At 67.0% G+C, this 225,200-nt stretch carries 228 protein-coding genes, 2 tRNA genes and 4 pseudogenes (2 of these 234 running past the window's edge); 112 read left to right on the forward strand and 122 right to left on the reverse strand.

What is annotated here, in order from left to right:
• From BLW38_RS01145 to BLW38_RS01180, 8 genes are all read right to left on the reverse strand, one after another.
• Positions 1-619, reverse strand: partial view of a DUF7286 family protein gene (locus BLW38_RS01145; protein WP_092813141.1) — the 5' end (the start) only. Its footprint begins 2,612 nt before the window's first position; only the first 619 of its 3,231 coding nucleotides appear in the window; its start codon is at positions 617-619; the stop codon falls past the left edge of the window.
• Entirely contained in the window at positions 606-1,133 is a 528-nt protein-coding gene (locus BLW38_RS01150; RefSeq protein ID WP_092813144.1) for a DUF7284 family protein, read from the reverse strand. The genes BLW38_RS01145 and BLW38_RS01150 overlap by 14 nt, the downstream gene beginning before the upstream one ends.
• Positions 1,130-1,582 carry a DUF7285 family protein gene (locus tag BLW38_RS01155; protein ID WP_092813147.1) on the reverse strand — a complete coding sequence of 151 codons (453 nt, stop codon included), beginning with the start codon at positions 1,580-1,582 and terminating at the stop codon, positions 1,130-1,132. The genes BLW38_RS01150 and BLW38_RS01155 overlap by 4 nt, the downstream gene beginning before the upstream one ends.
• Positions 1,563-2,048, reverse strand: coding sequence for a DUF7283 family protein (locus BLW38_RS01160; RefSeq protein ID WP_092813150.1), 486 nt, complete (start codon positions 2,046-2,048; stop codon positions 1,563-1,565). The genes BLW38_RS01155 and BLW38_RS01160 overlap by 20 nt, the downstream gene beginning before the upstream one ends.
• Before the next feature lie 33 nt (positions 2,049-2,081).
• The gene (locus BLW38_RS01165; RefSeq protein WP_092813153.1) at positions 2,082-3,899 is read right to left on the reverse strand and encodes a type II secretion system protein; all 1,818 of its coding nucleotides are present in this window, start codon (positions 3,897-3,899) and stop codon (positions 2,082-2,084) included.
• Positions 3,896-5,941 (reverse strand): ATPase, T2SS/T4P/T4SS family, encoded by a 2,046-nt coding sequence (locus tag BLW38_RS01170; RefSeq protein ID WP_092813156.1) that lies wholly within the window; start codon positions 5,939-5,941, stop codon positions 3,896-3,898. Before BLW38_RS01170 ends, BLW38_RS01165 begins: the two co-directional genes overlap by 4 nt.
• A 93-nt stretch (positions 5,942-6,034) precedes the next feature.
• Positions 6,035-6,523 carry a DUF7311 family protein gene (locus tag BLW38_RS01175; protein ID WP_143040779.1) on the reverse strand — a complete coding sequence of 163 codons (489 nt, stop codon included), beginning with the start codon at positions 6,521-6,523 and terminating at the stop codon, positions 6,035-6,037.
• Positions 6,520-7,392, reverse strand: coding sequence for a DUF7310 family coiled-coil domain-containing protein (locus BLW38_RS01180; protein ID WP_092813162.1), 873 nt, complete (start codon positions 7,390-7,392; stop codon positions 6,520-6,522). The genes BLW38_RS01175 and BLW38_RS01180 overlap by 4 nt, the downstream gene beginning before the upstream one ends.
• Before the next feature lie 126 nt (positions 7,393-7,518).
• Between BLW38_RS01180 and BLW38_RS01185 the strand changes: the two genes are divergently transcribed.
• Positions 7,519-8,607, forward strand: a complete 1,089-nt coding sequence (locus BLW38_RS01185) for a tubulin/FtsZ family protein (RefSeq protein ID WP_092815427.1) — start codon at positions 7,519-7,521, stop codon at positions 8,605-8,607.
• 1 nt (position 8,608) lies between these two features.
• On the opposite strand, the gene BLW38_RS01190 is transcribed toward BLW38_RS01185, so the two are convergent.
• On the reverse strand, positions 8,609-8,875 hold the full coding sequence (locus BLW38_RS01190; protein ID WP_092813165.1) for an HAH_0734 family protein: 267 nt from the start codon (positions 8,873-8,875) through the stop codon (positions 8,609-8,611).
• A gap of 189 nt (positions 8,876-9,064) precedes the next feature.
• On the opposite strand from BLW38_RS01190, the gene BLW38_RS01195 reads away from it, so the two are divergent.
• The 3 genes from BLW38_RS01195 (at position 9,065) to BLW38_RS01205 (ending at position 12,016) form a co-directional block, all read left to right on the forward strand.
• Positions 9,065-10,012 (forward strand): rhomboid family intramembrane serine protease, encoded by a 948-nt coding sequence (locus tag BLW38_RS01195; protein WP_092813168.1) that lies wholly within the window; start codon positions 9,065-9,067, stop codon positions 10,010-10,012.
• Positions 10,013-10,128: 116 nt separating this feature from the next.
• Positions 10,129-10,995 (forward strand): endonuclease V, encoded by an 867-nt coding sequence (locus BLW38_RS01200; protein ID WP_092815430.1) that lies wholly within the window; start codon positions 10,129-10,131, stop codon positions 10,993-10,995.
• Between the two features lie 109 nt (positions 10,996-11,104).
• Positions 11,105-12,016 carry an SDR family oxidoreductase gene (locus BLW38_RS01205; RefSeq protein WP_092815433.1) on the forward strand — a complete coding sequence of 304 codons (912 nt, stop codon included), beginning with the start codon at positions 11,105-11,107 and terminating at the stop codon, positions 12,014-12,016.
• Between the two features lie 42 nt (positions 12,017-12,058).
• Here the strand turns inward: BLW38_RS01205 and BLW38_RS01210 are convergent, their stop codons facing one another.
• Positions 12,059-13,159, reverse strand: a complete 1,101-nt coding sequence (locus BLW38_RS01210; RefSeq protein WP_092813171.1) for an ArsA family ATPase — start codon at positions 13,157-13,159, stop codon at positions 12,059-12,061.
• Between the two features lie 128 nt (positions 13,160-13,287).
• Between BLW38_RS01210 and BLW38_RS01215 the strand changes: the two genes are divergently transcribed.
• From BLW38_RS01215 to BLW38_RS01240, 6 genes are all read left to right on the forward strand, one after another.
• Positions 13,288-13,554, forward strand: coding sequence for an eL43 family ribosomal protein (locus BLW38_RS01215; protein WP_092813173.1), 267 nt, complete (start codon positions 13,288-13,290; stop codon positions 13,552-13,554).
• Positions 13,554-13,688 (forward strand): DNA-directed RNA polymerase subunit P, encoded by a 135-nt coding sequence (locus tag BLW38_RS01220; protein WP_092813175.1) that lies wholly within the window; start codon positions 13,554-13,556, stop codon positions 13,686-13,688. Before BLW38_RS01215 ends, BLW38_RS01220 begins: the two co-directional genes overlap by 1 nt.
• A 66-nt stretch (positions 13,689-13,754) precedes the next feature.
• The gene (locus tag BLW38_RS16450; RefSeq protein WP_092813178.1) at positions 13,755-14,141 is read left to right on the forward strand and encodes a KEOPS complex subunit Pcc1; all 387 of its coding nucleotides are present in this window, start codon (positions 13,755-13,757) and stop codon (positions 14,139-14,141) included.
• A gap of 78 nt (positions 14,142-14,219) precedes the next feature.
• A complete protein-coding gene (locus BLW38_RS01230; protein WP_092813181.1) occupies positions 14,220-14,603 on the forward strand; it encodes a prefoldin subunit beta in 384 nt (127 codons plus the stop codon).
• Entirely contained in the window at positions 14,604-14,873 is a 270-nt protein-coding gene (locus BLW38_RS01235) for a DUF3194 domain-containing protein (RefSeq protein WP_092813184.1), read from the forward strand.
• 97 nt (positions 14,874-14,970) lie between these two features.
• On the forward strand, positions 14,971-15,168 hold the full coding sequence (locus BLW38_RS01240; protein ID WP_092813187.1) for an HVO_0649 family zinc finger protein: 198 nt from the start codon (positions 14,971-14,973) through the stop codon (positions 15,166-15,168).
• A 46-nt stretch (positions 15,169-15,214) separates the two neighbouring features.
• On the opposite strand, the gene BLW38_RS01245 is transcribed toward BLW38_RS01240, so the two are convergent.
• From BLW38_RS01245 to BLW38_RS01265, 5 genes are all read right to left on the reverse strand, one after another.
• On the reverse strand, positions 15,215-15,769 hold the full coding sequence (locus tag BLW38_RS01245) for a GMP synthase subunit A (RefSeq protein ID WP_092813195.1): 555 nt from the start codon (positions 15,767-15,769) through the stop codon (positions 15,215-15,217).
• A gap of 115 nt (positions 15,770-15,884) precedes the next feature.
• On the reverse strand, positions 15,885-16,715 hold the full coding sequence (locus BLW38_RS01250) for an amidohydrolase family protein (protein ID WP_092813198.1): 831 nt from the start codon (positions 16,713-16,715) through the stop codon (positions 15,885-15,887).
• 164 nt (positions 16,716-16,879) lie between these two features.
• Positions 16,880-18,079, reverse strand: coding sequence for a cell division protein FtsZ (gene ftsZ, locus BLW38_RS01255; protein WP_092813202.1), 1,200 nt, complete (start codon positions 18,077-18,079; stop codon positions 16,880-16,882).
• A 2-nt stretch (positions 18,080-18,081) separates the two neighbouring features.
• Positions 18,082-18,264 (reverse strand): ribbon-helix-helix domain-containing protein, encoded by a 183-nt coding sequence (locus BLW38_RS01260; protein ID WP_092813205.1) that lies wholly within the window; start codon positions 18,262-18,264, stop codon positions 18,082-18,084.
• 217 nt (positions 18,265-18,481) lie between these two features.
• Entirely contained in the window at positions 18,482-19,129 is a 648-nt protein-coding gene (locus BLW38_RS01265) for a double zinc ribbon domain-containing protein (RefSeq protein WP_092813208.1), read from the reverse strand.
• A gap of 222 nt (positions 19,130-19,351) precedes the next feature.
• Here BLW38_RS01265 and BLW38_RS01270 point away from each other — a divergent pair, with 222 nt between their 5' ends.
• The 8 genes from BLW38_RS01270 to BLW38_RS01305 all read left to right on the forward strand — a co-directional run bounded on the left by BLW38_RS01270 (position 19,352) and on the right by BLW38_RS01305 (position 25,880).
• Positions 19,352-19,957, forward strand: a complete 606-nt coding sequence (locus BLW38_RS01270; RefSeq protein ID WP_092815437.1) for a translation initiation factor IF-2 subunit beta — start codon at positions 19,352-19,354, stop codon at positions 19,955-19,957.
• 124 nt (positions 19,958-20,081) lie between these two features.
• Positions 20,082-20,702: an HAD family hydrolase gene (locus tag BLW38_RS01275; RefSeq protein WP_092813211.1), complete on the forward strand. Its 621-nt coding sequence runs from the start codon at positions 20,082-20,084 to the stop codon at positions 20,700-20,702.
• Positions 20,699-21,718, forward strand: coding sequence for an adenosylcobinamide-phosphate synthase CbiB (cbiB, locus tag BLW38_RS01280; RefSeq protein WP_092813214.1), 1,020 nt, complete (start codon positions 20,699-20,701; stop codon positions 21,716-21,718). Before BLW38_RS01275 ends, cbiB begins: the two co-directional genes overlap by 4 nt.
• Positions 21,715-22,536 carry an adenosylcobinamide-GDP ribazoletransferase gene (cobS, locus tag BLW38_RS01285; RefSeq protein ID WP_092813217.1) on the forward strand — a complete coding sequence of 274 codons (822 nt, stop codon included), beginning with the start codon at positions 21,715-21,717 and terminating at the stop codon, positions 22,534-22,536. The genes cbiB and cobS overlap by 4 nt, the downstream gene beginning before the upstream one ends.
• The gene (locus tag BLW38_RS01290) at positions 22,521-23,261 is read left to right on the forward strand and encodes an NTP transferase domain-containing protein (protein WP_321166941.1); all 741 of its coding nucleotides are present in this window, start codon (positions 22,521-22,523) and stop codon (positions 23,259-23,261) included. The genes cobS and BLW38_RS01290 overlap by 16 nt, the downstream gene beginning before the upstream one ends.
• 94 nt (positions 23,262-23,355) lie before the next feature.
• Positions 23,356-24,372, forward strand: a complete 1,017-nt coding sequence (locus BLW38_RS01295; protein WP_092813220.1) for a threonine-phosphate decarboxylase — start codon at positions 23,356-23,358, stop codon at positions 24,370-24,372.
• Positions 24,365-25,330: an adenosylcobinamide amidohydrolase gene (locus BLW38_RS01300; protein ID WP_092813223.1), complete on the forward strand. Its 966-nt coding sequence runs from the start codon at positions 24,365-24,367 to the stop codon at positions 25,328-25,330. The genes BLW38_RS01295 and BLW38_RS01300 overlap by 8 nt, the downstream gene beginning before the upstream one ends.
• Before the next feature lie 25 nt (positions 25,331-25,355).
• A complete protein-coding gene (locus BLW38_RS01305; protein WP_092813226.1) occupies positions 25,356-25,880 on the forward strand; it encodes a hypothetical protein in 525 nt (174 codons plus the stop codon).
• 22 nt (positions 25,881-25,902) lie between these two features.
• Here BLW38_RS01305 and BLW38_RS01310 read toward each other — a convergent pair whose 3' ends face one another.
• The 3 genes from BLW38_RS01310 to BLW38_RS01320 all read right to left on the reverse strand — a co-directional run bounded on the left by BLW38_RS01310 (position 25,903) and on the right by BLW38_RS01320 (position 29,295).
• Entirely contained in the window at positions 25,903-26,769 is an 867-nt protein-coding gene (locus tag BLW38_RS01310; RefSeq protein ID WP_092813229.1) for an MBL fold metallo-hydrolase, read from the reverse strand.
• A 2-nt stretch (positions 26,770-26,771) separates the two neighbouring features.
• Complete coding sequence (locus BLW38_RS01315; protein ID WP_092813232.1) at positions 26,772-28,601, reverse strand: radical SAM protein; 1,830 nt, start codon at positions 28,599-28,601, stop codon at positions 26,772-26,774.
• An 82-nt stretch (positions 28,602-28,683) separates the two neighbouring features.
• On the reverse strand, positions 28,684-29,295 hold the full coding sequence (locus BLW38_RS01320) for a mechanosensitive ion channel family protein (RefSeq protein WP_092813235.1): 612 nt from the start codon (positions 29,293-29,295) through the stop codon (positions 28,684-28,686).
• A gap of 244 nt (positions 29,296-29,539) precedes the next feature.
• Between BLW38_RS01320 and BLW38_RS01325 the strand changes: the two genes are divergently transcribed.
• Positions 29,540-31,015 (forward strand): hemolysin family protein, encoded by a 1,476-nt coding sequence (locus tag BLW38_RS01325; protein WP_092815444.1) that lies wholly within the window; start codon positions 29,540-29,542, stop codon positions 31,013-31,015.
• Positions 31,016-31,021: 6 nt separating this feature from the next.
• Here BLW38_RS01325 and BLW38_RS01330 read toward each other — a convergent pair whose 3' ends face one another.
• The 3 genes and pseudogenes from BLW38_RS01330 to BLW38_RS01335 form a co-directional block, all read right to left on the reverse strand.
• Positions 31,022-31,486, reverse strand: coding sequence for an Hsp20/alpha crystallin family protein (locus tag BLW38_RS01330; protein ID WP_092813238.1), 465 nt, complete (start codon positions 31,484-31,486; stop codon positions 31,022-31,024).
• A gap of 1 nt (position 31,487) precedes the next feature.
• A complete protein-coding gene (locus tag BLW38_RS16090) occupies positions 31,488-31,643 on the reverse strand; it encodes a DUF7559 family protein (RefSeq protein WP_177167390.1) in 156 nt (51 codons plus the stop codon).
• Positions 31,644-31,734: 91 nt separating this feature from the next.
• Positions 31,735-32,046, reverse strand: a pseudogene (locus BLW38_RS01335) (DUF7388 family protein); the annotation flags it as partial.
• A gap of 76 nt (positions 32,047-32,122) precedes the next feature.
• Here BLW38_RS01335 and BLW38_RS01340 point away from each other — a divergent pair.
• From BLW38_RS01340 to BLW38_RS01350, 3 genes and pseudogenes are all read left to right on the forward strand, one after another.
• On the forward strand, positions 32,123-33,154 hold the full coding sequence (locus tag BLW38_RS01340) for a glutathione S-transferase family protein (protein WP_092813245.1): 1,032 nt from the start codon (positions 32,123-32,125) through the stop codon (positions 33,152-33,154).
• A 109-nt stretch (positions 33,155-33,263) separates the two neighbouring features.
• Positions 33,264-33,533: an AbrB/MazE/SpoVT family DNA-binding domain-containing protein gene (locus BLW38_RS01345; RefSeq protein ID WP_092813248.1), complete on the forward strand. Its 270-nt coding sequence runs from the start codon at positions 33,264-33,266 to the stop codon at positions 33,531-33,533.
• Positions 33,534-33,548: 15 nt separating this feature from the next.
• Positions 33,549-33,904 (forward strand): annotated as a pseudogene (locus BLW38_RS01350) (type II toxin-antitoxin system PemK/MazF family toxin).
• Positions 33,905-33,979: 75 nt separating this feature from the next.
• Here BLW38_RS01350 and BLW38_RS01355 read toward each other — a convergent pair.
• Complete coding sequence (locus BLW38_RS01355) at positions 33,980-34,879, reverse strand: 4-phosphopantoate--beta-alanine ligase (RefSeq protein ID WP_092813251.1); 900 nt, start codon at positions 34,877-34,879, stop codon at positions 33,980-33,982.
• A gap of 107 nt (positions 34,880-34,986) precedes the next feature.
• Positions 34,987-35,454, reverse strand: coding sequence for an MGMT family protein (locus BLW38_RS01360; protein WP_092815447.1), 468 nt, complete (start codon positions 35,452-35,454; stop codon positions 34,987-34,989).
• 228 nt (positions 35,455-35,682) lie between these two features.
• Here BLW38_RS01360 and trpC point away from each other — a divergent pair, with 228 nt between their 5' ends.
• The 5 genes from trpC (at position 35,683) to BLW38_RS01385 (ending at position 41,177) form a co-directional block, all read left to right on the forward strand.
• Complete coding sequence (gene trpC, locus BLW38_RS01365) at positions 35,683-36,537, forward strand: indole-3-glycerol phosphate synthase (RefSeq protein ID WP_092813254.1); 855 nt, start codon at positions 35,683-35,685, stop codon at positions 36,535-36,537.
• A gap of 179 nt (positions 36,538-36,716) precedes the next feature.
• Positions 36,717-37,967, forward strand: a complete 1,251-nt coding sequence (gene trpB / locus BLW38_RS01370; protein WP_245710057.1) for a tryptophan synthase subunit beta — start codon at positions 36,717-36,719, stop codon at positions 37,965-37,967.
• On the forward strand, positions 37,968-38,837 hold the full coding sequence (trpA, locus tag BLW38_RS01375; protein WP_092813259.1) for a tryptophan synthase subunit alpha: 870 nt from the start codon (positions 37,968-37,970) through the stop codon (positions 38,835-38,837).
• A 264-nt stretch (positions 38,838-39,101) separates the two neighbouring features.
• Entirely contained in the window at positions 39,102-39,893 is a 792-nt protein-coding gene (locus tag BLW38_RS01380; RefSeq protein ID WP_092815450.1) for a 2-amino-3,7-dideoxy-D-threo-hept-6-ulosonate synthase, read from the forward strand.
• Between the two features lie 96 nt (positions 39,894-39,989).
• A complete protein-coding gene (locus tag BLW38_RS01385) occupies positions 39,990-41,177 on the forward strand; it encodes a 3-dehydroquinate synthase II (RefSeq protein WP_092813262.1) in 1,188 nt (395 codons plus the stop codon).
• A gap of 31 nt (positions 41,178-41,208) precedes the next feature.
• Here BLW38_RS01385 and BLW38_RS01390 read toward each other — a convergent pair whose 3' ends face one another.
• Entirely contained in the window at positions 41,209-42,405 is a 1,197-nt protein-coding gene (locus BLW38_RS01390) for an arginase family protein (protein WP_092813265.1), read from the reverse strand.
• Positions 42,406-42,629: 224 nt separating this feature from the next.
• Here BLW38_RS01390 and BLW38_RS01395 point away from each other — a divergent pair, with 224 nt between their 5' ends.
• From BLW38_RS01395 to BLW38_RS01410, 4 genes are all read left to right on the forward strand, one after another.
• On the forward strand, positions 42,630-43,991 hold the full coding sequence (locus BLW38_RS01395; protein WP_092813268.1) for an aspartate aminotransferase family protein: 1,362 nt from the start codon (positions 42,630-42,632) through the stop codon (positions 43,989-43,991).
• Positions 43,992-44,284: 293 nt separating this feature from the next.
• Entirely contained in the window at positions 44,285-44,875 is a 591-nt protein-coding gene (locus BLW38_RS01400) for a 50S ribosomal protein L15e (RefSeq protein ID WP_092813271.1), read from the forward strand.
• A gap of 121 nt (positions 44,876-44,996) precedes the next feature.
• Complete coding sequence (gene ubaA / locus BLW38_RS01405; RefSeq protein WP_092813274.1) at positions 44,997-45,809, forward strand: SAMP-activating enzyme E1; 813 nt, start codon at positions 44,997-44,999, stop codon at positions 45,807-45,809.
• Positions 45,810-45,971: 162 nt separating this feature from the next.
• Positions 45,972-46,928 (forward strand): succinylglutamate desuccinylase/aspartoacylase family protein, encoded by a 957-nt coding sequence (locus BLW38_RS01410; RefSeq protein WP_092813277.1) that lies wholly within the window; start codon positions 45,972-45,974, stop codon positions 46,926-46,928.
• A 43-nt stretch (positions 46,929-46,971) separates the two neighbouring features.
• Here BLW38_RS01410 and BLW38_RS01415 read toward each other — a convergent pair whose 3' ends face one another.
• Complete coding sequence (locus BLW38_RS01415) at positions 46,972-48,393, reverse strand: tRNA(Ile)(2)-agmatinylcytidine synthase (protein ID WP_092813281.1); 1,422 nt, start codon at positions 48,391-48,393, stop codon at positions 46,972-46,974.
• A 154-nt stretch (positions 48,394-48,547) separates the two neighbouring features.
• On the opposite strand from BLW38_RS01415, the gene BLW38_RS01420 reads away from it, so the two are divergent.
• Positions 48,548-49,522, forward strand: a complete 975-nt coding sequence (locus BLW38_RS01420) for a transcriptional regulator (protein WP_092813284.1) — start codon at positions 48,548-48,550, stop codon at positions 49,520-49,522.
• Between the two features lie 67 nt (positions 49,523-49,589).
• Here the strand turns inward: BLW38_RS01420 and BLW38_RS01425 are convergent, their stop codons facing one another.
• From BLW38_RS01425 to BLW38_RS01440, 4 genes are all read right to left on the reverse strand, one after another.
• Positions 49,590-49,844, reverse strand: a complete 255-nt coding sequence (locus tag BLW38_RS01425; RefSeq protein ID WP_092813287.1) for a glutaredoxin family protein — start codon at positions 49,842-49,844, stop codon at positions 49,590-49,592.
• A 183-nt stretch (positions 49,845-50,027) separates the two neighbouring features.
• Positions 50,028-51,419 carry an NCS2 family permease gene (locus BLW38_RS01430; RefSeq protein ID WP_092813290.1) on the reverse strand — a complete coding sequence of 464 codons (1,392 nt, stop codon included), beginning with the start codon at positions 51,417-51,419 and terminating at the stop codon, positions 50,028-50,030.
• Between the two features lie 24 nt (positions 51,420-51,443).
• The gene (locus tag BLW38_RS01435; RefSeq protein WP_092813293.1) at positions 51,444-52,157 is read right to left on the reverse strand and encodes a phosphoribosyltransferase family protein; all 714 of its coding nucleotides are present in this window, start codon (positions 52,155-52,157) and stop codon (positions 51,444-51,446) included.
• Positions 52,158-52,251: 94 nt separating this feature from the next.
• Positions 52,252-53,094 (reverse strand): polyprenyl synthetase family protein, encoded by an 843-nt coding sequence (locus tag BLW38_RS01440; protein WP_092813296.1) that lies wholly within the window; start codon positions 53,092-53,094, stop codon positions 52,252-52,254.
• 139 nt (positions 53,095-53,233) lie between these two features.
• On the opposite strand from BLW38_RS01440, the gene BLW38_RS01445 reads away from it, so the two are divergent.
• Positions 53,234-54,475 (forward strand): MFS transporter, encoded by a 1,242-nt coding sequence (locus tag BLW38_RS01445; protein WP_092813299.1) that lies wholly within the window; start codon positions 53,234-53,236, stop codon positions 54,473-54,475.
• 15 nt (positions 54,476-54,490) lie between these two features.
• Here BLW38_RS01445 and BLW38_RS01450 read toward each other — a convergent pair whose 3' ends face one another.
• Entirely contained in the window at positions 54,491-54,970 is a 480-nt protein-coding gene (locus BLW38_RS01450; protein ID WP_092815454.1) for an RNA-binding protein, read from the reverse strand.
• A 110-nt stretch (positions 54,971-55,080) separates the two neighbouring features.
• Between BLW38_RS01450 and BLW38_RS01455 the strand changes: the two genes are divergently transcribed.
• From BLW38_RS01455 to BLW38_RS01475, 5 genes are all read left to right on the forward strand, one after another.
• Positions 55,081-56,376, forward strand: coding sequence for a ribonuclease catalytic domain-containing protein (locus tag BLW38_RS01455; protein ID WP_092813302.1), 1,296 nt, complete (start codon positions 55,081-55,083; stop codon positions 56,374-56,376).
• Between the two features lie 9 nt (positions 56,377-56,385).
• A complete protein-coding gene (locus BLW38_RS01460) occupies positions 56,386-56,727 on the forward strand; it encodes a hypothetical protein (protein WP_143040780.1) in 342 nt (113 codons plus the stop codon).
• Positions 56,728-56,846: 119 nt separating this feature from the next.
• Positions 56,847-59,198: a nitric-oxide reductase large subunit gene (locus BLW38_RS01465; protein ID WP_092813308.1), complete on the forward strand. Its 2,352-nt coding sequence runs from the start codon at positions 56,847-56,849 to the stop codon at positions 59,196-59,198.
• 81 nt (positions 59,199-59,279) lie between these two features.
• Positions 59,280-59,765, forward strand: coding sequence for a DUF2062 domain-containing protein (locus BLW38_RS01470; protein WP_092815457.1), 486 nt, complete (start codon positions 59,280-59,282; stop codon positions 59,763-59,765).
• Between the two features lie 110 nt (positions 59,766-59,875).
• Entirely contained in the window at positions 59,876-60,187 is a 312-nt protein-coding gene (locus BLW38_RS01475; protein ID WP_092813311.1) for a hypothetical protein, read from the forward strand.
• 6 nt (positions 60,188-60,193) lie between these two features.
• Here BLW38_RS01475 and BLW38_RS16095 read toward each other — a convergent pair whose 3' ends face one another.
• The 6 genes from BLW38_RS16095 to BLW38_RS01510 all read right to left on the reverse strand — a co-directional run bounded on the left by BLW38_RS16095 (position 60,194) and on the right by BLW38_RS01510 (position 66,519).
• Positions 60,194-60,361 (reverse strand): hypothetical protein, encoded by a 168-nt coding sequence (locus BLW38_RS16095; RefSeq protein WP_177167391.1) that lies wholly within the window; start codon positions 60,359-60,361, stop codon positions 60,194-60,196.
• A gap of 297 nt (positions 60,362-60,658) precedes the next feature.
• Positions 60,659-60,730, reverse strand: a tRNA-Ala gene (locus BLW38_RS01485).
• A gap of 449 nt (positions 60,731-61,179) precedes the next feature.
• Entirely contained in the window at positions 61,180-61,488 is a 309-nt protein-coding gene (gene rpsJ, locus BLW38_RS01490) for a 30S ribosomal protein S10 (protein ID WP_021073576.1), read from the reverse strand.
• Positions 61,489-61,491: 3 nt separating this feature from the next.
• Positions 61,492-62,757, reverse strand: a complete 1,266-nt coding sequence (tuf, locus tag BLW38_RS01495; protein ID WP_092813314.1) for a translation elongation factor EF-1 subunit alpha — start codon at positions 62,755-62,757, stop codon at positions 61,492-61,494.
• 178 nt (positions 62,758-62,935) lie between these two features.
• Positions 62,936-63,850, reverse strand: a complete 915-nt coding sequence (locus BLW38_RS01500) for an acyl-CoA thioesterase (RefSeq protein ID WP_092815460.1) — start codon at positions 63,848-63,850, stop codon at positions 62,936-62,938.
• 479 nt (positions 63,851-64,329) lie between these two features.
• Positions 64,330-66,519, reverse strand: coding sequence for an elongation factor EF-2 (locus tag BLW38_RS01510; RefSeq protein WP_092813320.1), 2,190 nt, complete (start codon positions 66,517-66,519; stop codon positions 64,330-64,332).
• Positions 66,520-66,751: 232 nt separating this feature from the next.
• Here BLW38_RS01510 and BLW38_RS01515 point away from each other — a divergent pair, with 232 nt between their 5' ends.
• A complete protein-coding gene (locus BLW38_RS01515; RefSeq protein ID WP_092813324.1) occupies positions 66,752-67,483 on the forward strand; it encodes a DUF5781 family protein in 732 nt (243 codons plus the stop codon).
• A 124-nt stretch (positions 67,484-67,607) separates the two neighbouring features.
• Here BLW38_RS01515 and BLW38_RS01520 read toward each other — a convergent pair whose 3' ends face one another.
• The 4 genes from BLW38_RS01520 to BLW38_RS01535 form a co-directional block, all read right to left on the reverse strand.
• The gene (locus BLW38_RS01520; protein ID WP_092813328.1) at positions 67,608-68,246 is read right to left on the reverse strand and encodes a 30S ribosomal protein S7; all 639 of its coding nucleotides are present in this window, start codon (positions 68,244-68,246) and stop codon (positions 67,608-67,610) included.
• Positions 68,243-68,671, reverse strand: coding sequence for a 30S ribosomal protein S12 (locus BLW38_RS01525; RefSeq protein ID WP_021073582.1), 429 nt, complete (start codon positions 68,669-68,671; stop codon positions 68,243-68,245). Before BLW38_RS01525 ends, BLW38_RS01520 begins: the two co-directional genes overlap by 4 nt.
• Before the next feature lie 318 nt (positions 68,672-68,989).
• A complete protein-coding gene (locus BLW38_RS01530) occupies positions 68,990-69,373 on the reverse strand; it encodes a DUF5611 family protein (RefSeq protein ID WP_092813332.1) in 384 nt (127 codons plus the stop codon).
• 90 nt (positions 69,374-69,463) lie between these two features.
• Positions 69,464-70,807, reverse strand: coding sequence for a DUF7093 family protein (locus BLW38_RS01535; RefSeq protein WP_092813336.1), 1,344 nt, complete (start codon positions 70,805-70,807; stop codon positions 69,464-69,466).
• Positions 70,808-70,930: 123 nt separating this feature from the next.
• On the opposite strand from BLW38_RS01535, the gene ncsA reads away from it, so the two are divergent.
• Positions 70,931-71,962 carry a tRNA 2-thiolation protein NcsA gene (ncsA, locus tag BLW38_RS01540; protein WP_092813339.1) on the forward strand — a complete coding sequence of 344 codons (1,032 nt, stop codon included), beginning with the start codon at positions 70,931-70,933 and terminating at the stop codon, positions 71,960-71,962.
• A gap of 60 nt (positions 71,963-72,022) precedes the next feature.
• Here the strand turns inward: ncsA and BLW38_RS01545 are convergent, their stop codons facing one another.
• Positions 72,023-72,349 carry a YbjQ family protein gene (locus BLW38_RS01545; RefSeq protein ID WP_092813342.1) on the reverse strand — a complete coding sequence of 109 codons (327 nt, stop codon included), beginning with the start codon at positions 72,347-72,349 and terminating at the stop codon, positions 72,023-72,025.
• Positions 72,350-72,452: 103 nt separating this feature from the next.
• On the reverse strand, positions 72,453-72,974 hold the full coding sequence (locus BLW38_RS01550) for a nicotinamide-nucleotide adenylyltransferase (protein WP_092813345.1): 522 nt from the start codon (positions 72,972-72,974) through the stop codon (positions 72,453-72,455).
• Positions 72,975-73,360: 386 nt separating this feature from the next.
• On the opposite strand from BLW38_RS01550, the gene lonB reads away from it, so the two are divergent.
• Both lonB and BLW38_RS01560 read left to right on the forward strand, forming a co-directional pair.
• Complete coding sequence (gene lonB, locus BLW38_RS01555) at positions 73,361-75,436, forward strand: ATP-dependent protease LonB (protein ID WP_449404963.1); 2,076 nt, start codon at positions 73,361-73,363, stop codon at positions 75,434-75,436.
• A 34-nt stretch (positions 75,437-75,470) separates the two neighbouring features.
• Positions 75,471-76,265, forward strand: coding sequence for a CPBP family intramembrane glutamic endopeptidase (locus tag BLW38_RS01560; RefSeq protein WP_092813350.1), 795 nt, complete (start codon positions 75,471-75,473; stop codon positions 76,263-76,265).
• Here the strand turns inward: BLW38_RS01560 and BLW38_RS01565 are convergent.
• Positions 76,262-77,155 (reverse strand): pantoate kinase, encoded by an 894-nt coding sequence (locus BLW38_RS01565; protein ID WP_092813352.1) that lies wholly within the window; start codon positions 77,153-77,155, stop codon positions 76,262-76,264. The two genes, BLW38_RS01560 and BLW38_RS01565, sit on opposite strands and share 4 nt — an antisense overlap.
• Positions 77,156-77,163: 8 nt before the next feature.
• Positions 77,164-78,477: an aspartate--tRNA(Asn) ligase gene (gene aspS / locus BLW38_RS01570; RefSeq protein ID WP_092813354.1), complete on the reverse strand. Its 1,314-nt coding sequence runs from the start codon at positions 78,475-78,477 to the stop codon at positions 77,164-77,166.
• A gap of 90 nt (positions 78,478-78,567) precedes the next feature.
• Here aspS and BLW38_RS01575 point away from each other — a divergent pair, with 90 nt between their 5' ends.
• Positions 78,568-79,116: a zinc ribbon domain-containing protein gene (locus BLW38_RS01575; protein ID WP_092813357.1), complete on the forward strand. Its 549-nt coding sequence runs from the start codon at positions 78,568-78,570 to the stop codon at positions 79,114-79,116.
• A 62-nt stretch (positions 79,117-79,178) separates the two neighbouring features.
• On the opposite strand, the gene BLW38_RS01580 is transcribed toward BLW38_RS01575, so the two are convergent.
• Positions 79,179-79,754: a MaoC family dehydratase gene (locus BLW38_RS01580; RefSeq protein ID WP_092813359.1), complete on the reverse strand. Its 576-nt coding sequence runs from the start codon at positions 79,752-79,754 to the stop codon at positions 79,179-79,181.
• Positions 79,755-80,160: 406 nt separating this feature from the next.
• Between BLW38_RS01580 and BLW38_RS01585 the strand changes: the two genes are divergently transcribed.
• From BLW38_RS01585 to BLW38_RS01600, 4 genes are all read left to right on the forward strand, one after another.
• Positions 80,161-80,742: a biotin transporter BioY gene (locus tag BLW38_RS01585; protein WP_092813362.1), complete on the forward strand. Its 582-nt coding sequence runs from the start codon at positions 80,161-80,163 to the stop codon at positions 80,740-80,742.
• A gap of 25 nt (positions 80,743-80,767) precedes the next feature.
• Entirely contained in the window at positions 80,768-81,493 is a 726-nt protein-coding gene (locus BLW38_RS01590) for an energy-coupling factor ABC transporter ATP-binding protein (RefSeq protein ID WP_092813364.1), read from the forward strand.
• On the forward strand, positions 81,490-82,206 hold the full coding sequence (locus tag BLW38_RS01595) for an energy-coupling factor transporter transmembrane component T family protein (RefSeq protein ID WP_092813366.1): 717 nt from the start codon (positions 81,490-81,492) through the stop codon (positions 82,204-82,206). The genes BLW38_RS01590 and BLW38_RS01595 overlap by 4 nt, the downstream gene beginning before the upstream one ends.
• 134 nt (positions 82,207-82,340) lie before the next feature.
• Positions 82,341-84,617, forward strand: a complete 2,277-nt coding sequence (locus BLW38_RS01600; RefSeq protein WP_092813368.1) for a (Fe-S)-binding protein — start codon at positions 82,341-82,343, stop codon at positions 84,615-84,617.
• 84 nt (positions 84,618-84,701) lie between these two features.
• Here BLW38_RS01600 and BLW38_RS01605 read toward each other — a convergent pair whose 3' ends face one another.
• From BLW38_RS01605 to BLW38_RS01620, 4 genes and pseudogenes are all read right to left on the reverse strand, one after another.
• Complete coding sequence (locus BLW38_RS01605) at positions 84,702-85,736, reverse strand: threonine aldolase family protein (RefSeq protein WP_092813370.1); 1,035 nt, start codon at positions 85,734-85,736, stop codon at positions 84,702-84,704.
• Between the two features lie 64 nt (positions 85,737-85,800).
• On the reverse strand, positions 85,801-86,160 hold the full coding sequence (locus tag BLW38_RS01610) for a thiol-disulfide oxidoreductase DCC family protein (protein ID WP_092813373.1): 360 nt from the start codon (positions 86,158-86,160) through the stop codon (positions 85,801-85,803).
• Between the two features lie 97 nt (positions 86,161-86,257).
• The gene (locus BLW38_RS01615; RefSeq protein ID WP_092813375.1) at positions 86,258-86,974 is read right to left on the reverse strand and encodes a queuosine precursor transporter; all 717 of its coding nucleotides are present in this window, start codon (positions 86,972-86,974) and stop codon (positions 86,258-86,260) included.
• A gap of 55 nt (positions 86,975-87,029) precedes the next feature.
• Positions 87,030-87,203 (reverse strand): annotated as a pseudogene (locus BLW38_RS01620) (ribbon-helix-helix domain-containing protein); the annotation flags it as partial.
• A 150-nt stretch (positions 87,204-87,353) separates the two neighbouring features.
• Here BLW38_RS01620 and BLW38_RS01625 point away from each other — a divergent pair.
• Both BLW38_RS01625 and BLW38_RS01630 read left to right on the forward strand, forming a co-directional pair.
• Positions 87,354-87,998 carry a hypothetical protein gene (locus BLW38_RS01625; RefSeq protein ID WP_092813379.1) on the forward strand — a complete coding sequence of 215 codons (645 nt, stop codon included), beginning with the start codon at positions 87,354-87,356 and terminating at the stop codon, positions 87,996-87,998.
• Between the two features lie 187 nt (positions 87,999-88,185).
• Positions 88,186-88,884: a CRISPR-associated protein Cas4 gene (locus BLW38_RS01630; protein WP_092815464.1), complete on the forward strand. Its 699-nt coding sequence runs from the start codon at positions 88,186-88,188 to the stop codon at positions 88,882-88,884.
• A 92-nt stretch (positions 88,885-88,976) separates the two neighbouring features.
• On the opposite strand, the gene BLW38_RS01635 is transcribed toward BLW38_RS01630, so the two are convergent.
• From BLW38_RS01635 to BLW38_RS01645, 3 genes are read right to left on the reverse strand one after another with little or no spacing between them, the layout of a single operon-like run.
• Entirely contained in the window at positions 88,977-89,657 is a 681-nt protein-coding gene (locus BLW38_RS01635; RefSeq protein WP_092813381.1) for an L-threonylcarbamoyladenylate synthase, read from the reverse strand.
• Positions 89,658-89,664: 7 nt separating this feature from the next.
• Entirely contained in the window at positions 89,665-90,177 is a 513-nt protein-coding gene (locus BLW38_RS01640) for a redoxin domain-containing protein (RefSeq protein WP_092813382.1), read from the reverse strand.
• 1 nt (position 90,178) lies between these two features.
• Complete coding sequence (locus BLW38_RS01645) at positions 90,179-90,445, reverse strand: glutathione S-transferase N-terminal domain-containing protein (RefSeq protein ID WP_092813384.1); 267 nt, start codon at positions 90,443-90,445, stop codon at positions 90,179-90,181.
• A 147-nt stretch (positions 90,446-90,592) separates the two neighbouring features.
• Here BLW38_RS01645 and BLW38_RS01650 point away from each other — a divergent pair, with 147 nt between their 5' ends.
• Entirely contained in the window at positions 90,593-91,984 is a 1,392-nt protein-coding gene (locus tag BLW38_RS01650) for a hemolysin family protein (RefSeq protein WP_177167393.1), read from the forward strand.
• Positions 91,985-92,044: 60 nt separating this feature from the next.
• Here the strand turns inward: BLW38_RS01650 and BLW38_RS01655 are convergent, their stop codons facing one another.
• The 5 genes from BLW38_RS01655 to BLW38_RS01670 all read right to left on the reverse strand — a co-directional run bounded on the left by BLW38_RS01655 (position 92,045) and on the right by BLW38_RS01670 (position 98,679).
• Entirely contained in the window at positions 92,045-93,241 is a 1,197-nt protein-coding gene (locus BLW38_RS01655; protein ID WP_092813389.1) for an inorganic phosphate transporter, read from the reverse strand.
• A gap of 2 nt (positions 93,242-93,243) precedes the next feature.
• Positions 93,244-93,372 (reverse strand): DUF7859 family protein, encoded by a 129-nt coding sequence (locus tag BLW38_RS16630; RefSeq protein ID WP_280537438.1) that lies wholly within the window; start codon positions 93,370-93,372, stop codon positions 93,244-93,246.
• Positions 93,373-93,896: 524 nt separating this feature from the next.
• Positions 93,897-94,427 carry a metallophosphoesterase gene (locus tag BLW38_RS01660; RefSeq protein ID WP_092813392.1) on the reverse strand — a complete coding sequence of 177 codons (531 nt, stop codon included), beginning with the start codon at positions 94,425-94,427 and terminating at the stop codon, positions 93,897-93,899.
• A gap of 9 nt (positions 94,428-94,436) precedes the next feature.
• Positions 94,437-97,649: a replication factor C small subunit gene (locus tag BLW38_RS01665; protein ID WP_177167394.1), complete on the reverse strand. Its 3,213-nt coding sequence runs from the start codon at positions 97,647-97,649 to the stop codon at positions 94,437-94,439.
• A gap of 196 nt (positions 97,650-97,845) precedes the next feature.
• A complete protein-coding gene (locus BLW38_RS01670) occupies positions 97,846-98,679 on the reverse strand; it encodes a VOC family protein (protein WP_092815470.1) in 834 nt (277 codons plus the stop codon).
• A gap of 175 nt (positions 98,680-98,854) precedes the next feature.
• Here BLW38_RS01670 and BLW38_RS01675 point away from each other — a divergent pair, with 175 nt between their 5' ends.
• The 7 genes and pseudogenes from BLW38_RS01675 (at position 98,855) to alaS (ending at position 106,048) form a co-directional block, all read left to right on the forward strand.
• Positions 98,855-99,211: a winged helix-turn-helix transcriptional regulator gene (locus BLW38_RS01675; protein WP_092813394.1), complete on the forward strand. Its 357-nt coding sequence runs from the start codon at positions 98,855-98,857 to the stop codon at positions 99,209-99,211.
• 193 nt (positions 99,212-99,404) lie between these two features.
• Complete coding sequence (locus BLW38_RS01680; protein WP_092813396.1) at positions 99,405-100,844, forward strand: aldehyde dehydrogenase family protein; 1,440 nt, start codon at positions 99,405-99,407, stop codon at positions 100,842-100,844.
• Between the two features lie 118 nt (positions 100,845-100,962).
• Positions 100,963-101,172: pseudogene (gene samp2 / locus BLW38_RS01685) on the forward strand (ubiquitin-like small modifier protein SAMP2); the annotation flags it as partial.
• A 3-nt stretch (positions 101,173-101,175) separates the two neighbouring features.
• A complete protein-coding gene (locus BLW38_RS01690; RefSeq protein ID WP_092815473.1) occupies positions 101,176-101,652 on the forward strand; it encodes a peroxiredoxin family protein in 477 nt (158 codons plus the stop codon).
• Positions 101,649-102,143, forward strand: a complete 495-nt coding sequence (locus BLW38_RS01695) for a GNAT family N-acetyltransferase (RefSeq protein WP_092813398.1) — start codon at positions 101,649-101,651, stop codon at positions 102,141-102,143. Before BLW38_RS01690 ends, BLW38_RS01695 begins: the two co-directional genes overlap by 4 nt.
• 152 nt (positions 102,144-102,295) lie before the next feature.
• Entirely contained in the window at positions 102,296-103,108 is an 813-nt protein-coding gene (locus BLW38_RS01700) for a 23S rRNA (uridine(2552)-2'-O)-methyltransferase (RefSeq protein WP_092813400.1), read from the forward strand.
• Between the two features lie 138 nt (positions 103,109-103,246).
• Complete coding sequence (gene alaS, locus BLW38_RS01705; RefSeq protein ID WP_092813402.1) at positions 103,247-106,048, forward strand: alanine--tRNA ligase; 2,802 nt, start codon at positions 103,247-103,249, stop codon at positions 106,046-106,048.
• A 39-nt stretch (positions 106,049-106,087) separates the two neighbouring features.
• On the opposite strand, the gene BLW38_RS01710 is transcribed toward alaS, so the two are convergent.
• Complete coding sequence (locus BLW38_RS01710; protein ID WP_092813404.1) at positions 106,088-106,294, reverse strand: hypothetical protein; 207 nt, start codon at positions 106,292-106,294, stop codon at positions 106,088-106,090.
• A gap of 152 nt (positions 106,295-106,446) precedes the next feature.
• Here BLW38_RS01710 and BLW38_RS01715 point away from each other — a divergent pair, with 152 nt between their 5' ends.
• From BLW38_RS01715 to BLW38_RS01765, 11 genes are all read left to right on the forward strand, one after another.
• Complete coding sequence (locus tag BLW38_RS01715) at positions 106,447-107,238, forward strand: alpha/beta fold hydrolase (RefSeq protein WP_092813406.1); 792 nt, start codon at positions 106,447-106,449, stop codon at positions 107,236-107,238.
• A gap of 116 nt (positions 107,239-107,354) precedes the next feature.
• The gene (locus BLW38_RS01720; protein WP_092813408.1) at positions 107,355-108,095 is read left to right on the forward strand and encodes a type 1 glutamine amidotransferase; all 741 of its coding nucleotides are present in this window, start codon (positions 107,355-107,357) and stop codon (positions 108,093-108,095) included.
• Between the two features lie 170 nt (positions 108,096-108,265).
• Positions 108,266-109,444 (forward strand): acyl-CoA dehydrogenase family protein, encoded by a 1,179-nt coding sequence (locus BLW38_RS01725; protein ID WP_092813410.1) that lies wholly within the window; start codon positions 108,266-108,268, stop codon positions 109,442-109,444.
• A 176-nt stretch (positions 109,445-109,620) separates the two neighbouring features.
• A complete protein-coding gene (locus tag BLW38_RS01730) occupies positions 109,621-109,941 on the forward strand; it encodes a DUF7853 family protein (RefSeq protein WP_092813412.1) in 321 nt (106 codons plus the stop codon).
• A 162-nt stretch (positions 109,942-110,103) separates the two neighbouring features.
• The gene (locus tag BLW38_RS01735) at positions 110,104-110,256 is read left to right on the forward strand and encodes a 50S ribosomal protein L39e (RefSeq protein ID WP_092813415.1); all 153 of its coding nucleotides are present in this window, start codon (positions 110,104-110,106) and stop codon (positions 110,254-110,256) included.
• Positions 110,257-110,268: 12 nt separating this feature from the next.
• A complete protein-coding gene (locus BLW38_RS01740) occupies positions 110,269-110,547 on the forward strand; it encodes a 50S ribosomal protein L31e (protein WP_092813418.1) in 279 nt (92 codons plus the stop codon).
• Positions 110,548-110,554: 7 nt separating this feature from the next.
• The gene (locus BLW38_RS01745) at positions 110,555-111,220 is read left to right on the forward strand and encodes a translation initiation factor IF-6 (protein WP_092813421.1); all 666 of its coding nucleotides are present in this window, start codon (positions 110,555-110,557) and stop codon (positions 111,218-111,220) included.
• A 63-nt stretch (positions 111,221-111,283) separates the two neighbouring features.
• Positions 111,284-111,475, forward strand: a complete 192-nt coding sequence (rpl18a, locus tag BLW38_RS01750; protein WP_092813424.1) for a 50S ribosomal protein L18Ae — start codon at positions 111,284-111,286, stop codon at positions 111,473-111,475.
• Positions 111,475-111,930 carry a prefoldin subunit alpha gene (gene pfdA / locus BLW38_RS01755; RefSeq protein WP_092813427.1) on the forward strand — a complete coding sequence of 152 codons (456 nt, stop codon included), beginning with the start codon at positions 111,475-111,477 and terminating at the stop codon, positions 111,928-111,930. Before rpl18a ends, pfdA begins: the two co-directional genes overlap by 1 nt.
• A 79-nt stretch (positions 111,931-112,009) precedes the next feature.
• Positions 112,010-113,158 (forward strand): signal recognition particle-docking protein FtsY, encoded by a 1,149-nt coding sequence (gene ftsY / locus BLW38_RS01760; RefSeq protein ID WP_092813430.1) that lies wholly within the window; start codon positions 112,010-112,012, stop codon positions 113,156-113,158.
• A gap of 81 nt (positions 113,159-113,239) precedes the next feature.
• Positions 113,240-114,640 (forward strand): signal recognition particle protein Srp54, encoded by a 1,401-nt coding sequence (locus BLW38_RS01765; protein WP_092813433.1) that lies wholly within the window; start codon positions 113,240-113,242, stop codon positions 114,638-114,640.
• 48 nt (positions 114,641-114,688) lie between these two features.
• Here BLW38_RS01765 and BLW38_RS01770 read toward each other — a convergent pair whose 3' ends face one another.
• Both BLW38_RS01770 and BLW38_RS01775 read right to left on the reverse strand, forming a co-directional pair.
• On the reverse strand, positions 114,689-116,503 hold the full coding sequence (locus tag BLW38_RS01770) for a ribosome biogenesis/translation initiation ATPase RLI (RefSeq protein ID WP_092813436.1): 1,815 nt from the start codon (positions 116,501-116,503) through the stop codon (positions 114,689-114,691).
• Positions 116,504-116,506: 3 nt separating this feature from the next.
• Positions 116,507-116,815: an EMC6-like membrane protein gene (locus BLW38_RS01775; RefSeq protein ID WP_092813439.1), complete on the reverse strand. Its 309-nt coding sequence runs from the start codon at positions 116,813-116,815 to the stop codon at positions 116,507-116,509.
• Positions 116,816-117,127: 312 nt separating this feature from the next.
• Between BLW38_RS01775 and BLW38_RS01780 the strand changes: the two genes are divergently transcribed.
• A complete protein-coding gene (locus BLW38_RS01780; protein WP_092813442.1) occupies positions 117,128-117,427 on the forward strand; it encodes a MarR family transcriptional regulator in 300 nt (99 codons plus the stop codon).
• Between the two features lie 89 nt (positions 117,428-117,516).
• Here the strand turns inward: BLW38_RS01780 and BLW38_RS01785 are convergent, their stop codons facing one another.
• Positions 117,517-117,831 carry a DUF7536 family protein gene (locus BLW38_RS01785; protein ID WP_092815476.1) on the reverse strand — a complete coding sequence of 105 codons (315 nt, stop codon included), beginning with the start codon at positions 117,829-117,831 and terminating at the stop codon, positions 117,517-117,519.
• A 176-nt stretch (positions 117,832-118,007) separates the two neighbouring features.
• Between BLW38_RS01785 and BLW38_RS01790 the strand changes: the two genes are divergently transcribed.
• On the forward strand, positions 118,008-119,159 hold the full coding sequence (locus BLW38_RS01790) for a PfkB family carbohydrate kinase (protein WP_177167395.1): 1,152 nt from the start codon (positions 118,008-118,010) through the stop codon (positions 119,157-119,159).
• Between the two features lie 32 nt (positions 119,160-119,191).
• Here the strand turns inward: BLW38_RS01790 and BLW38_RS01795 are convergent, their stop codons facing one another.
• On the reverse strand, positions 119,192-120,016 hold the full coding sequence (locus BLW38_RS01795) for a DUF6663 family protein (RefSeq protein ID WP_092813448.1): 825 nt from the start codon (positions 120,014-120,016) through the stop codon (positions 119,192-119,194).
• Between the two features lie 117 nt (positions 120,017-120,133).
• Between BLW38_RS01795 and BLW38_RS01800 the strand changes: the two genes are divergently transcribed.
• A complete protein-coding gene (locus tag BLW38_RS01800) occupies positions 120,134-120,757 on the forward strand; it encodes a methyltransferase domain-containing protein (RefSeq protein WP_092813451.1) in 624 nt (207 codons plus the stop codon).
• A gap of 103 nt (positions 120,758-120,860) precedes the next feature.
• Here BLW38_RS01800 and BLW38_RS01805 read toward each other — a convergent pair whose 3' ends face one another.
• Both BLW38_RS01805 and BLW38_RS01810 read right to left on the reverse strand, forming a co-directional pair.
• Positions 120,861-121,364: a type IV pilin gene (locus tag BLW38_RS01805; protein WP_092813454.1), complete on the reverse strand. Its 504-nt coding sequence runs from the start codon at positions 121,362-121,364 to the stop codon at positions 120,861-120,863.
• Between the two features lie 40 nt (positions 121,365-121,404).
• Positions 121,405-122,787 carry a DUF7094 domain-containing protein gene (locus tag BLW38_RS01810; protein WP_143040782.1) on the reverse strand — a complete coding sequence of 461 codons (1,383 nt, stop codon included), beginning with the start codon at positions 122,785-122,787 and terminating at the stop codon, positions 121,405-121,407.
• Positions 122,788-122,979: 192 nt separating this feature from the next.
• Here BLW38_RS01810 and BLW38_RS16455 point away from each other — a divergent pair, with 192 nt between their 5' ends.
• The 3 genes from BLW38_RS16455 (at position 122,980) to BLW38_RS01825 (ending at position 126,344) form a co-directional block, all read left to right on the forward strand.
• A complete protein-coding gene (locus BLW38_RS16455; RefSeq protein ID WP_245710020.1) occupies positions 122,980-124,485 on the forward strand; it encodes a helix-turn-helix transcriptional regulator in 1,506 nt (501 codons plus the stop codon).
• 111 nt (positions 124,486-124,596) lie between these two features.
• Positions 124,597-125,385, forward strand: a complete 789-nt coding sequence (locus BLW38_RS01820; protein ID WP_092813460.1) for an electron transfer flavoprotein subunit beta/FixA family protein — start codon at positions 124,597-124,599, stop codon at positions 125,383-125,385.
• Positions 125,385-126,344 (forward strand): electron transfer flavoprotein subunit alpha/FixB family protein, encoded by a 960-nt coding sequence (locus BLW38_RS01825; protein WP_092813463.1) that lies wholly within the window; start codon positions 125,385-125,387, stop codon positions 126,342-126,344. Before BLW38_RS01820 ends, BLW38_RS01825 begins: the two co-directional genes overlap by 1 nt.
• Before the next feature lie 60 nt (positions 126,345-126,404).
• On the opposite strand, the gene BLW38_RS01830 is transcribed toward BLW38_RS01825, so the two are convergent.
• Positions 126,405-126,686: a DUF7521 family protein gene (locus BLW38_RS01830; RefSeq protein WP_092813466.1), complete on the reverse strand. Its 282-nt coding sequence runs from the start codon at positions 126,684-126,686 to the stop codon at positions 126,405-126,407.
• A gap of 160 nt (positions 126,687-126,846) precedes the next feature.
• Here BLW38_RS01830 and BLW38_RS01835 point away from each other — a divergent pair, with 160 nt between their 5' ends.
• The gene (locus tag BLW38_RS01835) at positions 126,847-127,182 is read left to right on the forward strand and encodes an ArsR/SmtB family transcription factor (RefSeq protein WP_092813469.1); all 336 of its coding nucleotides are present in this window, start codon (positions 126,847-126,849) and stop codon (positions 127,180-127,182) included.
• A gap of 24 nt (positions 127,183-127,206) precedes the next feature.
• Here BLW38_RS01835 and BLW38_RS01840 read toward each other — a convergent pair whose 3' ends face one another.
• Positions 127,207-127,932: an RAD55 family ATPase gene (locus BLW38_RS01840; protein ID WP_092813472.1), complete on the reverse strand. Its 726-nt coding sequence runs from the start codon at positions 127,930-127,932 to the stop codon at positions 127,207-127,209.
• A gap of 157 nt (positions 127,933-128,089) precedes the next feature.
• On the opposite strand from BLW38_RS01840, the gene rio1 reads away from it, so the two are divergent.
• Together rio1 and BLW38_RS01850 are read left to right on the forward strand one after the other, a co-directional pair.
• Positions 128,090-128,995 (forward strand): serine/threonine-protein kinase Rio1, encoded by a 906-nt coding sequence (gene rio1, locus BLW38_RS01845; protein WP_092813475.1) that lies wholly within the window; start codon positions 128,090-128,092, stop codon positions 128,993-128,995.
• A gap of 60 nt (positions 128,996-129,055) precedes the next feature.
• The gene (locus BLW38_RS01850; RefSeq protein WP_092813478.1) at positions 129,056-129,364 is read left to right on the forward strand and encodes a hypothetical protein; all 309 of its coding nucleotides are present in this window, start codon (positions 129,056-129,058) and stop codon (positions 129,362-129,364) included.
• Between the two features lie 26 nt (positions 129,365-129,390).
• Here the strand turns inward: BLW38_RS01850 and larE are convergent, their stop codons facing one another.
• Positions 129,391-130,344 (reverse strand): ATP-dependent sacrificial sulfur transferase LarE, encoded by a 954-nt coding sequence (larE, locus tag BLW38_RS01855; protein ID WP_092815479.1) that lies wholly within the window; start codon positions 130,342-130,344, stop codon positions 129,391-129,393.
• A gap of 139 nt (positions 130,345-130,483) precedes the next feature.
• Between larE and BLW38_RS01860 the strand changes: the two genes are divergently transcribed.
• The 3 genes from BLW38_RS01860 to metG all read left to right on the forward strand — a co-directional run bounded on the left by BLW38_RS01860 (position 130,484) and on the right by metG (position 135,555).
• Positions 130,484-132,457, forward strand: coding sequence for a MutS-related protein (locus tag BLW38_RS01860; RefSeq protein ID WP_092813481.1), 1,974 nt, complete (start codon positions 130,484-130,486; stop codon positions 132,455-132,457).
• The gene (locus tag BLW38_RS01865) at positions 132,457-133,233 is read left to right on the forward strand and encodes a M48 family metalloprotease (protein WP_245710022.1); all 777 of its coding nucleotides are present in this window, start codon (positions 132,457-132,459) and stop codon (positions 133,231-133,233) included. Before BLW38_RS01860 ends, BLW38_RS01865 begins: the two co-directional genes overlap by 1 nt.
• A 192-nt stretch (positions 133,234-133,425) precedes the next feature.
• Complete coding sequence (metG, locus tag BLW38_RS01870) at positions 133,426-135,555, forward strand: methionine--tRNA ligase (RefSeq protein ID WP_092813485.1); 2,130 nt, start codon at positions 133,426-133,428, stop codon at positions 135,553-135,555.
• A 31-nt stretch (positions 135,556-135,586) separates the two neighbouring features.
• Here metG and BLW38_RS01875 read toward each other — a convergent pair whose 3' ends face one another.
• Entirely contained in the window at positions 135,587-136,918 is a 1,332-nt protein-coding gene (locus BLW38_RS01875) for a threonine synthase (RefSeq protein WP_245710023.1), read from the reverse strand.
• A gap of 35 nt (positions 136,919-136,953) precedes the next feature.
• Between BLW38_RS01875 and pyk the strand changes: the two genes are divergently transcribed.
• The 5 genes from pyk (at position 136,954) to BLW38_RS01900 (ending at position 141,708) form a co-directional block, all read left to right on the forward strand.
• Positions 136,954-138,714, forward strand: a complete 1,761-nt coding sequence (gene pyk / locus BLW38_RS01880) for a pyruvate kinase (protein ID WP_092813489.1) — start codon at positions 136,954-136,956, stop codon at positions 138,712-138,714.
• A gap of 90 nt (positions 138,715-138,804) precedes the next feature.
• Positions 138,805-139,041 carry a DUF7312 domain-containing protein gene (locus BLW38_RS01885; RefSeq protein WP_092813492.1) on the forward strand — a complete coding sequence of 79 codons (237 nt, stop codon included), beginning with the start codon at positions 138,805-138,807 and terminating at the stop codon, positions 139,039-139,041.
• A gap of 98 nt (positions 139,042-139,139) precedes the next feature.
• Positions 139,140-139,760: an NfeD family protein gene (locus BLW38_RS01890; protein ID WP_092813495.1), complete on the forward strand. Its 621-nt coding sequence runs from the start codon at positions 139,140-139,142 to the stop codon at positions 139,758-139,760.
• 54 nt (positions 139,761-139,814) lie between these two features.
• On the forward strand, positions 139,815-140,948 hold the full coding sequence (locus BLW38_RS01895; RefSeq protein WP_092813498.1) for an SPFH domain-containing protein: 1,134 nt from the start codon (positions 139,815-139,817) through the stop codon (positions 140,946-140,948).
• A gap of 94 nt (positions 140,949-141,042) precedes the next feature.
• Positions 141,043-141,708 (forward strand): winged helix-turn-helix transcriptional regulator, encoded by a 666-nt coding sequence (locus tag BLW38_RS01900; protein ID WP_092813501.1) that lies wholly within the window; start codon positions 141,043-141,045, stop codon positions 141,706-141,708.
• A 2-nt stretch (positions 141,709-141,710) separates the two neighbouring features.
• Here BLW38_RS01900 and BLW38_RS01905 read toward each other — a convergent pair whose 3' ends face one another.
• Positions 141,711-142,181, reverse strand: coding sequence for an HAD family hydrolase (locus BLW38_RS01905; protein ID WP_177167396.1), 471 nt, complete (start codon positions 142,179-142,181; stop codon positions 141,711-141,713).
• A 316-nt stretch (positions 142,182-142,497) separates the two neighbouring features.
• The gene (locus tag BLW38_RS01910) at positions 142,498-142,743 is read right to left on the reverse strand and encodes a DUF7123 family protein (protein WP_092813507.1); all 246 of its coding nucleotides are present in this window, start codon (positions 142,741-142,743) and stop codon (positions 142,498-142,500) included.
• Positions 142,744-143,027: 284 nt separating this feature from the next.
• Here BLW38_RS01910 and BLW38_RS01915 point away from each other — a divergent pair, with 284 nt between their 5' ends.
• Entirely contained in the window at positions 143,028-144,845 is a 1,818-nt protein-coding gene (locus BLW38_RS01915; RefSeq protein ID WP_092815488.1) for a flippase-like domain-containing protein, read from the forward strand.
• Between the two features lie 297 nt (positions 144,846-145,142).
• Here the strand turns inward: BLW38_RS01915 and BLW38_RS01920 are convergent, their stop codons facing one another.
• Positions 145,143-145,655 carry a DUF84 family protein gene (locus BLW38_RS01920; RefSeq protein WP_092815491.1) on the reverse strand — a complete coding sequence of 171 codons (513 nt, stop codon included), beginning with the start codon at positions 145,653-145,655 and terminating at the stop codon, positions 145,143-145,145.
• 118 nt (positions 145,656-145,773) lie between these two features.
• Positions 145,774-146,565 (reverse strand): cobalamin-binding protein, encoded by a 792-nt coding sequence (locus tag BLW38_RS01925; RefSeq protein ID WP_092813510.1) that lies wholly within the window; start codon positions 146,563-146,565, stop codon positions 145,774-145,776.
• A gap of 195 nt (positions 146,566-146,760) precedes the next feature.
• On the opposite strand from BLW38_RS01925, the gene BLW38_RS01930 reads away from it, so the two are divergent.
• The 4 genes from BLW38_RS01930 to BLW38_RS01945 all read left to right on the forward strand — a co-directional run bounded on the left by BLW38_RS01930 (position 146,761) and on the right by BLW38_RS01945 (position 150,354).
• Positions 146,761-147,717, forward strand: coding sequence for a transcription initiation factor IIB (locus BLW38_RS01930; protein ID WP_092813513.1), 957 nt, complete (start codon positions 146,761-146,763; stop codon positions 147,715-147,717).
• A gap of 30 nt (positions 147,718-147,747) precedes the next feature.
• Entirely contained in the window at positions 147,748-148,155 is a 408-nt protein-coding gene (locus tag BLW38_RS01935; protein WP_092813516.1) for a DUF192 domain-containing protein, read from the forward strand.
• Between the two features lie 132 nt (positions 148,156-148,287).
• The gene (locus tag BLW38_RS01940) at positions 148,288-149,925 is read left to right on the forward strand and encodes a (R)-citramalate synthase (RefSeq protein WP_092813519.1); all 1,638 of its coding nucleotides are present in this window, start codon (positions 148,288-148,290) and stop codon (positions 149,923-149,925) included.
• A gap of 120 nt (positions 149,926-150,045) precedes the next feature.
• Positions 150,046-150,354, forward strand: coding sequence for a hypothetical protein (locus BLW38_RS01945; RefSeq protein ID WP_092813522.1), 309 nt, complete (start codon positions 150,046-150,048; stop codon positions 150,352-150,354).
• A gap of 30 nt (positions 150,355-150,384) precedes the next feature.
• On the opposite strand, the gene BLW38_RS01950 is transcribed toward BLW38_RS01945, so the two are convergent.
• A tRNA-Ser gene (locus BLW38_RS01950) sits at positions 150,385-150,469 on the reverse strand.
• A gap of 114 nt (positions 150,470-150,583) precedes the next feature.
• On the opposite strand from BLW38_RS01950, the gene BLW38_RS01955 reads away from it, so the two are divergent.
• Genes BLW38_RS01955 through BLW38_RS01965 form a run of 3 tightly spaced genes read left to right on the forward strand, consistent with a single transcriptional unit; the run spans position 150,584 to position 152,925 of the window.
• A complete protein-coding gene (locus tag BLW38_RS01955; protein WP_092813525.1) occupies positions 150,584-151,351 on the forward strand; it encodes a nucleotide-binding protein in 768 nt (255 codons plus the stop codon).
• Complete coding sequence (locus tag BLW38_RS01960; protein ID WP_177167397.1) at positions 151,348-152,139, forward strand: hypothetical protein; 792 nt, start codon at positions 151,348-151,350, stop codon at positions 152,137-152,139. Before BLW38_RS01955 ends, BLW38_RS01960 begins: the two co-directional genes overlap by 4 nt.
• A gap of 30 nt (positions 152,140-152,169) precedes the next feature.
• Positions 152,170-152,925 (forward strand): hypothetical protein, encoded by a 756-nt coding sequence (locus BLW38_RS01965; RefSeq protein WP_245710024.1) that lies wholly within the window; start codon positions 152,170-152,172, stop codon positions 152,923-152,925.
• A gap of 99 nt (positions 152,926-153,024) precedes the next feature.
• Here BLW38_RS01965 and BLW38_RS01970 read toward each other — a convergent pair whose 3' ends face one another.
• The 14 genes from BLW38_RS01970 to BLW38_RS02035 all read right to left on the reverse strand — a co-directional run bounded on the left by BLW38_RS01970 (position 153,025) and on the right by BLW38_RS02035 (position 168,116).
• A complete protein-coding gene (locus BLW38_RS01970) occupies positions 153,025-153,684 on the reverse strand; it encodes a cyclodeaminase/cyclohydrolase family protein (RefSeq protein WP_092813528.1) in 660 nt (219 codons plus the stop codon).
• Positions 153,685-153,780: 96 nt separating this feature from the next.
• Positions 153,781-154,953 carry a hypothetical protein gene (locus tag BLW38_RS01975; protein ID WP_092813531.1) on the reverse strand — a complete coding sequence of 391 codons (1,173 nt, stop codon included), beginning with the start codon at positions 154,951-154,953 and terminating at the stop codon, positions 153,781-153,783.
• 83 nt (positions 154,954-155,036) lie between these two features.
• The gene (locus BLW38_RS01980; RefSeq protein WP_092813535.1) at positions 155,037-155,618 is read right to left on the reverse strand and encodes a 2Fe-2S iron-sulfur cluster-binding protein; all 582 of its coding nucleotides are present in this window, start codon (positions 155,616-155,618) and stop codon (positions 155,037-155,039) included.
• 262 nt (positions 155,619-155,880) lie between these two features.
• Positions 155,881-157,530, reverse strand: coding sequence for a thermosome subunit alpha (gene thsA, locus BLW38_RS01985; protein WP_092815497.1), 1,650 nt, complete (start codon positions 157,528-157,530; stop codon positions 155,881-155,883).
• A 348-nt stretch (positions 157,531-157,878) separates the two neighbouring features.
• Positions 157,879-158,421 (reverse strand): KH domain-containing protein, encoded by a 543-nt coding sequence (locus BLW38_RS01990; RefSeq protein ID WP_092813539.1) that lies wholly within the window; start codon positions 158,419-158,421, stop codon positions 157,879-157,881.
• Positions 158,422-158,549: 128 nt separating this feature from the next.
• Positions 158,550-160,286 (reverse strand): archaellar assembly protein FlaJ, encoded by a 1,737-nt coding sequence (gene flaJ, locus BLW38_RS01995; RefSeq protein ID WP_092813542.1) that lies wholly within the window; start codon positions 160,284-160,286, stop codon positions 158,550-158,552.
• 16 nt (positions 160,287-160,302) lie between these two features.
• Complete coding sequence (locus tag BLW38_RS02000) at positions 160,303-161,970, reverse strand: type II/IV secretion system ATPase subunit (protein ID WP_092813545.1); 1,668 nt, start codon at positions 161,968-161,970, stop codon at positions 160,303-160,305.
• 12 nt (positions 161,971-161,982) lie between these two features.
• Complete coding sequence (locus BLW38_RS02005) at positions 161,983-162,732, reverse strand: ATPase domain-containing protein (protein ID WP_092813548.1); 750 nt, start codon at positions 162,730-162,732, stop codon at positions 161,983-161,985.
• Between the two features lie 68 nt (positions 162,733-162,800).
• Positions 162,801-163,265: a flagellar protein G gene (locus tag BLW38_RS02010; protein ID WP_092813551.1), complete on the reverse strand. Its 465-nt coding sequence runs from the start codon at positions 163,263-163,265 to the stop codon at positions 162,801-162,803.
• Positions 163,266-163,724: a hypothetical protein gene (locus tag BLW38_RS02015; protein ID WP_092813554.1), complete on the reverse strand. Its 459-nt coding sequence runs from the start codon at positions 163,722-163,724 to the stop codon at positions 163,266-163,268.
• On the reverse strand, positions 163,714-165,600 hold the full coding sequence (locus BLW38_RS02020; RefSeq protein ID WP_092813557.1) for a FlaD/FlaE family flagellar protein: 1,887 nt from the start codon (positions 165,598-165,600) through the stop codon (positions 163,714-163,716). The genes BLW38_RS02015 and BLW38_RS02020 overlap by 11 nt, the downstream gene beginning before the upstream one ends.
• 121 nt (positions 165,601-165,721) lie before the next feature.
• Entirely contained in the window at positions 165,722-166,921 is a 1,200-nt protein-coding gene (locus BLW38_RS16105; protein WP_177167398.1) for a DUF7500 family protein, read from the reverse strand.
• Positions 166,922-166,968: 47 nt separating this feature from the next.
• Positions 166,969-167,562 (reverse strand): archaellin/type IV pilin N-terminal domain-containing protein, encoded by a 594-nt coding sequence (locus tag BLW38_RS02030; protein ID WP_092813560.1) that lies wholly within the window; start codon positions 167,560-167,562, stop codon positions 166,969-166,971.
• Complete coding sequence (locus BLW38_RS02035) at positions 167,562-168,116, reverse strand: archaellin/type IV pilin N-terminal domain-containing protein (protein WP_092813563.1); 555 nt, start codon at positions 168,114-168,116, stop codon at positions 167,562-167,564. Before BLW38_RS02035 ends, BLW38_RS02030 begins: the two co-directional genes overlap by 1 nt.
• Before the next feature lie 339 nt (positions 168,117-168,455).
• Between BLW38_RS02035 and BLW38_RS02040 the strand changes: the two genes are divergently transcribed.
• On the forward strand, positions 168,456-169,742 hold the full coding sequence (locus tag BLW38_RS02040; RefSeq protein ID WP_177167399.1) for a hemolysin family protein: 1,287 nt from the start codon (positions 168,456-168,458) through the stop codon (positions 169,740-169,742).
• 74 nt (positions 169,743-169,816) lie between these two features.
• Here BLW38_RS02040 and BLW38_RS02045 read toward each other — a convergent pair whose 3' ends face one another.
• The 12 genes from BLW38_RS02045 to BLW38_RS02100 all read right to left on the reverse strand — a co-directional run bounded on the left by BLW38_RS02045 (position 169,817) and on the right by BLW38_RS02100 (position 185,089).
• Complete coding sequence (locus BLW38_RS02045; RefSeq protein WP_092813569.1) at positions 169,817-171,238, reverse strand: dihydrolipoyl dehydrogenase family protein; 1,422 nt, start codon at positions 171,236-171,238, stop codon at positions 169,817-169,819.
• Between the two features lie 129 nt (positions 171,239-171,367).
• Positions 171,368-172,378 carry a sugar kinase gene (locus BLW38_RS02050; RefSeq protein WP_177167434.1) on the reverse strand — a complete coding sequence of 337 codons (1,011 nt, stop codon included), beginning with the start codon at positions 172,376-172,378 and terminating at the stop codon, positions 171,368-171,370.
• A gap of 100 nt (positions 172,379-172,478) precedes the next feature.
• Positions 172,479-174,986 (reverse strand): DNA mismatch repair endonuclease MutL, encoded by a 2,508-nt coding sequence (gene mutL, locus BLW38_RS02055; RefSeq protein ID WP_092813572.1) that lies wholly within the window; start codon positions 174,984-174,986, stop codon positions 172,479-172,481.
• 228 nt (positions 174,987-175,214) lie between these two features.
• Positions 175,215-176,084 (reverse strand): helix-turn-helix transcriptional regulator, encoded by an 870-nt coding sequence (locus BLW38_RS02060; protein ID WP_092813576.1) that lies wholly within the window; start codon positions 176,082-176,084, stop codon positions 175,215-175,217.
• 169 nt (positions 176,085-176,253) lie between these two features.
• Positions 176,254-176,853 carry a DUF7261 family protein gene (locus BLW38_RS02065; protein WP_092813579.1) on the reverse strand — a complete coding sequence of 200 codons (600 nt, stop codon included), beginning with the start codon at positions 176,851-176,853 and terminating at the stop codon, positions 176,254-176,256.
• Between the two features lie 154 nt (positions 176,854-177,007).
• Positions 177,008-177,484, reverse strand: a complete 477-nt coding sequence (locus tag BLW38_RS02070) for a DUF7262 family protein (protein WP_092813584.1) — start codon at positions 177,482-177,484, stop codon at positions 177,008-177,010.
• Positions 177,477-178,136 carry a DUF7263 family protein gene (locus BLW38_RS02075; protein ID WP_092813587.1) on the reverse strand — a complete coding sequence of 220 codons (660 nt, stop codon included), beginning with the start codon at positions 178,134-178,136 and terminating at the stop codon, positions 177,477-177,479. Before BLW38_RS02075 ends, BLW38_RS02070 begins: the two co-directional genes overlap by 8 nt.
• Positions 178,137-178,228: 92 nt before the next feature.
• Positions 178,229-178,738, reverse strand: a complete 510-nt coding sequence (locus tag BLW38_RS02080) for a DUF7266 family protein (protein ID WP_143040783.1) — start codon at positions 178,736-178,738, stop codon at positions 178,229-178,231.
• Positions 178,728-179,504: a DUF7289 family protein gene (locus BLW38_RS02085; protein ID WP_143040784.1), complete on the reverse strand. Its 777-nt coding sequence runs from the start codon at positions 179,502-179,504 to the stop codon at positions 178,728-178,730. The genes BLW38_RS02080 and BLW38_RS02085 overlap by 11 nt, the downstream gene beginning before the upstream one ends.
• On the reverse strand, positions 179,501-181,570 hold the full coding sequence (locus BLW38_RS02090) for a type II secretion system F family protein (RefSeq protein WP_092813596.1): 2,070 nt from the start codon (positions 181,568-181,570) through the stop codon (positions 179,501-179,503). Before BLW38_RS02090 ends, BLW38_RS02085 begins: the two co-directional genes overlap by 4 nt.
• Complete coding sequence (locus BLW38_RS02095) at positions 181,567-183,915, reverse strand: type II/IV secretion system ATPase subunit (RefSeq protein ID WP_092815503.1); 2,349 nt, start codon at positions 183,913-183,915, stop codon at positions 181,567-181,569. The genes BLW38_RS02090 and BLW38_RS02095 overlap by 4 nt, the downstream gene beginning before the upstream one ends.
• 223 nt (positions 183,916-184,138) lie before the next feature.
• Entirely contained in the window at positions 184,139-185,089 is a 951-nt protein-coding gene (locus BLW38_RS02100; protein WP_092813600.1) for a DUF7260 family protein, read from the reverse strand.
• A 126-nt stretch (positions 185,090-185,215) separates the two neighbouring features.
• Between BLW38_RS02100 and BLW38_RS02105 the strand changes: the two genes are divergently transcribed.
• Complete coding sequence (locus BLW38_RS02105) at positions 185,216-186,145, forward strand: alpha/beta fold hydrolase (RefSeq protein WP_092813603.1); 930 nt, start codon at positions 185,216-185,218, stop codon at positions 186,143-186,145.
• 11 nt (positions 186,146-186,156) lie between these two features.
• Here BLW38_RS02105 and BLW38_RS02110 read toward each other — a convergent pair whose 3' ends face one another.
• The 8 genes from BLW38_RS02110 to BLW38_RS02145 form a co-directional block, all read right to left on the reverse strand.
• The gene (locus tag BLW38_RS02110) at positions 186,157-186,909 is read right to left on the reverse strand and encodes a proteasome assembly chaperone family protein (RefSeq protein ID WP_092813606.1); all 753 of its coding nucleotides are present in this window, start codon (positions 186,907-186,909) and stop codon (positions 186,157-186,159) included.
• A 36-nt stretch (positions 186,910-186,945) separates the two neighbouring features.
• Entirely contained in the window at positions 186,946-187,161 is a 216-nt protein-coding gene (locus BLW38_RS02115) for an RNA-protein complex protein Nop10 (RefSeq protein WP_092813609.1), read from the reverse strand.
• A 73-nt stretch (positions 187,162-187,234) separates the two neighbouring features.
• Positions 187,235-188,035, reverse strand: coding sequence for a translation initiation factor IF-2 subunit alpha (locus BLW38_RS02120; RefSeq protein WP_092813613.1), 801 nt, complete (start codon positions 188,033-188,035; stop codon positions 187,235-187,237).
• 17 nt (positions 188,036-188,052) lie between these two features.
• Positions 188,053-188,226 (reverse strand): 30S ribosomal protein S27e, encoded by a 174-nt coding sequence (locus BLW38_RS02125; RefSeq protein ID WP_092813616.1) that lies wholly within the window; start codon positions 188,224-188,226, stop codon positions 188,053-188,055.
• A 2-nt stretch (positions 188,227-188,228) separates the two neighbouring features.
• Positions 188,229-188,510: a 50S ribosomal protein L44e gene (locus tag BLW38_RS02130; RefSeq protein WP_092813620.1), complete on the reverse strand. Its 282-nt coding sequence runs from the start codon at positions 188,508-188,510 to the stop codon at positions 188,229-188,231.
• 75 nt (positions 188,511-188,585) lie between these two features.
• Positions 188,586-189,686, reverse strand: a complete 1,101-nt coding sequence (gene mfnA / locus BLW38_RS02135; protein WP_092813623.1) for a tyrosine decarboxylase MfnA — start codon at positions 189,684-189,686, stop codon at positions 188,586-188,588.
• Between the two features lie 93 nt (positions 189,687-189,779).
• Complete coding sequence (gene ppsA / locus BLW38_RS02140) at positions 189,780-192,107, reverse strand: phosphoenolpyruvate synthase (RefSeq protein WP_092813626.1); 2,328 nt, start codon at positions 192,105-192,107, stop codon at positions 189,780-189,782.
• 429 nt (positions 192,108-192,536) lie between these two features.
• Positions 192,537-193,070: an inorganic diphosphatase gene (locus BLW38_RS02145; protein WP_092813631.1), complete on the reverse strand. Its 534-nt coding sequence runs from the start codon at positions 193,068-193,070 to the stop codon at positions 192,537-192,539.
• Positions 193,071-193,420: 350 nt separating this feature from the next.
• On the opposite strand from BLW38_RS02145, the gene BLW38_RS02150 reads away from it, so the two are divergent.
• Positions 193,421-193,780, forward strand: coding sequence for a PadR family transcriptional regulator (locus BLW38_RS02150; RefSeq protein WP_092813634.1), 360 nt, complete (start codon positions 193,421-193,423; stop codon positions 193,778-193,780).
• A 127-nt stretch (positions 193,781-193,907) separates the two neighbouring features.
• On the opposite strand, the gene BLW38_RS02155 is transcribed toward BLW38_RS02150, so the two are convergent.
• Both BLW38_RS02155 and rnhA read right to left on the reverse strand, forming a co-directional pair.
• A complete protein-coding gene (locus tag BLW38_RS02155; RefSeq protein WP_245710026.1) occupies positions 193,908-194,522 on the reverse strand; it encodes a DUF7108 domain-containing protein in 615 nt (204 codons plus the stop codon).
• A gap of 141 nt (positions 194,523-194,663) precedes the next feature.
• Positions 194,664-195,254, reverse strand: coding sequence for a ribonuclease HI (rnhA, locus tag BLW38_RS02160; protein WP_092813637.1), 591 nt, complete (start codon positions 195,252-195,254; stop codon positions 194,664-194,666).
• 125 nt (positions 195,255-195,379) lie between these two features.
• On the opposite strand from rnhA, the gene BLW38_RS02165 reads away from it, so the two are divergent.
• Both BLW38_RS02165 and nreA read left to right on the forward strand, forming a co-directional pair.
• Positions 195,380-196,408 carry a transcription initiation factor IIB gene (locus BLW38_RS02165; protein WP_092813640.1) on the forward strand — a complete coding sequence of 343 codons (1,029 nt, stop codon included), beginning with the start codon at positions 195,380-195,382 and terminating at the stop codon, positions 196,406-196,408.
• 147 nt (positions 196,409-196,555) lie between these two features.
• Positions 196,556-197,839, forward strand: a complete 1,284-nt coding sequence (nreA, locus tag BLW38_RS02170) for a DNA repair protein NreA (RefSeq protein ID WP_092813643.1) — start codon at positions 196,556-196,558, stop codon at positions 197,837-197,839.
• A gap of 125 nt (positions 197,840-197,964) precedes the next feature.
• Here the strand turns inward: nreA and BLW38_RS02175 are convergent, their stop codons facing one another.
• Entirely contained in the window at positions 197,965-198,438 is a 474-nt protein-coding gene (locus BLW38_RS02175) for a DUF302 domain-containing protein (protein ID WP_092813646.1), read from the reverse strand.
• A 125-nt stretch (positions 198,439-198,563) separates the two neighbouring features.
• On the reverse strand, positions 198,564-198,857 hold the full coding sequence (locus tag BLW38_RS02180) for a DUF5789 family protein (protein ID WP_092813650.1): 294 nt from the start codon (positions 198,855-198,857) through the stop codon (positions 198,564-198,566).
• 162 nt (positions 198,858-199,019) lie between these two features.
• Between BLW38_RS02180 and BLW38_RS02185 the strand changes: the two genes are divergently transcribed.
• The gene (locus BLW38_RS02185; protein ID WP_092813653.1) at positions 199,020-200,165 is read left to right on the forward strand and encodes a DUF7139 domain-containing protein; all 1,146 of its coding nucleotides are present in this window, start codon (positions 199,020-199,022) and stop codon (positions 200,163-200,165) included.
• A gap of 43 nt (positions 200,166-200,208) precedes the next feature.
• Here the strand turns inward: BLW38_RS02185 and BLW38_RS02190 are convergent, their stop codons facing one another.
• Both BLW38_RS02190 and polX read right to left on the reverse strand, forming a co-directional pair.
• A complete protein-coding gene (locus BLW38_RS02190) occupies positions 200,209-200,763 on the reverse strand; it encodes a Mut7-C RNAse domain-containing protein (protein ID WP_092813656.1) in 555 nt (184 codons plus the stop codon).
• Entirely contained in the window at positions 200,760-202,508 is a 1,749-nt protein-coding gene (polX, locus tag BLW38_RS02195; RefSeq protein ID WP_092813659.1) for a DNA polymerase/3'-5' exonuclease PolX, read from the reverse strand. The genes BLW38_RS02190 and polX overlap by 4 nt, the downstream gene beginning before the upstream one ends.
• Positions 202,509-202,647: 139 nt before the next feature.
• Here polX and BLW38_RS02200 point away from each other — a divergent pair, with 139 nt between their 5' ends.
• The gene (locus BLW38_RS02200; protein WP_092813662.1) at positions 202,648-203,751 is read left to right on the forward strand and encodes an aldo/keto reductase; all 1,104 of its coding nucleotides are present in this window, start codon (positions 202,648-202,650) and stop codon (positions 203,749-203,751) included.
• Positions 203,752-203,780: 29 nt separating this feature from the next.
• Here BLW38_RS02200 and BLW38_RS16110 read toward each other — a convergent pair whose 3' ends face one another.
• Positions 203,781-203,951 (reverse strand): HVO_0758 family zinc finger protein, encoded by a 171-nt coding sequence (locus tag BLW38_RS16110; protein WP_021074843.1) that lies wholly within the window; start codon positions 203,949-203,951, stop codon positions 203,781-203,783.
• 186 nt (positions 203,952-204,137) lie between these two features.
• Here BLW38_RS16110 and BLW38_RS02205 point away from each other — a divergent pair, with 186 nt between their 5' ends.
• Both BLW38_RS02205 and BLW38_RS02210 read left to right on the forward strand, forming a co-directional pair.
• Positions 204,138-205,235: a glycosyltransferase family protein gene (locus BLW38_RS02205; protein WP_092813665.1), complete on the forward strand. Its 1,098-nt coding sequence runs from the start codon at positions 204,138-204,140 to the stop codon at positions 205,233-205,235.
• The gene (locus BLW38_RS02210) at positions 205,232-205,819 is read left to right on the forward strand and encodes a DUF7109 family protein (protein ID WP_245710027.1); all 588 of its coding nucleotides are present in this window, start codon (positions 205,232-205,234) and stop codon (positions 205,817-205,819) included. Before BLW38_RS02205 ends, BLW38_RS02210 begins: the two co-directional genes overlap by 4 nt.
• 51 nt (positions 205,820-205,870) lie before the next feature.
• Here BLW38_RS02210 and BLW38_RS02215 read toward each other — a convergent pair whose 3' ends face one another.
• The 3 genes from BLW38_RS02215 to BLW38_RS02225 all read right to left on the reverse strand — a co-directional run bounded on the left by BLW38_RS02215 (position 205,871) and on the right by BLW38_RS02225 (position 207,871).
• Positions 205,871-206,467, reverse strand: coding sequence for an NUDIX hydrolase (locus BLW38_RS02215; protein WP_092813669.1), 597 nt, complete (start codon positions 206,465-206,467; stop codon positions 205,871-205,873).
• Positions 206,468-206,559: 92 nt separating this feature from the next.
• A complete protein-coding gene (locus BLW38_RS02220) occupies positions 206,560-207,366 on the reverse strand; it encodes an endonuclease III domain-containing protein (RefSeq protein WP_092813672.1) in 807 nt (268 codons plus the stop codon).
• Positions 207,367-207,433: 67 nt separating this feature from the next.
• Positions 207,434-207,871 (reverse strand): DUF371 domain-containing protein, encoded by a 438-nt coding sequence (locus BLW38_RS02225; RefSeq protein WP_092815509.1) that lies wholly within the window; start codon positions 207,869-207,871, stop codon positions 207,434-207,436.
• Between the two features lie 487 nt (positions 207,872-208,358).
• On the opposite strand from BLW38_RS02225, the gene BLW38_RS02230 reads away from it, so the two are divergent.
• From BLW38_RS02230 to BLW38_RS02240, 3 genes are all read left to right on the forward strand, one after another.
• The gene (locus BLW38_RS02230) at positions 208,359-209,282 is read left to right on the forward strand and encodes a coiled-coil protein (protein WP_092813675.1); all 924 of its coding nucleotides are present in this window, start codon (positions 208,359-208,361) and stop codon (positions 209,280-209,282) included.
• A gap of 126 nt (positions 209,283-209,408) precedes the next feature.
• Positions 209,409-210,431, forward strand: coding sequence for a signal peptide peptidase SppA (gene sppA / locus BLW38_RS02235; RefSeq protein WP_092813678.1), 1,023 nt, complete (start codon positions 209,409-209,411; stop codon positions 210,429-210,431).
• 60 nt (positions 210,432-210,491) lie between these two features.
• Entirely contained in the window at positions 210,492-211,631 is a 1,140-nt protein-coding gene (locus tag BLW38_RS02240) for a DUF373 family protein (RefSeq protein WP_092813681.1), read from the forward strand.
• An 87-nt stretch (positions 211,632-211,718) separates the two neighbouring features.
• Here BLW38_RS02240 and BLW38_RS02245 read toward each other — a convergent pair whose 3' ends face one another.
• Complete coding sequence (locus BLW38_RS02245; protein WP_092813684.1) at positions 211,719-212,648, reverse strand: PhzF family phenazine biosynthesis protein; 930 nt, start codon at positions 212,646-212,648, stop codon at positions 211,719-211,721.
• 66 nt (positions 212,649-212,714) lie between these two features.
• Between BLW38_RS02245 and BLW38_RS02250 the strand changes: the two genes are divergently transcribed.
• The gene (locus tag BLW38_RS02250) at positions 212,715-214,064 is read left to right on the forward strand and encodes an alkaline phosphatase family protein (RefSeq protein WP_092813687.1); all 1,350 of its coding nucleotides are present in this window, start codon (positions 212,715-212,717) and stop codon (positions 214,062-214,064) included.
• 90 nt (positions 214,065-214,154) lie between these two features.
• Complete coding sequence (locus BLW38_RS16635) at positions 214,155-214,286, forward strand: hypothetical protein (protein WP_281241157.1); 132 nt, start codon at positions 214,155-214,157, stop codon at positions 214,284-214,286.
• A gap of 49 nt (positions 214,287-214,335) precedes the next feature.
• On the opposite strand, the gene pan1 is transcribed toward BLW38_RS16635, so the two are convergent.
• Positions 214,336-215,553 (reverse strand): proteasome-activating nucleotidase Pan1, encoded by a 1,218-nt coding sequence (gene pan1 / locus BLW38_RS02255; protein ID WP_092813690.1) that lies wholly within the window; start codon positions 215,551-215,553, stop codon positions 214,336-214,338.
• Positions 215,554-215,756: 203 nt separating this feature from the next.
• Between pan1 and BLW38_RS02260 the strand changes: the two genes are divergently transcribed.
• From BLW38_RS02260 to rad50, 4 genes are read left to right on the forward strand one after another with little or no spacing between them, the layout of a single operon-like run.
• Positions 215,757-216,032, forward strand: coding sequence for a MarR family transcriptional regulator (locus BLW38_RS02260; RefSeq protein ID WP_092813693.1), 276 nt, complete (start codon positions 215,757-215,759; stop codon positions 216,030-216,032).
• A 59-nt stretch (positions 216,033-216,091) separates the two neighbouring features.
• Positions 216,092-216,487 (forward strand): hypothetical protein, encoded by a 396-nt coding sequence (locus BLW38_RS02265; RefSeq protein ID WP_177167400.1) that lies wholly within the window; start codon positions 216,092-216,094, stop codon positions 216,485-216,487.
• A 28-nt stretch (positions 216,488-216,515) separates the two neighbouring features.
• Positions 216,516-217,757 (forward strand): DNA double-strand break repair protein Mre11, encoded by a 1,242-nt coding sequence (gene mre11 / locus BLW38_RS02270; RefSeq protein ID WP_092813695.1) that lies wholly within the window; start codon positions 216,516-216,518, stop codon positions 217,755-217,757.
• Positions 217,754-220,447 carry a DNA double-strand break repair ATPase Rad50 gene (gene rad50, locus BLW38_RS02275; protein WP_092813698.1) on the forward strand — a complete coding sequence of 898 codons (2,694 nt, stop codon included), beginning with the start codon at positions 217,754-217,756 and terminating at the stop codon, positions 220,445-220,447. Before mre11 ends, rad50 begins: the two co-directional genes overlap by 4 nt.
• Positions 220,448-220,467: 20 nt before the next feature.
• On the opposite strand, the gene BLW38_RS02280 is transcribed toward rad50, so the two are convergent.
• The 3 genes from BLW38_RS02280 to BLW38_RS16120 all read right to left on the reverse strand — a co-directional run bounded on the left by BLW38_RS02280 (position 220,468) and on the right by BLW38_RS16120 (position 221,720).
• Positions 220,468-220,905, reverse strand: coding sequence for a DUF7346 family protein (locus BLW38_RS02280; protein WP_092813701.1), 438 nt, complete (start codon positions 220,903-220,905; stop codon positions 220,468-220,470).
• Between the two features lie 32 nt (positions 220,906-220,937).
• Positions 220,938-221,414, reverse strand: coding sequence for a DUF7322 domain-containing protein (locus BLW38_RS16115; protein WP_092813704.1), 477 nt, complete (start codon positions 221,412-221,414; stop codon positions 220,938-220,940).
• Between the two features lie 138 nt (positions 221,415-221,552).
• Positions 221,553-221,720, reverse strand: a complete 168-nt coding sequence (locus BLW38_RS16120; protein WP_177167401.1) for a DUF7331 family protein — start codon at positions 221,718-221,720, stop codon at positions 221,553-221,555.
• Between the two features lie 162 nt (positions 221,721-221,882).
• On the opposite strand from BLW38_RS16120, the gene BLW38_RS02290 reads away from it, so the two are divergent.
• Positions 221,883-225,200, forward strand: the 5' portion of a protein-coding gene (locus BLW38_RS02290) for a DNA polymerase domain-containing protein (RefSeq protein WP_092813709.1). Its footprint extends 690 nt past the window's final position; 3,318 of the gene's 4,008 nt are visible here — the first part of the coding sequence; it begins with the start codon at positions 221,883-221,885; its stop codon lies off the right edge, out of view.

Genomic DNA, 225,200 nt, shown 5'->3' on the forward strand with positions numbered 1-225,200 from the left:
CCAGCACCGGAACCGGGACCACGACCGTGACGTCACGAGTTCGCTCTCCGACGATCCGTCCGTTCCGCCGTGCGGTGGTCGTCACGTTGTGGACGGTTGCCGCCAGCGCGGTTCCGTTCGCCGCCGGCGCGATCGTCACGCCGTCGCGAACCTCCGCGAGGGTCGCCACATCGTCTTTCGGGGGGTCGATGGTGTCGTGAGCCGGAGGAACCGGATCGTCGAACGACACCGTGGTCGTGGCGTGTACGTCTCCCGCCCGAGCAGTCGCCGTATCGATGGATTCGACGACCGCGAGTCCGATCCGGACCCGGAGCGCGTCCTCGAAGGCGGACTCGTTCCGGATCACGGTTCCGGCGAGCGCCGGATCGGGACGCGTCACCGGTTGTGCGGCCGCCGTTCGCGCTGCCTCGGCGGTCGCGCTCCGGAGCGTCGGCGTCAGGTCGGCGCTCGCGCGATCCATCGCCCACTCGACTGACCGGTCGACCGTGACGCCGGTCGTCGCGAGCCCGCTCGCGTACGCCGTGCTCGAGACGAGCAGCAACACTCCGACGAGCGCGAACGGAACCCGCCCGCGTCGATCCTCGGCGATCGAGATGGCGGGCCGATCAGACGCTCGCACGACCCCACCTCCGTACCACGAGACGTGTCGTCGCGTTGCCCTCCCCGATCGGGACGTCGACGACCGCGGTCCACACACGAGCCGTCGACGGTGGCTCCCCGCCGACGGCCATTGCGGTCCGGCGATCGATCCCGCCGTCCTCGGAACCAGAGTCTTCGGCCGCGGATGGCACACGAACCGTGACCGCGGTTCGCGGGTCGAGTCGTCGCTCGACGGCCGCCGAAACCTCGTCTCGGTACGTTCGTTCCGAGCGACGTTCGATCTCGTCCTCGCTTTCGCTCTCGGGAACGATCGCTGCGAGGGCCAGGTGTTCGGCGAGCGTTGCGTGGTGACGGCGCTCGTGGCCGGCATCCGTGTCGTAGCTGATCGTCGCCGTCTCCGTCGCGATCCGATCCGCGAGGTCGTCGACGTGTGGGTCCGGATCGGTCCCGATCGGTACGACACCCGTGACGGTCCCCACGCTCGCGGAGACGCACAGGAGAAACAGCCCGACGTCGAGGACGGTGCTCGTCATCGGCCGACCACCACCCGGAGTTCGCCTCGTCGCTGCTGGCCCGGTGCGGACCGAACGCTTACCGACCGTCGTGCGACGTCGGTGTCGGGTGGGTACGGTCGTGTCGCGGGGCGCTCGCCCACGTGCCAGCGCCGCTCCGCGGTCTCGATCACGATCCCGACCCGCCTCCGGTCGATCCCGGACTCGGCCGGCACCGCCAGCCGGTCCGGATGTGCGACGCCGGCCACGACGACCCGATCGTGGACGCGGTCGAGGACGATATCCGCGGTGGCACGACGATCGGTTCCCGGATCGGCGTCCGCGATCACGCCGGCATACAGCGCCAACCCGACGCCGACCGCAAGCAACGCGACGAGCGCGGCGATCGGTTCCGTCTGTCCGCGCTCGCGTCCGGGTTTCGGAGGCCATCCCGGCCCACGGCTGCGGCAGTCAGCCGACGAGCGTGACACGCAGTCCCTCCCAGTGGATCGATCGAACGCGGAGCCGATTCGGTGCCCGTTCCCATCGCGGGTTTCGGTCGTACCGTCCCCGTGAGACGGTCGCCGCGCGATCCAACGCGTCGGGTGAGTCGAAGACGCGCTGTGGGGGCTCGCCGTGGAGCACTCGACGAAGGCGATCGTCGCTTTCGGCGTTCGTGGCCGGAGTTACCGGCCCGAACCGGATCGGCGCCGTCGTTGACCCGCCCGGGCCGCGCAGGGAGACACGAGTCGGGGATAGCCGGATCCGATCGGCCGCGATCCCGTGTTCGGCCGTCGCCGGGAACTCGTCGGCAGCGACCCGGTCGATGGTGTCCGCGACGCCGTTTGCGTCGGGTGTTGGTCCGGACGGGATCCCCACGGCCGTTCCCAGGGCCAGGACGCTGACGGCCGCGATCCCCAGCCACGTATACCACGTTTCGATCGGTGCATCGATCATACCCCGGGTGGTCCCGGGATGCGATATAAACCTTCACAGCACGAGCCCCGCGCCGACGAACGCGGCGATGTAGGTCCCCGTCGCCGTCGGCACCGCAATGCCGATCCGGTACGCGATGAGGGTCGTATCGAGCCCGCTCGAAATGGTGGTCGACAGGCCGGTCAGGATGGCCGACAGCAAGAGCACGTACGTTCCGACGATCCGGCCCAACACCGGGACCGGTATCGGCTCGACGATCGGTGCTGCACCCGTGCTCGTCGCTGTCCCCGACCCGGCTGTGGCGGCTGCCGCCGATGCGCCGGCACCGGCCCCCGTAGCCGACGTCCCCGACAACATCGATCCCATCGCGGGGTCCAGCCCGCCACTGCCGGCGATCGCCCCGCCGTCCATCCCGGCCGCGAGTGCGACCGTCGCACCCCCGACCAGCGGTCCGAACACGGTTGCGGTGTTCGACAGCGTTCGAGTGACGGTTTGTAGCTGCCTGGTCGCGTCCCGCTCGAGCGATCGCAGCTCCTCGAGCTGGTCGGCGTGTTCGATGACCACGTCGCCCGTCGGCTGCCCCTCGCGTGCAGCGATCGACAGCAGCGCGACCGCTCCCTGAACGCGGGGGCTCGGCACGTCGGCGAACGGTCCCTCCTCGCCGACCAGCGCCGACTCGACGTCGACCCGCAACGTTCGACTCCGCCGGCCGGCCGCGGCGAACGCCGCACCGGCCGGCCCGTCCATCGTCTCCCCGACGTGTCGGACCGCCCGTTCAACCGCGACCCCGTCGGCGACGGCACCGCCAATGCTCGAGAGCGCGTCCGGGAGCGCCGTCTCGATCGATCGAATCCGACTGAGGACGCGGCGTCGCGGCAGCGCGAACAGGCCGATACCGACCCCGCTGCCGAGTCCGATGGCAACGATCGGTGCACTCCACGGAACCACCGCTCCGCCGATGATCCATCCCCCGATCCCTGCAAGTACCCCGGCACCGATCGGACGCCCGTATCCGGCCGGTACGTCGGGATGATTCGGTCCGATACGTGGCGGCGGGAACGCGACCGGACGACGCAACAGGAGCCACCCGCTTGCCGCCAGCAGCACCGACGGGAGCACGAGAACGTACACCACGCCCATCGTCCAAGCACCGACCGGAAGCCCGGTCGCCCGCGCGGCCGGCAGCAGGGCGATCAGCGCCAGCGGAAGCAGGACGCCGAAGGCGTAGATCCCCGACACCGGTGCCTGGACGTCCCCGATGAACGCGGCCATCCGATCCGTCGTTCCCGCGGTGACCGCCTCGAGGGCGCGATCGAGCCCCCGTTCACGTCGCTCCCTGGGTGCTGATGCGGCGGCCCGGATCCGCGTCCCGGCGCGTTCGAGCGCGGGGAACCACGGCGTCCACTCCTCGGCGAACGTTCGAAGCCCGGATCCCGGGTTCGATCTGGAGCGGGCGGCCGCCGCTGTGAGGCTCTCCGCGAGGGGCCCGGATCCGGTCGCGGCGGCGAACTCGACCGCGCGCTCGGTCGACGGTTCCAACCGCATCCGGAGCACGATCCGCCCGACGATACCTGGGGCAGCTCCCAGGGCACGCGTTCGCCGGAGGGCGGCGAGCCAGCGGGGACTTCGACGGCGACCCTCGTAGGCCGCCCAGCCGATCGCCGCCGCGATCGGAATCCCACCGATGCCGCCGGTCGTCGCAATGCCGATCAGGGATCCGAGACACCCGATGAGCAGCCCCATCCGTCGTGCGCTCCGCTCGATGTCCGCGGCCGTCCGTTCGTCATCCAGGAACCTGAGCGCCCGCGCAAGCTCCGTGTCAGTTGGTTTCGAATCGTCGATCCGGCACGTCTCCAGCCGATCGCCGTTCATCGTCGACGACCCCCATCACCGTTCGTGTCGGACGACCGCCTACTCCCGCCACTGATCGCGTCCGGTGTCGTTCGCCCGGCGTCGACGTGTGCAGCGATGGTCGCGGAGCGCTCCCTGATCGCCGCTCGTACGTCTGCGTACGATTCTGAACCGCAGGCCAGGCCGTTCACGAGTCGGCTCGTTCCCCGATCGATCCGGCCCGTTGCGACCAGCTCGTCGCCGTCCCGCTCGAACAGCGGATCGAAGACGACCCCATCCCGTCCGGATCGAACCTCAACGATGGTGACCACGCGGTGTGAATCGAGGAGTACGATGAGGTCGGTGCTCGCGAAGGCGGTCGGCGGGACTCCGAGATCGGTGACGACCCGTTCCCGAACCGCTTCCGGATCGGTTCCGTGGATGGTCCCCAAAACCGTTTCACCGCTGGCACCGACGCGCATCGCTTCGTAGAGGGCGGCTGCCTCCTCGCCACGAACCTCACCGACCACGATCGCCCCGTCCCCGAGGCGAAGCGCGGTGTGTACTGCATCCGCCGGGGAGAGTTCGCGTCCGTCCCCGACCGAGAGCCGTTGTACGTCACGGCCGCCATCCTGCAGCCGATCGACCGGCAACTCCGGCGTGTCTTCGATCAGTATCCCCCGGGTCGACGCCGGAAGCTCCCACAGCAACGCACCGAGCGTCGACGTTTTCCCCGCTCCGCGACCGCCGGCGACGAGCCCGGCGACGCCGCGTTCGATCGCGACCGACAGGAGTCCGGCGGCCGCGGGGGGCAGCGTCCCGGCATCCACGAGCCGGGGCAGCGTCCACGCAGTCGTCCCACCGCGGCGAAACGTGAACCCGTAGCCGTCGCTTGCGGGCCGCGTCGTCGCCGCGACACGAACCGGTCCGTGCTCGGTCTCGAGGGTCGCATCGAGCGTCGGCGACGCCCGTGAGAACCCCTCACCCGACACGCGACGAAGCCGGGAGGCCAGCGTTCCGGCGCCCCGTGGCGGCAGCCGTACGTTCGTCGGGAATCGCTCGCCATCCACGACGACCCGGAGCGGCGTCTCCGCCACGGGCGGGGTCAGAAACGCGTCCGAGACGCGATCGTCCGCGAAGACGTCCTCCAATACGCCGTAGCCCCGTGTGTGTCGCCGTAGAACGTTTGCAAGCTCCCGCTCGTTGTCCATCCGGACGTCGTACTCTCGGCCGATCGCCCTGATCGCCCGGACCGGTTCACGCGCGTCATCACCGCCCCGCTCGAGAAGCCGACGTCTGGCTGCGGTCACGATCTCCAGCTCCCGTCCCGTGAGCGACGTTTCCGACGGCGTGAGGTGATACGTTCTGAACGCGCCCTCGTGGTCGTATATCCGGACCGTCGCTCCGGTGTCCGTCGTCCACCGGTCAGCGAGCTGAGCTCCGGGCGGTGGCTGGAGCGTGAGTTCGGCGGTCGCAATCGCGGGCGAGACGGACGGTCGAAGGGCCTCCTCGTATCCCGAAACCGATCGCGCCGTCTCGATGAGTCCCGTTTCGGCCGCCGCTTCGACGACCGGGCCGGCGCGGCCGATCGCATCGTGTGCGGCTCGAAGCGGGTCCCGTGCGGCCACGTCGGCCGTTCCCGGTTCGATCCCGGAGATCCGATCGTAAAACCGCCCCGCCGCCAGCAACAGCGCAAGCGATCGGTCGCGGTAGCTGCAGCGCCGACCCCGGGACCGAACACGAACGACGTCGACGTCGCGTTTTGCGAGCGCACGAACCACGGTCGATCGACACGCCGGTTCGGCGGACAGCGCCCCATCGCCCGGACAGGATCGGGCGTCGACCGCCAGAATCGTCCGATCGGATCGGGTGCCCGGTTCCGACTCGGGAACCGTCACCCGGCAGGTACACCCCTCGCTTGCGGGAACGATCGACCCTGCGTCGTCCGTCTGATCGGTCAGTCTCCGCTGAACAGCTGTGAGACCGTCGATGACGCGATCGGGAAGGTGTGACTCGAAACCGTCCGCGAGTGCGGAATCGAGGCGATCCGAACGGCGGTCGTCGACCCGCTCACCCGGTGACATACGCCGAGTGCCGCGGTATTGTATTTAAACCGTTGGCCGAGATGGTCGCACGCGTCCATCGGTCTCCGTGGCCGGTTCGGCCGGCGTCCGGTCTCACGCGAGCGGGGCCAGTTCGACCGTCGCCGTGTTACCACGACGAACGTACCGAAGCTGGATGGCCGTTCCCGCCGTGGTCACCTCGATCGCCGAGACCTCGGGTGCAAGCGTCGCGTCCGGAATGGCGTGTGTGTCGATCGTGGATCCACGGAGTCGATACGCGAACGTCAATCGGCAGTCCGCTCCGGGGCGACTGTCCGACTCGAGGGCGGGGACGATGTCCCGTCGACAACCGATCCGTGCCCACTCGATCGGTGCCGACCCGAACCCGGACGGGAGCCCGATCGTCACGGTCGTCCGTGCCGCAAGCGACGGCTCGGTGCTGGCCGTCGAGTCGGTCGCCAGTCCGGTCGCGATCCGATCCAGCTGCTCCGCAACGGTCTCGAGTTCGGTCCGTGTCGTCTGGTGTTGTGCGTCCGCAAACGCCGGCGACGCGGTCGCGAGGAGCCCGACGGCGACGACGACCGCGAGCACCGTTCGGATCACAGGACGTCTCGAAGCCGCGCGAGAACACCTGACTCGGGGGTCTCACGCGTGTCGTCCGCCAGATCCGGAACCCGTCCGACCTCGTCGGCGTCCGGAACCGCTGCCGCGGCTGCCGGCGGATAGCTCGGATCGGACTGGCCGCCGTCCGTTCGTTTGACGCCGGTTCGTTTGACGTCGGGTCGATCCGGGCGGCTGTCGGTCGCTTCGCGGGCCGTCTCGGTCGACTCGGTGACAGCGGTTTCGCCGTCGTCGGGCTCGCTCCAGCGGCTCGTGGGTTCACTTCCGTCGGTGTCCGTCGATCCGGTGGTGGCCGTCTTTCGGTTGGTCGCGGTGTGGCGAGTCGATGTGTGTGGTTCCCCGGTTGGGGCCGTCTCCCGGGGTCGTTTCGGTCCGGTCTGGCCCTCCTCCAGGCGGGTCGCCTTCGCCAGTGCGAGATCGGCCCGGCTCTCGATCTCGCGATCGACGGCGCGAACGCCGCCGACGTATCCACGGACCGCCTGGGTCGCCGCATCGAGCTCCTCGAGACGCTGCTCGATCGTGTCGATCGTCCCTTCGAGCGCCACAACCCGTGACTCCAGTGCACCCCGTGACTCCAACGCGGCTCGGTCGCCGCGGTCGACATCGGCGTCGTCCCCCGTGATGGCGCGCTCGATCGCGTCGACGCGCTCGGCGAGGCGATCAGTGCTCTCGTCGCCAGCATCGCCATCACCGCCACCGCCGCCACCATTACCGACATCGCCGCCGCCGGCGAATCCCCCGGTCCCAGTTATCACGCCCCCGTTTCCGCCACCGTCGCCATCGACCGTCGATCCCGTCCCGACACTGGTGGTTTCGCTCCGTCCGGGTCTCGCCGGGTCACGTTCGGACATAGGGTCGCTGTGTCGGATCCATATATAAACCTCCGGCGGCGACACGCCGTCGACGACGTGGCCGCGTTCGATCGCTCGCGGTGTCGTCGGGGAAACGTTGATACGCTGGTGTGTGGATCATTCCGTATGAAGGCCGTCCTCGTCGGCGTCGGACAGGCGGGCGGAAAGGTCACGACCGCCCTGGCCGAGTTCGACGCCGAGATGGGATTCAGTGCGGTACGGGGCGCCCTCGCGGTCAACACCGCGTCGACGGATCTCGATCCCCTGCCGATCGACACCTGCCTGATCGGCCAGTCCCGTGTCAACGGACACGGCGTCGGCGGCGACAACGAGCTCGGCGCGACGGTGATGGACGAGGACGTGGTCGAAGTTCTCGACGCGTTGTCGGGGCGGATCACCGCCGAGGCGGAGGCGATCATCGTCGTCGCGGGGCTGGGCGGCGGCACCGGATCGGGTGGTTCGCCGGTGCTCGTGCGTGAACTCAGCCGTGTCTACGACGTTCCCGTCTACGCCCTCGGCGTGCTTCCCGCACGGAACGAGGGGGCACTGTACCAGGTGAACGCGGGGCGATCACTGAAAACGCTCATCCGGGAAGCCGACGCCACTCTCCTCCTCGATAACGACGCGTGGCGGGCGGCCGACGACAGCGTCGAGGGAGGATACGAGAGTCTCAACCGGAAGCTGGCCAAGCGTATTGGATTGCTGTTGGCCGCCGGCGAGGCGACCGAGGGCGTGGGGGAGTCCGTCGTCGACACGAGCGAGGTGATCAACACCCTCGGAGCCGGCGGGATCGCGGCGGTCGGGTACGCGAGTGCCCTCGCGTCCGAGGACCCGGCGGAGAACATCACCGCGCTACTGAGTACGACGCGAAAGGCGGTGACCACCGGACTCAGCGTTCCCGAAGCGACGAACGCCGATCGCGCGCTGTTGATCGCGACCGGCGATATCGACCGAATCCCACGCAAGGGCGTCGAGAAGTCACGACGGTGGCTCGAGGACGAGACCGGATCGATGGAGGTTCGCGGCGGCGACTTCCCGCTTCAGTCCGATCGGCTCGCGGCGATCGTCCTTCTCGGCGGTATTCAACGGTCCGGTCGCGTGGAAACCTTCCTCGAACGCGCCAGACAGGCGGCCGCCGAGACGGAGACCGAGGATCGCGATCGGAGCGATCCGGCCGCCGCGTTCGATAACGAGGACCTGGACGGGTTGTTGTGACCTAGACCGCGAGGTCGCCTTTCGCTTTGATGACGTCGAGATCCTCGGCCTCGATCGACTCGGTCTCCAGCCAGTGTGGGACGTACTCTCGTTTCGCGTACGTCTCGTACTCATCCTCAGTGCCGATCGTACACCACAGTTGGGGTTCGTCGGGGCCGTGCCAGTCGCCCTGTCGGTTCACCGAAAAGCAGATCATCTCCTGGCCGTCGTAGTTGATCACCGCGTCTCGGCGGATCCCGGGATCGCCACGGATGATGAGGTGCTGCATAGGCCTCGGTTCGCGTGTCCGCCGCTTAATCGCTTCGATAGGCCGGTTGCTTCGACCGTGCCTTCGGTCCAACCGTGTCTTCGGTTCGACCGCGCCTTCCGTTCGACCGCGCCTTCCGTTCGATCCCGATCTCTCATCGTCGTCGTCGAGGCCAAACCGCTTTACCCGCGCCGCCACAACGTCACGGTAATGGCGACGTGCGACGTGTGTGGTGCCTACGAGAACCTCCCGTACCAGTGTCACCGGTGCGGACGAACGTTCTGTGCGGACCACCGGCTGCCGGAGAACCACGACTGTCCCGGACTCAGCGAGTGGGACGATCCCTCCGGGGTGTTCGAAAGCGGGTTCGGCGACTCCCCGTCGGGCGAGACACGGTCGTCGCGATCCGGTTCAACGGCCGACCGAGTCCGGGCACGCGTTGCCCGTCTGACGTCGACGGGCGGATTCCTCGGGTACTTCCGCGGGAACCTGACGTTCCTGTTCCTCGGGTTGATGTGGACGACGTTCCTGCTTCAGGTCCTCGTCAGCGGGTTCATCAGCCAGGAGTTGTCTCGGTCGCTTTTCGTGCTCCGTCCCGATCGGCTGGAGTACGTCTGGACCTGGATCACCGCGGTCTTTGCACACGGGAACTTCCCGCACATCGCGCTCAACTCGATCGTCCTCTACTTCTTCGGGCCGGCCGTCGAGGACCGTATCGGCTCGAAGCGGTTCGCGCTGCTGTTTCTCGGTGCCGGCGCTCTCGCCGGACTCGCCCAGATCGGCATGGGCTTTCTGATCGGTCCGGTCGGCCCCGGCGTCGTCGGCGCTTCCGGTGCGATTATGGCGATTATGGGGGTACTTACCGTCTTGAACCCGAAACTCCGTGTGTATCTCTACTTCTTCATCCCGATGCCGCTGTGGCTGTTGACGATCGGCTTCGCCGTCGTCAGCGTCTTCTTCGGCCTCGGCGGCGCCGCCGGTGGGGTCGCTCACTGGGCCCATCTCGCGGGGCTTCTGGTCGGACTCGCGTACGGGAAACACGTCAAGGACGAGATGCGTGCGCCGACCCAGCTCCAGTTCGGTGGTCCTGGCGGTCCCGGCGGGCGAGGCGGTCCCGGAGGTCCTGGCGGACCAGGCGGTCCCGGCCGTCGGCGGTGATCGTCGTGGCGCCATCGGACTCACACGACGACCCATTCGGGGACGGTCGTCCCCGAACCACGCTCGATCTCGATCGTTCCGAATTCGTTCCGGATCCCGAGCTGTCCCGCGAGGAGATGGAGGATCTCCAGCGCGAGATCGCTGCCGCCGCCGTCTTCACGGACGACCTTCCCGACGGATTCGGCGGCTCCGCCGTTCCGGACTCGATCGCGATCGACGAGGCCACCGATCTCACCGACGGCGTTCCGGAACCGGGTCACGACACCGTTCAGGAACGGTTCGGTTCCGCCACCGGATCGTGCACCTCTTCCCCCTCTTTCACCTCTACCTCTTCTTCCACCTCTTCCTCCGATCCCCCGATCGTCGTCGGCATCGATCAGGCGTTCCTCGAGGACGCCGTCGTCTCGGCGGTCGTCGCGTTTCGCGGTGGCCGGCTCGTTGAGCGGACCCACGCCGTCTCGCCGCTTTCGATCCCGTACATCCCGGGGCTGCTCGCGTTTCGCGAGGGCGGGCCGATCCTGGATGCGCTCGCGACGCTGTCCGTCGATCCGGACCTCGCGGTTCTCGACGGATCGGGCCGGATCCACTTCCGGCAGGCGGGGATCGCGACCCACATCGGCGTCGTGCTCGACCTGCCGAGCGTCGGCGTCGCCAAGAGTCTCCTCTGTGGCACGCCCGATACGGACGTCGACGGGCGCCCCGAGGGATGGTCGACCCCGATCCGCGCCGATGGGCGTGTGGAAGCCCCAGCGGGACGCACCGATGCGGTCGATGGGACCGTGATCGGTCACGCGTTCCAGTCGCGCCAGTATCCGAACAGCCGGCGGGTGAATCCCCTGTACGTCAGCCCGGGCCACCGTGTCTCCGCCGCGACCACGGTGGACATCGTCGACGCGCTGTGCGCCGGATACAAGCTGCCGGAACCGACCCGGGTTGCCGACGCGTACGCGGACGCGGTCAAGCGGACGATCGTCGATTCCTGAGGCCGATCGGCGTGGGGTCCTGTCCTGTTCCTTCCTTCCCCGTCCAACGATCGTGGCTACGGGGCGGAACGGTGGGCGGATGGAGTCCGCGGACGGAACGGTGGAAGTTATGCCGCTCCCGTACGAGGACACGGGTGTGCAACGGACGGTACTCATCACGGGGTGCTCGTCGGGAATCGGGCGTGCGACGGCGCGCGCGTTCCTCGAGGAGGACTGGACCGTGTATGCGACGGCGCGGAACCCGGCCGATATCCAGACGCTCGGCGAGGAGGGATGTGAGCTTGCGACCCTGGACGTGACCGACGGCGACGACATCGACCGCGTCGTCGACCGGATCCTTGACGAGGAGGGCGCGATCGACTGCCTCGTGAACAATGCCGGGTACGGGCAGTTCGGTCCCCTCGAGGACGTTCCCACGGACCGGGTCCACGACCAGTTCGACGTGAACGTCTACGGCCCCCACCGGCTCATCAGGGCCGTACTCCCCTCGATGCGTCGGGAGCGTGACGGCACGATCATCAACGTCTCTTCGGTTCTCGGCCGGATCGCGCTCCCCGGCACCGGCGTCTACGCCGGCTCGAAACACGCGATCGAGGCGATGTCGGACGCGCTCCGGAACGAGGTTGCCGAGTACGACGTCGACGTCGTGGTCGTCGAACCCGGTCCCGTCCGAACGAACTTTTCGGACCGCGCCACCCGGGAGGTCGCTGATGGGGACGGGGTGGAACCGGACGGAGGCGAGCAGAGCGCGAACGAGGAGAACGAAGACAGCATCGACCGATCGGGCGCCTACGAGGAGTTCTACCGGGTTTTCGAGGACACCCAGCTCGTCGCCGGCGACGGCCCCGGCTCGGTCGAACCCGAGGTGGTCGCCGACGCCATCTGTAACGCCGCAAGCGCAACGCAGCCGCCCGCCCGCGTCCAGCCGGGGACGCTGCCCCGGGTCGCGGTTCTCGGGCGGTTCCTGCCGGACCCGCTGCTGGATGCCGCCTACGACTTCCTCACCAAGGTAACAAAGTAGGCGGCTCCTCTCCCTGCTGCGACCGTCTCGGCCGGCGATGGATCACTCGAGGCAGGCGGCCACGACCCGAAGCGCCGCGTCCCCGCGGACCGCATCCCCCAGCAGCGGGACGCGTTTCACCTCGCGGCCGCGGAACAGGTCGCTCGCCCGTTCCAGGGCGTTCTGCTGGACCTGCCAGCGTCGCTGACAGAACGCACAGTCCTCGAGGTTCGGGGCAACGACCCACTCCGGATCGACGTCGGCGACGTTCGCGAGGTTCTCCATCACCCGGTTGACGACGATCGTCTCGACCGGAATCCCGAACGCTCCGAGTTGGTCTCGGAGCCGCTCGGACTCCACCACGCTCATCTCCTCGGGGATCATCACGATGCGGAAATCGGTTCGATCGGGATCACGGAGGACGTCCCGCAGACGTTCGATCCGCTCGCGGAGTGCGTCGAGATCCTCGCTCGGGTCGGGGTCGTCGCCGTCCCCGCCGAACAGCCCCGTGAGGCCGTCCATCATTCCGGAAAACTGCTGTCGGAGTTTCATCACTCGGCCGATCATCGAGTCCATCAGCTCGGGAAGTTCCAGCAGCCGGAGCGTGTGTCCCGTCGGCGCGGTGTCGACGATCACGCGGTCGAACCGCGGGTCGTCGAGATACTCGAGCAGTTGGCGCATCGCCGCCGCCTCGTCGGCGCCGGGCATCGTTCCATCGAGCAGCCCGCCGGCTGATCCGTCGGCAGGATCGCCGAGGCCATCGTGATCGCCACCGGCCCCGCCGGCCATCTCGCCGAGGTCGCCAAGCCCGCCGAGCGGGTCGCCATCGGTTCCGAACAGTCCCTCCTCCATGGCGTCGTCGGGATCGATCTCGGCGGCGTACAACGGGACGTCCTCGCGGATCCGGGCGGGCTTCGCGGGCACGTCGACGCCGTAGGTATCCGACAGCGAGTGGGCAGGGTCCGTCGAGACGACGAGCGTGTCGACCCCGCCAGCGGCCGAGGAGAGGCCCGTTGCCGCCGCCATCGTCGTCTTTCCGACACCGCCTTTGCCCCCGTAGAGAACGTATTCGGGGGCGTCGATCCCGGCCGGGAGGTCGGCGTCGACGTCGGTTCGTGATCCCGCATCGACGCTGTCGACCGGCTCGACGTCGATTTCGTCCATACGGGCGCCTGTGCGCGCCGGCTTTGTCAGCCCGTCGGTGTGGATACGTGCCGTCGTCACCCCGCAAGCCGGATCCGCGAGGGCAACTCGTAGCCTTTTTACTCGTGCTGGCTGTATCAAGCGGTACTATGGCTGAGCAGAAGGCACGATCGACCGGGAGTTCGGGTCGTTTCGGCGCACGATACGGCCGCGTCGCACGGAAGCGCGTTCAGGAGATCGAGGCGGATATGCGCAATGCGACCGTCGACGGCGACGACGTCACCCGGATCGGAACCGGCATCTGGGTCAACGAGGAGACGGGCGAGACGTTCGCCGGTGGCGCCTACCGGCCCGAAACGCCCGGCGGACGCACCGTTCGGCGGTCGATCCGCGCGGCACTCGCGGACGAGGAATAATGAGTTACCGGTGTTCCCGCTGTAAGCGCGACGTCACGCTCGATGAGTACGGCGGCGTCCGCTGCCCCTACTGCGGTCACCGCGTGCTCTTGAAGGAACGCGGCGGCGACGTCAAGGAAGTCACCGTCGAATAGTCGCTGCCCGTTTCTCCCCGCTTGTCGAGCCGGTGACTCGCGGTCGCTTTCGATCCTGACTCCATAATGCCAACTGATGCCGAGATCGACGCTGATGCCGAGATCGACGCTGATGCCGAGATCGACGCTGATGCCGAGATCGACGCTGATGCCGAGATCGACGATCACCAACCCGGTGCGGAATCGCCATACGCTCACGCGGTCACGCTCCGGTTCCGGTATTCATCCGTGGATCGAGCACGGACGATCGCGAACGCCCTCACGCCCGAGATCGACGGCGTCGACGATCCCCGATCACGGGTCCGACTCGCTCGGAAGGATGCGACCGTGATCGTTCGGGTGCTCGCCCGGGATCTGACCGCGTTGCGCGCCGGGACCAACAGTTGGATCCGGCTCGTCGACGTCGCGGAAGCGGCAGCCGAAACGGCCGTCACGCGGCGTTCGACGGCGTGATCCGGGGGATCGTCCCTGCGGGACGAAGAACGTGGGTTTTTCAGTCCGGGACGTGTCCTCCCGTTTATGCAGGGCAATATGCCGCCGGAGGCACAGGAGAAGATCGAGGAGCTGCAGGACCTACAGGAGACGGCCCAACAGGTCGCCCAGCAGAAGGAGCAGTCCCAGTCGGCGCTCAACGACTCGAAGACCGCCCTCGAGGCGCTCGAGGACGTCGACGAGGGCGCCACGATGTACCGCGAGGTCGGCGAGATTCTCGTCGAGACGGACTACGAGAGCGCTCACGAGGACCTTGACGAAAAGGTCGACTCCCTCGAGGTCCGCGTCGAGCAGCTCAAAAAGCAGGAGGAGCGCGTCCAACAGCAGTTCGAGAGCCTCCAGGAGGAGCTCCAGCAGCTCCTACAGGGTGGCGCCGGCGGCGGCCCGATGGGTCCCGGCGGTCCGGGCGCGGGCGGCGCGTAAATGACCGACCGAGACGACGCGGACGGGTCGTCGGATCCGACCGATGACGAAGTGGTTCGGACCGCCGCCCGGGCGGCAGAAGGCGTCGTCTTCGCCCAGTATCGCCAGTCGGACGTCGAGGACCTCGACGTTACGGTGACCTTCGAGGACGACGTCCTCGACGTCGACGTCTACCTCAACGCGCCCGACGACGAGGCCGATCCCGAGGCGGTCGCCGAGGAGGCCGTCGCGGCAGCTGCCGACGCCGTCGACGACCTCTTCGAAGCCTGATCGCGTTTTCGGCCGTTTTTCGACGTCTTATCCCCCCTCATCGATGCGACCGATCCCACCGGTACGTATTTCCCCTTCGAGTGTTAATTGGTAACATATGTCTGGGAAAGCGATCGGAACGACGGCGCTCGACCGGCTGCGGGACCGGCTCGACAGGACGAGCCACGTCTGTAGTTCCTGTGGATACGTGCATTCGGATCCGTCCTGGAAGGCAGTCACGACCGGAAGCCAGGTGCAGTACCGGCGCACGTGTGACAGCTGTGGGGCCGTCGCTCAGCGGACCTATCAGCTGTAGGGCGCGAGCGGATCGACCGTGAGAAACGCCTTGTCGTGACCGTCGATCAGCGCGACTCGCAGACCTCGATGAAGTTCTCGAAGACCTCCTCGCCCCGTTCGGTGTGTGCGACCTCGGGATGCCACTGGACCCCGTAGCGGTCGGTCTCGGCGTTCGCGATCGCCTCGATCGAACAGACGTCCGAGCGGGCGGTTCGAGTGAAGCCCTCGGGGACCGTCTTCACCTCGTCGGCGTGTGAGGCCCACACCCGTGTTTCTGGAGCCAGCGTCCCGACGAGCGGGTCCGTCGTGTCGGTGATCTCCACATCGACGTCGGCGTAGCCGCCGTATTCACCCCCGCCCACGGTGCCCCCCAGCTCGTCGGCGATGATCTGCATTCCGAGACAGATCCCGAAGATCGGCACGTCCAGATCGAGGTAGTCGGGGCAGCGACCGATGCGGTCGATGTCGGGGCCGCCCGAGAGCACGATGCCGTCGGCGTCGATGTCGGCAGGCCGGGTGTCGTTATCTATCAACTCGGTATCCACGCCGAGATCCCGGAGGGCACGCCGTTCTAGGTGTGTGAACTGTCCGTGGTTGTCAACCACGACGATACGGGTCATACCTCGGATAGGGACGAGCGACTCAAAAGCGGATCGGAACCCGACACAGGAACGTGTCCTATTCGTTCGATCATACGGCTACTTGATCCACATATCTGGATCGATACCGGGGATCTCACAGATCCGCTCCGGCCGCCAGCCCCGGAATCACCCGTGACGGGTTCTTCGTGAACACGCGTCGCATGAAGTCCTCGGAGACGTCGAGGGTGAGGATCTCCATCACCGCCACGTTCGGGTGGACGTCCGGCACGCCGCTCCCGAAGAGGATCCGGTCGGGGTGTTCGAGCAGTCCCGTCTCCAGGACGTCCCGGAACCGGACCGCGCTGGTGTCGAGATAGAGCTGGTCGTACTTCTGGAGGTGCTCGAAGGACGACCGCATCATCGACTCCCGGAGCGGATACCCGCCAAAGCTCCCGAGCACCACCGGGAACCCGTACGGGAGCAGCGTCTCCGCGAGCCGATCCGGGGAAAACGACGTCCCGCCGTCGACGAGCACCGGCTGGTCCGCCTTTGCGAGCCGTTCGAGGACGTCATCCTCCGGGATCCCGTCCACGGCGGGTGCCAGCATAAAGCCGTGAAACCGATCGTCGTAGGCGTATTGCTCGACGTCGTCGGGACGGGTGTGGTGATCGTCGCGTTCGGTCCGCAGGTTTCGCAGTTTTCCGATCGGCGTCGATCCCGGGTCGCGGGGGCCGTTGAGGCGGGCGAACGCAAGGAACGGTCGCTCGACGCTCAGCCGGGCGACGGCGTTGTTCACGCGCAGGTAGCTCTCCCCGTCCGGTCGTTTTCCCGGGGAGACGATCGCGCGGACGACGCCGGCCTGGTGCATCTCCCGTTCGAGCCGCTCGGGCGTGATGTCGCGGCCGTGGGCCGCGACCGACTCCTCGTCCGGATCGAGCGTCGCGTGGACGTCGACGATCCGGAACCCGTGTTCCAACCCGAGCATCGTCCGTACGTCCGGCCCCGGATACCTGTGTCTGTCGATCGTTCACGTGGGTGACTGGCGGCAAAAAACGGGTGTCGGGCGGCACGTCCATCGCGTGGTGACCCGAAACGGGTTCTATGGCCCGAGCGAGTGTGGTCGCTCGGGTCGTTTCGACCGAATGCGGGCTATCGGATGACGTCGAGTCCGTTCTGCTTCTCGGTCGGCTCGGTGCCGCCGTCGGACTCCCAGCTTGCGGCGTCGGCGCTGCCGGTCGCGCTCGTTCCGCCTGCTCCACCGGGCCCGTCGTTGGCGTTCGTACCGTCGAGACTGGCACGGGAGCGGTCGGCCTGCTTCTGGGTCGAGGGACCCAGTACCTGTGCGCTCTGAACGCCGGTCATAATCGCCATCACGCGAACCTTCCCCTTGTACTCCTCCTGGATGCGCGCGCCCCAGATGACGTTGGCGCTGGCCTCCAGGCGTTCGGTGATGTTGTTCGCGATCCCTTCGGCCTCCTTGAGCGTTAGGTCCGGACCGCCAGTGATGTGGACCAGCCCGCCCGAGGCGCCGCGGTAGTCGACGTCCAACAGGGGGTGGTTCATCGCGTCGTTGACGACCTCCTGGGTCTTGTTCTTGTCCTGGGTCTCGCCGACGAGCATCACCGCGACGCCGCCCTGGTTCATGATCGTGGACATATCTGCGTAGTCCAGATTGATGAGCGACGGCTGGGTGATCGTTTCGGAGATTCCCTTGACGGTTTCGGCGATGATTTGGTCCATCACCGAGAACGCTTTCCCGATCGGCAGGTTCGGGACGTAGTCGAGGAGGCGGTTGTTGTCCAGTACGATGATCGAGTCGGCCTCGTTACGGAGCTCCTCAAGGCCCTCCTCGGCCTTGACGGTCCGGGCACGCTCGACGTTGAACGGGGTCGAGACCATCCCGACCACGATCGCGCCCTGCTCTTTCGCGATCTTCGAGACGACCGGCGCGGCGCCGGTCCCGGTCCCGCCGCCCATCCCGGCGGTGACGAACACGAGGTCCGCGTCGCCGAGGACGTCCTTGATCGTCCCCTGGGCCATCTCGGTTGCGCGCTCGCCCATCTTGGGGTCGCCGCCCGCACCGAGCCCCTGGGTGAGGGACTTGCCGACGAGGATCTTCGTGTCGGCCTCGATCATCTTCAGGTGCTGTTTGTCGGTGTTGATGGCGACGGTGTCGGCGCCGTCCACGCCGATGTTGTACAGCCGGTTGATCGTGTTGTTCCCGGCTCCGCCGGCGCCGACGATGACGATCCGCGGATCGCCGAACTCGTCGTCCTCGTCGGCGTCGACGTCCATCTCACGCTGTTCGGATTCCGCGTTGGCGAGGGCGTCCTGAACGATGTCCTGCATCGTTACACCTTCGCCCAGCTGCGCTCAGTGCGCCGACGGCTGTTGTATTCGCCGTCCTGTTCGTTCAACATCTCACGGACCGCCGACCGGATCGCCTCGCTCCGGTTCGGGAACTCGCCCGTTTCGACCATCTGTTCGACCTCCTCTATCTGCTGTTTCGGGATTCGTAGTGTCACACGCTCCATTGTCATTCCCCCGGTAAGACGGTGACATCGCGTGTCATTGGGTCTTACACACGTAAACCGCCGGACGGCGAGTCGATCGCCGCCGCGGCGGCCGTCTGTAAGACGACCGTCTTACGCAGATGAACGCACAGATGGAAGATACTTAAAAGTACCGCCCGTTGTAAGACGTCATCGGAAAAACGGCGTATACGAGCCGAACAACCCTGTTTACACCGTCCTAGGGGTTATCGAGGACGTCGGCCGCAGGGGTTCTTCGGCCACAGCCGGGACAGAACGCCCAATCCGACCGGATCTCGTCGCCGCATTCACAGAACACGCGATGCGATCGCTTTTCCCCGCAATTCGGACAGTAAACGTGGTCTTCCGGCATTTCATCACCACAGCTTGCGCACGTTTTACGGTCCGTTTGCGCACGTTCAGCCGACTCATCCCCGTGTGTCATACGCTCGTCGGTCATCGTCGATCGGTCGGCGTCCTCGTCGGTTTCGACGGCCGACTCGTCGGCACGAACCCCGTCGAGTGTGACGTTTACGCTGATCTCGGACCCGCTCGCGGGCGTATACGCGCCGTGATCGGGTGTGGCCGGTCGACCGAGTCGGTCGTCGAGTGCCGCATCCAGCCGATCGGCGATCAACTCGTCGACACGGTCGGCGATCGTGGCGTCGATCCCGCTTGCGGTCTCCGAGCTCTCCCCCGTCGACGATCCGGATCCTGCAGTCACGTCCCGTCCGGGCTCCCCGTCGGCCGGCTCGGCCGACTCGAGATAGGTGCGCAACGCCTCGCGCATCACCTCGCTTTTGGAGGCGTCGTACTCCTCCAACCGCTCGACGAGGTCGTCGGCGGCGCGGAACGTGATCTTGCTCATCGCTCGAATACGGATATCCGTGGGTCCTATAAGTATCTTCCTCCGTGTCTGACGGTCGTCCGTCAGCCGCCATACGAGCGTCGGACAGCCCGATCGATCGGGACGGTCCGTTCGACCCGGCGTCCGTGATCGGTGGCTTCGAAAACGCACCGATCGACCGACCGGAACGCACCGGATCGACGAACCCGGAAACGCTTTCCGTCACGGCCGTCTCCCGACTGTATGGACTACCAGGCCAGTCTCGACCGCGCGATCGACGAGTTGCCGGATCTCGGCGGCTCGGACGAGCGCCTCGAGGTCCCGGACCCGACTGCTCAGAAGGACGGTGCCTTCACCCGATTGACAAACCTCTCGGCGATCGCCGACGCGCTCTCGCGTGACCCCGAGCACGTCCACTCCAACATCCAGCGCGAACTGGGGACCGCCGGCCAGTACGAAAACGGCGTCGCTCGCTACAACGGCAACTTCCGAGCCGACGACTTTCAGTCGGCCCTCGACGCCTACATCGCCTCCTACGTGACCTGCTCGGAGTGTGGCCTCCCGGACACGCGCCTTGTCACCGAAGACCGCACGCCGATGCTTCGCTGTGAGGCGTGTGGTGCCTTCCGCCCCGTCGCCAAGCAGACGTCCACGACCCAGCGCCGCTCCGAGACCGTCGAGGAGGGAACCACCTACGAGGTCGAGATCGTCGGCACCGGCCGGAAGGGCGACGGCGTCGCCGAACGCGGCGACTACACGATCTTCGTCCCCGGCGCCCAGGAGGGCGACACCGTCCGCGCCTACATCGAGAACGTCTCGGGGAACCTCGCGTTCGCTCGACAGGTCTAGCCGTCCGGGGGTAGACGCCCGAGCGTCTCGATCGGACGGGCTCCGTGCCGTTTCGATCGGACCGCTTCCAGCCGATCGAACCGACCGACAGGTTCAATCCGATCCTCGTCGTACGGCCGCCAACGTGGCTCTCACTTTCGATCTCTTCGGAACGCTCGTCGACATCGACTACCCGATCGATCCCGCGGAGGCGGTCGCCCGCGAACTCGAATCGCGCGGGGTTCGAGTCCCGGACGATTGGCACGTCGCCTACGGCGAGGTTCACATCGACGCCCCAGAGGGTGCCGAGGTGCCGCTGCCGGCACACGTCGCCGCCGCGTTGGACTCCCGTGAGGTCGACGTGTCCGACAACGCCGCCCGGCACGCGGTCGTTGCCGCCTTCGACCCCGACGTGACCCGCCGGGATGGTGCCCTGGAGGCGATCCGAGCCGCCGACGATCGCGGTCCGGTCGGGATACTCTCCAACTGTTCGGTTCCGGAACTCGTTCCCCGAACGCTCATCCGCAGCGGACTTCGCGGGGAGTTCGATGCCGTGACGACGAGCATCGGTTGTGGCTGGCGAAAGCCCGATTCTCGTGCCTTCGAGGTGGCCGCCGAGGCGCTCGGGACGACCGCCGCCGACCTCACACACGTCGGCGACGATCCGGCCGTTGATGGAGCTATCGAGTCGGCCGGCGGACGGTTCATCGACGTCACCGAGACCTCGCTCACGGAGCTCCCGACCCGGCTGGAGGCCAGGCGGTGATCCGGGCGGCCGCCCTCGCGGTGCTCGTGGCGGCCGCCCTCGATTCGACGATCGCCGAACCGCCGGCACGTGTCCATCCGGTCGCCGTTCTCGGATCCATCGTCGACCGGATCGATCGGACGCTTCCCGACACCCGGTCGGTCGGCGTCGTGATCGCCGTCCTCGTTCCTGCCGGGTTCGCCGCCGTCGTCGCCGCGGTCCCCGTGGTGGTGGCAGGATGGGTCGATCCCCTGCTGGGGAGCGTTCTCGCCGGGGTTGTTCTGTACACGTGTCTCAGTCGGCGACTGCTCATTGAGACCGCCGAACGCGTCGTCTCGCTTGCCGACTCCGACGCGGATCTCCCGGCCGCCCGCGAGGCACTGCGCGCACTTGCCGGACGCGATGCGGACACGCTGTCGGCGGCCCACGTTCGATCCGCCGCGGTCGAAAGCGCTGCCGAGAACCTCGCAGATGGGCTGATCGCCCCTCTCACCGCGTTCACGGCCGCCGCCGCGGTTATGGGTGTGATAGCGGTGGTGGCGTCCGTCGCGGACGTTACCACGGGTGCACTCACGACCGGCTCCGTCCTCGCCGTCGCGACCGGTGCCGCGGCGTGGGTGAAGGGGGTCAACACCCTCGACTCGATGCTCGGCTACCGCCCGCGCCGGGCCGGCTGGGCTCCGGCACGCCTCGACGATCTCGTGATGTGGATCCCCGCGCGGCTGTCGGCGCTCGTGCTCGCGGTCGCGGCCGGACGCCCGACGTCGCTGCTCGCGGCTCGCCGGTGGGCGCGTCGTCCCGACTCGCCCAACTCGGGGTGGCCGATGGCGACGATCGCGTCGGTCCTGGACGTTCGGCTCGAGAAGCCGGGGACGTACGTCCTCCGTCCGGCCGCCGATCTGCCGACTGCAGCGGCGGCGCGGCGTGGCATCCGACTCGTGAATCGCGCAGCCTGGCTCGGCATCGTGAGTGCGGTCGGCTGCTGTCTGGCTCTCGACGTGTACGTTGCGGGAACGGGGGTGGTGACCGCCGGATGACGTCGTCGACACGAGGCCCGATACGTCGCCGGATCGGTGCGGTTCGCGGCGCCGTCACGTTCCTGACCCGGCTCCCGATCTCCGGTGGCCGCCGGAGCGACTGGGACGACTTTCGGACGTCCCCGTGGACGATCCCCGTCGTCGGGTGGGTCATCGGGATCGCGCTTGCCGCGTTCGTCCTGTCCGCCGGGCTCGCGTCGATACCCTGGCCGACCATCGTCGCGGGCTATCTCTGTCTCCTGTACGCCCTTTCGGGCGTCACCCACGCCGACGGAGTGGCGGATCTGGGCGACGCGGTCGCGGCTCACGACCCGGACCGCCGCCGTGCGGTGTTGGCGGACGCCGATCTCGGCGTCGGCGGCGTCCTCCTTCTCGGGGTGACGCTGCTCGTGACCACGCTTGGCGCCGCCGCGATCGCGCTCCCGACGATGAATCCCCTCGTGGCCGCCGGTATCATCCTCGCGGCCGAGGTCGGGGCGAAGCTCGGGATGGCGCTTGCGGTCTGTTTCGGAACCGCAGCTCACGAGGGATTAGGGTCCGGTCTTGCGGATCCGGCGACCCCAGCCGATTCGCTCCCGGTCGTCACGGTCGCTCTTCCGGCTGTCGTCATCGCACTTCCGGTCCTGTTCGACGTCCCGGCGGGGACGCTACTCGCCGTCCTCGCCGCGCTGTGTGCCGGCCCGGCGGTCGCGCTGGTGGTCGTCCATCGGACGCGGTCGTGGCTCGGCGGCGTCAGCGGGGACGTCTTCGGCGCGATCAACGAGGTCGGCCGCGCCCTGGCGCTGCACGCGGGGGTGATCGCGTGGGCGATCGTGTAGCTGCGGACGGTCACGATATCGCGGACGATCACGTCGACGTTCCCGCGATCGTCCTGTGCGGCGGCCGAGGGACCCGGCTCGCCGGCGAGCCGACGGTTGATGCGATCGCGGAGAAGCCTCTGGTTCGCGTCGGCGGCGAACCGATGGTCGATCGAGTCGTCCGGGCACTTCGACGGTCCGATGCGGTCGACGCGATCCACGCCGTCGCGTCACCGCACACCCCCGAGACGCTCGCACATCTTCGATCGAGGGTTGACTGCCTCGACGGCCCCGATGGCGGCGACGGCCTCGACCGTCCCGTGGACCGGGACGATCGTCCCGCCCTGACCGTTCGGGAGAGATCGGGGGACGGCTACGTCGCCGACCTGCAGGCGGCACTCGAGAACGTCGATCCGCCGGCGATCACCGCCGTGGCCGATCTTCCGTTGCTTCGTCCGGACCACGTCTCTGCGGCGGTCGACCACGCGACCCGGCGATCCGACGGCGAGTCGCTCACCGTCTGCGTCCCGGCTTCAACGAAACACGACCTCGGCGTCAGTGCGGATACCACGATGACGGTCGATGGAATGCAGGTCGCGCCGACCGGGTTGAACGTGGTCGGCAGCGAGGACGCACCTGAGACCGTTCGGGTCGTCGACGATCCGGCCCTCGCGATCAACGTCAACCGTCCCGGTGACCTCCGGATCGCTCGAAAGCGGGTCGCATCGTCTCCCGACGGCTGCTGACTGCTCACCCTCGTCGCCGTCCCCGCCATCTCCGCCGTCTCCTCGCCGTCTCCGCGAACGGAACCTTTGTGTCCGCGGCGTCGGTTCCGGACGTATGGACCGCGACGCCCTCACACGGACCGATCGCGTCCCACACGGCGGGACGAACGATCGGTCGGTCGTCGACTTCAGCGCCAATACCAACCCGGAGTCCCCCGCCGGGGTCACGCCGGTGTACGACGCCGCCCGCGCCGCCGCACGCCGGTACCCGTCCGACGGCTATGCCGAGTTCCGGACGGCGGCCGGCGAGTATCTGGATTGTGACTCCCAACAGGTGGTTCCGACCGCCGGCGCGCTGGCCGGGATCCGCCTCGTTTGTGCGATCGCCGTCGATCCGGGCGACCGCGTCCTCCTCCCGGAACCCTCCTTCGGCGAGTACGCCCGGGAGGTTCGACTGCAGGGCGGGACGCCCGAGTTCGTTCCCCACGACACCATCTTCGAGGCCGATCCGACTGGCTACGCGCTCGCGATCGTCTGCACTCCGAATAACCCGACCGGCGAGCTCCCGGGACGCTGCGAGCGCGAAGCGTTCGCCGCCCGGTGCCGATCCGCCGACACGCCGCTGCTCGTTGACGAGGCGTTCCTCGATTTCACCGACGCCTCGAGCCTCGGCTCCCAGTCGGGCGTGATCGTCGCTCGATCGCTGACGAAGGTGTTCGGGCTTCCCGGACTCCGGGCCGGCTTTCTCGTCGCGACCGACGAGTGGCGGGAGGCCCTGGAAACCGCGCGACCGGCGTGGGGACTCGCGACGCCCGCCGCGGCGGTCGGCGCGCACTGTCTCGAGTGCACCGACTTCCTCGATCGGACGCGCGAGCGCGTCGCGAGCGAGCGAGACCGGATGGCCGACCGGCTCGGATCGCGGTTCACCGTCCACCCCTCCGACGCGCCGTTCCTCCTCGTCGACGTCTCGAGCGCCGACGATGTGGGTGTTGACGCGCTCCTCGAAACTGCCCGGGAAGCCGGGTACGCGATCCGTGATGCCCGCACGTTCCGGACGCTCGAGAGCCACGTCCGGATCGCCGTCCGACGACCTGCGGAGAACGACGGACTTCTCGAGGCGCTCGATGTCTGATCGTCCCTCGACGTCGGGCGGATCCCCTCCGGAGTCGGCGACCGACCCCCATCCGGCGTCACCGGCTGCTCCCGTTCCCGTCTTCGAGACGACCGTCTCGGACGGCGTCTGTCGGCTGGTACGGCCGGGGACGCGGTTCCTCTCGACCGGCTTCGACGGCGGACGACGGGTCGCCGACGCCGCCTACAACGTCACCGTACCCACGGGGTTCGACGCTCGCGACCTGCGGGCATATGTCGCTGACCGGCTCGACCGCGCGGACTTCGATGGGGAGGTCGGGCCGGACGCGGCTCCAGCACTTCTCACCGGCGTCGATCAGTCCTATGCCCGGATCGCGCGGGCTGGGTCGGTCGCGGTCCTCGCGACCGCCGGGATATCCAACCCGGCTGCCCTCCCGATCGACGGGCGTCGCGACGCCGCTGGAGCTGGGTGCGCCGACGAAGCCGCCGCCGATCGCCGGCACGACGCCGATTCGCGTCACGCCAACGACCGACGGCACGACGTCGACCCGCGCCACGCTCCCGACCGCCACCACGCCGGCACCGTCAATCTCGTCGCGGGCACCACGCGATCGCTTTCGGACGGCGCGCTCGCGAACCTGCTCACGGTCGTCGCCGAGGCGAAAGCGGCGACGCTGCTCGCGCTGACCGGGTTCCCGGGAACGACCTCCGACGCGGTCATCGTCGCCGACGACCCCGACGGTGAGCCGGCGACCTTCTCGGGCAGCGCCACGCCGGTCGGGCGGGCGACGCGCGTTTGCGTGCGCGATGCGGTCACAGCGTCGCTTCGATCGCGATATGGCGAGGTGGCTACGGGTTCCGATATGTCCGGAAATTCCGACGGTTCGAACGACGGGATCCCGACCGACGTCGCGGACGCGGACCACGGGGTCGTGGCTGACGGCCGTGCGACGGTCACGCGTGTCGAGACGGACGCCGATCCGGGAGGGGATTTATAGGTGGTGGCGAAAACACCGAACCGGAATGTCCGCCCGGTTCCCCGTCGCTTCGCCTCTCCAGACCTGCAAGCTCGCCGCCGTCCTGGTGACCGGTCTCGCCACGATCGCAGCGCTGACCGGCCTCACCCCCGTCGGACTGCTTCGCACTCTCCTGATCGTCGCCTTCCTCGGCCCGCTCCTCGGTCTCGTGGTGCTCGTGGAGACCGTGGTCGTCGGCTACCGAGTGCTGGCGACCGACGACGCGCCGTTGGGTCGATTCGGTGACCGGCCGGTGTACGTCGTCGTCCGTGTGCTTGAGGTGGTACTCACCGTGACCGCCGGCGGCGCCTTCGTCGTCCTGATCGCGACCCTGCCGGAGGACCTGCCCGGGCCGGGCGCGATCGGCGTCCTGTTCGTCGGCGTCGCGCTCGGGGGGCTCGTCCTCGTGGCCGTCCTCGTCAGAACCATCCTCGAGTACGTCCTCCATCGTCGACATCCCGATCCGGGCGATTCGGACGATCCGGACGCGGATCCGCAGTCCGCGTCCCGGTCCGTCGACGCCGGGGAGTGATGTCGATCGGGCTCGCCGCGCGTCACGGGATCCGGGCCCGCCACTCGTCGCCGATGCGGCCCTCAGCGAGGAGCTTCTCGAGGTGGGCACGAACGGTCGCACGGGCGAGGTCGGCCACGCCCGTGAGGTCCTTCTCGTACGCGGCATCAACCACGGCGTCCACGTCGCGTGCGCCGGTCTCCACCGCCTCGAGGACCGCCGTCTCCCGATCGAGCCGGTGGTCGATCAGTCGATCGAGGGCCGCCGTGACCGCCTCCGAACCCTCGATGGCGGGGCCGTGTCCGGGGTACAGGGCGGTCGGGGTGCGGTCGCGAAGCCGCCGAAGGCTCTCGAGGTACGCGATCAGTCCGCCGCCGCCCGGGCCGACCACGACGCTGCCCTCGGCGACGGCGAGGTCTCCGCAGAGGATCGCCTCGCCGGCTTCGTGACGCCGGTGGTCCGGGACCGCGAACGCGACGTGGTCGACCGCGTGGCCGGGCGTCTCCAGCGCGGTCGGTCCGTCCTCACCAAGCGTGTCGCCGTCGGTAAACGTCGCGTTGGGGGCCACGCCGGTCGCGTCGGCAACCCGGTCAGCGAACGCCGCGGGCGCCCAGACCGTCGCGTCCGCACGGTCGGCGTAGTCGGCGACCGCGCCGACGTGGTCGGCGTGCGTGTGCGTGACGGCGACGTGGTCGATCCGCCCGGAATCGGCGAGGCGGTCGAGTTCGGGGTCCTCGGCAGCGGGGTCGACGAGGAGGTCGTCGACGAGGTACGCGTTGGTCGCGCCGCTCGGCGCACGCGTCGGCACCTCGAGGGAGATCCGTCGGATCGGCTCCGTTGTGTCGGTCGCGCCCGATGACTGACCGTCCGACGCGTCGGACGACCGACCGTCAGCGGCGTCCCGAGCCATCGTTAGTCGCTCCTGCCGGCGGCCGGATTCCCCGGTTCCTCCAGTCCGGGGATCGTCGCCGGGTCGGAGTCGGTTGCGACGCAGTATGCCGAGAGGTCGATCGTTTCCACGGGGACCTCCTCGAGGCTCGCGTGGGGGCGCTCGACCACGACGTCGCCGGCGGTGGACCGTGCGATCCCCGGGATCGTCGTCAACTCGTCCATCGAGGCCGCGTTCACGTCCAGCGGGTAGGGGACGCCGGTGACCGACCGGTAGCCGTGGTCGACGATCGCGACGTCCATCGTCCGACCGAGTTCGCGCTCGCCGGGGATCCCGACGAGCAGCGCGTACGTCCCGATCTGCCGGCCGAAGGTCATCCCGTCCTGGTGGTACTCTAGGTGGACGTCCGGTAGGACCGTCCCGCGAGGAACGACGCGTTCGAGCATCGGGTTGTCGATCGTTTCACGGACCTCCTGTTTGTACTGTTTGAACTGCCGTTTGTGGTCCTCGGCGATCTCGGCGCCCGTCTCCGACATCTCCGTGCCCGCGAACGCCATCACCTGCCGGATGTTGATCCGGCGGAGCAGTAGTCCCTCGTCGTAGACGCGCTGCAGGAATCGCCGGTTATGTTCGAAGGTCTCCTCGCGCTCCCCCTGCAACCCGTGGACGAGGTTGATCCCCGGTAACAGCTTCGGGAGCCGTGGCGATGCGTTCGGTCCGGTCGAGGGACCGCGGACGCGGTCGTCGCCCCCGGGCGTCGTCCCGGGCTCGTCGCCGGGTCGCCAGCCGCCCTCCTCGTTGACGACGCGGACGGCCTCGAGACACTCCTCGGCTGAGACGAGCAGGTCGTTCTCCTCGCGGACGACCGGGTCGGCCGATTCCAGGCCGAACGCCGCCGTGTCGCCGGGCGTGTTGTGCTCGGCGATGATCCGGATCGCCTCCCGGGAACGTTCGGGATAGTCGACGATCGTCACCGGGTTCATGTTGTCGAGGTGGAGGGTTTCGAGGCCCGGCGCGGCCTCCCGGATGCCGCCGTAGAGCCGGCGGAGCGCGTCGGGATTCGGCGCCTCGCCGTCGCCGCCGAACGCGAGGATGTCGGCTTGCCGCCCCAGCCGGAAGTGGTCGACGCCGCGGTCGGACAGCGCGTCGACTTCGCTGACCACCCCATCCGCCTCACGGAACGACGGGTTCCCGTACAGGGGCTCGGTGCAGAAGGAACACCGGTAGGCACAGCCCCGCGACGTCTCCAGCTCACAGATGAGGTAGTCGGGGTGGTTCGGGTGCTGTTCGACCACGAACGCGCCGCGACGGGCCCAGCGGTCACCTTCCTGCGTCTCGCGCATCCGGTTGCCGAACCCCTCGAGCCCGTTGGTCACGAGGTCGTACGCCGCGGCTTCGACGTCGCCCTTCGCGACGAAGTCGTAATCGAGGTCGTCGCGCTCGGTCTCCTGTGCGCCGGCGTTCTCCTCGCCGACGCCGAATCTGACGGGGCCGCCAAGCAGCGTCACTCCGTCGGCGGTCCAGCCGAGTTCGCGGACTTCGTCCGGCTCCGCCGGCGTGCCGCCGACGTACTTGCCGGGAACGGTCATCCCGCCGACGTAGACGAACAGGTCCGCGTTCGCGACGTCGGCCCGCTTGTGTCGGTCCTCGCGGAGCTCGTCGATCGTGTGATAGGTGATCGACGATTCCGGCACGCCGGCGTCGACGAGCGCACCGGCCGTGTAACGGGGGTACGTGGAGAGGTACGGCGGCACGCCGAAGTGCGCCGGCTCGTCCACGTACCCGTCGACGATCGTGACGGCGAGGTCGGCGGGGTCGGCCGCCCCCCCGCCGCGCGTGGACGGATCGGTCATAGGCCGTGGTACTCGCCCGAGACGGTAAAACGGCGCGGATGTGCGGCTCGGCGTTCCGGCGGTTTCCGAACGTCCCGCGGCGTTACTCGGTACTCGACGACGTCGTCCCCGTCGCTCCGTCGGTCGTCGTTGCCGCCGTGCGCGAGCGGTTCGTCCACTTCTTCTCGACGTCGCGGTTCGCGAGGACGACGAGCTCCCCGTCGTCGGCCCGGATCCGGGTCTTTCGGAGGCCGATCTCCGAGACCGTTCCCGACACCGAGGCCGTTTCGACCCGGTCACCTGGGGTGAAATCCGGATCCTTCAGCAGGTAGACGCCGGCGACCGTGTCCGCGATCATCTCCTTCAGCGCGAAGGCGACGCCGAGCCCGATGAACCCGCCGGCGGTTCCGAGGCTGGCGGCCACCTCGCCGAGGCCGACGATCGTCAACAGCGCGAGCGCGGCCCCGAACCAGCAGAACAGTCCGACGACCGCCACCGAGAGGTCGACGATGAGCCGTTCCTCGTCGGGGTACACCCGGTCGAGAACGGTTCGGGTGACCGTCAGGACGACCTTGATGACGAGGTACGCGAACAGCAGGAAGACGGCCCCCGAGACGATCCGCGGGATCGCGGCGATCAGGTCCTCGAGGAATTCGGCGAGGATCCGTCCGCCGATCGACCCGGCGGACTGAATGAGGACGTTGCTTGGTGACATATCGCTTTGTTTTCTCCGGGTGCCGAAAGTCGTTCGGGCCACCGACGGGTTGGGACATCGCCTCGGTCGTCGTTTTTCTGCTCTCCTCCTGGCGTGGAGATGATCCGGTCGTCGGACAGTAGCGTTTAGTGATGACCGGCTGTAGGTGGGGTATGATCCACGGATCCCGGTCGCCGCGATCGACGATCGCCTCACGAGTCGTTCGGACACCCCGTCTCGACGAACTCGGACCGGTGGGGGCGCGATGGTAGACGTCGCACTCTCGGTCGGCCGGGTCCTCCTCGCGCTGGTGCTCGTCGCCCTGAACGGCTTCTTTGTCGCCGCGGAGTTCGCGTACGTTCGCGTCCGTGCGACCGCGGTCGACTCGATGGTTGAACAGGGAAAAACCGGCGCAGGGCTGCTTGCGGACGCGATGGACAGCCTGGACGACTATCTCGCGGTCACTCAACTCGGGATCACGATCGCTTCGCTCGGACTGGGGTGGATCGGCGAGCCCGCGGTGGCGGCGCTCATCGAACCCGTTCTCGGTGACTTCCTCCCGGCCGAGATCGTCCACCTAGTCGCGTTCGCGATCGGCTTCAGCGTGATCACGTTCCTCCACGTGGTCTTCGGCGAGCTGGCACCGAAGACGATCGCGATCGCACAGGCCGAGCGGATCGCGCTGCTCGTGGCCGCGCCGATGCAGTTCTTCTACTACGTCTTCCTGCCGGGCATCATCGTGTTCAACGGGACGGCAAACGCCTTCACGCGGCTGCTCGGCGTGCCGCCGGCCTCAGAGACCGACGAGACGCTCACCGAGCGGGAGCTTCGGATGGCACTGTCCCACGCCGGCGAGGAGGGCCACGTCGGCGCCGAGGAGGTGGAGATGATCGACCGCGTCTTCGATCTCGACGACGTCACCGTTCGAGAGGTGATGGTACCCCGCCCCGACGTCCGAACCGTGACGGACGATCTCACGATCCCGGCCCTCCGGTCGGTGGTCGTGGACGCCGGCCATACCCGATATCCGGTCGTGGACGCCGACGATCCCGACCAGGTCGTCGGCCTCGTGGACGCCAAGGACGTTCTCCGTGCCACCGAGACCACCGGTGCGTCCGACGCGGAGCCGACTGCCGGCGACATCTCCCGTGAGATCCACGCCGTTCCGGAGACCACCGACGTCGCCACGCTCTTGTCGGACCTGCAGGGTCGAAACGCCCAGATGGCCGCCGTGATCGACGAGTGGGGCGTCCTCGCGGGGATCGTCACCATCGAGGACATCGTGGAGGTCGTCGTCGGCGACATCCGCGACGAGTTCGACGTCGCCGGTGGCGAGTCCGAACCCGGGATCGAGCGCCGCGAGGACGGCTCGCTCACGGTCGACGGCGGGGTCACGATCACCGCGGTCAACGCGGAACTCGGGACCGCCCTCGACCACGACGCGGTCGAGACCATCGGCGGGATCGTGTTGTCGCGGCTCGACCGGCAACCGACGGTCGGCGACCGCGTCACGCTCGACGGCTACGCCTTCGAGGTGACCGACGTCGAGGGGATGCGCGTCTCGACGCTCGTCGTTCGGTCCGAAAGCGACGGATCGGGGTCGGAATCGGGTGAGAACTCGGAGCCGGAGTCGGACGAGAACCCGGAGACGGAGCCGGGCGAGAACACGGAAGCGGGAGCGTCCGAAAACACGGAGACGGCGTCGAACGGTGACACGTCCGGTTCCGAATCCGAGACCTGACGCGTCCTACTCGGCGTCGTCGGACTCCGCGTCCGACATTAGTCCGTTCTCCGCATCCTCCTCGGTTACGTGGACCGATCCCGCCGCCGCGTCCTTCGGAATCGTGACCTCAAGCGTCCCCGATCGGGTAAGGGTCGCCTCCGCGCCGGTCGGGGTCACCTCGGCGTCGGTCGGCAGCGTGGCGGTCCCGGAAAGCGACCGGCCGCGACCGGGGAAGACCCACTCGAACCCGTCCCGATCCCGGTTCCCGCGATCGCGCTCCATGTACACTTCGACGGTGCGATCGACGAATCGGACGTCGACGTCCGTGCGGTGAACCCCGGGCGCGTCGAAGACGATGCGGTAGGCGTCCGGACCCTCCAGCAGGTCGTGATCCAGGGGCCGTCGCTCCTGGATCGATCCCCAGCCCCGGCCGACGCGCTCGAGCGCGCTCCGGATGGCGGTCCGGCCGACGTCGAACACCCCCGTCATCTCACACCTCGATGAGCGAGAGGTCCCGGCCACCGCAGTAGGGACACCGGAGGTCGTCGACGGTGTGGTCCTCGGGGACGTCGTAGGTGTAGTGGTTCTCGAACATATCGAGCTCGCAGTCGGGGTCGTCGCAGGTGATCTCCTTGGTCGCGGGCATACTCCTCGGTTGGGCTGCCGTCGGCTTAAGGACGGTGGAGCCGACGCCGTTTCGGGAGGTCCTTCTGAACGGAACAACGCCCTTCCGCCGGTCACTCCGCCAGGAAGTCGTCCAGCCCGCGGGCGGGATAGCCGATGACTCGGAAGGCACCAGCGTCCTTCAGCTCCCGGACGCGCTCCCGGACCGTCTCGACGTCACTGACGATCGCGAAGTCCCGTGTGGCCGCCGAGAGGACCTCCCGAGTGCACCCGGCCGCGTCGGCCCCGATCGTCGCGTCGTCGGGCAGCGCGCGGGCGACCGGCCGCCGGCGAGCGACGTCCTCGCCGACCGCCTCGAGGATCGCGCCCTCGTCGTCCGACAGGACGGTCGGCGCGTAGATGACGATCTCGCCGTCGAATCCGGCGTTATCGGGGTCTCCCCCGGTAACACGGCCGTCACCTCCACGAACCGTTATCCGAATCGCGCCCCTACGAGCGCGTATGAACCAGCTCGTGAACGGCGAGTGGCGGACGGACACCTTCGAGACGACCGACGAATCGGGTGCCTTCGATCGTCAGACGACCACGTTCCGGAACTGGGTCGTCGGATCGGAGATCCCCGACCACGTCGACGCCGAGCCCGACAAGCGCTTCGAGCCGGAGCCGGGACGGTACCACCTCTACGTCTCCTACGCGTGTCCGTGGGCCCACCGGGCCCTGCTCGGGCGATCGATCCTCGGGCTCGAGGACGTCATCGACGTCTCGGTCGTCGATCCCTGGCGCGGCGAGGACGGCTGGCAGTTCACGCCGGAGAAGGCCGGCTGTACGCCCGATCACGTCCACGACCGCGATTACCTCCGGGAGCTGTACGTCCGCGCGGACCCAGACGCGACCTGTCGGGTGACCGTGCCGGTCCTCTGGGACACCGACACCGACACGATCGTCAACAACGAGTCGCGGGAGATCCTCCGGATGCTCGATACGGCCTTCACCGACCTCGGGAACGGCCGCCGCCTCCTTCCCGAGGACGACGAGGCCATCCAGCGCGTCGACGAGATCATCACGGCGATCTACGAGCCGATCAACAACGGCGTCTACCGCGCCGGCTTCGCCACCTCCCAGTCGGCCTACGACGAGGCCATCGACGAGCTCTTCGACGCGCTCGATCACTGGGACGAGGTCCTCGCCGATCGGCGGTTCCTCGCCGGCGACGAGCTCACCGAGGCCGATCTGTGTCTGTTCACCACCCTGATCCGATTCGACCACGTCTACCACACCCACTTCATGTGCAACGTGCAGGCGATCCACGAGTACGAGCACCTCTGGCCATACCTGCGCGACCTCTACCAGCTCCCCGGCGTCGCCGAGACCGTCGAGCTGGACCACATCAAAGAGCACTACTACACGACCCATCCCGACGTCACCCCGACGCGGATCATCGCCCGCGGTCCGGATCTCGACTTCGAAGCGCCCCACGATCGGGATCGACTGGCTGACGACCGCACGCCGGTCGATCCCGTTGAGGTCGAGTAATTTCATTCTTCAGACATATCACCGTCTGAAACAGCCGGTCAGTGAGAACTGCGAATCGAATGACTATGCCACCGACATCTATATCGATATGAAACAAGTATGAATATATATGCCCGAACACAAACGAAAAGTCGGAGATCGGGGGCAGGTGACGATTCCGAAGAAACTGCGGGACCGTCGTGGTATCGAAGGCGGTGACGAAATTGTATTCGTCGAAGTGAATGACGAGATCATAATCAGACCGCCGACAGATGAGGAACGGCTTGCTGAAGGATATCGAAAGAGAGCCGAGCGGTCTCGTGAGTTGGCTGAAGAAATGAAAGAGGCATCCTCAGAAGCAACCGGGGATCTCGCTGACGCACCCGGCTGGAGCGAGTGAATTCTGGAGCCAAGTGTGCAGGTACGCCGCGGCGACATTGTCATCGTTGAAGTGAATTGAATCCCACGAAAGGGAGTGAGCAGCAAGGAAAGAGCCGGCCCTGTGTTGTCATCCAGAACGATGTTGGGAATCAGTACTCACCGACAACCATCGTCGCTCCATTCACAAAGCAGTACACGTCTGGAGAGACGTACCCGTTCGAGGTGGAAGTACTGGCTTCGAGTACTGCCCTCGATCACGATTCAGTGGCAGATCTAAGTCAAATCCGGGTTGTCGACATCGACGAACGTATAACAAAGAACATTGGATCTGTCCCGCCATCAGACATAGTGAAAATCGACTCGGCAATCAAAGATAGCCTCGGCATTTGAGCGAAAAGTTCCGTCAGTGTATCAGGGGAGGACGGCATCGGTATCCGAATCCTCGCCCGATCCCCTCATCAACTGCTACCGACCGTCGACGTCGGTTTCGGGTCCATCCACCTCGCCGAGTCCCGTCTCCGGGTCCCCGACCTCGGTATCTCCCGTTTCGCCGTCTCCCGGCTTTCTCTTTGCTCTCTCGCCTCCATCCGTCTCGGCTCCGTCCGTCTCGTCCTCGTCCGTGAACGACCCCTGACGGATCGCCGCCTCGGCGGCCGCCAGCGCCTCCTCACGGTCGAAGGAGTCGATGACGTACGCCAGCTCCTCCGGCGGCGCGTCGGCCAGCCGACGAGCGTGATGCGTGATGTTGGGAACCGCCCGGAGGACGTTGTCGATGATCGGTACCGTCGCGGCCCGCGCCGATCGGGATCCGGGGTTCAGGTCGATCACGATCTCCGTCTTCCCGGTTTCACCGAGTGCCTCGGCGCGGTCCCCGTCTTCCAGGGGGACGAGCACGACGTCGGCGTCGCCGATCCCGTCAGCATCGACCGTCCCACGCTCGTGGGACAGCCCCGGGATCCGGCCGTCGGCGGTCAGTCCCTTGACCGCCTCGGCGCCGTGCTCGCGGAGGTGGTCGGCGATCCGTTCCATCCGCTCGGTCGTGCGGTTGAACAGGTTGACTTCGATGTCGGCCTCGGTCGCCGCCGCCAGGTCGACGATCGCCTCCGGAACGAGGGCCGCGACGTTCCCGTTGACCGAGAGCACGGGGTGGTCGGCGGCGAGCAGGTGGGCGGCCGCGGCGCGCTCGGCGTCGCCGGCCGACGGGAGCGTCTCCTCGCCGAGCAGGTAGTCGAAGGCCTCGCCGCGGCCCTGCGCGATCAGGCCCTGTCTCGAGGTGATCCCCTTGTCGACGCCCGCCTCGATCCGGTGTCGCGTCAACAGCGACTCGTAGCGCGGGTGGTCCTCGGGGATATCGGCACCGGTCATATCACGGTTTCGGGGGCCGTCGTTTAAAAGAGTTCCATCGATCGTGATGGTTCAGCGCCGGCTTCCGATCGCCCTCATTGCGAAGATCCTCGGCGTTCCGGGTCCAATCAGCGAAGCTCCTCGATCTCCCGAAACGTCCCGCGGACCGTCCCGGGCGTCGCGTACGGTCCTCCCTCGACGCGGTGATCGGGGATCAACAACGGCGTCGGGTTCTCGCTCAGCGCCTCCCGCACGAACTCGAGGTCCTCCGAGTCGTTGTCGTCCCGACCGGCCAGCCGCGTGAGACGGCTGAGCGACGCCGACTCGCCGTACGGTAGGTTGCGCGTCGCCTCCAGGACCTCGCGGCGGTCGGTCGGGAGCGTCAGGCCGAGTTCCACGTCCGTGAACGATTCCTCCTCGCCGGCGAGATATGCATCGACCCGGTCCAGCAGCTCGTGATCCTGTGCGGCGTCCTCGGGGACGGTCTCCGGGAACGAGACGGAGATGACGTGGCCGCTGGCGAACCCGACCTCGACGGCCCGGTCGAGGGCCGGGTACGAGCGCGCGTAGACGCCCGTCGTCCCGCCGAGGCTCACCATCGTGTATCCCCCCGGTCCACCCGCGATCGACGTCGATCGGTCCGTCCGGGCTCCGCGCGCGGGTCGTCGGTTCGGTCGACCGTCGCCGGCCGTTCGAGCGCGTTCATAGCTACCCGTACGGCGTCAGTTTATAAGGGGCTTCCCTCATCGAACCGAATGCCAACCGTCCATCCGTGACGCGAGTGCGCAAGCCTTATGAACAGATACGTACATTAGTGATCAGTAATGGACGATAGGATGAACGATCTCGCGCCGGCGGTCCGGTCGATCCTGGAGACGGCCGAGTCGCGGGGGGCCGAGTCGCAGGCGGGCGGCGACGACCGCGTCGACGTCGACCCCCGAGACCTCGAGTCCGCGTTCGCATCGGCCGCGGCCGACGATCGAACGCCGGTGATCGCGGAGGTCAAGCCGACCAGCCCGACCACCGACGGCGTCCGGGAGGACGACCCGTTCGATCTCGCGACCGAGATGGTCGCGGGCGGGGCGGCCGCGCTCTCGGTGTTGACCGAGCCCGACCACTTCGGCGGGTCGACCGACACCCTGGAGCGCGTTCGCGAGGCGGTCGACGTGCCCGTTCTCCGGAAGGACTTCCTCGTTCGGGAGGCGCAACTGGACGCCGTCGAAAGCGACGTCGTCCTGCTGATCGCCCGGTTCCTCGGCGACGACCTCGAGCCGATGCTTGCGGCCGCCCACGACCGCGGCTTCCAGGTCCTCGTGGAGGTTCACGACCGTGCCGAGCTCGAGCGGGCGCTTTCGGCCGGCGCGCGATTCGTCGGCATCAACAACCGCGATCTGGCGAAACTCGAGGTCGATCTCTCGACGTTCGAGGACGTCGCGCCCCACGCCCCCGAGGACGTCACCCTGATCGCGGAAAGCGGCGTCACGACCGCGGCCGACGTCCGCCGGATGCGCGCGGCCGGCGCCGACGCGCTGCTGATCGGGAGTGCCATAATGGACGGGGACGTTCGTTCGAACACGCGGCGCTTCACGACCGCCGACGCCACAACCGCCGACGCCGACGATCCGGCTGCCGACCACCCGGATGCCGATGACACCATCGACCGCCAGCCCTCACGATGAGTGAGCCCACACCCCACTCTATGAGCGAGACCACATCGACCACCGACGACGACGAGACGCAACGATCGACCGCCGCAGACCCAGCCGATCCGGCGGCCTCCGCCGATCCGACACCGGTCCCCGGCGAGACGGGCGGAAAGTTCGGCCGCTATGGCGGCCAGTACGTCCCCGAGGCGCTGATGCCCGCCATCGAGGAGCTGACAGACGCGTATCAGCGGTACGTCCTCGAGAACGAGGATGGCTTTATGGACGAATTCCGGCGCCGGCTTCGGGAGTTCGGCGGGCGCCCGACGCCGCTCCAGCACGCGGAACGCCTTTCGGAGCGGTACGACCGTGACGTCTATCTGAAGCGGGAGGACCTGCTGCACGGCGGCGCGCACAAGCTCAACAACGCACTCGGACAGGTCCTGCTCGCGAAGTATATGGGTAAAGACCGGGTCATCGCCGAGACCGGCGCCGGCCAACACGGCACCGCCACCGCGATGGCGGCTGCCCACCTCGATATGCCCTGTGAGGTGTATATGGGCGAACGGGACATCAACCGGCAGCGCCCCAACGTCTTCCGGATGACGCTCAACGGCGCGACGGTGACGCCGGTGACGGCCGGGCGCGGCACGCTCAAGGAGGCCATCTCCGAGACGATGCGCGACTGGGCCGGTTCCGTCGAGGACACCCACTACGTCATCGGGAGCGTCGTCGGACCGCACCCCTTCCCGGCGATGGTCCGGGACTTCCAGTCGGTCGTCTCCGAGGAGGCGCGCCGGCAGGCGATCGAGACGATCGGCGAGCTGCCGACCGACGTGGTCGCGTGTGCCGGCGGCGGCTCGAACACGATGGGCTCGTTCGCCGCGTTCCTCGACGACGAGACGGTCTCGCTGCACGCCGTCGAGGCCGGCGGCGCCGACCTGTCGATCGACGAGGAGGCGGGCGTCGCCCCCAACTCGGCGTCGCTGTACGCCGGCGAGGAGGGCGTCCTCCACGGTGCGCGCACGAAGCTGCTCCAGGACGCACACGGCCAGATCGTCGAGAGTCATTCGGTCTCCGCCGGACTCGATTACGCCGGCGTCGGCCCCGAGCTCGCACACCTCGTCGACGAGGGACGCGTCATCCCGGTCGCCGTCGACGATGACCACGCCCTCGAGGCGTTCCATCTCCTCTCGCGCACCGAGGGGATCATTCCCGCGCTCGAGTCCGCCCACGCGATCGCGTACCTTGAGGCCGGAACCGACACCGAGGCCGGAACCGATTCCGAGGCCGCCGGCGACGACGGTGGAGAGCCCGATGCGGCGGCCGACGACTCACTCGGCGAGACGGTGGTCGTCACCGTCTCCGGTCGTGGCGACAAGGACCTCGAGTCCGTGATCGAGGAGACCGCCGCCCGCGACATCGACGGTGCGCCGGACATGTCCGCGTTCACGGAGGGGATCTAGATGTCGAACCGTGCCGTCTCCGATCGGTCGGGGAACAGCGAGGCGATCGCGCAGGCGTTCGCGGACGGCCCGGCGTACATCCCGTATCTCGCGGTCGGGGATCCGGACTACGAGTCCTCGCTCGAATACGTCGAGGCGCTCGAGCGCGGGGGGGCGGACCTCATCGAACTCGGGCTTCCCTTCTCGGAACCGATCGCCGAGGGGCCGACGATCCAGGGCGCGGTCGTTCGCGCGCTCGAGGGCGGGATGACGCCGGACCGGTTCTTCGAGTTCGTCGAGGACCTCGACGTCGACGTGCCGCTCGTCTGCATGACCTACTACAACCTCATCTACCAGTGGGGCGAGACGGAGGGGCCGCGTCCGTTCGTCGAACGCGCCGCCGAGGCGGGACTCGAGGGGTTCGTCGTCCCCGACCTCCCGGCCGAGGAGGCCGACCCGCTCCGGGAGGCCTGCGACGAGTTCGGCCTCGATCTGGTGTTCATCGTCGCGCCGACCACCGAGGGCGACCGGCTCGACCGGATTATGGACCGGGTGTCGGGCTACGTCTACGTCCAGGCCCGGCTCGGAACCACCGGCGCACAGGACGACGTCTCCGACCAGACGGCGGCCAGCCTCGACCGGCTCCGGGAGTACGACGTCCCGAAGGCGGTCGGGTTCGGGATATCCGCGGGCGACCACGCCGAGCGGATCGTCGCGGGCGGCGCCGACGGGATCATCGTCGGGTCGGCGCTCGTCGACATCGTCGCCGAGGGCGTCGAGTCGAACCGATCGACGGCGGCGGTGGCCGATCGACTCGAGGCGATCTCGCGGGAGCTCGTCGCGGGCGCCGAACGGGGTTCCCGCGCTCGATCGACGGGCGACCCGTCCTGATCGCTCCCGAACGAAAGCCACTTATTCGTAATTGCCACACTCTCGCATACGAACTCGACCACGACCGTTCGGATGAGCCTCAACGACGGAAGGCCGCTCGACGCCACCGCGGATACCACGACCGACGCACCGCTGACGCCACGATCGACGCACCGTGACGCGCGATCCGGACGGTTCGACGGCCGTGGGATGACGACGGACCCATTACGACGGCTCATCGACGGACCACGACGCTCCGACGATCACCCACCCCACCCACCGACAATGACAGCAGGACTCACAGCACGACTCGACCGCATCTCCACGAACGACCGTTACCTGATCGTCCCGATGGATCACGGGCTCACGATGGGGGCGGTCGCCGGCCTGAAGGACATCGAATCGACGATCGACGGCGTCACTAGCGGCGGGGCCGACGCCGTGTTGACGCAAAAGGGGATCGCCCCGCGCGTCCACGCAAACAAAAACGACGCGGGCTACATCGTCCACACCAACGGATCGACGACGATCGGTCCCGACGAGAACGACAAGCGGATGACCGCCACCGCCGAGGAGGCGGTTCGAGCCGGCGCCGACGCGGTCTCCCTCCACATCAACGTCGGCTCCACCTACGAGCCGAAACAGATCGAGGACCTGGCGGAACTGACCGCTGACGCGGATCGGCTCGGCCTGCCCGTGCTCGCGATGGCGTACGCGCGCGGCCCCGGCGTCGAGGGGGACGATCCCGAGGCACTCGGCCACGCCGTCCGGCTCGCGGAGGAACTCGGAGCCGACGTCGTCAAGACGGGCTACTCCGGCGACGGCGACTCCTTCGAACACGTCTGTGAGTCGACGCGGCTCCCGGTGGTCATCGCCGGCGGATCGCGCGGCACGGATCGTCAGACCATCGAGATGGTCCGCGGCGCGATGGACGGCGGTGCCGCCGGCGTCTCGATGGGTCGGTCGATCTTCCAGCACGAGGACCCCGAGGCGATCACCGCGGCGGTCAGCGCCGTGGTTCACGACGACCGTGACGCGGCGGACGCGCTCCGCACCGCCGGCCTCGTCGACGCGTAGGTCATCGATCGATCACGGACCCGACAGTATCAAAGCGACCCTCGCCCCGACCGTACTTTCGCAGTTTTCAAGCCCCGAGGGGGCGTCCCATCGATAATGACACGAACCGTCTGGGTCAAAGCCGACGACGAGGTCGGCGACTGGGAGCAGCGCAAGCGCCGGATCACGGCCGGCATCGAGGCCGGGGTCGACTGGGTGCTCGTCGACGAGGCCGACGTCCCGCGGGTCAGGGAACTCGGCGACGTCAACGTCGCGGCGTTCCGCTCCGACGCCGACGTCGTCGACGAGGCCGAACCGGATGCCGACGCGGACGCCGCGAGCGCGGACGCCTACATCGTCGGCAAGGACGGCGAGGGTGACGGAACGATCTCGATGCCCGATGACCTCTCGGGATCCGCGGACCTGTCGACCCTTCGCCGCCGTGATGACCGGGCACAGGGAGTGTACGCCCGCATCCTCGACGAGCGGTACGAGGCGTTCGCCGAGGACGCCGCCGCCGACGCCGAGTACACGATCGTGGTCGGCGAGGACTGGACGATCATCCCGCTCGAGAACCTGATCGCCCGCGTCGGCGAGGAGACCCATCTCGTCGCGGGCGTGACGTCGGCTGCGGAGGCCCAGACTGCCTTCGAGACGCTGGAGTCCGGATCCGACGGGGTGCTCGTCGACGCCGACTCACCCGATGCCATCCGCGGCGCCGTCGAGGCCCGCGATGCCGCCGCCCGGGAACAGCTCGATCTCTCGTACGCGACCATCACCGAGGTCGAACAGGCCGGGATGGCCGATCGCGTCTGCATCGACACCGGGAGCCTGCTGGATCACGACGAGGGGATGCTCGTCGGGTCGATGTCGCGTGGCCTCTTTTTCGTCCACGCCGAGACCGCCGAGAGTCCCTACGTCGCCTCCCGCCCGTTCCGGGTTAACGCGGGGGCCGTCCACGCCTACGTCCGGACGCCGGACGGCGGGACGAAGTACCTCGCCGGGCTGAAGTCGGGCGACGAGGTCCAGGTCGTCGACACCGACGGGCACACCCGGGAGGCGATCGTCGGTCGCGTCAAGATCGAGAAGCGACCGATGTTCCGGGTCGAGGCCGAGGTCGAGACTGACGACGGCGTCGATCGCGTCGAGACGCTGCTGCAGAACGCCGAGACGATCAAGGTCGCCACGAGCGAGGGCCGGATCGCGGTCACCGACCTCGAGCCCGGCGACGAGGTCGCGCTCTACTACGAGGACGTCGCGCGGCACTTCGGCGAGTCGGTCGAGGAAAGCATCATCGAGAAGTAACACACGTCGCCGGAGCGACGGAACCGGTGGGTCAGGAAACCGGCCAGTACTCCCGATGACGCTCGACCGCGTCGTCGATCCACTCGTCGACCAGCCCCGTGGGTTCGTCCAGGAACTCGAAGGGGTCCTCGGTCCCGTACTGCTCCAGATCGACCGTCTCGTCGAGGATGCCCTCGAAGACGCCGAGGGTGGCGAACGAGAGGTGGGAGGGCTGGTAGCCGCCCTCCTGGATCAGCGCGAGTGCGCCGTCAGCCGTGTCGTCGGCGAGCCGTCGAACCCGGCCCCCGAGGTCTCGGAAGCCGCTCCGGGTCACGATGTTCCGGCCGTTCATGTCGGCGGGCCCGGCGTCCTGGCCGGCGCTGACGATCACCAGGTCCGGGTCGAACTCGGCGACGACCGGTTCGACGATCCGGTCGAAAACGGCCCCGTACCCCCGGTTGCCGGTTCCCGGCGGCAGCGGCACGTTGACGGTGTACCCCTCTCCGTCATCGGTGCCGACCTCGTCGACCGACCCCTCTTGAGGATGATACTCCGGGTGCCAGGAGCCGTGGTCGTTGTGGGCGCTCACGAACAGGACGTCATCCCGGCCGTAAAACGTCTCCTGGGTGCCGTTCCCGTGGTGGACGTCCCAGTCGACGATCGCGACCCTGTCGGCGGCGGTCCGATCCGGACCGTCGTCGGCGAGCGCCGCCTCGACGGCAAGCGCCGCGTTGTTCAGGAAACAGAACCCGTCGGCGCGGTCGGGTTGTGCGTGGTGGCCGCTCGGCCGACAGAGCGCGTACGGGAGGGCGTGGCCGTCGTCCTCGTCGGTTCCGTCTCCGCTTGCGGGTTCGTCGTCGCTGCTCCGGTTCCCGAGCGCGGCCTCGGCCGCCTCGACCGCGGCGCCGGCGGCGACCCGCGCCGCGTCGTAGCTGTGCTCGTTCATCCCGGTCGTCGTGTCCTCGATCCGGCCGCCGCCGTCGGCACAGAACGACGCGAGCCAGTCGAGGTACTCGGGGTCGTGGACCCGTTCGAGGGCGTCCCGGCTCGCCGGGGACGGCGAGACCGTTTCCGTGACGTCGCCGAAGGCGTGGTCGATCATCGCGCGGATGTTCTCGACGCGCTCGCGACGATCGGGGTGGACCTCGGGGGTCGCAACGATCGGCGTGTCGGGATATTTGAAGGCCCCAGCGGGTGGTTCGTGATCGAGCATTCGGTCGTCCCAGTAGACGGTGAGATCGGGTGTCATCGATGGGTATGGTGCCGTATGTCGCGGCGAGTGTTCGTTCTATCGATGCGGGTGATCGGTGCAGTCGGGTAAGTCCGAGCCGGAACGACCCGGTGAACGCACTCGAGGCAACCTCGACGTTAAATCTCGTTGGATATTATTAGAATATATGGAATATAGTCTTACTACTGCACCAATACTCGAATGAAAGTAAGAACTATACGATCGTGGTCACATCTTTGGATATGGCAGGCCCACCGATCGAGGAACTCCACTTCGAGGACGCACCGTCAGTCGGGGACGTTCCCGGACCACGATCACGCGAGCTACTGGAGACGCAACGGCAGATCGACTCAAGCGCGGTGGCGTATCCCGAGGACATTCCCGTCGCCTTCGAGGAAGGCAAGGGCGCGACCGTCCGGGATCCCGACGGCAACACCTACATCGATCTGTTTGCCGGAATCGGCGTGTTGAACGTCGGCCACTCGAACCCCTACGTGCTCGAGGCCGTCCACGAGCAGGCCGACAAGCTCGTCCACACGATCGACTTCCCGACTGAGGCTCGGCTCGACCTCATCGAGCGGCTCAACGAGATCGCGCCGCCCGGGCTCAAAGACCAGAACCGCTTCGTCTTCGGCGGCCCGACCGGCTCCGACGCCATCGAAGCCGCGATCAAGCTAGCGAAGTACAACTCGGGCGGTGACGGGTTGATCGCGTTCCGCGGCGCCTATCACGGCACGTCCTCGGGCGCGATGAGCATCACGGGCAACAAGAAGCTGAAAAGCAACTATACACCGCTGTTGGCGGACGTCGTCCACGCGCCGTATCCGAGCCCGACCCAGCAGGGGAAACCGCCCCAGGAGGCGGTCGACCACGCTCTCGAGGAGGTCAAAGCGATCCTCGAGGACCCATACGGGGGATTGGCGAACCCGGCGGGGATGATCGTCGAGCCGATCCAGGGCGAGGGCGGGATCGTCACCCCGCCGGAGGGCTTCCTCCAGGGATTGCGCGATCTGGCGACCGACAACGACATCCCGTTGGTGTTCGACGAGATCCAGTCCGGATTCGGCCGGACGGGCGAGTGGTGGGCCAGCGAGTGGTACGACGTCACGCCGGATGCGATGACGACGGCGAAGGCGTTGGGCGGAGTGGGCTTCCCGCTGTCCGGGCTGATGTACCACGAGGACCTGGACACGTGGGGGTCGGGCGACCACGCGGGCACCTACCGCGGGCACGTGGTGGCAATGCGTGCCGGCGTCCGCGCGATCGAGTACATCCAGGACCACGACCTGTTGGCACACGCCCGCCAGCTGGGCGAGGAGATCCGCAGCCGGTTTGCCGAGATCGCCGACTCGAACGACGCGATCGCCGAGATCCGCGGCAAGGGCCTGTTCATCGGCGTCGAGTTCACCGACGAGAACGGTCAGCCGGACGACGAGACGGTCGATGCCATCCAGACCGACTGCTTCGAACACGGCGTCCTCGTCTGGAAGGCCGGCCCCCACGGCAACGTGCTCCGACTCGTCCCGCCGCTGGTGTTGACCGAGGAGCTCGCGGACACCGCGATGACGATCATCGCCGACGCCATCGATCGGCAGGCTGCCTGAACGCCGTCGACTGCCGGACGACCTCCCACCCGGACCGACCGACGGCCGGACTGACCGGTCACGTGACCGCGTGATCGGCTGCGTTCGATCACCGTTTCGTGGTCGTGTGAGCGTCTCTCACCGACGACTGATGACCGACGTTTTTAAGCGGGACCGTCGGGAACTCACGGTAACTCGCTGGGATGGACGTCCAGCGGGCACCCGCCGCCCGGCCGACACCGGTCGGGGACGGGACGAAATGTGGCTCCGCGGCGTCGTCGCGGGGCTGAATCGCAACCGTCCGTGGACAAACCATGGCACGAAGCTTCTACTCGCACATCAAGGACGCCTGGCAGTCCCCCAAGGAGGGGAAACTCGCCGAGCTCCAGTGGCAGCGCAAGCAGGAATGGCGCGAACAGGGCGCGATCGAGCGGATCGAACGCCCCACCCGTCTCGACAAGGCCCGCGAACTCGGCTACAAGGCCAAGCAGGGCGTCGTCGTCGCCCGCGTGAGCGTCCGCAAGGGCGGCTCGCGCAAACAGCGCTTCACGGCCGGCCGCCGGTCGAAGCGCCAGGGTGTCAACCGGCTCTCCCGCCGGAAGTCGATCCAGCGGATCGCCGAGGAGCGCGCCTCGCGGAAGTTCCGCAACCTGCGCGTGCTCAACTCCTACTGGGTCGGTGAGGACGGCTCACAGAAGTGGCACGAAGTGATCCTGGTGGACCCGAACCACCCCGCGATCGAGAACGACGACGACCTCTCCTGGATCTGTGAGGACCAGCATCAGGGGCGGGCGTTCCGTGGACTCACCTCCGCCGGCACCAAGGGCCGCGGCCAGCGGACCCGCGGCAAGGGTACCGAGCACACGCGACCGTCGATCGGCGGCGACCGACGCCGCGGCAAGTAGACGCCGTCTCGTCACGCAGACGCCGTCTCGTCACGCAGACGCCGATCGACCCATCGAATCGGTTCGGATCGACCCGGATCGACCCCCGCATCCTTATGCCCGTCACCGGCCAACGTCGGGTATGAGCCTTTCGCTGGACGCGACACAGCTGGATCGCTACTCCAGACACATCATTCTCGACGAGGTCGGCCCCGAGGGCCAACAGCGGCTGCTCGAGGGCGACGTCCTCGTGCTCGGTGCCGGTGGCCTCGGCGCGCCGGTCATTCAGTATCTCGCCGCGGCGGGTGTGGGAACGATCGGGATCGTCGACGACGACGTCGTCGAGCGGTCCAACCTCCAGCGGCAGGTCATCCATACCGACGCCGACGTGGGCGAGCCGAAGGTCGAGTCGGCCCGTCGGTACGTCGAGGCGCTCAATCCGGACGTCGACGTTCGGACCCACGAGACCCGATTGGACGTGACCAACGCACGCGAGCTCCTGGCCGACCACGACGTGATCGTCGACTGCTCGGACAACTTCCGGACGCGGTACATCGTCAACGACGTCGCCCGAATTGAGTCGATCCCGGTGGCACACGGCGCGATCTACAAGTTCGAGGGGCAAGCGACGACGCTGCTGCCCGAGGGGCCGTGTTACCGGTGTCTGTTCCCGGAGGCGCCCGAGCCCGGGACCGTCCCCGACTGTGCCTCCACGGGCGTCCTCGGCGTTCTCCCCGGGACGCTCGGCTGTATCCAGGCCACCGAAGCGGTCAAGCTGCTGCTCGAGTCGGGTGAACCGCTGTCTGGACGGATGGTGTTTTACGACGCGATGGGGATGACCTTCGAGACGGTCGAGTACGCCCGCAATCCCGACTGCCCGGTGTGTGGCGAGGACCCCATCGAGACGATCGAGGGGATCGACTACTCGGACGGCTGTGCGATCGCGGCCGAGTGACGTCTCGGCCGAGTGACGTTGCGGTCGCCGTCGACCACGGGGCCCGCCGTGATCACGAAGTCGCCGTCGATCACGGAATCGACCGCGATCCCCGGTCTTCTCGACCCCTGCCGATCGGCGCGGATCGAACCGGTTTAGGCGGGCCCCGCCGTGGCTACGGTAATGCTTACGCTGGGAACGGCGAGCGCGGCCCCGGGTGAGACGGCAACGGGGCGCCTCGAGGTCGGTGAGACCCGCGACGGCTCGCCCGTCCGACTGCCGGTGGCGGTGATCAACGGCGTCGACGACGGAAAGACGCTGTACATCCAGGCGGTCAGCGACGGGGACGAACTCAACGGGCTCGGCGTCGTCAACCGGGTCGTCCCCCGCATCGACCCGACGGCTCTCTCCGGCGCGGTCCTCGTGGTCGGAATCGTCAACTACTACGGCTTTCAAACGGCCGAACATCGCAACCCGATCGACGACACGAAGACGAACCGGGCATATCCCGGCAACGCGACCGGGACGACTTCCGAGCGGATCGCCCACGCCACCTTCGATGCGGCCACGCGCGCGGACCTGATTCTGGATCTCCACCAGGGATCGACCAGCCGGATGATCGACGAGGTGCGCGTCCGGTGTGGACCGCGACACCGGCTGCACAGCGACTGTCTCCGGCTCGCGAAGGTCTTCGGCTGCGGCTACGTGCTCGATCAGAAGGGTCCCGATGGACAGCTCGCCCGGATCGCCCCGAACAAGGGGATCCCGACGGTCGATCCCGAACTCGGCGGCTGTGTCGGCTGGGACGAGGAGTCGATCCGCAAGGGCGTCGAGGGCGTCTTCAACGTCCTCGGCTACTACGGCTTCCTCGACCGGGAGGTATCCGTCGCGAAACAGACGCGCGCACGCGGGTTCGAACAGTACCGATCGCCGTCCGGCGGACTGGTCCGTTTCGAGCGTGAGCTCGGCGAGCGCGTCGAGGCCGGCGACGTCCTCTTCGAGGTGACGGGCGTCTTCGGCGACCGTCACGCCCGGGTGACCGCCGACAGCGACGGGATATTCTGGCGGTCTCGTCGACTCCCACAGGCCGCCGCCGGCGAGTACGTGTGCTCGGTCGGGACGAACCTCGTGACGTACTGATACTGTCGGCCGAACGTCCTGGCGGAGTTTCGCTCGCCAGTAGTCACCGTTCGGGATGGGTTGGCGCGTTGAACCCTCCGCGGATCAGCGGTTTCGCGACGTGACGCCGTGCGCACGGGGGAACCTCGTACCATCCCGGGTCGAGATCCCGATCGAGCCGGGCGGTCGTCTTGCCCGGCGCGTCGGTTCCACAGTCGCGACACCGATAGCCCTGTCCGCGGCCCGCCGAGGACATCGACCGGCCGCAGTCGGGACACGTCGGGGTGACGCGTTCGGTCCGCACCAGGTCCCGGACCGCGAACTTCTCGAGTTTGATCGTCCGGTCCGGCGTCGCCCGGTCGTCGTCTCGCCCGGCCGCGACCTCGCCGCAGACGGTGAGCCGGTCGCCGACCCGGAGGGCACGAACGCGGTCGCGGAACCGATCGGTCGGCGCGAAGGCGGCGGCCAGCAGGCGGTCGCGGTCCTCGGAGACGGTCCTCTCCGTCCCGTCGGTCCCCGCTGGGTCGGGTGCCGCGAGCTCCAGGAAGACGTGGCCGCCCCGGCGCGTTTCCGGCGCGGTCGCAACCACGCCGTCGACGCGGTAGCCGGCGCCAGCCCGCAGCGACCCGATCTCGCTCGGTCGGAGGTGTGCGTCGGTCCCCTGGTTCGTCAGGAACGTCGCCGACCGGTCGACCGGCTCCGAGTCGATCCGGTCGGCGACCGCGCGGCACGCGTCGGGGTCGTCGCCGCGGATCCCGTAGAGGATCGGCCCCGGCGCGTTCGGGACGCAGACGGCCGCGTCCGTGCCGCGATCGACCGTGTCCCAGACCGTCGGATATCCCTCTTCGGCGGCCGCAAAGAGGGAGTCGTGGTCGACCGACCGTGGGGTGCCGCAACGGTCGAACGCCCGATAGGCGATGTGTTCGTGGGTCCACTCCTCGAAGGCGGCCGTCGCGCCGACGGCGGCGAGCGCGCCGATCCGGCCGCGACCCTCGACCGAACAGCCCTCGGCGGCGAATCCGGCGTGTCGGAGGCCGTGCTCCTCGATCAGCGAGAGCGCGTCCGTGAGGTCGTATCGTCGTCGCAACGCGCCGCGAGCGAACTCGGCGATCGGCTCCGGGATCACGTCCGCCTCGGCGTCCGAGGTCGGCACGACGTCCGATGTCGGAACGGCGTCCGCGAGGGCCGATGAGGACACGTCGGCGACGACGACGCCGGGTGAGGTCCGTGGATCCTCGCCGATCGACCACTCACGGACGGCGTCGCAGGCGAGCTCGAAGGCGTGGTCCGGATCGAGGTCGGTGTGCAGTGCAAGAGCGGCGTTGCCGCGGGTCTTGTGTTTCACCGCGGGGTTGAGCCGGACCAGCAGGCGCCGATCGACCGTTCCACCCGCCGACTCGATCCGCTCGGCAAGGCGGGTCGCGAGGTAGGTCGTACACATCCCGTCGGATCGGGAGTCGGTGTCGTCGAGGCCGACGATGGTCACGGTCGGTGTTCGGGCCGGGCGAATAAGCCGGTTTCGCGGTCGAGTGAGTATTTAAACCTGACCGAGAGGAGACGCGCAAAACACCCGATGGCGGCGACCTTCGTCTCGTCACGCCGGCACAACGTATTTACGTACCGAGAGGGTATTCACGGATATGTCACGGGCAGCCTTGATCGGCAACCTCACGGCGATGCTGGAGGACGCTGCGTTCCTCGTCAGCGATCGCTGTGCGGTCCGCCCGAAGAGCTTCGACCTCGCGGCGCGGCGCGGCGAGGACCTGCTGCTCTTGAAGATCCTGCGGAACATCGACGCGCTCGATGCGGAGACGGGTGCGGAGATGCGTCGACTCGGGGAGTACCTCGACGCAACGCCGATGGTGATCGGGATGCGCACGCGCGATGAGGACCTCAAGCCCGGGGTCATCTACTTCCGACACGGCGTTCCGGTGCTCAACCCCGACACCGCCTATGACCTCTTCGTCGAGGAGGTCCCGCCGCTCATCTATGCGGCTCCGGGCGGGCTCTACGTGAGCCTCGACGGCGACCTGCTGGCCGACGAGCGCGAGGAACGGGGCTGGTCGCTCGGGCGGCTTGCCACCGAACTCGGCGTCTCCCGCCGGACCGTCTCGAAGTACGAGGACGGGATGAACGCCTCCGTCGAGGTCGCGATCCAGCTCGAGGATCTGTTCGACAAACCGTTCTCGAGCCCAGTCGAGGTGCTCGAGGGCGCTGAGGAGGTTCGTGAGGCCGACCCGACCCCCTCGCCGCCGGATGCGGACCCCGACGACGAGCACGTCCTGCACGTGCTCACCGCCGCCGGCTTCACCGTCCATCCGACCTCTCGGGCGCCGTTCAAGGCGGTCTCCGAGTCCGAGGACGACCGGCCGGAGATGCGGGTGCTCACCGGTCACTCGCCGTTCACCGAGGCGGCCGAAAAGCGCGCACGCATTATGTCCTCGATCGGAACCGTCGCGCAGACGCGGTCCGTCTACTTCACCGAGAACCGCCGGAAGCGTGAACAGGTCGACGGCACCGGCCTCGTCTCCTGTGAGGAGCTCGCGGAGATGGACGACCCCGACGCGATCCGCGAGCTGATCGAGGAGCGCGCCGAGAAGCCGGCCGAGGCGTAGGCGGCCGTGGCGGCGGTTGGGAGGCTCGTCGCCGATCGTCGTCGCGTCCGACCGGGCGCCTGCCGGCTCAGGCGGCCGACCCGTACGTCTCTTCGAGATACTCGACGATATCGTCGCTTTCGGGCATCCCCTCGACGTCGTGTTCCTCGTCCACGAGGACGGGCACGCCGGTCTGTCCGCTGACCGCCTCGACCTCCTCGCGCTCGGCGTGTGACTGTGGCACCATCCGGGAGTCGTACTCCAGATCGAGATCGGCCAGCTTCCGTTTGACCTTCGCACAGTACGGACAGCCTTCCAGTTCGTAGAGAACGATGTTCGACATCGGGAGATACTACGGTCGCGATTCGGTTAAATCCGTGGTCCGTGGCGGGTTCGGCCGCCGTTTCGGATGGCTGCCGGTTCGATCGTGGTGGTCGGTCCCGCTTCGAATCCGCCGACTGACGGCATCGGTTCGCGATGGTTCGGAGACCGTTCATCCGCCGTTCGGGTGGAGGTTCTCCGACGGTCAGGCGAAGGTCCCGAACCGGACCCAGAAGTACGCGATACACGCCAACGCGAGCGCCCAGTGGGCCGGGTGGACCTCGTCACCCCGTCCGGCGGCGGTCGCGACGATCGGGTAGCTCAGGAGCCCGGCGGCGATCCCGTAGGAGATGTTGCCGGTCAGGGGCATGATCATGATCGTCAATCCGGCCGGCGCCGCGTGGACGACGTCGTCCCAGTCGATCTCCGTGATGTTTTGCAACATCAACACGGCGACGACGACGAGGGCGACGTAGGGAGCAAACGGCGGGATGGCCGACAACAGCGGCACGACCGCCAGCGAACAGAGGAACAGGGCCGCGACTACGAGCGCGGTCAGCCCCGTCCGCCCGCCCTCGCTGACGCCGGCGGAGGACTCGATGTAGGTCGTCACCGTCGACGTCCCGAGGATCCCGCCGACGGTCGTTCCGACCGCGTCCGCAAGCAGGGGCTTGTCCATCTCGGGGAGGTTTCCGGACTCGTCGGTGAGCCCGGCGGCCTGTCCGAGGCCGGTGAGCGTGCCGGCGGTGTCGAAGAAGTCGACGAAGAAGAACGTGAAGACGACCAGCGCGAAGGTGAACGCCTCGACGTTCTGGAAGCCCTCGAGGAACGCCCCCACCAGCGGGGTGATGTCGTATGCGGCCGCCCCGTAGGTGATCTCGGAGACGCCCGGCGCGAGGACGGGAGCGCCGATCACGCCGGCCCCCTCATCGAGGATCAGGGGTTGCACGCCGAGCGCGGAAACGACGTACGCGAGCACGCCCGTCGTCGTGATCCCGATGACGATCGCCCCCCGGATCCCGCGTGCCCACAACGCGAAGGTGAACAGGATCCCGACGGTCGCGAGGACGGCGACCGGGTCGAGCGCGATCGACGGGTTGAGGCTGGTCGTCGCGGTGATGATCCGCATCTGCTCGAGCCCGAGGATGGCCAGGAAGATCCCGATCCCGGCCGAGACCGAGAGCTTCACCGGCTCGGGCAGCAGCGTGATGACGAATTCGCGGGCGCCGACGACGGTCAACAGTAAGAACAGGACGCCCTCGATGAACACCGCCGCGAGCGCCGTTCGCCAGTCGACGCCGAGGCCCGTAACCACGACGAAGTAGGCGTTGAGCCCCATCCCGGGCGCGAGCCCGAACGGGAGATCGGCGTACAGCCCCATCACGAGCATCGCCGCGATCGACGAGAGGATCGTGACGACCGCCAGCAGCTCGACGGTGTTCGGGCCGACGTCGATCGCCTCCGAGAGAATGACGGGGTTCACCACGATGATGTACGACATCGTGAGGAACGTCGTCAGGCCCGCAAGTAGTTCGGTCGGGAGGTCCGTACCACGCGCCTCGAGGTCGAAGTAGTCGGTGATCAGGTTCGGTGTCATATCGGTGGATCGCTCCTGTGGTCGTCACTCCATCTGCTCGAGCGCGCCAACCGGCGCGTCGGTGATCTCACGGGCACGGTCGAGGCCCTCCTCGCCGACCGCGATGAGCGCGAAGACGCCGGTGACGTCGGCGTCGGCCTGCAGCGCGATGTCCAACAGCAGTTCCTGGGTCTCGCCCGACCGAATGAGGTCATCGACGATGAGCACCGTCTCGCCGCCGCCGATCGCGCTGGCTGGCAGGTAGTAGGTCAACTCGATGCCGGAGGCGAGCCGCTGGCGGGATTCGATGAACTCCTCGACGGCGGTCTCCTTGGACTTCTTGGCGTACGCGAGCCGCGCGTCGAAGAAGGATGCCATCGCCGCGCCGAGGGTGATCCCATCGGTTGCGGCCGTCAAAACCACGTCGGGCGTCTCGAATCCGAACGACTCCGCGGCCACCGGGGCGACGAGATCCAGGAACGACTGGTCGAAGACGATCGCCGAGTTGTCGACGTATCCCTCCGCGTCACGGGTGATCCGGGACTGCAGCTCGTCGGCGAGCGCGTCCCGGCCGACGCCGTTGACGATCTCGCGGGCACGGTCGGGCCCGGGCAGGACGTGGCCGTTGACGTACCGGTTCAGGTCTCCCGCCGGCAGGCCGGTCGTCTCGGCCAGTTCCTCGTAGGTCCGTGGCCGTTTCAACATCCGGAGGACTGCGACCGCCTGCAGCTGGAGGGCTGCCTTCTCTGCGCGATTCATATCCTGGATCCTCAATGCGTATGTATGAATATATCGATATCACAAACCGACTGAGGATCCACGTCTGTGAGTGTTCATCGCGGTCCGGTGCGGGCTATCGCTCCCGGACCACGACGAACTCCGCGAGGTCCCGAAGGTACTGCATCGCCTCGGTGTCCGGGAGGTCGGTCGCATCGAGCGCGTCGAGGGCCGCGTCCGACTGTGTGCGGGCTTCCGCGGTCGCTTCCCCCGGCGTCAACCGCGTGACCTGCACCACCGACGGGCGGTCCATTTCGGCGTCCTGGCCGGTTGGCTTGCCCAACGAGTCGGCGTCGGCCGTCGTGTCGAGGACGTCGTCGCGCATCTGGAAGGCGACGCCGACGCGCTCGGCGTACTCCCCGAACGACTCGACGACGACGGGGTCGGCCTCGGCCGCAACCGCGCCCAGTTCCGCCGCCGCCCGGAACAGGGCGCCGGTCTTGCGACGCGCGAGCGTCTTGTATTCGGCTTCGTTCGTCGGGCGGTCCACGAGTTCGGTGGCCTCACCCTCGCCGAGTTCGACCATCGCCTCCGCGACGATCCCCATCGCTCGCTCATTCCTCGAGAACAGCGCGAACGCCTCCCCGAGCAGTCCGTCGGAGGCGACGATCGCCGGGCCGTAGCCGTATTCGGCCCACGCTGAGGGCGTCCCTCGTCGGACGTCCGAGCGGTCGATGATGTCGTCGATGACAAGCGAGGCGTTGTGGACGAGCTCGATCCCGGCGGCGAAATCCACGGCGTCGTCGGGGTCGCCGCCGACGGCCTCACACGCGAGGATCGTCACCGCCGGCCGGACCCGCTTGCCGCCCGCCAGAACGACGTGTTCGAGCTCGTCGGCGAGTTCCGAGGGATCGACCGCCGCCAGAACCGACTCGATCCGCTCGTCGACGAGCCCGACTCGTCGTTCCAGGTACTCCATCGTGCATATAACCGTCCCCCCGGCGCAAAGGTGTGACGGAACGTGACCGGTCGACGCGTTCATCGGTCCCCTGACCGAATGGTTCGTGGACACGAACAACCGGAACGGGTTTGTCGACACACCCGAAACGCGGGTGTGAATGAGCGTCGGCCACGACGATCTGCAGTTCGGATCGCTGTATCTGACGCGGTTCGCCGCAAGCTTCGGCTTTATGACCGTGATGACGCTGTTGCCGACCTACATCGAGACGCTGGGGGCAACCGGCGTGACGATCGGCGTCTTCGTTGCGATCCTGGAACTGGCTCGAACCGTCGGGATCGTCCCGCTGGGGTGGGCCGGCGACCGCTACAGCAAACGGAGCGTGTTGCTCGTCGCGCTCGGCGTGAGCGTGGCCGCGTACCTCGCGTTCGCCAGGGTCGCGTCGATTGAGGGGTTCCTCGTCGCCAGAACCCTTCAGGGGCTCGGGCTCACCGGAACCGGCCTGTTGAGCCTCGCGCTCGTCGGCGACCTCGCGCCGCCCGGCCAGCGCGGGGCCCGCATCGGCCGGTATAACGCCTTCCGAATGGGTGCCGGCATCGCGGGTACGATCGGCGCGGGGGCCCTCCACGCCGTCGCCGGCTTCGACGTCTTGTTCGGACTCCTTACGGTCATCCTGATCGTCGCGACCATCGGCGTCTGGCGGTTCGTTGACGCCGACAAGACTCACGTCTCCGGGTTCGCGTTTGCCGACCTGGCGATGAACGAGCGGATCGTGACCTTCGCCACGTTCCGAGCCCAGTACGCCGTCGCGGTCACGCTCGTCCGGCGATGGGTGCCGATATTCGTCGGGGTGTCCGCCGCCCAGGGCGGGCTCGGGTACGGTGCGGTGATCGTCGGCGCCGTGCTCGCGGCCGAGAAGTGCACCAATATGGTCTGTCAGCCGATGGCCGGACGGTTCTCCGACAGGCAGGGCCGCGCCGTCTTCATCCTCGTGGGCGGGGGCGCGTACGGGCTCGTCGCCATCGCGTTCCCGTTCGTCGGCGGTTTCGTGGACGGTGTGGCGCTCGTGGTGCCGGGACTCGGCCCGCTCTCTACCGCCGTCATTGCCGCGATCATCTTGAACGGGCTCCTCGGCGTGGCGGACGCGTTTCGTGAGCCGGCGAGTATGGCGTTCTTCGCCGACGAGGGGTCCGGCGAGGGGATCACGAGCAGCTTCGGGATCCGGTCGTTGATCTGGAAACCCGGAAGCGTCCTCGCTCCGCTGGCCGGCGGCTGGCTGATGGGCGAGTTCGGCATCGAATGGGTGTTCGTTGCGGGCGGGGCGGCTGCCTTCGCGGCGACCGGAACCTTCCTGGGGCTTCTCGTGTGGCGCTACGGAACGCAGGCGGTTCGTGAGTGGTGAGTGGAGGCGAGCCGTTTATAGGTCGAACTCGTAGAGGTCGTCGCCGACGTGGTGGACCGATTCGACGACCTTCCCCTCCTCCCCGACCATCTCCTCGCCGTCGACGAGCGCCCGGCCGATCGCCAGCACCTTGCCGTGGGTCTCCTCGGCGATCGCGACGAGGTCGCCGGCCTCGATCCCCGGATCGGCCTCGACGATCCCGGGTCGCATCACGTCCGCCCCGTTCGAGACGAACGAGATCGCGCCCGCATCGACGGTAACGATCCCGGAGTCGGGGTCGGTTGCGTTGGCACCACGTACGGTCACGAAGGGCTCCTCGTCGGTGTAGAACACGAGCGGCTCCCCGTCGACGAGCACGAGGTCGAACGCGGAGTCGGTCAGCTCGACGAGCTCGAAGGCGTCCCCGTCGATCTCGACGCCGAGTCCCTCGGCGAGGGCCGACCGTATCTCGTCGATGGCATCGCTTCGGAGATGATGGCGGGATTTCACCTGCATACGCTCGGATGCGGCGGGCACGCGCATAAATCGTCCCCATTCCCTTCGGCAGGCGCGACGCCGGCGGCGTCCCCGACACGCCTTTCTACCCGACACGCGTTGTGTCGCGTATGTCACCGGATGCGCAGTCGGAGTCGGACGACGAGGAGGGACCCGTTCGGGTCACGGAGGAGCTGGCCCGGCATATGGCGAACAAGCGCGAGGAGCTCTTCGAGGAGTTCGGGATCCGCGATGAGTTCCCCGAGGCGGTCCTTCGTGAGGCCGAGGCACGCACCGAGGACGTGGGGTCGGAGATCCAGGCCGAGATCGACGACCGCGAGGACCTTCGGGACCTCACGACCTGGACGACCGACCCGGTCGACGCGCAGGACTTCGACGACGCGATCTCGATCCGGCGCGAGGAGGACGCCTACCGGCTGTGGGTCCACATCGCCGACGTCACCCACTACGTGACTCCGGAGACGTCGATGTGGGAGGAGGCGGTCAAGCGGTGTAACACGGTCTATCTCCCCGGATACACCGTCCATATGCTGCCACCGATCCTCGCGGAGACGGTTTGCTCGCTCGTTCCCCAGGAGGACCGGCTCGCCCACACGGTCGAGATGGAGATCGACGACGAGACGCTCTCCTTCGAGAACGTCGACATCTACAAATCCGTCATCAACTCCGACGAGCGACTCACCTACACGGAGTGTGAGAACCGCCTCGAGGACGAGGACGCGCCGCTGCACGCGGAGAACGTCCTCGCGTTCGAGCTGGCCGACCGGATGCACGAACAGCGCAAGGCCGACGGCTCGCTCGTGTTGAACCCCCGTCGCGATCGCGCCCACACGATCATCGAGGAGTCGATGCTCAAGGCGAATAAGGCCGTCACGCACACGCTGATGTGGGATCGCGGCGTCGAGGCGATGTACCGCGTCCACCCCCAGCCGACGCCGGATCAGTGGAACGACGCGCTGCGAGAGATCCAGGAGCTCGACTCCGTCTCGATCCCGGGGTCGTCCTGGGACGACCCGCGGAAGGCCGTCAATGCCGCCCTCGAGGAGTCGCCCGACCGCCAGCTCAACAAGATCCAGCGGGCGGTCCTCAAGGTGATGCCGCGTGCGAAGTATATGAACGACCCCTTCGGCGGCCATCACGCGCTCAACTTCGACATCTACGGCCATTTCACCTCCCCGATCCGGCGGCTCTCCGACCTGATCAACCACTGGATCGTCCACACGAACGACGTCCCGGAGACCCTGATCAAGCTCTGTGATCGCGCCTCGGACAAGCAGAAGGACGGCGAGACTGCCGAACGGCTCTACAAACAGTTCCTCGAGGAGGTCGGCGTCGATCCCTACGCGGTGAACAATCGCGGTTTCGAGGTCGTCGAGGATCCCGACGAGGCCGATTACGGGGTCTGACGGGGCAGGGTGCCTCGTGCTGCAACGATCGCGCTGCCCCGATCGCTGCTCCCGGTGCCTCGATCGCTGCTCCCGGTGCCTCGATCGCTGCTCCTGATGTACCGATCGTGGTTCGGCATCCCGGCGGTCGTGGCAACCGACGGAGAAGAGTATATATACGATGACGACACCTGGTATACAGGAACGATGATCTCGGACACCCGGGCGAGCTCGAAAAAGCTGATGGCGATCCTGCTTGCCGGCGTCGTTCTGGTGACGCTGTTGGTCGTCGTCGTCGTGGTGCTCGGGGCCGCCCAACGATCGATCGACGGGATCGTCGGCGTCACGTGGCCGGTCGTCCCGCTCGCGTGAGGCTCTCCGACCGTCGGATCTGGCGACTCCGGCCGTCGGATCCGGCGACCACGATCGCCTGCCGTGGCCGAATATCCTCGGCCCCGAACTATTAGGCCCCGTCCGCCTATCGGGCCGATATGGAGCTGACTCGTCGAACGATCGCGAAGGTCCTCGCCGTCGTGTTCGTCGTGAACCTGATCGTGATGGGCGGTGGTGCCGTCTACTCCGCCCAGCAGGTTCCGCCGATCCCACAGGAGGTCACGGGGCCCGACAGCGACGTCGTCGTCACACAGACGCAGGTTCAGGACGGCAAGGTCGTCTTCCAGCAGAACGGGCTGATGAACCACGGGTCGATCCTCGGCAACGGCGCCTACTACGGCGTCGATTACACCGCCGACGCGCTCGCGCTCAAACGCGAGGGGATGCGCGAATACTACTCGCAGGAACGGTACGAGGCGTCCTACGACGCCCTTCCGGGTCCCAAGCAGTCCGCGGTCGACCGGCTCGTTCGTGACGACCTCGACGGCACGATCGCCGAGGGGCAGACGACGATCGAGTACTCCGCCGCGGAGGCGTACGCCCACGAGCAGGTGCGTGAGACCTACGTCGAGCGCTACCACGAGGGTGCGCCCGAGCGCGGCGTTCCGGCGGGCTTCGTCGGGTCGGCCGAGGAGGCAAGCGAGTTCGCCGACTTCGCGCTCTGGACCGCGTGGATCTCCCACACCGACCGACCCGGCGGAGAGGGGAGCTTCACCAACGACTGGCCCTACGACCCCGCCGCGGGCAACACGCCGACCGGCGCCACGATGGTCTGGAGCGTGATCAGTATGGTCATCCTCGTCGGCGCGGTCGGGATCGGCGTCTGGCTCTACCGCTCCGTGACGCTTCCCGAGCCGGAGGTCACGGGGATCGAGATCCCGCCGCCGGACGAGATCAGTCTCACGCCGAGCCAGCGTGCCGCAACGCGGTTCATCCCGCTCGCCGGCGCGCTCTTCGCCGTCCAGGTGCTGTTGGGTGGCCTCCTCGCACACTACTACATCGAACGACACGCGTTCTTCGGGATCGAGGAGGTGTTTGGCGTCTCGATCCTCGGGGCGTTCCCGTTCGCGCTGGCCAAGACGTTCCACCTCGATCTCGGGATCCTCTGGATCGCCGCCCTGTGGCTCGGCGCGGGGCTGTTTCTGCCGCCGCTTTTGACCGGTCACGAACCGGACCACCAGCCAACTGCGGTAAACGGGCTGTTGGTCGCGCTCGTCGTCGCCACCGTCGGCGGGATGGCCGGCGTCTGGCTCGGCGCGCAGGGCTACATCGACGGCGACCTCTGGTGGATCATCGGCAACGAGGGGCTCGAGTACCTCGAGGTCGGCCGCCTCTGGCAGGTCGGTCTCCTCGTCGGGTTCGTCGCCTGGACGGCGTTCGTCTGGCGCGGGTTCAAACCGCTTTTGGACCGCGAGTCGCCCTACGGGCTCGCGCACATGATCGTCTACGCCGGCGGGTCGATCGGCTTGCTGTTCACTGCCGGATTCTTCTACACCCCGAAAACCAACATCGTGATGACGGAGTTCTGGCGCTGGTGGGTCGTCCACATGTGGGTCGAGGGCGCCTTTGAGTTCTTCATCGTCGCGATCGTCGGGCTCACGCTCGTGAGTATGGGGCTGCTGCGCAAGCGCTCCGCGGAGAAGGCCGTCGCCTTTCAGGCGCTGTTCGTGATGGGGTCCGGCGTCATCGGCGCCTCCCACCACTACTGGTGGGTCGGCCAGCCGGACGTCTGGATCCCGCTCGGGACGGTCTTTTCGACCCTCGAGTTGATTCCCCTGATCCTCATCCTCTTCGAGGCGATGGGCCAGTACCGCGCGCTGGCAACCAGTGATGAGACGTTCCCGTACACGCTGCCCTTCATGTTCATCATCGCGAGCGGCTTCTGGAACTTCCTCGGCGCCGGCGTGCTCGGCTTCTTCATCAACCTGCCGCTGGTCAACTACTACGAACACGGGACCTACCTCACCGTCGGGCACGCCCACGCCGCGATGTTCGGCGCGTTCGGCTTCCTCGCGCTCGGGATGGCGACGTATATGCTCCGTATCGCGACCGTCCCCTCACGGTGGACCGAACGGCGACTTCGGTGGGCCTTCTGGCTGTGGAACGTCGGCTTGGCGGTGATGGTGTTCGTCTCGGTGCTCCCCGTCGGGTTCCTCCAGCTCGAGGTGGCCTTCACCGAGGGGTACGCCGCCGCCCGGAGCCTCACGTTCTACAACGGCGACCTCGTGCAGACACTGTTCTGGGCCCGACTCCCCGGCGACACCCTGATCATCCTCGGCACGTTCGTGTTCCTGTACGACATGGTCGCCAAGCGGTTCACCCTCCGGTCGGTCTCAATGCCGGCGGACCCGCCCGCGCCCGGGTCGATCCCTGACCGGATGATCGCCGCAGCGGAGGAGGACCGAACCGCAGCGGAGGAGGACCGAACCGTCGCCGAGGACGACGACTGACGCTCGACCGGCCAATCGTGGGATCGGCCGGCCCCACACGCGCCGAAGCATTGATATCGCCACCCACGGTAGGGGACGATGATGATTCGGGGCCGGGCCGTCGACGCCAGCGATCGGGTGCGGTCGCGGCTGGAAGCTGCCTTCATCGAGGACCACTCGCCGCGGGAAGTCGCGTTCAGCTTCAGCCTCGGGGTCTTCATCACCGCCCTGCCGACGCTCGGACTCGGCGTCGCCGTCTTCCTGGTGCTGGCGTACCTCTTCAAGCAGCTGAGCAAGATCGCCCTGTTCGCGTCCGTCATCGTCCTCAACCCCGCCGTGAAGTGGGGCGTCTACGGAACGAGCTACTGGCTGGGTCGCCGCCTGCTCGGCCCGATCCCCCCGGAGGCCGTGGGCACGTTCACCCCGATCGCGGGGTCCCATCACCTGCTTCGGCTCTGGGTCGGCAACCTCGTCCTCGCGGTCGTCTTCGCCGTGATCGCCTACGTGATCGCGCTCCGGCTGGTTCACGCGTTCCGTCGCCGCGAGGCTGCCCTCGAGTCGCTCCCGTTCGACGTCGAGCCGAAGTGACGATCGGGTTTCTCCCGCCGATCGAACTCCCGGCGCTATCCGTCGATCACGCGCCCATATCGAACGTATTCGGCTCATCATTGAAGTGCGCCAGGCCCGTTGCTCCGAATATGATCGACACCAAACGACTGCTTGAGCGACTCTCGAGCGAACGGGGGTCGGACTTCGAGTTCGACTCGACCCCGTCGGAGGCGGCGATCCGGGAGGCCGTTCGGTCGCTGCAGACTGAGGGACTCTGCGGCCGCCGCGTCGTCGAACAGCGGCTCGGTCCCTACTTCCTCGCCAGCGACCAGCACGGGCAACGGGAGCTCGACCTCCTCGAGGAAATCGTCGAGGAGGAGTACGCCGACCGGAACGTCTGCGTCCGGACCCGAAGCGCCGAGTGTAGCCGGCTCCGCGGCGGGTGTCGCGGGACGCGGTGATGACGGTCAATCAGCCTCTCCGATCGCGACCTGCTGTGCGCGTTCGGCGATCTCGGCTTCCATATCCCGCATAAATTCGTCGACGGTGTTTCCCATCAGCAGCACCGGATAGTCCTCCGCCAGCATCTCTTCGAGGACCGCTCCCGCGTCCTCATCCCGATCGTGTGTGGTCACCGGAACGTCCACGTTCGACGCGAACACGTCGGTGAACGCGCCGCCCGCCCTCGCCTGTCGGATCAGGTCTCGATCCGCGAGCGTGTTCAGGTAGTGTATTCTGAAGGGTACTGAAAGTCACACGCAACGCCGTGGGTGCTTGAACGTGCGAACCAGAACGCAACAACGGACGGATCGAACGCTTCAACGCTATCCACGTCGGGTCAGATGTGGACTCGCGGGGGTCCCGCGAGTGACCGCAGGGAGCGAGTGGGACCACGCGAGGGAACGACTGAACGAACGGAGTGAGTGAAGGAGTGGACTCGCGGGGATTTGAACCCCGGGCCTCTTCCTTGCGAAGGAAGCGATCTGCCACTGATCTACGAGCCCGCCGACATCCATACTCAGCCGACCGGCGTACTTGTACCTTACTTTTCGTGGGCTCCGTGGTACGGGCCACCGATCGCGGAACCAGCGAAAACGCTGTCACCTCCCGATCGGGGTGGACTCGCGGGGATTTGAACCGGGACCGGACGTGCTCGCTCGCTTCGCTCGCTGTGCGTGACTGGTAGGGTCCAAACCACGCGTTCGCTACGCGAACGCTCCGCTCGCCATTTCTTCACTCCGTTTAGAAATGGACTCGCGGGGGTCCCGCGAGTGACCGCAGGGAGCGAGTGGGACCACGCGAGGGAACGACTGAACGAACGGAGTGAGTGAAAGAGTGGACTCGCGGGGATTTGAACCTTGAGCCTCTTCCTTGCGAAGGATTCGACGACGGCGCCGCCGCTACCCAACGCGAAAAACGGGAAAACTGCGGTGCGCGAGAATGCGCCCTAGCGCTAGTCCTCGAGTACGATCTCGATGCTGACGTCGTTCGGAACCTGAATGCGCATGAGCTGGCGAAGCGCCCGCTCGTCCGCGTCGATGTCGATCAGACGCTTGTGAACGCGCATTTCCCAGTGTTCCCACGTCGCCGTCCCCTCACCGTCGGGGGACTTGCGGGACGGGATCTCCAGCGTCTTCGTCGGCAGCGGGATCGGGCCCGACAGGGAGACCCCCGTCGAGTCCGCGATCTCGCGGACGTCGTCGCAGATGTCGTCGAGGTCCTCAGGGCGGGTACCGGCGAGGCGGACGCGTGCCTGCTGCATCGATTATCGCTCGTTGACGTCCAGCACCTTGCCGGCCGCGATGGTCTGACCCATGTCGCGGATCGCGAAGCTGCCGAGTTCCGGGATCTCGCCGGACGGCTCGATGCTGAGGGGCTTTTGCGGGCGCACGGTGACGACTGCGGCGTCGCCGGACTTGATGAAGTCCGGGTTCTCCTCGGCGACCTCACCCGAGGACGGGTCGATCTTCTGGTCGATCGACTCGATGGTACACGCGACCTGCGCCGTGTGGGCGTGGAAGACCGGCGTGTACCCGGCGGTGATGACGCTCGGGTGCTGCATCACGACGACCTGGGCCTGGAAGGTCTCGGCGACCGTCGGCGGGTCGTCGGCGGGACCACAGACGTCGCCGCGACGGATGTCGTCCTTGCCGATGCCGCGGACGTTGAATCCGACGTTGTCACCGGGCTCGGCCTTCGGGACTTCCTCGTGGTGCATCTCGACCGTCTTCACCTCGCCGCCGACGTCCGACGGCTGGAAGGAGACGTTGTCGCCCGTGTTGAGGACGCCCGTCTCGATACGTCCGACCGGGACGGTCCCGATGCCGGAGATCGTGTAGACGTCTTGGATGGGGAGTCGCAGCGGCGCGTCCGTCGGCGGCTCGGACTCCGGCAGGTTGTTGAGTGCCTCCAGGAGGATCTCGCCGTCGTACCAGTCCGTGTTCTCGGACTCGTCGGCGATGTTGTCGCCCTCGAAGGCCGAGATCGGGATGTACTTGGCGTCGTCCGCGTTGAACCGAACCTGGTTGAGCAGGTCCTGAACCTCGGACTTGACCGCCTCGTACTCGTCCTCGCTGTAGTCGACGAGGTCCATCTTGTTCACGCCGATGATGAGCTCGTTGATGCCCAGCGTACGGGCCAGGAAAACGTGCTCACGTGTCTGGGGCGCGACGCCGTCGTCGGCCGCGACGACGAGGACGGCGTTGTCGGCCTGTGAGGCGCCCGTGATCATGTTCTTCACGAAGTCACGGTGGCCCGGACAGTCGACGATGGTGAAGTAGTACGTGTCGGTGTCGAACTCCTGGTGGGCGATGTCGATCGTGACGCCACGCTCGCGCTCCTCGGCGAGGTTGTCCATCACGTAGGCGAACTCGAAGCCGCCCTTGCCCTTCTCTTCGGCTTCCTCGCGGTGCTGCTCGATTACGTGCTCGGGGACGCTCCCCGTTTCATAGAGGAGTCGGCCCACGAGCGTACTCTTGCCGTGGTCAACGTGGCCGATAATGGCCAGATTCTGGTGCGGTTTGTCACTCATGGGGTAATCACGCGCTAAGGCGCTCTGTGAGGATGTTTTCGGGAGATTCCACTAAAACGGTTTCGATACGTACCACAGGCGATCTGACGCCGTCTGGCGGTTTGTGCCGAGTTGGCATATGGGTCGATCGTGTCGTTCCACGATCGATATCGCTGTCTGCGGGGTCTGCGGGGCGCGTTCAGACGGACCGGAACGGTTCGAGGGCGTCCTCCGTAAACGGGACGCGCTCCCCGGACCGGTCGAAACAACCGTATTCGGTGATGCCCTCGATGCTCGGCGTGCCGTCGCTGCTGAGGGTGTGTTCGATTCGAACCGCCTCCGAATCGACGGCACGGACGTCGGCGTCGACCCGAAGGGTGGATTCAAAGGGGACGGGCGAGGAGAACTCCCACTGCCAATCGGCGATCCGGAACGGCTGTCGCTCCCCGCTCAACGCGTCGAGGCTCGTTCCCGAGTCCTCGAGGAACGCCTCGAGTGCCGCATCCGCGAAGCTTGGATACTCCTCGAAGTATGCGAGCTCCGAGCTCTCGATGTGGGGACTTCGGACCGGGAACGAGGCGCTAAACGTCGGTAGCGCGTCCGCATCGGTTTCGAGACGGTCGTCAGCTTCGTCGACGTCGCCGGTCTCGTCGACCCTCCCAGCCCCGTCGGCTTTCACCTGCGGCGCGTCCGGCCCGACGGCGGGATCCCGATCGACGAGCTGATCCGCGTATGCCTCCCGCGTGGCGTTCGGGAGTTCGAGTGCGCCGCCCTCGGGCGCGATCGTGACGTGGGTCAGCCGTCCCGTTGCGACCGGATCGCCGTTGCCGTCGGTCATCTCGTAGACGAGCTCGACGCTCGAGTCGCCGACGTGTATCGGAACGGTTTCGACCGAAACGGTGTCCTCGAAGGTCGGATACCGATGGACCGACGTGCTGGCGACGACGGGGGCATACGGGATCCCGCCGGACGCGACGATGTCCTGGAACCGATGCCCGACCGCGGCGGTGATCTCCTGTGTCGAGACCAGTTCCCAGTCGAAGAACAACGACCCGTGAACGAGGGGTCCGGCCAGCTCGCCGAAGCGAATCGGATGTGAGTCGATCGTTTGCACGGTCGGATGCACGCGGCCGATCCACTACAGCGTTTAGGTTTCGGCCATCGTTTCATGGTTAGAACGGGAGTCCACGCTGAATGCCACGCCCTTTAGTGATCAACAAAACTTCTGGGTGAACTGGGATGAGGACTCAGTCGAAGAAAATATCTCTACCTTATCTCTGGCACGTGGAGTACCGAAAACTTCTGTGAACTACTACAGGGCGTGGTAGCTTACTCGCCGCGACCCTCGGGTCGATCCGCACCTGTTGAGCTGGTCACCCGAACCGGCCGACAGCCGTCCGTTCGGTGTCGACTTCAGCGTGATCGCGGCGATCGTCGGACCGAGCGGCTTGTGGATCGTCGAGTCGATATCGTCACCGTATTCGGTGACGACTTCACGGTGAAAACTCCCGCGATCGCCTTCGGATCGGGCATCGTTCGCAAAAGTTCGCTTCTCGCCCAACCGAACGAGTCGCCTCGCCGACGCGGGAGGCGTTAGATGTAGTCGATCGACTGCGGCAGCTCGAGCTTCATCCCCTTGCGCTCGCGGATCTCCATGATCTTCTCGCGCTGGAGGTTGTCGACGAGCACGCGGAAGCCCGCGTTCTCCGTGTTCCAAGAGGCGCGGCCCTCAGTCGCAGAGCGGATGTCGCTGGAGAAGCCGATCATCTCCTCGACCGGCGCGATGCCCTCGACGACCATCAGATCTCCTTCCTGATACATGTCGTCGACGCGTCCGCGGCGACCCTGGATCTCGCCGGAGGCGGCGCCCATATGCTCGGAGGGAACGTCGATACGGACGTCCTGGATCGGCTCGAGCAGGCGGACCTCGCCGTCGATGAGCGCGCGGTGGACCGCATCGCGAACCGCCGGGATGACCTGGGCGGGACCGCGGTGGATCGTGTCCTCGTGGAGCTTGGCGTCGTGGAGGCGGAACAGCGAGCCCTGGACCGGCTCTGCGGCGAGCGGCCCGTCGTCGAGGGCCTCCTGGAGCCCCTCGAGGACGAGTTCCATCGTCTCGTTGAGGTGCTGGATACCCTTCGTGTCGTCGATGAGGATGTTGGTCCGGTGGATGTCCTCGACGTTCTGGGAGGTGTCCTTGTCCATTCCGGCCTCCTGCAGCGCCTCGCGGCGCTCCAGTTCAGGCATATCCATCGAGACCTCGCCGATCTGGATCGCGTCGACGATGTCCTGGTCCATCGGCTCGACCGTGATGTAGAACTTGTTGTGGCGGTTCGGGGACTGTCCCTCGACCTCGCGGGACGCCTCCTGGGGCTGTTCGCGGTAGACGACGATCGGTTCGCCGGTGATGACCGGAATGCCCTGGTTGTCCCGGATCCGCTGGGTGATGACCTCGAGGTGCAGCTCGCCCTGTCCGCTGATCAGGTGCTCGCCGGTGTCCTCGTTGATCTCGATCTGGATGGTCGGGTCCTCCTTGGCGACCTGCTGGAGCGTCTCGATGAGCTTCGGCAGGTCGTCCATGTTCTTCGCCTCGACGGACTTCGTGATGACCGGCTCGGAGATGTGCTCGATCGACTCGAACGGCGTCATCTCCACGGAGGAGACGGTCGAACCGGCGATCGCGTCACGCAGGCCCGTGACCGAGGCGATGTTGCCGGCGGGGACGCGTTCCACTTCCTCACGCTCGGACCCCATGAAGAGGCCGACGCTCTGGAGGCGGTTCTTCCCGGCCGTCCCGGAGACGTACAGCTCCTGGCCCTTCTCGAGGGTTCCCGAGAAGACGCGACCCGTCGCGATCTCGCCCGCGTGCGGGTCCATCGAGATGTCCGTGACCATGAAGACGACGTCGCCGTCCTCGTCGACGAGTTGCATCGACTCCGCAAGCTCCGTGTCCGGGTCGCCGCGCCAGATGCGCGGGACACGGCGGGGCTGAGCGTCGACAGGGTTCGGGAAGTGCTCACAGACCATGTCGAGAACGACGTCCGAAAGCGGCGTGCGCTTGTGGAGCTCCTGGCGCTTGTCGTTGCGCTCGAGGTCGATGATGTCGCCGAAGTCCATCCCGGTTCGCTGCATCGAGGGCATCGAGACGCCCCACTTGTAGAGTGCGGATCCGAAGCCGACGGTCCCGTCCTCTACCGAGACGGTCCAGTCCTCCGGGATGTCGTCCATGTTCTCCGCCATCCCGCGGATGAGTTCGTTGACGTCGCTGATGACCGCGAGCAGGCGTTCCTGCATCTCCTGTGGCCCCTCCTGGAGCTCGGAGATGAGACGGTCGACCTTGTTAATGAACAGGGTCGGCTTGACGCCCTCTCGCAGGGCCTGTCGAAGCACCGTTTCCGTCTGGGGCATCGCGCCCTCGACGGCGTCGACGACCACCAGCGCGCCGTCGACCGCGCGCATCGCGCGTGTCACGTCGCCGCCGAAGTCGACGTGGCCCGGCGTGTCGATGAGGTTGATGAGGTGGTTGGTGTCCTCGTACTCGTGGGTCATCGAGACGTTCGCCGCGTCGATCGTGATCCCGCGTTCCTGTTCGTCCTCCTTCGTGTCCATCGCGAGCTGCTCGCCCGCGGTGTCCTCGGAGATCATCCCCGCCCCCGCGAGGAGGTTGTCCGAGAGTGTCGTCTTGCCGTGGTCGACGTGAGCGGCGATGGCGATGTTCCGGATGTTCTCCGGATTGTCCATCAGCCGTTCACATTCCTGGACGATTTTCTTGCGTCGGCCCATTATGATGCGTTGTACCGCCAGCGGGGTCAAAAGGGTAGTGTTTCACGTCGGCCGCAGACGGTCGTTTCGGCCCGTTTCGACACGGTTCGTGTTGATCCGCCTCACGGACGCCGGTTCCCGATCCACCGTCGCAGCGATCCGCCGTGTCGATCCACCGGTTCGTTTCCACGCAGGTGTGACACGCCGATCCCGCGAAAGCGCTTTAGGGCGGTGGACCGTGATACGAATAGGCATGGACCTCCGAGTGTACGGCAACGTCGCCCCAGACCCGTTCCTCAGTGCGGCCGACCTCTTCGAGACGGAGTTCACGGTCGCGGACCCCGTTCGCGTCCGGGTCCGTGAGAATCCCGACGAGCGGACCTGGGCAGCCCACTACCCGGACCACCACGTGCTCAATATCTCCCGGCGGGCCGCGACCAGCGCGATGGCTCGCGAGCTGGCGGTCCACGAGTTCGCCCATATGGTTCGCCACGAGGAGGCACATCCCTCCCACACCCAATCGACCAAGGAGGCGCTCTACCTCGGTCTCGCCGGCGAGTCGATCGAGCGCCGAAAACTTGCACATTGCTACCAGATCGCGAACCATATGAAGGACATCTACGCCGACGACATCACGCTCTCGGTCGCGCCGGCCGGGAAACTCGTTGGGTTCCTCGAATCGACGCTTGCGGGCGCCGTCGCCGACCGTCCCCGTCCCCCACGTCCCGGTTCGACGCCGATCACGGCCGGCGCCGATCCCGAGATCACCGCCGTCAATGCCGCCTTCGCTCTCGCGCTCGTCGAGCGACACGACCTCGCCGGCCGGGATCACCGGCTGTATGATCTCGCGCGGGCGGCCGGAAGCGATGCGCCCGCGATCGATGTCGCGGACTTCAAGCGCCGGTTTCTGGCGCTGGGCCCGGATCCCTCCGAGAGTGACTACCGAAAGGCGCTGGTCGATGCGACGCGTGCGTACGCGATCTAGAGGTACTCAGTCCGATCCGTCGCTCAGTCCTCTCCCTTCCTTCTGATCGAGCAAACCGAACTCCGGCCCAGGCGGTGCCGCCGCTGGTCGCGACGAGAGCGAGAGACGAAGAGAATGATCCGCGTTAGCGGGCCGCTGCCGCGACGCGTTCGCGCTCTTCCTTCTGGGAGATCGCGTACGTCTCGACGTCGTAGTCGGCCGCCCCGGTGAGCTGGCTGGCCAGCGCCTCGGCCGCGGTGGTGGTGGATTTGTACGTCGCCGACTCGACGCCGTCGGCGATGAACTTGAGGGCCTGGTCGACGCGCCGCTGGGGCGCCACGTCGACGGCCTTCGGGACGGAGATGCCGCCGTACTTGAGGCGGACGGTCTCCTCACGCGGCGCCGCGTTCTCCACGGCGGTCACGAGTATCTGCACCGGGTTCTCGTCGGTCCGCTCGTGGATCTGGTCGAAGGCATCACGGACGATCCGCGTGGCCTGCTGTTTCTTGCCGGTGTTCTCCTCGTTCTGCATCAGCCGGTTGATGAGCCGCTCGACGAGCGAGATCTCCGACTTCTGGAACTGCTTGGACGCGTGACGGCCCATCGTGTGGGCGATCGGCGTCACGTTCAGGTACCGCTTCGTGGAGGGGTCGGAGTAGGCCATCTCCGAGACCTCCCAGACGCCGAACAGCAGGGCGTTCTCGGTGGCCGCCTCGCTGTCCGCGGGCGCGTCGGGCTCGGGGGTCTGCGCCTCCGCCGACTCCGCGTCGTCGCTCTCGCTCATCGGACGGGTTTCTCCGCGTTACCGCGAACCAGTTCGATCATCGAGACGCCGTTGACCTTCTCGACCTTGTAGTTGACGCCGGAGAGGTCGCCCATCGCGCGACCCTTCGCGCCGCCGATCCCGGCGATCGTGACCTCGTCGTGTTCGTCGATGAAGGAGATCGCGCCGTCGCCCGGACAGAACGCCGTGACCTGCTTGCCGTTCTTGATGAGCTGGACCCGGACGCACTTCCGGATCGCGGAGTTGGGCTGTTTGGCTTCGATACCGACCTTCTCTAAGACGATGCCGCGACCCTGCGGCGCGCCCTCGAGCGGGTCTGACTTCTTTTTGAGCCCGCGCTCGCGTCGAGCGTACTCGGAGTCGGACCAACGTCGCTTCTGCCGGTCCTGTTTGAGTTTACGGGCCGCGTACTTACCGTTCGCCATCGTAACCCTCATTTCCGAACGGAGCTACTTAAGCACCCGCTTTCTCCACGGACGAAACCGCCTCAGATCCGTCGAGGGACAGCTATCAACGATTGTGAGACCGTCTTCGCGATCTGGTGTTCGGAATCGACGACCGCTCAGTAACGATGAGCCGATAACGAGCACGCAGCGGTCGTCTCGTGTGACACGCGTCGGATCAGAGTCGATGCGACGGTGCCGGGCGCGATCACGCTGGAGAGGGTGACTCCGGATCGTGGATCGGGTGGAACGTTCCGGTCGATGGCGGCGTCCGGTCGATGGCGGCGTCACCCTGCCGGATCAGTAGTCGGGCGCCTCGTCCTCGACGGCACGCTTCATCGAGTCGCGCCGTGACTTGGCGTCACGTCCGGTCGCTTCGAGGAGGAACTCGTTTTTCACGTCCACCGCATCCGCGGCGGCGTCGGCGTTGCCTTCCGCGATGACCTCCTCGGCCGGCCGCTCCTCGAAGTGTACCGTCAGCTTGTCCTTTTTACCGTCGTAACTGGCTGCCCCCGCGACGATCCGCTGAAAGACCGGGTTGTCGGGATCCTCGACGACGTACAGCTCGTGGCCGTTCACCTCCTCGGTCCCGGTGACCTCGCCGAAGTATTCCTCGATCGAGCCCTTCAGATCCGGCATCCGTTCCTCGAGGTACTCCCCGCGACGCATCTTGTACTCCTTCATTGCCGCGACGTTCGAAAGCGGACGGTAAACCAGTTTCGTCACGATCGACGCCCGTGAGGGCATACCGCGCGCGGATGCGACGCGGGGATGCTACGCCGAGTCGGCGATCGGCCGTTCGGCGATGTAACCGCGCTTGCACTCCGGACAGATGTCCCCGGCTCGCATCGAGCTCCGTCCCGCGGACTCGACGAGGTCACACTCCGGACAGAAATACTCGGTCGTGTCTTCCTCCGTCTCGGCACCGTCGTCGACCGTCCGTGCAGCCGTGAACCCGGGGTCCTCCACGGTCGATCCGCGGCCACGGTCGTCTGCGGTCCCGGAGGAGACGGTGGAGTCGGTCTCCGCGGGGCGTTCGAGCACTTCCGTCGCTTCGTCGTAGTCGCTCGGGCCCTCGGCCTCCGGCGTCAGCCCGCCCCCGAAGGAGACCGCGCCGTCGACGTCCTCGCCGGCGTCGGGATCGGCGTTCGCGCTGAACCCTTCGTCCTCGCCGCGTTGGTTGGGCCACGGCGTCCGATCGCTGCGGAGATCGGTGTCGGTTTCGGCTGTGTCCGCAGCGACCACACCGTCGGCTTCGTCGGTACCCGCCTCGCTCGTTGGTGCCGTCGTATCGCTCCCGTCCCCGGACTCAGTCGCCTCTGGGGCCGTTCGCGGCGAGTCCTCCTCCGGCCATTCGCCGTGTTCCCGTGTGGGCGACTCGTCCGTGTCGTCCACGCCGTCATCGAGGATGATCCCGTCGTCGCCGGCGTGATCGCCCTTCTCCGACTCGGTCGTCACGTCCACGACGGTCGTGCCGGCGCCGCCGCTCGGTCCCGGTTCGGCGTCGAGGGCGTCGGTCGCTTCCGGATCGATGCCGTCGGTCACGTCTTCGGTTTCGTCCCCGCCCTCGTCGATCAGTTCGGCGCCGTCGTCGGGCACGGCATCGTCCTCCTTCTCATCGGGCGAGAGCGTCCCGGTCGTCTCCTGGATCGGCGGCGATCCGTCGGCATTGGGGTCCGCGTCGACGTCGGCGGGGACGTCCCCCTCGACGGTGATGCCGGGATCGGATTCGGCTTGTCCTGCCCCCGGATCGCTTGCAGACCCTTGATCGGGCTCGGATGTCGACTCGGCGCCGTCGGGTGCCTCCGTGGTCTCGGCGGCGGTGATCGTTTCGCCAGCCTCCGCGGTTGCGTCACCCTCGCCGGTCTCGGCAGTCTCGGCCGGTTCGACGCCCCCGGCCGCCGTCGTGGCTTCCGTCTGCTCCGCGCGGGTCGCCTCCTCGGCGAGGCGGTCGAGGGACGTCACTTCCGTGTTCTCGCTGACGATCTGTGACTCCCCACAGCGGTCGCATCGTTTCACCTCGCGAACGGTCACGACCACCTGTTCTCCCTCCTCCTCGCGCTCGCGCTCGAGTTCCGGCTCCCCGAAGTCGTGTCCGAGCAGACACCTGAGTCCCATTTACCGTCCCCTGTGCGGTCCGAACGTAAAAAACGTCGCCGTCGACGTCCGACGGGCGGCGGACGGATCGGCGACCGGCCCGGGCCGAAACCGGTATCCCGTCCGGTCGACAACTCACGCGCCATGGACTGTGACAAGTGTGGCGCCGACGCGGTCACCCACGCTGCCTACTCCGGGGCCCACCTCTGTGGCGAGCACTTCCGTCGGTCGGTCGAGAAGCGCGTCCGTCGACGGGTGCGCGAGGATGGACTGCTCGATCCCGAGGCGACGCCGGACGACCCGGATCGATGGGTGATCGGCCTCTCCGGCGGTAAGGATAGCGTCGTTCTGGCGACGATCCTCGAGGAGACGTTCGGACGGGACCCCCGCGTCGAGCTGATCGGCTTGACCATTCACGAGGGGATCGAGGGGTATCGCGACGAGAGCCTCGCGGCCTGCCGCGAACTGACCGACGACCTCGGGATACGTCACGAGGTGGTCTCCTACGCCGAGGAGTTCGGCGTCGAGATGGACGACGTCGTCGAGGACGATCCCGAGAATATGGCCGCCTGCGCCTATTGCGGCGTCTTCCGCCGCGATCTCCTCGAGGGATACGCCGAGGAGCTCGACGCCGACAAGCTCCTCACCGGCCACAACCTCGATGACGAGGCACAGACGGCGCTGATGAACGTTCTCGAGGGGGACGTTCGCCAGGTCGCCAAACACTTCGACGCCTCGCTTGGCCCCTTCGACGACCGCACTCTCGACGACGCCGACCGCGATGGCGATACCACGAAATCTAACGCACACGCGCGAGCCGAATCGGACCACTTCGTTCCGCGCGCGAAGCCGCTTCGGGACGTCCCCGAAAAGGAGGTCGCGCTCTACTGTCACCTGCGCGATCTGCCGTCGCATATGGCCGAGTGTCCACACGCCGAGGAGGCCTATCGCGGGGAGATCAAGTCGATCCTCCACGATCTCGAGGAGTCCCATCCGGGAACTCGACACTCGATCATGGCCGGCTACGAGGAGATCGCGGGGATCGTCGCCGATACGTATCGCGACGACGGCGACGATGGCGACGCCGACCTCGGCGAGTGCATCGAGTGCGGCTCCACGACGAGTCGCGAGGTGTGCCGAAAGTGCCGGCTGATCGAGTCGATCGAGGCCGTCTAGCGCCCGCCCGCCGGTATGGGCGCCGGGCCACCGACGGGTCCGGAGTCGCGTCCGACCGTATCAGCGTCGCGTACTGACTGCCGTGCCCGAAAGATTCACCCACAACATCCCCTCGCCCATCTCCTCGTAGTCGAAGGACGCACCGACCACGGCGTCGGCGCCGAGCTCCGCTGCCTCGGCCTCGAGATCGGCGATCGCCTCCGTTCGTCCGGTCTCGATCTTCTTCTCGTAGGAGCCGCTCCGTCCGCCGACGACGTCGCGGATGCCGGCAGCGATGTCGCTGACGACGTTCGCCCCGATGACCGCCTCACCGGAGATCACGCCGTGATACGCGGTGATCTCGCGGTCCTCGAACCCGTCCGTCGTCGTGATGGTGACGTCGGTCATACTGGTTGGCGTACGTGATGTTCCCCTATAAATACGGGCGTCCTATTAATACGGGCGTGCCCGGTCATTCCGTGGCGGAGCCACAGGGTGGTCGTACCGTCGATCAGGCGGAGTCGTCGTTCGTGTCGGTTTCGGCGATCCGGCGGATCCGGTTGACGCCGCCGGTCTCCTCGATGACCCCGACGACCGCTTCGGGGACGAGGGTTTGCCAGTCGCGGTCGTGGATCATCCGCTCGCGCAGCTCGGTCCCCTCGAGCACGTCGCGTCTGAACATCGGCGACTGCCGCACCTCGACGCCGGCCTCCTCGAAGAGTCGGATGACGAGCGGATTGTTCGAGTAGGCGATCCGGAACGCCGGCGTCATGCTTTGGACGTGGCTCACCCAGACGGAGTTTCGTTCGAGGTCCTCGATCGGAACGACGTAGGTCGTGATGTCCACGTCCTCGACCGCCTTGGTCACCATCATCACGCGCTCGCCGGCCGTGAACGGATTCCGTGTGGTGTGTGAATCCCCGGCCGATCCGATCCCGAGGACGAGCTCGTCGACCTCCGCGGCGATCTCCTCCACCATGTGGAGATGGCCGTCGTGAAACGGTTGAAACCGGCCGATGTAGAACCCCCGCATGCTCGGATCTACCGACAGGATGGGTATTAAAGACGGCGAGTTCGTTCGGTCACCAAAAACGCGTTTGTGACGGTCCATTCGTGGTGTTTTCGACGGATTCAGTCGCGATCGTGAGGGGAGAAAGTATATCAATCGCCGTCACCTCCTTTGAGACAGCGACGAACGATTCTATGAGCAACGAGAAGGACGAGAACGAGCGCCCTACCGAGCACGGGGCACCCCCCTCCGGGGAGGACGACTCAACCGACGCCGTCGATAGCGACCGGGACGGCGTCGACCGAGAACGCCGCTCCACGGACGGGGCGGCTGCCGAGGATCCGTCCGCCGAAGATCAAGCCGCCGAGAACGCCTCGAACGGTGACGATTCCCCGGACGAATCCGACGGGATGATCTATCCCGGCCCGGACTCGAACGGCGCGCTCACGACCGAGACATCGGAAGACGTTCCCACCGAGGAAGCACTTCCCGATGCGGACCGAGACCGCGAGGAGCCCACGGACGACCAGCCATTGATCGACGAACTCGGCAGCGACGTGGAAGTCCACGGCGCCGAGGTCGAGGAGGACCCCGACGAGGAGGACCTCCTCGGTGGCCTCAAGATCAACTCGACCGAAGAGATCGAGATCCCGGACCGGCTCGTCGACCAGGTGATCGGCCAGGAACACGCCCGCGACGTCATCATCAAGGCGGCCAAACAGCGCCGCCACGTGATGATGATCGGCTCGCCGGGAACCGGCAAGTCGATGCTCGCGAAGGCGATGGCCGAGATGCTCCCGAAGGAGGAGCTGCAGGACGTCCTCGTGTATCACAACCCCGACGACGGGAATAATCCCAAGGTTCGGACGGTTCCCGCGAGCAAGGGCGAACAGATCGTCGATGCCCACAAGGAGGAGGCCCGCAAGCGTAACCAGATGCGCAGCTTCCTGATGTGGATCATCATCGCCGTCGTGCTGGGCTATGCGCTCATCATCGCCGGCCAGATCCTCCTCGGCATCATCGCGGCCGGCGTCATCTGGCTCGCGTTCCGGTACATGAACCGCGGCTCGGACGCGATGATTCCGAACCTGCTCGTGAACAACGCGGACACGAAGACCGCCCCGTTCGAGGAGGCGACCGGCGCTCACGCCGGCGCGTTGCTCGGCGACGTCCGTCACGACCCCTTCCAGTCGGGCGGGATGGAGACGCCCTCCCACGACCGTGTGGAGGCCGGGGCCATCCACACCGCGAACAAGGGCGTGTTGTTCATCGACGAGATCAACACCCTCGACATCCGCAGTCAGCAGCATCTGATGACGGCGATCCAGGAGGGCGAGTTCTCGATCACCGGCCAGTCCGAGCGCTCCTCGGGCGCGATGGTCCAGACCGAACCCGTCCCCACGGACTTCGTGATGATCGCCGCCGGCAACCTCGACGCGATGGAGAACATGCACCCGGCGTTGCGCTCGCGGATCAAGGGATACGGCTACGAGGTGTATATGGAGGACACCATCGAGGACACTCCCGAGATGCGCCGGAAGTACGCCCGGTTCGTGGCCCAGGAGGTCGCCAACGACGGCCGGCTGCCCGAGTTCACCGCGGAGGCGATCGAGGAGGTCATCCTTGAGGCGAAGCGCCGCGCCGGCCGAAAGGGCCACCTAACGTTGCTGTTCCGGAACCTCGGCGGGCTCGTCCGCGTTGCCGGCGACATCGCCCGCAGTGAGGAGGCGGAGTACACCACCCGCGAACACGTGCTCCAGGCGAAGGGCCGTTCCCGATCCATCGAACAGCAGCTCGCCGACGACTTCATCGAGCGCCGCAAGGACTACGAGCTGCAGGTCTCGGAGGGGTACGTCGTCGGCCGCGTCAACGGTCTCGCCGTAATGGGCGAAGACTCCGGGATTATGCTCCCGGTGATGGCCGAGGTCGCGCCCTCGCAGGGGCCGGGCGAGGTGATCGCCACCGGTCAGCTCAAGGAGATGGCTCAGGAGTCCGTCTCGAACGTCTCGGCGATCATCAAGAAATTCTCCGACGAGAACATCTCCGAGAAGGACATCCACATCCAGTTCATCCAGACGGGCCAGCAGGGCGTCGACGGCGACTCCGCCTCCATCACGGTCGCGACCGCCGTGATCAGCGCGCTGGAGGGTGTCGGCGTCGACCAGAGCCTGGCGATGACGGGATCGCTGTCGGTCCGGGGCGACGTGCTCCCCGTCGGCGGCGTCACGCACAAGATCGAGGCCGCGGCGAAGGCCGGCTGCGACCGGGTCATCATCCCGGCCGCCAACGAACAGGACGTGATGATCGAGGACGAATACGAGGAGATGATCGAGGTCATCCCGGTCAGCCACATCAGCGAGGTCCTCGAGATCGCGCTGGAGGGTGAACCCGAGACGGATTCGCTCGTCGACCGGCTCAAGTCGATCACCGGCTCCGCGCTGAACGAACAGGGCGTCGCCAATCCCTCGAACCCGAGCCCGCAGTAGGACTCGATCCTGCTAGGCTCCGCTTTTTTGTCGAATGTCGAACTGGACCGGCTTTTTGCTCGCGATCGTGGTCCTCACGGTCGGCCTGTTGCTCGTGACCCGCCGGTCGCAGGACGCACTCGCCGACGTCCGGATCGTCGATGGCTCGGCTCCGGCTCCGGATCGGGAGTCGGGTTCCGAGATCCTCGCCGACACCGCCCCGGCTCACGGCGCCACGGCCGGGGCCCGTAACCCGGCGATCACGACGCGGGCACTCCTCGCGAACGTCGTCGTTTCACAGGGAGTGTTCCTGATCGCGGTCGTGGCGCTGCTGTGGTGGTTCGGGGTTCCGGTCACTCACCTCGGGCTGTCGGGCGGCGCGATCGCCGCTCGTGCCGTGGGGATCGGCGTCCTTGCGGGCGGCGGTATCGCCGTCCTGAACGAGCTTGGCGCTCGAGTCGGCCGCCGCGTCGGGATCTCCGGGCACGAACGGCTCCGGCAGGCGCTTTCGCCGACGGTTGCGGCCGACTGGGTCCTGCTGCTTCTGGTCGTTTTGCCGACGATCGCCGTCTTCGAGGAACTCCTGTTCCGGGGCGTCCTGATCGGGGCGTTCGCGGTCGGGTTGGGCGTTGACCCGTGGCTTCTCGTGGTCGGGTCGTCGATCGTCTTCGGGCTCGGACACGGGGCACAGGGAGCGCTCGGCGTGATCGTGACCGCGGTTCTCGGGACGGTTCTCGGCGGCCTCTTCGTGCTGACCGGATCGCTCGTCGTCGTGATCGTGGCCCACTACGTGATCAACGCCGTCGAGTTCCTCGTCCACGAGGGACCGGCGGACGGCCGTCGTCGCTAGCGTCGCCGCGTTGGTGACCCGTTTCGATCCGGCTCACACACCCGCGAGCCGCCCGGGTGAACCCGGCAGACCGTCGGATCGTATCCGGCGTCCGAGAGTCCGGTCCCGAGCGCGAAGACGGTTCGTCCGAGCATCGCCATCGAGGCCTCGCCGCCGACGTCGTCGACCAGGTCGATCGCCTCCGCGACCGCGGGGACCAACAGCCCGGCCTCTCGCGCGAACGTTCGTGATGCGTCCATCAGCGTCGGCAAGGTTGGGTCCTCCTTGAGCGTCGTCAGCGCGCGCTCGCCCGCGGCCGTCAGGTCGGCGGTGTCGTCCGTCAGGATCGACTCGGTCGGGAGCTCGCCGAAGGTGACGTACTCGATGCGTCCGGTTGCCGGGACCCCGTCGAGGGTTCCGTATCCGGGTGCACCCGGTTCCAGCCGGATCGGGATCCCGCCCCGGGCCTGTGCGACGACGTCGCCCAGCCCGGTTCCGGCTTCGACCTCCGCCGCGTGTGCGATCCGGATCAGATCGTTCTCCGAGTATCCGTTATCGGTTGCGTCGGTGGCAGCGAGGGCGGTTCCCAGCGCCGCCGCCCCCGAGACGCCGAATCCCGAACCGATCGGGAGATCGGTCTCGACGGTGACCCGTGCGTCGAGATCCAGCCTCGAGAGGACGAGCGTCACCGGATCGATCGTGGCGGACTCGCCGTTCACCGTCTGTCTCGGCGACGCGTCCGACGTCGCGGCGTCGGATTCCGCGCCCGGCTCGACGGCGACCGTCACTCCCTCCGTGAGCGCGATCCCGGCACCGCGGGACCCCGCTGCGTGGGCGTTCTCGTCCGGGTGAGTGCTGAAGAACGCCGTGACGTGTCCCGGAACGAACGCGCTCGACCGATCGTCGGTCATTCGGCTGGTCAGGGGCTGAGACGCTGGCGATCCCGCGGGAACAGGACTGCCTCGCGGATGTTCTCGAGGCCGAGCATCGTCATCACGAGCCGCTCGGCGCCGATCGCCCAGCCGGCGTGCGGGGGCATCCCGTATTTGAACATCTTCGTGTAGTACTCGAACTCCTCGGGATCGAGCCCCTGCTGTTCGAACCCGGCGATGAGCTCCTCGTAGCGGTGTTCACGCTGGCCGCCGGAGACGAGCTCCATTCGCGGGTGCATCAGGTCGAACCCGGTCGAGAGCGTGTCGTCGCCGTCGTAATCCTTGATGTAGAAGGGCTTGATCTCGGAGGGCCAGTCGGTGATGAAGTAGTGCTCGCCGACGTCCTCCCCGAGCGCGTGTTCGCCCTCGGTCGGGAGGTCGTCACCCCACACGAGCTGTTCGTCGAGCTCGCCGGTGGCGTTGATGCGTTGGATGGCCTCCTCGTAGGTGAGCCGCGGGAACGCCTCCGCCGGTGGCTCGAAGGAGTCCTCGAGGCCGAGGGCCTCGAGCTGCGGGCCGCAGTTCTCGGCGACCGCCTCGTAGGCCGACCAGATGACGGATTCACAGACGTCCATCGCGTCCTCGTGGTCACAGAACGCGCCCTCGAAGTCGATCGAGGTCGCCTCGTTGAGGTGTCGCGGCGTGTTGTGTTCCTCGGCGCGGAAGATCGGACCGATCTCGAAGACGCGTTCGAGTCCCGACCCCGCCGTCAGCTGCTTGAACAGCTGCGGGGACTGGTTCATAAACGCCTCCTCGCCGAAGTAGGTGATCGGGAAGAGCTCGGTGCCGCCCTCGGTTCCGGTGGCGACGATCTTCGGGGTCGTGATCTCCGTGGCGTTCGCGTCGCGGAACGCCTCCCGCGCCGCGCGGAAGATCTCGCCGCGGATCTCGAAGACCGCCTTGACCTCGTCCTTCCGGAGGTCCAGCGTTCGGTTATCGAGCCGCGTCGACAGATCCGCGTCGACCTTTCCGGAGGGATCAAGCGGCAGCTCGGTGTCGGCCTCCGCGATGACCTCGACCGACTCGGGAGTGATCTCGACGCCGGTCGGCGCGCGCGGCTCCTCGTCGACGTCGCCGGTGACCGCGATGACCGACTCGCGGGGGACGCCGAGGCCGGTCTCGACGAGCTCCTCGTCCATCTCGTCCTTCTCGAATTTGACCTGGATCCGTCCGTCCGTATCCCGAAGGATTAGGAAGGCGATGCCACCGAGGTCCCGGACCTCGTGTACCCAGCCGGCGACCGTGACGTGATCGCCCGGTTCGGCCGCGGACGTGTACGTGCGGTCTTCGAGTCCTTGCATACCATTCGATTCCGCGGTTGGGGCTTAAAAGACGTTGATTCGCGGTTCACGACCCAGAAGTTTCAGTACGCCGCGCCCGTAACGTCGGATATGGTGACTCGGCTGCGGCCATGGATCGCCGCCGCACTGGCGCTTGCGATCGTGGGACTCGGCCACGCGTACCTCCGGCGCTGGGGACGGGCACTGCTGTGGTTGGTCACGGTCGTGGGGGCGTCGATCGCCCTGCACTCGGTCGCGAACGTGGCTCCCGTCAACCCGATCACGAACCCTGAGGGCGTGCCGTCCGTCGTGTTGCTCCCGATCACCGCCCTGGTCGTCCTCTCCGCGATCGACGCCTTCGTGCTCGGCAAACGGGACCGGGACCGCGCTCGAACCGCCACCGTCGGTCGTGGCGGGATGAACGGCCAGTCGGGGAGTAGCCACGCCGATCGACGGTCCGGGGACACGGCGGCGACGACCGGCACCGAACGCCCTCCGACCCGAAACGCGGTTCCGGCGGCGCCCGAGGAGATGCCTGCGGTGACGTGTCCACATTGCGGGAAGGAGACGGACGCGGAGCTCGACTTCTGTCACTGGTGTACCGAACCGCTGCCGGCGGCCGAGGAGAACGCCGTCGACGGTGTGGAACGAGGGTCGTAGGTCGGGACGCTTCGCGGTGCCGTCCGGCGGCCGATCGATCACTCACTCCCTCATTTCCACCCTCATTCACCCCCTCCCTCACCCTCGTCGGCCGGCTCCCGCCGCTCGACGAGTTCGCTGTTCTCCAGGGTGAGCACCGTCTCGTCGTCCCCGTTCCGGACCGTGATCGACTCGTGGATGATCCCGGCGGCGGGGTTGCTCTCGGAGGGACGCGTCTCCAGGATCTCGAACTCGACCGCGAGCGTGTCGCCCGGTCGAACCGGCGCGTGCCAGCGCACGTCGTCGATCCCGAGTCCGGCGATGACTGCCCGGTCGCCGCGTGCGGCGTCGACGAGCAGACGGACCGATAGCGAGAGCGTGTGGTAGCCGCTGGCGATGACGTCGCCGTAGGGACTCTCGGCGGCGGCTTCGAGGTCCGTGTGGATGTCGAGCGGGTCGTACTCCTCGGCGAACTCGATGATCTCCTCGCGTGAGACGGTTGTCGATCCACACTGCGTCACCGTTCCGGGTTCGACGTCCTCGAAGTAGATCGTGTCGTCGGTGCTCGTCGTCGTATCGTCGTCGCTCGCCGTCGTCTCGCCCTCGCTCACCGTCGTCTCTCCCTCGTTCGGGACTCCCCTGTCGGATCGATCGGTCATATCGCGGCATATGGAAACCGGGGTCAAGCCGGTTCCGTTTCCGAATCGGGATCGCGAACTGCTTCCTCGGAGGCGGATCGATCGTCGGCGTCACACCCTTCTCACACTCGTGGCGGTCACCCTCTCGGTCAGCGCCATCGTCGGCTACCTGACCGTCGATATCTGATGTGGATCATGGAGCGCGTTCCTTCTGGAGCGTCCGTGTCGCCCTCGGCGTTCTCGTGATCGGCGACGACGGCGTCGTCTCCGTGATCGTCTGACCGGCGGGTTGCTCGGCCGCCGATCCCGGTCGTCCGTCTCGTCCGTCGGCTTCCGTCGCCAACCGAATTCGTCGATCGTCGAACTACGGTTCGATCATCGATTCGTAAACCAACACTCTAAAGTTGGTTTACCGAAACGGTCGCGTATGGCAACCACCTCGGAATCGGTCGACCTCGTCGGCCAGGAATCGACCCGTAACCTCGCCCGGGCCGCGCTGTTCGCGGCGCTTGTTGGGGCGTTCGCGTACGTCTCGTTCCCCTTCCCGCTTTCCCCGGCGCCGGTGACGCTGCAGGTTCTCGGCGTCTTTCTCACCGGCGTGTTGCTCGGGCCGGTCTGGGGGGCGACGGCGTTGGTCATCTATCTCGCCGCCGGCGCGCTCGGCGCCCCGATCTTTGCCGGCGGTGCCGGCGGGATCGGGCATCTCGTCGGTGCGACCGCCGGCTACCTCTGGTCGTACCCGGTCGCGGCCGGGATCATCGGCTTCGTCGTCCATCGCGGACCCACGCTTCGTGACCTCGGGACGGTCGGCGTTCCCACGCTCGTCGGCGGGCTGATAGCCGGTACGGTCGTCATCTACGCCGCCGGCGTGACCGGGCTCACGCTCGTACTCGGGCTCGGCCCGGTCGAGGCGACCGTGCAGGGTGCGTTGGTCTTCCTCCCCGCCGAAGCCGCCAAGATCGCGGCCGTGATCGGGATCGTGCGTTCGGACGCCTTGGCCGCGGTATGATCGACGTCGATACGATGTTCGTGGTATGATCGACGTCGACGCGGTGACCGTCGACCGCGGCGGCGTTCGCGTCCTCGAGGACCTTTCGCTGACGGTTCCCGACGGGGAGTTCCTGATCCTCGCCGGCGCGAACGGGGCCGGCAAGACGACCCTCGTTCGGACGTTCAACGGACTGATCACACCCGAATCGGGGACCGTCCGCGTGAACGGGACCCCCGTCGAGACGGACCCGCTGGCCGCCAGGCGCGCGGTCGGGATGGTGTTTCAACACCCACGCGACCAGATCGTCGCGACGACGGTTGCCGCCGATGTCGCCTTCGGCCCCGAGAACCTGGGTCTCGACCGCGAGACGATCGACGAGCGGGTCGACGACGCGCTGGCGGCCGTCGGGCTTGCCGACCGACGGAACGCGCGGGTGGACGAACTGTCGGGTGGGCAGCGACAGCGACTCGCGATCGCTGGCGCGCTCGCGATGAAGCCGTCCCATCTCGTGCTCGATGAGCCGTTCACCGGACTCGACGCTGCCGCCCGCCGATCGGTTCGCTCCCGCCTCGAAAAGCTCCACGACGAGGGGACGAGCGTCGTCGTCGTCACCCACGACTCGCGATCCGTTCTCGGTCTCGCGGATCGGATCGTGGTGCTTGACGACGGCACGATCGCGGCGGATGCTGCGGCGACTGGCGGCCTCGCACAGACGGTCGCTCTCCCGGAGAACACGTTCGAACGAGGACGGCCGGACGACCCCGAATGACCCTCACGTACGTTCCGGCTGATTCGGCGTTTCACCGGCTCGATCCGCGCTCGAAGCTGTTCCTCCAGGTCGCCTTCGCCACGGCTGCCTACGCGTACACCACTCCCCAGGGACTGGCGGTCCTCACGACCGTCGCCGTCGGCTGCGTGTGGGCTGCCGGCGAGACCGTTCGAACCGTCGCGTGGGGGTATCGCTTCAGCGCTCCGTTCCTGCTCGTCGCCCCGATCGTCGCCGGCGTTACGATCGGTCAGCCCTGGTTCCACCTCGCCGACGCGTTTTCCACCGGGCTCGCGAGCTACCGGATCGCGATCGTGTTGCTCGTGGCTGGATCGTTCGTTCGGTCCACGCCGGTTCGGGAGTCTCGGGCAGCCATACAGTGGCTCCTTCCCGGACGTCCGGGTCGGATTCTCGGCGTCGGCGTCGCGCTCGTCTTTCGCTTCCTCCCGCTGCTCCGTCACGATCTCGTGAGCACGCGCGCGGCGGTTCACGCTCGGTGCGGCACTGAACGCCCCGTTCACCGGCGGATGCGGATCGTGGCGGTCGCCGGAATCGCTCGCGCGCTCGGTAGAGCCGACCGGCTCGCGACCGCGTTGACGGCGCGGTGTTTCGCGTGGAATCCGACGCTGCCGACGCTTCGGTTCTCGCGGGCTGACGGACCGGTCGTGCTGCTCGCGACGGGGCTGGTCGTCGCGGCGATCGTCCGGATCGCGTGATCCGATCGTCCCTCGGCGATGGGACTTCACCATCTCTCGGCGATGGGACTCCATCACCTCTCGGCGATGAAACGTCGTGTGGGAACCGCCGGATAGTGGCAAGATTTAACACCCGATCGACGGTCGATTGAACTATGCTACCGCTGCAGGCGACCCGCGAGACGTTTTGGACCATCTCCCCGACGGGCAAGGCCATCTTCTACGTCCTGGCAACCGTCGCGGTCATCGTGTTCACGTACGGCGTGTATGCGCGCTTCGCCCGGTACGCCGCCGGACGCGAGGCGTCGGTCGACCGGCTCTCGAACCTTCCCGGTCGGATCGTCGACGCGACACTGATCGTGGCAACCAACCGCAAGCAGTTCGATCGAGACCGGTATGCCGGCGTGATGCACACCTTCGTCCTCTGGGGTTTTCTCGTCCTGCTGATGGCGACGACGATCCTCTTCGTCGATATGGATCTCTATAGCCCCCTCACCGGCGACTCCTTCTGGACGGGCGAGTTCTATCTGGCCTACCAGTTCGTCGTCGACGCGTTCGGGCTCCTGTTCGTCGTCGGCGTCGGGATGGCACTGTGGCGGCGCTACTGGACGCACAACGCTCGGCTGTGGGGCAAACACACCTCACTCGAGGACGACGCGTTCGTCTGGTCGCTGTTTCTGCTCGGGATCGGCGGCTTCATCGCGGAGGCGGCCGCGATCGTCGGCCAGCCGAACCGGGCGACCGAGTCGGTCAGCTTCATCGGTCTCACGATGGCAACCGGCCTCGAGGCGGTCGGGGTCACGCCCGACCTGGCGGCCGCGATCTATCCGGTCATCTGGTGGCAACACGCTCTGCTCGCGCTCGGGTTCGTCGCGTGGATCCCCTACGCGAAACCGTTCCACATGCTCTCCTCGTTCGCGAACGTGGTGGTCCGTGACGAGCAGGCCGGCGCACGCCTCCCGAACGTTCCCGCCGACCTCGACCACACGAACGCCGAATCGCTCGACGACTTCACCTGGAAGGAGCTGCTTGACCAGGACGCCTGCACGAAGTGCGGCCGGTGTTCGTCGGTGTGTCCCGCGAACGCGTCCGGGCGCAACCTCGATCCCCGCGACGTGATCCTCGATCTGAAGGCGTACCGGGAATCGGTCGCTGACGACCCCGTCATCGGCCGGTCGCCGGATGCGGTCCCGCCCCGGGCCGACGAACTCAGCGACGGCGCGGTCGCCGACGGCGGCAGTGCGACCGCCGAGGCGGTGCCGATCGTCGCCGAGGAGGGCGGCGTGATCGCGGCCGAATCGATGGAGTCATGTATGTCCTGTATGGCCTGTATGGACGCCTGCCCGGTCGACATCGAACACCTCACGTCGTTCACCCGTCTCAACCGTCAGCTCACCGACGAGGGGGCGCTCGATTCGAACCTACAGGACGTCTTCCAGGACGTGATGAGCACGGGCAACACCTTCGGCGACTCCCCGGACGCCCGCGGCGACTGGACGGAGGACCTCGAGTTCGAGATCGATGACGCCCGTGAGACTGAGGTCGAGTACCTCTGGTACGTCGGCGATTACCCGAGCTACGACGAGCGCAACAAGACGGTCGCTCGCGCGCTCGCGAAGCTGTTCGATCACGCGGACGTCGAGTTCGGGATCCTCTTCGACGATGAGAAGTACGACGGCAACGACGTCCGCCGGATCGGCGAGGAGTTCCTTTACCTCGAGCTGGCCGGCCACCACGTCGAGACCTTCGAGGAGTGCGAGTTCGAGACGATCGTCTGTACGGACCCGCACTCGTACAACACGATGAAAAACGAGTATCCTGAGCTCGACTTCGCTGAGTTCGCCGACGACCCGATGATGCCCTTCGAGTACGACGAGCGATGGAACGCCGACGGCGAGATCGACGTGCAACACTGGACGCAGGTCGTCGAGGAGCTCGTGACCGACGGCCGTCTCGGGCTCTCGGGCGACGAGCTCGACTACACGGTGACCTACCACGACCCGTGTCACCTCGGCCGGTACAACGACGAGTACGAGGCCCCCCGCGAGCTCATCCGGGCCACCGGCGCCGACCTGCGGGAGATGCCGCGCTCGCGGTCGGACTCGTTCTGCTGTGGCGGCGGCGGCGGCGGGCTCTGGATGGAACACGACGAGGAGACGAAGCCGAGCGAGGAGCGGCTTCGCGAGGCGCTCGAGGACACCGACGCCGGCGCCGCCGTCGAGAAGTTCGTCGTCGCCTGTCCGATGTGTACCACGATGTTCGAGGACGGCCGCAAGACCGGGAACTTCGAGGACGACATCGACGTCGTCGACGTGGCGGAACTCTTGCTCGAGGCCCTCGAGACGTCCGGAAAACTCCCGGACGCCTCCGCCAGCGAGGTCTCGGCCGATGACGACGCCGCCGACGGCAGCGGTCCGGCCGCGGCGGACTAAGATCGATCCGACGGCCGGCCCGTCTCTCCCATGGCCGGCTCGTCTCCCGAACTGATCGAGGTGACTATTCGATGATCGACTCGCCTACCCGACGATCGTCGCGATCCGGTCGATCGCGGTCTCGATGTCCTCGCGATCGACGTCCAGATGGGTCGTGAAACGGACGGTGTAGTCGTCGAACTCGACGCCCCCGACGCCGGCCTCCGTACACGCCTCGAGGAACCCCGCGGCGGTGTATCCCGTTTCCGACACGTCCACGACCACGATGTTCGTCTCCGGGTCGGCCGCCTCGATCCCGTCGAGGTCGTCGAGTCCGCGTGCCAGCCGGGCCGCGTTCGCGTGGTCGTCGGCCAGCCGGTCGACGTTCTCCAGCGCGCACAGTCCGGGCGCGGCGATCAGCCCGGCCTGACGCATTCCCCCACCGAACAGCTTGCGAACGCGGCGCGCCTCCTCGATGAACGTCTCCGGTCCGACGAGCATCGATCCCACGGGCGCGCCGAGCCCTTTCGAGAGGCAGACCATCACGCTATCGACGGATTCGACCAGTTCGGCCGCGAGAGTGTCGAGCGCGACCGCCGCGTTGAACAGCCGCGCGCCGTCGACGTGGACGGGAACCTCGTGGTCGTGGGCGACCGCCGCGGCATCGTCGATCCGTGTCTTCGGGATCGCCTTCCCGCCGCGGTAGTTGTGCGTGTTCTCCAGCGCGAACAGCCCGGTCCCGGCACGATGGAGGTCGCGATCGACGAGGCCCGCCTCGACCTGTTCCGGAGTGGGAACGCCCCGTTCGCCGGCGTCGATCGGGCGGGTCTGTGCGCCCGACAGCGCGGCCGCGCCGCCGAGTTCCCAGCGATAGATGTGCGACTCGCCCTCGAGCAGCACCTCGTCGCCGGGGTCGGTGTGGACCTGCACGGCGATCTGGTTGCCCATCGTCCCCGACGGGACGTAGAGGGCCGCCTCCATCTCGAGCGTCTCGGCGACCCGACGCTCGAGTTCGAGCACGGTCGGGTCACCGCGATAGACGTCATCGCCGACTTCGGCGGTCGCGGCCGCCTCGCGCATCTCCGCTGAGGGGCGCGTCACCGTGTCCGACCGGAGGTCGACGTCGAGTTCCGACTTCATACCGATCGATTCGTGCACGCGGGCTTAGTGATGCCGGCCGAGACGATCGACGGGCTGGAGCGAGTCACTCCACGTCGGCACACGACCGAACCCGTCCCCAGATCGCGCGCCGATCGGCGACGAACCGGTACCCGCGTTCGCGGACCCGCTGCCAGCCGGGAACCTGCCGAGCTGCGTTCATCGCGCGCCGCCAGCCCGGCCCGAACCGGCCGACGACGCGCTCGAGCGCCTCGCCGCAGGAATAGACGGCGTCGTCGGTCAGCAGGTGCATACAGGACTCGTACTCGGCCGGGAGCCGGGCGCGCTGGTCGGGTGAGAGGTCGGCGAACCCGACGGGATCGAACTCGCCGTGGCGCAACGCGATCCGGACACACCACTTACAGAATCCGCAGTCGTCGTCGTAGACCAGACGTGGCGTCGCCATACCGATACGTCGGTCCCCCGTCGGTTTGGCGTTTCGGGTCCGGTGTCCCCTCACCGGCGGCCGACGAGTCTGCCGCGGCCACGCACGGGACGACGAATTAGCCGCGTACCGCACGGACGACGAGGTAGACGAACGGCGTGTCGACGACCGCGATCAGCAGCTTCAGCAGGTACTGGCCGAGGATCAGCGACACGACGACCGCGGTCGGCAGCGTGACGCCGATCCCGAGGACGGTCGGCGCGACCACGAACGCCACGCCGACGAAGATCACGGTGTCGATCGCCTGGCTCGTCGCGGTCGAGACGAGGTTTCGGAGCCAGAGGTGGGCGCCGTCCGTCCGATCGCGCAGCGCGTGGAAGACGATCACGTCCCAGTTCTGGCTCACCAGATACGCAAGCAGGCTGCCGACCACGATGTTCGTCGCGGGGGCCAGCGCTGCCGCGAACGTCGCGGCGAACTCCGGATCGTCGGCCGGCGCGGCGATCGTCGACCAGACGAGCGCCAGCACGACGAAGTTCATCGCGAACGCGACGTTCACCATCACCTGTGCCGCACGCCGACCGTACAGCTCGGCGTAACAGTCGGAGGCGAAGAACGTGATCGCGTACGCCACCGCCGCTCCCGGCAACGCGATCTCCGGCCCGACGACCGGCAGCGTGATCGGGATCGGGATCGCGAGGATCTTCGCGGCGGTCAACTGCGAGGTCACGAGCGCGGTCGCGAACAGGGCCAGGAGGGCAACTTGGCCGATCGCCGCCGTGCTGGTCGGGTCCGTGGGCGTGCCGGCCGCATCCCGTGTCTCCGGGCTACGCATCGGGCCCCTCGTCCGTCGTTCCGTGGCATCCCGTCCCGTCGGTCTCGGCGCCGTCAGCATCTTCGTCGAGCCGTCCGTGGCGATCGTCGATCTCGTCGAGCCGGTCCAGCGTCTTTCGGATCGACGCCCGGACCGCGTCGCTGCGGTTGACGAACTTGCCGTCGCCGCCGACGTGCCGATCGAGGTCGTTCAACAGTTCCTCCGGGATGTCCACGCTCACCTTGGGCATACTGAACTCTTGCCCGTCGGTCTGCGCCGCGCCGTTAAGTATTCTTCCAAGAACACGTGGGGAGTATCACTCCGCGACTCCGCCTGATCACCGATCCGGTCGTTCCGCGGGGGACACGTTTTTGGCGTTCCATCCCGTTCTCCCGCCACTATGGACGAGAAAACCGCGGATCTCCGGGACCTGTTCGTCGACGCGACCGGCTCGGAGACGGTCACCGAGGGGCAGTCGGCCGACCGCGGATCCCTGCTCGAGCGCGACGACGCGACGGTCGGGGAGCGGCTCACCGAGCTGATCGCGACGATGCGCGATCGATACGGCTTCTCGACCTCCCTTCCCGACGCCGCCTACGAGCGCGTCGTCCGGGGCCACTTCGACGACGAGCCGGACGCGGTCATCGCGGCGGCGATCGGCGACGACGAGTCGATCGAGATCGGGAAGAACGCCGCTGCCGACGTCGACGCGACGGGCGTCTTCCGCGCGCGAACGGACCTGCATCTCGTCACCGACGCCGACCGCGAGACGCCGGTCGCGTACGACGAGGTGAAGCGACTCGTGCTCGCGGGCGCCACGGACGAGGAGCTGGCCGCCGCGCTGTCCAGCGATCCCGAGACCGTGCGGCGGTATCGCCGCGTCGCCGAGGCGGACGTCGCCTCGATGCGCGCGAACCACCGCTTCCGCGACGAGTTCCGCGATCTCCTCACCGACGCCGACATCGAGGGATCGCTCGCCGCCGGCGCTCGCGAGGACGGGCTGCGCGAGGCGGCCGAGGACATCGAGACCGACGTCTCCTTTTGAACGACGGCCGTCCATCGATCGACCGATCCGTCCGACGGTTTATCCGGGGAGACGACGCAGACGGCCCGTGTCCGACGCCCCCTCACGACCGACTACCCCCGACACCGAGACGCCACCGACCGACACGACGGCGGACGCGTCGTCCAGCCACGCCACCCGTCCGGCATCGGCCGACCGGTCGGACCGCATCCCGTCGGGATCGGTTGCCTTCGGCGACCTGACGCGTGCCGCCTACTGTCCGCGGCAGCTCTACTACGCGCGACAGGAGCCGGACCGATCGATCCCCGATGCACAGCGGTCCCGGATCGACCTCGCGTTCCGATACCCGGATTCGGTCGCGGCGAGCGATGCCGACCTCGTCGATCGGACGATCGACGTCCGGCCGACCGTCTACCGCGACCGCCTTCGGACGCTTCGCGACGGCGGCCTTCGTGACCGGTTCGGGATCCCGTGGCGCTCGCTCGCGATCCCGGACCGAACACGGGCGTTTCTCGTCGGCCGGTCCTGTCACGGGATCGCGCATAAGGTGCTCTCCGGAACCGACGCCGACGATCCGCCGATACCGACGTTCGCCTCGCCCGGAACGCCGCCCGATCAGGGCGTCTGGGAGCCCCAGACCGTCCGGGCAGTTGCGATCGCGAAGGCGCTCGCCTGGGAGGAAGAACGCGAGATCCACCGCGCTCTCGTCGAGTACCCGGCGGTCGGCGTCGTCCGCGAGGTCACGCTGTCGGTTCGGACGAAGGCCGCCTATCGACGTGCGCTGCGGACCACTCGCGGGATCGACGGGCCGCCGTCACGGGTTTCCGACGACCGGTGTCAGCCCTGCGAGTATCGGGATCAGTGTGGCACCGAGACGCGCTCGCTGCGCTCCCGGCTTGGGCTGTAGTCGTGGATCGACGGGAAGGGTCCCGCCGTCGACGGCTTCGCAACCGATCGTCGAGCCAGGCCGCGATCAGCGATCGTCGAGCCAGGCCGCGATCAGCGATCGTCGAGCCAGGCCGCGATCGCGTCCGCATTGGCGCCGCGTCGATGGATCGTCCCCGTTTCCGGCTCGACGACGGTGCTTTCGGTCCCCGGCGTTTCGCCGCCGTCGATCAGGACCGCCACGGCGTCACGGATCTCCGGGTTGAGTGCCGACAGGTTACGGACGCTGCCCGTTCCCGACCGGTTCGCGCTCGTGGCGGTGATCGGTCCAGCCGCGTCGCACAGCGCGAGCGCGATCGGGTGATCCGGGATCCGGATCCCGACCCGGTCGCGGCCGGCCGTGAGCACGTCCGGAACGGTCGCCGCCCGCTCGACGATCACGGTGACCGGTCCGGGGAGGAATTCGCGGAGACAGGCAGCCTCCAGCTCGGTCGGCCGCGTGTGCTCGAGCGCCGTGTCGACGCTGTCGACGCCGAACGAGAGCGGCTTCGCGCGGTCGCGCCCCTTCGTCTCAAAGACGCGTTCGACGGCATCCGGGGCGAGCGCGTCGGCGCCGAGTCCGTAGACCGTCTCCGTGGGATACACCACGAGATCGCCGTCGGCGATCGCGGTCGCCGCACGGTCGATCGTCGACCGGACGTCCTTGGGAAGGGCCTCGCGTGCCGCAGCCGGCTCCGCCGGTTCCGCCGACTCCGCCGAACTCGTCCGTTCCGCCGTTCGTGGCTGGTCGTCCATCGGCGGATCAGGCGGTCAGGTCGTCCACCGCCTCGCCGATCGCGTCATAGGGCGGGAACTCGGGATGTTCCGCGGCGACCCACGCGTAGCGGACGGTTCGATCCTCGTCGATCGCGAACACGGCTGGGCGGGCGTCGACGATCCCGGCCATTCCGTCGAGGTCGTTGGTAACTCCGTACTCCTCGAGGACCTCCGCGCCGGGATCGGAGAACAGTCGGGCATCGACGTCGCGCTCCTCGAGCAGCGTGCCGTGTTCGTAGGGCGTCGAGATACCGATCCCGACCACGTCGATCGCGTCGGTCCACCCTCGGTCGGCGATCTCGTTCCAGACGTACGTCGCCGGGAAGGCGCCGTCCATCGGATACGCGACGAGCAGGACCGGGCCGTTCTCGAGGAGGCTCGACAGCGATCGGTCCTCCCAGAACTCCGTGGTGACGAGTGGTCGGGTGAACTCGGGGGCGGTCTCTCCCGTCTCGACGTGGTCCGCCTCCGGGAGTTCGACGACGTCGAAATCAACCATCTCAGGCACCTCCCTCGCTGTAGGTCGTCTCGAGGTACTCGACGATGTTCGCGCTCTCCGACATCGTCACGCCCGTCGTCTCGTCGACGATCGCGGGGACCGTTCGCGCGCCGGAGACGCGTTTGACGACGTTCCGCTCCGAGTGCATCGGCTCGATGAACCGTGACCGGTACGAGAGGTCGAGTTCGTCGAGGGTTCGCACGACCCGTTCACAGAACGGGCACGCCTGCAGCCGGTACAGCGTGATGTCAGTCGTCTGGTCGGGCATATCACTCAGTATGAACGCCGACGGGGTAACCGTGTCGCCATCGGGTCCGCAGCGGGTGATCGGTCAAGTTCGTCGGTATGCGTGGCTCGGACGATCCGGACGTCAGACGTAATCATTTAACCGTTGCCACCCGCAGGTGTAACGAGAATGGGCTTGTCGCCGAATATGCTGCTGGCCATCGGACCCCTCCAGATCGAGGCGGTCAGTACGACGACGTGGACGATCATCGGGACGCTCACGATCGTCGTGCTCCTGGGACTGTCCGCCTTCTTTTCCTCCTCGGAGATCGCGATGTTCTCGCTGCCGAAACATCGCGTCGACAACCTCGTCGAGGAGGGCGTCCGCGGCGCACGAACCGTCCAACAGCTCCGCGAGAACCCGCATCGACTCCTCGTGACGATCCTCGTCGGCAACAACATCGTCAACATCGCGACCTCGGCGATCGCCACGTCGATGTTCGGCTTCTACCTCTCGCAGGGCCAAGCGATCGTCGCGACGACCTTCGGGATCACGGCCGTCGTCCTGCTGTTCGCCGAGACCGCACCGAAGTCCTACGCGGTCGAACACAGCGAGTCGTGGTCGCTGCGGATCGCCCGGCCGCTGCAGTACTCCGAGTGGCTGTTGCTCCCGCTCGTGATCCTCTTCGATTACCTCACCCGTATCATCAACCGGATCACGGGCGGCCGCGCGGCGATCGAGTCGACCTACGTCACCCGCGAGGAGATCCAGAACATCATCCAGACCGGCGAGCGCGAGGGCGTCATCGAGGAGGACGAACGGGAGATGCTCGACCGCATCTTCCGGTTCAACAACACGATCGCCAAGGAGGTGATGACGCCGCGGCTCGACGTCACCGCCGTCTCGAAGTCGGCCAGCGTCGAGGAGGCGATCCAGACGTGCGTCCAGTCGGATCACGAGCGCGTTCCGATCTACGAGGGGAACCTCGACAACATCGTTGGCGTCGTCACCGTCCGGGACCTGGTCCGCGAGCTCCGATACGCCGAGGGCGAACCCTCCCTGGAACGGGTCGTCAAGCCGACGCTACACGTGCCCGAATCGAAAAACGCCGACGAACTCCTCGAGGAGATGCAGGATAACCGGCTCCAGATGGTCATCGTCATCGACGAGTTCGGCACGACCGAGGGGATCATCACGCTCGAGGACATGGTCGAGGAGATCGTCGGCGACATCCTCGAGGGTGACGAGCCCGAACCGATCGAGTTCATCGAGGAGAACGTCGCGATGGTGCAAGGCGAAGTGAACATCGACGAGGTCAACGAGATCCTCGGGATCGACCTCCCGGAGGGCCAGGAGTTCGAGACGCTCGCCGGCTTCGTCTTCAACCGCGCCGGCCGGCTCGTCGAGGAGGGCGAGTCGATCGCCTACGACGGGGTCGACATCCGGATCGAGCGCGTCGACAACACGCGGATCATGAAGGCCCGCGTGACCGTCACCGACGAGTACGGAGCCGAGGCGTCCGTCGAGGTCGAGGATGAGGACGCGCCGGTCGAACAACCGCCGGAGTCCGACCCGAACTGACGGGCGTTGGCTCCGGACCCGGACCCATCGCGAGCATACCACGCCGATTGCCGCCAGTGATCACACCACACCGATCGCCGCCAGCAGCCAGTACGCACCGAAGCCGACGGTCAACGAGACCGCAAGTGACCCGATCCACGCGAGCACCGTATAGCCCATCTTCCGCTTGCTGACGCCGGCCCCGCCGGCCGCGTAGCCGGCCCCGACGATCGCCGAGACGATGATCTCGTTGAACGAGACGGGGATGCCGAACGCGACGGCGGTCTGTGCGATCGCGAACGAGGGGATGAGCGCCGCGATCGACCGTCGCGGGCCCATCGACGCGTAGTCCTGAGCGATCGCCTTGATCATCCGCGGCGCCCCGGTCCAGGATCCCAACAGGAGTCCGGTTCCGCCGCCGACGAGGACTGCCCAGAGGGGGATCGCGGCCTCATCGAGAATCGGGACCAGCGGCCCGATCGCCAGACCCACCTGTGACCCGCCGGCCGAAAACGCCACGAGCCCGCCGAGCGCCAGCAGAAACCGTCGCTGACCGCCGTCTCGATCGCGACCGATGTCGAGATACACGGCAGTGCCGACGATCGCTGCACACGCAAGCGTCAGGATGATCGGACCGAGGTCGATCCCGAACGGCGACCCGACCGGGAGGCCCGAACCGAGCGTTCCCGCGAGTGACCCCTGTTCGTCCGCGGCGCCGAGGAACGCGAACCCGATGTTTCCGAGGATGACGCCGACGATGCCGCCGAGGACTCCGGTCAAGGCCCGCTCGGGGATCCGGTCGTTCTGGAGCGCCCGAGCGGCGACGTACGCGCTCCCGCCGCCGACGAACGGGGTGAGGACCCAGAGCGTGGCGATCTCGGTGTATTTTGCCCATGCCGGTGCCCCGCCCATCGCGAGACCGACGCCGACGACGGCTCCCGTGACGGTGAACGCCGTGGCGATCGGATACCCGGTGAAGACCCCGATCGCGACGAGTGCGGCCGCGGTCAGCAGCGCGACGATCGCCGCGCCCGCGGTGATCGTGACGCCGCCGATCAGTTCCGTCCCGACCGCCTCGGTGACGTTTGCACCCTGCAGCACCGCGCCGAGAAAGCCGAGGACGCCGACGACGAGCCCCGCCCGCATCACGGAGATCGCGTTGGCGCCGACCGCCGGCGCGAACGGCGTCGACCCCGACGATCCCGCACCGATAGCCCACGCCATGAAGAGGCTTGCGAGCCCTGCAACGGCGAACGTGGCGGTTGTTTCGAGCGCCATCGTTACCGTTGTCCGTCCTCGTAGCCCTCACGCAGGCTCAACAGCGTGCGTCGGACGAGGAGGTACGCGAAGAGGAAAAAGCCCGCCAACGCGATCAGCAGGCCGATGAACAGCGGATCGGGCGAGTCCATATATCACCCGGCTACTTCCGGCGTGGTGTTATGCGTTTCGGCGTCCCGGTCGGCGTCAACGCCGCCGATCGATGTGTGACTAAAACCGTCGTTTGTTCTTAGCGCGGATATATACTCCCCGCAACCGTTGATTCACTCGCGACACCCGCTTCGGCCCTCCGATCGCGGTCGTGACGCCGTGACGCGGTCACGCGTCGCCGACCGTCAGCCGCGATCTTCCCACGAACCACCATCACGAGCACGCGACGAACGATATCCCCGATACACCCGTCGTGTCCCCCCACGACGTGCGATCGACGACCCTCCCACCGTCGTGCCTGATCGACGCGATTCGAACCCCCCCACTGACCGCACGACCCCCCGTTCCGTGCTCCGTCCCGATCGCCGAGCGCGGTGTCGTCGACCCTTTTCAGTGTCCCGTCCCGAGAGCCGGCTGCCCAGCTCCACACTGGCCGATCCGCACGTCACTCCCGGGTCGTGACCCGCGTCCGCGGGAACGATCACTCGCTCCCGGGTCGAAGTTCTCACTCCTGCGCCGGGGTCCCGTGAACCCGAAACCGCTCGAAGACGTCACCGTCGGGCGTCACCAGCCGTCCCTCGAGACCGCCGTCGCCATCGATCGGCTCGAGCTCGGCGTGTGCCGGCCTGTTGCCGCGCGGCTGTGCGTGGCTCCCCGGATTCACGAGCGTCACGTCGCCCGCCTCAGTGATCGTCGGTCGGTGGCTGTGTCCAAAGACCACGACGTCGGCGGCCCGTTCGCGGCCGAACAGCGCGAGCGCCGTCTCGCCGCCGCGGCGGGTGTGGGTCACTGCGAACCTGACGCCGGCGTACTCGACGGTTCGCGCCTCGGGCAGCCGGTCGCGGATCGCGGCGTCGGCGTTGTTCCCGAACACCGCACGGAGGGTGTCCGTCTCCGCGTCGAACGCGTCGAACACCGGCTCGCGGTGGAAGTCCCCGGCGTGGATCACGATGTCGGCCTCCCGAACCGCACGCAGCGTGCGTCCAGTCAGGCGATGACCGTCCGTGCTGTGGGTGTCGGAGACGATCGTGAGCATCGGGGACGCTCAGGCCCCCTCGGCGTCGGAGTGGCGGCGCTCGGTCGTCCCTGATCCCGAATCGCCGCCATTGCCGGCATCTCCGGCCGCGGTTCCGTCCTCATCGGGCAGTGAGAGCGCGGCCAGCAGCGCCTCCAACTGGACCTGCTCGTTCGCCCCCTCGGAGATCCGGTAGTCGGCCTCGCCGATCCGCTCCATCAGCCGGACCGCCTCGCGCTCGGAGAGGTCGAACTCCCAGACCGAGCGATGCAGCTGGTCGATCACGTCGCCGCCGGCCATCCCGGTCTCCGTGAGCAGCGTGTCCAGGGTCGCGCGCGCCTTCGAGAAGTCTCCCGAGAGCGCGTCCGTGACCATCGACTCGATCTTCTCGGGTCTGGCGGTCGCCGTGATCGCGTAGACGGCCTGCTCGTCGACGACGTCGCCGGTCGTCGCGGCTGCCTGGAGGGAGTTGATCGCACGACGCATATCGCCGTTTGCGGCGTACACGAGCGCGTCGACGCCCGCCTCGGTCACCTCGATGTCCTCGGCAGCGGCAATCTCCCGGACCTGGGCCGCGATCGCCTCATCCGACAGCGGCGAGAACCGGAAGACGGCACACCGCGACTGGATCGGATCGATGATCTTCGAGGAGTAGTTACACGAGAGGATGAACCGGGTGTTGTCGGAGAACTGCTCCATCGTCCGCCGGAGCGCTGACTGGGCGTCATCGGTGAGAGAGTCGGCCTCATCAAGAAATATTAGCCGGTGATCGTACCCACCGAACGACGATCGCGCGAAGTTCTTGATCCGGTCCCGAACCACGTCGATCCCGCGCTGGTCGGAGGCGTTGAGCTCGAGGAAGTTCCCGCGCCAGTCGTCGCCGTAGATCTCGCGGGCGATCGCCGTTGCCGAGGTAGTGTTGTGCATCACGGTTGGGACCTCGCCGGCGACGTAATTCCGAGTCTCCGGGACCGTCAAGTCGTAAACCCGTTCCTCGGTCTCGACGTGATCGACCGACTCGACCCGATCATAGTAGAGCTCCGCATCTGCGATCCGACTCGCCGTCTCGAGTAGTTCGATCGTCTCGACCGACAGCCGGTCCAGCGCCGCCACCCGAAGCTGCTCGGCGACGCGCTCGAATCGTGTAACGGTCCGTACCGCGTGATCATCGGTGTTCAGCAGGTTCGTGAGATCCGGGGACTCGAACGTGAGACCCGACACGATCTCCTCGTTCGAGGCGCCGATCAGATCCCGGCAGGTCCGTAGCTCCGCTTGGACCGTCTCGAGTGCCGCCTTCTCGAGCGGTCGGTCGAGCTCATCGAGCACCTGCAGTGCACGCGTCGCGTACGGAGTTCGTCGCCCGTCGCTGTATTCGAGGAGTCGGTCGGATCGAACGCCGGTCGATTCGGCGATCGTCGACCGCGTCTCGATCGGTTCCAGGTCGCTTCGTGTGCCGACCCACGTCGCGGGGAGGCTGGTCGTTTCCGCGATCATCGGCTCCAGTCGCTCGAGCCGCTCCAGTCCTCGCTGAACGTCCTCGATCCGGTCGGTTGCGGCCGTAACGACATTGTCGAGGACCGTACAGTACCGCTCCCGTCCGGGCGTCTCCGGGTTCAGTGATTTCGGGAGGTGGTCGGTAACGGGGATGTCAAGGCGGTCACACAGTTCCCGAAGCACCATCTGTGCCGGGATCGTGTCGTGGTTCGTGTTCGCGTCCTTGGCAGCGTGTTCGTGGAGGCGGTCAGCCTTATATCCGATCGAGAAGTCGATCCGGTCGGCGAACGTCTCGAGAGTGTTCGCCCCCGAGATATAAAGGGTGTGATAGGTCCGTTCGATCCCGGTTCCGTTCGTCGCTGCCTTTTGGGCAGTTTTTCGCCGGCACGGGACCTCGAACGTCGAAAGCAGGTAGGCCACCAACGTGATGTGGTCCGCGTTTCGCTGTGTGAGTTCGATGATCCCGTTTGCCGCGATATGAGCCTCGGCGTCGAAGACGGCACGGAGGAACGCCGCTCGCGAGGCGTCGTCCGCCGAGACGATCGCGGAACCGATCGCCGACGTCCCGGTACCCGATGCGCTGGCGAAGACGTCGAAGACCGCCTCGAGATAGTGCGTGAGCGTTCGTGAACTGATGCGAACGTATGGGACGTCCTTCCGACGGCCGCGTTCGGTATCCACCTCGAAGAGCGTCCGTGCGGTGGTTTCGAACGCATCGAGGAGTTCCTCGTCGGTGTTGTAGAACTTGATCTCCCCGCCGTCGATGTGTGCCTCGCTGATCGTGAGCCCGACGAACCGCGCGAGCTCCGGCGTCACGGCGGTCGGTGGCGTGATCGACCGCGATCGGTGGCCGGTGGCGTTGACGTATTCGATCGCTTCCACCGCGGGGACCCAGTCGTTCGGCTGCAAGTCACACGCGTGAAGCTCGGAGAGGGGAATCGGCTCCGTCGCCGATCCGGTCGCCCACTCGACGTCGAGCGTTGAGATACGGCCCGAAAGCGACTCCCTCGCGAGCGTGACTTCGGTGCGGTCCGGATCCATCTCCTCGAACCAGCGGAGCTGCGACTGCGTCCCCATACTCGGTGACGACGATGGATCCGGTTCCGAGGGCGACGACGGTTTCGGCTCCGGGAGCGACGACGGTTCCGGTGCGGGAAGTGATAGCGGACGCGCGACTCGATCGCCGGCCTCCAGATCGGCTGCCGGAACCCACTCGAGTCCGTCCTCAGTGATGATGTGCAGCTTATGTTCCGGCGTTACCCGGAACTCGCCACCATCTCGGGTTTCGATCGTCACCAGTTCGTCCGTTTCCTTCGCGAACACGTCCGAGGGTGCGACGAATTCGAACTCGTTTCGATCCGTCAACGTCGCGACCGAGAGATCGCTTGACGGCGTCGCGAACCCTTCGATGTCGCCGACGATGTCCTCGATCCGACGGACGCCATCACCCGTCAGAACCGGCGTATCTCCGGTAACACACTTCCCAACTCCGGCAGGCCCGGAGAAAAGCAGATGCGGCAGGTCGTCCTGCTCGATGTAGCTTTCGAGCCGCTCGATGATGTCCTCGTGACCGTGGATGTCCGAGAGGGTCTGCGGTCGATACTTCTCGATCCAGATCTCCCGGCCGGTCGCGGTCGCGGCGTCCGCGTCCGACGTCCCTGCCTCGGTATCGGTGTCCGACGTCTTCGTCTCAGCATCCGTGTCCGACGCCCCGGCCTCGGCATCCGTCGGCTCCTCGGGCTCGCTCATACGATGGACCACCGCCGGCAGGGTCATAAACGAACCGAGACGCCGGTTTGGCTGGCGGCCAACCGTTCGACGGAACGGTGACCGCCAGGAACGACTCGACGGTTGCGAGCGCGGGTAGCGTCACGACGCTCAGTTATAAGCGGAATACTGCCACTGCAGCGTATATTTATCACCTCTAACCTGGTGGAATTGATCGCTACGTCCCGACGCGGAACCGCACCTCGATCCCGTCCGGTCCCGTGACGGAGATGCCGTCGTCCACCTCGGTGACGGCATACTCGCCGTCCGCGAGTCGGCTCTCGAGTGCCTCGATCGCCGCCGCGTCGGGGAGCACCACTTCGAACCACGATACCCCTCTCCCCTCGGTCGGTCCGGACCGGTGGTTCCACGTGTTCGCGCCGAGATGATGGTGGTAGCCGCCGGCGGAGACGAAGAGCGCGGCCGGCATGGTGGTTTGCGTTTCGAATCCGATCCGGTCCACGTAGAAGTCCCGGAACGACGCAAGCGAGGAGACCTCGAGATGGACGTGGCCGACATCCGTTCCGGCGGGGAGTTCCGACTCGCCCGCGGCAGCGGCTGTCACTGGCTCGAGATCGAGGGGATACGTCCCCATCCGAACGGTTCCATCGTCGCTGCGGGGCCACTCCTCTCGCGGATAATCCCGGTAGATCTCGATCCCGTTGCCCTCCGGGTCGGTGAGGTATAGCGCCTCGCTCACGCCGTGGTCCGACGCGCCGCCGAGCTGCCAGCGCTCCTGGACGCGGGCTAACGCGTCGCCCAACGCGCCGCGCGAGGGGACCCTGAACGCGTTGTGAAACAGCCCCGCTCCCGACCGGTGCCGAGCGAACGCATCCGGGTCGTGCTCCAGCACGAGCAGCGGAGACCCCTCGACGCCGAGCACTGCGGTCGTCTCGGAGCGATTGAGAACGGTGAGTCCGACGACGTCCCGATAGAAGTCAATCATCTCCGTGAGCTCCGACACCGTGAGCGCGGTTCGTCCGATGCGCGTTTCCGGGGGCAATCCATCCATCTTCGAGGGCACTTCGTCTCCCCCCGAGGGCACTACGCCTCCCTCCCAGTCCAAGGTCGATCGATCGTCCCGGAGGCACCGAATCCCGGCACCGTCGCGTTTTGTAGTTCCATTACGTTATCTAGTTTGGAACCAAACCGACTTATAGATCCGGTTATAAGTATGTGACCAGGTTATGGCGGCCCAACCACCCGAGACGGATGCCGAGGAGCAGTCCGACGTCGAGCGGCGCAATGCCGACGTCTGTAACGTCGTTGGAGCGGTCGAAGCGGTGGGATCGAAGTGGAAGCTCGTCGTCCTCAACGACCTCCGGGAGGGCGAGAAGCGATTCAACGAGCTCAAACGATCGACGGGAGCGAGCTCGTACACGCTGTCCCGCGTCCTCGAGGACCTGGAGGCCGACGGATTCATCGACAACCGCAAGGAGTTGGAGTCGCCGGTCGCCAGCTACTACACGCTGACTGAGAAGGGGAGTGAGCTCTGCCCCGTGTTCGACGCCCTGGACGAGTGGGGAGCGGACTGGATCGAGTGACGTCCGCTGCCGCGTTCACACGATGGATCTTCGTACGGTACGAGTCTTGCCACGGACGAGTAACTCTGGTACGGTGGTGTAAATATATTTGATTACTACTTCGGTCATTTTGCGCCATTTATACGCGTTTATAAATTAAATATGGTTTCATTTTGCCGAAGGTATTTATGATACAACGTCATTGAAACAGCCAATGTCCGTACTCGAGACCACTGGACGGGACCTGTTCATCGATGGCGACTGGACGACTGCGTCGACCGACGAACGGTTCGCGACGATGGACCCTGCGACGGAAACCGAGGTCACGACGGTTGCGGCGGCAACGGCAGAGGACGTCGACCGCGCAGTGACCGCGGCCCGGGAGTCGGCCCCGGCCTGGCGCTCGAAACCACCTGCCGAACGGAGTCGGATCGTTCGCGCCGTCGCGGACCGTATTCGAGACGCCGCGAGCGAACTGGCTGCCATCGAGAGTCGAGACCAGGGGAAACCGCTCACACAGGCCCGCGACGACGTTGCGGACGCGGCTCGATACTTCGAATACTACGCTGGCGCCGCCGACAAGCTCGAGGGCGAAAGCATTCCGCTCGACGAGGGGAGCCTCAACCTCACCACGCGGGAACCGTACGGGGTAAGCGGCCAGATCATCCCGTGGAACTTCCCGTTGAGCATTACTGCCCGCGGGATGGCCCCGGCGTTAGTGGCCGGGAATACGGTGGTCGTCAAACCCGCACCGACGACGCCCCTCTCCGCGCTGTCTCTGGCGGAGATCTGTTCGGACGCCGGCGTTCCGGACGGCGTGGTGAACGTCGTCACCGGTGGAGCGGAACCGGGAGCAGCGCTTTCCGCACACGATGGCGTCGATCAACTCACCTTCACGGGGAGCGTCCCGACCGGAGAAGCGGTAATGCGATCCGCCGCGGAGACGATCACGCCGGTCACGCTCGAGTTGGGTGGAAAGAATCCCGCCATCGTAATGGCCGACGCCGATATCGATGACGCCGCGCGCTGGATCGCGACGGGGATCTTCACGAACGCCGGTCAGATCTGTTCGGCGGCCGACAGGGCGATCGTTCACGAATCGGTCTACGACGAGTTCATCGACCGCATCGTCGACCAGGCGGAGTCGTACACGCTCGGCCCCGGGCAGGACGATCCCGATATGGGGCCGCTCAACCACGCCGAGCACTTCGAGTCCGTCCTGGAATACGTCGATGTCGGTCTGGAGGAGGGGGCGACGCTCGAAACCGGCGGCGAACCGCTCGACCGTGACGGCCATTTCCTCCGGCCGACGGTGCTTTCGGACGTCGAGAACGATATGCGGATCGCGCAGGAGGAGATCTTTGGGCCGGTTCTCGCGGTGATTCCGTTTTCGGACCGCGAGGAGGCGGTCGAGATTGCGAACGACGTGGAGTTCGGACTCGCCGGTGGCGTCTTCTCCCGGGACGTCAAACGGGCATTGAACGTCGCTCGAGACGTCGACGCGGGAAGCGTCTACGTGAACGAGTGGTTCGGCGGGTCCGTCGAAACCCCGTTCGGCGGAATGGCCAAAAGTGGGATCGGCCGTGAGAAGGGATTCGAAGCCCTCGATTCGTATTCACAGACCAAGAGCATCTCGGTCAACCTCGGCGAGTAGGGTCCATTTGCCGTGGCCCGTCGTCGCGCCTCGCCGTGCCTCGTCGCTGCGGCCCGTCGCCGCGGCCCGTCGCCGCGGGAACCGATCTGTTCAACCCGATCCGGGCCCGAGCACGGGTATGCACGTCACCGTCGAGGTCATCGGCGAGGGGACCCACGAGCTCGCCTGCGAGCCCGAGGATACCTACGCCGATCTGATCCGGTCGGTGGGCTATAGCCCCCAGGAGGCCGCTGCGCTCGTCGACGGGTCGCCGGTTCCCGAGGACCGCGCCGTCGACGCCGAGCGCGTGACGGTCCTCCGACTCATCAAGGGCGGGTCCGGGCGCGGCTACGTGCCCGAGACGGTCGACTTCGAGGGCGCGAACGTCGGTCCGGGACCGGACCCGTTCGCCCTGTCCGACCTCGAAACGGATATTGCGGTCCTGCTGTTCCACCGCGACCACCTCTGTGGGAACTGTCGCACGCAGGTCAAGGCCGTCGTCTCGAACCACGACTCGCTCCGCGAGGCCGGCGTCGAGGCGGTGTCGATCCTGCCGGAGGACCGCGAGCGGGCTGCCGAGTGGGTGGCGGAGTATGACGTTCCCTACCCCTTCATCGCGGACCCGGAGACCGAGATCGCGAGCCAGTACGGCCAGTCGCGCCGATTCGGCCCGATCGGCCGGCGGATCGACCTGATCGGCCGGATGCCCGAGGTCGTGCTCGTCGATCTGCGCCGGGAGCCCGAAGTTCTCTGGCGGTACACCGGGTCCCACCCTGGCGACCGACCGGGGATCGATGCGATCCTCGAGGAGGCGCGGAAGTTCGCGTGAGGGTCCCCTCGAGCGACCCGCCAGCGGGGATCGCGATCCGGCCCGCCGAGGCGGGCGACGCCGTCGATGTCCTCCGAGTTCTCGAGGGTGCCTTGCTCGAGGTCGACGCCGAGACACTCCGGTCCGGGATCGAGGCCGGCCGCGTCCTCCTTGCGGAGACTGATCCTGAGTCCGGGAACGAACGAGCCCGGACCGTCGTCGGGGCACTCTCCCTGGTGCCCTGCGACGAACCGTCTCGGAGTGCGTGCGGCGACCGACTTCACGTCGACGCCGTGGCCGTCACGCGCCACCGGCGTGAGGCCGGAATCGGCTCCGCGCTCGTGCGGGCCGCGATCGACCTGGCTGCGGCACGCGAGGTGACCCGACTCACCGCCGCCTTCGAGAGCGATCTCCGTGAGTTCTACGCCGACCTCGGGTTCCGGATCGAGCCGGTCGAGGGAGCCGACCGGCTGCGTGGCGTCGTCGACGTCGGAGCGATCGATCGACGCTAACGGCGGGCCGGCGGGTAGCGGCGATCTGGTGTTCACACGGTGTCGACCCCATTCGACGTGCCTTTCCGGGTCGACCACGTCACGATCGGTATGAACGTGCGTTCGTCAGCGGCCGATTCCCGGACTGATCCACGGGGATCGGGGAGGCATCCATGAGCGGGAAGGACGAGTACTACAACCGCTCCAAGCAGGAGGGCTACCGCAGCCGGGCCGCCTACAAGCTCCGGCAACTCGACGAGACGGCCTCGCTGTTCGACCGGAACGACACCGTCGTCGACCTGGGCGCGGCGCCGGGCGGCTGGCTGCAGGTCGCCGCAGAGCGCGTCGGCGCCGGTGGGACCGTGGTCGGCGTCGACCTCCAGCGAATCCGGGATCTCGATCCGGATGCGGATGGGGGCGAGGACGACTGGGGCGACGGCGACGTCGCGAGCGTCGAGACGATCCGGGGCGATATGACCGAGGCGAAGACCCAGGACCGCCTCCGCGAGACGATCGGTGACCGTGGGGCCGACGTCGTCGTCTCGGATATGGCGCCGAATATGACTGGCGAGTACAACCTCGACCACGCCCGGTCGGTCCACCTCGCACGACAGGCGTTCGAGGTCGCGCTGGACCTCCTGGCGCCCGGCGGCGATCTCGTCGTCAAGGTGTTCCAGGGGCAGGATCTCGAGGCGCTTCAGGACGACATCGAGGCGGAGTTCGAGTACGTCCGCGTCGTCTCCCCGCCCGCCTCGCGCGACTCCTCCTCGGAGGTGTACCTCGTCGCGAAGGGGCTGATGACCGCGCCCGTCGAGGCGGGTGACCGGGTTTCGGTCGAGATCGAGGACGTCGGCGACGAGGGCGACGGGATCGCCACGGTGGACGGCTACACGCTGTTCGTGCCCGGCACCGAGGCCGGCGAGACCGTCGAGATCGTCGTCGACGACGTCAAGCCGCGGTTCGGCTTCGCCGAGCGCGTCGACTGAGTCCGGTCGGTTGCCCCCGGTCTCGGCAGCGGCGATCGAGACCGGTCGTTCGAGACCGCCTGCGGGCCCGATCCCGCAGTAGCGACGGATCGACCGACCCCGGAACCCTTTTGGCCGAACGCCAGCCACACAACGGTAATGAGCACGCTCGAAGCCGAATATCGCCTCGACTATTTCGAGGAGGAGGGCTTTCACCGACGGGAGTGTTCCTCCTGTGGCGTCCACTTCTGGACGCGCGATCCGGACCGAACGACGTGTGGCGAACCGCCGTGTGCGGACTACAGCTTCATCGGCGACCCCGGGTTCGACGAGGCGTACACGCTCGAGGAGATGCGGGAGGCATTCCTCTCCTTCTTCGAGGACCACGACCACGAGCGGATCGACCCCTATCCGGTCGCGGCGAACCGCTGGCGCGACGACGTCCTGTTGACGCAGGCGTCGATCTACGACTTCCAGCCGCTGGTGACCTCCGGCAAGACGCCGCCGCCGGCGAACCCGCTTGCGGTCTCCCAGCCCTGCATCCGGATGCAGGACATCGACAACGTCGGCAAGACGGGTCGGCACACGATGGCCTTCGAGATGATGGCCCACCACGCGTTCAACGTCCGGGAGGACGCCGACGAGGAGTACGCCTACGAGGGCGAGGTCTACTGGAAGGACGAGACGGTCAGGTACTGTGACGAGTTCTTCGAGTCGATGGGTGCGACCCTCGAGGAGATCACCTACATCGAGGATCCCTGGGTCGGCGGCGGCAACGCGGGCCCGGCGATCGAGGTCATCTACAAGGGTGCGGAGCTGGCCACGCTCGTCTTTATGTGTATGGAGCAGGACCCCGACGGCGACTACGAGCTCAAGGACGGGAACACCTACTCCTATATGGACACCTACATCGTGGACACCGGGTACGGCCTCGAGCGCTGGACCTGGATGAGCCAGGGGACGGCCACGGTCTACGAAGCGATCTATCCCGACGCCATCGAGTTCCTCAAGGAGCACGCCGGGATCGACTACTCCGAGGAGGAGCAGGCGATCGTCAACCGGGCGGCGAAACTCGCCGGCCGGCTCGACATCGACGACGTCGACGATATGGAGGCCGCCCGCGGCGACATCGCCGCGAAGCTCGACGTCGACGTCGACGAGCTGCGCGACCTCCTCGAACCGCTCGAGGACATCTACGCGATCGCCGACCACTCCCGGACGCTCGCGTACATGTTCGGCGACGGGATCGTCCCCTCGAACGTCGGGACCGGCTACCTCGCCCGGATGGTGCTCCGACGCACCAAGCGGCTCGTGGACACGGTCGGCGTCGACGCTCCGCTCGACGAGCTGGTCGATATGCAGGCCGAGCGGCTCGGCTACGAGAACCGCGACACGATCCGCGACATCGTCCGGACCGAGGAGCGAAAGTACCGGAAAACGCTCGACCGCGGCGCCCGGAAGGTCGAATCGATCGCCGACGAATACGCCGGCACCGGCGAAGCGATCCCCACCGAGACGCTCATCGAGATGTACGACTCCCACGGGATCCAGCCCGATATGGTCGCCGACATCGCCGCGGAGCGCGGCGCGACCGTGGACGTCCCCGACGACTTCTACGGGCTCGTGGCGGACAGACACGAGGAAGTCACCGACGAGGAGACGGGTGAGCGTGACGACCGGCTCGCGGACCTGCCCGAGACGGAGAAGCTGTATTACGACGACCAGGACCGGCTGGAGTTCGAGGCGGTCGTCCTCGACGTCTTCGAGGTCGAGGCGGACGACGGGGAGACGACCGACGATGACGTCTACGACGTCGTCCTCGACCAGACGATGTTCTACCCCGAGGGCGGGGGCCAGCCCGCCGACCACGGCAGCCTGACCGCCGGCGAGACGACCGTCGAGGTGACCGACGTCCAGGAGGCCGACGGCGTCGTCCTGCACCGCACCGACGGCGACCCGGGAACGGGGGAGTTCGTCCGCGGACAGATCGACGGGGAACGTCGCCGCCGGTTGATGCGCCATCACACGGCCACCCACCTCATCGGCCACGCCGCTCGCGAGGTGCTCGGCGATCACGTTCGGCAGGCCGGTGCCCAGAAAGGACTCGACTCGTCGCGGCTCGACGTCCGCCACTACGAGCGGATCTCCCGTGAGGAGGTGACGGCGATCGAGCGCGTTGCCAACGATCTCGTGATGGAGAACCTGCCGGTCGACCAGGAGTGGCCCCACCGCCACGAGGCCGAGGCTGAACACGGGTTCGACCTCTATCAGGGCGGGATCCCGCCGGGAACGAACGTTCGCCTGATCCACGTCGGTGACGCGGACGTGCAAGCGTGCGCGGGAACGCATGTGGGACGAACCGGTGACATCGGGGCCGTGAAGGTGCTCAAGACGGAGCCGGTCCAGGACGGCGTCGAGCGTCTCGTCTTTGCCGCGGGAACCGCGGCGCTGGAGGCGACCCAACGGACCGAGGACGCCCTGTATGACGCCGCCGACGTCCTCGACGTCGACCCGCTCGACGTGCCGGACACGGCCGAACGGTTCTTCCAGGAGTGGAAGGAACGGGGCAAGGAGATCGACCGGCTCACCGACGAGCTGGCGGCGGCCCGTGCCTCGGGTGCCGACGACGCCGAGGAGATCGAGCTCGACGGCGTGACGGTCGTCGTCCAGCGACTCGATGCGGACTCGGAGGAACTGCGTGCCACCGCGAACGCGATGGTCGAGGAGGGGACGGTCGCGGTACTGGGATCGGGACACGACGGTTCCGCCCAGTTCGTCGTCGGAGTTCCCGACGACGTGGACGTCAACGCCGGGGAGATCGTCAGCCGGCTGGCACAGCAAGTCGGCGGCGGTGGCGGCGGGCCGCCGGACTTCGCCCAGGGGGGCGGCCCGGACGTCGACGCGCTCGACGACGCGCTCGAGGCGGCCGGCGAGACCGTTCGATCGCTCCGGCGGGCCTGAGTAGGCGGTCGGCGGGGGACCGCAACTCCTGATCGCGAGTCAGCGTTTGCGCAGCGTCCCGTCGCAGGCCGGGCAGCGATCGTGTGTCGACCCGGCGAGCTCGAGCGTTCGCTCGTTGAAGCAGTTCGAACACAGCAACGTTCCGCACTTCGAGCACTCGTACCCGTCCAGGCTGCCGATACCGAGCCGCGTGAGCAGCCCCGAGTTCGCCTCGAGCTCCTGCTCACACCGGGCACACTGTGGCATACGTTGGCGATATGTTGAGTGGTATCAATGAACCTATCGATCCGTCGAATCGTGTTGCGGCCCCCTCCGTCGACGTATCACCCGCCTATCGTCGGACCTGCCGCTGACCCGCCACCGGAACGGTCAACACGCCCGCGTGACGATCCGGAGACGTGGCATACGCCGTACACGATTCCGTCTCCATCCGGTATGCGATCGATGGTTCCGGCCCCGCGGTCGTCTTCGTCGGCGACATCGGGCTCGGTGCGTGGCAGTTCGCCTGGCAACACGGCGCGGTCGCCGGCCCGTATTCGGCGATCACACCCGAGCCGCGCGGGATCGGTCGCTCCGACGCGCCGACCGGTCCCTACACGATCAACGATCTGACGGACGACGTTACGGCCGTCCTCGCCGACGCCGGGATACGGTCGGCACATCTCGCCGGCTACGGACTCGGCGGCCTGGTCGCGATGGCGACGGCGATGGATTCGACGCGCGTACGGAGCCTCGTTCTGATCGGGACGCCGACGTGCGGCGACGCGTTCGACATCGACCGGCTGTGGGCCGATCCGGCCGACCGGACCGCGGTCGAAGCGGCCACGACCGCGATCCTGTCGGACGCCTTCCGGCGTGATCATCCCGACGACGTCGAGCGGATCGTCGAGTGGCGGACCGCGGAGGACGCGTCCCCGGACACGGTCGCCGCCCATCGTGCCGCGTTGGCCGACGTCGATCTTTCCGACCGGCTCCATGAACTCACCACCCCGACGCTCGTCGTTCACGGGACCGGGGACACGATCTGTTCTCCCGATCAGGGTCAACGGCTCGCTGATGGATTGCCGCGGGGGACGTTTCGGCCGATGGAGGACGTCGGTCACTTCGCCGGGATCGAGGCATCGGGTGCGCTCAACGACGCGCTCCTCGGCTGGCTCGTCGATCACGCCGATCGCGACGTCGATGCGTAGCCGACCGATCTCGCGTGAAGTCGACCGATCTCGCGTGATCGATCCCGCGTCGGGAGTCGCGGCAGCGATCGCGAGGGGCACAACCGTTTTTACACCCAGACGGCTATCCACGCACGATGGCACGACCCCGCATCGCCCTGCTCAACGCGGCCCACGACGCCGCGAACACCCGTCGGAACTTCCGCCGGGAGCTCGACGCGGCTCTCGTCGAGTTCCACGCCGCAACGGGTGAGCTCCCGAACGGATACGACTTCGACGCCCTCGTCATCACCGGCTCCCGGTCGTCGGTGTACTGGGACGAGGAGTGGATCCCGCCGCTCATCGAGTACGTCGCCACGGCAACCGACCGCGGGATCCCGACGCTCGGCGTCTGTTACGGGCATCAGGTGCTCGCTGAAGCGCTCGGTGGACGGGTCGCCGGGATGGACGACTTCGAACTTGGCTACTCGGAGATCACCCACCACGGCGACGAGCTGTTCGCGGGCATCGACGAGGAGTTCACCGTGTTCACCTCCCACGGCGACGCCGTCGTCGAGCTTCCGCCGGGAGCGGAACTGCTCGCGGAGAACGAGTACGGCATCCACGCCTTCCGCGACGGCCACAACTGGGGGCTGCAGTTCCACCCCGAGTACGATATGGAGACGGCCGCGGACGTCGCCGACGGCAAACGCGATCGGATCGGGGACGCTCGCGTCGACGCCGCGATCGCGGGGATAACGCCGGAGAACTACGCGGCGGCCTGCGAGGTCAAGCAGGTGTTCCGGAACTTCACCGAGTACGTTCGGGACGTTTCGGGACTCACTGCGGACGGTTCGGCACCTGATCGCGCAGTGGCCGAACCCCGCGCCGACGACTGAACCGTCGACTCCAACCGTTGACTCCGTATCGTCGCCACTAGACCGACGATCACGATCGAAACGCCAGCGGCGGGACTCCGAACCCGGAGACGTTGCCCGGCCGGCGCACCGCCACGCGGGTGTGACCCGTTTGCAAACATCTTTTGCCGTCGTCCACGTCGGATCGACCAATGCTCGATTACGTGGGTCTCGAGGACGACCTGACCGAGGAGGAGCGGATGATCCGGGACACGGCGCGTCGGTTCGTCGACGAGAACGTCCGGCCGACGATCGGCGACCACTTCGAGGCGGGGACGTTCCCGACGGAGCTCATCCCCGAGATGGGTGAGTTGGGGTTTTACGCCCCGAACCTGGAGGGCTACGGGTCGCCGAACGTCTCCGAGACGGCCTATGGACTGTTGATGCAGGAGCTCGAAGCGGGCGATTCGGGGCTGCGATCGATGGCCAGCGTTCAGGGGGCGCTCGTGATGTATCCCATCCACGCCTTCGGTAGCGAGGACCAGAAGGAGGAGTGGCTCCCCGACCTCGGCACCGGCCAGGCGGTGGGTTGTTTCGGGCTTACCGAACCCGAACACGGGTCGAACCCCTCGAGGATGGAAACGTATGCCGAACGGGACGGCGACGAGTACGTGCTCAACGGCTCGAAGACGTGGATCACGAACTCTCCCATCGCTGACGTCGCCGTCGTCTGGGCCAGGGATCGCTCCGCGGCCGGCGACGCCGACGATGACGGTCCGGTTCGAGGCTTCCTCGTCGAGACCGACCGGGACGGCGTGACGACGAACGAGATCACGGAGAAGCTGTCGCTGCGGGCGTCGATCACCGGCGAGATCGGGCTCCAGAACGTCCGTGTGCCCGAATCGAGCGTCCTCCCGGGCGTCGACGGGATGAAGGGACCGCTGTCGTGTCTCACGCAGGCCCGGTACGGCATCGCCTGGGGCGCCGTCGGCGCGGCCCGCGACTGCTTCGAAACGGCCCGGGAGTACGCCACCGATCGCGAGCAGTTCGGCGGCCCGATCGCCCGGTTCCAGCTCCAACAGGAGAAGCTGGCCGAGATGGCGACCGAGATCACGACGAGCCAGCTGCTCGCCCATCGGCTCGCCGAGCTGAAGGAACGCAGCGACCTCCGTCCCCAGCACGTCTCGATGGCGAAACGGAACAACGTCCGGATGGCCCGCGAGCAGTCCCGGGTCGCCCGCGAGATGCTCGGCGGCAACGGGATCACCACGGACTACTCGCCGATGCGCCATCTCGCCAACCTCGAGACCGTCTACACCTACGAGGGAACCCACGACATCCACACGCTCATCCTGGGCCAGGACCTCACCGGAATCGCGGCGTTCGAGTGACGTGTTCGAGTGACGCGTCCACGATCGATGGGGTTTCTCCCCGATACGGTCGAACTATTCCGTCGCTGCCCCTCCGTTTCGGGCTGCACGTTCCCGACGGGATACCCACCGATTCCGTCGTTCGGATGTGGTAATGAGACGCATACTTTTATCCCCGGATGAAATAGCGACTCACGATGACGACGTCAGCCCGCAAGGGACCGACGACGCTCGACCTGTCCCGGGAGGGATCGTGGGTTGCACACGCAGCGCTCGTCCGCTCGGGGCGCGAGGCGACCGAGGCGGGTGAAGCGCGGCCGATCGAGTGTCGGTTGTTGGAGAAGCTCGAGGACGACGACCCGTTCAAGGCGGCCGAGCTCTCGGCGCTGCGTGACGCGTTGGTGGTCTATCTCGGCGACGCACCGCTGCGTGACCGGGCTCCGGGTCGAGAGGCATTGCGGGCGGTCACCGCTGCCATCGACCCGGCGGACCCGACGTCGACGTCGACGGCACCGTGACCGGCGACGTCGACCGGTGGCTGCTCGATCGTGTCTCCCGACCGGCTGGTTCGATGGGGAACCTGTCGGTTCGGATTGACGGGACCGATCGGATCGGGTGGACGAAACCGGCCGGGTCGGATGGAAGAGGTTTTAACGACGCCGCGGAAAGTACGGGCCACTATGGGTAAGAAATCGAAGGCCAAGAAGAAGCGTCTGGCCAAAAAGGAGCGCCAGAACCAGCGTGTCCCCTCGTGGGTTATGATGAAGACCGATATGAACGTCACCCGCAACCCGAAGCGGCGCAACTGGCGGCGAAGCGACCTCGACGAGTAAGGATCCATACGAATGAGCACCAACGACTTCGAGGAACGCGTCATCACGGTCCCGATCGGCGGCATCTCGGACAAGCCGGTCCAGAAGCGAGCCGACTACGCGATGCGAACGGTTCGGTCGCATCTCGCACAACACTTCTCGGTCGAGGAGGACGAGGTCCGCCTGGATCCGAACATCAACGAGGCGGTTTGGGCCAATGGCCGACAGAACCCGCCGAGCGATCTCCGCGTCCGCGCCGCCCGGTTCGTCGAGGACGAGGAGCCGATCGTCGAAGCAGAGCACGCGGAGTAACCGTTTCGTGCTACGGACGTCCTTCGTCGGGTCGTCGTACGTCGGCGTGTTCGCACGGGTCACGGACGACGTCCTCCTGGTACGACCGGACATCGACGACGACCTGCAGGCGGATCTCGAAACGGAACTCGGCGCGACGGCCGTCGCGACCACGGTCGGCGGGTCGAACACCGTCGGTGCGCTCGCAACCGGCAACGAGAACGGCATCGTCGTCTCCCCGCGGACCACCGACCGCGAGATGCGGCGCATCGAGGAGACCGCCGACCGTGAGGTCCGTGAACTCCCCGGCACGCTCAACGCCGCCGGCAACGTGATCCTCGCGAACGACTACGGCGCGTACGTCCACCCGGACCTCGATCGGGAGGCCGTCCAGCTGGTCCGGGAGACCCTCGAGGTCCCCGTCCAGCGCGGCGACCTCGCCGACGTCCGGACCGTGGGAACGGCGGCCGTCGCGAACAACACGGGCGCGCTGTGTCACCCCCAGTCCCGTGAACCCGAACTCGAGGCGATCGAGGAGCACCTCGACGTCTACGCCGATCTCGGGACGATCAACTACGGCGGCCCGCTCGTCGGTTCCGGGCTCGTCGCCAACGACACGGGCTACGTGGTCGGAGAGGATACGACCGGTCCGGAGCTTGGCCGCATCGAGGACACGCTCGGCTTCATCGACTGACGACGGTCTTGCCGTCGGCATCCTTTAGGAAGATACTTCCCTGTCCCTCCCGGATTCGGGGATATGAGTCACTTCACGGTTAGCGGACGGTTCCAGACGCGCTACGGCCACCAGGAGTTCACCAAGACGGTCGAGGCGCCCAACGAGAACGTCGCCCGTGACCGAATCTACTCCCAGGTCGGCAGCCAGCACGGCGTCAAGCGACCCAAGATCGACCTCGAGTCGGTCGCCGAAGCCGAGGAGGCCGCAGCATGATGGGTGGCGGCGGACAGCAGGAACTCCAGCAGCTCTCCCAGGAACTGCAGGCGCTTGAAGAACAGATCGAGGCGCTCGAGGGCGAGGTCAACGCCTACCGCCAGGAGCAGCAGGGGATCGACGAGGCGATCGAGGCGATCGAGACCCTCGAGACCGGATCGACGATCCAGGTCCCCCTCGGCGGCGGCGCTCACGTCCGTGCGGAGGTTCAGGACATCGACGAGATCGTCGTCTCCCTCGGCGGCAACTACGCGGCCGAACAGGAACAGACGGACGCGATCGAGTCCCTGCGAACCAAACAGGACGCCCTCGACGACCGCATCGAGGAGACCCAGGCGGAGATCGACGAGCTCGAGGACGAAAGCAGCGAGCTCGAACAGCAGGCCCAGCAGATGCAACAGCAGATGCAGCAACAGCAGATGCAGCAGCTGCAGCAGCAGGCCGACGACGAGTAATCACGCTCCCGACCCCACGTAGGCGGGCAGCTGCAGGTGCTGATCGACGACCGACGGCGACCATTCAGGAGCGATCATCGTGTTTGACGGACTGAAGGACAAACTGAACGACTTCCGCAAGGACGTCGAGGAGACGACCGACGAGCAGGACCCGGATGCGACCGACGACGCACCCGACGATGCGTCCGGAACGGACTCGGACGCCGCCGATCCCGGCGCCGCGTCGGCCGAACCGGCGACGGAGTCGGCTGATCGCGGGACTGGCGGCGCTCCGGGCGACCCGGACGACGACTCGCCGGCCGAAACGGATGCAGCCGCCGACGACGGCTCGGAGCCGAGCACCCTCCAGCGCGCGAAGGCGTTCGCGACCGGCCGCATCATCATCGAGGAGGAGGACCTCGAGGACCCGCTGTGGAACCTCGAGATGGCCCTCCTCGAAAGCGACGTCGAGATGAGCGTCGCCGAGGCGATCCTCGACACCGTTCGCGAGACGATGCTCGGCGAGACGCGCAAGCAGGTCGAAACGACCGGCGAGCTCGTCGAGGAGGCGCTCCACGACGCGTTGTTGGACGTGATCGCGGTCGGGCAGTTCGACTTCGAGGAGCGGATCGCGAACGCGGACAAACCCGTCACCATCGTCTTCACCGGCGTCAACGGCGTCGGCAAGACCACCTCGATCGCGAAGCTCTCGGAGTGGCTCGCCGACCACGGCTATTCGTCGGTGTTGGCCAACGGCGACACCTACCGCGCCGGCGCGAACGAACAGATACGCGAGCACGCAGACCGGCTCGACCGCAAGATCATCAGCCACGAGCAGGGCGGCGATCCGGCGGCCGTGATCTACGACGGCCTCGAGTACGCGAAGGCCAACGACGTCGACGTCGTCCTCGGCGACACGGCCGGCCGGCTCCACACCTCCGACGACCTGATGGCCCAACTCGAGAAGATCGACCGCGTCGTCGACCCCGACCTCACGCTGTTCGTCGACGAGGCGGTCGCGGGTCAGGACGCAGTCACGCGCGCCGAGCAGTTCAACGAGGCGGCCGCGATCGACGGCGCCATTCTCACCAAGGCCGACGCCGACTCCTCGGGAGGGGCGGCGATCTCCATCGCGTACGTCACCGGCAAGCCGATCCTCTTTCTGGGCACCGGGCAGGGGTACGACGACATCGAGCGGTTCGACCCCGAGCGGCTGGTCGACCAGCTCCTCGGCGCCGACGAGTCGTAGCCGGGTCCGTTCTCGGCGGACGTCCCCATCGCGACCGCGACGAACAAAGCCTTTAGCGTTCGGGTCCCCTACTGGTGACAAATGGTACTCGACGATCTCGGGAGCTCCCTTCGCGGCACGCTCGATACGCTGCAAGGGAAATCCCGGCTGAGCGAGGACGACGTCGAGGCGATCGTCAAGGAGATCCAACGGTCGCTGCTGTCGGCCGACGTCGACGTCTCGCTCGTGATGGAGCTATCGGACGCGATCGAATCCCGGGCGCTCGAGGAGGAGCCGCCCGGCGGAACGACCGCCCGCGACCACGTCCTCAAGATCGTCTACGAGGAGCTCGTGGACCTGGTGGGTGATTCGACCGAGTTACCCCTCGAGTCACAGACGATCCTGCTTGCGGGCCTGCAGGGGTCGGGGAAGACGACCTCCGCGGCCAAGATGGCCTGGTGGTTCTCGAAGAAGGGACTCCGTCCCGCGGTGATCCAGACGGACACCTTCCGCCCCGGCGCCTACGACCAGGCGAAGCAGATGTGCGAGCGGGCGGAGGTCGAGTTCTACGGCGATCCCGATGCGGAGGATCCCGTTCAGATCGCCCGCGACGGGCTCGAGGAGACGGCCGACGCCGACGTCCACATCGTCGACACCGCCGGCCGCCACGCGCTCGAGGACGACCTCATCGCGGAAATCGAGGCGATCGAGACCGCCGTCGACCCGGACCGGTCGCTGCTGGTGCTCGACGCGGCGATCGGCCAGGGCGCCAAGGAGCAGGCGAGCCAGTTCGAGCAGTCGATCGGGATCGAGGGCGTCGTCATCACCAAGCTGGACGGAACCGCCAAGGGTGGCGGGGCGCTCACCGCGGTCAACGAAACCGACTCCTCCATCGCCTTCCTCGGGACCGGCGAGACGGTTCAGGACATCGAACGGTTCGAACCCTCCGGGTTCATCTCCCGGCTGCTCGGAATGGGCGATCTCAAGCAGCTCTCCGAGCGCGTCGAACGCGCGATGGCCGAAACCGGCGATGATGACGAGGACTGGGACCCCGAGGACCTGCTTGAGGGGAGTTTCACCCTGAAGGACATGCAAAAGCAGATGGAGACGATGAACAAGATGGGGCCCCTCGACCAAGTGATGGACATGATCCCCGGGATGGGTGGCGGGATGATGGACCAACTGCCCGACGACGCCATGGACGTCACCCAAAACCGGATGCGGGATTTCGAGGTGGCGATGGACTCGATGACCGACGAGGAACTCGAGAACCCGCGGGTCATCGGCCAGTCACGTGTCGAGCGGATCGTCCGTGGCTCCGGCATCGAGGAGGAGACGGTCCGGGAACTGCTCGAACAGCACAAGATGATGGATCAGACCATCTCACAGTTCCAGGGGATGGGCGACGGAGATATGCAGCGGATGATGAAGAAGCTTGAACAGGGCGGCGGTGGCGGCGGCCTCGGCGGGATGATGGGCGGCGGCAAGGGCCCGTTCGGCTGACTCCCGTCCCGAGCACCGTACGTCGATCGGGGGCGGCCGCTCGCTCGACTACGCGGTGTAGTAGTACTCGCCGGTCCGTTTCTGTTCGCGGTCCTTCTGCGACTCGGGTTTGTTGATGCGTGGCCGACCGGTTCGTTCGTCGCGCCGGAACGTGATGTCCAGGTTCGCCAGGAAATCGTTCATCCCCGCGCGCATCTCCTGTGGGGGCGTCGCGTGACCGTGATCGGCCGGCTCGCCGTCGAAGACCATCAGCCGGTCCGCGAGCAGGTCGACCACGTAGATGTCGTGGTCGATGACGAGAACGGTCGCGTCGTGGTTCTCGGCGTAGCGACGGATCGCCGAGGTCGCCTGCACGCGCTGTTCGACGTCGAGGTGTGCGGAGGGTTCGTCGAGCACGTACAGGTCGGCGTCCTCCGAGAGGCACGCGGCGATGGCGACGCGCTGGCGCTCGCCGCCCGACAGGTCCGTGAGGTTCTGTTCCATGATCCGGCCGAGCTGGAGCGGCTCGGCGATCTCCGTGTTCCAGTAGGAGGTTCCGACCCGGTCGGTGATCGACGAGAGGAACGCGTCGACCCGGATCGGCTGGTCGATCTCGATGTACTGCGGCTTGTAGGCGATGTCGAGCGCGAACTCCAGGGATCCCTCGTCGGGTTCGAGCGATCCGGCGAACAGCTTCGCGAGCGTCGACTTGCCGATCCCGTTCGGACCGACGATCCCGAGGACCTCCGACTCGTAGATGGTTCCGCCCTCGACTTCGAGGGAGAACTCGCCCTCGCCGTAGGACTTCCGGAGATCCGGGTACTCCACGAGCGCGGTTTCCTTCGAGGAGACGCGAGGCGCGTGCTCCTCGAAGGTGATCGAGTCGGGCCGGATTCGCATGTTCTCGTTGTCGAGATATCCCTCCAGGTACTCGTTGATCCCGTTTCTGACGGACTTCGGATCGGTGATCACGCCGTAGGCACCGGGTTCGCCGTAGGCGACGTGGAGGGTGTCCGCAAGCAGGTCGAGGATCGCGAGGTCGTGTTCGACGACCAGCATCGACCGGTCGTCGTCCTCGGCGAGCTCCCGGATGAGTCGGGCAGCGGTCATCCGCTGGCCGATGTCGAGATAGGGCGTGATCTCATCGAGGAAGTAGAAGTCGGCGTCCCGAGCCAGACAGGCGGCGATCGCCACCCGCTGGAGCTCGCCGCCGGAGATCGAGTCGATGTCCTGGTCCATCACCGGTCGGATGTTGAGCCGGTCGATGAGTTCATCGAGTGCCCCCCGCTCGTCGGTGTGTTCGAGCAGGTCGCGGGTGTTGCCGTCGAACTGTTTCGGGATCTGGTCGACGTACTGGGGCTTTCGCGCGACCGAGATCGACCCCTCTCGGAGCGTCTCGAGGTAGGTCTGGAGCTCGGTGCCGCGGAACCGGTCGATGACGGCTTCCCAGTCCGGTTCGTCGCCGTGCCGACCCAGGTTCGGGGTCAATTCGCCGGCGAGCGCGTGAACGGCGGTCGATTTCCCGATCCCGTTCGGACCCAGGATCCCCGTCACTGAACCCGGCTCCGGAACCGGCAGGCCGTACAGCGAGAAGGCGTTCTCGCCGTATCGGTGGACGGGGTCCTCCGAGAGCTCGGACGGGAGGTTGATGATCTCGATCGCGTCGAAGGGACACTTCTCGACGCAGATACCGCACGTCTCGCCGAGACAGATCTCCTCGGAGATGTGGACCTGGTCGGGATCGCCGTCGTCGGCGTCCTCCCCACGCAGCGTGATACACTCCTTGCCCGTTCTGTTCGGCGGGCAGTAGTTCATACACTCGTAGTTACACCGGTCCGGCTGGCAGCGGTCGAGGTCGACGACCGCGATGCTGTCGTCGGCCATCGGTTACAGTTGCACCCCCGAGTTGAGGAGGACCGCATACGAGATGAACCACAGCGTGAACGTCATGAACGCCACGTAGAGCGTATCCTTCACGCCGAAGTCGGTGACGTCGACGCCGACAACCTTCAGGATCGGGAACTGAACGGCCACGAACCCGGCCAGAACGAACAATGCCGTCGTCGATCCGGCATCGGCTGGGGCCGTCCCGACGTAGCTGGCCGACGCGATTCCGGCACCGATTCCGGCCAGACAGGCGATGGTCGTGACGACCACGCTGCGAGCGTGGCCCGTGATCCCCGAGTCGTCGCTCATACGTACGCGTCCGCTGGCGGCGGTGAAAAGGCGTTCGTTCCCGTACGACTGCCGATCGCCGGTCGGTGTCGGCGGGTCACCCGGACTCGCCCGCCGACGTCCCAGTGGTTCCGACGGTTCTCGGGACGACATCTCGAGCGCGCGCGAGCCATATCGCTGACTGCCCGGTCAGTTCACGTCCGGATCCACGCCATCGTACCAGCAACAATATCCGGTTTATCCGTCGAATCCCACCCCAATATCCGCCCACATCCCCCCGAAATCGGGGTTCCGCATCAACCTTTATCACGATGTGCTTTTTCGAGGCGAACAATGGCTGAAACAGAACAGGACGCGCTCGACGATGCCGAAACCCTCGAGGACCTACCGCCGAGCGCGAAGCTCGTGTTCAAGGTGCTCGAGTACAACGGAGCGCTCACACAGAAGGGGATCGTCGAGGAATCGATGCTTTCGGCACGGACGGTTCGATACGCTCTCGAACGTCTCGAACGGATCGGGGTCGTCGACGAGGACGTCTACTTTGCGGACGCCAGACAGAACCTCTATGAACTCACCGAGCCCGGGATCGAGGCCACCGCCGAGGAGGGTGAGGCCTGCTGTCACGCGGATTGACGCCGCTCGGCATCACGACTCCGATCCCGACCCCGCCGACCCCACCGACCCCGACGACCCCACCCACCACGCCGGTGTTCGTCGACGCGTCACCCGTCTTCGCTGTGGTTCTCGGTTGGCTCGCGGAGCCGTGTGATCGCCGACCGAACGGTCAACCCGATCGTGGCGAGCAGTCCGCTCGTCACCGCCAGCACGAACGCGAGCAACAGAAACCACCCGTCCGGCCCGAACACCGGATACTCGCGCGTGCCCGCCACGGGGCCGAACAGCTCGAGTACCCGGACCGCGTATGCGCCACCCCCAACCACGAGGCCGGCGATCCCGCCGATCGCGGCGTTCCGGCGGACGCCGAGGGCGACGAAGAAGGCCGATAGCGACGCGTCATCGGGATGATCCTCGCTCACGATCGGATCCACCGGTTGCTCGAGTATAGGGCCGTCGACATCTCGCCCCACAGCCACTGACCGGAGTCGGTTCCCAGCAGCAACTGGTTCCCATAACCGGTTCCCACAACCGGTTCCGTCCGATGACTGCGTCGATCGGATCCACTCAAGTGGTCGTCTCCCGAACCGACGGCCGTATGGATCGCCGGCCATCGCCTGCTTCGGTCTACGCCGACCTCCGGGATCGCCTCCGTGACGGTCCGTCCGACGTCTCGATCACGTCACTACCGGACGGATCGATCGACGTCCGCTGCCGCGTCGAGTTCGGTTCCGGGGGCGTGGTACGGTCCCGGAAACGGTTCGGCGAGGCGATCGCCTCGGGTGCTCACAAATCGGCTCGTCTCATCCCGACTGCCCGTGATTCCGGCGGACAGGCGGTGAACCTAGCGATCGGTGCCGACGCACTCGGCGCGGAGGTGTGTCTTCTCGGCCACCTCGACGCCGACGAACTGTCCTCGTTTCCGTTCCCGACCTACTCCTTCGGCAAGCCCGCGACCGTCCGCCTGCTTGAGTTCGCGGACGAAACCGTGATGCTTGCCGAGGAGACGCCGACGCTCCGCTCGTGGGGACGGACCGATCTATCCGCCGCCGTCGAGGCGATGGATGAACCGCTGTGTGCCGACGTCGTCTGTTGGGGCAACTGGGTGTCGGTTCCAGGAACCACCGCAATGCTTCGGCACGTCGCCGAGCGGCGTGACTCGGTTCCCGGGATCGTCCTCGTCGATCCGGGCGACCTCGTCGACAGCGATCCCGACGCGATCCGGGACCTGTTTGATGCACTGTCGGCGCTCGAGTCGGTTGCGGACGTCGTGTTCAACGCCAACCGACGCGAGATCCGTGCGTGCACCTCGGTCCTCGACCCGCCGGTGAAACCACCCGGAGACGAACCCCGTGCCGATCCCGAGTCGGTCGAGATCAGCACGGCCGACGACGACACACGGCTTCGGTCCCTTCGTGCGGCGGTCGGGCTCTCCGGCGTCGTGATGCACGCGGCCGACCGGAGCGCGATGGCGACTGCCGACCGTGACGCGGTCGTTTCGGTCCGGAACCTCGAAACGACCTCGCCGATCCGATGGACCGGCGGCGGAGACCGGTTCGGCGCCGGTCTCGCGGTCGGCCTCGGCGCCGGCTGGCCGGCTGAGACCGCGCTCGCCTGCGGCAACACGGCCGCATCGTACTACCTCACGCACGATCGGACCGGTGACGCCGCCGATCTCGCCAACTTCATCGAGGAGACGATCGATGAGTCCGACCGATCGGACTCTCACGACGACGTCGACCGTCGCTGAACACCCGGGCGTGTCCTTCGATTCGGCGTGTCTTACAGCGGTGACTCGACGTCGCCGCCGGTGCGGTCGTCGCCGTCCTCATCTCCGCCATCGCTGCCGGTGTGGCCGTCGCCGGCGTCGCTCTCGGACGTCCGGACCGTCCCTTCGTCGGCCGCATAGACGCCGGTCTCGTCGGTGACGTGCTCGAGGCGATCGGCCAACGCCGATCCCATATCGTAGGTATCCCGGACTGTCCGGGCGAGGATCCCGTCGTCGTCAAAGGCGACGAGCACCGCGACGTAGGGGTCGGCCGTCGGCCGCAGCAGAAACACTGCCCTGTCGCGATCGTCGTCGAGCCGGTCGTTGACCCGCGCTATCAGCGGTTCGATCGGGATCCGTCCGCTCCGGAGCTCGGCCAGGGTGTCCCGGTCGGATGCATCGGGGAACAGGTACAACGCCCCGTTCGGATCGCCGTCCTGGCCGCGGGTGGTCGTCGACACCACCGATTCCCCAGCGGCGCGGGCCCCGTTCCACGCCTCCCGTGCGGCCTCGAACATCCCGGTGACCTCGTCGGCGGCGTACAGACGCGTCCGGGAGACGATCTCAAACTCGATGAACCGGGCGGTTCCGTCCGTCCAGCCGACCGTCGCGTCGACGACGTACCCCGGTTCGAGGGGAGCCGTCGGGACCGCGTGCGGGCCGTCGATGTGCAGCGGTGCGTACGCCTCGGCCGCGTCCGGATCGTCCGGGGCGACCGGTTCCGACGGAAGCTCGACGACCGTGAACGAGGGCGACCGGTCATCCTCCGCCGACTCGTCATCATCCCCCCCGACACGTCGCTCCTGTATCCGAAACCGTCCCGACGTCGTCGGTTCCATACGGCGATCCAGTCGGTCCTGCCGGATAAGCCGGCTGATCCGGGCTACAGGTGTGAACACGTTTCGTCGTCCGGATCCGCATCGTTATGGGGGCGCGGCCCCAACGCCACGCCACGAATGGGATTTCTGGAGGACAAGGGCCGCGCGCGGCTCTTCTACAAGTATCTCTCGACGGTGTATGACCGGATCAACCCCTTCGTGTGGGACGAACGAATGCGCGCGGAGGCGCTCGACTGGCTCGACGTCGAGGCCGGTGATCGCGTGCTCGACGTCGGCTGCGGGACCGGGTTCGGCACCGAGGGATTGCTCGAGCACACCGACGACGTACACGCTCTCGACCAGAGCGTCCACCAGATGGAGAAGGCGTTCGCCAAGTTCGGCACACGCGATCGCGTCGCCTTCTACCGCGGGGACGCCGAACGGCTGCCCTTCGCCGACGACACCTTCGACGCCGTGTGGTCCTCCGGCTCCATCGAGTACTGGCCACATCCCGTGGCGGGGCTTCGTGAGATCCGCCGCGTCGCCAAGCCCGGCGCGTCGGTTCTCGTCGTGGGGCCGGACTACCCCAACTCCCACCTGCTACAGCGGCTGGCCGACGCGATCATGCTCTTTTATGACGCCGAGGAAGCCGACCGGATGTTCGAACGGGCCGGGTACGAGACCTATGAGCACCACATTCAGCAGGCCAAACCCGGGAGCCCGAAGGCGATTACGACGGTTGCGACCGTCCCCGACAGCTGAGCCCTCGCTCCCGACAGCTGATCCGTCGCCACCGTCTTCGGGACCGTCGTCCCGCTCCCGACCGCGTACCTTCGGCTCCCGACCGCGCTCCTTCTGGCCCCGATCACGTCGCCGTCGTCGTCAGCTTCGCCACCGGCTGGTCGCCGTCGAAGATGCGTAGTTCAACGGTCGTTCCCGGCGTGGGAACCGGATCGTTGGTCCCGGCGACGCGAAACGACGCGCTCTCTCCGGGGGAGAGCGTGGTGGTTCCGGCGCTGTTGAATGCCCCGGTCGGCCCCGGATCGAATCCGGCGGCCGAAAAGAAGGGTACGGGCGGTTGGTCAGCCAGCGGCTCCCCGTCGACACGCAGTCGAATCCGGAGGTCCGGGATGGAGAGCGCGTCACCGCCGCGGTGTCTCAGGGTGACCGTCCGGTCCTCGACGGACAGCGATACCGACGCCGTTGGTGCTGGCTCCATCGGGTCGACGGCGCTCGTGACGAGCACCGCCGATCCGCCGGCAAGGACCGTGACGAGCAGGATCAACAGCACGGTCCCGATCGGGGCGAACCCACGGGACGATCGGTTAGGCCGACGAGTTGGCGGGTCGGCGTCCGCGGTCGGTTTCATACCCCGTCTGCGTCGACTTCCGGTTAAAACCCTCGGCCGGTCATTCACTCTCGGACGACGGTTCCGGAACCCGGGGTAGATCCGTCGGCCTGATCTCGGAGATCCACGCGACGCGTGGGTCGTCGACGACCGTCACCCGGTGTGGTCGATCGGGTGACAGCAGCCAGAGCTCACCGTCGCGATCGGTCGTTCCGACTTCGCGACTGTCGTTGTCAGCGATCGCGACCGTCACGGTGGCGTTGGCGATCGGATCGCCGCCCGTTCGGTCGATCGCCTGCACCCGAACCGGTCCGGCAGGATACGTCCGCTCGACGACGAGATCGATGCCGTCCTGTGTCGTCGTGATCGTGTCGCCGTCGGCGAACGTCTCGAGGTCCCGTTGCTGGTGCTCGATGAAGATATCACCGTCCCCGGCGCTGACGAACGTCCGGAGCCGCCCTCCGTCGAACGGGACGGTCACCCGCGTCACGCCGCCGGTCCCGAGTGTGTCGGCCGACCCGCTCCGCTCGTCGATCCGTGGATACGCCGAGAGGGTCCGGTCGAGCGCCCGTTGGCTGTCACGGCCGCTCCCCTCGGCGGCTCGGTCCCAGCGGTCGCCGCGATACACCTCTCGAAGGTACTGGTCCCCGTCGATCGCCGCGAGGACCATCCCGTCCGCGTGCGTCTCGACGGCGATCCGATCGGGGGACGCCCCGCCGCGAAGCGTTTCGACGGCGTAGTCTCGAACTGGACCGGAGTAGACGGTGAGCCGGAACGCCAGCGATTCGGTTTGTAGGTCCGTCTCCGGCGTCTCCGATGCAAGCGCGTTCAGGACTTCGAGCCTCGTCCGGAGGACCTCCGCCGTCGACGAGATCCGAGCCAGCTCGATCACGAACTCCTGGTCGGTCAACTCCCCGTTCGTGTGTGCCTCGATCGCTTGGTGTTGTCGCTCGTAGAGCGTCGTTTCCGCCTCCCGGATCGCGTTTTTGGCGGCGACGAGGCGCCGCTCCCGTCCGCGTGCGCTCTCGGCGGCGCTGACGCGTTCGATGATCTCCGCGGTTCCGATCTCGGCCGTCGTCTCCGTCGTTTCGAGTCGACTTGCCGGACCGAGGCTCGCGCCGTGATGGGCGATCGAGACCGTCGTCGCACGGTCGATCGGCGGACCGAGGACGTGAATACGGGTATCGTTTTCGTCGGTCCCGTTCGATTCGGCCTGTGGAATTCCCCCGGTCTGGGTGATTCGCGCTGCGGGGTTCCCTGCCGATCCCGAACTGCGATCGCTGCCGATCGTGACTTCGCCATCGATCGTGGGTTCGTCTATGGACTCGCCCGGGTCGGCAGATCCCCCGGTGCCGACACCCCCGCCCCAGCCGACGACACCGGCCGGTCCCATCACGGCCGCAACCACCAGCGCTGCCGCACACAGGACAGGGAGGGCCCTCATCGAGCGGAGATCCGTCGGCATCGAATAAAAAGCCCCGTATCGCTTCGTCGTCGCGTATCGGCATTGGCCCCGTCGTCACGTGCCGGTGCTGCTTCGCCGTCGGCGCTCGATCGATGCCATCGCGTACCGGTCGTGGCACGGAAATCAACCGATGAAAAGGATTTTGCCACCCGCACGTGAGTGAACGCCTGTATGCGGTCGTCCGCCCTCCCTATCGTTCTCGCCTTCCTGCTCCTCCTCTCCGGAGGGCCCATCGCCGCCGTCGCCGGGGCCCAGTCGGGTGGCCCGACACCACTCGACTCCGATGACGTCGCCTCCGTCGGCGGCGGCCCGACGGAACCGGGCGACAGCGCCGCCGCCGTCGGATCACGACCGCGACAGATCGCCGATCTCGACGTCCGTTCTCGGACGGTCTTCGAGATCGACCTCCAGTCGGATCGTGATGCGCGCTGGACGGTCACCGTTCGATACGTCCTCACGGACGACAACGAGACCGCGGCCTTCGAGCGCATCGCCGGTCGATTCGGATCCGGTGACGTCGGCCCCTCGGCTGACCTCTATCGAAACCTCGCCGCCGGCGCCTCCGCGGCCGCGGGTCGGGAGATGTCCATCGATGACGTCGACCGTGAGACGGCCCTCGATCGCGGCGTCGATCTGGATGACGTCGACGGGATCGACTCCCTCGAGGGTCTCGAGGACGGCGAGACGGTCGCGGTCGGTGAGCTCCGCCTCACGTTCACGTGGACGGCGTTCCTCAGAGCTGACGGCGATCAGCTCGTCCTCGACGACGCCTTTCGAACGGCCGATGGCGGCACGTGGCTGCCGTCGCTCGATGCCACCCAGCGAATGGTGATCCATCCGCCGGATGGCTATCAGGCCGATTCCTTCCCCGGGATCGGGCTTTCGCTGTCGGACCGCGCGGTGGTTATCGATGGGCCGCGAACCTTCGGTCCGGACGACCACATCGAGGTGGTCTACTCGCCTGCGCCGGGTGCGATCTCCGGACCGCCGTGGCTGCTTTTGGCCGGCGCGATCGTCCTCGCGGCGATGGTGATCGCGATCGGTTTGGTTCGGTATCGCCGTCACGAGGTGTCGGCACCCGAATCGACCGCCGGAACGGACCAGTCCACGGCCAGCGAGTCCGGCGAGACGGAGTCGGGAATGGCCGTCGAATCCACCGAACCGACCGGTGGAGCGGCTGATGTCGAGGACGCCGAAGCTCCCGATACCGCTCCTGGAGCCGATTCGACGGATGTGTCCCTCGAATCCGGGGCAGGAGACGGGACGGCGGCCGGATCGGACGAGACGGTTGACGAACCGGACGAGTCGGTTGACGAACCGGACGAACCGGAAGATACGGACGGGACGACGGAAACCGGTGCAGCGGAGACGGCGGATGGAACCGAAACAGCGGACGAAGCGGATGAGGCCGACGATGAGAAGGCCGGCGATGAGGGGGCTGCGACGGCGCCGGATCCCTCCCTGCTCTCCGACGAGGAGCGCGTGGAGGCGCTGCTCGAACGCAACGGTGGCCGAATGCGGCAGGCCGACATCGTCTCCGAAACCGGCTGGTCGGACGCGAAGGTGTCCCAGCTCCTCTCCGCGATGGCCGACGAGGAGCGTGTCGAGAAGCTTCGCCTCGGTCGTGAGAACCTCATCTCCCTTCCGGACCACACGCCCGAGGACGTGGAGGAATAGCGCGCTCCGGGCTCCGACGACGTGGTGAGCCCCATTCCGTGTGTGGTCCGACGACGGCGCGGGGAGAACGGTTTCGAAAGTCCTTACAGGGGGTGCTGGTAGGTATTCACTATGAAGGTGCTGGTAACCGTCAAGGAGGTGGCCGAAGTCGGGGACGACTTCGCGATCGAGGGAACCGACATCGCCGAGGGCGACCTCGAGTACGACCTCAACGAGTGGGACGACTACGCGATCGAGGCGGGCGTCCAACTCGCCGAGGCCGGGGTCGCCGACGAGGTCGTCGCGCTCACGATCGGACCCGAGCGGTCCGAGGAAACGATCCGGATGGCGCTCGCGAAAGGTGCCGACCGCGCCGTCCGCGTCTGGGACGACGCGATCGAGGACGCCTTCCTCGACGTCGAGACCAAGGTCGGCCTGCTCGAGGCGATCGTCGACGAGGAGGAGCCGGACCTCGTGCTCTCGGGCGTCCAGGCCGCCGACGACGCCTTCGGTGCGACCGGCGTCGCGCTCGCCGACCGGATCGGGTTCGAACACGCCGCCGTCGTCAACGACCTCGACCTCGACGCTGATGCGGGCGTCGCGAACGTCCGCCGCGAGCTCGAGGGCGGCGTCGAGGAGCTGACCGAGGTCGATATGCCGGCCGTTCTCACCGTCCAGACCGGGCTCAACGAGCCTCGGTACGCGAGCCTCCGCGGGATCCGGCAGGCACAGCGCAAGGAGATCGCGACACGGGACCTCGCCGATATCGGGCTGTCCCCCGCCGACGTCGACGGCGCGTTGACCGTCACCGAGATGTACGAGCCCGAAAGCGAATCCGACGCGGAGATCATCGAGGGCGACGCCGGAGAGGCCGCCGGGCGCCTTACCGAGGTCCTGCGTGAGAAGGGGGTCGATGCCTGATGGCCGACCCAGCCGTTCTCGCCGTCGCCGAACACCGTCGAGGGGAGCTTCGCGACGTCTCCTTCGAGCTGCTCACCGCAGGCCGAGAACTCGCGGACGCCATCGGTGGCGAGTTACACGTTGCGGTGATATCCGGCGACGTCGAGGCACACGCGGACGCGCTGAACCGTGAGGGCGTCGACGCGATCCACACGGTCCCGGTGGGCGAGGAGTTCGATCACACCGTCTACCAGGGCGCCGTCGAGGAACTGGTGGACGCTCACGACCCGGCGACCGTCCTGTTCCCCAACTCGGTCAACGGGCTCGATTACGCACCCGCGGTCGCGGAGAGTCTCGGCGTTCCGCTCGTCACCGACGCCATCGATGTCGCCTACGACGACGAGCTGACCGTCACCCGCGAGCAGTACGGCTCGAAGGTCGAGACCACGCTCGCGGTCGAGGGCGACCGATACGCGCTCACGGTTCGTGGCGGCGAGTGGCCGGCCGCGGACGGCACCGGGGACGCGGTCGTCGAGTCGTTCACCGTCGACGTGGATCCCGCCGACTCGGGTGCACGCGTCCAAGGGTACGAGGAGGTCGGCGGCGGCGACGTGGACATCGCCGATGCGGACGTCCTCGTGTCGGTCGGCCGCGGGATCGAGGAGGAGGACAACCTCGAGTTGATCTTCGATCTCGCGGAGGCGATGGATGCGACGGTCTCCTCCTCGCGCCCGATCGTTGACAACGGTTGGCTGCCGAAGAACCGGCAGGTCGGCCAGTCGGGGAAGGTCGTGACGCCGGACGTCTACCTCGCGATCGGGATCTCGGGCGCCGTCCAACACGTCGCCGGGATGAAGGGAGCCGAGACGATCATCGCGATCAACACGGACCCGAACGCGCCCATCTTCGACATCGCGGATTACGGCATCGTCGGCGACCTCTTCGACGTCGTTCCCGAGCTCATCGACGACTTCGAGTAGCGCATCGGCCGGGGACGACCGGCCGGTGACGCAACGACGTTCCAGCCGCGATCGGAGCCCTCACCGGTACGTGATGAGGCTGTAAACGACGAACACGAACCCGAGCGCGGTGAGTCCGTTGTTGACCGTCAGCAGCGACGGCGTCGCGGTGAACTGCGTGAGGAACGCGCTGATGGAGGTTGCGACCGCGGCGGCGACGACGAGCGAGAAGCCGATCGACAGATGGATCATCGCGTACCGTTCGGTGTGCCGGTACGCCTGGAGGGCGAGCGTGACCATCGTGAGTCCGGCGACGACGAGTGCGAGGGTCACGAACAGGTAGAGGCCCTCTGCGAGTTCCATATCCTCCCTGCACCGGGCCGGGAAATAAAACCACGGATCACGGTATCAGATCTGATAACACCGTGCCGGCAGGAGCGCGGAGATCCTCGACGTCGAGGTGCGTCGCACCGGAGGGAAGAGTATATACCCATCGACCCGCAGAATCAACACGAAGAATCGGATGTCGGGGGAAGACTTGATCGAGGTACTCGGAAACAAGTACAACACGGAGATCCTCGCGGCGGCCGACGACCCGAAGTCGGCCCAGGAGCTCAGCGACGAGCTCGACGTCCCGATCGCGACCTGTTACCGTCGGATCGACGAACTGGAGGAGGCCGATCTGATCGAACTCCACGATCGACCGCTTTCGGACGACCACCGGCGAGTGAAGGTCTACCGACGACGGGTCGATAGCGTCGCCGTGGAGTTTCACGACGGCGTCTCGATCGACCTCACCGAGCGGACGACCGCCGCGAACCGACTCGACGAGGTCTGGCGGAACCTCTCGAACGCTTGAATCCCCTCGTCACGATCGAGGCCCTCAGAACGGCGATTCCGACCGCTCCATCATCGCGAACCCGCCGGCCTGGTCGTGAACGGTGAGCCCCCCGGTTCCGATCTCGAGCGGGAAGATGTCGGTATCGATGTCCTGTTTCCGCATCTTGGCCACCCAGACGTATCGGTTGACGCCGGATTCCGTCGGCGTCTGAATGAGGTAGATGTTCCCGTCGGTGAGGAAGTTCTCCAGGCCGATCTCCGTGTCGGGGAAGACGGCGCCCTGTTCGTTGATCAAAAGCGACGTCAGCCCGCTCTCCTTGAGGATGTCGGAGAACTTCAGCAGGGAGGTTCGTTTCTCGTGTTCGTCCTCGAAGAACAGCTGAAACATCGACAGCGAGTCGAGCACCAGCCGGTCGAACTCGCCCTCGGCGACCGTCTCGAGGAGCCGGTCGATCGTCTCGGTGAAATCCTCGATGCGGAGCATCTCCCGTTTGTCCAGGATCACGATCTCGCCGTCGTCGACGAGGTCGCCGAAATCCTCGAACCCGACGGATTCGGCGGCCTCCCGGATATCCTCCTCGTTCTCCTCGAAGGAGACGTACACCCCGCGGTCGCCGTGTTCGGTCACCCCGGTATAGAGGTACTGAATGCCGAAGATGCTCTTCCCGGTTCCCGGGTTTCCGGAGACGAGCACCGTCGACCGTTCGGTGATCCCGCCGCCCAGGATCGAGTCGAGGCCGTCGACGCCGGTGGAGACGAGGTGTGGCATACCGTCTCCCCATCCGGCAGCGATGGATAAAGTCCTCCCGGTCGATCCGGGCACACGACGGGTTGATCGGAACGCTCCGTGGCCGATCGGGCTGTCCGATGTCACGTCTGGATACGCACGACAACCCCTATAGGTGTTCGTCCCGAACGTCCCGAGAATGACCGAGGAGTTCGACCTGCTCGAGTCCGATGGCCAGCCGGGCGACGAGTGGGAGGAACTCGACGTCTCCGACACGGAGGCCGACCGTATCGCCCGCCGGCAGGACCGGGAGTTCAACGAGTTCCGCAAGCGGCTGAAGGACGCCGACCAGTTCAAACTCGACGGCTCCGTCTTCGACGACGCCACGCTGGCGGCGATCTACAAGCTCGTGCAGGACGGCTACATCACCGCCTTCGGCGGGCCGGTCTCGACGGGCAAGGAGGCCAACGTCTTCGAGGCGTTCGGCGAGGACGAAGACCAGGAGGTCGCCGTGAAGATCTACCGGATCAACTCCTCGAACTTCACCCAGATGCGCGAGTATCTCGAGGGTGACCCGCGATTCGAGGGCATCGCCTCGGACAAGAAGGCGACCGTGCTAGCCTGGACGAAAAAGGAGTTCGCGAACCTCCGTCGTGCTCGCGACGCCGGCGTGCGCGTCCCCGAGCCGATCGCCGTCCAACGGAACGCGCTCGTGATGGAGCTCGTTGGCCACGCCGACGACCGCGCGCGGCGGCTCTCGGAGGTGACCGTCGAGAACCCCGAAACGGCCTACGAGGTCGTTCGGGAGTATATGCGCCGGCTCTATCGGGCCGGGTTGATCCACGGCGACCTCTCGGAGTACAACCTGATCATTCACGACGGGGAGCTCGTCGTCATCGATCTCGGTCAGGCGGCCACCATCCACCACCCGAACGCCCGGACGTTCCTCGAGCGGGACTGCCGGAACGTGGCGGCCTTCTTTTCCAGACTGGGGATCGACGTCGACGATGGCGATCTGTGGGATTACGTGACCGAACCGGAGCCGGATCCCGAAGCCGGTCGTGACGACGACTCGGGAGTCGACGACGCGATCATCGACTCGTAGCGCCGTCGCGGACGTAGCGTCGTCGCGGAACGCTTTTCGCCGGGCGCACGAAGGGACGGTATGGCGCTTGCATCGATCGTCGCCGGGTCCGGACTGTTGCTCGCCGCGGCGGCCGCGATCGCGGTCTACTGGGACGCCGACCGGCTCGGGATCGCCCGGGCTCCGCTGTGGGCGGCGTTCGTCTTCTCCACGGTCGCGGTCGGACTGACGCTGCCGGTTCTCATCCCGACGGTCCCGATCGCCGGCACGCTCGTGGTTCTGGTGATGGGCCCCGCGATCTACGCCTTCGAGCGCGACGACACGCTTCACGGCGGCGACGCCGACCCGTCCTCGCTACCGGACGAGGCTGACGGAAACGATCGCGACTGACCGCTTGGCTCCGAGACGGTCGGCCGCTACCGGCCACCACGTGGGTACGTGCGGCCGAGGTCGACCGGTGAGTCAGTCCCTCCTTCGGGAGCGTCGCCCCCGTTGACTCGGTCGCCCTCGTCGATCTCGTCATCCTCGTCGTCCTCGTCAGGGCTGACGCTCCCGGTTCGGTACCCCTCCAGATCGAGCGTGACGTGGTCGAAGCCGATCTCCCGAAGCCGGTCGGCGACCGCGTCAGCGAAGTCCGGATCGAGCGCAGCCGGAAGTTCGTCGGGGGAGACCTCGATGCGGGCCAGCCCGTCGTGGTCGCGGACGCGAAACTGGCTAAAGCCCCGCTCTCGAAGCGCCTGCTCCGCCCGCTCGACGCGCGTCAACCGTTCCTCGGTCACCTCGAGGCCGGTCGGGATCCGCGAGGAGAGACACGCCATCGACGGTTTGTCGGCGACCGAGAGGCCGTAGGCGTCGGCGATCTCGCGGACCTCCGCTTTGTCGATGTCGTGGGTCAAAAGCGGCGATCGAACCGACAGCTCCTCGACGGCACGGAGCCCGGGGCGGTGTCCCTCGCCGGGATCGGAGGCGTTCGTCCCGTCGCAGACCGTCTCGATGCCCAGATCCGTAGCCGTCTCGTACATCCGTCCCAGCCGCATCGTCCGGCAGTGGTAACATCGGTCCCCGTCGTTGGCGACGAACGCGGGGTCATCGAGCTCGGAGAACTCGACGATCTGGTGGGAGATCCCGATCTCCTCGGCGACCCGGGTCGCATCGTGCAGCTCGGCTGCCGGGAGCGTTTCGCTTTTTGCGGTGCAGGCCACCGCGTCCTCCCCGAGCGCGTCGTGGGCAAGGGCGGCGACGACCGAGGAGTCAACGCCGCCGGAGAAGGCGATCACGGCGCCGTCGAGGTCGGCAAGCGACTCCCGAACGAGGTCGACCTTCCGGGCGAGCGGGGTCGCGAGCGCGTCGCGATCGAGGCCGTCGGTCATCGTGTCCGCCGGCGCCCCGGGCGTGTCCGTAGCCGGATCCATACTCGACGCTTGGGCACTGTGCAGGAAAAAGGGCGTCGTCGCCGTCGTGGTGACGGACCCGCACCCTTTTGATGGTTCCCGCGATACCCCGGAGTGAATGGAGCTGGAGGCGATCCCCGGCGTCGGGGCGAAGACGGCCGACGCCCTGCGGGAACTCGACGATCCGGAGGCGGCGCTGCACAACGGCGACGTCGCCGCCATCGCACGGGCGCCGGGCGTTACCCACGGTCGGGCCGTGCAGGTCGCTCGGGGTGCGATCCGGAAGCGGCACGATGACGACGGCCGCGTGGTGGCAACCGATCGTGCCCGCGAGATCTACCGCGACGCGGTCGGTCTCCTCCAGGATCGGACGGTCACCGACTACGCGGCACAGCGGATCGAGACGTTCTATCCCTCTGCGTCGCCGTCACGGATCGAGTCGGTCCAGTCGGTCGTCGAAACCGCGATGGACCGCGATCCGGACCCCGAGACACTCGAGGCGCTCGCGGGCGTCGAACCGCTCGTGTCGCCGCCGACGGTCCGCGTCCGGGAGCGCTGTCTCGCGACCGCCGACGCGGAGCGATACGCCGAGGCCGAGGATGCGGTGCCTGAGATCTCGGTGGAGATCGTCGAGGACGGCCGCGACGTCGCGGAGCTCGCGCGCTCGTACGCGACGGTCGTCGTGCTCGACGAGTCGTTTGCCGGCCTCGACGTCGAAGGGGACGTACGGGTTCGCCCGGACGCCCTTGAGACGCCGGGCGAGACGGTTCCCGAACGTCTCCTCGCGTTTTTCGCCGAGAACCGCGATCGGCTGCTCGCAGCCGCGAGCGTCCACGAGACGGCCGGGATGGAGCCGGCCTGTGACCTCGCGGCGCTCCGGGACGCGCTCTCGCGGCTCGACGACGACGGCACTGTGATCGGGGACGAGGAGCACGAGCGGCTGGCGGTCGCGGTCGACGACCTCGACGCGGCGGTCGGCACCGCCGAATCGGTCGCCAACGACCACCTTCGGGATGCGATCCGCGAACAGGACGTGACGATCGAGGGACAGGACTTTCTCTCGCTCGTCGAGCAGGGCGCCCGCGTCGATTCGCTGCTCTCGCGGGAACTCGCCGACGAATACGACGCGGCCCTCGAGGCCGCCACCGACCACGTGGTCGACAGCCTGCGACTTGCACCCGGCGAGGCGGAGATCGCGGATCGGATATTCCGCGGTGATCCGACGTTTCCGGTCGAACACGACGAGGACGCCGTCTCCAGGCTCCGAACGGAGCTAACGGCGGCTCGCGACCAGCGTGCGACAAGTCTCAAGGAGACGCTCGCCGCCGACCTCGCCGACCTCCGCGAGCCCGCCGCCGACCTCGTCCACGACGCGCTCGAGCGCGACGTCGAGCTGGCGATCGCCCGCTTCGCCCGTGACTTCGAGTGCACGCTGCCGACGTTCGCCGACGGCGACGGGTTCGCCATCGTCGGCGGCCGGTCGCCGCTGCTCGACGTCGACTTCCCGGCCGTCGAACCGGTCGACTACGCGGTCGAGGGGGCGACCCTGCTCTCGGGCGTCAACTCCGGCGGAAAGACGTCGACGCTCGATCTGGTCGCGCTCGTGACGATCCTCGCACAGATGGGAATGCCCGTCCCCGCCGAGCGGGCTCGACTCGAGCGGTTCGAGGAGATCCACTACTACGCGAAGTCACAAGGGACCCTCGACGCGGGCGCCTTCGAGGCTACCCTCAGTGAGTTCGGCGACCTCGTGGCGGGCGCCAGCGGTCGGCTCGTGTTGGTCGACGAGCTCGAGTCGATCACCGAGCCCGGCGCCTCCGCAAAGATCATCGCCGGCATCCTGGAGGCGCTTGAGGGGCAGGACGCGACCGCCGTGTTCGTCTCTCACCTCGCCAGGGAGATCCGCGACGCCGCCGACTTCGACGTCGCGGTCGACGGCATCGAGGCGGTCGGACTCGTCGACGGCGAGCTCCGCGTGAACCGCTCGCCACAGACGGACCACCTCGCCAGATCCACTCCCGAACTCATCGTCGAGAAGCTCGCCGACGAGCGGGGCGAGACGTTCTACGACGACCTGTTGGAGAAGTTCTGATGACGGTCGCCATCTCCCTCCCCGTCTTCCCCCTCGTCGTTGCGACCGATCCGGTCCTCGTCCTCGCCGGGTCCTCTCTCCCCCTCATCGCTGCGATCGATCCGGTCCTCATCGTCGTCGCGCTCGTCCCGATCCTCGCCGTCCTCGCGGTCACCGTCGGGCCGCTGTACGTCGCCGACAGATACCGAACGACCCGCGACCCGACACGGGCCGAGCGCGCCCAGCTCGATGAGTTGCGGTCGGCCGCAGGCCTCGACGTCGAACCGGCCGCGATCCTCGAATCCGATGGATCGAGCGGCTCCGCCGCCGACGAAACGGCTTCCGTCGAGATATCGGTTCGCGGACCGCCCGGACGACGCGTGCTGTTCGTCTCCGAGGCCGTACTCTCGTCGCTCGACGAGGACACCGCGGTCGCCCTTCTGGCCGCCGAGGCGGGACGCCTCGGGACGCGCTACACCGAGGTGCGTGCGTTCGGGATCGCCGGTGTAACCACGATCCTCGCGGCGATCGTCACGACGCTCGTCCCCTTCGAGGCGGGATTCACCGCGATCGCGGTCGTCGGCGTCGTCTCCCTGTGGGCCGGCCGACGAGTGCAGTACGCCGCCGACGAGCGGGCGGCCGACCGCGTCGGCTCCTCCCGACTGGCCGACGCCTTCGAGCAAATGGCCGACCGCAGGGGCGTCGTGCCCGAACGCGGGGACTGGCGGACCTGGTTCGAGGTCCAGCCCCCGCTCGGGGACCGGATCGACCGGCTTCGGGACCGAGGTGGAGCGTGATCGTCCCGCGGACGCCGCCGTGGATCGGCGGGCTTTAGGTCCGGATGCTCGCAACGATCACACGAGCGATCGATCCGCGCTCCACGGGACACGATCCAAGGGACACGATCCACGGGACACGATCCAGGAGCCGCAACCCAGGAGCCGCGATCCGCAACGCGCGATCACGACGATCACACCCGACACATACCTATGAGCCACGAAGACTTCCCCACGGACGACCCCGCGGTGGTGACCTGCGGGTTGCCCTACGCCAACGGCGACCTCCACGTGGGTCACCTCCGCACCTACGTGGGCGGCGACGTCTACGCCCGCGCACTCGAACGACTCGGCCAGCAAACCGCCTTCGTCAGCGGTTCGGATATGCACGGCACGCCCGTCGCCGTCAACGCCGAACAGGAAGGCGTCTCCCCCGAGGACTTCGCCCTCGAGTGGCACGAGCGGTACGCCGAGACGTTCCCGAAGTTCAACGTCGACTTCGACAACTACGGGCACACCCACGACGAGACGAACACGGAACTCACACGCGATCTCGTCCGGGAGCTCGACAAGCGCGGCCACGTCTACGAGAAGGAGATTATGGTCGCGTACGATCCCGTCGACGACCAGTACCTTCCGGACCGGTACGTCGAGGGGACCTGCCCCTACTGCGGCGCCCACGCACGCGGCGACGAGTGCGACGAGGGCTGTCAGCGCCACCTCGAGCCCGGCGAGATCGAGGACCCCGTCTCGACGATCACCGGGAACCCAGCCGAATACCGCAAGCGGACCCACAAGTTCTTCGCGGTCTCCGAGTTCGCCGACTACCTCTCGGACTTTCTCGACCGGCTCGAAGGGACCTCGAACGCCCGCAACCAGCCACGGGAGTGGATCGAGCAGGGCCTGCAGGACTGGTGTATCACCCGCGATATGGACTGGGGGATCGATTATCCCGACGCCGAGGGCGAGGAGACCGACCTCGTCCTCTACGTCTGGGTCGACGCCCCGATCGAGTACGTCTCCTCGACGAAGCAGTACACCGACCGGGCCGGCGCCGACGTCTTCGACTGGGAGGCCGCCTGGCGGGACGACGCCGATCACGACGGTGGCCAGATCGTCCACGTGATCGGCCGCGACATCATCCAGCATCACACGATATTCTGGCCCGCGATGTTGCACGCCACCGACCACGTCGAGCCCCGTGCCGTGATGGCCTCCGGGTTCGTCACCCTTGGCGGGAAGGGCTTCTCGACGAGCCGCGACCGGGCCGTCTGGGCCGACGAGTATCTCGAGGAGGGCTTCCACCCCGACCTGCTGCGGTACTACCTCGCCACGAACGGTGGCTTTCAGCAGGACGTCGACTTCTCCTGGGAGCGGTTCCGCGAGCGCGTAAACACCGAGCTGGTGGGGACGATCGGCAACTTCCTCTACCGGTCGCTGCTGTTCGCCCACCGCAACTACGACGGCGCGCCCGAAGGCGTCGAAACCGCAAGCGAGGAGGTCACGACGGCGATCGACGAGGCCGTCGCCGACGTCACCGACGCGGTCAACGACTACTCGGTCCGCGATCTGGGCGACGCCGTCACCGACCTCGCCAGGTTCGGGAACGAGTACATCCAGCGCAACGAGCCGTGGGCGCTCGTCGACGACGATCCGGATGCCGCCGCGCAGGTCATCTACGACTGTGTCCAGATCGCGAAGGCGATCGCGGTCCTCTTCGAGCCGATCGCCCCCGACACATGCGAACGGCTCTGGAACCAGCTCGGCGAGGACGGCTCCGTGCACGACGTCACCGTGGGTGCGGCGACGGAATCGCCCGCGGGCGCCTTCGAGGAACCTGGCGAGCTGTTCGAGAAGATCCCCGAAGAGCGCGTCGAGGAGCTGAACGAGAAGCTCGAGGAGCGTGTCGCAGAAGCGACCGACGAGGACACGGCGGACGCCGACGAGGACGCGGACACGGCCGACGACGGGACCGCCGACGAGTCCGGCGAGTCAGCGGCGAGCGACCTCGAGCCGCTCGCCGAGGAGCGCATCGGCTTCGAGGAGTTCGAGGACCTCGATCTCCGAGTCGGCCGGATCGTCTCCGCGGAGGGTATCGAGGGCGCCGACAAGCTCGTGCGCCTCGAGGTCGACCTGGGGATCGAGACGCGACAGATCGTCGCCGGGATCAAACAGCTCCACGACCTCGAGTCGCTGCCTGGGACGCGCGTGATCGTGCTCGCGAATCTGGAGCGCGCGGAACTGTTCGGCGTCGAGTCGAACGGAATGGTGCTCGCCGCGGGCGAGGGGGCCGACCTCCTCACGACCCACGGCGACGCCGCGCCCGGGACGCAGGTCAAGTAATTGTCCCGGTCACGGACCGTTGCGTTTTGGGTTATAGAGCGTCGGAGAGCGCCTCGAGCGCCACCGTCTCCGTCCGGACGTCGGTCGGGTCGCCGACGGACTCCTTGAACCCCGATCCGGTGGCGATGCAGATGACGTCCTCGTCAGGACCGATCTCCCCGTCCCGAGCGAGTCGACGAGCACCGGCCAGTGATGTCGCCGAAGCGGCCTCGACGGTGAGGCCGGCCGTGGTCGCGAGTCGTCGTTTCGCCTCGCGGATGGCGTCGTCGGCGACGGCGATCGCCGTGCCGCCGGTCTCGCGAGCGCCGAACAGGGCACGGGTTCCACTCGGCGGGTCGGGATTCGCGATGGAGTAGGCGATCGTCTCGCCGGGTTCGACGGGGTCGACCGTCTCCGCTCCGCGTGCGGCCGCTTCGGCGATCGGCGCGCACGCTGCCGCCTGGACGAGGTGGAGCCGGGGCATCGCGTCCGCCGCGCCCGGCTTCGCGTCCGTATCGATGAGTCCGGCCGCTTGGAGCTCCGAGAGACCCTTGTACGCGCCGCTGGCGTGGCCGCCCGAGGAGGTCGGAAGAACGATCGCGTCCGGGAGCATCCCGGTTCGCCGGCGGTGCTGTGCGAGCGCCTCCAGCACCGTCGTCTTTTGGCCGGCGACGCGGCCCGGCGAGTCGGAGTTGATGAATCGGATTCCCCGCTCGGCACCGGCCTCGATCGCGTCGTGATAGAGTCGGCCGTAATCGCCGTCGATCCGAAGGATCCGGGGGTCGTATCGGCCGATGTGTCGGATCCGCTCGTCCGAGATGTCGCTTGGGATGCAGACGGTACACTCGAGGCCGGCGGCCGCGGCGTGTGCGGCGACGGACATCGCCATGTTTCCGTGTGAGACCGTTCCAACCGCGTCCGCGCCCTCCGCCAGGGCGATCTCGATCCCGACCGCGGTGCCGCGGTCCTTGAACGAGCCGGTCGGGTTCCGGCCCTCATCCGCGACCGAGACCGCTGCACCCGCGTAGTCGTCGAGCGCCGGCGTTCTGACGAGCGGCGTTCCCCCGCTGGCGGTCGCGAGCCCGTCCGCCGGTGGGTCGGCCAGCAACAGGTCCGCGAACGCCCACGTTCCGGCGTCGAGATCGGACGGCCACTCGATGTCGGCGACGTCGTCGGCGGCGGTCGGTGGCGTCTCATACCACCGCGGCTCGCCGCAGGAACAGCGGGGCGATGCGGGCGCTTCGACCGTCTCGCCGCAGGCGTAACACGCGAGCATCGGGAGCGGCTGCATGGTTCGGGTCGCGTCGGCGTCGAGAAAAGCGTCGCGGTCGGCACGCGGTTCGTACTCGGGGACGCCTTCGTCGGGGACATCGAGGCGGTTCACGGAGGGGTTTTGAGGGGCCCTCGACAACGGTAACTATGCGAAACGCCAAGATCGTCTGTACGCTCGGACCAGCGTCGGACGACGTCGAAACGATCCGTGCGCTCGCGGACGCCGGAATGTCGGTCGTCCGGCTCAACGCGAGCCACGGGACCACGGACCACCGTCGGGACGTGATCGACCGCGTTCGGTCCGTCGACGACGCCACCGACTCCCCCATCGCGGTGATGGTCGACTTGCAGGGACCGGAGATTCGAACCGCCGAGACGGACGAATCGGTGACCCTCGAAGCCGGAACCGACGTCCGGTTCGTCGTCGGCGAGACCGTGACGCCGACGGCGGTCGGGCTCTCCCACTCGATCGCCGCTGCCGAGGCCGGGGATACGGTCCTGCTCGATGACGGGCGGATCGAGGCGACCGTCGCACGTGTCGAGGCTGACGGCACCGTCGTCGCCACCGTCGACTCCGGCGGCGAGCTCGGCTCCCGGAAGGGCGTCAACCTTCCGGGCGTCGCGATCGACGTCGACCTCGTCACCCCGAGCGATGAACGTGAACTCGAACTCGCGGCGGAGACGAACGCGGACTTCGTTGCCGCCTCGTTCATCCGCAACGCTGCCGACATCTACACGATCGCGGATCGGTTGGACGCGTTCGGCGGCGGGAACATCCCGATCCTCGCGAAGATCGAGCGAGCCGGCGCCGTCGAGAACCTCACCGAGATCGTCGACGCCGCCGACGGCGTGATGGTCGCGCGCGGCGATCTCGGCGTCGAGTGTCCCCTCGAGGACGTGCCGATGATCCAGAAGCGGATCATCAGAATCTGCGTCGACGCCGGCGTGCCGGTGATCACCGCGACCGAGATGCTCGACTCGATGGTGCACTCCCGGCGACCGACGCGGGCGGAGGCCTCCGACGTCGCCAACGCCGTCCTCGACGGCACCGACGCGGTGATGCTCTCGGGAGAGACGGCCGTCGGCGATCATCCGATCCGCGTGGTCGAGACGATGGACCGGATCGTTCGACAGGTCGAACGGAGCGACGAATACGCCGAGACCCGCGATCAGCGCGTGCCCGCGGCGAACGAGGATTCTCGGACCGAGGCGCTTGCGCGATCGGCACGATACCTCGCGCGTGACGTCGGCGCGAGCGCGATCGTCGCCGTCTCCGAGTCGGGATATACGGCTCGCAAGACGGCGATGTTCCGTCCTGGGGTCCCCGTCGTTGCGACGACCCCGACCGATCGGGTTCGCCGGCAGTTGGCGCTCTCGTGGGGCGTTTCCCCGCAGTACGCTGACTACGCCGCCGACATCGAACACGTGCTCGACAACGCCGTGGACGCCGCGATCGACGCCGGCGTCGCGAGCTCGGGCGATACGCTGGTCGTGCTCTCCGGGATGATGACCGAGATCGAGGGAACCGACACGACGAACACCCTGAAGGTCCACGTCGCCGCCGAGACGATCGCCACGGGCAAGGCGGTCGTGAGCGGTCGCATCGCAGCGCCGATCGTTCGCCTTCCGGATGGTGACCTCTCGGGCTTGACGACCGACTCGATCGTCGCCCTGCCGGCATCGTTCGACGGCGAGTTCACAGGCGACCTCTCGCGGATCGCCGGCGTCGTCGGGGAGCGGCCGGGAATGACCGGCTATCCGGCGGTCATCGCCCGCGAACTCGGCGTCCCGATGGTGTCGGGCGTGACGCTCCCGCGTACCGTCGCTGATGGCGATACCGTGACCGTCGACGGCGAGCGTGGGGTCCTCTATGAGGGCGACGTCACCCTTCAGACCCGCCGTCGGTGAGCCCTCGCCAGCTCCCTCCACCGCAGCCGTGTGGAACGGCGAGCGGCCGACCCCACCAGCCATTTATCCGTCGCCCGCGAAGCAACGGGTATGAGTCGGAGTGACGACGGGCGCGAACGCGCGAACACGGCGGCCGGGGATGGAACGGACACCGAGACGGAGACCGAGTGGCGGTTCGGCATCGACGACGTCGGTCCCGACGGCATCGTCGAGGAGACGAGCCCGGGCGAGGGCCCCATCGAACCCGAGGCGATCGAACCGATGCACGCCGTGTTCGTCGCTCTCGGGGTCGTCCTGACGGTCGGACTTCTCGCGACCGCGCTGTAAGACCCGGCGGGATCCGGCTCGCCCGCCCACGACCGTCCGTGCCGTGGGGTCACTTGTGCCGTGGGATCACTTAATCGGCTGGAACCCGTACGTCGCGTATGGTGCTTCCCTTTCAGGCCGGCGTTCTCGACCCGGGAACCCTGCCGATGCTGCTCGTGGTCGCGGGGCTCCTCCTGTCGCTCGCCGAGGCGATCGCCCCCGGCGCGAACTTCATCGTGGTCGGGGTCTCCCTGCTCGGGGCGGGGATCGTCGGACTGGCGTTCACGCCGCTCGCCAGCCCGTTCGCTCTCGGCCTGTTCGTGCTCGTCTTCGGCGCGATCGCCTTCTACGGCTACCACGAGCTCGACGTCTACGGCGGGAAGGGCCAGCCGCAGACGCGCGACAGCGAGTCGCTCACCGGGGTAACCGGTCGTGTGACCGAGCGCGTGACCGAGACCGACGGACAGGTCAAACTCGACGAGGGCGGGTTTAACCCGTACTACTCGGCCCGTACTATGGACGGCGAGATCCCGGAGGGAACCGAGGTGTTCGTCGTCGACCCGGGGGGCGGAAACGTGCTCACCGTCGAGTCGGTTGCGGCGGTCGAGGACGACATCGATCGCCAGCTGGCCGTGGACCGGGAGCGGACGGCCGACGACGACGCCGGGACGACGGCTGACGGCGACGACGCCGGGACGGGAGTCCAGGACGACGACGCGACCGAACGCGAGCGCGCGTAATCGATCAGAACCGGCGGACCGAACGCTTATCATTGTCCTGTGGTAACGATCGGTATGGATACACTGGTCCTCCAAGCGCTGTTCGGCCTCGCGCCGATCGGCTTTCTGTTCCTTCTGTTGGTGGTGGTGGTGGTCTGGCAATCCGTCGAGATCGTCGACGCCTACGAGAAGAAGGCCCTCACCGTCTTCGGGGAGTACAGACAGCTGTTGGAGCCGGGAATCAACGTCGTTCCGCCGTTCGTCTCGCGGACCTATCCGTTCGATATGCGGACCCAAACCCTCGACGTTCCGCGTCAGGAGGCGATCACCCGCGATAACTCCCCGGTGACCGCCGACGCCGTCGTCTACATCAAGGTGATGGACGCCAAGAAGGCCTTCCTCGAGGTCGATAACTACAAGAAGGCCGTCTCGAACCTCGCCCAGACGACGCTTCGCGCCGTCCTCGGCGATATGGAACTCGATGACACCCTGAACAAACGGCAGGAGATCAACGCGAAGATCCGCAAGGAGCTCGACGAGCCGACCGACGAGTGGGGGATCCGCGTCGAGAGCGTCGAGGTCCGGGAGGTCAACCCCTCCAAGGACGTCCAGCAGGCGATGGAGCAGCAGACCTCCGCCGAGCGCCGTCGCCGCGCGATGATCCTCGAGGCTCAGGGTGAACGCCGCTCCGCCGTCGAGCAGGCGGAGGGTGACAAGCAGTCGAACATCATCCGAGCGCAGGGTGAAAAGCAAAGCCAGATCCTCGAGGCGCAGGGTGACGCGATCTCGACGGTCCTCCGCGCGAAATCCTCCGAGGCGATGGGCGAGCGTGCGATCATCGAACGCGGGATGGAGACGCTCGAGGCGATCGGACAGGGAGAATCGACGACGTTCGTCCTCCCACAGGAGCTCACGAGCCTCGTCGGTCGGTACGGCAAACACCTGACCGGCTCCGACGCCGCGACCGACACCGAGCCCCTCGACGGACTGGAGTTCGACGACGAGACCCGACAGCTGCTCGGCCTCGACGACATCGACGAGATCCTCGGACAGATCGACGCGGCCGCCGAGATGGACGTCGAGGAACTCGAGCAGGAGGCTGAAGCGATCAAATCCGGTGACACGAGCGGCATCAAGTCGGCCGACGAGCTCATTCAGGAGATGGACGAGGAAGCACCCGCGACCGACGTCGAAACCGAACCCGAGTAGTTCGGTTCACCGCCTCGGCCGGTATGAATCACGTTCCTTCCGGGCGATCGAAACGAGCGACGTGTTTTTAGCCCCCGGCCGACACCCTTCGACAATGAGTGACGGCGTCGACGAACGGAAACGGCGGACGCTCCGACGCTTTGCAGCCCTCGGAGCGGCCGGCTCGTTCGTCGGCGGCGCACGTGCGGCCACCGACGCGGAGGGGGAGACGGATGCGGACGCCGGAACGCCGTCCCCGGACGGTGACCGCTCGGAGACGAACGAGACCCGCGAGGCGATCCGCGGGTACGTCGCCACGACGCCCGGCGCACACTTCTCGAAGCTTCGCGACGACCTCCGGCTTGGAACCGGTGAGACGCAGTACCACCTCCGGAAGCTCGTCGACGCCGCAACCATCGAAACGGCGAAGGACGGGGAGTTTCGCCGGTACTTCCCGGCCGGGCGATTCGATGCCGCCGACAAGCGAGCCCTCGGTGCGCTTCGACGCGAGACGCCCCGCGGCGTCGTCCTCCATCTCCTCAGGGAGCCGGACGCGACCGGCTCCCGGATCGCCGACGCGCTCGACGTGTCCCGGCCGACGATCAGCGCGGCCGCCGGCGAGCTTGAGGACGCCGGCCTCCTCGATCGAACCGACGGTTACACGCTCCGTACCCCGGAGCGGCTCATCACGCTCGTCGTTCGATACGCGGACTCGTTCGGCCCCGATGCGCGGGCGTTCGCCGACGACGCGGCCGCGTACGTGCGGTACGACCCGGAGTAGGGTCAGCCGTCGATCACGGCCTCGATCCCGTACAGGGAATCGACGACGTGGTCGGGAGCGATCGCGAATCCGTCGGAGTCGGCGTGTGGTCTATCGATCACGATCGACTCGATCCCGGCTCGCTGGGCAGCGATCACGTCGGTTTCCCGGTCGCCGATGTAGCATCCAGACTCCGTATCCAGCGCCGCGAGGCCACGCTTTAGGAACTCCGGTTCCGGCTTTCGTCGCCGGTACGACTCGATCGTCGGCTTTCGGCCGACGACGGCGTCGAACAGGCCCGGGAGGCAGTAGGTCGCGACGAACTCGGCGGTCGCCGTCCGGTTGTTCGTCACCAGCGCGAGCGGCTGATCGGCCGAGAGCGTCGAGAGCGCGCCGACGTCCGGGTACGTCGGCCGTTCACCGGACCGAACACGGGCGTTCGTTCGTCGCGATGCGTGTCGTTCACGCGCCCGCCACCACGCGTCCCGATCCACGCCCAATCGCGAGCACGCTTCGTCGACGGCCGGCGAGTAACGGACCGCCTCGAGCGCATCGAGGACCCCGGGATCGGGCGGCTCTGCAGCGTCGGATCGCCCGGTAGTTCCGTTCGAGTCCGGGTGTCCACGCCCGAGTCACGGAGAGCATCGTGTGCGGCCGCTCGGTAGACGCCGGGATGGGTCCCCCGGCCAGACAGGATCACGCCGTCCATATCGAACAGCAACGCAGGTGTCACGGGTTCCACTCGGCCGTCTTTGGTGGAAAACCCATCGCTCGATCCGGGGTGTTGGCGCTGATCGACACTCGCCCCGATCAACGCTCGACCATCCACGTGGTCCCCGAGGAATATCCCCATTTCTCGATCGATAGATCCGTGTCTGCTTGACGGACCGTTCGGAGGTTCGCACCCACCTCCTTCGCCGACAGGCCCAGCTCGTCGGCGATGAGCCGCGATTTGAAGTACGTCTGCGTGTCAGCTCGTGCCCGGAGGTACGTGAGGATGCGCCGCTGTTTCTCCGTCAGCGTCGCGTCGCCGGACTGTGAGGTCGTCGCGCTCATGGACGATCCTACGGTGTGACCCCATAAGCACCGTTTGGTAGGATCGGTTAACACGGTGCAGTCCGTCGATTTCTCCGTCTTGGAGGGCTCGATCCGACGCCGATCGCACCGGCGTGGGTACGATCCCCAAATCCTCGCTGCCACCGTCGAGACCACGCGTGTCGATCGTCGAACCCACGAACGCCGATCGACTCACAGCATCCCTGAACGGTTCGATCCACGACGTCTCCGAACCGTCCCATGCTTCAGAAGGTACTTACCTCGCCCGGAGCGAAGTGGCGGTGATGACGGACTCCGACGGTGTTCGTGTGAGCGTGGTCCTTCCCGCGTACAACGAGGCGGCCACGATCGAGGACACCGTCGGGCGAACGATCGCCGCACTTGAGGGGTTTCTCCCGCGAAACGGTTTCGAGGTGATCGTCGCCGAGGACGGCTGTGAGGACCGGACCCCCGAGATCGCCGACCGGCTCGCGGCCGCCGACGATCGGGTTCGGCACGTCCACAGCGACGAGCGACTCGGACGCGGCGGGGCGCTCGAACGCGCCTTCAGGGAGGCCGACGGCGACGTCCTCGTCTACTTCGACACCGATCTAGCGACCGACCTCGACCACCTCGAGGAGCTCGTCGAATCGATCCGGTCCGGCGAGTACGACGTCGCCACCGGATCGCGATGGATGCCGGGCCGTGAGGCCGACCGGCCGGCCAAACGGGGTGTCCCCTCCCGCGTGTTCAACCTGCTCGTCCGAGGAGTCCTCCGGTCGGACGTTCGGGATCACCAGTGTGGGTTCAAGGCGATGTCGCGGGACGCGTTCCGGGCGCTCATCGACGACGTTGAGGACGACCACTGGTTCTGGGATACCGAGTTGCTGGTTCGGGCACAGCGGTCGGGGCTCGCGGTCACGGAGTTTCCCGTCAACTGGGAGCCGAAGGGCGACACGAAGGTCGACCTCGTCCGTGACGTCTTCGGGATGGGCTCACAGCTGCTGCGGCTCTGGTGGCAACTGTCGGTCCAACCACGGATCACCCCGCGTGCGAGCTTCACGGCCGGGCTCCTGCTCGTTGCAGTCGCGGTCGCGTTGATGTCGACGTACATCGACTTCGGCGCCGTGATCGCGGAGATGCGCCGTGCTGACACGACGCTTCTTGCGGTCGCGACCGTCGTGTATCTCCTGTCGTGGCCGCTCCGGGGCTATCGGTACCGGGACATCCTTCGGGAACTCGGATTCACCGAACGGACCGGGTTCCTGACCGGTGCGGTCTTCGTCTCGCAGACGGGCAACCTCGTGTTGCCGGCCCGGGGTGGCGACGCGATCCGCGCGTACATCGTGAAGGTCCGCCGCGGGATCCCGTATCCGTCGGGGTTCGCCTCGCTGGCGGCCGAGCGCGTCTTCGATCTGTTGACCCTTGCTGGACTCTCGGGGGCCGTTCTCGTCGGATACGCCGCCTCCGGTCGGCTCGGTGAGGTGGTCACTGCACTCACCGACAGTGAGACGGCGGGCAACGCCGGCTGGACTGCCGCACTTGTCGCGATGGGCGTCGGTCTCGTCGCGGTCGGCGCCGTGATCGGGATCGTGTTGTCGGCGCGGTCGGACTCGAACCACATCCGGTCGGCGATCGCGCGGGTGAGCACCGACTCCTACGGCAAGGCGGTGGCGGACGTCCTCGAACGGTTCGTCGGTGACGTCCAACGCGTGGGCGGCGACCCGATCGCCTTCTCCCGGGTCGGTGCCACCAGCGTGGTCATCTGGGTGCTCGACGTGCTCGTCGCGGCGATCGTTCTCGCCGCCTTTACCGTCGAGTTGGACACGATAACGCTGCTTGCCGTCTGTTTCTTTGCGGTCAGCGTCGGCAACCTCGCGAAGGTGATCCCGATCTCCCCGGGCGGGATCGGCCTCTATGAGGGAGCCTTCACCGCGATCATGGTCGGATTGACGCCGATCGGCGTCTCCACGGCTCTCGGCGCGGCGGTCCTCGATCACGCACTGAAGAACGTTGTCACGCTCGTCGGGGGCGTCGGATCGATGCTTGCGCTCAACGTCTCGCTGACGACGGCGGTCGAGGAGACCGCGGACGTGAACGAGACCGAGGCGCTCCAGGAGTGAGTTCACGTTCGACGGGACTCGATCCGGCGGTATGACTCGACCCGGGAAGCCCCCGATCGGGGACTGTGTGTGGCGAACAGGCGACACGGGCCTCGAACCGGGCCATCGACCCGACGGCGGAGCCAGTCCCTGAGTCCGTCCGACCGAGGGTCGTCGGTTCGATCACGTCGAAGACGCCGATCCCGGACCGTCCGTGTCGCACACCCGCGTGCCGTCCCGGGACGGAAACCACTGCACGGGCCGTCTGGCTCGTGATCGGTGAAAAGGGTCCGGGGAAGTCGAGTGCCGCGTGCCGGATCACCGCGAGGACTCGTACAGGTCCGTCTCGATGGGACCGAGGGCGCCGGCGACGGCGCTCGCGAGCGCGTCGGTGCGGTCGATCCGCCCGTTAGTTAAAACCGAGATCGCACCGTCCGTCTTCGCGAGACCGGATCTCCCGGTGACGTCGTCCATCACCGGGCCTAATTCCTCGTCGTTTCGGACCCGATCCGCGACGGGATCGGGGAGACGAACGCTCGGACCGGCGCCACGCCCGACCGTCGTTCCGTCGTCGATCGCGGCCCACATGATCAGGTAGAGTCCGACGGTTCCGTCGATCGGTGAGACGCCGCCTTCGAGCCCGACGCCGACATCGTAGCCCGCCTCGCGGGCGGCCGCGGCGCGTGTCTCGGCCCCGCGGACGGTCTCGGCGTGGCTCCACGGCTGCTCGGAGACGCCGCTGTCGACCGCCACGGCTTCGATGTCTCCCTCAAGAATCAACGCGACCGCCGCGCGTTTCACCGGATTCCCGCTTCCGACGCCGATCTGCATAGTCGACGATCCGTCGCCGCCGAGGATACGCGTGTCGGTCGATCGACCGTTCGGTTCGTCGTTTCGGGCCGATCCGTGCCGTCTGTCCGGGTCGTCGATCCCGAGTCGATCCGGATCGTCAGTCCTCGGGCATCTCCGTCGCGTCGACGACGTCGGGATGAAGGATCCGTGCCACTCGCTCAACCCCGTCGATCAGGGTGGGACCGGGCTGGTTCAGGAGGTCGTCGTCGATGGCGTGGACCGATGCGTCGAGGTCCCAGTCGCGGTCGTGGATCGTACTCGGGTCGGCACGGTCGCCGTAGCCACAGGGGTGTAGAATCACGTGGTTTGGGTCGTGTCGTTCGACTTCCTCACGGGTGATCTCCCGGGAGCGCTCGCCGGGATCGACGAACGGGTACCGGCCGCCCGCGGTCTCGACCACGTCGGGGACCCAGTTTCCGGCGGCCATCGGCGGGTCTGACCATTCCTCGCAGTAGACGACCGGTCGATCGGTCGTTCCGGCGGCGCGAGCCGAGTCGATGCTCGCCTCGACGGCGTCGAGCCTGGCGCGGAGATCGTCGGCAAACCGGGTCCCTGCGGTCGGTCGGCCGATCGCCTCGCCGATCGCCACGACGGATCCGATCACGTCGGGGAGCCGTTCGGGTTCGTGATGGACGACCTGGTGGCCCCGGGTCCGGAGCCTCGTCGCGATCTCAGCTTGCAGCGCGTCGCTCGTGATCACGAGGTCGGGAGCGAGTTCGTCGACACGGTCGAGATCGGGGGTCGTCCATCCTCCGACGCGGGCCGGTGATGGGTTGACGTCGCCGGGGTCACAGTGATGGCTCACCCCGACGAGCCGGTCGGCGGCTCCCAGATCGCGGACGATCGCGGTCGCGCTCGGCGCGAGGGAAACGACGCGTGGCCCGTCCATAGCGATCGATCACACGTCCACCCGCAATGGGTCTTCGGTATCTCTCCACGTCCGTGTGGGTCGATACCATCGTATGTCGTGATCATTCGTTCGGTTCGGTGGCTCCGGATTCCGGTCGATTTAAGTGTCGTTCCACCGTCTTTCGGGTAAGCACTTCCTTGGGATCTTATTGACCCACCCAGGGGGATGGCATCTATGAGTGAACGCACACATACGCGGGAGAGAACCTCCCAGCGCGAAACGGAATCCGACGAAGGGCTCACGTGCCCGGAGTGTAACGGCCACGTCGTCACCGACGAGGAGCACGGCGAGACGGTCTGTTCGGACTGTGGACTCGTCGTTGAGGCCGACTCGGTCGATCGAGGACCCGAATGGCGGGCCTTCGACTCACGCGAGAAGGACGAGAAGTCCCGCGTGGGCGCCCCGACCACGAACACGATGCACGACAAGGGGCTCTCGACGAACATCGACTGGCGCGACCAGGACGCCTACGGCCGATCCCTGTCGGGTCGCCAGCGCCAGAAGATGCAGCGGCTCCGCAAGTGGAACGAGCGCTTCCGCACCCGTGACTCCAAGGAGCGCAACCTCAAGCAGGCGCTCGGCGAGATCGACCGGATGGCCTCCGCGCTCGGCCTCCCGGACAACGTCCGCGAGACCGCCTCCGTCATCTACCGGCGCGCGCTCGACGAGGATCTCCTTCCCGGCCGCTCGATCGAGGGCGTCTCGACGTCGTGTGTCTACGCCGCCGCCCGGATGGCCGGCGTCCCGCGCAGCCTCGACGAGATCTCCGACGTCTCCCGCGTCGAGAAGTCCGAGATCGCCCGGACGTACCGCTACGTCGTCCGCGAGCTCAAGCTCGAGGTCAAGCCTGCGGACCCCGAACAGTACGTCCCACGGTTCGCCTCCGCACTCGAGCTCTCGGATGAGGCCGAGATGCGTGCCAAGCAGCTGCTGAAGAACGCAAAGGAGAAGGGCGTCCACTCCGGGAAATCGCCGGTCGGTCTCGCGGCCGCCGCCGTCTACGCCGCCGCGCTGCTCACCAATGAGAAGACGACGCAGGCCGCGGTCTCGGAGGTCGCCGACATCTCCGAAGTAACGATCCGGAATCGCTACCACGAGTTGCTCGAGGCCGAGGAAGGCCTGATCGCCTAACCGCGGTCCGTTTGGCTTTCCACTCCACCGGTGTCCCCCCGACTCGTTCATCGTCCCGCCTCGTTCGACGAGGATCGTTCGTCCGCGATCGAGGCTGATGCCCTCGCCACCAGGGTCGACCGTGCCGACTCGTTCCTTTCGCGGGCCCGTGGACTGATGTTTCGTCGATCGATCCCCGACGAGCACGCGCTCGTGTTTCCGTTTGGGGAACCGAAATCGCGGACGCTGCACATGGCGTTCGTTCCGTTCGCGATCGACGCCGTCTGGGTGATCGATGGGGAGGTGACCGCCGTCACCCGGCTGCGACCCTTCTTCGGGTTCGGCCGCGGCCGCGGCGACGCCGTCATCGAACTGCCTGCTGGCGCGGCCGCCGCCGTCGAGCCGGGCGACCGGATCGAGCTCGTTCACCCGGACGGAACGACCGACGTTCCCGGGTGAGGACGTCGCCGACCGCAGGCGGTCGGACCCGATGCATCGCGTCGGCCCCTCCTCGGTGATCGTTCGTTCGAAAACCCGATACCTTATTAGGATGGGCACCGTTCACACGAGCACGAATGACACGAGATACTCGTGGTAATTCGGAGGATAGAGGAAGTCGCCACACGGCGGCTGGCCGTGAAATTCTCCGGTAACACCGACTACCCGGCTCGTCCTTCTCACGACGGGCCAGCAGACGATGCCGTTCTCACACCGCTTTCCGATCGCGATTCCGTTCGACTGCTCGACACCACGTTACGCGACGGCGAGCAGATGCCGGGCGTCTCGTTGACTCCCGAGCGGAAGCTCGAGATCGCGCGTGAACTCGACGCAACCGGCGTCCACGTGATCGAGGCGGGGTCGGCGTGCACCTCCGAGGGTGAACGCGAGGGGATCCGGCGGGTCGCCAACGCCGGGCTCGACGCGACGGTGACGAGCTTCGCCCGCGGCGTGCAGGCGGACATCGACCACGCCCTCGACTGTGACGTCGACGGCGTCAATCTCGTGGTGCCGGCTTCGGACCGACACGTCGAGACGAAGGTCGGATCGACCCGCGAAGACGTACTGACGAACGTCGAGGAGCTCATCGCGTACGCCAAGGACCACGGCCTCTGGGTCGAGCTGCTCGGTGAGGACGGCTCCCGGGCGGACCGGTCGTACCTCCACCGAATGGCCGAAACGGGCCACGACGCCGGTGCCGACCGGTTCTGTTACTGTGACACCGTCGGCGCCGCCAGTCCCGAACGCACCCTCGAGATCGTCTCCGGCCTCGCCGACCTCGGTCCGACCGGCGTGCACACCCACGACGACCTCGGGTTCGGAATGGCGAACGTTCACGCCGGCCTCCGTGCGGGTGCGGACTTCGTCCACGCCACGGTCAACGGCGTGGGCGAGCGCGCAGGCAACGTCGCGCTCGAGGAGGTCGCCATCGCGCTGGACCGGTGTTACGACGTCGAGACCGTCGAGCTCGAGCGGCTGTACCGACTCGCCCGGCTCGTTTCGGAGGCGACGGGCGTGTCGCTGCCGCCGAATAAGGCGGTCTGCGGGGCGAACGCCTTCGCCCACGAGTCCGGCATTCACACGGACGGCACGCTCAAGGACGGCGCGATGTACGAGCCGTACCCGCCCGAGGTCGTCGGGCGTGAGCGCCGGCTCGTGCTCGGCAAACACGCCGGTCGCGCCGGCGTGGCGGCCGCGCTGTCGGAACACGACGTCGACGTCGACGAGGACGAGCTCTCGGCGATCGTCGAGCACGTCAAGGATCTCGGCGACCGCGGCAAGCGCGTCACCGACGCCGATCTGTTGGCGATCGCCGACGACGTCCAGGAACGCGATCGCGACCGCCAGGTCGAACTGCTCGATCTCACCGCGTCCTCCGGATCCGGCCTCCCGACCGCTTCGGTCCGACTGCGCGTCGGCGGCGAGGAACGCGTGGCTTCCGGTCACGGTTCCGGGCCGGTCGATGCGGCCGTCACGGCGGTCCGCGAGGCGCTCGCCGACGAGAACGTCGAGTTCGAGCTCGACTCCTACCACGTCGACGCGATCACCGGCGGGACCGACGCCGTCGTCACCGTCGTCGTCGAGCTCTCGCGTGGCGATCGGACCGTCACCGTCGAGGCTGCCGAGGCCGACATCACCCGCGCGAGCGTGATCGCGATGGTTGACGCGCTCGACCGGCTCTGTGGCGACGTGCTTGAGTCGGGCACCGAACCCGCCCCGGCTGACGACTGACCACGGTTCCGCTCGTCGGTCGTCGGGTGTATGCGTCTCCGTTTCCGCGACCGCCGATCGCTGCCTGCACCGGACGTGCGTCTGACGGGGTTTTTATTTGATCGCCGTCCACGACCGCGTGTGAGCGTCGTCGTCGCGATCAAGCCGTCCGCACGCAAACGAAACGCGAAGGCCGGGACGCTCGTCTTCGAGGACGGCGTTTGCCATACCTTTCCGAGTCGTGACGCCGCCGAGCGGTGGGCTGATGACCTGTCGGCCGGTGACGGCCACGTTTGGGTCGCGACAGCTCATCCCGCGGACGACAGCCCGGTCGACTGTTATCTCGTCTCGCGGGCGACGAACGCGAAGCTCGAGGCGGCCTACGACAAGCGTCGTCGACGAACACGCGGCGATCTGAAATCGGATCAACGGTCGCTGGACGGAGCGTGACCTCGGCGTTCGAGCACGAAGACGAAAAAGCGCCGAGGAAGGGATTTGAACCCTTGAGTCCGAACGGACAGCAGATTTCGAATCTGCCGCCTTGGCCAGGCTAGGCTACCTCGGCTCGTTCGGGCGTAATCGCGGTCCGATGAAAGGAGTTTCGATCCCGACTCCGTCCCCTCGGTCGATCGCGCTGCGTCCCGTGTCACTTTTAGGACATCGCGGTCAGGTGCGATCAATGGTCGAAGCGTTCGCGGTCGCCAGCGGGAAGGGCGGGACCGGTAAGACGACGAGCACCCTCGCGCTCGGAATGGCGCTGGCTGCAGAACACGACGTGACCGTCATCGACGCCGACACCGGGATGGCGAACCTGCTGTTTCACGCGGGGCTGGCGGACGTGGAGGTGACCCTCCACGACCTGCTCGTCGCCGAAACCGCGACGAGCGTGGCGGACGCGACCTACGACCGCTTCGGGATGTCGGTCGTCCCCTGTGGGACCTCGCTTGCGGGGTTCGACCGGGCCGATCCGGGGCGACTGCGGGACGTCGTCGCCGAGCTGGCGGCCGACGCCGACGTCATCCTGTTGGACTCGCCGGCTGCGCTCGGGTCGAAATCCGCGGTTCTCCCGGTCGTCCTGGCCGATCGCGTCATCATCGTGGTCCAGCCGACGATCCCTGCGCTCTCGGACGGCCTGAAGGTCCAGGAGTACGCCCGCTCGTACGGCACCGGAACCGCCGGCGTCCTGTTCAACAAGGTTCGCGAGGACATCGATCGGATCGCCGAGCAGGCCGACCGCCACTTCGGCGGACCGACCCTGGCACGGATCCCCGCCGCCGACGTCGTGCGGAGCGCGCGACAGGCGGGTGAACCGCTGCTGTCACACGCGCCCGACAGTCCCGCGGCGGCAGCGTTCAGACGCGCGGCGGCGTCGATCTCGGTTCGGGAGGGTGGCGGTGCGGATCTCGCCGATCGATTCCGGAGTGCCGTCGTTCCGGAGACGATATGACCGGCGCCGAGCCGCCGCCCGGCTCGGGCACTCTCGACGCGGAGCCGTCCGAGTCGGACACCGTGAACGCGGATCGTTCGCTCACGCTCGACCATCTCCCGGTGCCTAACGGCGATCTCCGTCGATCACGGGTGCTCACCGATCCGGGCGTGGCGTTGCGCTCGGTCCTCGAGGCGGAAATGGACGGCTATCTCACGCTCGTCCCCCAGGAGACGCTGTTGCTCGGCGGGGACGCACGGGCGGTCATCACCTTTGCGGACGGCGTGCCGACGGTCGCCTACAACACGGAGACCGACCGGGGTGGAACCGCGGCGCTCGCCGACGTCGCGCTCACTGGTCCCTATCGGGTCGAGGTGTACGAGCTTCCGCCGGACGCGCTCCAAGCGGTCCACGACGACGAAGCGCTTGCGGTTCCACCGGGGGCTCCCGCTCGGGAGCTGGCCGACGACGCGGCGTTGGCCGATCGAACGCGTGAGCACGCGCCCGCGGACCGGTCGGTCGGGAAAACGCCACGCGAGGAGCCGAGCGCCGTCGAGGCGTTTCTGGCCGACGAGGACCGGATCGCGGCCATCCGCGATCAGGCACGCGCGGAGGCGGCCGACCGGGCCGCCGAGTGGGGGTTGGACGGACTCGCGACCGAGACGGACGCTCCCGAGACCCCGACGGACGATCCTGCACCCGCCGGCGCCGATCGCGATGTCGAGACGCTCGTCCGACGTGACGACGTGGAGGGTGGTGACTCGGCGAAAGAGGGGCCGCCCGGCGCGGCGGACTCACGAAACCCGTAGACTTACGGCGATCGCGTCGGCCAAGGGCTCGTGTATGTCGACGACATCGATACGCGCGACGGTCGGCGGGCTGGGACGACGCGCCAACCCGGCTTCGCCGGCGGCGTCGTGCTCCTTGCGGTGTGTGCGCTCGGCTACGCCGTGACGGTCGCGTCGCTGCAACTCCACATCTACATCCACGTGATGGCGGGGATCCTCTGGACCGGCATCGACGTCTTCCTCGGCGCGGTCCTCGGTCCGGTGGTCGGCGGGCTCGACGAGGAGCAAAGCGCCGCAGTCTTCGAGCGATTGACCCCGAAAACCGCCTTCCTGCTGCCCTCGATGGCGCTCGTGACGATCGCGTCGGGGATCGTCCTCGCGCAGCGACTGAGCCTGTTCCCGAACGCCGAGCCCTGGCTTGCGGCGTTCACGGCCGTCACCCTTGTGCCGGTTCTGCTGTGTTTGGGCTGGCGGTTCGAGGCCTTCGACGACCGCCGCTGGCAGGTTCCGTTCGCGGTCGTCGCCGTCGGAGCGCTGGCGTGGGTCGCGACGACGATCGGGTCGCTGCAGCCGACGACTCCCGCGGCCCTCCTCGCGCTGGCGATCGTGACGGTGCTCTCGGTCCAGGGGTTCGGATTCCTGTTGCCCGGCGAGGTCCGGATGTATCAGGAGATGACCTCGCCGGACCCCGATCCGGGCGTCATCGCCGCGATCGGCCGACAGAACGCGAAACTCGGCGGCGTCCAGGGCGGCTTCCAGCTGGCGTTGATCCTCGTGATGGTCTCTCTCCGGTTCGGTGGCTTCTGAGCGGACGCCGGCCGTCAGATCGGTTCGGGCGTGAACGCACGGGTGCGTTCGAGACCACTACCGTCACCATCGTCACCATCGTCACCATCGTCACCACCGTCACTCCCGATCCGCAGTGACGTCCGCCGAACACACGGCGGCGAGGGATCGGTCCGCGTCCGCCTTGATCGCGTCCGCCCGCTCGGCGAACGCCGCTGCCGGCTCGTCCTCGAGGTGGTCGAGGTTGGCACGAACGGTCGCGACCGACGCGTGCACTGCGGCGTGTGCGAGGAACGCCCCAGTCACCCCGTCAGGAACGGCGTTCCGAGCACCGTGCTCGGTCACCGCGATCGCATCCACCAGCACGTCGCGGGTTGTGGCCGCCGTCTCGATCGGAACCTCGGTGGCTCGTTTCGCGGCCTCGTGCCGGCGATCCGGGCTACCGTCGGCCGCGAAGGCCTCCCCGACGGCATCGACGGCGGCGACGTCCGCGTCCGCAAGATCGAGAAGCCGCTCGCGGCGGCTCTCGAAGGCGTTTCGGAGTGCGATGAAGTCCGGGGGCGTCGTCTCGGCGTTCGACCGCTTTCGATCCGTGGTCGTTTCCGTGGCGTTCCCCGCGACGCGGTCGTCCCCGTGTTCGATCGTGTGGATACAGACCATTCCACAGAGTGCGCTCCCCATCGCGCCGCCGATCGCTGCGACCGCGCCGCCGCTTGGCGTCACGCAGGCTGAGGCGACGTCCGAAAGGAACGCACCGATCGGTCGGTCGGCGATCGTCATCGTGTGCCCGGGCCTCCGGTCGGCCGCGTTCGTGACGTCGTCGAGTCGTCCATACCGATCCCCTTCGGTGCGTCCCGAGTAAGCCTTTTCCCGAACTCAGTCGCGTCCCGAAAGCGTCGATCGGGGATACAGCGCGTCGTCGACGAGGAAGTCCTCGTGGAACGTGCGCAGTTCCGCCGCGGCCTCGGCGACGATCTCTGACGGCGTCGATCCGGAACACTCGTGGACGACGATCGCCTTCTTGTACTCCGTCTCGTCAGCCCTCACGACGGTCCTCGCGCCGGTTTCGAGCCACTGCCGCATCTCGGCGGGACGGTCGGTTCGGGCGATCCCGTCCGTCCACTGATTGAAGCTGTTCATCGATGCCCACAGCTCCAGATCCCGGTCGGCGGCGTACGCGAGGAGGTCATCGAGCCGGTCGGCGACGTACTCCCGATGCACCTCGACCTCCCGGACGTTGAACACGACCCCGACGTGGACGTCGTGGGTTTCGGTGTCCACCGTAACCGTCAGGTACGACCGCTGGCGCTTCCAGTCGTCCTCGCGAGACGAGCGCACGAACGGGACGTCGAGGCGCTTGGGGACGAGTCGCTTCCAGGAGGTCGGCTCCGGGTCGGTCGTCGTGGAGGTGTGTATCTTCCCGGGCTGTTCGAGGTCCGTGTCGGTCAGTTCCTGTCTGAGGTCCCGGATGAAGTAGCGATACTGGAGCTTGTCGGCGTGGTCGAAGCCTGTAAACGGGTGCATTCCTTCCGCCTCGAAGAGGTCCTGCAGCATTTCGCAGATCGGGCGTTGTTCGGGCGTGAGATCGTCGACGTCGGTTCGGATGAGCGTTCGCGCGACCGTGTTCCACCCGACCCAGAACACCCGATCGTCGTCGATCCGTTCGACCGCGCTCGGCGGCGTCGTGTGTGGGGTTACGGCGACGAGTACGACGTCGCGTCCGTCCGCGTTCAGCTCCAGCTTCGCGAGTTCGTCCCGGAGCTGGGTCGTGCCCAGCGAGTCGCCGTACTTCGACTCGTACCCGATGAGCCGGTCCGGGTCGCGGACGACCCAGTCGATCTCCCGATCCGGGCCGTCGTCGGTGTACCGCGGAAGCGGCACGTCCTGGGTCCCGACGACGCGGGCACCCTCGGCGATCGAGAACGGCTGGTCCTCGTGTACCCGGTTCAACAGCTCCGGCCCGATCCGAAGGCTGTACGCGAGATAGCCGGCGAACTGCCGGTTGAGTCGTTCCTCGTACCCATTCGGCGCGGCGAACGGATAGCCCATTCGTGTGGTGAACGTTCCCGTGATGGGAGAAAAGTCGATCGGAAATCGGTCGGTTGCGACGTCGAACCCGGGCGTGTCGAACGTTACGGCGCTTCGCCGGTTTCGATGCTGAAGGAGTCGCGCGGATACGCGACGCAGGTGAGCGTGTAGCCGTCCCCGATCTCGGCCTCGCCGAGCATCTGCTGGTCGTCGTGGACGACGAAGTCCTCGGAGGGACCGTCGGTGATGTGGGCCGCACAGGAGACACACTGTCCCTGCCGGCAGGCGTAGGGCATGTCCCAGCCCTGGTCCTCGCCTTGGTCGAGGATCGGCTCGTCGTTCGCGAGTTCGACCGTCTCGCCCTCCTTGACGAACTCGACCTCGTAGTACTCGACCTCGTCCTCAGGGATATCGCCGGGGCCGGCGGACTCCTCGGCGCCGCCCTCCTCGAGCTCGCCGGTCTCGCCCTCGGCGCCGCCGCCGACCGCGACGGCGCCGCCACCGCCGCCGATCGCGCGGTTCATCGGCTCGGGGAAGTCGGTTTCGGGCACGGTGGCCGCGCGGCGCTCGAGCACCTCCTCGGAGATGTCCTCCGCCGGGCTCCAGCCGGTTCCCTCGAGGGAGGAGAAGAACACGACGACGAGCACGATCGTCGTCGCGACTCCGATCGCCAGTGGATCAACCATACGCGCGAGTACGAAGAGGTCCCATAAGGGGGTTTTGATCGGTCCGAGTCGCTGGGAGGCGAGCGATCCGATCGAGACCACGGCGACGATCGGCGCGGATGAGGGAACGAACGGTGCTACCGCTGACCGGCGCGTCTTGATAAAACGTGAGAACGAAACGACGGTTCACGATCGACCCGGCCTCCAGGGCCGGACGCGATCGGGGTGACGGCGGAGCAGCGATCGTCGAGTGAGCGGATGGGTATGACCTATCGGCCGACGCTTACATTGCGCCGCCCATACCGCCCATGCCGCCCATGCCGCCCATACCGCCGGCACCGCCGGGCGCGCCCGCGTCGTCGCCGCCGTCGTCGGAGCTGCCACCCTTGAGGTCGCCAGCAGCGATGACGTCGTCGATGCGGAGGATCATCACGGCCGCCTCGGTGGCGGACTCGATGGCCTGGGTCTTCACGCCGAGGGGCTCGACGACGCCCTCCTCCTCCATGTCGATCACGTCGCCGGTGTAGGCGTCGAGGCCGGCGCCGAGCTCGCCGCCGTCGTGGCGGGAACGGAGGTCGACAAGCGAGTCGATGGGGTCGAGACCGGCGTTCTCGGCGAGGGTGCGCGGGATGACCTCCAGCGCGTCGGCGAACGCCTCGACGGCCAGCTGCTCGCGGCCGCCGACGGAGTCAGCGAAGTCACGCAGCTGGAGCGCCAGTTCCGTTTCGGGTGCGCCGCCGCCGGGCAGGACCGCGCCCTCGAGCAGCGTCGTCCGGACGACGCCGAGCGAGTCGTCGACCGCGCGCTCGACCTCGTCGACCACGTGCTCGGTGCCGCCGCGGAGGATGAGCGTGACCGAGCGGGCCTGCTCGACGTCCTCGACGAAGATGCGCTCGTCGCCGCCGACGTCCTTCTGGGCGACGGAGCCGGCGAAGCCGAGGTCGTCCTCATCGAGGTCCTCGAGGGTGGCGACGATCTGGCCGCCGGTCGCGCGGGCAAGCCGATTGAGGTCGTCGGACTTGGCGCGCCGGATCGCGAGGATGCCCTCCTTGGCGAGGTAGTGCTGGGCCATGTCGTCGATGCCGCCGTCCACAAAGACGACGTCGGCGCCGACGTCCACGAGCTGGTCGACCATCTCGCGCAGCTGTTTTTCTTCCTGGTCGAGGAACTGCTGGAGCTGGTCGGGGTCGGTGACGTTGACCTCGGTGTCGATCTCCGTCTCCTGGACCTCGATGGCGCCGTCGAAGAGCGCGACGTTCGCGTCCTCGACCGCGTAGGGCATGTTCTCGTTGACGCGCTCCTTGTCGACGATGACGCCTTCGACGAGCTCGGACTCGTCGATGGAGCCGCCGACGACCTTCTCGACGGAGACGTTCTCCGTGTCGATGCCGTCGTCGTCGGCCACGGCGAGCACCGCGTCGACGACGAGGTCAGCGAGCTCGTCCTTGGCGGACTCGGCGCCCTTGCCGGTCATCGCCGTCGCGGCGATCTCGGTGAGCGTCTCGCGGTCGTCCTCGGTGACCTCGATGGCCTCGCCCTCGAGGATCTCCTTGGCCTTCGCGGCGGCCTGTCGGAATCCCTGTGCGAGCGTCGTCGCGTGGATGTCCTGGTCGAGAAGCTCCTCGGCCTGGTCGAGGAGTTCTCCGGCCACGACGACGGCGGAGGTCGTTCCGTCCCCGACTTCCTCCTCCTGTGTCTCGGAGACCTCGACGATCATGTTCGCCGCCGGGTGGTCGATGTCCATCTCCTTGAGGATGGTCACGCCATCGTTCGTGACGACGACGCCGCCCGTCGAGTCGACGAGCATCTTGTCCATCCCTTTCGGGCCGAGCGTCGTTCGGACGGACTCGGCGACGGCCTTGCCGGCCGTGATGTTCATCGTCTGCGCGTCCTTGCCGGACGTGCGCTGTGATTCCTCGGAAAGTACGATCATCGGCTGGTTGCCCATTCGCTGTCGCTGACTCATAGTACAGAGTGTGATTGTCTGTAGTTCTATAAAAGGCTTATGCTACCGGTTGGACGAAGCGCCCAACGGGGAAGGGAAAAATTCGTGTGGTATGCGTTCTCACAGTCCACTTTATAAGTGGTAGTTGCTGACGAACACACCCGCGTTTATCTGACCGACCCGACACCGAGCAGCTCGTGGCCCAACGGCGGACCGGTCGGCTCCCGGTGCTGTGCTTCGTGGTTCCGGTCACGATGCGGACGAGGATGCGGTTCCGATCACGATGGAGGCCGAGAGGTGGCTCCGGTCACGGTGGAGGCTGGGAGGTGGTCCCGGTCACTGCGGAGCCGAGAAGTCGACGTCGTCGTCGAGTTCGTTCGATTTGCGCTCGAGGAAGGAATAGACCGCGCCGTGGGGGGCGCCGTCGAGCAGCATCCCGACCGCGCGCCGGACCGCCGAAACCTCCTCGGCGTCGCCGATAACGCCGACGGTCGAGCCGTAGACGACGACCTCGGCACCGGTCAGTTCCTCCATCAGCTCGCGCGTTCGGCCGTTTTCGCCGATGATCCGGCCCTTCTTCCGTTGCAGATCGTTGTCGTTTCGCGTGTGGTCCGCCAGGTCGATCAGCTCGAACCGTCGCAAGTCGTGGTCCAAAAGCGAGAGCGCGACGTCCGGGGTGAACCCGCGGCCGATCGCTTTGACGATGTCCGGAGCCACCAGCGCCGTGACCGGGTCGCCGGTCGAGTCGATCGCCACCGACCCCGTCTCGGAATCGACGTCGAGGCGGACGTCGGCACGATCCTCCACCTCGCGCAGCGTCTCGCCGCCCTCGCCGATGAGGACGCCGATACGGTCTTGCGGAACCGTTACGTGTCTCATACCCTCGATTATTCGCGGATGGTTTTAAGGGTGTTCTCGTCGGCGTCCCCGTGAGGATCGCTGGCGCGGCTCGCGTCGATCCGCACGAGTGAACCACCCTCCGGCAGGAGCGTCGTTCCGCGGAATCGTCACACCGCCAGCAGGTCGCCGACCAACGCACGCGTGCCGATCGCGGTCAGACAGCCCAACCAGGTCAACACCACGAAGTGGATGTAGCCGTTCGCGGGGTTCCCGCCGTCGATCGTTCTGATCATCATCGCCGAGAGCACGGCGTTGAACAGCACGATGGTCAACAGGAGAAACTCGATGAGCGGAAGGTCGTAGACGCCGGCGTAGATGATCTGCCCGATCTCCATCGAATCCAAGGAGAGATCGGCCGAGAGATCCGTGAGGATCGCGACGATCTCGAGCCCGATGAAGAACGCGAACGTCGCCGCCGCCGTGATCCCGTAGATCAGCCCGATCAGCGTCACGGTGGACTGGCGCCGCTGTTCGCGCAGTTGGATGACGACGTTCATGTTCGCCGAGATGAGCTCGCCGAGCTGTTTGGGGTCGCCACCCATTCGCCGCCCGACCAGGTACATCTCCGAGAACTTCTGAATGAGGTACGACCGCGTATCGATCGCGAACCGCCGCCAGGCCCCCTCGGGCTCGATCCGCATCTGTAATCGGCGGTAGAGGCGCTCGATCGACGGCGAGAGCGCGCCGAAATCCTTCTCACGGAGCGACTCGAGCACCTTCGACGTCGTCGACTGCTTGGCGCTCTCGGTCGCCCCAAGCGCCCGGATGAACGACGGAAACTCCTCGTCGCGGGCGGTGATCGCCGACTCCTCACGCCGGAGGATCACCCCGGTGAAGAACAGCGGCGTCAGCGGGACACAGATGTACAGCGGAAGCGGCGTTGAATCGAGGAACCACAACAGTCCTGGAAGCCCGGGGCCGATGCCGTTCATCCCGAGGCCGGTGATCGCGATGAGCACGATCGACCCGACCGCTCCAACGCCGAGGGCGGTATAGAGCCGACGATCGCCGGGCGCACCGCCCTCCGGATGGTACCAGATCGGGTCGTACGGCGCCATCATCCGGATCACGACGTAAAAGCCCGACTGTACCAGCACGAACAGGACGATCACGGCGATCACCGTGAGCGTGGGATCGGTCCCGGTCAGGATCGGCAACACGACCGCGAACACGAGCGCGAAGGTCATGGAGAGGATCATCGACATGTACAGGTCCTTCATCACCTCCAGGTTCGCGAGCGCGGACTCATAGAGCGTCTCGTAGTTCGACAGCATCACGTCCTGTTCGGACAGCAGGAACTCCTCGAGCGGCTGGCCGGCCCCGATCGTGTAGCCGAGTCGCTCGAAGAAGTCGGCCATCGTCTTCGAGGGGACCTCCTTGGCGCGGCGGCGACACGCGTCGTCGAGACTCTGGTTCCACGTGTCGACGAGGTGGACGACGCGACCGATCTCCTCGGCGGCGACGCCGTACTCCTCCTCCCGAGAGAGCGTCCGAAACACCTCCATCCGGTCGATGTTCGTCGTCGACAGAACCGTCATGTGCGTCATCACCAGGTGGAGCTGGTTCTCGATGTGCGCCTTTCGGCTGTTGATGTAGAGTTTCGGGTACACCGCCGCCGCCGAAAAGACCACGAGCCCGATGCCGATCACGGGCAGCGTCACCGTCAGCGGCAGCGACACCGTGACGGCGACGACGGTCGAAAGGAGGAGAAACAGCGTTGCCGGGAGGAGGATGTAGCCGACGTACTCCCGCCTGTCGACGTCGAGTTTGTCGTACGACTCCAGCAGGTCCGAGACGAACTCCAGGGCGTTCGAGATTCCGGTTCCGGCCTTATCGACGGACATCCCTGACTCGATCCTCCTAGCGGCGGCTCATATCGAACGGGAGTCCCTCGATCCCGTCGCGCTGGAACACGGTGATCGCCTCGTTCACCTCGTGGTAGCCGACGATCCCCTCCTGGATCATTCGTTCCGTGAGCGACGCACGGAACTGGAGATCGTCGTAGATGTCGCGGGTGTCGGCGTAGCCGAGCAGCGTCGCGATCTGCTCTTCGAGGACGTAGGAGTTGTTCATCCCCTGGAAGACGATCTGGTCTTCAACGGGGTCCCAGCTGAACACCTCACGCGTGATGACGCCGTCCATCTCCTTGGAGTACCCCTCGATCTCCTGAACGCTCGTCACCCGGCGTAACACCTCATCGCCCTGCTTGACCCGGTTCTGGAACAGTGCGACGTCGGCGTTGTCCATGAACGTCTCGGGGACGTTGATCGGGTCGGAGGTGAACCGCTGGATCATCGAGACGATGTCGCTCGCGTGGAAGGTCAACATCACGGGGTGGCCCGTCTGGGCGGCCTGGAACGCCATCCGCCCCTCGGCGCCGCGGACCTCGCCGACGATGATGTAGTCGGGACGCGACCGCAGCGCCGCCGCGACCAGGTCGAACATATCGACGTCGACGGAGCCTTCGCCGCCGCCCTCGCGGGTCAACAGCTGCTGCCAGGTGTTGTGCGGCGGGATCACCTCCGCCGTGTCCTCCGCGGTGTAGATCTTCGAGTCCCGCGGGATGTACGAGAGGACGGCGTTGAGCGTGGTCGTCTTCCCCGATGCGGTTTCCCCGACGACGAAGACCGTCTGTTCGTTCTCCAGACACAACCAGAGGTACGCCGCAAGCTCCGGCGAGAGCGTCCCCCACTCCGTGATCTGGTTGATCGACAGCGGCGTCTCGCTGCCCTGCCGGATCGTCAGCGAGGACCCCTTGATCGAGATGTCGTCCGAGTAGATGATGTTGATGCGTGACCCGTCGGGCAGCGTCGAGTCGACGATCGGGTCCGCATCGGAAACCGGATCGCCGATCCGTTCGCCCATGTTTCGCAGCCAGTTGTCGAAGTTCGATCGGCTCCCGAAATCGACAGTGGTCTCCAACATCCCGAAGACGCTGTGGTCGACGTGACACTCGTGGGGACCGATGACGTGGATGTCCTCGTTGGCCGAGTCACGCATCACCGGTTCGAGCGGCCCGTAGCCGACGATGTCGCGTGCAAGCCGGTAACGGATGCTCTCGTAGGTCTCCGGCGTCACGGTGAGCGAGCCCCAGTCGAGCGCATGTCGGATCCGGCCGAGTCGGCCGGTTTCACCAGTCTTCACCGTGGTGACCTCCGCCAACAGCGTGTCGATCAGCTCGTTGTACTCGGCCTCCGTTTCGGGGGCTCGGTAGCCGCCGGAGACCGTCAGCAGGCGGTCCTTGACGTCGGTGAGGGTCTGTGCCTCCGCACCGGTGAGTTCCGGCTCGATGGCGTAGTACTTCGTGTCCTGGCCCAGATCGCCGTAGATGTGACAGAATATCGGTCCCCCGACCGGGTAGAGGACGTTCGGTCGGTCGGTCTCGTACTCGTCTTTCGCCTCCTCGATCAGCGTCGGGAACTCCCCCGTGATCTGCCGGAACTTCCGGAGGTGCTGCATCAGGTGTGGCCGACGCTGTGCCACCTGCCGGAGTTCCTTCGACGGTCTGACGGTACCCTGTTCTGTCATCCTGCGTTCCCCCTAGGCGACGCTCCGACTCTCGACGACGACGCCGGTCCCGGACCGGACCGAGTAGCCGATCGTGTCGCCCACCTGCTCGCCCATCCCGGCGAACCGCTTGACGCTGATCTGTCGGCGGACCTCGCTGCCGACCTCGATCATCTCGAGCTGGAGGAAGACGTCCGCGATCGCGCGGAACGGCCCGATCGCGTCCTCGTCGATCGCCGAGGGGTCGATCGTCAACACGATCACCTTCCCCTGTGAGATGACGTCCCGGAAGAAGGAGATGATCTCGAGGGCGGCCTGTCGCTCCTCGTTCTTCCGGATCAGCGACTCGAAGGTCGGGTCGTTCCGAAGGATCGAATCGAACGTGTCGATGAAGATCACGTCAGTGTTCCACATCACCTCCGCGTTCATCAGCCGGGTCAACAGCTGCATCCGTTCGCCGGCGTCCTCGGAGAACGCGCCCCCGGAGTTGAAGTCGGCGTGGAGAAACAACAGCTGCTCGTTCAACAGCGGGCGAACGACGTCGTAGGACAGCGAGTGCATCTGGTCGAGGAACCCCCGGATCGTCAGCTCCGTCGACAGCATCGTCACCGTCGCTCCCTCCTCGAGCAGCCCGTAGGCGAACCGCTGGGAGAGCGCCGACTTTCCGGCGCCGTAATCTCCCTCCATCAGAACGATGCTCCCGCGGGGGATCCCGCCGCCGAGCTCCATATTCACCCGGTCGTGGCTCTCGAGCCCCAACGACAGCAGGTTATCTCGGGGCATCGGTTTCCTCCGTTTCGGTAGTCCCTGTTTCGATGTCCTTCATCTCGGTGTCCTCCGTCTCGGCATCCTCATTCGTGTCTGAACTCGAATACTTCCTCGTCGCCGTTCACCGTCAGGTGGATCCGGTGGTCGCCCGTGTCGATCGACCCGACGTCGATCGTGTACTCGAGGACGTCCCCCCGTCCCCAGGAGTCCCCGGAACCGCCGTGCAGCGTCGTCTCGATACTTCCGGAGCCGATGAACGCGCCGTCGAAGACGATCACCGCCTCCGAACCGTCCGGGGCGAGCCGTTGTGTTCCCGTGTTCTTCACGAGCAGGGTCACCGTCTCGTTCCCCGAGTCGTAGACGTTCGAGCTGCCCGCATCCGAGACGATCGTCACGTCGGTTCGGATGTCCTCGGAGACATCCATGCTGGTCGCCTCGATCGCCGCGTTGACCCGGTCGACCTCGGTGGTCACCGTCCCGACGACGCCGGCGGCGATGACGAGGCTCGCGATGAAGAGGATCATATGTGAGATGGAGACGCTCGCCATCTAGGCGGCCACCACCGTTCCGCGGACTTGTATCCCGGATTCGGTCGCCACGAGCACCGCGTCCTCTCCATCGCTCGGCACCGAGAACCGGAGCCGTTCGCCCGGCAGCCACAGCTCCGTTTCCGTATCGCCGGTCGAGGGGTCCGCGTCCGCGCCGTAGACAGTCGTCTCGCTCGGATCCACGCTCACGTACTCGTTGTCCGCGACGAGCGTCGTTCGCGGGACCGGGATCGACTCCGCCCCCGTGTTCTCGACCGTGACGTTCAGCGACGCCCCGTCGTCGGTGGCGTTCACGAACGTCACGTCGACGTTCTCCCGCTCGAGTGCGCGCTCGTGGGACGTCTCCTGTGCGCTCGTCACCCGGTCGAATCCGTTCTCGGCAACGGGGTACATCGCCCCGAACGCGATGAACAGCCCGGCGGCGATGATGGCCGCCGACGCGGAGACGCTAATTCCCATCCGACCCCCTCCGCGATGTCGGTCGCGTCGCGTCGCGATCGACGCCGCCGAGGGTTCGATCCGGGTCCCGGTCCCCGTCCCGCCGCGGCTTCGATGGTCGGTCGTGATCGCTCGACGTCGCCGGGCTCGGTGGATGCGGATGATAGCCGTTTCCGAGGCGTTCGTCCCCGGAACCCCCGTTCTCGGGCCATTCGACTCCGGATCCTCCGACGAGGTCTGCCGGTAGCCCACCCATTCCGTGTCCGTCGTCCGGGGCCGGGCCGTCCCCTGCGGTCGGCCCGTTCTCGCCCGGGTTCCCCCCTGGAAGCAGCGCCCGGTCGGTCAGGTCGTCCCACCGGTCGACGAGCACGTCCCGCGTGGTCGCCTCGTTGAGCTGGATGATGTACCGGAGGCTCCGCGTGTGGTGGTCCCGATCGAGTTCGTCGGTTCCCGGCCGGACCACGACGTTCCGGTCCACCTGTCCGAACCCCGCGAGGAAGTCCCGTAGCCGCTCGGCGACCGACGGCGACACCCAGTCGATCCGCTCGTAATACCGGATCGCGCGCGCAGCATCCGTCACCGTCGCCGTCTCGACGAGGTACTCGAGCCACTCCATCACGAGGAGATCGCCGACGTACCCCTTCGGCAGCGAACGCAGGTACGGGTCCTGCCGGCCGGGCTCGAGGTCCTCGTCATCGACGTACTCGAAGCCGTCATCGACCTCATCCGCCGATCGTGTGTCCTCGGTCTCGCGTCGCGTCCGCTCCGTCTCGACGCGATCGGCGGATGAGTTAGAGACCTCCGGGTCCGGTTCCGGTTTCGGATCGATCGAATCGGTGGATTCCGGCTCCGGCTCCGCGCCGGTTCCGGGTTCTGGCTCGTCTGCCCGTTCGGGTTCCGCGATCGGAACCGATCCGGTGCTCATCCGCACCGGACCGGGGTTCCTCGTCGCCGTCGTGTCAGCACCGTCGCGGTCGTATTCCGCCTTGAGATCGCTGAAGCTTTTCGTCCCGTCAGCTGTTGCGTCCGGTTCCGTACGCCCCGCCGTCGGATCCGGTTTCGGTGCTGGTTCCGGTTCCGTCTCGGTCGAGTCGGCGGATTTCGGCTCCGCTTCCGGTTCCGGTTCGATCCCGTCGTTCGTCGGCTCGTTGGAGCCCTTCTCGGGCGGGTCCTCGTCGATCGGGTCCGCGTTACCACTCCCCTCGAACTCGAGATCCTGCTCCGGGTCCGTCGTCGCGTCGTTTCCCCCCTGTTCGAACAGTCCGAGCGTGGTCTCATTCCCCCCCGAATTGAACCCATTGCCGTCGAAGCCGTCCACCTCGTCGGCAAACGGGTTGACGCCCTGGGTCACCATCTCGTAGATCCCGAGCAGGTTCCGGATGTCCTCCTCGATGTCCTCGACGGTCCCCTGGACGGATTCGTTCTCCGACCGGACCGTCGAGACGGTCGCGTCGATCGCGTCGACGTCGTTCTCGAGCTCCTCGACGCGGCGCTCGAGCTCGAGCGTGTCGACCCCTCCACCGCCGTCGAGGCTGTCCCCCCAGTCGCCCCCGCCGCCGGCGTCTCCGCCGGCGTCTGCACCCGGATCCCCGCCGGTACCACCGCCACCGCCACCGGCGCCACCGCCGCCCCCGAGTCCGTTCCCCCCCGGTCCGCCGTCACCGGCGGCTCCCCCGCCGCCCAGTTCCGCCTCCAGGTCGGTCCCCCCGCCGAACCCGTCGCCGCTCAACCCGTCGCCCCCGCCGCCGTAGCCGGCGTCGTCGGACAACGGATTGGTCCCCCCCGATTCGCTGGCCTCGTCATCGCGGAGTCGGTCCAAAAAGCCGGCTCCGATGAGCCCAAGCACGGTCCCCCCCGCGACCGTCGGTAGGGCCCAGACTGATGTTTCGAGCGCCATTGTGCGTGCAAACGGCCGTCCACCACTTCAATGTACCTCTGTTATTATCAAATTTGATTCTATATGGTTGGTTAATTGATAAGATGTTCCTTGCAAGCCGGCCAGCCACCGTCGATCGGCCTCACTCGGCGGTATCGACGTCCGACCCGACCCAGTTCCACGATCCGCCGTCCTCCGTTCCGTTATCGTCCGTTCCGTCGTCGGGAGTGACCTTCGACTCGGCGTCCGTGTCGGTTTGCCGGTCGGCGGTCGGATCCGTATGTGGATCGGCATCCGGGTCCGCACTCGGACTGGTGCCCGATTCGGCTTCTCCGGTCCGGCTGCTCGTTCCAGGTGTGCCGTCGAATCCCGGAACGCGGTCGTCGGATCCGGTCGACCCGTCAGCACTTCGGGTCGAGGCTTCATCGACACCGTGCGTGCGATCGTCGACGCGATCGCCAGCGCGGGCGGGTCCGTTCCGACTGCGGTCTCCGCGGCTCCGGTCTCCATCCCCGGCCGTGTCCTGACCGGCCGCCCTCTCGTCGTGTCCGGCGGTCGCGTCGGCTCCGGCGTTCGTGTCGGCGTCGACGTCCTCGTCGGTCACGTCCGCGGCCGTCGCCGACCCATCGCCGGTGTCGATCCGGAGGCCGCCGTGGGCCTCCGCGACCCGCAACAGCTCGCCGATCGAGTCCTCCGGCGAAAGGTCGTGACGATCCAGGTACCGCTCGAGCGTGCCCGGCGGGTACTGCACCGGCAGCTCGGCGGCAGCAACCAGGATGCCGAGCGCCTCATCGGGCGGCGCCTCGCTGGCGGCGTGCCGGGTGAACCACGTGAGCAGCGTCTCGAAGGCGGCGGTGACGTCGTTCGAGACCATCCGGTGGCGAACCACCTCGTCGTCCACCGAGAGGGTCGCATCGAACCCGTACGCGAAGCCGTCCTCGGCGAAGGAGGTCGCCAGCCACCGGCTCACGTCTTGGGAGGTCACCGCGTCTCGCGGTCGCGTCCCCGAGTTCCTCTCGCCGGCGTCGCCCGCATCCGGCCCTGCGGCGGTCGACGAGGACTCGCTCGCGGCCGCGTCCGCTGCAGCGTCCGCCGTCGCCGCGTCCGCTGCAGCGTCCGCCGTCGCCGCGTCCGCTGCGGCGTCCGCGGCCACCTCCGCCACTGCTCCCTCGGCGTCGGTGACCTCGTTCAGCAGGTCCGTGAGCGAGTCCTCGTCCGGCGGCACTCGCGGCGGACCGTCGCCGGCCGAGACCACGTACCGACCGTCATCGATCTCCGTGACGCGCTCGTCGCGCGTGAAGTCGAGGTCGTCAGGGTCGAACGCGGCGCCGTCGTCGGTCATTCGTATTGTGGGTTCCGTGTAAAAACGTAATAAAGAGGGTGATCGCGTTACAGTTCGACGGCACTGCCGGAGAGTGACTCGGGCGCACGCAGTTCGACGGTGGTCACGGCGCCCGAGGGTGTGGTAATCCTGAGTTCTACTGTGTTACCCGTTGAGAGTCCAGTACTGGCGTCGTTGACTGCTTCGATGTTTGTAAGATCAAGGGTGATCTGGTACTGTTGTTCATCAGAGAGTATGTTGTCACCACTACTACTCGCTGGCTCGCTCGTAGTGAAGTTCGATCCGTCCGCACCACCGCTATTATATCCAAGCGTCGTTCCGCCGTTGCTCCCGACGAGATCGATCGTCGTCTCCGAGAGGTTGATGTCGTTTGCTCCCGGGCTCTTCGTGATCGAGATATCCGCTGTCTGCACGTTGCTTCCGTCGTGGAGCCCGACCGAATTGATCACCTGGATACGGTCGGTGACCTGTTGGGTACTTTCCTCGCCCGTTGCCTCGGACTGTTCCTGGAGGAAGCCGGCGGTGTTGATGAGCACGCCTGCGGCGATCGCGGCCACGAGCACCATCGCGATGAACACGATGAGGGTCCCGATCCCCACCTGCCCGCGTTCCTCGTCGGCGTCGGTGATGAACTCGAACATTACAGGAACACCGTATCCCCGTCGTCGAAGCTGTCCGGTGCACGCACGGTGACCGTCGTCGTTGCTCCGGATGCCGTCGTGAAGTGGAACGTCGCATCCTCTCCTTCCTCGAGTACTGCAGTGCCGAGTTGGATCTTCAAGCGATCGTTATCGCTGGTGAGTGCGGTTCCCGAATTATCACCGACACCGTGTATGTCATCCTGTGTAAGTGCTGTCGTTGATGAACCACCGGGATGAATGATCTGCACTGTTGCATCGGTGAGTTCGATTTCACTCGATCCGGGACTCTTAGTGACGGTGAAGTTGAAGGTGTTTAAATCGCTGGTACCATTAGTATCAGTATCTTCTCCAACCGTTCCGATCACCTGGACTCGATCGGTGACCTGCTGGGTACTTTCCTCGCCCGTTGCTTCGGACTGCTCTTGGAGGAAGCCGGCGGTGTTGATGAGCACGCCCGCGGCGATCGCGGCCACGAGCACCATCGCGATGAACACGATGAGGGTCCCGATCCCCACCTGCCCGCGTTCCTCGTCTTCCGTTATGCGTTCGAACATTGTGTCTACGCCCGTGGTCTCCGCACGGACATACTCGCCACGAGGGAGACACCCCGCATAAACCCTCGTCCCCGATTTTCACATATGATAATAAACTGCAGTCGTGCGGTTTGGGTCGGATCCGGCCCTGGATCGGCGTCATTCGGGCTCGTTTCGGGTGGCGCGAGATATCGATCCTGAGGCCGTATGACGCCGGATCGATGCGGGACCCGTTTCCGCCCCGTCGTTCCCGATCGGTTCCGATCCACGCTTCCCGGTCTGTTTCGGCCCTCCTTCGGTTGGGAACCCATCGCTTGCTCAGCCCCGGTTTATATTTCACCCCGGCGTCGTTGGATCGGTATGATCCTCGATTCGATGGTGATGGCGGGGGGCGTGATCGCCGTTCTGTTGTGCTGTAGCGCGTTCTTCTCGGCCAGCGAGATCGCGATCTTCTCGCTGGAGCGCCACCGGATCGCGGCGTTGGCCTCGGGACCCGATCCCGACGGCGCCGCCTTGGCGCGGCTGCGCGAGGACCCCCACCGACTGCTCGTGACGATCCTGGTGGGCAACAACGTGGTCAACATCACGATGGCCAGCCTGGCGACGGCCACCCTGGCGGCCGCCTACGGCCCCGGCGCGGGCGTCACGATCGCCACCGCCGCGATGTCGGTGTTGATACTGGTCGTCGGCGAGATCGCTCCCAAATCCTACGGGGTCGCCAACGCCGAGCGCATCGCCCTCCTGGTCGCCCGCCCGATCGCCGTCTTCGAGCGCGTCATCTCCCCGGTGGTGACCGTCTTCGAGGGCGTCGTCTCAGTGCTCGACCGGCTGACGGGATCGCAGCCCGCCGCTGCGACCGAGCTCACCCGGGCCGAGCTCGAGCGGCTGATCGCCACCGGCGAGGACGTCGGCGCGATCGACGACCGCGAGCGCCGGATGGTGCAGGGCGTCTTCGACCTGGAGACGACGAGCGTCCGCGAGGTGCTCGTCCCCCGCCCGAACGTGATCGCGGTGGCCGAGACCACGTCACTTTCGGCGATCGTCGGCCTGTGCGCCGACGAACGCGTCACGCGGGTGCCCGTGTACCGTGATTCCCTCGATGACGTGGTCGGGATCGTCGACGTCCGCGACGCCGAGCGCGCACTCCGGGAGGGGCTGTCGCTCGCGGACGTCCTCCGCGAACCGGTCATCGTGCCCGATTCCCGGCGCGTCGACGCGCTGCTCGCCGAGCTCCAGACCCGGCGTTCCCCGATGGCCGTCGTGGTCAACGAGTACGGCGAGACCGAGGGGATCGTCACGATCGAGGACGTCCTCGAGGAGATCGTCGGCGAGATCGCGGAGGTCGGCGAGCCGCGCAGCCTGCGCCACACCGACGACGGCCTGCTCGTCAACGGCGAGGTGACCGTCGGCGAGGTGAACGACGCCCTCGGAATCGACCTCCCGCGCGCCGGTGATTACGAGACGATCGCCGGACTCGTCACCGCCCGCCTCGGTCGGCTCGGGGAGGTCGGCGACGTTGTGGCGGTTCCCGAGGCCGGCGTGTCGATCGCCGTCGAGGAGACCGATCGGAACCGTATCGAGCAGGTTCGCGTGCGGCGGGACGACGCAGTCCCGGATGGGACGACACACGACGAGTCGGGGACGTAGGTCGACCGGCTGCGACGCCTCCGAGTGATCCGCGTCTTCGGTGCCGCCGCTATTCTCGCCGCCTGCCACGCCCGCTACTCCGCGTTGCCGGCCACGCCCGCGGCGCACTCGCGGATCAGGCCGTCGAGGGTCTCCGGCGTCGTGGGGTGGTATGCGCGGTCCGGGATCTCCCGGACGTCGAGTTCCATCTCGACGGCGAGCTGGAGCGTCTTCGCCATCACGTCGGCGTGATGGTGGAGGCCCTGCCAGCCGAGCACCGTCCCGTCGTCGGCGTCGACGACGAGCCGGCCCAGCCCGTGGGGCACGTCCTTGGACTTGAAGACGCCGTCGTCGTTGGCCTGCCGGGTCGCCGTGACGATCGAGTGACCGGCCTCGACGGCCGACCGGGGAGTGTGGCCGACCCGGGCGAACGGGTAGACCGCGGCGCCCGAGAATATCACGTGGTGGTGGACGTTCCCGTACGGTTCGATCGGCTCGCCGCGTGCGTGCGAGAGGACGTTCTCCGCCGTTTGATACCCCTGCTCCTTGGCGACGTGGAGGATCGGCTCGCGGCCGTTGGCGTCGCCGACCACGAAGGTTCGGTCGTCGTTCGGGGGCCGCATCGTCGCGTCGATCCAGTCGTCCGCCGGCGACAGCGACGTGTGCTCGAGCCCGAGCCGGTCGAGGTTCGGCACCCGACCGGTGAAACAGAAGATCGACTCGGCTTCGACCGGATCGGGGGCCGCGTTCCCGTCAGCGTCGACCAGATCGAGGCGGATCCCGTCGTCGGTCTCCGTGACGCGCTCCTCGAAGACCTCCGTCCGGATCTCGATGTCGAACTCCTCGCGGTAGATGTCGAGGAGCGCGTCGCCGAACTCGGGGTCGGCCTCGTCGATCGGGCGCTCGTCGTGTTCGATCACGGTGAGATCGACGCCAGCCTCCGCCAGGTACGGCGCCATCTCCAGGCCGACGTACCCGAACCCGAGCAGAACCGCCGACTCCGGCAGCTCGGTCGCGTGCAGCAGGTCCTTGCTCGTGTGGTACCCCGCCTCCTCGAGTCCCGGAATATCGGGAACGTTCGGGACCGACCCCGTCGCGATCACGACGTAGTCCGCCTCGATCGTCCGGCCGTCGACCTCGATCGTGTGGTCGTCGACGAACGTCGCGGGTGCGTGGATGAACTCCGCGTTCTCGTCGTCCGCGATCTCGTGGATCGAGTCGCGCCGGTGGCCGGCCCAGCCGCGCGTCCGGTCATTCTTCTCCGCGACGATCCGGTCCAGATCGAGCCCGTGTGGCTCGCCGGTCAGCCGGTCGTCGACGCGACCCTGGAACCGGTGGCCGGCCGCCGAGAGAAGCTCCTTCGAGGGCATACATCCCTCGAGGATGCAGAGTCCCCCGCCGGGCTCGCCGTCGTCGATGAGCGTGAGCTGGTCGATCCGCGTTCCGACGGCGGGGGCAAGCCCCTCCGCGACTGCGGCGCCGGCGCTCCCGTACGCGCCGATCACGACTACGTGCATACCGATCCTCGCGCTCGGGCGGTAGTAAGCGTTGTCCACCGCGCCCGCGTCGTCGGCCTTCCTCGTGACCGTGATCGCCCACCATCGCGCGATCGCGTCACCGTCACCCTCACCGTCGCCGACGTCGACTCACCGCTCCGTCGCGTCGTGGTCCGCGATCACGGCGTCGACCTCCTCGCCGGTAACGATGGCCGTTCCGCCGTCGATCCGACCGGTCACCGCCGCGGTGGCTTCGCCCCGCTCGAGCGCGTCCGAGACGTCGCCGCCCGCGATCCGTTCCGCCAGGAATCCCGCGACGAACGCGTCATCGGTGCCGTCGGGGTCGCGATGGGCGCCGTCGATGGCGGGCCCCTCGTGGACCGACCCCGCGGCGATCGCGACCGCGCCCGCCCCCTCGCGCGTGAGGACGACGGTCTCGAGGTCGAACTCGGTGCGCAGCGAGTGGACGATCTCGACCGCATCGCCCTCACACGACAACACCGTTCGGGCCTCGTGTCGCGACACGAACAGCGTGTCCACGTGGTCGAACGCGTCCCGGTAGATGTCGGCAGCTGGTTCGGCTCCGCCGTTCCGGTCGCGACCCCTCTGCCGGTTCCGCCGGTCCTCACCCGTCGATCGGCTCCCGTGGCGGAGCGCGAACGACCGGCGAACGCCTGCCTCGCCGGCGGTGGCGAGCAGGTCGAGCGCGGTCGAGCGCGCCCGGTCCGAGGCGGCAAGCGTCGCGCCGCTCGTGTGAAACCGGTCGGTCGACTCCACCACGCCGCCCGGCAGCTCCCCCGGGGTGATCGTGGTGAACGCGGACCCATCACGGTCGTCGATCGCCGCGGTCACGCGTGCGTTCGCGCCGCGATCATCATACACCGTCCCGACGCGGTCGGCGTCGCCGTCCGCCCAGGCGACGCCGGTCCGGACGCCGTGGCCACGAAGCGCCGCCACGACCCGGCGTCCAAGCGCCGAGTCCGGCAGTTTCGAGAGCCAGGCTGCGTCGACGCCGAGCCGTGCGGCCCCGACCGCCACGTTGCTTTCCGGTCCGCTCACCCGGACGTCCAGGGACGGGGCCGTTTCGAGTCGATCGCCACGCGGCGGCGAGAGTCGAACCGTCGTCTCCCCGAACGTCACCAGATCCGTCACCGCTCCCACTCCATACAGAGTCACTCAGAAGCCGGGTATATATGTGGTACGGCCGAACGAGTCGCTGTACTATCAGGACGAACCGTCCGTCATCGCCCCGGCCGCCCCGTCAGTCACGCCGCCGCCCCGCGTGGCCGGGATAGTCCCGCTCGAACCGGTCGGCGATCTCCCCGTCGTCGAACGCGATGATCACGGGCCGGCCGTGCGGGCACGCGTAGGGGTTCATACAGTCGTCGAGCGCCGCGAGAAGCTCGACGATCGACCCCTCGGTCAGCGACGTGTTGCCGGTCACGGACGGGTAGCACGCGAGATCCGCGAGCAGCTCGTCGACCACGTCGCTGACGGGCGCGTCGTCCGCGCTCGTCTCGTCGACGAGCGACCCGAGCACGTCCCGGAGGAGTTCCGGATCGAGCGTCGCGTCGAAGACTGCGGGCACCGCCTTGACGACGATCTCCCGATCGCCGGCCCGCTCGGCACGGAACCCGACCTCGTCAAGGTCGCCGAGGAACTCCTTGAACAGCGCCGCCTCCCGGGCGGTCACCTCGATCGACACCGGCTCCGCGAGCGCCTGGGCGGGGGCGCCGTCGGCGAACACGTCCTGGAGCCGCTCGTAGTTGACGCGCTCGTCGGCCGCGTGTTGATCGATGAGTACCAATCCCTCGGGGGACTCCGCGACCACGTACGTCTCCCGATGCTGGCCGAGTATCCGCAGCCGCGGCAGCGAGTCGTAGGCCCGCTCGACGGCGGTCGTTCCATCGATCGGTCCCGTCTCGCCCGCTTCAGCGGTCGCGGGATTAGTGGCCGCGGGATCAGTGGCCGCAGGATCAGCGGCCGCAGGATCAGCGGCCGCAGGATCAGCGGCCGTGGGATCAGCGGTCGATCCCGCGGAGCCGTCCCCGGCGCCCGGGAGCGTCCCCTGGTCGGTCGGCGCACGGATCGAGCCCGAATCGCGGTCCGTCCTGTCGGGCGTCCCGACCGAATCGGTTCGGTCCGGTTCGGTCGCCCCGGCGTTCGTTTCCGTCTCCGCGGTCGTCTCGCTTTTCGCCGTGTTCGTCTCGCCCTCGACGTCCCCTGACGCGGCTCCATCCTCGTCCGATTGCCACCGCCTCGGTGACGGCGGGGTCGCGGCGTCAGCGTCGGCGTCGGCGTCGATTGACGCGTCATCCGTCATCGTTCCGGATTCGGGCCTGGGCGTCGGGTCGGAGTCGCCGAGTCCGGAGACGGACCAGGCGTCTCCGTCCGTCGGGGAGACCTCGCTCACCCCACCACCGTCCGCACCGTCAGGGTCGTCCGTCGCGTTCGCCTCCGTCGCGTCCGCGCCTCCCGCAGCGTCCGCAACCTGCTCGTGTCGGGTCCCGGCGCCGCCGACCGCCTCCTCGTCGGCGGACGCGCCCTCGCCCGGTGACACGCTCGTCTCCGCGGGCGCCGATCGACCACGGGGTGCCGTCGACCGGATCACGCCGTGGTCGAGGAGTGCCGACTCGACCGCCGCCGAGACGGTCTCACGCACCGCCGCCGGCTCGTCGAACCGAATCTCGAGCTTGCGAGGATGTACGTTCACGTCCACCGTTCCGGCCGGCAGCTCGACGAACAGGACGGCGAAGGGGTACCGATCCGGCGCGAGCTGGCCGCCGTAGGCGTCGACGACCGCATTCCGAAGGATGCTCGTGGTCACGTAGCGGTCGTTGACGAACGTCGAGAGATACTCCCGGTTCGCCCGCGTCGTCTCCGGGTGCGAGACGAGCCCGTGCACGCGCTCGATCGGCGTGCCGGCCAGGGGGGATGAGGATTCTGATTCGCCGGGGTCCGGCGTCTCGTCGTCCACCGTGTACTCGACGGGGATCATCGACGTCGCGACGTCGCGGCCGTAGACCGCGAGCACCGCGCTCTCGAGGTCGCCGTTTCCCTGGGTGGCGAACGTCTCCCGCCCGTCGTGTTCGAGCGACACCGCGACGTCGGGGTTCGCGAGCGCATACTGCGTGACGACCCGGTTGACGTGGTCGAACTCCGTGGCGTTCGTCTTGAGGAACTTCCGTCGGGCCGGCGTGTTGAAGAACAGATCCGCGACCTCCACGGTCGTTCCGACCGGACAGCCGGCCGGCTGAACCGCGCCGACCTCGCCGCCCTCGACGGTCAGCTCCGCTCCGGCGTCCGGTGCGACATCGACGTCGGTCCGTCCTCCGTCCCCCTCGTCGCCGCGCACGGAGTCGTGTGCGTCCGGTCGAGGTCGCGACCTGACGGTCAGCCGGGAGACCGCGCCGATCGTGTACAGCGCCTCGCCCCGGAAGCCGAGCGTTCCCACCCCTGCATCCAGGTCCTCAATGTCGGCGATCTTCGAGGTCGCGTGTTCGGCGACCGCGTCGGGCAGTTGCGCCGGTGGAATGCCGACACCGTTATCACGCACCCGAATTCGGGAGGTACCCCCATCGGTCACCGACACCGCGATCCGGTCCGCACCGGCGTCCAGGGCGTTCTCAACGAGTTCCTTGACCACCGACGCCGGCCGTTCGACGACCTCGCCGGCGGCGATCCGCTGTACCGTCCGCTCGTCGAGGTGTCGGATCGACGACGCGTCGGAGCCGCTCGCGGACCCCGTTCCGGGTTCGCCCTCGTTCATACATCCCTCGTCGGCGGGCGGTCCACTTGAACGTGCGGTCGTGCCGTCAGTTGTTACAGGGTCGGTAACACCCCCACGGGGGATGAGACAGCCGACAGCGGATACATATAGGTCGTCGCCGCGCAAACGGTGACTCGCGAGCGACCGGCGATGCTCGCGATGCCGCCGTCTGACGAAACGGCCCTCCTGCCGCCCTACCACGTGGAAATCCCGTGATCGGCGGCGCGTTCACGCGACGTCCGATTCATCCCCGATATCGGCATCGGCATCCATACCGTCGCGTCCGGTCGGATCGCTTCCGTCGTCGACCACGTCCTCGAGCGGCCGTGATCGATCCTGGACGCGATCGAACCACCCGAGCGCCCACTCGTGGACCGATTCGTCGGTACACTCGAACAGGGCCCGTGGCGTGTTCTGGTCGTCGTAGGCCATCAGACACGTCCGTGGCCCTTCGCGGTCGGTGAACAGGCCGACCGGCAGCGGATCGGGATGGACGCGTACCGACACGTCACAGCGGTCGAGCGCCCGCTTGAACGCCTCGGGAAACGACTCGGTCGACGTCTCGAGGACGCGTTCGTCTATCACGAGCTGGATGCTCGTTTCCCGCCCGAGCAGCTCCATCGCGGCCTCGTTGAACGTCCGCGAGACGATGGGCGAGACGCTCCTGACGGCGGCGCTTTCGGTCTCCTCGAACCGATCGATCAGCCGGTCGACCGGCGCCAACGGGTCCTGGGCCGAGGCCACCGTCAGCGATCCGTGTTCGAAGGCCGCCGACGGCAGCTCCGTGGCGATCGGTTCGGCGTTGGCGGCGAACGGCGCGAACTCTCGCGCCCGCGCGGTCGCGTCAAGCAGGTTCTCGTAGGCGTCACACACCCGTTCGCCGGTCGCGGTCAGCCGGTAGGTCGCGTCCCGTTCGACCACCCATCGGCGCTCCCGAAACCCCGCAAGCACGCGTTGGACCGTCGTTCGCGTCGACTCGACGCGTCGCGTGATCGCCGCCGGGCGCAGCGGCTCCTCGCGGATCGCCCGGAGTATCGCGATCCGTCCGGGCGACCCCGCGAGATAGCGGACGTCCTCGTGTGCGTCCTCGCTCGGCATCGGTCGCGTGTTCGGCAAAGGTCCTCAAATACGTGTCGCCACGGGCGAGACGTCCCCTCGATCGGCGCCTCGACCGGCGTTCTCGAGGCGGGTTTTCACGACCGGTTCGGGACGCCGTCGACCGTGCCCGCCTCCACACGCCGTCGACCGTGCCCGCCTCCGCACGCCGTCACGCCCACGGCGTTGCGACGATCGTCATCGTGGTCCTCGTTCCCGCCCGGCGGATACGGATCTCGAACGCGACCGCCACGATCGTCGTCGTTCCCGCACGGTCCTGTACGACGACGCCGCGATCCGCCTCGCAGGCGCCGAAGACGCGGTTCGGGCCGCCCGGGCACGCCGACTCGGCACGCGACGTTGCGACGGCGGGTGCGACCGTGACGGCGAGTACCGTCCCGTCCTCGAGGGATGCCCCCTCGATCACGTCAAGATCGGCGTCGAGGCCGTCGCGGTACGCGGACACCGCCTCGTCGCGGGCGCTCCACTCGTAGGATCCGGCGATGTCGCCCTCCCGGACCGTAACCGTCCGATCGATCGTCTCGATGACCGACGATCCGGTTCCGCTTTCGGGCCCCGCTCCGCCGGCGGCCCCCGATGTCTCGGTCGTTTCGACGGCCGGTTCGCCGTCGATGTCGCCCGCATACCCGAGTTGTAGATATGCGAGCGACAGCGGCACGAGCGCCAGCGCGAGCGTCACCGCCGCGAGCAGGACGAGCTGGCCGCGGTCGTGGCCGCCCGAGCCCGATCGCCCCGTTCGGGGTAGGGTCATCGCTCACCCCCGTCACCGTGTCGCGGATCCGGCGATCGCCGTTCGTTTCGCCTCACCGCGAGCCGTCCCGAACGTCTCACCGCGAGCCGTCTTGGGCGTCTCACCGCGAGCCGTCTTGGGCGTCTCACCGCGAGCCGTTCGCCGCGGTGACGCCTCATCGCCACACCGCCACGACGATCCGGCCGTTCCGGGTGGTCATCGCCGACCGGCCGACGGTGGCGTCAGGCGGCGGCGCGATCCCGATGTCTCCGTGTGGCGTTTCCACGTGGTACTGGAGCCGATCGGGAACGAGCGCCTCGGCGCGAGCGTCGATCGCGTCGCGCTCGGCCGCGAACGTCTCCGCGGTCACGATCGCCGCGGGAAGCGGTCGCCCGGCCGCGGTCTCGTCGTCGAATCCCGCGCTCCCCTCGTTCGCGAGCACCGTCGCGACGTCGGTGGCCGAGGCATCGAGGTCCGCGGTGGCCACGCCGGGATCCGCGGGCGCGACCGCGAACGAAGTCGCGATCGCCAGCACGAACGTCACGCCGATCGCCGCCTCGATGGCCGACAGCGAGAGTTGACCGCGCGTCCCCGGTCGACCGGCATCGAGGACCACGGTGGGATCGCTCCCGCCCCGTTCGCAGCTACGCATCGACGGTCACCGTGATGACGACCGGCGTCCGTCGTTCCCGTTCGACCCGCAGTCCGACCACGCCGGTCCCCTCGAGGACGAGCCGGTCGGTGCCCTGCCGCGGCAGGTCGATCGTCGTCGATCCCCGGATCCCGTTCGGGCGATACAGCACCACCCGGTCGTCGACCCGAACCGTGGTGACGTTCCCCGAGCGGGCTTCGACCGTGAGGCGTCGCGCGGTCGCGGGCAGCGCTCGTTCCGCCTCCGGATCGACGGTGATCCGATCGGTTCGGGTTTCCGAGCGTGCAAGCAGCGCGATCCGGCTCGCGGTCGTCCCTCCACGGACCGACCCCCGTTCCAGGATCGTCCGGTCCTCGACCGTCCAGTCCTCGATCGCGTCGCCGGCGAGGCGGACCCGGATCGCTCGGTCACGAACCGCCGGAACGGCGTCCTCGATCGCCGTGATCGAGAGCGCCAGCGTTGCGTCCCGGTCGAGCACGGTCCGGCGCCGCGTCGTCGGCCCCTCCGGATCGACGAGGATGTCGGCGACCGTGACCGCCAGCCCCCGGCTCGCGACGTCGCGTTCCGCGGCGGTTCGGGCGTCGTCGGCGATCGTGACGGCGAGGACGGTCGCCGACGCCAGGATCACGATCGCGACGGCGAGCGCCGGCAACGCCGCCTGTGCACGGCTTCGAGATCGAGAATGATCCCCCCGTCCAGTCCCCCGGTTCGGTGCCCCGGCTATCGGCGTCGTCGATCGCCGGGTCATCGGTTCATCAGCTCCACGGTCAACCCCTCCTCATCCCGCTGGACGACGACGATCGTCCGCGCGTCGCTTCGCCAGGTGCTCGGTGTCCCTGACGGTTGCGTCGGGAACGCAAGCCGTCGTCGTCCGTCGACGGCCGAGTGTGGATGTTCGAGCGTGAGCACGCCGTCCGCAAACCTGACCCGGTACGACTCGCCCCGGATCGTCTCCGGAAGGTCGACCGTCGTCCGCGTCGTCGCCGATCGGACCGTCGGCGTCCGTGGTGCCGGTGGAACCGCCGACGTGACCGCGTGGTCGGCCGCGGTCAGCGTTCGGTCGCCGACCTCCTCGGCGACCGCCGACCGGTACTCCGGGACGACGCCCCCGTAAAGGGCCGTCGACAGCGTTGCGACGAACAGCACGACGACGCCGACCTCGAGGAGTTTGCCCGCGACCGGCGCCACGGCGCGGGAGTGGATCGGTCTCGATCCGCCCCTCATCTCGGCCCTGATCGGCGGATCACGTCCCATACGCCACCTCCAGTTCCAGGTCCACGGTGCGGACGAGCAGGTGTCCCTCCCGATCGCCCCCGACGGTCACGACGACGCTTTCGCGGTTGTCGCCGGCGAACTGCCGCCGGTCGATCGACAGGATGGGTTCCGATTCGGGCTCAGTGGTGGCTGCTCGGTCACCGGTCCGTCGAACCGCCCGCTCGACCGCGGTCGGGTTCGCCGTCTCGATGGCGATCCGAAACGGGCCCGTTCCCAGGTCCCGTTCGTCGTGGTCGACCGCCAGTCGGAGGCGGGCAACGCCGCCGGACTCACCGGAACCGCCCGCCCCGACCGCTCCGCCACCTTGGATAACGGGGATCGTGATCACGAGTGCATCCTCCCCGATGAGCAACGCCGGATCCCGAACCGCGATCGCGCCGTCGCCGTATTCACGGATGACGAGCCCGGCGACGCTCACCACGCGCTGATCGCCGCCGCTTCCCACGTACCGTATTCCGTCGGCCTCCAGGGACCGCCACTCGTCGCCGTCGTGTACTCGAACCGTCCGTTCGATCGTGTCGAGTCGGCCGCCGGATAGGCGGACCGACGCGGTCGTCCGCCCGTCACGGCCGGTTCCATCGATCGCCGCGGTCAGGTCGTCGGTCGCCGCCTCGACGCCGATCGTTCCCGCGTGCTCCTGGACGACGACGCCCGTGCCCGCGGTGATCAGTCCGAGGCTCGTGACCGTCATCGCGATGAGGAGCGTCACCCCGATGACAGTCGATTGGGCGCGAGCGCGGCTCACAGCAATCCGACCCCCGCGAAGACGACGTAACAGACGCCCACGAGGACGCCGGAGTGCAACAGCGCCTCGTACCAGCCGCGTGAGGCGGCTCCCGCGAACCAGCCCGATGCGAGCATCGTCGCCTGCAACACGACGTAAAACCGGTATCGCTCGCGTTCGGGATCGATCGTCCCCGGGTCGAACCGCATCGCCGACGACCCGGAGACGGCCGACAGCTGGGCGAACCCGTCGATGACGTAGAGGTTGACCGCGACGACGATCCCGATGACCAGAAGCGCCGCCGTCCACCCGACCGCGACGTACACGAGCATTGCCGAGCGGAGCGCCCGCTTCTGGTGGTAGAGGCGCCCGATTTCGGTTTGAAGCGTCTCGAAGACGGTCTGGGTGTCGCTGCCGGCATCGAGCGCCCCAGTCACGAGCCCGACCGTCTGTTCTGCAAGCGGCGTTCCCACGTTCTCGACGAACCGGTTCAGCGCCGCCGTCCGGACGGTCCCACGATCGGGCTCGTGTTCATCGGGGTCATCACCACCATCCCCGTCCGCCGTTCCTTCGAGGACGTTCCGTGCGGATCGTTGGTTCCCGGTCGTCAACGAGAGGTTGAACGCCAGGTCCGCGACGTCGGCGTCGAGCGCGCCGAGATCGACGTCACGCGCGACGAGCGCGACCGCTTCCGGAAACGGACGGCCAAGCGAGACGTGTCCGGAGACAGCGTGGACGAAGTCCTTGATCTCGCGATCCTTCGCGTCGTCGAGCCGAGCCCGCCGAACGGATACGACGCCCGTGGGAACCGCGAAGGCGACGTAGCCGAGGGTTGCGACGTTCACCGGGTCGGCGCCGGCGTTCGCGAGGACGGTGCCTGCGCCGATGGCGGGTATCGCGGCGACGACCGCCGTCGCTCGCGGATTGACGGTCACGCTCCGGAGGACCGTGATCGGATCGGCCGGCAGCTCGTAGGCCGTCCGCTGGTCGGGCGGTCGAAGGTGTTCGACGATCGTCGCCGAGACGGCGCCCACGACCAGAATGAACGCCGCGCTCCCGTAGACGATCGCCGCGCGTGTCGTCACCGTCACGACCGGCGTGTGAATCGGGTCGGAGAGCCCGGGGGCGATCACGCCGATCACGGTCAACACGATGACGAGCAGCGCCGGCAACACCAACAGAACGATGAACAGCTCCGAGAGGAGCTCCAGGAACCCCTCCGCCCGTTTGCGGGCCCGATCTTCTCGATGTCCGAGCATTCGTCCCTCCATCGCGAGGTAGTTCGAGAGGGCATCCTCACCCTGGTTGGCGTGCTCGCGAAACTTGATCAGGAAGGGTGCAAGGAGGTCACTCGAGGGCGTATCCCGCGCGACGCGGCCGAGCGCCTGATCGAGGCTTCCGGTCAACCGTGCGCTGTTGAGCGCGGCCCGAAAGGCGACCGCCGTCTCACCGTACGCCTCGTTGGCGGCGGTCTTGCGGATCATCCCGCGTGCCGTGTCGCTGCCCGACGAGAGCGCGTGGAGATACCGAACTGCGCCGGGGAGCGTCCGCTCGATGTCCGTTCGCCGAGCGCTCGCGACCCACCCCAGGTACGTGCCGCCACCGCGAACGACGCCCCGCTTGACCGCCGCGCCGACGCCGATCGCTGCCACAAGCGCCACCCATTCCGGCGGCAGTCGAGCCAGACCGATCCCGTCGATCGGGAGTCCCGAGGCGAGCGCGGCGTCCACCCGTTCCAATACTGCCGGGGAGAGCTGACGCCCGATCACCACGACCGGCAGCGCCACGATCAGGCCGGCCACCCACGAGAGGCCGTAGATCCTGGCCAGCAGGACGTCGAACCCGGTCCGTATCGCCGTCGCCCGATACCGGTCCCGGTCGCGGACGTGTCGTTCCGCGTCGGCGTGGCGGGCGAACAGTGCGTGAAGGCCGCGGTCGATCCCATGGTCGATCGCCGAGGACCGCGACCCGGTTTCGCCCCCGGATCGATGGCGGTGAGCCTCGGTTTGCCGATCGGTGGTCCGTGTTCCCGCGTTCGGCTTCGATTCGGCCCCGATGGTCGCCCCGGTCGAGACGCCGTCGCTCATTCGGCCGCCTCGTCGGGAACGATGCCCGTCGATCGCAGCGCCCGTTCGACCGTCGCGGCCTCGTCGGTTCGAAGGTCCGAGAGGAACTCGAAGAGCGTCTCGAAGTCGTCGATCCCCTCCTCGGCCAGATAGCGGACGTATCGATGTTTCCTGTGGAACTCGGCCTCGACGTCAACGACGTCACGGTCCGTCCGTTCGGCAAGTCGGTGAAACAGTCCGAAGCCGATCGATCCGTCGGTGGCGATCCCGCGGTCGGATGCGCCGACCGGGACGGCGCCGTCGTTGCGATCCCCCGCAAGCGACGGGTGGTCGTACTCGATGGTGAACGTGCCGTCGGTGTCGCGCCATACGACCGTGTTCCAGTGGACCGTCGTTCCGTCCTTGCGTATCGTACCGCCGCCACCTCGCCGTCGAACCCCGCCCGCGCCCCGGAGCGCGGCGTCGTCGAGCGCCTCGAACTCGTCGTCGGAGAGAATCTCGACCACGTGGGCGACGTACCGCTCGCCGCGCGTCTTGTGGGGGAACACGACCAGATCGAGCTCCCGAAGCAGGTAGGCCGGCAACCCCTGCTCGATCACGCGGTTGACCAGGGTTTCGACGTCCTCCGCGTGTGTCGTCCCCAATACCCCATGGCCGGTGTTCAACGTCTCTGCAAACGTTTCGAAGGACGCCGGCGTGTTGATCTCCGCGATGACCTCGACGTCGGGGTTCAAATAGTTCGTTTCGGTCATCAACTCGGCCATCGTTACCCGCTTGTACTCGTTCTCGTGGTCGCGAGTCGTCAGCGAGACGCCTGTCTCGTGCGGGAGATGGACCTCGCGTGACCCCTCGTCGATCGAGATCGGCCGATCGTCAAACGGGATGAACGGCATATGGGCGTTCATAAGCGTCGTTTTCCCGACCCCGGTCGGCCCGGAGAACAACACGACGCCGTGGTACTCATAGAGCAGCCACAACACCGTCACCAACTCCGTCGAGAGCGCATCCCGTTCGAGCAGGTCGACCGGCGTCATCGCGTCCGCCGACTGCTTCCGGATCGAGACGTGGGGGCCACCCTCGGAGATCACCGGGAGCGCGACCGCACACCTGATGGTCTCCTCGACGCCGTCGATGTCGAGGTTCACCTTTGCCGAGGGCCGCGACGCGTTGAGCTCCGTCCCGTCGCGTGCGGCCAGCTGGGTCACCACGTTGACGAACTCCCGCTCCGTCGTAAACGACAGGTTCGTCGGGACGCGGTCGCCAGCACCCCTCGCGTCGTCGAAGACGATCGTCCGCGGAACCACCTTGATCCGCTCGTCGACTCGGTTGGCCTCGATGTCCTCCAGGTTCGGATCGCGTATCGGCACCGTCAGGATGCCCTCGCCGACGTAATCACGCAACACGTAGTACACGAGGTCGTCGAGCCGATCGCGCGCGTACCGTGAATCGATCGGCGGCACGGCGAGCCCGTAGGACGCGAGCGTCGATCGAACCCGATGACGCGTCGCCTCGAGCCAGGCACGCGTATTGTGCGCCAGTAACCGCCGGGTGAGGAATCGCCGCGCCCGATCGGCGACGAACGACTCCCGGTCGGTCACGACGCGGTCGACGTTGGCCTCCCAAATGCGGGATTTACACTCCTCTATCAGGGCATCATCGCCCGGAAGCAGATCCGGTTCCAGCACCGCGTATTTCGTCTCGAACTGATCGGACCCCAACAGCCGTTCGCGGTAGACGACGACGTCGACGTCGAACCCCGCGAACGGGACCGAATACCGGTGCAGCCGTTCGCCGGCCACGCGGTCGACGTACGGTTCGTCCACGGAGACGCCGGTCGTGACCGGCGCGAACGAGTCGGTATGCACGACGAGTTCGTCGGTGTCCCCCACGTCGGCGACCTCGATCCGGGGATCGACCGCGAGCGGCGTGAGATCTCCAAGCAGTCGAAGGTCGTTCAACGCGTGGTGATCGATCCGCCGCCGAGCCGCGGGCGTGGTCTCGAGCAGTCGGTCGATCGCCCGCGCGTATTTCGGTTCGAACCCGCGCGTTGCTCGCTCGAGCACACCCTGTCGGGTGAGCGGTCGTCGATGACGGGCCGCCGAGAAGTGGTCCCGGACCGTTGCCAACGCGGCCTCGTCAGTCGGGGAAAGCGGCGGACCGCGACTCTCGTAGACGAACCCATCGTCGCGTTCGTGTATCGTGGTAACGATCCCCGATACCGGTTCGTACTGTGCACGGACCGTCGACGCGTACCACGCATCCGGGTCGTCGGGCGGGCACGGTGCTGGGATCGGTTCAACGGGCCACGACGGCGCTCCCTCGGGTTCGGCGTCGTCATCCGTAGTTTCGTGTCGTTCCGCCTCCATCGTCGACTCCGCACTCACGTCACTACCACACCGTTGTCCGTTCCCGGGTTATATATTTAAGAGTTTATTTCGCAGAAATATATCTAAGTATATGTTGATGTCGTCTCGAAGTTTTCCGGCACACCGATCGTCGTCCAGCCTCGACGAATTCCGCCTCGCGTTTCGGTCTCGGTGGTGAGAAACGGTGCAGTCCGGCCGGTAACCGTCGACCGAGGTGGCCGCCTCAGTCGACCTGTGCGATCCGGGACTCGAGGGCGTGACGATCCGCTCGGACGCGATCGACGGTCTCGGCGATCGCGGCCAGTACCGGGTATCGAGCCGCCTCGAGATCAGCATAGAGGTAGTCGTAGAAGGCGGGATCGCGTTCGGTTCGCCGGGTAAACGGTGGATCTCGGAGCCGTTCTTGCCGGTCCATTGCGATCTCCCCACATGTTGTCTCGAGGTCCTCAAGCGTTCCCCACACGTCCACCAACGCGTCGAAGGTCGGTTCCGACCGTCCCTCCGAGAGGTGGGCGTCGAGGTTCCGCCGGGTCCGATCGATGCGTGCCAGACGGGCCTCCGCGCTGTCGAGTTCTGACAGTTCGGAGTCGACCGCCGACAGCAGTCGTTCCCGTGCCTCACGGGCGCCCTGCGCCCGGTTCAAAAGCGTCGTTCGAAGCGCCGGCGAGAGCCGGTCCTCAGTCCAGATCGCCGTGGCGACATCGTCTCCGAGCTCCTCGGTGACGCTTTCGAGGTACGAATCATCGTACTCCTCGGTGTAGTGTGGAACCGCCATCACCGTCTCGCGGTACGCCTCGCGTGCCCGTTCTAACTCATCGTCCGCTGTCCCGCCGGCATCGGTTGGGAACCTGGCAAGTCGAGCTCCACTCCGTCCCGCCGGTTCGGCTGTTACCTCCGATTCACGTGGTGTGATGTGTCCCAGCCGATCCGTGAATTCCTCGAACGCATCGCGTTCGTCGACGACGCGGCGTCGCTCCTCTCGGGTATGGGTACGAGCATCCGCGATATACGCGAACGCGGCGAAAACCGCGATGGAAACGAACACGATCATCGAAACGACTGCCGGATCCGAAAGCAGATCCGACGCCTCACAGGCCAGGTCGGTACACTCGGTCGCCGTCGGGTCGCGTGCGCCGATCCGGAAGGAGACACTCGCCGGGGACGAAATTGACATGGTATATATACTCATACGCTCGACCAGCAAAGCTTTTCCGTCCGTTCTCATCGTTCGGCTCGATCCATCGCCGACGTCAGCTCCCACCGCCGTCGGGTATAAGCCGCCGCCGACGCAAGGATCGGTATGAACCGAACCCGGTTGCTTGGCGGACTCACGCTCGGTGCCGGCGCGCTCGCCGCGTGGACGCGGCGGTCCCAACTGGAGGCCGACGCGCTTGCCCCGGCGTTGGACGGCACCCAGGAAACGTATCGCTGGCGGGGGATCGACGTCGCCTATACCGTCGCCGGCGATCCGGATGCCCCGCCGGTGGTCCTCGTTCACGGCGCCAACGCCGCCGGATCATCCGGCGAGTGGCGGGCCATCTTCGAGGATCTCGCCGAGGATTACCGGGTTATCGCGCCGGATCTCCCCGGATTCGGCCGATCCGACCGCCCGGCGTTGCGCTATTCGGCCGCCCTGTACACCGACTTCCTTCGGGAGTTCCTCGCGGCGTTCGATCGACCGCGGGTCATCGCCTCCTCGTTGTCGGCCGCCTACGTCGCCGACGTCGCCGCCGATTCGGATGGTGACCTTCGGAGCCTCCTGCTCGTCGTCCCGACGACCGTGGCTGGTCCCGACCCACCGAAACCGTGGCTTCGGGAGCTCCTTCGGTCCCCGATCCTCGGCGAGACGCTCTTCCGCCTGATCGCCTCGAAACCGTCGATCCGATACTTCAACGCCGATCACGGCTACTACTCTCCCGATGCGGTGGCCGATGAGTGGATCGACTACGAGTGGCGAACCGCTCACGTCGCGGGTGCCCGGTTCGCGCCCGCCTCGTTCCTGTCTGGACACCTCAACGCCGACGTGTCACTCGCCGACGCGCTTACGGCAGCCGACGTTCCGGTCTCGCTCGTGTGGGGTCGTGAGACAGAACTCACGCCGTTGTCCGCGGGCCGCGACCTCGCGACGACGGCGGAGTGCCCGCTCGTCGTGTTCGATCGCGCGAAGCTGCTGCCGCACGTCGAACACCCTGACGCGTTCCTGGACGTCGTCGCCGACCACCTCGTGTGACGGTCGGGCGGTCACCCGATATACCGCAGTTCGTCGTCCCCGACCGCCGGCCCGTCCTGCATCTCCTGGATCTTGCCCGCGACCTCCTCCATCTCCTCGGCGCGCTCCTCCAGCGAGTCGAACGCGACCTCGAATCCGAGCCGCTCCTGAAGCACCTCGAGCACCGCTCTCGCGCTTTTCGGGTCGACGAGATAGCCGCTCGTTTCGCCCATCAGACAGGCCGCCTCGAACCCGCGACGCTCGCCGAGCCCGAGGATGAGCCCCGAGACGCCGACGATCCCGCCCGCGGGCTCGTCGGACCGGAATTGCACGTCGACGGCTTCCAGTTCCTCGCGCAGCGAGGCGTCGCTGACCGCACCGAGGACGGTGTACTCCTCGACGAGCTCGCCGGTCGGGACCCCGCCGAGCGCGTACGCTCGGCTCGCTCCGAACTCCTCGGCGACGTCGAGAAACGCCGACGTCACCCGGTAGTGGCCCGCGTTCGTCGCCGCCTGGTGGTCCCCGGTCAACACCAGCAGATCCGCTCCCTCGGTTTCGACCGCGTGGAACTCCGCACACGTCAATTCGGTGACGCCGTCGTCGTCGACGGTCACCTGCGGCGGGAACTCGGTGGTGTAGACCCGTCGAACGAGGGTGCCATCACACTCCTCCAAGAGCTGTTCGGCCGCCAGCTTCCCGACGTGGCCCACGCCCGGAAGTCCCTCGATGAGCACTGGGTCGTCGAGTTCCGGCGTCGCGACCGCGTCGATCTCGATGTCGTCCATAGCGTACACTCCCGGCCGCGGCGCATAAGTGCGTGGCTATTCCGATTCGGATCCGTCGGATCCGACGTCGACGTCCCCCGATCGGCGCCGTGCTCGGCGTCGATACTCGCCGTACCGGTCCTCCGGCGAAAACGGCGGCGGCGCGCTGTTCTCCGTGTGAGCTCCGCAGTCGGGACAGCGTTCCGCGAAGGTATAGACCGGTCGGTCGTGTGCCACACGCCACTCGCTGCAGCAGCGGATCGGTGATTTCACGTTCGGGACTCCGTTCCCCGCGCGTGATCGCTACAGGGTATCCGGTGGAACACGGCGATCACGGATCGACGGGTTATTCGTCATCCTCGTTGCGATCGCGATGGAACTGCCCGCTTCCGCCGGTCGCCTCGATCGATTCGCGGGCGCGCTCGGCGGCCGCCTCGAGCGCGTCCTCGGCCGTCTTGTAGTCGGGCGCTTTGACCTGGATGCGGTACTCGGGTGACCCGACGTATGAGACGGTCAGCTCGACCTCCTCGGGAACCTCCCCGTTCCCCTCGGCGGCCTGTAGCGCCTCCTTGAGACGGTCGACGCCGTCCGGATCCGGACTCTCGAGGTCGACGTAGCCGGTCACGTTGACGTACGGCACGGAGACGTTTTCGCGCGCCGTCTCGACGATCGTCGCACGCACGTCGTCGTCCAACTCGACGTCAGAAAGCGCCTCCTCACCGTGGATCGCGGCGGTTTCGAAGGCGTCATACAGCGAGTCGAACTCGGCCAGCAGGGCGTTCGCGACGGCCGTATATCGGTCGTCGTCGACGTCCTCGCCGAGGGCCAACAGCATCCAGTTGTCGGCCTTTCGTGCGTTCTTCCATTCCTGGATCGTTTCCTTGCGCTGGTGCTCGTTGACGTCCTTGATCGAGAGGTCGATCTGTTGGGACGACTCGTCGACGTCGAGTACCTTCGCGACGACCGTCTGTCCCTCGCGGACGTGATCGCGTACGTTCTTGATCCAGCCGGAGGCGACCTCGCTGATGTGACAGAGGCCGCGTTTGTTCTCGTACTCGTCGAGATCGACGAAGACGCCGAAGTCGGCGATTTCGTCGATCTCGCCGACGACGAGTTCACCTGGTTCGGGCCAGCCACTGTACTGCATTCTGGGATTGGAGGCGGTTACCGTGCCTCAACGGTCTCGACGATCTCGCCTTCGATCGTGGCCTTGCCGCCGGTCGGCGTGGCAAGCGTCGTGCCGCAGACGGCACAGGCGACGCTCGCGGACGCCTTCTCGAAGACGGTCTGTTCGTTCTCACAGTCCCCACAGGCGACGCGAAGGAAGTTCCCCGCCATCGTTACTCCTGGAACGTGAGACGGCCGGCGCGCCATCCCTCACGCATGTGGGCCTTGCCGCAGTCCGAACAGCGGTACTTCAGGTGCGTCTTCTTGGTCGGCTTGTCGCCACCGGGCACCTTCGAGTATCCGCCGGCGTTGCCGATCGTCGCGAGCGCCCGGCGCTGCTGGCGCGCGTCACGTTTCAGGCCGGTCTGTCGGCCGGATCGAACCTTCTCCACCTCGTGTTCCTGGTGGGCGTCGCAGTGAGGACAATACGTGTTAAAGCGGCGTGGCATCTCCATGGTATCTACCTTATCGGCGGGTTGGATACGGGCTCTTAAAACCTGTTTGGTCTGCGACGCGGTCGGCGTCGGTTGCTATCGACTTCCGGCCGTCCGTGACCCGTCGGATTCAGCGATCCGATCGAGGTCCGACAGGAACGCCCGCAACGTGTCCCGTGTCACGTGCGGCATACAGACGATCCGCAACTCGCCGCGATCGGTTCGCGCGATTTTCCAGCCCGCCGACCGAAGCTCTTCGAAGATCGGCGTCGGGATCGAGGCAGCAACGATCGGGAGGCTCGGATCGACGACCGTGTAGCCTCTGTCCGCGAACGCCGCCGCGAGCCACTCGGCGTTGCGCTGGCACCGCTGTGCAGTCTCCCGGTAGCCATCGGGCCACAGCTCCTCCATCGCGGCGACCGCACCGGCCACCCCGGCCCCGCTTCGTGTGCCCGTCACCGTCGCCTGCGCGTGCGTCTCGAGGTACGGCGTCTCGATCGCCAGCGCGTCGAGCGTCGCGGGATCCCGGACCACGAGCCCGCCGGCCGGGACCACTGCGCGACCGAGCTTGTGGGGGTCGATGGTCATCGTGTCGATCGGTGCGTCCGCAAACGTCCACGGCACGTCGTGGAACGGCAGGACGAACCCGCCCCAGGCCGCGTCGACGTGCATTCGTGCGCCCGTCTCGTGGGCGATCGCGCACAGGTCCGGGATCGGGTCGACCCGTCCGTACTCCGTCGAGCCCGCCACTCCGACGACGAGCGCCGTGTTCTCGTCCACCGCTGCGGACGCCGCCTCGATGTCGGCTCTGTGGTCCCGGTCGAGCGGGACCGTTCGGAGTTCAACGTCGAGTATTGCTGCCGCCTTTCGGAACGAGAAGTGCGCGCTCTCCGGTGCGACCACGTTGACGTCGCCACCCGCCGCCAGGTTTCGGGCCGCTCGGACCGCCTGGAGGTTCGCCTCCGTCCCGCCGGAGGTGAGATAGCCCAGGTCGGGGCCACTGCGGGGATGATCGACGACGGTGCAGAGGAGTTCGACCGCTCTCGACTCCAACTCCGCGATCGTCCCGTAGGTCGCTGGATCGCCGGGGTTGGTCGCCAGAAACCGTTCGGCGGCCGTCCGAGCGGCCGGATGCGGCTCCGTGCACATCGAGGAGAGAACGCGGTCGAACGACTGTGGTGCGTGCTGTCCGTTCATCCGTCGTGGTCGTGACTGATATCGGGGTGGTGACTGATCATCGCCCAAACGTCCGTCCGTTCCGATCCCCGATCACGTGATCGGCCGCTTCGATCACCTGACCGAATCGAGCAGGATCCGCTGTTCCTTGCGTTTGACCTCGTGTTGGACGTCGCGGACGGCATCGATGTTTGCCGAGATGGAGGAAATGCCCTCCTCGACGAGGAAGTTCACCATCTCCGTCTTCGATCCGGCCTGTCCACAGATGCTCGTGTCGACGCCCAGCTCCCGACACGTCTCGATCGTCTGCCCAATGAGTTCGAGTACCGCCGGGTGGGTCTCGTCGAACCGATCGGCCACGTTCTCGTTGTTCCGATCGACCGCGAGCGTGTACTGGGTGAGGTCGTTCGTTCCGAACGAGGCGAAGTCGATCCCCGCGGACGCGAGGTCCTCGATCTGTAGCGCCGCGGCCGGCGTCTCGATCATCACGCCCCACCGGTGCTCCTCGGGGTCGATCCCGGCTTCACGCATCTGGCGTTTCGCCCCCTCGATGTCGTCGCTGTCGTTGACCAGCGGCAACATCAACTCCACGTTGTCGTAGCCCATCTCGTAGATCCGGTCGAAGGCCGCAAGCTCCTGCTGGAACACGTCCGGCTTGTCGAGACTTCGACGGATCCCGCGCCAGCCGAGCATCGGGTTGTGTTCGGCGGGTTCGTCGTCGCCGCCCTCAAGGTCGCGGAACTCGTCGGTCGGGGCATCGATGGTTCGAACGCGGACGGGTCGTGGGTAGAACTCGTCGGCGACGGTTCGGATCCCCTCGATGAGCTCGTCCTGGTAGGCACGCGCGCCGTGTTCGGCGATGTAGCGCTCGGGCGTCTTGCCAAGCGTGAGCACCATGTGCTCGATCCGGAGGAGTCCGACGCCGTCGGCGCCCGTGGCGGCGGCGCGTTCGGCCGCCTCGGGAATGGACACGTTGACCTTGACCTCGGTCGCGGTCATCGGTTTGACCGGTGTCTGCGGTCGTGCGGCTTCGACGGGTTCGAACTCCTCGGCTGGTTCCGCCTCGCTGTCCGCCCCAGCCCGGACCGTCCCCTTGTCCCCGTCGATCGTGATCTGCCGTCCATTCTCGAGCTGTTTGGTTCCGGTCCGCGTCCCGACGACTGCCGGAACGCCGAGCTCCCGCGAGACGATCGCGGCGTGGCTCGTCATCCCGCCCTCGTCGGTGACGATTCCGGCCGCCCGCTTCATTGCCGGCACCATATCCGGCATCGTCATCTCGGTCACGAGGATGTCGCCCTCCTGGACCTGATCGAGGTGATCGAGCTTGGTGACGATCCGGACTGCCCCCGAAACGACCCCGGGACTCGACCCGAGTCCCTGGACCAGAACGTCCTCGTTCTCGTCGTCGTCTCCTCCACCGCCGGAGTTGGTCGCTCCGCCATCCGATTCGTCGTCCCCGTCCGCCGTGTCCGTGTCGGCGTCGGACGCCGACTCCGCGATCGTCGTGATCGGCCGCGACTGGAGCATAAATACCTCCCCGCCGACGATCGCCCACTCGACGTCCTGCGGCTCGCCGTAGTGGTCTTCGACGCGTTCGCCGAGTTCGACGAGCGACTCGATCTCCGCGTCGCTCAAGACGCGCTCGTTTCGGCGGTCTTCGGCGACCTCGCGTTCGACGGTTTCACCCGTTTCGGGATCCTTCTCCATCAACGTCTTCTTGTCGGCTACCGTGACGTCGGCGACGGCGCCCTGGGCGCGGTCATACACGTAGTTATCAGGGGAGACGGAGCCCGAAACCACCGCTTCGCCGAGGCCCCACGCGGCCTCGATGATGATCTGTGGGTCGCCCGTCGACGGATGGCTGGTGAACATCACGCCGGACTTCTCGGCGTCGACCATCCGCTGTACGACGACGGCGATGTCGACGTCCTCGTGGGGAAATCCCTGCTGCTGGCGGTAGTAGATCGCTCGTTGGGTGAACAGCGAGGCCCAACACTCCTTGACGCGTTCGAGGAGGTGTTCCTCCCGGACGTTGAGGAACGTTTCCTGCTGGCCGGCAAAGGACGCGTCGGGGAGGTCCTCGGCCGTTGCCGAGGATCTGACCGCGACGAAAGTCTCCTCGCCGTCGGGGCCGAGCTGTCGGTAGCTCTCGACGATCTCCTCGCGGACCGCATCGGGAATGTCGGTCCCGAGGATCAGCTCGGCTGCCCGTTCCTCGGCTGCACGAAGGGCAGCCGAGTCCTCCGGATCGACGTCGACGGCCGCGAAGAGTTCCTCGTCGATTCCGGCCTCCTCGATGAAGGTTCGATACGTCTCGGCGGTGACGGTGAACCCCGGCGGGACTGGTAATCCGGCACCGGTAAGTTCACCGAGCGAGGCCGCCTTGCCGCCGACGAGATCGAGGTCGCCAGCGTTTACGTCGTCCAGCCAGAGTACAGCCATTGCCTATATGCGGGTGTCTGCAAGCCGACTCAAGAAACTTCCGAACCGGACAACGCTTCCGAAACCGATCGGTCGGCGGTCGCGCTCTCTCACTCGTTGGCCGTCCCGTCGCGATCGGCTGCCGAGCCGGTACACTCGGCGGCCGGATCGGCGTCCATCGCGTTCGTCGGGACGACGGTCGGATGGTCCATACCGAGGGGCGATGATCGTGCAGCCATCGTGCTTGATGGATGGCCCTCGCGAAACAAGTAATTACCCATAGGTATAACGCATCTGCGATCGACGCGGTATTCGTCCTGAACATACCGTCGTCCCGAACATCCCGCCGTGATCGTGTGGTATCGTCCGCCGTGTGAAGTCCTCGTCAGTCAAACCCGCCCGCTGCGTCGAACGTGCTCGTCTATCCACCACGTGACGCGCTCGTCGCCGCTACGCGAAGTGTTCGTCGTAGAGATCCTGTGCGTGTTCGATCGCGTCGACGGCGGCCTCACGATCCTCCCAGCCGAGGGTTTCGACCTCTTTGCCTTCCTCGAGGTTCTTGTAGGTCGCGAAGAACTCGTCGATCTCGTCGAGCGTCTGCTGGGGCACGTCCTCGAGGTCCTCGAGGTGATCGTAGCGGGGGTCCTCGCTCGGGACCGCGATGACCTTGTCGTCCTGCTCGCCGTCGTCATCCATCTTCATCAACGCGACGGGGCGTGCCTCGATGACACAGCCAGGGAACGTCTGGTCCTCGACGAGCACGAGGACGTCGAAGGGGTCCTCGTCGTCGTAGTAGGTCTGCGGGATGAACCCGTAATCCGACGGATAATGTACGTTCGAGTGGAGCACACGGTCGAGAACGACGCCGGGAACGTCCTTGTCGTACTCGTACTTGTTGCGCTCTCCCTTGAGACACTCCACGACGGCGTAGATCGTTTCCGGTGGGTTCGGTCCCGTCTCGAGGTCTTCCCAGAGGTTCGTCATGCATCCGCCCGTCCGGGGAACGGCGGCAAAGCCCTTTCGGGTTCGAGACGAGTCGGCCGATTCGCGAGTTGTGTGGGGTTGCGGCGGATCGACGGTCCCGACTCGGTGACGGATCGGAATCGGCCGGTGTGGATCGGATTCGGTGGCCGATCCCTGACACTGCCGACGTCGATCGGCCGATCGGGAGTCCGATCCCGGATGATCGAAACAACTCTCCACAGATTTATCCACGTTTTTTGATACGAATATTACTACCCAACCCCGCCATATATGCGTTTTTCCTGCCGACATATGGAGAAACCGGTGAAGGGTTGCGAAGCGTTATATATGCGGATGCCATGGCTGGCAGTATGTCAGAGGCACAAGCTGTTCGAAGTGAGGGGGACATCGTCAGCGAGCTGACCGCGTTTCAACAGAACATCCTCGTCATCCTCACCACGGAGCCGATGTACGGTCTCGCGATCAAGCGGAAACTCGAGGAGTATTACGGCACCGAGGTCAACCACGGCCGGCTCTACCCGAACCTGGATGAGCTCGTCGACGAGGGACTGATCGAGAAGAGCGAACTCGACAAGCGGACGAACCAGTACGAGCTGACCGAGACGGGACGGGACGTCGTCCTCTCCCGCTTGGAGTGGGTGTTCTCGAAGTACGTCACCGATGCCGAACGGGCCGGCGAACTCCGTCAGTTGGTCGACGACTCTCGGTGACGATCGTCCACGGCGACTGCCGACGCCGACCGTCCACGGCGACTGCCGACGCCGACCGTCCACGGCGACTGCCGACGCCGACCGTCCACGACTCCCGACCACGATCGTCGGCTGCGGGTCGTCGAGGCTACGGTTTCGGATCGATGGCGTCGACGTCCAACGCATCGAGCAGCGATAGCGATCGATCGAGTCGGTCCCGCTGTTCGTCACTGGGCCAGACGTTCCGCGGGTAATACTCGGTCCGAAACTTCTCGCGTTCGGCGGCGGTCGCCTCGGTTACGCGCCGGACGTAGTGATTGCTCATAAAGTCCGCGAACGCACGGACGTTGGCGGCGTGCTCGGGACCGTGTTCGGCCGCGATCCGATCGACGATCGCGGCGTTTGCCGCATCGACCTCGTCGAACTGATCGGCGTCGCCCGGCCCCGACAGGGATACCTCAACCGCCCGGTCGGTGTCCTCGATGCGGTCCAGCTGCACCGTTCCGTCGGCCATCCACTCGCTCGGGTACAACACGAGGGTGTCGTCCTCCTCGCGCACTCGTGGCGTGTAGTCGTGATCCGAAACCAGCTCCGCACGCCGGCGTCGGTACAGGTCGACTGCCTCGGACTCGTTCGCGTTTCGAGCGAGCCTGGTCAGTCGCTCCGCTTCCTCGACGGCGTCCGACGGGATGTCGGCGTCATCGGTCGGCTCGTCCGTGGGGGTCGAGTCGATCGCCCGGTCGGTCGGCGAGGGATCGGTCATCTCGGATCGATCGAACGGCGTCACGTCGTTTTTACTCGTCGGTTTCGGTATCGTGAGGGAACCCCGGGCGCAGCGACGTGATGGAGCGGGGAGCACGCCGCTGCGTGTCAGATACTGGCCCTATGGTCTACCGACGCTGTCCTATGCGTCCAGTGCCTCGTTGGCGAGCGTGTCGGCGCGTTCGTTCACCGACCGGGGGACGTGGGCGATCGACCATCGGTCGAACTCCTCGAGGAGTTCGCGCACGTCGACGCGATGCTCACGAAGCGTCGGGTCGTTGGTGTTCCACTCGCCGCGGACCTGCTTGACGATCAGCTCCGAGTCCCCTCGGACGTCGATCGCGTCGAACCCGAACTCGGCCGCGGCCTCCAGCGCGGCGATGAGCGCTTCGTATTCCGCCTGGTTGTTCGTCGCCCGCCCGATCCGATCGCCGCCCTCGGCCACGATCCCGTCGCTCGTCACGAGACACCATCCGACTGCAGCCGGTCCGGGGTTCCCACGGGACGCGCCGTCGAAATACACGTGAGCGCGCTGGCCAGTGTCCCGTAACAGGGCGGTGAGCGACGTCGTCGAGGTGCCTTGCACGACCACTTTGTCGTCGTAGGCGACGGCGACCGCGCCGTCCCGTTCAGCGCGCCAGCGTTCGTAGGGCGTGTTTCCGGGCTCGATCTCGACGCCGGCGTCGGCGAGTCGCGTCCGTGCCTCCGACGGGTCGCAGTCGATGGTCGGCATCACTCGACCGTCGATCGGTGCCGGATAAAGGGGTCCCGATCGGGCCGGCGGCGACGTTCAGCTCCGGCCACACCCTGCCCCAGGCGAACATTTAACACTCCCGGAAAGGATACTATATAAATGCGATGACACGGCCAACCCGCCAGCGGGAGCACGACCGGCAGCGCACGCGACATGGCGATGAACGAACGGCCGACGAGGACGAGGCGGAACGAAGCGAGGACGCGGACGAATCGATCGCGACGGATATCGACGTCGACGACCTCGACGTCGACGACCTCGATCCTGAGGATCTCACCCGGACTGCTGATGGCGAGCTGATTCACGAGGAGACCGGACTCATCATCGAGGAGGAACAGATCGATCCCGGTCCGGAATGGCGGGCGTTCAACCACTCCGAGCGACAGGAAAAATCGCGCGTCGGCGCCCCCACGACGAAGACGATGCACGATAAGGGGTTGACGACCACGATCGACTGGAAGGACAAGGACGCCTATGGTCGGTCGATCTCCTCGAAGAAACGCTCCCAGATGCATCGGCTGCGCAAGTGGCAGGAGCGCATTCGGACGAAGGACGCGGGCGAGCGCAACCTCCAGTTCGCGCTCTCGGAGATCGACCGGATGGCCTCCGCGCTGGGCGTCCCCCGTTCGGTTCGGGAGGTCGCCTCGGTGATGTATCGGCGTGCGCTGAAGGAGGACCTCATCCGGGGCCGGTCGATCGAGGGCGTCGCCACCTCCACGCTGTATGCCGCCTGTCGGAAGGAAGGGATCCCCCGATCGCTCGAGGAGATCTCGGACGTCTCCCGCGTCGAGCGCAAGGAGATCGGCCGAACCTATCGCTACATCTCCCAGGAGCTGGGCCTCGAGATGAAGCCGGTCGATCCGAAAAAGTACGTCCCGCGGTTCTGCTCGGAACTGGAACTGTCCGAGGAGGTCCAGTCAAAGGCCAACGAGATCATCGAAACCACGGCGGAAAAGGGGCTGCTGTCCGGTAAATCCCCGACGGGCTATGCTGCGGCGGCGATCTATGCGGCCTCGCTTTTGTGCAACGAGAAGAAGACCCAACGGGAGGTCGCCGGCGTCGCACAGGTAACCGAAGTCACCATCAGAAACCGGTATCAAGAGCAGATCGAGGCGATGGGGATTCCGAGTTGATCGCGGCAGAGCGGATCCCGAAGGACCCGAACCGCACGGCGGATTCCGTGTCGCCGCCGATTCACTGATCGAACGAGACGCGTTCAACTGACGCGACGCGACCCAGCGGGCAACCTTCAAGCCGGTCGCACCCCAAGCCGCGATCGAATGCGGCTCGACGAGTTCGTGGAACTCGAACGGAACGAGCGCGCCGAGCGGCGGCGCCTCGCGGAGCGGAAGGACTACGCGATCCTCGACCACGTCGAGACCTTTCAGGACCGGTTCGAGGAGTCGCTCTCAGGCGATTCGATCGTCGGGTCCGTCTCGCCGTCGATCTTCGTCGGCCGAGCCGACTACCCGAACGTCTCCACGGGCATCCTCTCGCCGGTCGGCCGCGAGGACCAGGCCGACAGCTTCCGGACCTCCGGCGCGTGGTACGAGGAGGGCGTTTCGATCGCCGACGTCTTCGAACGCCGGACGAGCCTGCTCAACTCCAACCGAACGACGACGGCCGACTCCGTCCACGATGCGTGGGACGGCTGGCTCGGGACCCAACGCGAGGTCGCGATCGCGGACAGACCCGTCGACGTGGAGATCGGCCTCGACTCGACGCCGGATCTCGATCTCGACGTCGACCGTGGCGACCTCGGCGCTCCGGTCGGACCGAGTGCCCGTGCCCGTGAGGCATCCCTCGGTGAGAACCCACACGTTCCACGACCGGTGAAGAAGACCCTCGAGGACGACGACTGGCAGGCACAGGGGGCGATGACCTACCTGTACCGCCGTGGGTTCGACGTCTACGACATCAACTCGATCCTCTCGGCCGGCGCGCTCGGGCGCGGGGACAACCGGCGACTCGTGCCGACACGATGGTCGATCACCGCCGTCGACGACACGATCGGCCAATATCTCCGCGGGACGATCCGAGATGCCCCGAGCGTCGATCGCGTGGAGGTTCACCGAAACGAGTATCTCGGGAACGCCTTCTGGGTGATCCTTGCGCCCGGCCGGTGGGAGTACGAACTCGTCGAGATGAAGGCCCCCGGCAGCGTCTGGAATCCTGACCCGGAGGCCGGCACGTACCTCGCGGCGGCCCACGAGGGCCGGGAGGGTCGAAGCGGCTACGTCGAGGAGACGGCCGGCGCGTACTACGCGGCCCGCCTCGGCGCGCTCGAACACCTCTCGGACCGCGGCCGGCAGGCGAAGGTACTCGTCCTGCGGCACGTCTCCGACGAGTACTGGGGGCCCGTCGGCGTCTGGCAGGTTCGTGAGACGGTTCGTGATGCCTTCGACGGCGAACACGGCACCGCGGAGACCTTCGGCGACGCCGTCCGCGGCGTGACCGAGCATCTCCCGATCTCGCTGGGCGACCTTCGCCGTAAGTCCACGATGGCGGCCGGGCTGCAGACCGACCTCAGCTCGTTCCTCGGTGGCTCGGATACGCCCTCCTGAGCGTCCTCGGGCTGTGTTCGCTGACGTACCGGAACCGTGCCGCCGCCGAACGTCGCCACAGAACGTCGCCACAGAACGTCGCCGCCGGTATACCGTCGCCGACGCGCACCGCTTCCGGTTCCGACCTACGCGTCGATCGCCGCCTCGTTCTCGGCCAGCCGGTCGAACACGTCCGCGACGAGCTCGCCGGTGTCCGCGATGATCGCGTCCATCTCGTCGGCCGCGTCCGGCTCCGGCAGCCCGAGAAGCCGCGCGATCCGCATGATCGACACGTGGTAGACGCGTTGGGTCCCCGGTTCGATCTCCTGAATCACCATATTACACGGGAACAGCGCGCCGATATCGCCGCCGGTTGCCTCGAGCGCCCGGTCGGCCACCGCCGGGTTGCACGCACCGAGCACGTAGTAGGGATCCCGGTCGGCATCGACCTTCTCGTTGAGCAGCTCGGAGGGTGAAAACTCCACGGGGATGCCGAAGCCGGCGTCCGAACAGATCGAACGGACGTGTTCGATCGCCTCCTCGTGGCTCATCGCCAGCAGCTGTTCCTCCTCGCCGAAGTCCTCGCCGTCGATCGCGGCCGGGTCGAACGGGAGCGTCATACTCCCCCGTTGGTGCGATGCGTGGTAAAAGGGATCGATGGTTCGGGACGCCATCGGGCCGGGGGATCAGGGACGGAGACGGTTGCTCGGGAATCGACTCCCGGGTTTTTCCGATCGCGTGCGCGCTACTCGGTGGCGACCGGACCGCGTCCGACGGTCTCCGCGACCGTCTCGACGAACGCGCCGCGGGAGTCGAACAGCGTTTCGTCGGTCTCCTCGAGCACGCTGGCCAGCTCTCGCGCGCCGTCGGGCGTCCGGATCGTCGCATCGCCCTCCTGTTCGATGACGTCGCTTTTCGATTTCGGCCACACGAGCCGTGAGGCGACGCGCGTCACCGGCTGTCCCTCGATCGAAGCGCCGGACTCGAGCTCGACCGCGGGCGCGTCGGTCGCCTCGTCCTCGTCTGCGTCCTCGCTCATACCGCGCTGGTTCCGCGGGCACGACGGTAATTCTTTCGAAGGTGGTCGGTCCCCGTTCTCGACCGACCGCTTCCTTCCCGCCCGGGTCGAACGGACCCACCGACCGCTTCGTCACGCGCTCGTCTGACGTAGTGTTTTGGGGATGCGGGATAAAGGGCGCATATGACGAGTCTTTCGGAGGTCTATGGGGGGCGTGGTCGATCGACCACGAGCCTCCGACGACTTTACCTCGGTGTCGGACTGTTCGCGGTGGGGATCCTGTGCATCGTCGCCGGCATCCTCGCTGCCGGGACCGAGATCATTCCGTCGATGGAGGCGTACACCCTCGCGGACGCGCGCTGGTACGGCGGGATCGTCGGCGGCGTCGGGCTTCCCCTGGCGATGTTGGGCGTAATGAGCGTCCTCCCCGCCGATCGACGGACACGCGCGGCAGCCCTCGTGGGTGCCTCCATTATGGCGCTCGGCGTCGTGATGTTTTCGTACGCGTACCCCTACCACTGGGTCAACAGCCCTCGTCCGGCGCTCGTCGACCTCACGCTGCCGACCGCCGGTATCTACTTTCTGGGTGGGGCGACGACCTTCTGGTGTCTGTTCGTCGGCGTCGCCAACTTCAAGACACGAAACGACCCCGGCGGATCGGTCACGCTCGAGGTGACCCACAAGGGCGAGACGAAGGTCGTCGAGGTCGATCGCCGCCAGCTCGACGAGTTCGGCGGCGTCGGGCTCCTCGGCGGCACGCCCGATGGGTCCGTCGAGACACAGACCAACGACCCGGACGCGAACACGCTCGGCGGCGGCGACGCCGACGTGTCACACGCCGACGCGACCGACTCCGATACGGCCGATCCCGATTCGGCTGCCCCCGATACGGCCAGCTCCACGACTGCAGGTGGTGGTCTCTTCGGGGGATCCGGCAGTTCCGGTAGTTCCGGCGGTACGAACCGTTCATCCGGAGCCGGTGGAACGCTCGGATCCGGGGCTGCAAGCGTTAGCGACGGCGGCTCTGACCCCGAATCGATCCGAACCCCGACCGGATCGGACCGATCGTCGACGGGCACCGACGCGGACGGCGGCTCCGGCTTCTCGACCGAGTGGCCCGACCCCGGACGGAATCGAACCGATGGCTCGGGCCGTCACCGATCCGGTGACTCGAGCCGAGATCGGTCCCCCGATCGGCCCCGGGAGCGGAATCGGACCGCGACCGGGGACCAGCCGTCGAACGGATCGACACGGTCCTCGGGATCGAGCGGGTCCTCCGAACTGACCCCGACCACCGACGACGACGAGGACGTCGAGTTCATCGAGTAGCAGTTCATCGAGTAGCACACGATCCGCGATCGATCGATGCCCGTCACGTCGATCGTGCCGCCCCGATGCGTGCACGGACGTCACGCCAATGGCTCCCCTTCCAGAACCACTGCCCACAGTCGCGACACCGCCACACGGGCCCCTCCGACGGAACGTATGCCGGTCGGTTCGGCGTGTCCGAGACGCGATCGAGTCGACCGTTGCATCGACCACAGCGTCTCGGCGTCTCCGCGATCTCGATGGTGACGCCGGCCTCCGCAAGCTCCGCGAGCTGGTCGGCCGGGTCCCGACTCTCGAGGAGCAGCGCGCCGTCGACGCGCTCCGCAAGCTCGCGGTCCCGGGTGAGAAGCGTCCGATCCTCGGCCGCGGCGATCGACGCGATCCGGTCGTCGTCTTCGACGCCGCGGTCAAGCGCGTAGGCCGCGTCGTAGCCACAGAACCGGAGGTAGGTGGCGAGCGTTCCGCACATCACGTCGACGAGGAACTGTTCGGTTCCCGTTGGTCGGGTTTCGTCATCGGTCGTCCCGTCGTCGGTCGTCCCGTCATCGGTCGTCTCGTCGCCGTCGACGGTCTCGCTGTCGCCGCCCTCGCGGCTCATCCCTCGAGGAACGACCTGACGCCATCGGCTGATCGCGTGTTCAGTACGTCGGCACGCTCGGCCCAGCCGCGTCGGGCCGTGTGGATCCCGTACCGGACGTGTTCGAACTCCCCTGGCGTGTGGGCGTCCGTGTTGATCACGATCGTTGCTCCGGCGTCGATCGCGGCGTGGACCGCCTCGCCGTTGGCGTCCAACCGTGCCGGGTTCGCGTTCACCTCGATCGCCACGTCCTCGCGGGCGGCGACGGTGGCGAGGCGCTCGAAGTCGACCGTCAGTCCCTCGCGGCTGTTGATCATTCGGCCGGTGGGGTGTCCGAGGACGTCGACTGCAGGGTGTTCGATCGCTCGGACGAGCCGGTCGGTTGCGTCGTCGCTCGTCCCGAGCGCGGCGTGTGGCGAGGCCACGACGATGTCGAGATCGGCGAGCGTGTCGTCGTCGGTCGCAAGCTCGCCGTCGGCGGTGATGTTCGCCTCGACCCCGTGGAAGACGGGGATCGATGCCTCCTTCCGGACCGCGTCGACTGCTGCCGCCTGATCGGCCAGATTCGCCGGATCGAGGCCGGTGTTTCCGAACACGCCGGGGCCGGTCGCATGGTCGGTGATCGCGTGGTAGTCGTAGCCCCTGTCGGCGGCCGCAGCAACCATCCCCTCGATCGACGCGTCGCCGTCGGACCAGTCGGTGTGTGTGTGGAGGTCGCCGCGGACGTCACCCTCCTCGATCAGCGTCGGTAGATCGTCGGCTGCCGCCGCGTCGACCTCACCCGTGTTCTCACGCAGCTCCGGCGGGATCCACGCCATCTCGAGCGCCTCGTAGACCCCTGCTTCGGTCTCGCCGGCGATCCGGTCGCCGACGCGCTGGCCCGCCTCGGGGTCAGCGACGTCGCTCACGTCGAAGACGCCGTACTCGTTCACCTTCAGCCCGCGGTCGAGCGCGCGGTTCCGGACCGCGATGTTGTGGTCTCGCGAGCCGGTGAAATACTGGAGCGCCGCGCCGAACTCCGCGACGGCGACCACGCGGAGGTCGACGCGGAGGCCGTCGGCCCGGACGCTCGCCTTGTTGGTGCCGGCCTCGATGACCGCGTCCGCCTCGGGCCAGTCGGTGAACCCCGCGACGGTCGCCTCGGGGTCGTCGCTCCCGACGAGGAGGTCGACGTCGCCGATCGTGTCCCGCCACCGCCGGATCGAGCCGCAGACCTCGATGGTCGCGACCGGGTCGGCGTCGGCCAGATACGTCACTGCCGCGTCCGCGATCGGGCGGGCGTCCCCGAGCCGCTCGCGCTCCCGTGCCTGCCGGGCGAACGGGACGTTCTCGCGGATGTTCTCCTCGGTCGTCTCGCCGAAGCCCGTGATCTCGCGGATCTCCCCGGCCTCGGCGGCGGCCGCCAGCTCGTCGAGGGTGGTGATGCCGAGCTCCTCGTAGAGGGTTCCGACCGTCTTCGGACCGACCCCTTCGACCCGGGTGAGTGCGTCGATCTCCACGGGAAACTCCGATCGGAGCTCCTCGAGCTCCTCGATCGAGCCGGTTTGCACGTACTCGACGATCTTGGCCGCGATCGCGTCCCCGACGCGGTCGATCCCCTGCACCGCCTCCTCGCCCTCCTGGACGAGGGTCTCGATCGGCGTCGGGTGGTCGCGGACGTTCTCGGCCGCGCGCCGGTAGGCGGTGGGTTTGTACTCGACCCCGGTCGCCTCGAGGCGGTCGGCGAACTCCTCGAGAACGCTCGCGACCTCGTCGTTGCGGCTCATTCGATACGGGACCTTTCTCGCGTGTTCACTTATAAATCGCGGGGCGGTCGGGACGGTCGCGGACGCGTCGTCCCGCCGAGTCGCGGCCGTCGTCCCCCAAGCCGCGGCCGTTATCCCGCGGGCGACCCTACGAGCGGCAATGGCAACGCGAGAGGGTACCTGGCGCTATCGGGAGCGGTTCGGCGACGCCTTCGGGCGGACCTACTTCCGCCGGTTCGGTCCCGGCGTCGCCTCCAGCGTCGGGATCGGGACCTACCTCGGCGACCCGACCGATGCCGTCGACGACCGGTACCGCGAGTCGATACGGCTCGCGCTCGAGTCCGGGGTGAACCACGTCGACACCGCGAGCAACTACCGCTGTGGGCGCTCGGAACGGGTCGTCGGCGAGGCGCTGTCCGAGGCCGCCGTCGATCGGGAGTCGGTCGTCGTGGCCTCGAAGGCCGGCTTCGTCCCGTTCGACGGCGAGCGCCCCGACGATCCGGCCGCCTACGTCCGCGAGGAGTTCCTCGAGACCGGGATCCTCTCCGCGGACGATCTCGTCCACGGCAGCCACGCGATCGCGCCGGGATTCATCGAGACGATGCTCGACCGGTCGTTGGACGCGATCGGCGTGGAGACGATCGACTGCTATTACGTCCACAACCCGGAGACCCAACTGGCCGAACGGTCGCCTGAGGAGGTCTATGACGCCCTCGAGACCGCCTTCGAGCGCCTCGAACGACGCCGCCTGGCGGGCGACATCGGCGGCTACGGCGTCGCGACCTGGGACGCCTTTCGCGTCCCGCCGGACCACGACTCGGCGCTCTCGCTGCCCGCGATCATCGAACGCGCCGAACGGGCGGCCGCGACGGTCGGCGCCGACGACCACGGCTTTCGCGCGGTGCAGCTCCCCTTCAACGTCCGGATGGCCGACGCGTTCACGCGGCCGACGCAGCCGACGTCGTCGGCCGACGCCGACCGGTGTTCGCTGCTGGAGCGCGCTCACAAGGCCGGCGTCGACGTCGTGACGAGCGCGAGTCTCGGTCAGGGGTCGTTGGCCGAGCCCGGAGCGATCCCGGAACCGATCGCCGACCAGCTCGCGGGCGAGACGCCGGCGCAGCGGGCGATCAACTTCGCACGCAGCGCGCCCGGCGTGACGACCGCACTCGTCGGTGCGCGCGATCCGGACCACGTGCGAGAGAACGTTGCCGCGGGCACGTTCGACCCGCTCGGGGCGAACGCGTTCGATGCCGTCTTCGAGTGAGCGTCGTCTCCGATCGGTGATCTCGGCGGTTAACGGAGTTCCTTGTACGTGGCGCCGCACTCGGGACAGGCCCTGACGGAGAACACCTCGTCGGGGTCGTTCTCCTTTTTGAGCGGCTTGTCACACTCCGCACACGTGAGCCGCTCGTAGGTGTCCTTCTTCAGGTCGCCGTCACGCAGGCCCTTCCGAGTCGATTTCATACGCCACCGTATGTCGCCGGACGTGTTAAATACCGTGCCCGAGGTCGTTTCGATTCAGCAACACGAACGTGAACGAACGGTTCGCGTTCACGCCGACGGTCGGTCCACGCTCGTGCCGGGGACCGGTCGTCATCGGCGCCACCCGAAACGGGTCGTTTTTCCCCCGTCCACCCCACCGATCCGCCGATGGAGTACGTCCAGGAGCGCGTGACCACGCTGCACGCCCTGCGCGATCGGACGCCCGAGGCGCCGACGGGCCGGGCCGCCGTCGTCGTCCCGATGACCGAACGGGAGCTCGGAGGTCTGGCGGCCGAACGCGTGCTCGACACTCTCGCGGCCGTCGATCCCGCCCGGGTCGTGGTCCCGCTTCGCGCCTCGCCCGATCGCGTCGGTCCCGCTCGGGAGTGGCTTCGGGGGTTCGACCTGCCGATCGAGATCCTGTGGTGTGACGGCCCACGATTGGAGCGGCTGCTGTCCGACCACGGGCTCGACGGCCAACGTGGGAAGGGGCGGGACGTCTGGGTCGGGTTGGGTCCGGCGCTGTCCGAGCAGTACGTCGTCGTTCACGACGCGGACACGCGGAGCTACTCGCCGGCCTACGTCGCCCGATTGCTGTTCCCGCTTGCACACGGGTACGCGTTCTCGAAGGGATACTACGCCCGCGTCGAGGATGACCGACTCTACGGACGGCTCTTCCGGTTGTTGTTTCGTCCGCTCGTCCGCGCTCTCGCGGAGGTTCACGACGATCCGGTGATCGACTACCTCGAGTCGTTTCGGTACGCCCTCGCGGGCGAGTTCGCAGCCACGAGCGATCTCGTCGCGGATCTGCGGGTCCAACGCGGCTGGGGCCTCGAGATCGGGACCCTCGGCGACGCCTTCGAACACGGTGGGTTCGAGGAGTCGGCGCAGGTCGATCTCGGCCGCTACGAACACGACCACCGGTCGGTTCGGGGCCCGACCGGCCTGGCCGATATGAGCGACGCCGTCGTCGACGCCACGCTCCGCGTCCTCCGTGACCGGGGGATCACGGTGGATCACGATGCGCTCGTCGATCGGTATCGAACCGCCGCGCGGACGCTCGTCGGATCGTACGCGACCGACGCCTCCTTCAACGGGCTTACCTTTGACCGCGAGGCGGAACTCGACCAGGTCGAGACCTACGCCGAGGCGATCGGCCCCCCGGCGAGCGACGGCCGGCTGCCCCCGTGGCGGGAGTCCCCGATCACGGTCGCCGACCTTCGGGAGGCCGCAGCGGCCGACCTCCGGGAGGCGGTCGACGAATGACGGACGACCGGGAAGCGGACGGAAGCGGGGCCAGCGTCGCCGCACACGACGATCTCGCCGGAATCGTAGACCTGTTCGGCGCGATGACCCGGTCGGAGCTGCGGCGTGGACTGTCCGAGCTCGCGTTCAAACGGGGTGCCGACGTCGACGATGCGGCGCTCCAGACGACGATCGATGCAGCCGTTCGCGACTATTATTTGGTGCCGATCGATGGTGGAGACGCCGACCTGGGCCCGGCGGACGAGTCGCTCCTCGTGGTCGGACCGGCGGCGTTTCCCTCGGTGCCGCCGAACGCGGAGGATCTCCCACACATTCTCGACGTTCCCGATCGCCACCTCGACCGAGACACGCTGGGCCGAACCGTGCGGGACCGCCTGGCGGCGGACGTCGCGGATGCCGTCGCGTCGGCGGACCGGTCGCGACTGGCGGCGCTGCTCGAGGTGACCTACGACCTCGAGGCGTGGGGATCGGTGGACGCCGCCGACCTCCGTGAGCGGATCCTCGAGGCCGTCGAGACGATCGAGGCCCGGGGCGACGGCGATTCAGCGGGGACAACTGGCGGCGACAGCGATGTCGAGAACTGAGCCGAGAACTGAGCTGAGGACTGAGCCGAGGACACACGTCATTCCGGAGAGTTAGCCGGAAACGTCGGCATCCGGACCGACGACGCGGTCCGGCTCCTCCGGGATCCGCCAGTCGGTCGTGAGTTCGAGCAGTTGCGCGACGATCCGACCGGTCGCCCCCCAAACCGTGTAGCCGTCGACGTGGAAGTAGTGGATCCGGAGGTTTCCGTAGTCGGTCTCGCGGCGTTCCGACTCGTAGTTGGCCGGATCGATCAGATCCTCGACCGCGAGGACCGCGATCTCTGCCACCTCGCGCTCGTCGGGGACGTATTCCCGATCGACCACGGTCGCGACGAAGGGGCGGACCGCGTAGTCGGTGATCGTCGTGATGTCGTCGAGGCGGCCGACGACGTCGACCTCCTCGGCGGCGACGCCGATCTCCTCGTCGGCCTCCCGGAGCGCCGTCTCCCGAAGCGTCGCGTCCACGGGCTCGTGACCGCCGCCCGGGAAGCTCATTTGGCCGGGATGTTCCCCGAGGTGGTCGGCCCGCTTGGTGAACAGGAGGTGGGGGCCCTCGTCCCGGTGGATCACCGGGGCGAGGACGGCCGCCTCACGCGGCGCGCCCGTGACGCCCCGCGGCGTGTGTCGGTCGATCCCCGACAGGTCCATATCGACCGGAGGGGTGCGATGCGCCTTAGTCTTACCTCTCGGCGATCGATCTCTCCACGGCAACCGACCTCCTCGCGGCGGTCGATCGACGGTCATTCGTCGACGACCGTGGCCGGGTCGCGAACGTTGCCGTCGATCTCGTCGATCCCGACGCGGTCACAGCGATCGTACAGGGGACACGCCTCCGGGCCGTCGAGGCACGCGGGTTTGCGTGCGGTACAGTACTCCCGGCCGAACTGGATCATCGCGGTGTGGCCGAAGCCGCACTTTTCGGCCGTGACCGCGGCCTCGATCGCCTCCCTGACCGCCTCGTGGTCGGCGTCGGGCGGCGCGATCCCCGTTCGGCGCGCGATCCGGTGGACGTGGGTGTCGACGGGGAACACGCCGCCGCGGCCGCCGGCGAACAGCAGGACGCAGTCGGCAGTCTTCGGGCCGACCCCGGACACCCCCAACAGCGTCTCCCGGACCTCGTCGGGGTCTCCCTCCGCGACGAACGCGTCGAAGGCGGCGGTCGAGCCGAACTCCTCGAGTGCCCAGCGCGCCGCGTTCCGGATGACCTCCGACTTCCGATTGTACAGGCCCGCAGCCGCGATCGTTTCGGCAAGCTCGTCGTGGTCGGCCTCGGCCAGCGTCTCGGCGAGTTCTGCGGGCGGACCGTATCTGTTCAGGAGGTCGTCGTGGGCCGGCTGGCTCGCGACGTCGGAGGTGTTCTGTGAGAGGATCGTCCGGACGAGACACTCGAAGCCGTCCCGACCGCCGTACTCCTTCTGCCAGTACAACTCACCCAACTCGTCCACGATCGCCTCCGTGCGGGACGTTCCATCGCCCGGTTCGAACTGCGCCGGCGTCCCGCCGCCGGAGGTGCCGCCGCTGATGTTTCGATCGGGTTCCTCGGCCATCACGATCGAGTTCGTCGCCCTCCGGTTAAGATGTTCCTCCCGGTGCTGTGCACCAGACGCCAGCCAGTCAGGCGTCGACGGCGAGCCGCAGCGTACACGGCGCTCCATCGGCGAGTGCGTCGACGAGATCGCGATCGAGATCCGTGGCTGCGCCATCGGCGTCGACCATCACCGTCCGATCGTCCACGTACGTGCTCGTCCGCGCGACGGCGGATCGGTCGTCGATCAGGGTGAGGTCCGGATGGCCCGACCCAACGATGGTCTCCTCGTGGGCCCGGCTGGGGCCCTCAACGGTCAGCGTCGCCGTGATCGTGGCCTCGTGGCTCCGGCAGGCCTCCTTGAAGTCCCGATCGAACGTCCGGGGGGTCGCGTCAGCCTCGACGGCGAGGATGCAGTCTCCGGCCGGGGTGAGCCAGTCGTCGGTGGTCACCTCGAAGGTGCTCACGTGTTCGGCGCGGACGTTCTCGTGTCCCCGTGCCGTGATCGTCTCGACGAGTTCGGTCATCGTGCCGGCCCCTCCACGCGTTCGGTCATATCGCGTCATCGGCGGTCCCCGCCGAAAGTCGTTCGGATCCCGGCCGATCGACTCACGTCCGCCGATCGACGCCGTGTCCGTGGGCGATCTGTCCGTGGACGATCTGTACGTTGGGCGATCCCGTGTCCGAGCAGGTGCGTGTGGTGCGGGCGAGAGACGGCGCCACACGGACGCCGTCGCTCCGGCTCCCAGCCTCTCCCGTGTGAATCGTTGTCATTTATATATCCCTGTAGACCGACCGAGATCGAGTGAAACCGCCGAATTCTGGGTGTATGGTACCTTCTTCCACACTTCTAGCCACCAAAGAATTTATATATGATACGGGACTATGGGTAAGTACCAGAACGCATCCGGCGCTGGTGGAACCGCACGACGAATGATCGGGAATTCTTATCCACGGTCGGACGCATCGGGGCGAGCGTCTGCCATATCCGGAGCGGTGATGGAGTGATAAAAAATGGTAACGAAACAGGAAGTCATCGAACAGTACGAAATCGAAGCGCTTGAAGAATCAGACAACGTCGACCTTTCGGAGGACGAACTCGAGAACGGCTCGAAGGGTCAGCTCATCAAACGCGCAGGACAGCTGCGCGACCGGCGAAACGAGCTGAACCAGATGGCCTCCGAGCGTGCCTCGAAGCGCGACGACCTCAACGCGAAGACGCGTGAGAAGGTCGACGAGGCCCAGACACACCGCGAAAAGCGCGACGAGCTCAACGAGCAGGTCCAAGAGCACAAGGAGAGCCGCAACGAGCTCAACGCCGAGGCCAACGAGCTGTTCGACGAGGTCGAGGAGCTCAAGGAGGACCTCGAACTCGACGAGGGCAAGTCGATCGAGGAGCTTGAGGAGGAGATCGAGGACCTCGAGTTCCGCCAGCAGACGGAAGTGCTCTCGGCGGAGGACGAGCGCGAACTCATCGAGAAGATCGAGGACAAGCGCGAACAGCTCGCCGAGAAGAAGGACAAGGTCCAGGACACCGGCGAGCTCGAGGACCTCATCGAGGAGGCCGAGGAGGTCCGCTCGGAGGCGTCCAAACACCACCAGAAGGTCACGGAACTCGCGGACAAGGCCCAGGAACATCACAACCAGATGATCGAGGCCTACCGTGAGGCCGACGACATCCGTGACGAGGCCGACGAGGTGCACGAACTCTTCGTGGAGGCCCAGGAAGCCGCCGACAAGCACCACGAGGACTTCGTCCGCGTCCAGAAGCGTCTTCGCGAACTCGACAAGCAGGAGGAGGAGGAACGCAAGGACGAGCGCGCCGAAAAGCGCGAGGAGGAGAAGGAGGAGGCCGAGGAGATCTATCAGAAGTTCAAGGAGGGCGAGACCCTCGACACCGAGGACCTGATGAAGCTCCAGAAGACGGGGCTGCTGTAAGCCGGCGCCGGATCCCGGTCACCTGCGCGTTTTCTCGTTCTCGATCGGCTCTTTCGTTTTGACACCATCACTCACACAGCGATGCCGTCGGGGGGCTTTACTTCGCTGCGGATCGACCTCATAGATATGAATATCCGCAACGAGACGCTTCGCGGCGGCCTCGGCCTCCTCGCCGCGGTGCTTGCGGCCGCGGTCGGCGTCACAGTCGGGTGGATCGTGTTTCTCGAGATTCCGACGACCGGACCGGAGCTCGTCGGAGTGCTCTTGACGATCGGTCTCGCCGGCGTGGCCGGCCGGTTCGGCGCCGCGGTCGTCGCGAATGCCCTCGCGGACTACGACGTCGCCGAGGTCGCCGTCGAGGGGCCGATCACCCGTGACGGCGGGCGACCCTCGCCGATCGCTGCCTCGACCGGGGCGACCGCCGACGAGATCGTCGAGACGATCGACCGCGCCGACGACGACCCGTCCGTCGACGCGCTGTTGGTCACGCTCAACACGCCGGGCGGCGAGGTGCTGCCGAGCGACGACATCCGCCGTGCCGTCGATCGGTTCGACGGGGTCACCATCGCTCACGCGAGCGACGTCTGTGCCTCCGGCGGCTACTGGATCGCCGCCGGCTGTGAGGAGGTGTGGGCCCACGAGGCGAGTCTCGTGGGATCCATCGGCGTTCGCGGGTCACGCCCCAATGCCTCCGAGTTGGCCGACAAACTCGGGATCCGCTATGAGGAGTTCGCGGCTGGCCGGTTCAAGGAGGCCGGCAATCCGCTTTCGGAGATCGACGATGCCGACCGTGAGTACCTCCAGGGGATCGTTGACGACCTCTACGCCCAGTTCGTCGCGACGGTGAGCGAGGGGCGTGACCTCGATCCCAAGGACGTCCGGGAGACCGAGGCCCGCGTTTTCCTCGGACCTGACGCCGTCGATCGGGGACTCGTCGACGACCTCGGGACGAGCGAGGACGTCGAATCGCGACTCACCGAGCGACTCGGCCGCGAGCAGCCGGTCGAGATACGGGAGTTCGAGCCACAGCGAGGCCTCACGGATCGACTCGGCGTCGGCGTCCGCGCCGTCGCCTACGCCTTCGGCTCCGGGATCGCCGGCGTGCTGGCCGCCGACGACACCGCCGAGGTGGATCTCCGGACGCGGTGAGTGTGGTGATCGTTCCGTCGAGGATGAGGGTTTTTACCGTACCCGTGCCTGGGTACGACCGTGACGTCGTTGGTGTGTTGTGTCGACCGCTCGGGAGAGGTGGCCCGGAAGACGAGCGTGCCGATGCCGGTCTCGGGGTGGGAAGCCGTCAGATCGCTCGTGACGGAGATCGGCCTTGCGGACCCCGAGGACGCAAGCGTCAACTGCATCCTCGAGGCGCTCCGCGTGGCCCGGGATCTCCGGGACGGCCGTGAGGAGGCGGTCGTCGCCGTGGTCTCTGGCGGATCCGACTCACGGGTCGGCGCCGACCGGTCGATCGCCGCCCAACTCGACGAGCTGGTGGACCGCCACGACCCGACGTCGGCCATCGTCGTCGTCGACTCCGCGGAGGACGAGCGCGTCCTCCCGATCGTCGAATCGCGCCTTCCGGTCGACTCCGTCGACCGCGTCGTCGTTCGACAGGCACACGACCTGGAGTCGTCGTACTACCTCCTCAAACAGTTCCTCGCGGACGAGGAGCTCCGATCGACGGTTCTGGTTCCGGTCGGGATCGGGCTGCTCGTGGTTCCTTCGTTGCTGTTCTGGTTCTCCCCGGAGGTCGCGATTGCCGGACTCTCCGGGCTGCTCGGGACCGTGTTGCTGTATAAGGGGCTCGCGATCGACGAATACCTCGCCGACGTTCCGGACCGCGTCCGGGCGGCACTGTACGCCGGCAAGGTGTCGATCGTCACCTACGTCGTCGCGGCGGGGCTCTCGCTCGTCGGGATCTTTCTCGGGGTACTCTCGATCTCGGAGCTGCCGGGTTCACAACCGCTCGTCGTCGAGGCCATTCAGATCGTCTACGCCGCGGTTCCGTGGCTCGCCGGCGCGGCGCTGACCGCTGCGACCGGCCGACTTCTCGACGAACTCATCCGGGATGAGGGGATCCGGAGCCACTTTTTGAACCTCCCGTTCGTCGCCGTCGCGGTGGGGCTCGTGGTCCGCGGGTTCGCCGGGTACTTCCTCGAACAGGAACGGCTGCTGCCTCCGCTTTCAGCCGGCGGGATCGTCGTCTCCCCGACTCAGCGGTTGGCGCTGTTCATCGTCGGTGGAATCGTGGTCTCCCTGCTCGGGGTCGCCCTGGCGTCGGATATGGGCGGCGACCGGCTTGAGGACGTGATCGACGCCGAGGAGGACGATCGCGGCCGCCAGCCCCGATGACCTCAGTGGGGTGGGTCGGTACGTGGACCGGGTGAGGATGGACCGGATGAGGGTGGAACACCTGGAGCGCTCCCGCCGTGATGGCGCTCACGCTTCAAGGATGTCGTCGTCGTCCGGCTCCGGAACGACGATCTCGCCGTCGAGGGCCTGCGCGGCCCGACCCGCGATCGAAACGCTCGTGTCGGCGTCCGTTTCGGCGTCACGGACGCGAACGCGGACGCGCCCGGGACGGTCGAGAACGTGGCCCTGTTCGACCACGATCTCCGCCGGCGGGTCGCCGTCGAAGGCCGCCTGCCGGTGGAGGTAGGCCCCGCACGCACCGCTTGCGGTGCCGGTTACTGGATCCTCGGGAACGCCGACGCCGGGCACCCACGCTCGTGCGTGGATCGTCGCGTCGGCTGCGACCGTATCGAACGTGAACGCGAAGATGCCGGCGACGTCGAGATCGTCGGTCAGCGTCTCGATCGCCGCCATCGACGGATCGGCTTCCAGAAGTCGCTCGAGGAAGTTGACGGGGACCATCAGGAACGTCACTCCCGTCGAGGCACGCGCGATGGGGAGGTCGGCGCCCACGTCAGTGAGCGCGGCCGGATCGATCCCGATCGTCTCGCCGACCCGATCGTAGGTCACCTCGACCGGCTCGACGGTCGGCGTCGACTGGGTCATCCGGACCACTCCGTCGTTGGTCACCTCGATCGGCAACACGCCGACGTTCGTCTCGAGGTGATGGGACCCCGCCTCGATGGTTCCGGCTTCGAACAGGTGTGCGTGGCTGGCGACCGTCGCGTGCCCACAGAGGTCGATCTCCTGTGTCGGCGTAAAGTATCTGATTCGGCGGTCGGCTTCGGGGTCGGTCGGCTCGGAGAGGAACGCCGTCTCGCTGACGCCGAGTTCGGCGGCGATCGCCTGCGCCTGGTCGTCCGACAGATCGGTCGCGTCCGGGACCACGCCGGCGGCGTTCCCCGTGAACGGCTCCGCGGTAAACGCGTCGACGAGGAGGGCCCGTCGTGTTTCCATACCTCACGGTCTCGCGGGGCGGTGAAAACCTCCACGCTTTTTACCGCGCTGGGTGGTATGTGTCGTATGGGGTTGATCGACCGGTTACGAGGGACGGACGATCCCCGTGTGGCGTTCCTCGGGATCGACGGCGTGCCGTATCGGCTCATCGCCTCCGAGCCCGAGACGTTCCCGAACCTGACGGCGATGATCGAGTCGGGGTCTTCCGGGTCGATCGAGAGCATCTACCCGCCGGAGACGACCGCCTGCTGGCCGGCCATCACCACGGGGTCGAACCCCGGTGAAACCGGCGTCTACGGCTATCAAGACCGGGAGGTTGGGTCCTACGACACCTACGTCCCGATGGGTCGTGACGTCCAGCGTGAGCGGATCTGGGATCGCGTCACGGAAGCGGGTCGCGACGCGAGCGTGTTCAACGTTCCCGTGACCTTCCCGCCACAGCGGACCGTCCAGCGGATGGTGTCCGGCTTCCTTGCGCCCGACGTCGACGCGGCCGCGACGCCTGAGGAGCTGCGGTCGTATCTGGACTCGATCGACTACCTGATCGACGTCAACGCCAAGCTCGGCCACCACACGGACAAGACCGACTTCCTCGACCACGCCCGACGGACGCTCGACCGCCGGCAGCAGGCGTTCCGTGAGTACGTCGATCGCGACGACTGGGACCTGTTCGTCGGCGTCTACCTCACGCCAGACCGCATCAACCACTTCCTGTTCGACCAGTACGTCTCCGACGGGCCCGACCGCGAGGCGTTCCTCGCGTTCTATGAACGGCTCGACGAGCACATCGGCGCCATTCGCGACGCCCTCGGTCGCGATACGACCCTCGTCGTCGCCTCGGATCACGGATTCGCGCCGATCGACCGCGTCGTCAACTGCAACGAGTGGCTCGAACGGACCGACTGGCTATCCTTCACGGACCGCGATCACGCGAACCTGGGCGATATCGCCGACGAGGCGCGGGCCTACTCGCTCGGCCCCGGACGATTCTACCTGAATCTCGAGGAGCGTGAACCCCGCGGGTCGGTTCCGCGTGAGGAGTACGAAGAGACCCGAGCGGCACTGAAACGGGACCTCGAGGCCCTCGAATCCCCGGCCGGCGAACCCGTCGTTCGTCGCGTCGTCGAGACCGAGACCGCCTTCCGTGGCGATCACGACGAGATCGCCCCCGACCTCGTGGCGATCCCCCACGACGGGTTCGACCTCAAGGCCGACTTCACCGGCCACGAGGCGGTCTTCGAGGACCCGGGCCCGCGAACCGGGATGCACAGCTTCGACGACGCCGCGCTGCTGATCGACGAGCCCGGCGTCACGATCGACGACGCCGACATCCTCGACATCGCACCCACGATCCTCCAGCTGTTGGACATACAGTTCGAGCGGACCGCCTTCGACGGCGCGAGCCTGGTGCAGTGACGATCGGCACGGAGAGTGGTCGGCGCGACGTTCCCGTCGCTACGACGATTCGGCCGACCGGTTTAAGAGACGGGAGTTCGATACGCCGGTATGGAGATCGATACGCTGTCACATCCCGGGTTCCGCGCCCTCCTCGGCGTGGGACTCGGATACGGCGCCCTGCTCGCAATCATCCTTCTCGTGCTGTTTCTGGTTCCGTACGCGCTCTTCGTCGGCCTCTAGACGGGGCGCGACGACGGCGACTCCGTCGATCGACGTGATACGTTGCCGGTTACGCGAACGCGACCGAGTCGCCGACGTCGGCCTCGTCGGTCTGCTCGAGCTTCTCGTGGGCGTCCTCGAAGTCGGCCATCGTCACCTCGGTCCGGTCGTCGCGGATCGCGAACATCCCGGCCTCGGTACAGATCGCCTTGATGTCGGCGCCGGACGCGTCGGAGATGGTCTCCGCGAGCTCGTCGAAGTCGACGTCGTCGGCGACGTTCATCTTGCGGGTGTGGATACGGAAGATGATCTCCCGTCCTGCGGCGTCGGGTTTGGGGACCTCGATGAGTCGATCGAAGCGCCCGGGCCGGAGGATCGCCTCGTCGAGCATATCGAACCGGTTGGTCGCGGCGATGATGCGGACCTCCCCGCGATCCTCGAAGCCGTCCATCTCGGAGAGCAACTGCATCATCGTCCGCTGGACCTCGGCGTCGCCGGAGGTCTTTGAGTCGGTACGCTTGGAGGCGATGGCGTCGATCTCGTCGATGAAGATCACCGCGGGCTCGTTCTCGCGGGCGACCTCGAAGAGATCGCGGACGAGCTTGGCACCCTCGCCGATGAACTTGTGGACCAGCTCGGATCCGGCCATCTTGATGAAGGAGGCGTCGGTCTGGTTGGCGACGGCCTTCGCGAGCATCGTCTTGCCGGTGCCCGGCGGCCCGTGCAACAGAACGCCGCTCGGCGGCTGAATCCCGACGTCATCGAACGCTTCGGGTCGTTCGAGGGGCATCTCGACGGTTTCACGAACCTCGGTGAGCTGGTCGTCCAGGCCGCCGATGTCCTCGTAGGTGACGTCCGGCGAGTGGTCGACCTGCATCACGCGGGCGCGGACGTCGGTCTCCTTCTCGAGCCGTTTGACCACGGACAGGGAGTTGTTGACCGCGACGCGGTCGTCGGGAGTCAGGTCCTCGCGCATCTCCTCTGTGACCTCGGTGAGCGCCTCCTGGTTGTTGCCGTGCTGTTTGATCACGACGCCGTCGTCGGTCAGCTCCTGGACGGTGGCGACGAACAGCGGCGACTGCTTCAGCTTCTTGTTCTCGTGGGTGAGCCGTTCGAGCTTCTGTTGATACTTGTTGTTCTCGGCGTTCGCGTCGAGGAGACGGTCGCGCATCTCCTCGTTTTGCGACTCGAGGATCTCGAGTCTGTCCTCGAGCACCTCGATCTTCTCCTGTTGCGACGTCGAATCCTCGTCATAAGGCATCTCGACGTCGTCCACAGTATCGGTCATCGAACCCTGTTACGTCGGTCGTCACTAAGAGGCTTCGGGTGCACCACCCGCCGTGTGAACCGTCGTGACTTGCCGACGCCGCCCGGCACCGGTTATGTCGGTGGCTCGTTCGAGACCCTGCCCGATATTGCCGGAGAATTCCTTATGGTAATATATATCGATAGTAAATATTATTTACTAGCATTACTCACGTTGAAACACACATGAGTGCACCAGAGGCCGTTCACGCCGACAACGCCGAGACCGACGATCTCGCCGACCGATGGAAGCCCGTTCGCGATCTTCCCCCGAGCGCCAAACTCGTCGCGAAGGTCCTCGATTACAACGAGACCCTCACACAGAGCGAGCTCGCCGAGGAAACGCTGCTCCCCCCGCGAACCGTTCGCTATGCCCTCTCACGGCTCGAGGACGCGGACGTCGTCGACTCTCGATTCTCCTTTGCCGACGCGCGAAAGCGGCTCTACTCGCTGTCGATCTGAGGTATCTCGGTCGCGTGGCCACCCGTCCGTTTATATTTGAAGCCGCCACAGCGGCCGCTATGGACTCACCAGGAACCCGCCGCATCAAGCGAACCCTCGAAGAGCTTGCCGCCCGAACCGACACCGATCGTCCGCCGTACGTCACGATCATCGACGAGGCGGCCGCGGCGTGTGCGGATATCGAGCGTGCTGCCGGCTTCGTCGATGCCGACGGACTGGAGCGGCTCGACACGGCGATCGAATCCGCGATCGACGATGACGCACCCGAACCGGCAGCGCGTGGTCGACGCACACGATCGGCGTATCGGCGCTTCCGTCGCGCTGCCGCCGGAGAATCCCTGGACGACGCCGGCCTCGGCGACGACGGTTTCGATGGGAGTGCGGACCGGGAGACGGATCAGTTTCACTCCGCCGGCGGAACGGCTAAAAGGCGGACGGCTCAAGGGTCGCAGTAATGACGCGGCGCTTGCGGGTGAGACGGCGATGACGCGGGTGATCCACACCGGTGACACCCACATCGGCTACCGGCAGTACCACTCCTCGGCCCGCCGACAGGACTTCCTCGCGGCCTTCGAGGCCGTCGTCTCGGATGCGATCGAGTCGGACGTCGCGGCCGTGGTGCACGCCGGCGACCTCTTTCACGACCGTCGACCGGACCTTCCGGACCTGCTCGGGACGCTGTCCGCCCTTCGACGCCTCGAGGACGCGGGGATCCCCTTCCTCGCGATCGTCGGGAACCACGAATCGACCCGCCACGGACAGTGGCTCGACCTCTTCGAGCGCCTCGGCCTCGCCACCCGACTCGACGATTCGCCAACCGTCGTCGGCGACGTCGCCTTCTACGGGCTCGATCACGTTCCGCCCTCACAGCGTGACGACCTCGAGTACGCCTTCGACTCGTACGGGGCGGAACACGCAGCGCTGGTCGCACACGGCCTCTTCGAACCGTTCGCGTACGCCGATTGGGACACCGAAACCGTTCTCGCCGAGAGCGACGTCGACTTCGACGCGATGCTGCTTGGTGACAACCACGAGCCGGGGCAGACGACGGTTCGGGACACATGGGTCACCTATCCGGGATCGACCGAGCGCGCAAGCGCGAGCGAACGCGAGGGACGGGGCTACAACCTGATAACCTTCGCCGACGAGGTCGACGTTCGGCGCCGCGCCATCGAGACCCGCCCGTTCGTGTACGTCGACGTCGAGCTTCGCGACGGCGAGGGGGCACGGCGGGTCCGGGAACAGCTCGGGCAACACGATCTGACCGACGCAGTCGTGATCGTCGAGATAACCGGATCGGGTGAGCCGGTGACGCCCGCGGCGATCGAGGAAGCGGCGACCGAGAATGGCGCCCTCATCGCTCGCGTGACCGATCGACGGGAGATCGAGACGGATGCCGATCTGGACGTCAGCTTCGCGGACCCCGACGAAGCGGTCCGCGAGCGGCTCTCCGATCTCGATCCGTCGCCGGCCGCGGTGGACATCGACGACACGGTACGATCCGAGACGGTCGCCGACAGCGCGGTTCGGTCGGCCGTGACGGAACGGATCGAGACCCGGCTCGATGCCGGCGATCTGGGGGCGGCGACGTCGCAGGAAATCGATCCCGAGGGCGTCGACGTCGAGGACGCCGACGCCGAAGACTCCGGAGATGGCGATGCTGTGGACGCCGGAGATGGCGACGTCTCCGGAGAGGGACAGGCCTCGATGGGGGAGTTCCGATGAGGTTCGACCGGATCCGCCTCGAGAACTTCAAGCCGTACGGCGACGCGGACCTGTCCCTCACGGAGGGAGTCACCGTGATCCACGGCGTCAACGGAAGCGGAAAGTCCTCGCTGCTTGAGGCGTGTTTCTTCGCCCTCTACGGCTCGCGCGCGCTCGAGGGAACCCTCGAGGACGTCGTCACGAACGGGACTGAGGAGGCATCGATCTCGCTCGAGTTCACACACGAGGGAACGACCTATCGGATCGACCGCGAGCTTCGCGTGTACGACGACCGCGTCGACCACCGCTGTACCCTCGAGGCCGAGGCGGAGGACGGACCGGCCCGCGAGGGCGCGCGTGCGGTTCGGGAGTTCGTCACCGAGTTGCTCCGGATGGACGCGGACGCCTTCGTCAACTGCGCGTACGTCCGGCAGGGCGAGGTCAACAAGTTGATCAACGCGACGCCGAGCCAGCGCCAGGACACGATCGACGACCTGCTCCAGCTCGGCGTTCTCGAGGAATACCGCGAGCGGGCCGGGGAGGCACGCCTCGGCGTCGAGGACGTTCGGACCGCAAAGCGAGCCGTCCTCGAGGAAACCGAATCGCGGATCGAGCGGCTCGAGGACCGGGACCTCCACGCGACGCTGTCGGAACTCGAGACCGAACTCGAGGGCGTCTCCGAGAAGATCGACCACTACGAGAGCCAGCGCGATGCCGCCGAGCGGACGCGCGAGGAGGCGACGACCGTTCTGGAGGAGTACGAGGAGAAACGCGAGACGCTTGCGGCGATCGAGGACGACATCGACTCGCTCGCGGAGACGATCCGTGAGGCCGAAGCCGAGCGCGAGGAGCACCGTGAGTCGATCGCCGCGGCCCGCGAACGGATCGCCGAGCACCGGTCGTCGATCGACGACCTGCTCGCCGAGACCGAACTCGAGGCGGCCGACGCGGACGCGATCGACCGGCGACGTGCCGAACTGGAGGAGCGCGAGGCAGTTCTCCGGGAGGATCGAACGGACGCAAAGACGGACGCGACCGGCTATCGGAACCAGGCGCGGAACCTGGTCGAGAAGGCCGACGATCTCGAGGACCGGGCCGACGGGGCTCTGGAGGAGGCTGCGGATCTCGAGGACCGTGCCGCGGAGGCCGAGTCCGCGGCCGAGGACCACGAGACGCGGATCGCGGAGATCGACGCGGAGATCGACGAGTTGACGGCGCGGTTCGACGACGCCGACGGCATCGATCGCGGCGAGGCGGCCGACCGGCTGGCGACGCGAACCGACGACCGTGTGGACTGCCGCGAGCGGATCGCCGAGTTGGAAACCCAACTGCAGAACGTACGCAACCGGGTGTCAGAGGCGGAGAACCTGCTTGCGGCGGGCAAGTGCCCGGAGTGTGGACAACCGGTCGCGGATTCTCCCCACACGGACCGGATCGAGGCGGACCGCGAACGGATCGCGGAACTCGAAGCCGACCTCGAGACGGCACGGACCCGGCTCTCGGCGATCGATGACGAGATCGAGACGCTCGAGGCCCTTGCCGATGCGGACGACCGGATCGACGAGCTGGAGGCCGAGCGTGACCGGCTCGCCGATCGGCTCGAAACGCGCCGCGAGGAGGCTGCGGACCGCCGTGAGGAGGCGACTGTGAAACGCGAGGATGCGGACGAGCTCCGCGAGGAGGCGGCGTCGACCCGGGAGGTCGCGGCCGAGAAACGCGCGGCCGCCGAGGAGGCCGACGACCGGGTCGACACGCTCGAAGAGCGTCTCGATGCGATCGCCGAAAATCGGGACCGTCTCGGGACGATCGAATCGCAGCTGTCGTCGATCGACGACCTCGAGGATCGAATCGAACGGCTCACGGAGAAACGTGAGTCGCTCGCCGAACTCGCGGACGAACGGCGCGATCGGCTCGCCGAGAAGCGCGAGCGACGTGACAAGCTTCGAGAGGCGGTCGACGAGGACGCGATCGAGGACGCCAGATCCCGCAAACGAAAGGCCGAGAACTACCTCGAGAACGTCGCGGAGACGCTGGTGGAACTCGCGGACCGTCGCGACGAGATCCAGACCCGGATCGGCAGCGTCACCGGCGACATCGAGACGCTCGAGTCCCTCCGTGACGAGCGGGACGAGCTGGCGGAGACGGTCGCGTCCCTTGATGCGATCCACGAGGAGACCCGGGAACTCGAGTCGATGTACGGGGATCTCCGTGCGGAACTCCGGCAACGAAACGTTCGAACCCTCGAGCGAATGCTCAACGAGACCTTCGAGCTGGTCTACGGGAACGACGCGTACTCACACATCGACCTCAACGGCGACTACGAGCTCACCGTCTACCAGAAGGACGGCGAGCCGCTCGAGCCCGAGCAGCTCTCGGGCGGGGAGCGGGCGCTGTTCAACCTCTCGTTGCGCTGTGCGATCTACCGGCTGCTGGCCGAGGGGATCGAGGGTTCGACGCCGACGCCCCCGCTCATCCTCGACGAGCCGACGGTCTTTCTGGACTCGGGCCACGTCGCCCGATTGGTCGACCTCGTCGAGGAGATGCGTGGGTTCGGGGTCCGGCAGATCGTCATCGTGAGCCACGACGAGGAGCTGATCGGCGCCGCCGACGAACTCGTCACGGTCGAGAAGGACCCGCGGTCGAACCGATCGACGGTCTCACGGACCGACGGCGCCACGGCGGCGACGCTCGTCGCCGAGTCGGGCGAGTAGCTGGCCGTCACCGTCCCCGCTCACTCCCTCTCGATCGACCGGAGGTCCGCAACCGCCGTCTCGGCGACCTCGGTCGCGGCGTAGCCACGGTGCCCGGCGATCTCTGTCTCAGCGATCAGTCCCGCGGCGCGGAGCTCCGCGAGCAGCCCGTGGAGGTCGGATTCACAGTAGTCGGTCCCATCGAGCAGCTCACGGACGGACAGCGGGCCACGGTCGACCAGGACGACGAGCAGCCCCAGGGACCGATCGTCGTGGATCGCGGTGAGGACGCGGCGAACGGCCGTCGGTACGACCGCTGCAGCGGCGGTTTCGAGGCCGGATTCGTCGGCGACCGGTTCCAGGTCGGCGGTCGGAACGTATCGTTCCTCGCCCGTCTCGGGGTCGCAAACGCGGCTCGAGTCCGTCGACCGTTTCACGAGGAGATAGCGGTTTCCGGACGTGTCACGGACGGGTTGCACGGGTTACGACTGGGACGCAGCGAGGATGAGGGTTACGAACCGTTCGATGTCGGATCGGTTGGTTCCGAGTCCGTCGATCCCGGATCGGTTGGCTCCGGTTCGGTTGGTTCCGGATCGGTTTCGTTTCGGTCGACGCCAGCCTCATCCCTCGCATCACGCTCCCGGCGATACTGCTGCCACGATCGGTAGTGTTGGACCGTTCGGATGCCCGCGAGCACCCCCACGCCGACGACGCCGAGACCGATCGACCACTGCCCCCGGAAGTAGACGAGCATCACACCGAGGCTGACACAGAACAGCGCGACGTTGCTCAACAGGACGCAGACGATGAACGTTCGATGGGTCCGCGGATCGAGATCGGACCCGGCACCGAGGTCATCGACGTCCGGCTCCGGAAACCGGTTCTCGTAGTTCTCGACCGAGGGCGGGTCGGGCGCGAGATCCTCCTCCGCGGGGCTCGCCTCGTCGAACGCGAACTCGACGTCGTCATCGCCCTCGCTCGAAAGCACGTCTTCCGGTCCGTTCGAGGCACGCAAAGGCGTTCCGGTCGGATCGATGGACGGATCGCTGGAGGACTAGCAGCGGAACCGGGGTGAGTGAGCGTCGAAACGACGCGAGCCGATCCGGTTAGGCGCGTGACGATCCGGTCAGGCCACGTCCTGTAGCCGAACCGTGCTGCTCGCTTCGACCCACGCCAGTGGATTGTCCGGATCGAAGAGCACGACGTTGCCCCCGTCCTCATAGGCCTCGACGTCGGCCACGGCTGCTTGACCGCCCGAGCGCTGCCTCTCGTCCGTGTTGGGGGTGGACGTCATAGGGCGTGGTATGGTGTACCAGGATATATGCCTTTCCGTCGGAGGGGTGGTCGAAACCGGGTGATCCCGGCCGCGGCGAGCGACTCCGTCCGGTCCAGATGCCCGCGTGAGGTCCCCACCCGAATGGTCGACCTTTTTAGCCGGGTACGACAAAGGCGGCATATGACGCAGACGGGGCTCTCCGAGTTCTCACCCGACGGGGACGCCGCCACCGACGCGACCGGCGGGGACGGCGACGGCCGATCGGCCGACGTCGTTCGCGAGGAGGCGCGCGTCGTGGCCGGCGGTGGCGGCGGCCACGTCAACGACGTGATCGATGTCGACGACGCGAAGTTCCCCGACTCGACGGGAACCGTCGAGTTGGCGGTCACACAGGTCGATTACGCCGTCGAGGGGCGCGGCAGCGACGAGTATCCCGTCGTCCACGTGTTCGGACGGCGGCCGAATCCCGACGGGGAGGACGTCCGCGAACACCTCCGCGTGCTCGGGGTCGAGCCCTACTTCTACGTGCCGACGACCGACCTCGATCGCGACCCCGTCGACGAGTACGACGTCGTGATCGGGACCCGGGAGTCGGACGCCAACGACGTCGCCTACGAGAGCATCCGGGGCGAGCCGCTCACCCGGATCGTGACCCGGACGCCGCGTGACGTCGGGAACATCCGTGACGACTTCGAGACGACCTTCGAGGCCGACATCCTGTTCCCCAACCGCTTCCTGATCGACAACGGGATCGCCGGTGGACTCCGTGTCGAGGAACGACGGCTCGAGGACGGCCGGATCCAGGTCGCCGAGGAGCATCTCGAGCCGGCCGACGTCGAGGCCGACGTTCGGGTGAACACCTTCGACATCGAGGTCGACGACCGGCGGGGATTCCCGGAGGACGGCGAGGAACCGATCGTCTGTTTGACCAGCCACGACTCCTACGACGACGAGTACGTCGTCTGGCTCTACGAGGCCCCCGACGGCGAGACGATCCCGCCAGAGGATCTACCGGGATATGAGGGGATCGAGGAGGGCGGTATCGACGCCCGCGTCGAGTCCTTCGGGACCGAGGAGGCGATGCTGGCGGCGTTCATCGACTACCTCAACGAGACCGACCCCGACGTCCTCTGCGGGTGGAACTTCGAGGACTTCGACGCGCCCTATCTCCTCGATCGTCTCGAACGGCTCGACTCCCGGACCGATCACGACCTCTCGGTTGATCGCCTCTCGCGGATCGGCGAAGTCTGGCGGTCCGGGTGGGGCGGTCCGGACATCAAGGGTCGAGTCGTCTTCGACCTGCTGTACGCCTACAAGCGCACGCAGTTCACCGAACTCGAGTCCTACCGGCTCGACGCCGTCGGGGAGACGGAACTCGATGTCGGCAAGGAACGGTACGCCGGCGACATCGGCGACCTCTGGGAACAGGACCCGGAACGCCTCCTCGAGTACAACCTGCGCGACGTCGAGCTCTGCGTGGAGATCGACCGCAAACAGAACCTGATCGACTTCTGGAACGAGGTGAAGAAGTTCGTCGGCTGCAAACTCGAGGACGCACCGACGCCTGGCGACGCGGTCGACGTCTACGTCCTGCACAAGGCCCACGGCAAGTTCGCGCTCCCGACGAAGGGCCAACAGGAGTCCGAGGAGTTCGAGGGCGGGGCCGTCTTCGACCCGATCTCCGGGGTGAAGGAGATGGTGACCGTACTAGATTTGAAGTCACTCTATCCTATGTGCATGGTGACGATCAACGCGGGCCCGGAGACGAAGGTCGATCCCGACGAATACGACGGCGAGACGTACCTGGCGCCCAACGGGACCCACTTCCGCAAGGAGCCGGACGGCATTATGCGCGAGATGGTCGACGAGCTCCTCTCCGAGCGGGAGCGGAAGAAGGAGCTCCGCAACGACCACGATCCGGGCTCACAACCGTACGCGCAGTACGACCGTCAGCAGGCAGCTGTCAAGGTGATTATGAACTGTTTCACGCCGGACACCGATGTACTCACGCCAAACGGCGTGCGGTCGATCACGGATCTCGCGGTCGGCGACGAGGTCTACTCCCTTGATCCGGACACGATGCGGATGGAGGTCAAGCCGGTCACGGAGACGCACGCGTATCCGGAGTACCGCGGCGACCTCGTGAACATGGAGACCTCGAAGATCGACCTCAGCGTGACTCCGAACCACCGGATGCTCGTTCGCAAGAACGAGACGAATGGGATCACCGAGGAGGACTACCGGTTCGTCGAGGCCGGCGATCTCGATCGCGCGACGAACTACGAACTGCCGCACGACTGGAACGGCCCGGACGACGAACCGATCGAGGAGGTGGACCTCACGGAACTGCTCGACGGCGAGTACGAGGTGTGGGTCCGGCCGGAAGTACACGGACACACCTTCACCGCCGAGCTCGGTTGGACGCCCCGGCGCGTCCCGAAGGCAGATCTCGGGCAGGTCGGCTACGTCTTTACTGCCGAGGAGTTCGAGGAGCACCGCGAGTACATCGAGTCGGTCTGTGAGACGAGCTTCATCCACCGCGAATCCGGTCGAAAGTGGATCCCACGGACCTACGACGGCGACGACTTCCTCGACCTGTTGGCGTGGTATATCACGGAGGGGAACGTCTACACGTCCGAGGAGAGGTCGTTCGGGGACCACCACCGCGGATCCGCGACGACCGTGAAGATCGCCCAGAACGCGATCCCCGACGGCGGCGGTCATCACGCAGCGATCGGCGATCTGCTCGACGGAATGGGGTTCGACTGCTACGTCGACGACCGTGCCCACCAGTTCACGTCGACACTTCTCGGTGGGCTGCTTCGGGACCGCTGTGGCAGCGACAGCTTCGACAAGCGGATCCCCGAGTTCGTCTTCGAGGTAAGCACGGAACAGAAGCGGCGGTTCCTCGAGACGCTCATCGACGGCGACGGGGATCGACAACCTAACTCGTGGCGCTATACGACTTCGAGCGACCGGCTTCGGGACGACGTGCTTCGGCTCTGTGCGCACCTGGGGCTGACGGCGAAGTACGCCCGCGACAGCGGGAGTTGGCGGATCTATGGGAACGAAGGCGCGAAGAACACGCTTCGGATGCACCGGAGCGGATCGCGGAGCACGGCCGACGACGGTGTCTACTGCGTCACGATCGCCGACAACCACACGCTCCTCGCCGGCCGAAACGGAACGTTCCAGTTCGTCGGCCAATCGCTGTACGGCGTGACGGGGTGGGATCGGTTCCGACTCTACGACAAGGAAGGCGCAGCGGCCGTGACGGCGACGGGACGTGAGGTGATTTCCTTCACGGAGGAGGCGGCGTCGGAACTTGATATGAAGGTGACATATGGGGATACTGACAGCATTATGTTGGAGCTCGGACAGGAAACCGGAGTCGAGTCCGCCATCGAGACGTCCTTCTCGATCGAGGACCACATCAACGGCCGCTACGACGACTTCGCGCGCGAGGAGTTGAACGCCGAGATGCACCGTTTCCAGATC

It is taken from the genome of Halopenitus malekzadehii (genome assembly GCF_900108505.1).
Taxonomy (GTDB): domain Archaea; phylum Halobacteriota; class Halobacteria; order Halobacteriales; family Haloferacaceae; genus Halopenitus; species Halopenitus malekzadehii.

Bases quoted from the DNA above. Each gene is read 5' to 3' on its own strand.
- BLW38_RS01150 (WP_092813144.1), bottom strand. From the start codon at position 1,133: ATGACGAGCACCGTCCTCGACGTCGGGCTGTTTCTCCTGTGCGTCTCC.
- BLW38_RS01160 (WP_092813150.1), bottom strand. From the start codon at position 2,048: ATGATCGATGCACCGATCGAAACGTGGTATACGTGGCTGGGGATCGCG.
- BLW38_RS01165 (WP_092813153.1), bottom strand. From the start codon at position 3,899: ATGAACGGCGATCGGCTGGAGACGTGCCGGATCGACGATTCGAAACCA.
- BLW38_RS01170 (WP_092813156.1), bottom strand. From the start codon at position 5,941: ATGTCACCGGGTGAGCGGGTCGACGACCGCCGTTCGGATCGCCTCGAT.
- BLW38_RS01180 (WP_092813162.1), bottom strand. From the start codon at position 7,392: ATGTCCGAACGTGACCCGGCGAGACCCGGACGGAGCGAAACCACCAGT.
- BLW38_RS01185 (WP_092815427.1), top strand. From the start codon at position 7,519: ATGAAGGCCGTCCTCGTCGGCGTCGGACAGGCGGGCGGAAAGGTCACG.
- BLW38_RS01190 (WP_092813165.1), bottom strand. From the start codon at position 8,875: ATGCAGCACCTCATCATCCGTGGCGATCCCGGGATCCGCCGAGACGCG.
- BLW38_RS01195 (WP_092813168.1), top strand. From the start codon at position 9,065: ATGGCGACGTGCGACGTGTGTGGTGCCTACGAGAACCTCCCGTACCAG.
- BLW38_RS01200 (WP_092815430.1), top strand. From the start codon at position 10,129: ATGGAGGATCTCCAGCGCGAGATCGCTGCCGCCGCCGTCTTCACGGAC.
- BLW38_RS01205 (WP_092815433.1), top strand. From the start codon at position 11,105: ATGCCGCTCCCGTACGAGGACACGGGTGTGCAACGGACGGTACTCATC.
- BLW38_RS01210 (WP_092813171.1), bottom strand. From the start codon at position 13,159: ATGGACGAAATCGACGTCGAGCCGGTCGACAGCGTCGATGCGGGATCA.
- BLW38_RS01215 (WP_092813173.1), top strand. From the start codon at position 13,288: ATGGCTGAGCAGAAGGCACGATCGACCGGGAGTTCGGGTCGTTTCGGC.
- BLW38_RS01220 (WP_092813175.1), top strand. From the start codon at position 13,554: ATGAGTTACCGGTGTTCCCGCTGTAAGCGCGACGTCACGCTCGATGAG.
- BLW38_RS16450 (WP_092813178.1), top strand. From the start codon at position 13,755: ATGCCAACTGATGCCGAGATCGACGCTGATGCCGAGATCGACGCTGAT.
- BLW38_RS01230 (WP_092813181.1), top strand. From the start codon at position 14,220: ATGCCGCCGGAGGCACAGGAGAAGATCGAGGAGCTGCAGGACCTACAG.
- BLW38_RS01235 (WP_092813184.1), top strand. From the start codon at position 14,604: ATGACCGACCGAGACGACGCGGACGGGTCGTCGGATCCGACCGATGAC.
- BLW38_RS01240 (WP_092813187.1), top strand. From the start codon at position 14,971: ATGTCTGGGAAAGCGATCGGAACGACGGCGCTCGACCGGCTGCGGGAC.
- BLW38_RS01245 (WP_092813195.1), bottom strand. From the start codon at position 15,769: ATGACCCGTATCGTCGTGGTTGACAACCACGGACAGTTCACACACCTA.
- BLW38_RS01250 (WP_092813198.1), bottom strand. From the start codon at position 16,715: ATGCTCGGGTTGGAACACGGGTTCCGGATCGTCGACGTCCACGCGACG.
- ftsZ (WP_092813202.1), bottom strand. From the start codon at position 18,079: ATGCAGGACATCGTTCAGGACGCCCTCGCCAACGCGGAATCCGAACAG.
- BLW38_RS01260 (WP_092813205.1), bottom strand. From the start codon at position 18,264: ATGGAGCGTGTGACACTACGAATCCCGAAACAGCAGATAGAGGAGGTC.
- BLW38_RS01265 (WP_092813208.1), bottom strand. From the start codon at position 19,129: ATGAGCAAGATCACGTTCCGCGCCGCCGACGACCTCGTCGAGCGGTTG.
- BLW38_RS01270 (WP_092815437.1), top strand. From the start codon at position 19,352: ATGGACTACCAGGCCAGTCTCGACCGCGCGATCGACGAGTTGCCGGAT.
- cobS (WP_092813217.1), top strand. From the start codon at position 21,715: ATGACGTCGTCGACACGAGGCCCGATACGTCGCCGGATCGGTGCGGTT.
- BLW38_RS01295 (WP_092813220.1), top strand. From the start codon at position 23,356: ATGGACCGCGACGCCCTCACACGGACCGATCGCGTCCCACACGGCGGG.
- BLW38_RS01300 (WP_092813223.1), top strand. From the start codon at position 24,365: ATGTCTGATCGTCCCTCGACGTCGGGCGGATCCCCTCCGGAGTCGGCG.
- BLW38_RS01305 (WP_092813226.1), top strand. From the start codon at position 25,356: ATGTCCGCCCGGTTCCCCGTCGCTTCGCCTCTCCAGACCTGCAAGCTC.
- BLW38_RS01310 (WP_092813229.1), bottom strand. From the start codon at position 26,769: ATGGCTCGGGACGCCGCTGACGGTCGGTCGTCCGACGCGTCGGACGGT.
- BLW38_RS01315 (WP_092813232.1), bottom strand. From the start codon at position 28,601: ATGACCGATCCGTCCACGCGCGGCGGGGGGGCGGCCGACCCCGCCGAC.
- BLW38_RS01320 (WP_092813235.1), bottom strand. From the start codon at position 29,295: ATGTCACCAAGCAACGTCCTCATTCAGTCCGCCGGGTCGATCGGCGGA.
- BLW38_RS01325 (WP_092815444.1), top strand. From the start codon at position 29,540: ATGGTAGACGTCGCACTCTCGGTCGGCCGGGTCCTCCTCGCGCTGGTG.
- BLW38_RS01330 (WP_092813238.1), bottom strand. From the start codon at position 31,486: ATGACGGGGGTGTTCGACGTCGGCCGGACCGCCATCCGGAGCGCGCTC.
- BLW38_RS16090 (WP_177167390.1), bottom strand. From the start codon at position 31,643: ATGCCCGCGACCAAGGAGATCACCTGCGACGACCCCGACTGCGAGCTC.
- BLW38_RS01340 (WP_092813245.1), top strand. From the start codon at position 32,123: ATGAACCAGCTCGTGAACGGCGAGTGGCGGACGGACACCTTCGAGACG.
- BLW38_RS01345 (WP_092813248.1), top strand. From the start codon at position 33,264: ATGCCCGAACACAAACGAAAAGTCGGAGATCGGGGGCAGGTGACGATT.
- BLW38_RS01355 (WP_092813251.1), bottom strand. From the start codon at position 34,879: ATGACCGGTGCCGATATCCCCGAGGACCACCCGCGCTACGAGTCGCTG.
- trpC (WP_092813254.1), top strand. From the start codon at position 35,683: ATGGACGATAGGATGAACGATCTCGCGCCGGCGGTCCGGTCGATCCTG.
- trpB (WP_245710057.1), top strand. From the start codon at position 36,717: ATGCCCGCCATCGAGGAGCTGACAGACGCGTATCAGCGGTACGTCCTC.
- trpA (WP_092813259.1), top strand. From the start codon at position 37,968: ATGTCGAACCGTGCCGTCTCCGATCGGTCGGGGAACAGCGAGGCGATC.
- BLW38_RS01380 (WP_092815450.1), top strand. From the start codon at position 39,102: ATGACAGCAGGACTCACAGCACGACTCGACCGCATCTCCACGAACGAC.
- BLW38_RS01385 (WP_092813262.1), top strand. From the start codon at position 39,990: ATGACACGAACCGTCTGGGTCAAAGCCGACGACGAGGTCGGCGACTGG.
- BLW38_RS01390 (WP_092813265.1), bottom strand. From the start codon at position 42,405: ATGACACCCGATCTCACCGTCTACTGGGACGACCGAATGCTCGATCAC.
- BLW38_RS01395 (WP_092813268.1), top strand. From the start codon at position 42,630: ATGGCAGGCCCACCGATCGAGGAACTCCACTTCGAGGACGCACCGTCA.
- BLW38_RS01400 (WP_092813271.1), top strand. From the start codon at position 44,285: ATGGCACGAAGCTTCTACTCGCACATCAAGGACGCCTGGCAGTCCCCC.
- ubaA (WP_092813274.1), top strand. From the start codon at position 44,997: ATGAGCCTTTCGCTGGACGCGACACAGCTGGATCGCTACTCCAGACAC.
- BLW38_RS01410 (WP_092813277.1), top strand. From the start codon at position 45,972: ATGCTTACGCTGGGAACGGCGAGCGCGGCCCCGGGTGAGACGGCAACG.
- BLW38_RS01420 (WP_092813284.1), top strand. From the start codon at position 48,548: ATGTCACGGGCAGCCTTGATCGGCAACCTCACGGCGATGCTGGAGGAC.
- BLW38_RS01425 (WP_092813287.1), bottom strand. From the start codon at position 49,844: ATGTCGAACATCGTTCTCTACGAACTGGAAGGCTGTCCGTACTGTGCG.
- BLW38_RS01430 (WP_092813290.1), bottom strand. From the start codon at position 51,419: ATGACACCGAACCTGATCACCGACTACTTCGACCTCGAGGCGCGTGGT.
- BLW38_RS01435 (WP_092813293.1), bottom strand. From the start codon at position 52,157: ATGAATCGCGCAGAGAAGGCAGCCCTCCAGCTGCAGGCGGTCGCAGTC.
- BLW38_RS01440 (WP_092813296.1), bottom strand. From the start codon at position 53,094: ATGGAGTACCTGGAACGACGAGTCGGGCTCGTCGACGAGCGGATCGAG.
- BLW38_RS01445 (WP_092813299.1), top strand. From the start codon at position 53,234: ATGAGCGTCGGCCACGACGATCTGCAGTTCGGATCGCTGTATCTGACG.
- BLW38_RS01450 (WP_092815454.1), bottom strand. From the start codon at position 54,970: ATGCAGGTGAAATCCCGCCATCATCTCCGAAGCGATGCCATCGACGAG.
- BLW38_RS01455 (WP_092813302.1), top strand. From the start codon at position 55,081: ATGTCACCGGATGCGCAGTCGGAGTCGGACGACGAGGAGGGACCCGTT.
- BLW38_RS01465 (WP_092813308.1), top strand. From the start codon at position 56,847: ATGGAGCTGACTCGTCGAACGATCGCGAAGGTCCTCGCCGTCGTGTTC.
- BLW38_RS01470 (WP_092815457.1), top strand. From the start codon at position 59,280: ATGATTCGGGGCCGGGCCGTCGACGCCAGCGATCGGGTGCGGTCGCGG.
- BLW38_RS01475 (WP_092813311.1), top strand. From the start codon at position 59,876: ATGATCGACACCAAACGACTGCTTGAGCGACTCTCGAGCGAACGGGGG.
- rpsJ (WP_021073576.1), bottom strand. From the start codon at position 61,488: ATGCAGCAGGCACGCGTCCGCCTCGCCGGTACCCGCCCTGAGGACCTC.
- tuf (WP_092813314.1), bottom strand. From the start codon at position 62,757: ATGAGTGACAAACCGCACCAGAATCTGGCCATTATCGGCCACGTTGAC.
- BLW38_RS01510 (WP_092813320.1), bottom strand. From the start codon at position 66,519: ATGGGCCGACGCAAGAAAATCGTCCAGGAATGTGAACGGCTGATGGAC.
- BLW38_RS01515 (WP_092813324.1), top strand. From the start codon at position 66,752: ATGGACCTCCGAGTGTACGGCAACGTCGCCCCAGACCCGTTCCTCAGT.
- BLW38_RS01520 (WP_092813328.1), bottom strand. From the start codon at position 68,246: ATGAGCGAGAGCGACGACGCGGAGTCGGCGGAGGCGCAGACCCCCGAG.
- BLW38_RS01525 (WP_021073582.1), bottom strand. From the start codon at position 68,671: ATGGCGAACGGTAAGTACGCGGCCCGTAAACTCAAACAGGACCGGCAG.
- BLW38_RS01530 (WP_092813332.1), bottom strand. From the start codon at position 69,373: ATGAAGGAGTACAAGATGCGTCGCGGGGAGTACCTCGAGGAACGGATG.
- BLW38_RS01535 (WP_092813336.1), bottom strand. From the start codon at position 70,807: ATGGGACTCAGGTGTCTGCTCGGACACGACTTCGGGGAGCCGGAACTC.
- ncsA (WP_092813339.1), top strand. From the start codon at position 70,931: ATGGACTGTGACAAGTGTGGCGCCGACGCGGTCACCCACGCTGCCTAC.
- BLW38_RS01545 (WP_092813342.1), bottom strand. From the start codon at position 72,349: ATGACCGACGTCACCATCACGACGACGGACGGGTTCGAGGACCGCGAG.
- BLW38_RS01550 (WP_092813345.1), bottom strand. From the start codon at position 72,974: ATGCGGGGGTTCTACATCGGCCGGTTTCAACCGTTTCACGACGGCCAT.
- lonB (WP_449404963.1), top strand. From the start codon at position 73,361: ATGATCTATCCCGGCCCGGACTCGAACGGCGCGCTCACGACCGAGACA.
- BLW38_RS01560 (WP_092813350.1), top strand. From the start codon at position 75,471: ATGTCGAACTGGACCGGCTTTTTGCTCGCGATCGTGGTCCTCACGGTC.
- BLW38_RS01565 (WP_092813352.1), bottom strand. From the start codon at position 77,155: ATGACCGACGATCGGTCGAGCGCGTTCGTTCCGGGACACGTCACGGCG.
- aspS (WP_092813354.1), bottom strand. From the start codon at position 78,477: ATGCAAGGACTCGAAGACCGCACGTACACGTCCGCGGCCGAACCGGGC.
- BLW38_RS01575 (WP_092813357.1), top strand. From the start codon at position 78,568: ATGGTGACTCGGCTGCGGCCATGGATCGCCGCCGCACTGGCGCTTGCG.
- BLW38_RS01580 (WP_092813359.1), bottom strand. From the start codon at position 79,754: ATGACCGATCGATCCGACAGGGGAGTCCCGAACGAGGGAGAGACGACG.
- BLW38_RS01585 (WP_092813362.1), top strand. From the start codon at position 80,161: ATGGCAACCACCTCGGAATCGGTCGACCTCGTCGGCCAGGAATCGACC.
- BLW38_RS01590 (WP_092813364.1), top strand. From the start codon at position 80,768: ATGATCGACGTCGACGCGGTGACCGTCGACCGCGGCGGCGTTCGCGTC.
- BLW38_RS01595 (WP_092813366.1), top strand. From the start codon at position 81,490: ATGACCCTCACGTACGTTCCGGCTGATTCGGCGTTTCACCGGCTCGAT.
- BLW38_RS01600 (WP_092813368.1), top strand. From the start codon at position 82,341: ATGCTACCGCTGCAGGCGACCCGCGAGACGTTTTGGACCATCTCCCCG.
- BLW38_RS01605 (WP_092813370.1), bottom strand. From the start codon at position 85,736: ATGAAGTCGGAACTCGACGTCGACCTCCGGTCGGACACGGTGACGCGC.
- BLW38_RS01610 (WP_092813373.1), bottom strand. From the start codon at position 86,160: ATGGCGACGCCACGTCTGGTCTACGACGACGACTGCGGATTCTGTAAG.
- BLW38_RS01615 (WP_092813375.1), bottom strand. From the start codon at position 86,974: ATGCGTAGCCCGGAGACACGGGATGCGGCCGGCACGCCCACGGACCCG.
- BLW38_RS01625 (WP_092813379.1), top strand. From the start codon at position 87,354: ATGGACGAGAAAACCGCGGATCTCCGGGACCTGTTCGTCGACGCGACC.
- BLW38_RS01635 (WP_092813381.1), bottom strand. From the start codon at position 89,657: ATGGACGACCAGCCACGAACGGCGGAACGGACGAGTTCGGCGGAGTCG.
- BLW38_RS01640 (WP_092813382.1), bottom strand. From the start codon at position 90,177: ATGGTTGATTTCGACGTCGTCGAACTCCCGGAGGCGGACCACGTCGAG.
- BLW38_RS01645 (WP_092813384.1), bottom strand. From the start codon at position 90,445: ATGCCCGACCAGACGACTGACATCACGCTGTACCGGCTGCAGGCGTGC.
- BLW38_RS01650 (WP_177167393.1), top strand. From the start codon at position 90,593: ATGGGCTTGTCGCCGAATATGCTGCTGGCCATCGGACCCCTCCAGATC.
- BLW38_RS01655 (WP_092813389.1), bottom strand. From the start codon at position 93,241: ATGGCGCTCGAAACAACCGCCACGTTCGCCGTTGCAGGGCTCGCAAGC.
- BLW38_RS16630 (WP_280537438.1), bottom strand. From the start codon at position 93,372: ATGGACTCGCCCGATCCGCTGTTCATCGGCCTGCTGATCGCGTTGGCG.
- BLW38_RS01660 (WP_092813392.1), bottom strand. From the start codon at position 94,427: ATGCTCACGATCGTCTCCGACACCCACAGCACGGACGGTCATCGCCTG.
- BLW38_RS01665 (WP_177167394.1), bottom strand. From the start codon at position 97,649: ATGAGCGAGCCCGAGGAGCCGACGGATGCCGAGGCCGGGGCGTCGGAC.
- BLW38_RS01670 (WP_092815470.1), bottom strand. From the start codon at position 98,679: ATGGATGGATTGCCCCCGGAAACGCGCATCGGACGAACCGCGCTCACG.
- BLW38_RS01675 (WP_092813394.1), top strand. From the start codon at position 98,855: ATGGCGGCCCAACCACCCGAGACGGATGCCGAGGAGCAGTCCGACGTC.
- BLW38_RS01680 (WP_092813396.1), top strand. From the start codon at position 99,405: ATGTCCGTACTCGAGACCACTGGACGGGACCTGTTCATCGATGGCGAC.
- BLW38_RS01700 (WP_092813400.1), top strand. From the start codon at position 102,296: ATGAGCGGGAAGGACGAGTACTACAACCGCTCCAAGCAGGAGGGCTAC.
- alaS (WP_092813402.1), top strand. From the start codon at position 103,247: ATGAGCACGCTCGAAGCCGAATATCGCCTCGACTATTTCGAGGAGGAG.
- BLW38_RS01710 (WP_092813404.1), bottom strand. From the start codon at position 106,294: ATGCCACAGTGTGCCCGGTGTGAGCAGGAGCTCGAGGCGAACTCGGGG.
- BLW38_RS01720 (WP_092813408.1), top strand. From the start codon at position 107,355: ATGGCACGACCCCGCATCGCCCTGCTCAACGCGGCCCACGACGCCGCG.
- BLW38_RS01725 (WP_092813410.1), top strand. From the start codon at position 108,266: ATGCTCGATTACGTGGGTCTCGAGGACGACCTGACCGAGGAGGAGCGG.
- BLW38_RS01730 (WP_092813412.1), top strand. From the start codon at position 109,621: ATGACGACGTCAGCCCGCAAGGGACCGACGACGCTCGACCTGTCCCGG.
- BLW38_RS01735 (WP_092813415.1), top strand. From the start codon at position 110,104: ATGGGTAAGAAATCGAAGGCCAAGAAGAAGCGTCTGGCCAAAAAGGAG.
- BLW38_RS01740 (WP_092813418.1), top strand. From the start codon at position 110,269: ATGAGCACCAACGACTTCGAGGAACGCGTCATCACGGTCCCGATCGGC.
- rpl18a (WP_092813424.1), top strand. From the start codon at position 111,284: ATGAGTCACTTCACGGTTAGCGGACGGTTCCAGACGCGCTACGGCCAC.
- pfdA (WP_092813427.1), top strand. From the start codon at position 111,475: ATGGGTGGCGGCGGACAGCAGGAACTCCAGCAGCTCTCCCAGGAACTG.
- BLW38_RS01765 (WP_092813433.1), top strand. From the start codon at position 113,240: ATGGTACTCGACGATCTCGGGAGCTCCCTTCGCGGCACGCTCGATACG.
- BLW38_RS01770 (WP_092813436.1), bottom strand. From the start codon at position 116,503: ATGGCCGACGACAGCATCGCGGTCGTCGACCTCGACCGCTGCCAGCCG.
- BLW38_RS01775 (WP_092813439.1), bottom strand. From the start codon at position 116,815: ATGAGCGACGACTCGGGGATCACGGGCCACGCTCGCAGCGTGGTCGTC.
- BLW38_RS01780 (WP_092813442.1), top strand. From the start codon at position 117,128: ATGGCTGAAACAGAACAGGACGCGCTCGACGATGCCGAAACCCTCGAG.
- BLW38_RS01790 (WP_177167395.1), top strand. From the start codon at position 118,008: ATGGATCGCCGGCCATCGCCTGCTTCGGTCTACGCCGACCTCCGGGAT.
- BLW38_RS01795 (WP_092813448.1), bottom strand. From the start codon at position 120,016: ATGGAACCGACGACGTCGGGACGGTTTCGGATACAGGAGCGACGTGTC.
- BLW38_RS01800 (WP_092813451.1), top strand. From the start codon at position 120,134: ATGGGATTTCTGGAGGACAAGGGCCGCGCGCGGCTCTTCTACAAGTAT.
- BLW38_RS01805 (WP_092813454.1), bottom strand. From the start codon at position 121,364: ATGAAACCGACCGCGGACGCCGACCCGCCAACTCGTCGGCCTAACCGA.
- BLW38_RS01810 (WP_143040782.1), bottom strand. From the start codon at position 122,787: ATGAGGGCCCTCCCTGTCCTGTGTGCGGCAGCGCTGGTGGTTGCGGCC.
- BLW38_RS16455 (WP_245710020.1), top strand. From the start codon at position 122,980: ATGCGGTCGTCCGCCCTCCCTATCGTTCTCGCCTTCCTGCTCCTCCTC.
- BLW38_RS01820 (WP_092813460.1), top strand. From the start codon at position 124,597: ATGAAGGTGCTGGTAACCGTCAAGGAGGTGGCCGAAGTCGGGGACGAC.
- BLW38_RS01825 (WP_092813463.1), top strand. From the start codon at position 125,385: ATGGCCGACCCAGCCGTTCTCGCCGTCGCCGAACACCGTCGAGGGGAG.
- BLW38_RS01830 (WP_092813466.1), bottom strand. From the start codon at position 126,686: ATGGAACTCGCAGAGGGCCTCTACCTGTTCGTGACCCTCGCACTCGTC.
- BLW38_RS01835 (WP_092813469.1), top strand. From the start codon at position 126,847: ATGTCGGGGGAAGACTTGATCGAGGTACTCGGAAACAAGTACAACACG.
- BLW38_RS01840 (WP_092813472.1), bottom strand. From the start codon at position 127,932: ATGCCACACCTCGTCTCCACCGGCGTCGACGGCCTCGACTCGATCCTG.
- rio1 (WP_092813475.1), top strand. From the start codon at position 128,090: ATGACCGAGGAGTTCGACCTGCTCGAGTCCGATGGCCAGCCGGGCGAC.
- BLW38_RS01850 (WP_092813478.1), top strand. From the start codon at position 129,056: ATGGCGCTTGCATCGATCGTCGCCGGGTCCGGACTGTTGCTCGCCGCG.
- larE (WP_092815479.1), bottom strand. From the start codon at position 130,344: ATGACCGACGGCCTCGATCGCGACGCGCTCGCGACCCCGCTCGCCCGG.
- BLW38_RS01860 (WP_092813481.1), top strand. From the start codon at position 130,484: ATGGAGCTGGAGGCGATCCCCGGCGTCGGGGCGAAGACGGCCGACGCC.
- BLW38_RS01865 (WP_245710022.1), top strand. From the start codon at position 132,457: ATGACGGTCGCCATCTCCCTCCCCGTCTTCCCCCTCGTCGTTGCGACC.
- metG (WP_092813485.1), top strand. From the start codon at position 133,426: ATGAGCCACGAAGACTTCCCCACGGACGACCCCGCGGTGGTGACCTGC.
- pyk (WP_092813489.1), top strand. From the start codon at position 136,954: ATGCGAAACGCCAAGATCGTCTGTACGCTCGGACCAGCGTCGGACGAC.
- BLW38_RS01885 (WP_092813492.1), top strand. From the start codon at position 138,805: ATGAGTCGGAGTGACGACGGGCGCGAACGCGCGAACACGGCGGCCGGG.
- BLW38_RS01890 (WP_092813495.1), top strand. From the start codon at position 139,140: ATGGTGCTTCCCTTTCAGGCCGGCGTTCTCGACCCGGGAACCCTGCCG.
- BLW38_RS01895 (WP_092813498.1), top strand. From the start codon at position 139,815: ATGGATACACTGGTCCTCCAAGCGCTGTTCGGCCTCGCGCCGATCGGC.
- BLW38_RS01900 (WP_092813501.1), top strand. From the start codon at position 141,043: ATGAGTGACGGCGTCGACGAACGGAAACGGCGGACGCTCCGACGCTTT.
- BLW38_RS01910 (WP_092813507.1), bottom strand. From the start codon at position 142,743: ATGAGCGCGACGACCTCACAGTCCGGCGACGCGACGCTGACGGAGAAA.
- BLW38_RS01915 (WP_092815488.1), top strand. From the start codon at position 143,028: ATGACGGACTCCGACGGTGTTCGTGTGAGCGTGGTCCTTCCCGCGTAC.
- BLW38_RS01920 (WP_092815491.1), bottom strand. From the start codon at position 145,655: ATGCAGATCGGCGTCGGAAGCGGGAATCCGGTGAAACGCGCGGCGGTC.
- BLW38_RS01925 (WP_092813510.1), bottom strand. From the start codon at position 146,565: ATGGACGGGCCACGCGTCGTTTCCCTCGCGCCGAGCGCGACCGCGATC.
- BLW38_RS01930 (WP_092813513.1), top strand. From the start codon at position 146,761: ATGAGTGAACGCACACATACGCGGGAGAGAACCTCCCAGCGCGAAACG.
- BLW38_RS01955 (WP_092813525.1), top strand. From the start codon at position 150,584: ATGGTCGAAGCGTTCGCGGTCGCCAGCGGGAAGGGCGGGACCGGTAAG.
- BLW38_RS01960 (WP_177167397.1), top strand. From the start codon at position 151,348: ATGACCGGCGCCGAGCCGCCGCCCGGCTCGGGCACTCTCGACGCGGAG.
- BLW38_RS01970 (WP_092813528.1), bottom strand. From the start codon at position 153,684: ATGACGATCGCCGACCGACCGATCGGTGCGTTCCTTTCGGACGTCGCC.
- BLW38_RS01975 (WP_092813531.1), bottom strand. From the start codon at position 154,953: ATGGGCTATCCGTTCGCCGCGCCGAATGGGTACGAGGAACGACTCAAC.
- BLW38_RS01980 (WP_092813535.1), bottom strand. From the start codon at position 155,618: ATGGTTGATCCACTGGCGATCGGAGTCGCGACGACGATCGTGCTCGTC.
- thsA (WP_092815497.1), bottom strand. From the start codon at position 157,530: ATGATCGTACTTTCCGAGGAATCACAGCGCACGTCCGGCAAGGACGCG.
- BLW38_RS01990 (WP_092813539.1), bottom strand. From the start codon at position 158,421: ATGAGACACGTAACGGTTCCGCAAGACCGTATCGGCGTCCTCATCGGC.
- flaJ (WP_092813542.1), bottom strand. From the start codon at position 160,286: ATGTCCGTCGATAAGGCCGGAACCGGAATCTCGAACGCCCTGGAGTTC.
- BLW38_RS02000 (WP_092813545.1), bottom strand. From the start codon at position 161,970: ATGACAGAACAGGGTACCGTCAGACCGTCGAAGGAACTCCGGCAGGTG.
- BLW38_RS02005 (WP_092813548.1), bottom strand. From the start codon at position 162,732: ATGCCCCGAGATAACCTGCTGTCGTTGGGGCTCGAGAGCCACGACCGG.
- BLW38_RS02010 (WP_092813551.1), bottom strand. From the start codon at position 163,265: ATGGCGAGCGTCTCCATCTCACATATGATCCTCTTCATCGCGAGCCTC.
- BLW38_RS02015 (WP_092813554.1), bottom strand. From the start codon at position 163,724: ATGGGAATTAGCGTCTCCGCGTCGGCGGCCATCATCGCCGCCGGGCTG.
- BLW38_RS02020 (WP_092813557.1), bottom strand. From the start codon at position 165,600: ATGGCGCTCGAAACATCAGTCTGGGCCCTACCGACGGTCGCGGGGGGG.
- BLW38_RS16105 (WP_177167398.1), bottom strand. From the start codon at position 166,921: ATGACCGACGACGGCGCCGCGTTCGACCCTGACGACCTCGACTTCACG.
- BLW38_RS02030 (WP_092813560.1), bottom strand. From the start codon at position 167,562: ATGTTCGAGTTCATCACCGACGCCGACGAGGAACGCGGGCAGGTGGGG.
- BLW38_RS02035 (WP_092813563.1), bottom strand. From the start codon at position 168,116: ATGTTCGAACGCATAACGGAAGACGAGGAACGCGGGCAGGTGGGGATC.
- BLW38_RS02040 (WP_177167399.1), top strand. From the start codon at position 168,456: ATGATCCTCGATTCGATGGTGATGGCGGGGGGCGTGATCGCCGTTCTG.
- BLW38_RS02045 (WP_092813569.1), bottom strand. From the start codon at position 171,238: ATGCACGTAGTCGTGATCGGCGCGTACGGGAGCGCCGGCGCCGCAGTC.
- mutL (WP_092813572.1), bottom strand. From the start codon at position 174,986: ATGAACGAGGGCGAACCCGGAACGGGGTCCGCGAGCGGCTCCGACGCG.
- BLW38_RS02060 (WP_092813576.1), bottom strand. From the start codon at position 176,084: ATGCCGAGCGAGGACGCACACGAGGACGTCCGCTATCTCGCGGGGTCG.
- BLW38_RS02065 (WP_092813579.1), bottom strand. From the start codon at position 176,853: ATGACCCTACCCCGAACGGGGCGATCGGGCTCGGGCGGCCACGACCGC.
- BLW38_RS02070 (WP_092813584.1), bottom strand. From the start codon at position 177,484: ATGCGTAGCTGCGAACGGGGCGGGAGCGATCCCACCGTGGTCCTCGAT.
- BLW38_RS02080 (WP_143040783.1), bottom strand. From the start codon at position 178,738: ATGGGACGTGATCCGCCGATCAGGGCCGAGATGAGGGGCGGATCGAGA.
- BLW38_RS02090 (WP_092813596.1), bottom strand. From the start codon at position 181,570: ATGAGCGACGGCGTCTCGACCGGGGCGACCATCGGGGCCGAATCGAAG.
- BLW38_RS02095 (WP_092815503.1), bottom strand. From the start codon at position 183,915: ATGGAGGCGGAACGACACGAAACTACGGATGACGACGCCGAACCCGAG.
- BLW38_RS02100 (WP_092813600.1), bottom strand. From the start codon at position 185,089: ATGTCAATTTCGTCCCCGGCGAGTGTCTCCTTCCGGATCGGCGCACGC.
- BLW38_RS02105 (WP_092813603.1), top strand. From the start codon at position 185,216: ATGAACCGAACCCGGTTGCTTGGCGGACTCACGCTCGGTGCCGGCGCG.
- BLW38_RS02110 (WP_092813606.1), bottom strand. From the start codon at position 186,909: ATGGACGACATCGAGATCGACGCGGTCGCGACGCCGGAACTCGACGAC.
- BLW38_RS02120 (WP_092813613.1), bottom strand. From the start codon at position 188,035: ATGCAGTACAGTGGCTGGCCCGAACCAGGTGAACTCGTCGTCGGCGAG.
- BLW38_RS02125 (WP_092813616.1), bottom strand. From the start codon at position 188,226: ATGGCGGGGAACTTCCTTCGCGTCGCCTGTGGGGACTGTGAGAACGAA.
- BLW38_RS02130 (WP_092813620.1), bottom strand. From the start codon at position 188,510: ATGGAGATGCCACGCCGCTTTAACACGTATTGTCCTCACTGCGACGCC.
- mfnA (WP_092813623.1), bottom strand. From the start codon at position 189,686: ATGAACGGACAGCACGCACCACAGTCGTTCGACCGCGTTCTCTCCTCG.
- ppsA (WP_092813626.1), bottom strand. From the start codon at position 192,107: ATGGCTGTACTCTGGCTGGACGACGTAAACGCTGGCGACCTCGATCTC.
- BLW38_RS02145 (WP_092813631.1), bottom strand. From the start codon at position 193,070: ATGACGAACCTCTGGGAAGACCTCGAGACGGGACCGAACCCACCGGAA.
- BLW38_RS02150 (WP_092813634.1), top strand. From the start codon at position 193,421: ATGTCAGAGGCACAAGCTGTTCGAAGTGAGGGGGACATCGTCAGCGAG.
- BLW38_RS02155 (WP_245710026.1), bottom strand. From the start codon at position 194,522: ATGACCGATCCCTCGCCGACCGACCGGGCGATCGACTCGACCCCCACG.
- rnhA (WP_092813637.1), bottom strand. From the start codon at position 195,254: ATGCCGACCATCGACTGCGACCCGTCGGAGGCACGGACGCGACTCGCC.
- BLW38_RS02165 (WP_092813640.1), top strand. From the start codon at position 195,380: ATGACACGGCCAACCCGCCAGCGGGAGCACGACCGGCAGCGCACGCGA.
- nreA (WP_092813643.1), top strand. From the start codon at position 196,556: ATGCGGCTCGACGAGTTCGTGGAACTCGAACGGAACGAGCGCGCCGAG.
- BLW38_RS02175 (WP_092813646.1), bottom strand. From the start codon at position 198,438: ATGACGCTCCCGTTCGACCCGGCCGCGATCGACGGCGAGGACTTCGGC.
- BLW38_RS02180 (WP_092813650.1), bottom strand. From the start codon at position 198,857: ATGAGCGAGGACGCAGACGAGGACGAGGCGACCGACGCGCCCGCGGTC.
- BLW38_RS02185 (WP_092813653.1), top strand. From the start codon at position 199,020: ATGACGAGTCTTTCGGAGGTCTATGGGGGGCGTGGTCGATCGACCACG.
- BLW38_RS02190 (WP_092813656.1), bottom strand. From the start codon at position 200,763: ATGAGCCGCGAGGGCGGCGACAGCGAGACCGTCGACGGCGACGAGACG.
- polX (WP_092813659.1), bottom strand. From the start codon at position 202,508: ATGAGCCGCAACGACGAGGTCGCGAGCGTTCTCGAGGAGTTCGCCGAC.
- BLW38_RS02200 (WP_092813662.1), top strand. From the start codon at position 202,648: ATGGCAACGCGAGAGGGTACCTGGCGCTATCGGGAGCGGTTCGGCGAC.
- BLW38_RS16110 (WP_021074843.1), bottom strand. From the start codon at position 203,951: ATGAAATCGACTCGGAAGGGCCTGCGTGACGGCGACCTGAAGAAGGAC.
- BLW38_RS02205 (WP_092813665.1), top strand. From the start codon at position 204,138: ATGGAGTACGTCCAGGAGCGCGTGACCACGCTGCACGCCCTGCGCGAT.
- BLW38_RS02210 (WP_245710027.1), top strand. From the start codon at position 205,232: ATGACGGACGACCGGGAAGCGGACGGAAGCGGGGCCAGCGTCGCCGCA.
- BLW38_RS02215 (WP_092813669.1), bottom strand. From the start codon at position 206,467: ATGGACCTGTCGGGGATCGACCGACACACGCCGCGGGGCGTCACGGGC.
- BLW38_RS02220 (WP_092813672.1), bottom strand. From the start codon at position 207,366: ATGGCCGAGGAACCCGATCGAAACATCAGCGGCGGCACCTCCGGCGGC.
- BLW38_RS02225 (WP_092815509.1), bottom strand. From the start codon at position 207,871: ATGACCGAACTCGTCGAGACGATCACGGCACGGGGACACGAGAACGTC.
- BLW38_RS02230 (WP_092813675.1), top strand. From the start codon at position 208,359: ATGGTAACGAAACAGGAAGTCATCGAACAGTACGAAATCGAAGCGCTT.
- sppA (WP_092813678.1), top strand. From the start codon at position 209,409: ATGAATATCCGCAACGAGACGCTTCGCGGCGGCCTCGGCCTCCTCGCC.
- BLW38_RS02245 (WP_092813684.1), bottom strand. From the start codon at position 212,648: ATGGAAACACGACGGGCCCTCCTCGTCGACGCGTTTACCGCGGAGCCG.
- BLW38_RS02250 (WP_092813687.1), top strand. From the start codon at position 212,715: ATGGGGTTGATCGACCGGTTACGAGGGACGGACGATCCCCGTGTGGCG.
- BLW38_RS16635 (WP_281241157.1), top strand. From the start codon at position 214,155: ATGGAGATCGATACGCTGTCACATCCCGGGTTCCGCGCCCTCCTCGGC.
- pan1 (WP_092813690.1), bottom strand. From the start codon at position 215,553: ATGACCGATACTGTGGACGACGTCGAGATGCCTTATGACGAGGATTCG.
- BLW38_RS02260 (WP_092813693.1), top strand. From the start codon at position 215,757: ATGAGTGCACCAGAGGCCGTTCACGCCGACAACGCCGAGACCGACGAT.
- BLW38_RS02265 (WP_177167400.1), top strand. From the start codon at position 216,092: ATGGACTCACCAGGAACCCGCCGCATCAAGCGAACCCTCGAAGAGCTT.
- mre11 (WP_092813695.1), top strand. From the start codon at position 216,516: ATGACGCGGGTGATCCACACCGGTGACACCCACATCGGCTACCGGCAG.
- rad50 (WP_092813698.1), top strand. From the start codon at position 217,754: ATGAGGTTCGACCGGATCCGCCTCGAGAACTTCAAGCCGTACGGCGAC.
- BLW38_RS16120 (WP_177167401.1), bottom strand. From the start codon at position 221,720: ATGACGTCCACCCCCAACACGGACGAGAGGCAGCGCTCGGGCGGTCAA.